This window comes from Qipengyuania sp. Mu-71, assembly GCF_036867055.1.
Lineage (GTDB): Bacteria > Pseudomonadota > Alphaproteobacteria > Sphingomonadales > Sphingomonadaceae > Qipengyuania > Qipengyuania profunda.
On record NZ_JBAJHR010000001.1, the window covers coordinates 442501 to 663739 of the forward strand.

224 protein-coding genes, 5 tRNA genes, 2 rRNA genes, 1 other RNA gene and 1 pseudogene (2 of these 233 running past the window's edge) are annotated in these 221239 nt (G+C 65.1%); 124 read left to right on the plus strand and 109 right to left on the minus strand.

The window, feature by feature from the left end; translation table 11 throughout:
* The 4 genes from V6B15_RS02145 to V6B15_RS02160 form a co-directional block, all read left to right on the plus strand.
* Positions 1–66 (plus strand) — tRNA-Ala (locus tag V6B15_RS02145) (it extends 10 nt beyond the left edge of the window).
* A gap of 262 nt (positions 67–328) precedes the next feature.
* Positions 329–3122 (plus strand): 23S ribosomal RNA (locus V6B15_RS02150).
* A 116-nt stretch (positions 3123–3238) separates the two neighbouring features.
* Positions 3239–3353, plus strand: a 5S ribosomal RNA gene (gene rrf, locus V6B15_RS02155).
* A 116-nt stretch (positions 3354–3469) separates the two neighbouring features.
* A tRNA-Met gene (locus tag V6B15_RS02160) sits at positions 3470–3546 on the plus strand.
* A 498-nt stretch (positions 3547–4044) separates the two neighbouring features.
* Here V6B15_RS02160 and V6B15_RS02165 read toward each other — a convergent pair.
* A complete protein-coding gene (locus tag V6B15_RS02165; protein ID WP_334199857.1) occupies positions 4045–6441 on the minus strand; it encodes an ATP-binding protein in 2397 nt (798 codons plus the stop codon).
* A 353-nt stretch (positions 6442–6794) separates the two neighbouring features.
* On the opposite strand from V6B15_RS02165, the gene V6B15_RS02170 reads away from it, so the two are divergent.
* Genes V6B15_RS02170 through V6B15_RS02190 form a run of 5 tightly spaced genes read left to right on the plus strand, consistent with a single transcriptional unit; the run spans position 6795 to position 13678 of the window.
* The gene (locus V6B15_RS02170; RefSeq protein ID WP_334199858.1) at positions 6795–8564 is read left to right on the plus strand and encodes a cellulose biosynthesis cyclic di-GMP-binding regulatory protein BcsB; all 1770 of its coding nucleotides are present in this window, start codon (positions 6795–6797) and stop codon (positions 8562–8564) included.
* A gap of 2 nt (positions 8565–8566) precedes the next feature.
* A complete protein-coding gene (locus V6B15_RS02175) occupies positions 8567–10453 on the plus strand; it encodes a glycosyltransferase family 2 protein (RefSeq protein WP_334199859.1) in 1887 nt (628 codons plus the stop codon).
* Positions 10450–11916 carry a hypothetical protein gene (locus tag V6B15_RS02180; protein ID WP_334199860.1) on the plus strand — a complete coding sequence of 489 codons (1467 nt, stop codon included), beginning with the start codon at positions 10450–10452 and terminating at the stop codon, positions 11914–11916. The genes V6B15_RS02175 and V6B15_RS02180 overlap by 4 nt, the downstream gene beginning before the upstream one ends.
* Positions 11913–12875 carry a response regulator gene (locus V6B15_RS02185; protein WP_334199861.1) on the plus strand — a complete coding sequence of 321 codons (963 nt, stop codon included), beginning with the start codon at positions 11913–11915 and terminating at the stop codon, positions 12873–12875. Before V6B15_RS02180 ends, V6B15_RS02185 begins: the two co-directional genes overlap by 4 nt.
* Complete coding sequence (locus V6B15_RS02190) at positions 12872–13678, plus strand: transporter (protein ID WP_334199862.1); 807 nt, start codon at positions 12872–12874, stop codon at positions 13676–13678. The genes V6B15_RS02185 and V6B15_RS02190 overlap by 4 nt, the downstream gene beginning before the upstream one ends.
* Position 13679: 1 nt before the next feature.
* Here V6B15_RS02190 and V6B15_RS02195 read toward each other — a convergent pair whose 3' ends face one another.
* The 7 genes and pseudogenes from V6B15_RS02195 to V6B15_RS02225 all read right to left on the minus strand — a co-directional run bounded on the left by V6B15_RS02195 (position 13680) and on the right by V6B15_RS02225 (position 19096).
* Entirely contained in the window at positions 13680–14645 is a 966-nt protein-coding gene (locus tag V6B15_RS02195; protein ID WP_334199863.1) for a glycoside hydrolase family 113, read from the minus strand.
* 123 nt (positions 14646–14768) lie between these two features.
* Positions 14769–15509 carry an arsenical resistance protein ArsH gene (gene arsH, locus V6B15_RS02200; protein ID WP_334199864.1) on the minus strand — a complete coding sequence of 247 codons (741 nt, stop codon included), beginning with the start codon at positions 15507–15509 and terminating at the stop codon, positions 14769–14771.
* Positions 15510–15523: 14 nt separating this feature from the next.
* Positions 15524–16594: an ACR3 family arsenite efflux transporter gene (gene arsB / locus V6B15_RS02205; protein ID WP_334199865.1), complete on the minus strand. Its 1071-nt coding sequence runs from the start codon at positions 16592–16594 to the stop codon at positions 15524–15526.
* Positions 16591–17109, minus strand: coding sequence for an arsenate reductase ArsC (locus V6B15_RS02210; protein WP_334201311.1), 519 nt, complete (start codon positions 17107–17109; stop codon positions 16591–16593). The genes arsB and V6B15_RS02210 overlap by 4 nt, the downstream gene beginning before the upstream one ends.
* Positions 17110–17139: 30 nt before the next feature.
* Positions 17140–17430: pseudogene (locus tag V6B15_RS02215) on the minus strand (ArsR/SmtB family transcription factor); the annotation flags it as partial.
* A gap of 88 nt (positions 17431–17518) precedes the next feature.
* Positions 17519–18082 (minus strand): PilZ domain-containing protein, encoded by a 564-nt coding sequence (locus tag V6B15_RS02220; protein WP_334199866.1) that lies wholly within the window; start codon positions 18080–18082, stop codon positions 17519–17521.
* Between the two features lie 186 nt (positions 18083–18268).
* Positions 18269–19096, minus strand: a complete 828-nt coding sequence (locus tag V6B15_RS02225; RefSeq protein WP_334199867.1) for a flagellin N-terminal helical domain-containing protein — start codon at positions 19094–19096, stop codon at positions 18269–18271.
* Positions 19097–19316: 220 nt separating this feature from the next.
* Between V6B15_RS02225 and V6B15_RS02230 the strand changes: the two genes are divergently transcribed.
* The 19 genes from V6B15_RS02230 to V6B15_RS02320 all read left to right on the plus strand — a co-directional run bounded on the left by V6B15_RS02230 (position 19317) and on the right by V6B15_RS02320 (position 34981).
* Positions 19317–20570 carry a sigma-54 interaction domain-containing protein gene (locus V6B15_RS02230; protein ID WP_320181835.1) on the plus strand — a complete coding sequence of 418 codons (1254 nt, stop codon included), beginning with the start codon at positions 19317–19319 and terminating at the stop codon, positions 20568–20570.
* Positions 20567–20929 carry a flagellar hook-basal body complex protein FliE gene (fliE, locus tag V6B15_RS02235; protein WP_253522491.1) on the plus strand — a complete coding sequence of 121 codons (363 nt, stop codon included), beginning with the start codon at positions 20567–20569 and terminating at the stop codon, positions 20927–20929. The genes V6B15_RS02230 and fliE overlap by 4 nt, the downstream gene beginning before the upstream one ends.
* Before the next feature lie 3 nt (positions 20930–20932).
* Entirely contained in the window at positions 20933–22552 is a 1620-nt protein-coding gene (gene fliF / locus V6B15_RS02240) for a flagellar basal-body MS-ring/collar protein FliF (protein WP_334199868.1), read from the plus strand.
* Entirely contained in the window at positions 22549–23568 is a 1020-nt protein-coding gene (gene fliG / locus V6B15_RS02245) for a flagellar motor switch protein FliG (RefSeq protein WP_334199869.1), read from the plus strand. Before fliF ends, fliG begins: the two co-directional genes overlap by 4 nt.
* A complete protein-coding gene (locus V6B15_RS02250; protein ID WP_253522501.1) occupies positions 23561–24136 on the plus strand; it encodes a FliH/SctL family protein in 576 nt (191 codons plus the stop codon). The genes fliG and V6B15_RS02250 overlap by 8 nt, the downstream gene beginning before the upstream one ends.
* Entirely contained in the window at positions 24124–25455 is a 1332-nt protein-coding gene (locus tag V6B15_RS02255; RefSeq protein WP_320181838.1) for a FliI/YscN family ATPase, read from the plus strand. The genes V6B15_RS02250 and V6B15_RS02255 overlap by 13 nt, the downstream gene beginning before the upstream one ends.
* Positions 25445–25831 carry a hypothetical protein gene (locus tag V6B15_RS02260; protein WP_253522506.1) on the plus strand — a complete coding sequence of 129 codons (387 nt, stop codon included), beginning with the start codon at positions 25445–25447 and terminating at the stop codon, positions 25829–25831. Before V6B15_RS02255 ends, V6B15_RS02260 begins: the two co-directional genes overlap by 11 nt.
* Positions 25832–25891: 60 nt before the next feature.
* Positions 25892–27211, plus strand: a complete 1320-nt coding sequence (locus V6B15_RS02265; protein ID WP_334199870.1) for a hypothetical protein — start codon at positions 25892–25894, stop codon at positions 27209–27211.
* A gap of 32 nt (positions 27212–27243) precedes the next feature.
* On the plus strand, positions 27244–27828 hold the full coding sequence (locus V6B15_RS02270; protein ID WP_253522510.1) for a flagellar basal body-associated FliL family protein: 585 nt from the start codon (positions 27244–27246) through the stop codon (positions 27826–27828).
* 56 nt (positions 27829–27884) lie between these two features.
* Positions 27885–28721: a flagellar motor switch protein FliM gene (locus tag V6B15_RS02275; protein WP_334199871.1), complete on the plus strand. Its 837-nt coding sequence runs from the start codon at positions 27885–27887 to the stop codon at positions 28719–28721.
* 6 nt (positions 28722–28727) lie between these two features.
* A complete protein-coding gene (fliN, locus tag V6B15_RS02280) occupies positions 28728–29051 on the plus strand; it encodes a flagellar motor switch protein FliN (protein ID WP_253522514.1) in 324 nt (107 codons plus the stop codon).
* Positions 29051–29332: a flagellar biosynthetic protein FliO gene (locus V6B15_RS02285; RefSeq protein ID WP_320181841.1), complete on the plus strand. Its 282-nt coding sequence runs from the start codon at positions 29051–29053 to the stop codon at positions 29330–29332. The genes fliN and V6B15_RS02285 overlap by 1 nt, the downstream gene beginning before the upstream one ends.
* Positions 29329–30096 carry a flagellar type III secretion system pore protein FliP gene (fliP, locus tag V6B15_RS02290; RefSeq protein WP_334199872.1) on the plus strand — a complete coding sequence of 256 codons (768 nt, stop codon included), beginning with the start codon at positions 29329–29331 and terminating at the stop codon, positions 30094–30096. The genes V6B15_RS02285 and fliP overlap by 4 nt, the downstream gene beginning before the upstream one ends.
* 5 nt (positions 30097–30101) lie before the next feature.
* Positions 30102–30374 carry a flagellar biosynthetic protein FliQ gene (locus V6B15_RS02295; protein ID WP_253522522.1) on the plus strand — a complete coding sequence of 91 codons (273 nt, stop codon included), beginning with the start codon at positions 30102–30104 and terminating at the stop codon, positions 30372–30374.
* 10 nt (positions 30375–30384) lie between these two features.
* Positions 30385–31170, plus strand: a complete 786-nt coding sequence (gene fliR, locus V6B15_RS02300) for a flagellar biosynthetic protein FliR (protein WP_253522525.1) — start codon at positions 30385–30387, stop codon at positions 31168–31170.
* Complete coding sequence (locus tag V6B15_RS02305; protein WP_320181843.1) at positions 31167–32327, plus strand: EscU/YscU/HrcU family type III secretion system export apparatus switch protein; 1161 nt, start codon at positions 31167–31169, stop codon at positions 32325–32327. The genes fliR and V6B15_RS02305 overlap by 4 nt, the downstream gene beginning before the upstream one ends.
* Positions 32324–33742: a flagellar filament capping protein FliD gene (gene fliD / locus V6B15_RS02310; RefSeq protein ID WP_334199873.1), complete on the plus strand. Its 1419-nt coding sequence runs from the start codon at positions 32324–32326 to the stop codon at positions 33740–33742. The genes V6B15_RS02305 and fliD overlap by 4 nt, the downstream gene beginning before the upstream one ends.
* Before the next feature lies 1 nt (position 33743).
* Positions 33744–34136 carry a flagellar protein FliS gene (locus V6B15_RS02315; RefSeq protein ID WP_334199874.1) on the plus strand — a complete coding sequence of 131 codons (393 nt, stop codon included), beginning with the start codon at positions 33744–33746 and terminating at the stop codon, positions 34134–34136.
* A gap of 176 nt (positions 34137–34312) precedes the next feature.
* Positions 34313–34981, plus strand: a complete 669-nt coding sequence (locus V6B15_RS02320; RefSeq protein ID WP_334199875.1) for a response regulator transcription factor — start codon at positions 34313–34315, stop codon at positions 34979–34981.
* A gap of 31 nt (positions 34982–35012) precedes the next feature.
* On the opposite strand, the gene V6B15_RS02325 is transcribed toward V6B15_RS02320, so the two are convergent.
* The 9 genes from V6B15_RS02325 to V6B15_RS02365 form a co-directional block, all read right to left on the minus strand.
* The gene (locus V6B15_RS02325) at positions 35013–35417 is read right to left on the minus strand and encodes a hypothetical protein (protein ID WP_334199876.1); all 405 of its coding nucleotides are present in this window, start codon (positions 35415–35417) and stop codon (positions 35013–35015) included.
* Between the two features lie 138 nt (positions 35418–35555).
* The gene (locus V6B15_RS02330) at positions 35556–36281 is read right to left on the minus strand and encodes a sigma-70 family RNA polymerase sigma factor (protein WP_253522539.1); all 726 of its coding nucleotides are present in this window, start codon (positions 36279–36281) and stop codon (positions 35556–35558) included.
* Positions 36278–38311: a flagellar biosynthesis protein FlhA gene (locus V6B15_RS02335; protein ID WP_334201312.1), complete on the minus strand. Its 2034-nt coding sequence runs from the start codon at positions 38309–38311 to the stop codon at positions 36278–36280. Before V6B15_RS02335 ends, V6B15_RS02330 begins: the two co-directional genes overlap by 4 nt.
* Positions 38312–38376: 65 nt before the next feature.
* Entirely contained in the window at positions 38377–39237 is an 861-nt protein-coding gene (locus tag V6B15_RS02340; RefSeq protein WP_334199877.1) for a transglycosylase SLT domain-containing protein, read from the minus strand.
* 77 nt (positions 39238–39314) lie between these two features.
* A complete protein-coding gene (locus V6B15_RS02345; RefSeq protein ID WP_253522547.1) occupies positions 39315–39650 on the minus strand; it encodes a hypothetical protein in 336 nt (111 codons plus the stop codon).
* Complete coding sequence (locus V6B15_RS02350) at positions 39647–39934, minus strand: flagellar biosynthesis anti-sigma factor FlgM (protein ID WP_334199878.1); 288 nt, start codon at positions 39932–39934, stop codon at positions 39647–39649. The genes V6B15_RS02345 and V6B15_RS02350 overlap by 4 nt, the downstream gene beginning before the upstream one ends.
* 79 nt (positions 39935–40013) lie before the next feature.
* The gene (locus V6B15_RS02355; protein WP_334199879.1) at positions 40014–40529 is read right to left on the minus strand and encodes a flagella basal body P-ring formation protein FlgA; all 516 of its coding nucleotides are present in this window, start codon (positions 40527–40529) and stop codon (positions 40014–40016) included.
* A 54-nt stretch (positions 40530–40583) separates the two neighbouring features.
* Positions 40584–41027: a hypothetical protein gene (locus V6B15_RS02360; RefSeq protein WP_334199880.1), complete on the minus strand. Its 444-nt coding sequence runs from the start codon at positions 41025–41027 to the stop codon at positions 40584–40586.
* The gene (locus V6B15_RS02365) at positions 41024–41680 is read right to left on the minus strand and encodes a MotA/TolQ/ExbB proton channel family protein (protein ID WP_334199881.1); all 657 of its coding nucleotides are present in this window, start codon (positions 41678–41680) and stop codon (positions 41024–41026) included. Before V6B15_RS02365 ends, V6B15_RS02360 begins: the two co-directional genes overlap by 4 nt.
* Positions 41681–41864: 184 nt before the next feature.
* Here V6B15_RS02365 and flgB point away from each other — a divergent pair, with 184 nt between their 5' ends.
* From flgB to V6B15_RS02430, 13 genes are read left to right on the plus strand one after another with little or no spacing between them, the layout of a single operon-like run.
* Positions 41865–42212: a flagellar basal body rod protein FlgB gene (gene flgB, locus V6B15_RS02370; RefSeq protein WP_253522563.1), complete on the plus strand. Its 348-nt coding sequence runs from the start codon at positions 41865–41867 to the stop codon at positions 42210–42212.
* 2 nt (positions 42213–42214) lie between these two features.
* The gene (flgC, locus tag V6B15_RS02375) at positions 42215–42619 is read left to right on the plus strand and encodes a flagellar basal body rod protein FlgC (protein ID WP_334199882.1); all 405 of its coding nucleotides are present in this window, start codon (positions 42215–42217) and stop codon (positions 42617–42619) included.
* On the plus strand, positions 42616–42897 hold the full coding sequence (locus tag V6B15_RS02380; protein WP_253522568.1) for a flagellar hook assembly protein FlgD: 282 nt from the start codon (positions 42616–42618) through the stop codon (positions 42895–42897). The genes flgC and V6B15_RS02380 overlap by 4 nt, the downstream gene beginning before the upstream one ends.
* Positions 42898–42912: 15 nt before the next feature.
* Entirely contained in the window at positions 42913–43725 is an 813-nt protein-coding gene (locus tag V6B15_RS02385; protein ID WP_253522571.1) for a flagellar hook-basal body protein, read from the plus strand.
* Positions 43726–43730: 5 nt separating this feature from the next.
* On the plus strand, positions 43731–44471 hold the full coding sequence (locus tag V6B15_RS02390; protein ID WP_253522574.1) for a flagellar basal body rod protein FlgF: 741 nt from the start codon (positions 43731–43733) through the stop codon (positions 44469–44471).
* Between the two features lie 18 nt (positions 44472–44489).
* A complete protein-coding gene (flgG, locus tag V6B15_RS02395) occupies positions 44490–45278 on the plus strand; it encodes a flagellar basal-body rod protein FlgG (RefSeq protein WP_334199883.1) in 789 nt (262 codons plus the stop codon).
* 11 nt (positions 45279–45289) lie between these two features.
* Positions 45290–45943 carry a flagellar basal body L-ring protein FlgH gene (locus V6B15_RS02400; protein WP_334199884.1) on the plus strand — a complete coding sequence of 218 codons (654 nt, stop codon included), beginning with the start codon at positions 45290–45292 and terminating at the stop codon, positions 45941–45943.
* A gap of 11 nt (positions 45944–45954) precedes the next feature.
* Positions 45955–47052: a flagellar basal body P-ring protein FlgI gene (locus V6B15_RS02405; RefSeq protein WP_334199885.1), complete on the plus strand. Its 1098-nt coding sequence runs from the start codon at positions 45955–45957 to the stop codon at positions 47050–47052.
* The gene (locus V6B15_RS02410) at positions 47049–47354 is read left to right on the plus strand and encodes a rod-binding protein (protein WP_320181855.1); all 306 of its coding nucleotides are present in this window, start codon (positions 47049–47051) and stop codon (positions 47352–47354) included. Before V6B15_RS02405 ends, V6B15_RS02410 begins: the two co-directional genes overlap by 4 nt.
* Entirely contained in the window at positions 47354–48694 is a 1341-nt protein-coding gene (flgK, locus tag V6B15_RS02415; RefSeq protein ID WP_334199886.1) for a flagellar hook-associated protein FlgK, read from the plus strand. Before V6B15_RS02410 ends, flgK begins: the two co-directional genes overlap by 1 nt.
* Positions 48691–49608, plus strand: coding sequence for a flagellar hook-associated protein FlgL (flgL, locus tag V6B15_RS02420; protein WP_253522591.1), 918 nt, complete (start codon positions 48691–48693; stop codon positions 49606–49608). The genes flgK and flgL overlap by 4 nt, the downstream gene beginning before the upstream one ends.
* Before the next feature lie 26 nt (positions 49609–49634).
* Complete coding sequence (gene motA, locus V6B15_RS02425; RefSeq protein WP_320181858.1) at positions 49635–50498, plus strand: flagellar motor stator protein MotA; 864 nt, start codon at positions 49635–49637, stop codon at positions 50496–50498.
* A gap of 1 nt (position 50499) precedes the next feature.
* Positions 50500–51327, plus strand: coding sequence for a flagellar motor protein MotB (locus tag V6B15_RS02430; protein WP_320181859.1), 828 nt, complete (start codon positions 50500–50502; stop codon positions 51325–51327).
* On the opposite strand, the gene V6B15_RS02435 is transcribed toward V6B15_RS02430, so the two are convergent.
* The gene (locus tag V6B15_RS02435; RefSeq protein ID WP_334199887.1) at positions 51324–51977 is read right to left on the minus strand and encodes a TetR/AcrR family transcriptional regulator; all 654 of its coding nucleotides are present in this window, start codon (positions 51975–51977) and stop codon (positions 51324–51326) included. The two genes, V6B15_RS02430 and V6B15_RS02435, sit on opposite strands and share 4 nt — an antisense overlap.
* A gap of 92 nt (positions 51978–52069) precedes the next feature.
* Here V6B15_RS02435 and V6B15_RS02440 point away from each other — a divergent pair, with 92 nt between their 5' ends.
* Genes V6B15_RS02440 through V6B15_RS02455 form a run of 4 tightly spaced genes read left to right on the plus strand, consistent with a single transcriptional unit; the run spans position 52070 to position 56316 of the window.
* Positions 52070–53182, plus strand: a complete 1113-nt coding sequence (locus V6B15_RS02440; RefSeq protein ID WP_334199888.1) for an ABC transporter permease — start codon at positions 52070–52072, stop codon at positions 53180–53182.
* Positions 53182–53925, plus strand: a complete 744-nt coding sequence (locus V6B15_RS02445; protein ID WP_263605083.1) for an ABC transporter ATP-binding protein — start codon at positions 53182–53184, stop codon at positions 53923–53925. The genes V6B15_RS02440 and V6B15_RS02445 overlap by 1 nt, the downstream gene beginning before the upstream one ends.
* A gap of 1 nt (position 53926) precedes the next feature.
* A complete protein-coding gene (locus V6B15_RS02450; RefSeq protein ID WP_334199889.1) occupies positions 53927–54910 on the plus strand; it encodes an efflux RND transporter periplasmic adaptor subunit in 984 nt (327 codons plus the stop codon).
* Complete coding sequence (locus V6B15_RS02455; protein ID WP_334199890.1) at positions 54907–56316, plus strand: efflux transporter outer membrane subunit; 1410 nt, start codon at positions 54907–54909, stop codon at positions 56314–56316. Before V6B15_RS02450 ends, V6B15_RS02455 begins: the two co-directional genes overlap by 4 nt.
* Positions 56317–56326: 10 nt before the next feature.
* Here V6B15_RS02455 and V6B15_RS02460 read toward each other — a convergent pair whose 3' ends face one another.
* The 5 genes from V6B15_RS02460 to V6B15_RS02480 all read right to left on the minus strand — a co-directional run bounded on the left by V6B15_RS02460 (position 56327) and on the right by V6B15_RS02480 (position 66642).
* Positions 56327–57091 carry an SDR family NAD(P)-dependent oxidoreductase gene (locus V6B15_RS02460; protein ID WP_334199891.1) on the minus strand — a complete coding sequence of 255 codons (765 nt, stop codon included), beginning with the start codon at positions 57089–57091 and terminating at the stop codon, positions 56327–56329.
* 79 nt (positions 57092–57170) lie between these two features.
* Complete coding sequence (locus V6B15_RS02465) at positions 57171–60143, minus strand: TonB-dependent receptor domain-containing protein (RefSeq protein ID WP_334199892.1); 2973 nt, start codon at positions 60141–60143, stop codon at positions 57171–57173.
* A gap of 276 nt (positions 60144–60419) precedes the next feature.
* On the minus strand, positions 60420–63197 hold the full coding sequence (locus V6B15_RS02470) for a TonB-dependent receptor (protein WP_334199893.1): 2778 nt from the start codon (positions 63195–63197) through the stop codon (positions 60420–60422).
* Between the two features lie 162 nt (positions 63198–63359).
* Positions 63360–65396: a 3-hydroxyacyl-CoA dehydrogenase NAD-binding domain-containing protein gene (locus V6B15_RS02475; RefSeq protein WP_334199894.1), complete on the minus strand. Its 2037-nt coding sequence runs from the start codon at positions 65394–65396 to the stop codon at positions 63360–63362.
* Between the two features lie 10 nt (positions 65397–65406).
* Complete coding sequence (locus V6B15_RS02480) at positions 65407–66642, minus strand: serine hydrolase domain-containing protein (protein ID WP_334199895.1); 1236 nt, start codon at positions 66640–66642, stop codon at positions 65407–65409.
* A gap of 179 nt (positions 66643–66821) precedes the next feature.
* Here V6B15_RS02480 and V6B15_RS02485 point away from each other — a divergent pair, with 179 nt between their 5' ends.
* Together V6B15_RS02485 and V6B15_RS02490 are read left to right on the plus strand one after the other, a co-directional pair.
* Complete coding sequence (locus V6B15_RS02485) at positions 66822–68558, plus strand: class I adenylate-forming enzyme family protein (protein ID WP_334199896.1); 1737 nt, start codon at positions 66822–66824, stop codon at positions 68556–68558.
* Positions 68555–69781: a TetR/AcrR family transcriptional regulator gene (locus tag V6B15_RS02490; protein ID WP_334199897.1), complete on the plus strand. Its 1227-nt coding sequence runs from the start codon at positions 68555–68557 to the stop codon at positions 69779–69781. The genes V6B15_RS02485 and V6B15_RS02490 overlap by 4 nt, the downstream gene beginning before the upstream one ends.
* Here the strand turns inward: V6B15_RS02490 and V6B15_RS02495 are convergent.
* The 4 genes from V6B15_RS02495 to V6B15_RS02510 form a co-directional block, all read right to left on the minus strand.
* On the minus strand, positions 69773–70993 hold the full coding sequence (locus V6B15_RS02495; RefSeq protein WP_334199898.1) for an MFS transporter: 1221 nt from the start codon (positions 70991–70993) through the stop codon (positions 69773–69775). The genes V6B15_RS02490 and V6B15_RS02495 overlap by 9 nt on opposite strands.
* A 77-nt stretch (positions 70994–71070) precedes the next feature.
* Positions 71071–72141 carry an acyl-CoA dehydrogenase family protein gene (locus V6B15_RS02500; protein ID WP_334199899.1) on the minus strand — a complete coding sequence of 357 codons (1071 nt, stop codon included), beginning with the start codon at positions 72139–72141 and terminating at the stop codon, positions 71071–71073.
* A gap of 18 nt (positions 72142–72159) precedes the next feature.
* Positions 72160–73371 carry an acyl-CoA dehydrogenase family protein gene (locus V6B15_RS02505; RefSeq protein ID WP_334199900.1) on the minus strand — a complete coding sequence of 404 codons (1212 nt, stop codon included), beginning with the start codon at positions 73369–73371 and terminating at the stop codon, positions 72160–72162.
* 25 nt (positions 73372–73396) lie between these two features.
* A complete protein-coding gene (locus tag V6B15_RS02510; protein WP_334199901.1) occupies positions 73397–74896 on the minus strand; it encodes an MFS transporter in 1500 nt (499 codons plus the stop codon).
* Between the two features lie 255 nt (positions 74897–75151).
* On the opposite strand from V6B15_RS02510, the gene V6B15_RS02515 reads away from it, so the two are divergent.
* On the plus strand, positions 75152–76045 hold the full coding sequence (locus V6B15_RS02515) for an HpcH/HpaI aldolase/citrate lyase family protein (protein WP_334199902.1): 894 nt from the start codon (positions 75152–75154) through the stop codon (positions 76043–76045).
* Positions 76046–76068: 23 nt separating this feature from the next.
* On the opposite strand, the gene V6B15_RS02520 is transcribed toward V6B15_RS02515, so the two are convergent.
* The gene (locus V6B15_RS02520) at positions 76069–76800 is read right to left on the minus strand and encodes a 3'(2'),5'-bisphosphate nucleotidase CysQ (RefSeq protein WP_320181874.1); all 732 of its coding nucleotides are present in this window, start codon (positions 76798–76800) and stop codon (positions 76069–76071) included.
* A gap of 198 nt (positions 76801–76998) precedes the next feature.
* On the opposite strand from V6B15_RS02520, the gene V6B15_RS02525 reads away from it, so the two are divergent.
* The 6 genes from V6B15_RS02525 (at position 76999) to V6B15_RS02550 (ending at position 82371) form a co-directional block, all read left to right on the plus strand.
* Positions 76999–77589 carry a flavin reductase family protein gene (locus V6B15_RS02525; protein WP_334199903.1) on the plus strand — a complete coding sequence of 197 codons (591 nt, stop codon included), beginning with the start codon at positions 76999–77001 and terminating at the stop codon, positions 77587–77589.
* Between the two features lie 60 nt (positions 77590–77649).
* Entirely contained in the window at positions 77650–78627 is a 978-nt protein-coding gene (locus V6B15_RS02530; RefSeq protein WP_334199904.1) for an NAD(P)H-dependent flavin oxidoreductase, read from the plus strand.
* A 14-nt stretch (positions 78628–78641) separates the two neighbouring features.
* Entirely contained in the window at positions 78642–79784 is a 1143-nt protein-coding gene (locus V6B15_RS02535) for an acyl-CoA dehydrogenase family protein (RefSeq protein ID WP_334199905.1), read from the plus strand.
* A 13-nt stretch (positions 79785–79797) separates the two neighbouring features.
* Positions 79798–80535: an SDR family NAD(P)-dependent oxidoreductase gene (locus V6B15_RS02540; RefSeq protein WP_334199906.1), complete on the plus strand. Its 738-nt coding sequence runs from the start codon at positions 79798–79800 to the stop codon at positions 80533–80535.
* Between the two features lie 31 nt (positions 80536–80566).
* Positions 80567–81589, plus strand: coding sequence for an aldo/keto reductase (locus V6B15_RS02545; RefSeq protein WP_334199907.1), 1023 nt, complete (start codon positions 80567–80569; stop codon positions 81587–81589).
* A 104-nt stretch (positions 81590–81693) separates the two neighbouring features.
* Positions 81694–82371, plus strand: coding sequence for a response regulator transcription factor (locus V6B15_RS02550; protein WP_253522663.1), 678 nt, complete (start codon positions 81694–81696; stop codon positions 82369–82371).
* A 437-nt stretch (positions 82372–82808) separates the two neighbouring features.
* Here V6B15_RS02550 and V6B15_RS02555 read toward each other — a convergent pair whose 3' ends face one another.
* Both V6B15_RS02555 and V6B15_RS02560 read right to left on the minus strand, forming a co-directional pair.
* Positions 82809–85559, minus strand: a complete 2751-nt coding sequence (locus V6B15_RS02555) for a TonB-dependent receptor domain-containing protein (protein WP_334199908.1) — start codon at positions 85557–85559, stop codon at positions 82809–82811.
* A 126-nt stretch (positions 85560–85685) separates the two neighbouring features.
* Positions 85686–87254, minus strand: coding sequence for a hypothetical protein (locus V6B15_RS02560; RefSeq protein WP_334199909.1), 1569 nt, complete (start codon positions 87252–87254; stop codon positions 85686–85688).
* A gap of 267 nt (positions 87255–87521) precedes the next feature.
* On the opposite strand from V6B15_RS02560, the gene V6B15_RS02565 reads away from it, so the two are divergent.
* The 10 genes from V6B15_RS02565 (at position 87522) to V6B15_RS02610 (ending at position 98952) form a co-directional block, all read left to right on the plus strand.
* Positions 87522–87905, plus strand: coding sequence for a hypothetical protein (locus V6B15_RS02565; RefSeq protein WP_334199910.1), 384 nt, complete (start codon positions 87522–87524; stop codon positions 87903–87905).
* Positions 87906–88054: 149 nt separating this feature from the next.
* The gene (locus tag V6B15_RS02570) at positions 88055–88684 is read left to right on the plus strand and encodes a lytic transglycosylase domain-containing protein (protein WP_334199911.1); all 630 of its coding nucleotides are present in this window, start codon (positions 88055–88057) and stop codon (positions 88682–88684) included.
* Between the two features lie 4 nt (positions 88685–88688).
* Positions 88689–88988 (plus strand): TrbC/VirB2 family protein, encoded by a 300-nt coding sequence (locus V6B15_RS02575; RefSeq protein ID WP_320181882.1) that lies wholly within the window; start codon positions 88689–88691, stop codon positions 88986–88988.
* Position 88989: 1 nt separating this feature from the next.
* Positions 88990–89274 (plus strand): type IV secretion system protein VirB3, encoded by a 285-nt coding sequence (locus V6B15_RS02580; protein ID WP_067694164.1) that lies wholly within the window; start codon positions 88990–88992, stop codon positions 89272–89274.
* 15 nt (positions 89275–89289) lie between these two features.
* Complete coding sequence (locus V6B15_RS02585) at positions 89290–91722, plus strand: VirB4 family type IV secretion/conjugal transfer ATPase (protein ID WP_334199912.1); 2433 nt, start codon at positions 89290–89292, stop codon at positions 91720–91722.
* Positions 91719–92894, plus strand: a complete 1176-nt coding sequence (locus V6B15_RS02590; RefSeq protein ID WP_334199913.1) for a type IV secretion system protein — start codon at positions 91719–91721, stop codon at positions 92892–92894. Before V6B15_RS02585 ends, V6B15_RS02590 begins: the two co-directional genes overlap by 4 nt.
* Entirely contained in the window at positions 92891–93655 is a 765-nt protein-coding gene (locus V6B15_RS02595; RefSeq protein WP_334199914.1) for a TrbG/VirB9 family P-type conjugative transfer protein, read from the plus strand. The genes V6B15_RS02590 and V6B15_RS02595 overlap by 4 nt, the downstream gene beginning before the upstream one ends.
* Before the next feature lie 3 nt (positions 93656–93658).
* Complete coding sequence (locus V6B15_RS02600; RefSeq protein WP_334199915.1) at positions 93659–94777, plus strand: TrbI/VirB10 family protein; 1119 nt, start codon at positions 93659–93661, stop codon at positions 94775–94777.
* Between the two features lie 12 nt (positions 94778–94789).
* A complete protein-coding gene (gene virB11 / locus V6B15_RS02605) occupies positions 94790–95815 on the plus strand; it encodes a P-type DNA transfer ATPase VirB11 (RefSeq protein WP_442968994.1) in 1026 nt (341 codons plus the stop codon).
* A 203-nt stretch (positions 95816–96018) separates the two neighbouring features.
* The gene (locus V6B15_RS02610) at positions 96019–98952 is read left to right on the plus strand and encodes a TonB-dependent receptor (RefSeq protein WP_334199916.1); all 2934 of its coding nucleotides are present in this window, start codon (positions 96019–96021) and stop codon (positions 98950–98952) included.
* Between the two features lie 60 nt (positions 98953–99012).
* Here V6B15_RS02610 and V6B15_RS02615 read toward each other — a convergent pair whose 3' ends face one another.
* Positions 99013–99738, minus strand: coding sequence for a queuosine precursor transporter (locus V6B15_RS02615; protein WP_334199917.1), 726 nt, complete (start codon positions 99736–99738; stop codon positions 99013–99015).
* A gap of 61 nt (positions 99739–99799) precedes the next feature.
* Here V6B15_RS02615 and V6B15_RS02620 point away from each other — a divergent pair.
* Positions 99800–99876 (plus strand) — tRNA-Arg (locus V6B15_RS02620).
* A 60-nt stretch (positions 99877–99936) separates the two neighbouring features.
* On the opposite strand, the gene V6B15_RS02625 is transcribed toward V6B15_RS02620, so the two are convergent.
* The 11 genes from V6B15_RS02625 to leuC form a co-directional block, all read right to left on the minus strand.
* Positions 99937–100194, minus strand: coding sequence for a DUF3253 domain-containing protein (locus V6B15_RS02625; RefSeq protein WP_334199918.1), 258 nt, complete (start codon positions 100192–100194; stop codon positions 99937–99939).
* Entirely contained in the window at positions 100191–100463 is a 273-nt protein-coding gene (locus tag V6B15_RS02630; protein ID WP_334199919.1) for a UvrB/UvrC motif-containing protein, read from the minus strand. The genes V6B15_RS02625 and V6B15_RS02630 overlap by 4 nt, the downstream gene beginning before the upstream one ends.
* A gap of 419 nt (positions 100464–100882) precedes the next feature.
* A complete protein-coding gene (locus tag V6B15_RS02635; RefSeq protein ID WP_334199920.1) occupies positions 100883–101665 on the minus strand; it encodes an NUDIX hydrolase in 783 nt (260 codons plus the stop codon).
* A 325-nt stretch (positions 101666–101990) separates the two neighbouring features.
* Positions 101991–102323 carry a Grx4 family monothiol glutaredoxin gene (gene grxD, locus V6B15_RS02640; RefSeq protein ID WP_253522721.1) on the minus strand — a complete coding sequence of 111 codons (333 nt, stop codon included), beginning with the start codon at positions 102321–102323 and terminating at the stop codon, positions 101991–101993.
* Positions 102324–102359: 36 nt separating this feature from the next.
* Positions 102360–102593, minus strand: coding sequence for a BolA/IbaG family iron-sulfur metabolism protein (locus V6B15_RS02645; RefSeq protein ID WP_253522724.1), 234 nt, complete (start codon positions 102591–102593; stop codon positions 102360–102362).
* A 4-nt stretch (positions 102594–102597) separates the two neighbouring features.
* Positions 102598–102924 (minus strand): DUF1476 domain-containing protein, encoded by a 327-nt coding sequence (locus tag V6B15_RS02650; RefSeq protein WP_253522727.1) that lies wholly within the window; start codon positions 102922–102924, stop codon positions 102598–102600.
* Between the two features lie 67 nt (positions 102925–102991).
* The gene (locus V6B15_RS02655) at positions 102992–103990 is read right to left on the minus strand and encodes an NADPH:quinone oxidoreductase family protein (RefSeq protein ID WP_334199921.1); all 999 of its coding nucleotides are present in this window, start codon (positions 103988–103990) and stop codon (positions 102992–102994) included.
* On the minus strand, positions 103987–104592 hold the full coding sequence (gene leuD, locus V6B15_RS02660; protein WP_334199922.1) for a 3-isopropylmalate dehydratase small subunit: 606 nt from the start codon (positions 104590–104592) through the stop codon (positions 103987–103989). The genes V6B15_RS02655 and leuD overlap by 4 nt, the downstream gene beginning before the upstream one ends.
* Positions 104592–105434, minus strand: coding sequence for an N-acyl homoserine lactonase family protein (locus V6B15_RS02665; protein WP_334199923.1), 843 nt, complete (start codon positions 105432–105434; stop codon positions 104592–104594). The genes leuD and V6B15_RS02665 overlap by 1 nt, the downstream gene beginning before the upstream one ends.
* Before the next feature lie 26 nt (positions 105435–105460).
* The gene (locus V6B15_RS02670) at positions 105461–105619 is read right to left on the minus strand and encodes an isopropylmalate isomerase (RefSeq protein ID WP_253522740.1); all 159 of its coding nucleotides are present in this window, start codon (positions 105617–105619) and stop codon (positions 105461–105463) included.
* A 13-nt stretch (positions 105620–105632) separates the two neighbouring features.
* The gene (leuC, locus tag V6B15_RS02675) at positions 105633–107084 is read right to left on the minus strand and encodes a 3-isopropylmalate dehydratase large subunit (protein ID WP_334199924.1); all 1452 of its coding nucleotides are present in this window, start codon (positions 107082–107084) and stop codon (positions 105633–105635) included.
* Positions 107085–107175: 91 nt separating this feature from the next.
* Here leuC and V6B15_RS02680 point away from each other — a divergent pair, with 91 nt between their 5' ends.
* The 3 genes from V6B15_RS02680 to V6B15_RS02690 all read left to right on the plus strand — a co-directional run bounded on the left by V6B15_RS02680 (position 107176) and on the right by V6B15_RS02690 (position 108584).
* Positions 107176–107601: an acyl-CoA thioesterase gene (locus tag V6B15_RS02680; protein WP_334199925.1), complete on the plus strand. Its 426-nt coding sequence runs from the start codon at positions 107176–107178 to the stop codon at positions 107599–107601.
* A 49-nt stretch (positions 107602–107650) separates the two neighbouring features.
* On the plus strand, positions 107651–108169 hold the full coding sequence (locus tag V6B15_RS02685; RefSeq protein WP_334199926.1) for a sterol desaturase family protein: 519 nt from the start codon (positions 107651–107653) through the stop codon (positions 108167–108169).
* 151 nt (positions 108170–108320) lie between these two features.
* Entirely contained in the window at positions 108321–108584 is a 264-nt protein-coding gene (locus tag V6B15_RS02690) for a hypothetical protein (protein WP_334199927.1), read from the plus strand.
* A 12-nt stretch (positions 108585–108596) separates the two neighbouring features.
* Here V6B15_RS02690 and V6B15_RS02695 read toward each other — a convergent pair whose 3' ends face one another.
* The 14 genes from V6B15_RS02695 to V6B15_RS02760 form a co-directional block, all read right to left on the minus strand.
* Positions 108597–108755, minus strand: coding sequence for a YqaE/Pmp3 family membrane protein (locus V6B15_RS02695; protein ID WP_253522755.1), 159 nt, complete (start codon positions 108753–108755; stop codon positions 108597–108599).
* 72 nt (positions 108756–108827) lie between these two features.
* Complete coding sequence (locus V6B15_RS02700) at positions 108828–109178, minus strand: YbaN family protein (RefSeq protein ID WP_442968995.1); 351 nt, start codon at positions 109176–109178, stop codon at positions 108828–108830.
* Between the two features lies 1 nt (position 109179).
* A complete protein-coding gene (locus V6B15_RS02705; RefSeq protein WP_334199928.1) occupies positions 109180–109587 on the minus strand; it encodes a SufE family protein in 408 nt (135 codons plus the stop codon).
* A gap of 41 nt (positions 109588–109628) precedes the next feature.
* Entirely contained in the window at positions 109629–109805 is a 177-nt protein-coding gene (locus V6B15_RS02710) for a hypothetical protein (protein WP_334199929.1), read from the minus strand.
* On the minus strand, positions 109802–110044 hold the full coding sequence (locus V6B15_RS02715; RefSeq protein ID WP_253522767.1) for a hypothetical protein: 243 nt from the start codon (positions 110042–110044) through the stop codon (positions 109802–109804). Before V6B15_RS02715 ends, V6B15_RS02710 begins: the two co-directional genes overlap by 4 nt.
* Positions 110045–110075: 31 nt before the next feature.
* Positions 110076–110351: a hypothetical protein gene (locus V6B15_RS02720; RefSeq protein WP_253522770.1), complete on the minus strand. Its 276-nt coding sequence runs from the start codon at positions 110349–110351 to the stop codon at positions 110076–110078.
* Positions 110348–110662 (minus strand): hypothetical protein, encoded by a 315-nt coding sequence (locus V6B15_RS02725; protein WP_334199930.1) that lies wholly within the window; start codon positions 110660–110662, stop codon positions 110348–110350. The genes V6B15_RS02720 and V6B15_RS02725 overlap by 4 nt, the downstream gene beginning before the upstream one ends.
* Positions 110662–110970, minus strand: coding sequence for a hypothetical protein (locus V6B15_RS02730; RefSeq protein WP_334199931.1), 309 nt, complete (start codon positions 110968–110970; stop codon positions 110662–110664). The genes V6B15_RS02725 and V6B15_RS02730 overlap by 1 nt, the downstream gene beginning before the upstream one ends.
* Positions 110970–111308 (minus strand): hypothetical protein, encoded by a 339-nt coding sequence (locus V6B15_RS02735; protein WP_334199932.1) that lies wholly within the window; start codon positions 111306–111308, stop codon positions 110970–110972. The genes V6B15_RS02730 and V6B15_RS02735 overlap by 1 nt, the downstream gene beginning before the upstream one ends.
* Positions 111305–111616, minus strand: a complete 312-nt coding sequence (locus V6B15_RS02740) for a hypothetical protein (protein WP_253522781.1) — start codon at positions 111614–111616, stop codon at positions 111305–111307. The genes V6B15_RS02735 and V6B15_RS02740 overlap by 4 nt, the downstream gene beginning before the upstream one ends.
* Before the next feature lie 24 nt (positions 111617–111640).
* A complete protein-coding gene (pspC, locus tag V6B15_RS02745; protein WP_253522784.1) occupies positions 111641–112018 on the minus strand; it encodes an envelope stress response membrane protein PspC in 378 nt (125 codons plus the stop codon).
* Positions 112015–112311 carry an envelope stress response membrane protein PspB gene (gene pspB / locus V6B15_RS02750; protein WP_253522787.1) on the minus strand — a complete coding sequence of 99 codons (297 nt, stop codon included), beginning with the start codon at positions 112309–112311 and terminating at the stop codon, positions 112015–112017. Before pspB ends, pspC begins: the two co-directional genes overlap by 4 nt.
* Before the next feature lie 5 nt (positions 112312–112316).
* Positions 112317–113114, minus strand: a complete 798-nt coding sequence (gene pspA / locus V6B15_RS02755) for a phage shock protein PspA (RefSeq protein ID WP_420493529.1) — start codon at positions 113112–113114, stop codon at positions 112317–112319.
* 107 nt (positions 113115–113221) lie between these two features.
* On the minus strand, positions 113222–113374 hold the full coding sequence (locus V6B15_RS02760) for a hypothetical protein (RefSeq protein ID WP_253522793.1): 153 nt from the start codon (positions 113372–113374) through the stop codon (positions 113222–113224).
* A gap of 165 nt (positions 113375–113539) precedes the next feature.
* Between V6B15_RS02760 and pspF the strand changes: the two genes are divergently transcribed.
* The 13 genes from pspF to V6B15_RS02825 all read left to right on the plus strand — a co-directional run bounded on the left by pspF (position 113540) and on the right by V6B15_RS02825 (position 126968).
* Positions 113540–114562, plus strand: coding sequence for a phage shock protein operon transcriptional activator (gene pspF / locus V6B15_RS02765; protein ID WP_334199933.1), 1023 nt, complete (start codon positions 113540–113542; stop codon positions 114560–114562).
* A 146-nt stretch (positions 114563–114708) separates the two neighbouring features.
* Entirely contained in the window at positions 114709–115266 is a 558-nt protein-coding gene (gene rimP, locus V6B15_RS02770) for a ribosome maturation protein RimP (RefSeq protein ID WP_320181901.1), read from the plus strand.
* A complete protein-coding gene (nusA, locus tag V6B15_RS02775) occupies positions 115266–116930 on the plus strand; it encodes a transcription termination factor NusA (RefSeq protein ID WP_334199934.1) in 1665 nt (554 codons plus the stop codon). The genes rimP and nusA overlap by 1 nt, the downstream gene beginning before the upstream one ends.
* Complete coding sequence (locus V6B15_RS02780; protein ID WP_334199935.1) at positions 116911–117663, plus strand: DUF448 domain-containing protein; 753 nt, start codon at positions 116911–116913, stop codon at positions 117661–117663. Before nusA ends, V6B15_RS02780 begins: the two co-directional genes overlap by 20 nt.
* The gene (gene infB / locus V6B15_RS02785) at positions 117660–120197 is read left to right on the plus strand and encodes a translation initiation factor IF-2 (protein ID WP_334199936.1); all 2538 of its coding nucleotides are present in this window, start codon (positions 117660–117662) and stop codon (positions 120195–120197) included. Before V6B15_RS02780 ends, infB begins: the two co-directional genes overlap by 4 nt.
* Before the next feature lie 144 nt (positions 120198–120341).
* Positions 120342–120758: a PaaI family thioesterase gene (locus V6B15_RS02790; RefSeq protein WP_334199937.1), complete on the plus strand. Its 417-nt coding sequence runs from the start codon at positions 120342–120344 to the stop codon at positions 120756–120758.
* 46 nt (positions 120759–120804) lie between these two features.
* The gene (rbfA, locus tag V6B15_RS02795; RefSeq protein ID WP_320181905.1) at positions 120805–121203 is read left to right on the plus strand and encodes a 30S ribosome-binding factor RbfA; all 399 of its coding nucleotides are present in this window, start codon (positions 120805–120807) and stop codon (positions 121201–121203) included.
* Positions 121204–121782: a thymidine kinase gene (locus V6B15_RS02800; RefSeq protein WP_334199938.1), complete on the plus strand. Its 579-nt coding sequence runs from the start codon at positions 121204–121206 to the stop codon at positions 121780–121782.
* 25 nt (positions 121783–121807) lie between these two features.
* Positions 121808–122500 (plus strand): site-2 protease family protein, encoded by a 693-nt coding sequence (locus V6B15_RS02805; protein WP_253522826.1) that lies wholly within the window; start codon positions 121808–121810, stop codon positions 122498–122500.
* On the plus strand, positions 122497–123495 hold the full coding sequence (gene truB, locus V6B15_RS02810) for a tRNA pseudouridine(55) synthase TruB (protein ID WP_334199939.1): 999 nt from the start codon (positions 122497–122499) through the stop codon (positions 123493–123495). The genes V6B15_RS02805 and truB overlap by 4 nt, the downstream gene beginning before the upstream one ends.
* Before the next feature lie 5 nt (positions 123496–123500).
* Positions 123501–123770: a 30S ribosomal protein S15 gene (gene rpsO, locus V6B15_RS02815; protein ID WP_253522832.1), complete on the plus strand. Its 270-nt coding sequence runs from the start codon at positions 123501–123503 to the stop codon at positions 123768–123770.
* Between the two features lie 173 nt (positions 123771–123943).
* Positions 123944–126220 carry a polyribonucleotide nucleotidyltransferase gene (pnp, locus tag V6B15_RS02820; RefSeq protein ID WP_334199940.1) on the plus strand — a complete coding sequence of 759 codons (2277 nt, stop codon included), beginning with the start codon at positions 123944–123946 and terminating at the stop codon, positions 126218–126220.
* Between the two features lie 67 nt (positions 126221–126287).
* Entirely contained in the window at positions 126288–126968 is a 681-nt protein-coding gene (locus tag V6B15_RS02825; protein ID WP_334199941.1) for a spermidine synthase, read from the plus strand.
* On the opposite strand, the gene V6B15_RS02830 is transcribed toward V6B15_RS02825, so the two are convergent.
* The 3 genes from V6B15_RS02830 to V6B15_RS02840 all read right to left on the minus strand — a co-directional run bounded on the left by V6B15_RS02830 (position 126965) and on the right by V6B15_RS02840 (position 129570).
* Positions 126965–127486: a DUF1993 domain-containing protein gene (locus V6B15_RS02830; protein ID WP_334199942.1), complete on the minus strand. Its 522-nt coding sequence runs from the start codon at positions 127484–127486 to the stop codon at positions 126965–126967. The two genes, V6B15_RS02825 and V6B15_RS02830, sit on opposite strands and share 4 nt — an antisense overlap.
* A gap of 68 nt (positions 127487–127554) precedes the next feature.
* Entirely contained in the window at positions 127555–128739 is a 1185-nt protein-coding gene (locus tag V6B15_RS02835) for a GGDEF domain-containing protein (RefSeq protein ID WP_334199943.1), read from the minus strand.
* A gap of 141 nt (positions 128740–128880) precedes the next feature.
* Complete coding sequence (locus V6B15_RS02840) at positions 128881–129570, minus strand: GcrA family cell cycle regulator (protein ID WP_334199944.1); 690 nt, start codon at positions 129568–129570, stop codon at positions 128881–128883.
* 72 nt (positions 129571–129642) lie between these two features.
* Here V6B15_RS02840 and V6B15_RS02845 point away from each other — a divergent pair, with 72 nt between their 5' ends.
* Entirely contained in the window at positions 129643–130542 is a 900-nt protein-coding gene (locus tag V6B15_RS02845) for an ABC transporter permease (RefSeq protein WP_442968996.1), read from the plus strand.
* A 14-nt stretch (positions 130543–130556) separates the two neighbouring features.
* Here V6B15_RS02845 and hspQ read toward each other — a convergent pair whose 3' ends face one another.
* Positions 130557–130937, minus strand: a complete 381-nt coding sequence (hspQ, locus tag V6B15_RS02850) for a heat shock protein HspQ (RefSeq protein WP_263605015.1) — start codon at positions 130935–130937, stop codon at positions 130557–130559.
* 161 nt (positions 130938–131098) lie between these two features.
* Between hspQ and V6B15_RS02855 the strand changes: the two genes are divergently transcribed.
* Positions 131099–131188 (plus strand) — tRNA-Ser (locus V6B15_RS02855).
* Between the two features lie 57 nt (positions 131189–131245).
* Here V6B15_RS02855 and queF read toward each other — a convergent pair.
* Entirely contained in the window at positions 131246–131704 is a 459-nt protein-coding gene (queF, locus tag V6B15_RS02860) for a preQ(1) synthase (protein ID WP_334199945.1), read from the minus strand.
* Positions 131705–131849: 145 nt separating this feature from the next.
* Here queF and V6B15_RS02865 point away from each other — a divergent pair, with 145 nt between their 5' ends.
* The 9 genes from V6B15_RS02865 to V6B15_RS02905 all read left to right on the plus strand — a co-directional run bounded on the left by V6B15_RS02865 (position 131850) and on the right by V6B15_RS02905 (position 140016).
* The gene (locus tag V6B15_RS02865; protein ID WP_334199946.1) at positions 131850–132905 is read left to right on the plus strand and encodes a hypothetical protein; all 1056 of its coding nucleotides are present in this window, start codon (positions 131850–131852) and stop codon (positions 132903–132905) included.
* 37 nt (positions 132906–132942) lie between these two features.
* Positions 132943–133776: a sulfurtransferase gene (locus V6B15_RS02870; RefSeq protein WP_334199947.1), complete on the plus strand. Its 834-nt coding sequence runs from the start codon at positions 132943–132945 to the stop codon at positions 133774–133776.
* A 2-nt stretch (positions 133777–133778) separates the two neighbouring features.
* Positions 133779–134990, plus strand: a complete 1212-nt coding sequence (gene metC / locus V6B15_RS02875; RefSeq protein WP_334199948.1) for a cystathionine beta-lyase — start codon at positions 133779–133781, stop codon at positions 134988–134990.
* A 2-nt stretch (positions 134991–134992) separates the two neighbouring features.
* Positions 134993–136060: a mechanosensitive ion channel family protein gene (locus V6B15_RS02880; RefSeq protein WP_442968997.1), complete on the plus strand. Its 1068-nt coding sequence runs from the start codon at positions 134993–134995 to the stop codon at positions 136058–136060.
* A gap of 97 nt (positions 136061–136157) precedes the next feature.
* Positions 136158–136919, plus strand: coding sequence for a uroporphyrinogen-III C-methyltransferase (gene cobA / locus V6B15_RS02885; protein ID WP_334199949.1), 762 nt, complete (start codon positions 136158–136160; stop codon positions 136917–136919).
* Entirely contained in the window at positions 136916–137212 is a 297-nt protein-coding gene (locus V6B15_RS02890) for a DUF2849 domain-containing protein (protein WP_320181921.1), read from the plus strand. Before cobA ends, V6B15_RS02890 begins: the two co-directional genes overlap by 4 nt.
* Positions 137212–138846 (plus strand): nitrite/sulfite reductase, encoded by a 1635-nt coding sequence (locus V6B15_RS02895; protein WP_334199950.1) that lies wholly within the window; start codon positions 137212–137214, stop codon positions 138844–138846. Before V6B15_RS02890 ends, V6B15_RS02895 begins: the two co-directional genes overlap by 1 nt.
* On the plus strand, positions 138839–139264 hold the full coding sequence (locus V6B15_RS02900) for a DUF934 domain-containing protein (RefSeq protein WP_320181923.1): 426 nt from the start codon (positions 138839–138841) through the stop codon (positions 139262–139264). The genes V6B15_RS02895 and V6B15_RS02900 overlap by 8 nt, the downstream gene beginning before the upstream one ends.
* Positions 139265–139269: 5 nt before the next feature.
* On the plus strand, positions 139270–140016 hold the full coding sequence (locus V6B15_RS02905; RefSeq protein ID WP_320181924.1) for a phosphoadenylyl-sulfate reductase: 747 nt from the start codon (positions 139270–139272) through the stop codon (positions 140014–140016).
* A 16-nt stretch (positions 140017–140032) separates the two neighbouring features.
* On the opposite strand, the gene V6B15_RS02910 is transcribed toward V6B15_RS02905, so the two are convergent.
* From V6B15_RS02910 to V6B15_RS02930, 5 genes are all read right to left on the minus strand, one after another.
* A tRNA-Thr gene (locus tag V6B15_RS02910) sits at positions 140033–140108 on the minus strand.
* 48 nt (positions 140109–140156) lie between these two features.
* The gene (locus V6B15_RS02915; protein WP_334199951.1) at positions 140157–141068 is read right to left on the minus strand and encodes an NAD-dependent epimerase/dehydratase family protein; all 912 of its coding nucleotides are present in this window, start codon (positions 141066–141068) and stop codon (positions 140157–140159) included.
* Positions 141065–142183: a glutamate 5-kinase gene (gene proB / locus V6B15_RS02920; protein ID WP_334199952.1), complete on the minus strand. Its 1119-nt coding sequence runs from the start codon at positions 142181–142183 to the stop codon at positions 141065–141067. The genes V6B15_RS02915 and proB overlap by 4 nt, the downstream gene beginning before the upstream one ends.
* A 75-nt stretch (positions 142184–142258) precedes the next feature.
* Positions 142259–143320, minus strand: a complete 1062-nt coding sequence (obgE, locus tag V6B15_RS02925) for a GTPase ObgE (protein ID WP_334199953.1) — start codon at positions 143318–143320, stop codon at positions 142259–142261.
* Between the two features lie 58 nt (positions 143321–143378).
* Positions 143379–144647 (minus strand): acetyl-CoA C-acetyltransferase, encoded by a 1269-nt coding sequence (locus tag V6B15_RS02930; protein WP_334199954.1) that lies wholly within the window; start codon positions 144645–144647, stop codon positions 143379–143381.
* Positions 144648–144764: 117 nt separating this feature from the next.
* Here V6B15_RS02930 and V6B15_RS02935 point away from each other — a divergent pair, with 117 nt between their 5' ends.
* A complete protein-coding gene (locus V6B15_RS02935) occupies positions 144765–145526 on the plus strand; it encodes a crotonase/enoyl-CoA hydratase family protein (protein WP_334199955.1) in 762 nt (253 codons plus the stop codon).
* Between the two features lie 43 nt (positions 145527–145569).
* Positions 145570–146733 (plus strand): acyl-CoA dehydrogenase family protein, encoded by a 1164-nt coding sequence (locus V6B15_RS02940; RefSeq protein WP_334199956.1) that lies wholly within the window; start codon positions 145570–145572, stop codon positions 146731–146733.
* Between the two features lie 52 nt (positions 146734–146785).
* On the opposite strand, the gene V6B15_RS02945 is transcribed toward V6B15_RS02940, so the two are convergent.
* The 11 genes from V6B15_RS02945 to tsaD form a co-directional block, all read right to left on the minus strand.
* Positions 146786–147796: a fumarylacetoacetate hydrolase family protein gene (locus V6B15_RS02945; protein ID WP_334199957.1), complete on the minus strand. Its 1011-nt coding sequence runs from the start codon at positions 147794–147796 to the stop codon at positions 146786–146788.
* 5 nt (positions 147797–147801) lie between these two features.
* Positions 147802–148443, minus strand: a complete 642-nt coding sequence (maiA, locus tag V6B15_RS02950) for a maleylacetoacetate isomerase (protein ID WP_334201316.1) — start codon at positions 148441–148443, stop codon at positions 147802–147804.
* 212 nt (positions 148444–148655) lie between these two features.
* Positions 148656–149840, minus strand: coding sequence for an acyl-CoA dehydrogenase (locus tag V6B15_RS02955; RefSeq protein ID WP_334199958.1), 1185 nt, complete (start codon positions 149838–149840; stop codon positions 148656–148658).
* Between the two features lie 74 nt (positions 149841–149914).
* Positions 149915–150301, minus strand: a complete 387-nt coding sequence (locus V6B15_RS02960; RefSeq protein ID WP_334199959.1) for a four-helix bundle copper-binding protein — start codon at positions 150299–150301, stop codon at positions 149915–149917.
* Between the two features lie 78 nt (positions 150302–150379).
* Positions 150380–150742: a response regulator gene (locus tag V6B15_RS02965; protein WP_334199960.1), complete on the minus strand. Its 363-nt coding sequence runs from the start codon at positions 150740–150742 to the stop codon at positions 150380–150382.
* 63 nt (positions 150743–150805) lie between these two features.
* Positions 150806–151282, minus strand: coding sequence for a hypothetical protein (locus V6B15_RS02970; RefSeq protein WP_334199961.1), 477 nt, complete (start codon positions 151280–151282; stop codon positions 150806–150808).
* A gap of 109 nt (positions 151283–151391) precedes the next feature.
* Positions 151392–152132 carry an OmpA family protein gene (locus V6B15_RS02975; RefSeq protein ID WP_334199962.1) on the minus strand — a complete coding sequence of 247 codons (741 nt, stop codon included), beginning with the start codon at positions 152130–152132 and terminating at the stop codon, positions 151392–151394.
* A 51-nt stretch (positions 152133–152183) separates the two neighbouring features.
* Entirely contained in the window at positions 152184–153881 is a 1698-nt protein-coding gene (locus V6B15_RS02980; RefSeq protein WP_334199963.1) for a vWA domain-containing protein, read from the minus strand.
* 89 nt (positions 153882–153970) lie between these two features.
* Positions 153971–155473, minus strand: a complete 1503-nt coding sequence (locus V6B15_RS02985; protein ID WP_334199964.1) for a lipopolysaccharide biosynthesis protein — start codon at positions 155471–155473, stop codon at positions 153971–153973.
* On the minus strand, positions 155470–156483 hold the full coding sequence (locus V6B15_RS02990) for an NAD(P)H-dependent glycerol-3-phosphate dehydrogenase (protein WP_334199965.1): 1014 nt from the start codon (positions 156481–156483) through the stop codon (positions 155470–155472). Before V6B15_RS02990 ends, V6B15_RS02985 begins: the two co-directional genes overlap by 4 nt.
* A complete protein-coding gene (gene tsaD / locus V6B15_RS02995) occupies positions 156480–157508 on the minus strand; it encodes a tRNA (adenosine(37)-N6)-threonylcarbamoyltransferase complex transferase subunit TsaD (protein WP_334199966.1) in 1029 nt (342 codons plus the stop codon). Before tsaD ends, V6B15_RS02990 begins: the two co-directional genes overlap by 4 nt.
* A 96-nt stretch (positions 157509–157604) precedes the next feature.
* Here tsaD and hemC point away from each other — a divergent pair, with 96 nt between their 5' ends.
* Genes hemC through V6B15_RS03010 form a run of 3 tightly spaced genes read left to right on the plus strand, consistent with a single transcriptional unit; the run spans position 157605 to position 160100 of the window.
* Positions 157605–158483, plus strand: coding sequence for a hydroxymethylbilane synthase (gene hemC / locus V6B15_RS03000; RefSeq protein WP_442968998.1), 879 nt, complete (start codon positions 157605–157607; stop codon positions 158481–158483).
* Positions 158480–159166 (plus strand): uroporphyrinogen-III synthase, encoded by a 687-nt coding sequence (locus tag V6B15_RS03005; protein ID WP_334199968.1) that lies wholly within the window; start codon positions 158480–158482, stop codon positions 159164–159166. Before hemC ends, V6B15_RS03005 begins: the two co-directional genes overlap by 4 nt.
* Before the next feature lie 52 nt (positions 159167–159218).
* On the plus strand, positions 159219–160100 hold the full coding sequence (locus tag V6B15_RS03010; RefSeq protein ID WP_334199969.1) for a hypothetical protein: 882 nt from the start codon (positions 159219–159221) through the stop codon (positions 160098–160100).
* Here the strand turns inward: V6B15_RS03010 and V6B15_RS03015 are convergent.
* The gene (locus tag V6B15_RS03015) at positions 160097–161311 is read right to left on the minus strand and encodes an FAD-dependent monooxygenase (protein WP_334199970.1); all 1215 of its coding nucleotides are present in this window, start codon (positions 161309–161311) and stop codon (positions 160097–160099) included. The genes V6B15_RS03010 and V6B15_RS03015 overlap by 4 nt on opposite strands.
* Positions 161312–161336: 25 nt before the next feature.
* Here V6B15_RS03015 and V6B15_RS03020 point away from each other — a divergent pair, with 25 nt between their 5' ends.
* Complete coding sequence (locus V6B15_RS03020) at positions 161337–163427, plus strand: protein-disulfide reductase DsbD family protein (RefSeq protein ID WP_334199971.1); 2091 nt, start codon at positions 161337–161339, stop codon at positions 163425–163427.
* Here the strand turns inward: V6B15_RS03020 and V6B15_RS03025 are convergent.
* From V6B15_RS03025 to uvrB, 3 genes are all read right to left on the minus strand, one after another.
* Positions 163375–163971, minus strand: a complete 597-nt coding sequence (locus V6B15_RS03025) for a hypothetical protein (protein ID WP_334199972.1) — start codon at positions 163969–163971, stop codon at positions 163375–163377. The genes V6B15_RS03020 and V6B15_RS03025 overlap by 53 nt on opposite strands.
* A gap of 54 nt (positions 163972–164025) precedes the next feature.
* Positions 164026–165534 carry a S10 family peptidase gene (locus V6B15_RS03030; protein WP_334199973.1) on the minus strand — a complete coding sequence of 503 codons (1509 nt, stop codon included), beginning with the start codon at positions 165532–165534 and terminating at the stop codon, positions 164026–164028.
* A gap of 69 nt (positions 165535–165603) precedes the next feature.
* Entirely contained in the window at positions 165604–167799 is a 2196-nt protein-coding gene (uvrB, locus tag V6B15_RS03035; RefSeq protein WP_334199974.1) for an excinuclease ABC subunit UvrB, read from the minus strand.
* A 98-nt stretch (positions 167800–167897) separates the two neighbouring features.
* Between uvrB and V6B15_RS03040 the strand changes: the two genes are divergently transcribed.
* The 7 genes from V6B15_RS03040 (at position 167898) to V6B15_RS03070 (ending at position 174032) form a co-directional block, all read left to right on the plus strand.
* Complete coding sequence (locus tag V6B15_RS03040) at positions 167898–168440, plus strand: DUF3617 domain-containing protein (protein ID WP_334199975.1); 543 nt, start codon at positions 167898–167900, stop codon at positions 168438–168440.
* A gap of 55 nt (positions 168441–168495) precedes the next feature.
* Positions 168496–169263, plus strand: a complete 768-nt coding sequence (locus V6B15_RS03045; RefSeq protein WP_253523202.1) for an esterase/lipase family protein — start codon at positions 168496–168498, stop codon at positions 169261–169263.
* 57 nt (positions 169264–169320) lie between these two features.
* On the plus strand, positions 169321–170748 hold the full coding sequence (locus V6B15_RS03050) for a circularly permuted type 2 ATP-grasp protein (protein ID WP_253523205.1): 1428 nt from the start codon (positions 169321–169323) through the stop codon (positions 170746–170748).
* A complete protein-coding gene (locus tag V6B15_RS03055) occupies positions 170748–171692 on the plus strand; it encodes an alpha-E domain-containing protein (protein ID WP_253523207.1) in 945 nt (314 codons plus the stop codon). Before V6B15_RS03050 ends, V6B15_RS03055 begins: the two co-directional genes overlap by 1 nt.
* Complete coding sequence (locus tag V6B15_RS03060; RefSeq protein ID WP_253523209.1) at positions 171692–172507, plus strand: transglutaminase family protein; 816 nt, start codon at positions 171692–171694, stop codon at positions 172505–172507. Before V6B15_RS03055 ends, V6B15_RS03060 begins: the two co-directional genes overlap by 1 nt.
* A gap of 22 nt (positions 172508–172529) precedes the next feature.
* Positions 172530–173279, plus strand: a complete 750-nt coding sequence (locus V6B15_RS03065; RefSeq protein WP_253523211.1) for a proteasome-type protease — start codon at positions 172530–172532, stop codon at positions 173277–173279.
* A 270-nt stretch (positions 173280–173549) separates the two neighbouring features.
* Positions 173550–174032, plus strand: a complete 483-nt coding sequence (locus tag V6B15_RS03070; protein ID WP_334199976.1) for a response regulator transcription factor — start codon at positions 173550–173552, stop codon at positions 174030–174032.
* Positions 174033–174053: 21 nt separating this feature from the next.
* On the opposite strand, the gene V6B15_RS03075 is transcribed toward V6B15_RS03070, so the two are convergent.
* From V6B15_RS03075 to putP, 4 genes are all read right to left on the minus strand, one after another.
* Positions 174054–174665 carry an extensin family protein gene (locus V6B15_RS03075; RefSeq protein ID WP_442968999.1) on the minus strand — a complete coding sequence of 204 codons (612 nt, stop codon included), beginning with the start codon at positions 174663–174665 and terminating at the stop codon, positions 174054–174056.
* A gap of 138 nt (positions 174666–174803) precedes the next feature.
* Positions 174804–175175 carry a VOC family protein gene (locus V6B15_RS03080; protein ID WP_334199978.1) on the minus strand — a complete coding sequence of 124 codons (372 nt, stop codon included), beginning with the start codon at positions 175173–175175 and terminating at the stop codon, positions 174804–174806.
* Between the two features lie 24 nt (positions 175176–175199).
* Positions 175200–176996, minus strand: coding sequence for a gamma-glutamyltransferase (gene ggt, locus V6B15_RS03085; protein ID WP_334199979.1), 1797 nt, complete (start codon positions 176994–176996; stop codon positions 175200–175202).
* A gap of 40 nt (positions 176997–177036) precedes the next feature.
* Positions 177037–178518 (minus strand): sodium/proline symporter PutP, encoded by a 1482-nt coding sequence (gene putP / locus V6B15_RS03090; RefSeq protein ID WP_334199980.1) that lies wholly within the window; start codon positions 178516–178518, stop codon positions 177037–177039.
* 202 nt (positions 178519–178720) lie between these two features.
* Here putP and V6B15_RS03095 point away from each other — a divergent pair, with 202 nt between their 5' ends.
* A complete protein-coding gene (locus tag V6B15_RS03095) occupies positions 178721–179566 on the plus strand; it encodes an outer membrane protein (RefSeq protein WP_253523224.1) in 846 nt (281 codons plus the stop codon).
* Between the two features lie 113 nt (positions 179567–179679).
* On the opposite strand, the gene V6B15_RS03100 is transcribed toward V6B15_RS03095, so the two are convergent.
* From V6B15_RS03100 to typA, 3 genes are all read right to left on the minus strand, one after another.
* A complete protein-coding gene (locus V6B15_RS03100; RefSeq protein WP_334199981.1) occupies positions 179680–181188 on the minus strand; it encodes an N-acetylmuramoyl-L-alanine amidase in 1509 nt (502 codons plus the stop codon).
* A complete protein-coding gene (locus tag V6B15_RS03105) occupies positions 181185–182417 on the minus strand; it encodes a hypothetical protein (protein WP_334199982.1) in 1233 nt (410 codons plus the stop codon). Before V6B15_RS03105 ends, V6B15_RS03100 begins: the two co-directional genes overlap by 4 nt.
* Before the next feature lie 223 nt (positions 182418–182640).
* Positions 182641–184458: a translational GTPase TypA gene (gene typA / locus V6B15_RS03110; RefSeq protein ID WP_334199983.1), complete on the minus strand. Its 1818-nt coding sequence runs from the start codon at positions 184456–184458 to the stop codon at positions 182641–182643.
* A gap of 258 nt (positions 184459–184716) precedes the next feature.
* Here typA and V6B15_RS03115 point away from each other — a divergent pair, with 258 nt between their 5' ends.
* Positions 184717–187410, plus strand: coding sequence for a TonB-dependent receptor (locus tag V6B15_RS03115; protein ID WP_334199984.1), 2694 nt, complete (start codon positions 184717–184719; stop codon positions 187408–187410).
* A gap of 111 nt (positions 187411–187521) precedes the next feature.
* Here V6B15_RS03115 and V6B15_RS03120 read toward each other — a convergent pair whose 3' ends face one another.
* From V6B15_RS03120 to V6B15_RS03130, 3 genes are all read right to left on the minus strand, one after another.
* Positions 187522–188322, minus strand: coding sequence for a hypothetical protein (locus V6B15_RS03120; protein WP_334199985.1), 801 nt, complete (start codon positions 188320–188322; stop codon positions 187522–187524).
* A 62-nt stretch (positions 188323–188384) separates the two neighbouring features.
* On the minus strand, positions 188385–190892 hold the full coding sequence (locus V6B15_RS03125; protein ID WP_334199986.1) for an ABC transporter permease: 2508 nt from the start codon (positions 190890–190892) through the stop codon (positions 188385–188387).
* Positions 190889–191578, minus strand: a complete 690-nt coding sequence (locus V6B15_RS03130; RefSeq protein ID WP_334199987.1) for an ABC transporter ATP-binding protein — start codon at positions 191576–191578, stop codon at positions 190889–190891. The genes V6B15_RS03125 and V6B15_RS03130 overlap by 4 nt, the downstream gene beginning before the upstream one ends.
* A gap of 47 nt (positions 191579–191625) precedes the next feature.
* Here V6B15_RS03130 and V6B15_RS03135 point away from each other — a divergent pair, with 47 nt between their 5' ends.
* Positions 191626–192330: an arylesterase gene (locus tag V6B15_RS03135; RefSeq protein ID WP_334199988.1), complete on the plus strand. Its 705-nt coding sequence runs from the start codon at positions 191626–191628 to the stop codon at positions 192328–192330.
* Here V6B15_RS03135 and recF read toward each other — a convergent pair.
* On the minus strand, positions 192327–193406 hold the full coding sequence (gene recF / locus V6B15_RS03140; RefSeq protein WP_334199989.1) for a DNA replication/repair protein RecF: 1080 nt from the start codon (positions 193404–193406) through the stop codon (positions 192327–192329). The genes V6B15_RS03135 and recF overlap by 4 nt on opposite strands.
* A gap of 229 nt (positions 193407–193635) precedes the next feature.
* On the opposite strand from recF, the gene V6B15_RS03145 reads away from it, so the two are divergent.
* The 3 genes from V6B15_RS03145 to V6B15_RS03155 are packed head-to-tail and all read left to right on the plus strand — an operon-like array spanning position 193636 to position 194131.
* On the plus strand, positions 193636–193755 hold the full coding sequence (locus V6B15_RS03145; RefSeq protein ID WP_334199990.1) for a recombination protein F: 120 nt from the start codon (positions 193636–193638) through the stop codon (positions 193753–193755).
* Between the two features lie 41 nt (positions 193756–193796).
* Positions 193797–193913: an enoyl-CoA hydratase gene (locus V6B15_RS03150; RefSeq protein ID WP_253523250.1), complete on the plus strand. Its 117-nt coding sequence runs from the start codon at positions 193797–193799 to the stop codon at positions 193911–193913.
* Positions 193910–194131: a PspC domain-containing protein gene (locus V6B15_RS03155; RefSeq protein ID WP_334199991.1), complete on the plus strand. Its 222-nt coding sequence runs from the start codon at positions 193910–193912 to the stop codon at positions 194129–194131. Before V6B15_RS03150 ends, V6B15_RS03155 begins: the two co-directional genes overlap by 4 nt.
* Positions 194132–194235: 104 nt before the next feature.
* On the opposite strand, the gene V6B15_RS03160 is transcribed toward V6B15_RS03155, so the two are convergent.
* Genes V6B15_RS03160 through V6B15_RS03180 form a run of 5 tightly spaced genes read right to left on the minus strand, consistent with a single transcriptional unit; the run spans position 194236 to position 197742 of the window.
* Entirely contained in the window at positions 194236–195030 is a 795-nt protein-coding gene (locus tag V6B15_RS03160; protein WP_334199992.1) for an SDR family oxidoreductase, read from the minus strand.
* 3 nt (positions 195031–195033) lie between these two features.
* Positions 195034–195579 carry an NUDIX hydrolase gene (locus tag V6B15_RS03165; RefSeq protein WP_334199993.1) on the minus strand — a complete coding sequence of 182 codons (546 nt, stop codon included), beginning with the start codon at positions 195577–195579 and terminating at the stop codon, positions 195034–195036.
* 2 nt (positions 195580–195581) lie between these two features.
* Positions 195582–196256 (minus strand): TPM domain-containing protein, encoded by a 675-nt coding sequence (locus V6B15_RS03170; RefSeq protein ID WP_334199994.1) that lies wholly within the window; start codon positions 196254–196256, stop codon positions 195582–195584.
* Positions 196256–197107, minus strand: a complete 852-nt coding sequence (locus tag V6B15_RS03175) for a TPM domain-containing protein (RefSeq protein ID WP_334199995.1) — start codon at positions 197105–197107, stop codon at positions 196256–196258. The genes V6B15_RS03170 and V6B15_RS03175 overlap by 1 nt, the downstream gene beginning before the upstream one ends.
* Before the next feature lie 11 nt (positions 197108–197118).
* Positions 197119–197742, minus strand: a complete 624-nt coding sequence (locus V6B15_RS03180) for a LemA family protein (RefSeq protein WP_334199996.1) — start codon at positions 197740–197742, stop codon at positions 197119–197121.
* A gap of 138 nt (positions 197743–197880) precedes the next feature.
* Between V6B15_RS03180 and mscL the strand changes: the two genes are divergently transcribed.
* Both mscL and ssrA read left to right on the plus strand, forming a co-directional pair.
* Positions 197881–198312, plus strand: a complete 432-nt coding sequence (gene mscL, locus V6B15_RS03185) for a large conductance mechanosensitive channel protein MscL (protein ID WP_334199997.1) — start codon at positions 197881–197883, stop codon at positions 198310–198312.
* A 77-nt stretch (positions 198313–198389) separates the two neighbouring features.
* Positions 198390–198732, plus strand: a transfer-messenger RNA (tmRNA) gene (gene ssrA, locus V6B15_RS03190).
* A gap of 67 nt (positions 198733–198799) precedes the next feature.
* Here the strand turns inward: ssrA and V6B15_RS03195 are convergent.
* The 4 genes from V6B15_RS03195 to V6B15_RS03210 all read right to left on the minus strand — a co-directional run bounded on the left by V6B15_RS03195 (position 198800) and on the right by V6B15_RS03210 (position 202668).
* A complete protein-coding gene (locus tag V6B15_RS03195) occupies positions 198800–199051 on the minus strand; it encodes a hypothetical protein (protein WP_334201317.1) in 252 nt (83 codons plus the stop codon).
* A 145-nt stretch (positions 199052–199196) separates the two neighbouring features.
* Entirely contained in the window at positions 199197–200450 is a 1254-nt protein-coding gene (locus tag V6B15_RS03200) for an N-succinylarginine dihydrolase (protein ID WP_334199998.1), read from the minus strand.
* Entirely contained in the window at positions 200447–201463 is a 1017-nt protein-coding gene (locus V6B15_RS03205) for an arginine N-succinyltransferase (protein ID WP_334199999.1), read from the minus strand. Before V6B15_RS03205 ends, V6B15_RS03200 begins: the two co-directional genes overlap by 4 nt.
* Positions 201460–202668 carry a hydrolase gene (locus V6B15_RS03210; protein WP_334200000.1) on the minus strand — a complete coding sequence of 403 codons (1209 nt, stop codon included), beginning with the start codon at positions 202666–202668 and terminating at the stop codon, positions 201460–201462. The genes V6B15_RS03205 and V6B15_RS03210 overlap by 4 nt, the downstream gene beginning before the upstream one ends.
* 133 nt (positions 202669–202801) lie before the next feature.
* Here V6B15_RS03210 and V6B15_RS03215 point away from each other — a divergent pair, with 133 nt between their 5' ends.
* Positions 202802–204907: a malate synthase G gene (locus V6B15_RS03215; protein WP_334200001.1), complete on the plus strand. Its 2106-nt coding sequence runs from the start codon at positions 202802–202804 to the stop codon at positions 204905–204907.
* A gap of 61 nt (positions 204908–204968) precedes the next feature.
* Here V6B15_RS03215 and rsmA read toward each other — a convergent pair whose 3' ends face one another.
* The 4 genes from rsmA to V6B15_RS03235 all read right to left on the minus strand — a co-directional run bounded on the left by rsmA (position 204969) and on the right by V6B15_RS03235 (position 210761).
* Positions 204969–205820, minus strand: coding sequence for a 16S rRNA (adenine(1518)-N(6)/adenine(1519)-N(6))-dimethyltransferase RsmA (rsmA, locus tag V6B15_RS03220; protein ID WP_334200002.1), 852 nt, complete (start codon positions 205818–205820; stop codon positions 204969–204971).
* A 51-nt stretch (positions 205821–205871) separates the two neighbouring features.
* Positions 205872–206879: a 4-hydroxythreonine-4-phosphate dehydrogenase PdxA gene (gene pdxA, locus V6B15_RS03225; RefSeq protein ID WP_334200003.1), complete on the minus strand. Its 1008-nt coding sequence runs from the start codon at positions 206877–206879 to the stop codon at positions 205872–205874.
* Between the two features lie 8 nt (positions 206880–206887).
* Complete coding sequence (locus V6B15_RS03230; protein ID WP_253523284.1) at positions 206888–208234, minus strand: peptidylprolyl isomerase; 1347 nt, start codon at positions 208232–208234, stop codon at positions 206888–206890.
* Between the two features lie 130 nt (positions 208235–208364).
* On the minus strand, positions 208365–210761 hold the full coding sequence (locus V6B15_RS03235) for an LPS-assembly protein LptD (protein ID WP_334200004.1): 2397 nt from the start codon (positions 210759–210761) through the stop codon (positions 208365–208367).
* Between the two features lie 100 nt (positions 210762–210861).
* Between V6B15_RS03235 and V6B15_RS03240 the strand changes: the two genes are divergently transcribed.
* The 6 genes from V6B15_RS03240 to V6B15_RS03265 all read left to right on the plus strand — a co-directional run bounded on the left by V6B15_RS03240 (position 210862) and on the right by V6B15_RS03265 (position 214547).
* Positions 210862–212322: a leucyl aminopeptidase gene (locus tag V6B15_RS03240; protein WP_334200005.1), complete on the plus strand. Its 1461-nt coding sequence runs from the start codon at positions 210862–210864 to the stop codon at positions 212320–212322.
* An 8-nt stretch (positions 212323–212330) separates the two neighbouring features.
* Complete coding sequence (locus tag V6B15_RS03245; protein WP_442969001.1) at positions 212331–212522, plus strand: DUF2256 domain-containing protein; 192 nt, start codon at positions 212331–212333, stop codon at positions 212520–212522.
* Positions 212519–212968 carry a DNA polymerase III subunit chi gene (locus V6B15_RS03250; protein ID WP_334200006.1) on the plus strand — a complete coding sequence of 150 codons (450 nt, stop codon included), beginning with the start codon at positions 212519–212521 and terminating at the stop codon, positions 212966–212968. The genes V6B15_RS03245 and V6B15_RS03250 overlap by 4 nt, the downstream gene beginning before the upstream one ends.
* 34 nt (positions 212969–213002) lie before the next feature.
* A complete protein-coding gene (locus V6B15_RS03255) occupies positions 213003–213533 on the plus strand; it encodes a hypothetical protein (protein WP_334200007.1) in 531 nt (176 codons plus the stop codon).
* An 83-nt stretch (positions 213534–213616) separates the two neighbouring features.
* Entirely contained in the window at positions 213617–214039 is a 423-nt protein-coding gene (gene ndk, locus V6B15_RS03260) for a nucleoside-diphosphate kinase (protein ID WP_253523298.1), read from the plus strand.
* An 82-nt stretch (positions 214040–214121) separates the two neighbouring features.
* On the plus strand, positions 214122–214547 hold the full coding sequence (locus V6B15_RS03265) for a nuclear transport factor 2 family protein (RefSeq protein WP_253523300.1): 426 nt from the start codon (positions 214122–214124) through the stop codon (positions 214545–214547).
* Positions 214548–214553: 6 nt separating this feature from the next.
* Here V6B15_RS03265 and V6B15_RS03270 read toward each other — a convergent pair whose 3' ends face one another.
* From V6B15_RS03270 to purM, 3 genes are read right to left on the minus strand one after another with little or no spacing between them, the layout of a single operon-like run.
* A complete protein-coding gene (locus tag V6B15_RS03270) occupies positions 214554–215750 on the minus strand; it encodes a sulfotransferase family protein (protein WP_334200008.1) in 1197 nt (398 codons plus the stop codon).
* A 5-nt stretch (positions 215751–215755) separates the two neighbouring features.
* A complete protein-coding gene (purN, locus tag V6B15_RS03275) occupies positions 215756–216721 on the minus strand; it encodes a phosphoribosylglycinamide formyltransferase (protein ID WP_334200009.1) in 966 nt (321 codons plus the stop codon).
* Positions 216714–217823 carry a phosphoribosylformylglycinamidine cyclo-ligase gene (purM, locus tag V6B15_RS03280; RefSeq protein WP_334200010.1) on the minus strand — a complete coding sequence of 370 codons (1110 nt, stop codon included), beginning with the start codon at positions 217821–217823 and terminating at the stop codon, positions 216714–216716. The genes purN and purM overlap by 8 nt, the downstream gene beginning before the upstream one ends.
* A 69-nt stretch (positions 217824–217892) precedes the next feature.
* Between purM and V6B15_RS03285 the strand changes: the two genes are divergently transcribed.
* Genes V6B15_RS03285 through V6B15_RS03300 form a run of 4 tightly spaced genes read left to right on the plus strand, consistent with a single transcriptional unit; the run spans position 217893 to position 220859 of the window.
* Positions 217893–219167 carry a heavy-metal-associated domain-containing protein gene (locus V6B15_RS03285; protein WP_334200011.1) on the plus strand — a complete coding sequence of 425 codons (1275 nt, stop codon included), beginning with the start codon at positions 217893–217895 and terminating at the stop codon, positions 219165–219167.
* A gap of 10 nt (positions 219168–219177) precedes the next feature.
* On the plus strand, positions 219178–219792 hold the full coding sequence (locus tag V6B15_RS03290) for an HdaA/DnaA family protein (protein WP_334200012.1): 615 nt from the start codon (positions 219178–219180) through the stop codon (positions 219790–219792).
* Between the two features lie 27 nt (positions 219793–219819).
* Positions 219820–220509: a serine O-acetyltransferase EpsC gene (epsC, locus tag V6B15_RS03295; protein WP_334200013.1), complete on the plus strand. Its 690-nt coding sequence runs from the start codon at positions 219820–219822 to the stop codon at positions 220507–220509.
* Positions 220509–220859, plus strand: a complete 351-nt coding sequence (locus V6B15_RS03300; RefSeq protein WP_334200014.1) for a DUF2794 domain-containing protein — start codon at positions 220509–220511, stop codon at positions 220857–220859. The genes epsC and V6B15_RS03300 overlap by 1 nt, the downstream gene beginning before the upstream one ends.
* A gap of 69 nt (positions 220860–220928) precedes the next feature.
* Here V6B15_RS03300 and V6B15_RS03305 read toward each other — a convergent pair whose 3' ends face one another.
* Positions 220929–221239: the final stretch of an SDR family NAD(P)-dependent oxidoreductase gene (locus tag V6B15_RS03305; protein ID WP_334200015.1), read on the minus strand. 619 nt of this gene lie beyond the right edge of the window; 311 of the gene's 930 nt are visible here — the last part of the coding sequence; the start codon falls outside the window, past its right edge; its stop codon occupies positions 220929–220931.

The window sequence follows — 221239 nt, forward strand, 5'->3', positions numbered from 1 at the left end:
CTCAGCTGGGAGAGCACCTGCTTTGCAAGCAGGGGGTCATCGGTTCGATCCCGATAGGCTCCACCAGGCACATCAATCCGATAGATGAAACGAACGTAGATCTCGCGTAAAGCGAGTAGGCGGCCATATGGGTCGCTGTCTTTGACATTGTGAATGGGTTTTTAAATCGATGCCGTGGCGCATGGATTGTTTTGTTCGGCTTCGGCCGTTCGAGCGATCGATGCATCACAACAAGATCAATCATAATGATTATCTGGCTGAGATATCCTCCGCATCATCGCGAGACGATGGACTTTTATGCAGGTCTGTCGTTGATGGTGTGGATTCTCAAGCGTGAGGTAAGAGCATTTGGTGGATGCCTTGGCATGTGCAGGCGATGAAGGACGTGGCACGCTGCGATAAGCGTCGGGGAGATGTGAGCAATCTTTGATCCGGCGATTTCCGAATGGGGAAACCCACCCTCACCATTTCCTTTCGTTCGACCTTCGGGTCGGCCGGAAAGAGGTGGATAGGGTATCACCAGACTGAATACATAGGTTTGGTGAAGCGAACCCGGGGAACTGAAACATCTCAGTACCCGGAGGAAAAGACATCAACAGAGATTCCCGTAGTAGTGGCGAGCGAACCGGGACCAGGCCAGTGCTTCTTCGTTAGTTAACCGAACACTTTGGAAAGAGTGGCCATAGCGGGTGACAGCCCCGTAGGTGAAAACAATCGAAGAAGACTCGAGTAGGGCGGGACACGTGAAATCCTGTCTGAACATGGGGGGACCACCCTCCAAGCCTAAATACTCGCACATGACCGATAGCGAACAAGTACCGTGAGGGAAAGGTGAAAAGCACCCCGATTAGGGGAGTGAAACAGTACCTGAAACCGAATGCTTACAAGCAGTTGGAGCCCCATAGGGGGTGACAGCGTACCTCTTGCATAATGGGTCAGTGACTTAATTTATCGAGCAAGCTTAAGCCGTTAGGTGTAGGCGCAGCGAAAGCGAGTCTGAATAGGGCGACTGAGTTCGATGAATTAGACCCGAACCCCGGCGATCTAGGCATGGCCAGGTTGAAGGTGCAGTAACATGCACTGGAGGACCGAACCGGTGAATGTTGAAAAATTCTCGGATGAGCTGTGTTTAGGGGTGAAAGGCCAATCAAGCCGGGAAATAGCTGGTTCTCCGCGAAATCTATTGAGGTAGAGCGTCGGATGTATGCCGATGGGGGTAGAGCACTGGATGGGCTAGGGCTGCGCGAGCGGTACCAAACCTAACCAAACTCCGAATACCATCGAGTCTTATCCGGCAGACAGACGGCGGGTGCTAAGGTCCGTCGTCAAAAGGGAAACAGCCCTAACCTACAGCTAAGGTCCCCAAGTCATATCTAAGTGGGAAAGCATGTGGGAATCCCAAAACAACCAGGAGGTTGGCTTAGAAGCAGCCATCCTTTAAAGAAAGCGTAACAGCTCACTGGTCTAAATAAGGGTTCCTGCGGCGAAGATGTAACGGGGCTAAAGATATGCACCGAAGCTTAGGGTTCAGAATTTATTCTGAGCGGTAGCGGAGCGTTCCGTAAGTGGTTGAAGCCGAAGGGTAACCGACGGTGGACATATCGGAAGTGCGAATGCTGACATGAGTAGCGACAAACAGGGTGAGATGCCCTGTCGCCGAAAGACCAAGGGTTCCTGCTCAACGCTAATCGGAGCAGGGTTAGCCGGCCCCTAAGACGAGCCCGAAGGGGGTAGTCGATGGGAACCACGTAAATATTCGTGGGCCTGAAGATGTGTGACGGATCGTGGAAGTTGTTCGACCTTATTGGATTGGTCGGGCAGCCAAGCGGTTCCAGGAAATAGCCTCTTCAATATAGACCGTACCCGAAACCGACACAGGTGGTCAGGTAGAGTATACCAAGGCGCTTGAGAGAAGTATCCTGAAGGAACTCGGCAAATTGCCTCCGTACCTTCGGAAGAAGGAGGCCCTCTCATTACGCAAGTAGTGTGGAGGGGGCACAGGCCAGGGGGTAGCGACTGTTTAGCAAAAACACAGCACTCTGCTAAGTCGGCTTCAAGACGACGTATAGGGTGTGACGCCTGCCCGGTGCTCGAAGGTTAAGAGGAGGAGTGCAAGCTCCGAATTGAAGCCCGAGTAAACGGCGGCCGTAACTATAACGGTCCTAAGGTAGCGAAATTCCTTGTCGGGTAAGTTCCGACCTGCACGAATGGCGTAACGACTTCCCCACTGTCTCCAGGATATGCTCAGCGAAATTGAATTCTCCGTGAAGATGCGGAGTACCCGCGGTTAGACGGAAAGACCCCGTGCACCTTTACTGCAGCTTCAGAGTGGCATTAGGAAATTACTGTGTAGAATAGGTGGGAGGCTTTGAAACATCGGCGCCAGCTGGTGTGGAGCCAACCTGTGAAATACCACCCTGTGATTTTCTGATGTCTAACCACGCACCGTTATCCGGTGTTGGGACCCTCTGTGGCGGGTAGTTTGACTGGGGCGGTCGCCTCCTAAAGAGTAACGGAGGCGCGCGATGGTATGCTCAGGACGGTTGGAAACCGTCTGCAAGAGTGCAATGGCATAAGCATGCCTGACTGCGAGACCGACAGGTCGAGCAGAGACGAAAGTCGGTCATAGTGATCCGGTGGTCCCTCGTGGAAGGGCCATCGCTCAACGGATAAAAGGTACGCCGGGGATAACAGGCTGATGATTCCCAAGAGCTCATATCGACGGAATCGTTTGGCACCTCGATGTCGGCTCATCACATCCTGGGGCTGGAGCAGGTCCCAAGGGTTTGGCTGTTCGCCAATTAAAGTGGTACGTGAGCTGGGTTCAGAACGTCGCGAGACAGTTTGGTCCCTATCTGCCGTGGGCGTCGATTGTTGAAAGGAGTTGCCCCTAGTACGAGAGGACCGGGGTGAACATACCTCTGGTGTACCTGTCATCCTGCCAAGGGTGCCGCAGGGTAGCTATGTATGGACGGGATAACCGCTGAAAGCATCTAAGCGGGAAGCCTCCCTTGAGATAAGCAATCTTCGAACCGTCGTAGACCACGACGTTGATAGGCCGGGTGTGGAAGCGCAGTAATGCGTGTAGCTAACCGGTCCTAATAGTTCTTTTCGCGCTTGTAGGATCCATACCATCAACGACAGCCCTGTGCTGTCCGCGAGGGTGGAGGAAACTTCAGCCGGATAAGCCCAGAATGCTCAACAGCATCGATTTAAAACCCGTCCGCCTGCTTTATTGCTTGGTGGCTATAGCGTCTGTGACCCACCCGATCCCATCTCGAACTCGGCCGTGAAACCGGACTGCGCCGATGGTACTAGTGCTCAAGCACTGGAAGAGTAGGTCGTCGCCAGGCATTATAGCAGACGGACGCGGTATAAACCCATTCACGATTTCAAAAAGCCGCTGCCGGGTCTCCCGCGCGGCGGCTTTTTCGTCTCTGGCGCATGCCGGCGGACGAACACACGGTGCCGCGGGGTGGAGCAGTCCGGTAGCTCGTCAGGCTCATAACCTGAAGGTCGTTGGTTCAAATCCAACCCCCGCAACCACCAGTATACAACTAGCCCGCTGCCTCTCCGAGGTGGCGGGTTTGTTGTATCCGGGGTGGACGCGATCCGCGAACGATCGGAGCATCGCCCTCCGGAAAATGTCGGGCGTCGGTAAGGAGCGTGGCTTCTATAGGGCGCATATGAAGCGTGGCCATGCTCGTCCTGGTGGGGTTCGACCACGCGACGTGATCGGAACTCTCTAGCGGCGGTTCCCGCTTCGTACGGGCCAAGGCGCTGCAGGGGTGAACGCATTTGCTTCCCGGTGCGCGATAACGGGCCACGGGATAGCGCTTACTCGGTACCAGGGACCCCACAGTGCGAACACCTACATCAGCTCGTAATGTGCCTTAGAGGTCGCGCCGAGGTGTTCGGCCGGACGATCGTGGTAAGCGGGCGTAGGTAGCCTCGCTTCGGGAAGGGGCAAGTTCGCCCATTCCGATATCTGCCTAGGTCTGCCGGACCACAGGCAGGCCGCGACCCGAACCTGCTGGGGCGATCCTACCTGGTAAACCAGCCGCGCAGTTCGTCGAGCCCGCGCTCGACGGTGGCCTCATTGGCCTTTCCCTTCAGATCGCGTTCGACCCGGCGGGCCAGATTGCCAAGATCCTCGTCGCCGAAATAGGCGGCGATGCCGGCCATCACATGCAGCTGTTCGCGCAGCTTCTCGCGCTGTTCGGCAGTGGGCGTGGGGCCGCTCAGTTCGGCCAGCTGGGTGCGCAGCGCGCTGCGGCGCTTTTCGTACATCTGCCGCGCTTCGGCGTCTTCGTCGCTGGCGGGGGCTTCCTCCACTGCTGCAGCCGGGTTGGTCACCAGCCATTTTTCGAGGCAGGGGCCAAGCCGTTCGATCGAGATCGGTTTCGCAACATGGTCCTGCATGCCCGCCGCCAGGCACAATTCGATATCGTCGGGATAGGCATTGGCAGTAATCGCCAGGATCGGCAGGTCGCGCTCCGAAACGCCTTCGGCGCGCAGTGTGCGCGTGGCTTCGAGCCCGTCCATGACCGGCATCTGCATGTCCATCAGCACGGCATCGAACGGCCGGCCCTGTTCGCGCGCAGCGCGCACCTGTTCGACCGCCTGCTTGCCGTCCTCGGCAATCTCCACCGCCACGCCAAGACGGCCGAGCATCGCCACTGCCAGTTTGCGATTGATGTCGACGTCTTCCGCCAGCAGGACCCGGCGGCCCGTCAGGGTCTTGCGGAATGAAGCGGCGTCCTGCTTTTGCGCGGGCGCGTCGGGTGCATTGCCTTCGCATTCGACCAGCGGGAGCGAGAGCACGAAGGTCGAGCCTTGCCCCAATTCGCTCGTCGCGGTCAGGCTGCCGCCCATCAGCTCGGTCAGCTGGCGGGCGATGGCAAGACCGAGGCCGGTACCCGCCACACTCGACGCCGACGCGCCTTCGATCTGGGCGAACTCGTCGAAGACGTGCGACAGCTTGTCCGCCGGAATGCCGACCCCGGTATCGATCACGCGGATGACGATCGAGCGGTCCTCCTCCTGCGCCACGATCCGCACCGATCCTTCATCGGTGAATTTGATGGCATTGCCGATCAGATTGAGAATGATCTGGCGCACGCGCAGCTTGTCGCCGGTGCCGGTGGGCATGCCGGAAGCGATGTCGGCCTCCAGCACGATGCCCTTGGCCTTGGCGTTGGGTTCGAACAACCGCACGCTGCTGCGCACCAGATGCCCGAAATCGACCGGTTCGCGCGACAGCTGCATCCGGCCCGCCTCGATCTTTGACAGGTCGAGCAATTCGTTGAGCAGGCGCAGCATCGCCTTGCCCGAATCCGAGATCATCCGCGCATATTCGAGATGCTCTTCGGACAGATCGCTTTCCAGCAGCAGGTCGGCAAACCCGATGACCCCGTTCATCGGGGTGCGGATTTCGTGGCTCATATTGGCAAGGAAATGGGTCTTCGCCTTCGCCGCATCCTCTGCCGCGTCGCGCGATTGCCGCAGACGCTCTTCGATCAGGACGGTTTCGGTGATGTCTTTGAAAACGCCGAATACCGTCACCACTTCGCCGGTCGGCGAGCTTTCGGCATGGCCGATGGTCGCAATATGGCGCAGTTCCCCGTTGGGGCGTACGATACGTGCGGTGAACTCGAAATCCTCCCCCTCGTTGAGGGCCTTCTCGACCGCTTCGGTGACCATGGGCCGGTCTTCTTCGTAATAGAAATCGATGCCCTTCTCGAGATCGGGGACGAAGTCGTCGGAGACGCCATGGATCCGGAACAGCTGTTCCGACCAGAACAGCGAATCCTCCTGCACATCGATCCGCCAGTGGCCGATATTGGCGATCCCTTCCGCCATCTGCAGCAGGCGATTGTTCTCGCGCATCCGCGCATTGCGTTCGCTGTCGAGCAGCTTTTCGCGTCGCCGGGCGCCGATGTCGCGGACGATCCCGACGAAATCCTGCAGCGCGTCGGTTTCGGGAACCCGGCGAGACGCAAAATGGGCCTCGAGCCAGACGTAGTGACCGTCGCGATGCTTGTGGCGATAGGTCGTCAGCGTGCGGGGAACCGCGCCCTGGAACAGCTTCTCGCTCGCCACCATGGTCGCGGCGCGGTCATCGGGATGGATGCCGTTGATCGGCGACTGGCCGATCATCTCTTCGGGCGGATAGCCGAGCAGTTTTTCGCAGGCAGCGCTGATGTAGCGGCGCACCCGGTCGGGCCCGATCACGACCACCATGTCGGGAAGATCGGCCGCGATCGATTCAAGGTCGGGATGTTCGACCAGGTCGCGCAGGTCCGCGTCTTCGGTAGCGGTCGGCACGGCGGAGGCGCGGGCATCGCGAATGGCGCTGCGGAACCAGATCGCCAGGGGCACGGCGGCCACGATGGTCCCCAGCACGAAACCCAGCAGAACCATCTCGATGTCCAAATTCATACCTACTCTGCTTACTGTCGTTCTACCCAGATTATGCGGGGGTTATGCAAGCTTGTTACCCATGGCACAATCCCGTCGAAAACTGGGTCTATCAGGGGTTAAGGAATGAAAGTTATAAAATGATCCCGGAAATAGTTGAGAACTTCTGTTAGTAAGGTCTTCTAAACCATCTGGGTGAAGTGATAGGGCCAGCACATGCAATGGCTGAAGGTCCCCCCAGAACTGTCATGGTGAATCGAAAACCCCTTTGTATTGCCGCGGCGGTGGCGTTGGTAACTACGGCAGCGGCGGGGCAAGTCCCGGCCATTTCCGAAAATGCTGTAGTCGGCCCGTCGACGGAGGCGGTCACAAGGGTGATCACGCTGAAGGAGCGCGGGTTTCCCGATGGCTTCGAGATCGCCGGCCTGTCGGGTTCGCGCGAGATTTATTTCCCCATTCCCGCCGATGCCGGTGCGCAGGACCTGCGGCTCGTGCTGCCTTACCGGGCGGATTCCTCCTTCAACAGCCGCCGCGCGCTATCGATCGAAGTGGGCGGGAAGACGCTTTACACGACGGCGCTGCCGGACGGGTTTTCCGAAGGGGTGATCGATGTCCCCATCAACGCCTCGCTGATCGAGCAGGGCTTCCTGGCCGCGCGCATCGTCTATTCGGGCGCAATTACCGAAGACCGCTGTGTCGATCAGCGATTGTCGGCTGCCTATCTTTCTTTCGCAGGCAGTGGCGGGTTGCGCGCGCAGTTCGACGGCGCCAGCCTGACGCGGGTGGCCTCCCTCGCGGCGGCGATGCCAACCGCGATCGACGTCGCTCTGCCTGCGGGCGCAAGTGCCGCGCAAACCGCGGCCGCGCTAACGCTGATGCTGGGCGGGGTGGATGCACGGCTTGCCGGCAACCGCAGGACCAATCCCGCCTTTGGCGAGGGGTGGCAGGTTTCGCGGGTCATCTTCGCCGATCCCGCATCCCCCGCACTCTCGGTCCAGCGTGAGGCCGGGGAGCCGGTGTTGCAGATCGGCGGTGAGGATCCCGTCGCCAGTGCACGGCTGTTGCGCAGCCGGTGGAATGCGCTCGTCGCTTCGCCTGCTGCTGGGTCGGCACAGCGCAATGCAGGCGCTGCGGCAACTACGCTCACGGTAGGCGATCTGGGCGGCGACACGTCGATCCAGAACGTCGTCGACCGCGGACAGTGGAACGTGGCCATTCCCACCAGCGCCGTGCCTGCCGGGCAGCGCATGACGGGCATGGTGGTCGACGTCGCGGCGGCGGAAGATGGCGGGACCACGCGCCCGGTCATCGCCGTGCTGCTCAACGGCGTGCTGCTGGCAAGCGCCGAGGCCGAAGACGATGGCCGTACACGGCTCGATGTGGATTTCCCGCAAGGGCTTACGACGTCGCGCAACAATCTCGAGGTCAGCGTCGCGCGGCAGCCCGCCGGCGGCGACTGCAAGTTTGCGCCGCAAGGCTATCCGGCGCAGCTGCTTCCTTCCAGCCACGTCAAGCTCGATCCCGTAGGGACGGTGGCCGATTTCTCCGATCTTCCCGCGGTCCTCAACGGCGGCTTCACGCTGGTGATGCCGGGCGCGGACGCGCTCGGTTCGGTGGCGTCGCTGCTGGGCCCGCTTGCAAGCGGCGAGGGGGCGGTCACCGTCTCCTATTCGGACATGCCCGAGGCGGGCGCCGTGGTGTATGTCGGCGACCAGGCCCCGGCCGGGACCGATCCGATCGTGCGCTTCGACCAGGGCGCGGTCACGATCGACGGGGAGAACGGGCAAACGCTCCTCGATGCCGAAGCCATTGGCGAACTGACCACGGTCCAGCTGCTCGAACAGGGCGGCCGCACCGTGGTCTGGATCAAGCCGGGCGCGGATTTCGCCGCACTGGCGACCAGCGCTTCGCCGCCGGTGCTCAGCTATGGCAATGTCGCTTTCCTTGCCGGGGACCAGCTCGACTTCGCATTCCATAATGCGCGCGAACGGCTGATCGATATCCGCTATCCGGAAGAAAACACCTTCAGCCAGTTCCTGAGCCGTTACCGCCTGTGGCTGATCGGTCTGGGCTGGCTGCTGGTGACACTGGGCTTCGTCTATCTCCTCCGTCGCGTGATCGTCGCCAACAAAACCAAAGACTGATCGTGGGCAACCTCCTCTCGATCGACAGTTGGACCGGTGATTTCCTCGCCGAACGCAATCTCGTCTCGGCGCGGCAGCTGAACGAGGCGAGCGAGCTGGCTGCGCGGTGGGGGTCCAACCTCGCCGATGTCATGCTGACCAAGAACTGGATCGAGCCGGAGGACTATTACCGCGCCCTCGCCGACCGGTTCAGCGTTGAACAGGTCGATCTGGAGAAGGACCCGCTCGATCCCGATCTGCTCGAGGTTGCGGAAGTCGCCAATTACATGCGCGAACTGGCAGTGCCCTGGCGGTGTGAGGTCGGGGTGACGACGATCGTCACGTCGCGTCCGGGGCCCGAGCTGATCCTCTATGCCCGCCGCAAATGGGGCGCGAGCGTCAAGATCGGCATCGCCTCGAAGAAGCAGATCCAGCAGGCGGTGCAGAGCGTTTTTTCCGAACGTTTCCTGCATGCCGCGGTATTCGATTTGGCCGAACACGATCCGGTGATGTCGGCGCAGACCGTGTTTACCCCGGTCCAGCTCGTGGTGGGCTGGGCGATGCTGAGCGCGTTTGCATTGGGGCTGGCGCTGGCCCCGATCCCGACGCTGATCGCGCTCAACCTCGTGATGACGCTGTTCTACCTCGGCAATTTCCTGTTCAAGACCGTGCTGATCTGGGCGGGCGGCAAGCACCAGCACGCCAGCGAGCGGCAGATGGATGCGGCGGTCGGCCTGCTGCGCGACGAGGACCTGCCCGTCTATACCGTGCTGGTGCCGATGTTTCGCGAGCCCGACGTGCTGCCGATCCTCGCCAATGCCTTGCGCGAACTCGATTATCCGACCAGCCGGCTCGACATCAAGATCGTGCTCGAGGAAGGCGACCAGCTGACCATCGATGCCGCCACTGCTCTGGGGCTGGAGGATATTTTCGAGATCATCCTGGTCCCGCCCGCGCAGCCGCAGACCAAACCCAAGGCGTGCAATTACGCGCTGCAATTCGCGCGCGGCGATTTCCTCGTGATCTACGATGCCGAGGACAAGCCCGAACCAGACCAGCTCAAGAAGGTGGTGGTGACCTTCGACCGCTCGCCCGCCAATGTCGCCTGCGTCCAGTGCCGGTTGAACTACTTCAACCGCGAGGAGAACTGGCTGACGCGCCTGTTCACGCTCGACTATTCGCTGTGGTTCGACCTGATGCTTCCCGGGCTGGAGAAGCTCAAGGTGCCGATCCCGCTGGGGGGCACGTCGAACCATTTTCGCATGGACGTGCTGCGCGAACTGCGCGCATGGGACCCGTTCAACGTCACCGAGGATGCCGATCTGGGCATTCGCCTGACGCAGAAGGGCTATGAAGTCCGGCTGGTTGCCTCGACGACCTTCGAGGAAGCCAATGTCTCGCAGTTGAACTGGATCCGGCAGCGGTCGCGCTGGATCAAGGGCTATATGCAGACCATGCTGGTCCATACGCGGCGCCCGATCCATCTGGTGAGAAGCATCGGTGTGCTCGGGCTACTGGGCTTCATCTTCTTCATCGGCGGGACCATGCTGTCGGGCCTGCTGAATCCGGTGTTCTGGGCGATATTCGTGCTCTGGCTGCTGACCGAGACCGGCATCTTCGATCCGCTGTTCCCGCCCGTCCTGCTGTATCTCTCGGTGTTCAACCTGCTGGCGGGGAACGGCTTGTTCATCTTCGTGATGATGCTGGCGCCTTTCCGGCGCAACTGGCTGTCGCTGGTACCCTACAGCGTGACCGTGTTCTGGTATTGGGTGCTGATGTCGATCGCCGCGTGGAAAGGCGCCTGGCAGCTGATCACCAAGCCGTTCTACTGGGAAAAGACCGAACACGGGCTGTCGAAACACACCGCCGCCGAAGTCAGCAAGGCGCAGGCGAGCCAGACCGCGGGATGACGGCGCGCAGGATCACCAGCTACGGCATGCCGATCGCATTGGGCATCGCGCTGGTCGCGCTGGCCTTCGTCCTCCATGCGCGCGGCTATGTGTCGGCCAGCAATCTCGACCTGCACGGACGGACGCTGCTGAGCCTCGAGGGGCTGATCCGGTTCGAGGATATCGTCACTGCCTTTCCGCCGCTGCCCTACATCACCGGGATCGGGCTCAATCACTTCGTGCCCGTCGCCGGAACGACCGGGCTGGCGGTGTTGAGCGCGATGCTCGCCGCCGCGCTCGTACTGGCATGGTTCTGGGCATTCCGGGCCAACGGGTTGTCGCTATGGGAAGCCTCCGCCGCCAGTGCGGTGCTGGCTCTCAATCCGGTGTTCCTGCGCGGCGCGACCGAAGGGATCGGGTTCATTCTCGTCCACTGGGGGCTGTGGTTGACCGCCCTGGGGATGTTTAGCCTGCGCCGGGGCGAACGCGTCAACGATCTGATGCTGGTCTCGCTCGGCCTGTGTCTGATGGCTTTCGCGCATCCGTTCGGGATGGTGCTGGTGTTCGCCAGCCTGCCGTTCCTGGCGCTGGTCATCCCCATCGACCGGCTGCGCACTGCGCCGGTCGCGATGTATCTGACGCTGCTGTTCCCGGTGCTCTTCTCGATCGCTTCGTTCATCTATGTGAACTGGGTTTTCGCCGACCAGACATTCGACTTCATCGGTGCGGTCAGCCGGGAATCCGCCGGGCTGGGCGCCGACCCCACCGGCCGCGTGCCGGTGGCCGACTGGCGCAATATCAGCCTCGCGCTGGTTAGCCTGTTCGCCGTATGCCCGATCGCGATCGGCTTTTTCTTCGCCGCGCGCGGGATGGCGCCGCTGCGCTATGCAGTGCTGGCGCTGTTCCTGACCGTGCTGGCGGCGATGCTGCTGGCGCTGTCCTTCGGTCTGTTCCCTTCGGCCGCGCTGGCAGCCAGTTTCGGCGTCACCGCAGCCGCCGCCTGTGTCGCGCGCTGGCCCATCGCTCGGCTCAAGCGGGTGGAGCTGCTGCTTCTCGCCGCCGGAGCAATTGGCGGGGCCTTGCTCGTCAGCGTCGACACCGCGCCCGAGACCCAGCGCTGGAAAGCGGCGCTGGCCAACCGCCCGGTGGCAGTCAGCGATCCCGAACTTGCAGGCGTTGCACGCGCGCTGTCGGGCCGCGAGGACGTGCTGTTCGATGCCGAGGCGGCACCTGCGGTGATCGCGCTGCGCGAGGATGCCGCCGGCGTCTGGTCCAGCGGGACGCAGCAATTCCGCACCGCCTCGATCCGGGGGCGAACCGATGCCAGCACGCTGGTCGTCCGCAATCGCGAATCCGACTATGGGAGTGACCGGGTTGGTCGCATCTTCCCGACCCTGTACGAGAAAGGCCTGCCCGGTTACCGGTTGCACTATGACGGGGCGCGTTGGCGGGTGTATGAATTGAGCAGCGAGGCCCCACGATGACCGAAGGCAGCCAGTCCCGCATCCTCGTGGTCGACGATGTCCGCGAAAGCGCGCTGATCACCCGCGCGCTGCTGGCGCGCGGCAATTTCGACCGGATCGATATTGCCAGCGGCGGGCTCGAAGCGCTCAGGATGTGCGGGATTACTCCCGATGGCGAGGCCGATAGCACCGCCGAACACCCGTACCAGCTCGTTGTCCTCGACATCATGATGCCCGATATCGACGGGCTGGAAGTCTGCGCGCGGATGCGGTTGGCCAAGGGCACGCGCGACCTGCCGATCCTGATGCTCACGGCGACCAACGACACCGAAACGCTCAACCAGGCGTTCATGGCGGGCGCCGACGACTTCCTCACCAAGCCGATCGACGAGATGCGGCTGCTCGCGCGTATCCGGAACCTGTTGCGGATGCGCCGCGAACAGGAACGGCGTGCGCTGCGCGAGGAAGATCTGCGGGTCCAGAATGCCGCGCTGCGGCAGGGCCAGCTGACGCTCAGCCTGATCGATCCGACCACCAATCTGCTCAAGGATCGGGTGCTGGAACTGGTCATTTCGGATTGCCGCGCGCGCGGCCGGCCCGCTGCGCTGAGCCTGGTCCGGATTGTCGACTATGGGGCCTATGTCGCGGCGCATGGTCAGGACAAGGGCGAGGCATTGCTGGCGCAGGTGGCCGACATGTTGCAGGCGATCCCCGCGCCGCTGGCGGTCTATCTGACTGCCTATGGACCGGGATCCTTCATGCTGATCCATCCCGGCGCACCCTCGGCAAGCGAGCTCGAAGACTGGAACGCGCGGGCTGCCGAAGCGGTCGAGCTGGCTGCGATCAACCACGGGAATTCGATCCAGGCCGAGCATGTAACGCTCTGGACCCGGACCGTATGGGCCGAACCTTCCGGTCTGGCGGCGGCTGCGGATACGATCATCGACCGGACCAAACAGGAATTGCTGGAGCGACAATGATGGGAAAACTGTACGGCATCCCAATTGCCCTCGCCAGTCTGCTGGCGGCCCCCCAGGCACATGCGCAGACGCTGACCGCAACCGAGGCGGGTGACGGGTCGAACAAGGGCCAGGCCATCGCGACGTTCTACTATTCGAAGAGCACCCGCGGCTTCGACGCCGATGGCGACAGCATCGACATTGCCGATTACGAGAAGGTCGAGCTGTACTTGCTGGCCGAATATGAAGTCGCCCCCGATCTCACGCTGATCTTCAAGCCGAGCTTCCGTAATGTCTCGGTCGAAGGCGGCGATGACGACAGCGGGCTAGGCTATACCGATATCGGCGGCCGGTACCGCTTCGCCGAGAATACCGACGGCTGGCTGGCTGTCGAAGCGACCGCGCGGATCCCCGGCGTATCGCGTGACGACAATCTGGCGCAGGTCGGTAGCACCGATGCCGAATACGATTTCCGCCTGCGCGGCTTTCACAATCTGTCCTTCGGCGAGGACAGCGGCTTTATCGACGGCCAGGCAAGCTATCGCCTGCGCGATGGCGATCCGCCCAACGAGTTCCATGCCGATGTGACGCTGGGTTATCGCCCCGATCCCGATTTCCTGCTGATGGTGCAATCGCTCAATACGATCAGCGATGGTTCCGGGCAGGGGATCTTCGACGAATACCGCTATCACAACATGCAAGTCAGCGGAGTGCTCACCGTCTCGCAATCGGTCTCGCTGCAGGCTGGGCTCGTCGGCACGATCGCGGGCGAGAACGCCTTGCGCGAGCGCGGCTTTTTCGGAGGCGTCTGGGTCTCGTTCTGAGCTAGCGCAGGCCGAGCAGGCTTTGCGCGGGCTTGTTCTGGATCGTGAAATCGGTGTCCTTGGGGCCGCCGCCCTGCGGGTCGCTGAGCCATCGCCACACCAGCGCGGTATCGATCCCGCCCTGCCGCGCCGCATCGAGCCAGAGACGCAGGACCTGCTCCTGCAGCGCCGGATCGGGCGGCGCATCGCGCTCCTCGGCGCTTTCCCACGGCTTGTAGGTCGCATCGGCGGCGGAGCGGATGCCGATCTCGCCCAGCCAGGCGGGCTTTGCATGACGATCCGCCAGAGTTCTCAATGCGCGGACCTCATCGGCGATCGCGCGGCGCCATGACGCCCTGTCGGTCGGCGCGCCCAGCGGCGGGTAGGAGGACATGGTCACGATATCGAGCAGGTTCCAGAAACCCACCTGCTGCGCCTCGGCGGAATTGTGCGCGACATAGGTCAGCCGGCCCGGGAACACCTCGCGCGCCCGCGCGATCAGCCGCGCCCATTCGGGCCGCGCGCTCGTCTGCAACAATTCGGTCCCGACGCTCAGTACATCAGCCCCCGCTTCGGCGGCGGTCTCGGCGCAGTCGACCAGTGCGCTTTCATAGGCGTCGAACCAGCTGTGCCAGTCGCTCTCGCTGGAGAACACCACGCTGCCCGCCCAGCGTTCGGGCACCCAGACATGCGGTTTGACCAGCACATCGAGCCCGACCCGCGCGGCCTCCTCGATCCCGCGGAACAGCCGCTCGCGCGGGAGCGCGCTGCCCCGGACCAGTGCCGGGTCGCTCGCGCCCGGTTGCCAGAAGAACGGCACCAGCGCGACCGTGGTGGCGCCTGCCGCAGCCAGATTGGCAAAGCTTTCGCGGGCCTGCGCGCCGCCGAACGGCGCGGCTGGGTCCTCAATCATGTTTACGCCGATCTGCATGACCCGCGCTTTCGCGGCGAGCGGCGTCGCAAGCAAGCCCGGTAGTGCGGCCGCCATGGCCAGCACCTGTCTTCGATCCGGTCGCATTCCTCGCATGGGGGCACCTTGAAGCCGTTCGCCTGAACCCAGCCCATACGCACCGGGCCCGGCAAGCGAAACCGCCTCGCTGCCGCCGCACCTTCAGCCGCGCGCGAGCCCCGCCTTCTCGACATGCGTCGCCACCGGCTGGTCCTGGTCCTTGCGCTCGGAATAGCGGTCGACCAATTGTTCGGCATGGGGCCGTAGCAGCACGGTGAAGCGGACCAGTTCCTCCATCACGTCTACGATACGGTCGTAATAGCTCGAAGGCTTCATCCGACCGTTCTCGTCGAATTCCAGATAGGCCTTGGCGATCGACGACTGGTTGGGGATCGTCACCATCCGCATCCACCGGCCCAGCACGCGCAAGGTGTTGATCGTGTTGAAGCTCTGCGATCCGGCGGAAACCTGCATCACGGCCAGCGTACGCCCCTGGGTCGGGCGGCGGCCCCCGATGGCCAGCGGTAAATGGTCGATCTGTGCCTTCAGAATACCGGTGACCTGCCCGTGGCGTTCGGGGCTGCACCACACCTGCCCTTCGGACCACAGCGACAGCTCACGCAGTTCATGCACCGCCGGGTGATCGTCACCTTCGACCTGGTCGGGCAGCGGCAGGTCGGACGGGTCGAAAATCCGCGTCTCGCAGCCGAACCATCGGAGCAGCCGTGCCGCCTCCTCCACCGCGAGCCGCGAAAAGGAGCGTTCGCGCAGCGATCCGTAAAGCAGCAGGATCCGCGGAGGCGGCTCCATCGCGCCAAGCCCCAGCGCAGGATTGCGATGCGCGAATTCGGGACGCAGCGCAGGCAGGTGATCGGGATCGGGGAGGGTGCGGATGCGGGACATGCAGGCTCGTTCGTTCAGGCTGCGGGGAAGCGGCCGCGCGTACGGTTGGCGAAGGCCACCAGCGAGAGCATAACGGGGACCTCGACCAGCACGCCGACCACGGTAGCCAAAGCCGCTCCGCTGGTCAGTCCGAACAGGCCGATCGCGACCGCCACCGCCAGTTCGAAGAAGTTGGACGTGCCGATCAGCGCGCAGGGCGCAGCGATGTCATGCGGGACCTTCCATGCCTTGGCTGCCGCATAGGCGAGCGCAAAAATGCCATAGGACTGGATGATGATCGGAATGGCGATCAGCGCGATCAGCAGCGGGTTGGCAACGATGGTTTCGGCCTGGAAGGCGAACAGCAGCGCCACCGTCGCCAGCAGGCCCACGATCGACCATGGCTTGAGCCGCGCGGTGAAGGCATCGACCGACGCGGTGTCGCCGCCGTGGCCGGCCATCACCCGCCGCCGGGTCAGCGCGCCCGCGGCGAGCGGGATCACGACATAGAGGGCGACCGAAAGCAGCAGCGTTTCCCACGGCACGACGATGTCGGTGACGCCCAGCAGGAGCGCCACGATCGGCGCGAAGGCGACGATCATCACCAGGTCGTTCACCGATACCTGCACCAGCGTATAGGCGGGATCGCCCTTGGTCAGCTGCGACCACACGAACACCATCGCCGTGCAGGGCGCCGCACCGAGGATGATCAGCCCGGCGATATACTGGTCGGCATCGCCTTCGCTCATCAGCCCGGCATAGAGATAATCGAAAAACAATAGCGCCAGCGCGGCCATGGTGAAGGGCTTGATCAGCCAGTTCACCACCAGCGTGATCACCAGCCCCTTGGGCTTGCGGCCGATATCCTTCACGCTGGCGAAATCGACGGCCACCATCATCGGATAGATCATCGCCCAGATCAGCACTGCGACGACCAGATTGACCGAGGCATATTCGAAGCCGGCAAGCGCGCCGGCCACGCTCGGCGCAGCGAGCCCGAGCGCAAGGCCCGCAAGGATGGCAAGTGCCACCCAGAGCGACAGATACCGTTCGAACGTGCCGAGCGGCGAGGCCGCCGGGGCGGGGGTGGCGATGGTTTGGGTCATTCGGCGGCGCGCGCTTTGGCGCTGGCGCCTGCTGCGCGGCCGATGGTGGCGAGCTTGCCCTTCATCGCCAGCTCGTCGAGCCCGGCATGGGGCAGCATCAGGAACAGTTCGATCCGCCGCTTGAGATAGCTCAGCGCATCGACAAAGGCCGCGCGCTGGCCGTCGCCCTCGACCGCCGCGGGGTCTTCGACTCCCCAATGCGCAGTCAGCGGCTTGCCCGGCCAGACCGGGCAGCTTTCGCCCGCGGCATTGTCACACACGGTGAAGATGAAATCGAACTCGGGTGCATCGGGTCCGGTAAAGACGTCCCAGTTCTTCGAATGTAGGTCCGCGGTCGGATAGCCGAAGCTGTCCAGCACCTCGATCGTCATCGGATGCACCGCACCCCTGGGATCGCTCCCGGCGCTGAAGGCGCGAAAGCGCCCTTCGCCCAGCTTGTTCAGCAGGGCTTCGCCAAGCACCGAGCGGGCCGAATTGCCGGTGCAGAGAAACAGCACATTGTAGGGTTCGCGCATTTGGGTGCCTTCTTTGGGGACGGGGTTGGTGCAATCTTCTCCGCCGCAGCAATTCTCCAGGAGAAAGCCGACGAGCGCGTTCATGGCCGAATAGTCGGCGCCGTAGATGAGCGAGCGCCCCTCGCGGCGCTGCCCGATCAACCCGGCGCGCGAGAGATGCGCGAGGTGGAACGACAGCGATGAATTGGGAATCTCGAGCGCTTCGGCGATCGCCCCAGCGGGCATGCCGTCCTCGCCGGCCTGCACGAGCAAGCGGAACAGCGCGAGCCGATGTTCCTGCGCCAGCGCACCCAGCGCCTCGACCGCTGCCGGAGAACTCATTTCCATGAGTATCGAAATATAAGCCGCCCTGGACGACGTCAAGGCATGTTTCGATTACTCTCGAAATAACCGCTGGGAGCGGCCGGGGTCAGGGAAGCTGTTCGGCTAGCTTCCGGAGAGTCTGCGCTGCTATATCCAGCGTCTGCAGCTTGGTCATGAAGCGCGCCACCACTGCCGGGTCCTCGGCGAGGTCGTCGGCGAGCGCTTCCATTGCAGCGGCGGTATGCGCCACATCTTCGCGGCTGAGCTCGGCGGAGAACAGCGGGGCGGCGACCTTGGCCACCGGAGCGGCGACCAATTCGGCCTTGGCGGTCTGCACCGCTACATCGACTTCTGATTGCGTTCGGCGCCCCGAGGGGAGCCACAGCCCGACATCGGCACGGTGGCGGAACTTGATCCCCGCCTTTCCCGGCTTGATCCACACCACCATTGCCTCGAGCGAGATATCGCCGCGGTGCAACAGGCATTGCGTATCGGGCTGGGGCAGGACCTGGCCCTCGATGAGCGCGCCCCCGGGCGACATGTTGCGGACCTTCACGGTCTCGCGCGAATTGCCGGTAACCAGCGCCGCCATGACGAACATATTGGTCCGCGGCTCCGTGCGCGCACAGCCGATAAAGTCTTTCTGGGGTTCGTATGCTGCTGATAACATGTCGATTTCCTGCGGGAACCTTGGCTGATTCCCCCGCAAGATTGCCTGTCGAGCGCTATACGTATAAATACTAGGTTCGCTCGCTTTGGCGCGGCGCCAGCGCGCGGTGTGCGGAACGCAAAACGAGAAGGGCCCGCCGCTCTTGCGAGCGACGGGCCCTCTTCCCGTTAAGTGGGTTCGGGAAGATTAACGCAGCAGCGAAAGCACGTTCTGCTGGCTCTGGTTGGCTTGTGCGAGCATCGCGCTCGAAGCCTGGCTCAGGATCTGCGACTTGGCGAGCGCGGTCGTTTCGGCCGAATAGTCGGTGTCTTCGATCCGCGAACGTGCGTCGGACAGGTTCGTGATGTTGTTGTTGAGGTTGGTCACAGCCGATTCCAGCTGGTTCTGCGACGCACCGAGGCCGGCGCGAACGGTCGAGACCGTCTTGATGGCGGTGTCGAACAGGGCGATATCGCCAGCCGCGAGGGCTTCGACGTCGACGGCTGCAGCAGCGGCCAGATCGGTGTCGGTGGTGAGGTTGGCCGAAAGATCGATGTCGATCGCATCGGCTTCATTCGCGCCGGCCTGGACCGTCACGACACCGGCAGTACCAGCCGAAGCGTCGAACAGCTTCTGGCCGTTGAATTCGGAGTTCGCCAGAACGCTCGTGATCTGCGTGTTCAGCGCGGTCATTTCCGAAGCGAGGTTGGCGAGGTCGTCGGCCGAATAGGTGTTGTTCGACGCCTGAACCGTCAGTTCGCGCTGGCGCTGCAGCATGTTGGTGACTTCGCTCAGCGCGCCTTCTGCGGTCTGCGCCATCGAGATGCCGTCATTGGCGTTGCGGATACCCTGGTTCATGCCGCGCACCTGCGAGGTCATGCTGGTGGTGATGGCGAGGCCGGCCGCGTCGTCCTTGGCGGAGTTGATGCGCTTGCCGGTCGACAGGCGTTCCATGGCGGTTCCGAGGGCCTTGCCCGCGGCATTCGAAGCATTGGCGGCCTTGAGTGCGCCGATATTGGTGTTGATGACGTTCATGACAATGTTCCCTTTGGTCTACGGTCACTGCCCCCGGTCAGGATATGGCAGTCGCAAACCAGACCGGCAGGAACTTTCCGGAATTAAGGGTGTTGTCCAAATTACCGGGGTTTCGAGTTAACCATCCTCGTAAATCTACCAGCCCTAAAATTATCCAATCTTTTGACGTCCGTGCCGCATTTCGGGGTCTGTCGCTAAGACATGCCAAGTGGGGGCACAAATGGACGGGATTACGAAAACCACGGGCTTTATGCGCGTGCATGGGACGATCGAGGCACGGATGGCGGGCATTGCGTCCTCGCTATTCATGGACCGACCGGTCACACTGGCGGATGCGAGCGATCTCGCGGCCAGCCGCGATGCCCGCACGATCACCGTGGCGCGCGGCGAAACGCCCGCGATCGAACTGGCGGGTACCGGCGGCTCGCTCACCTATACCGACCCGATTGCCGAAAGCAGCATCGCTGCGCTGGTCGCGATGACCTATGCCGGGCAGGGCCCGGTTGCGGCCGATCCGGCGTCGCTGTCGATCATCGCGCTGGCCGACCGGCTGGCGCGGACCGACATTCCGGTGCTGATCAACGGACCCACGGGTACGGGCAAGGAAGTGCTCTCCACTTTTATTCACCGGCGCAGCACGCGCGCCGACCAGCCGTTCATCGCGGTCAATTGCGCGGCGATCCCGGAAACCATGCTCGAGGCCATGCTGTTCGGGCATGAGAAGGGCTCGTTCACCGGCGCCAATGCGGCGGGTGAAGGCTTCTTCCGCGCGGCCGATGGCGGCACGCTGCTGCTCGACGAAATCGCCGAAATGCCGCTTTCGCTCCAGGCGAAGCTGCTGCGCGCGTTGCAGGAAGGCGAAGTGGTGCCGATCGGCGCGACCCGCCCGATCAAGGTCGATGTCCGCATCATCGCCTGTGCCAACCGCGATCTTCCGCATGAAGTGGCCGAGGGCCGGTTCCGCGCCGACCTTTACTATCGCCTCAACGTCTTCCCCATCGAAATGCCGCCGCTGCGCGAACGCCGCGCCGACATTGCGCCGCTGGCTTTCGCCATGCTGCTGCGCCACGTCGCCAAGGGTGACCGCGTGCCGTGGATAGGCGATGCCGCGATTGCCACGCTGGCCCAGTACCCGTGGCCGGGCAATGTGCGCGAACTCGAAAACGTCATGCGTCGGGCCTTGCTGCTCTCGCAGGGCGAAAGCGAGATCGGCCCCGAACATATCGTTTTCGACATGACCGCCCGGGCGGTCGACAAACCGGCCGAGGCGCAGCCCGTGGCCGCAGCCGAGGGTCCGGCGAAGCTGTCGAAGATCGTCCAGATTTCCGAAGCCCGCGCGATCATGGAAGCGCTCGATTCGGTCGGTGGCCACCGTGCCAACGCCGCGCGTGCGCTGGGCATCAGCGAACGCACGCTGCGGTATCGCCTGGCCTCGTTCCGTGAAGCCGGTATCGCCGTGGGAGCAGGCCGATGAACCCCGTAGGCGGCGTAGGCGGCGGCGGATCGATCGAACAGATCATCGCGCTGCGCCAGCAGATCATCGACCGGTCCAAGGTCCTCCAGGACCTGCACCAGCCGCAACCCGCGGCCCCGACCGAGGGGCCGACCTCGGCGCCCAGCTTCGGCGATACGCTTCGCACCGCGCTCGACAATGTGAACGCGGTCCAGAGCGAATCCGGTCGCGTGACCGCGGCCTACGAACGCGGCGAGGAAACCGATATCGCCAAGGTGATGCTCGCCCGGCAGGAAGCCGGGGTCGCCTTCGAAGCCACGCTCCAGGTCCGCAACAAGCTGCTTGCTGCGTATCAGGAAACCATGCGGATGGGGGTCTAACCGATGACCGGACTGGTTCCTGCCGACAACACCGGCGCGGGCATGCTGACGCCGCTGACGGGCGGTTCGGGCACGTTCGGCGAACGCCTGCGCGCGTTTGCCGCGCAACCCTCCGTCAGGAAGGTGCTGCCCTGGTTCGCCGGGACCGCCGGCCTCGGCCTACTGGCACTGACCTGGGCGACGCTGTCGCCCGCGCCGCAGCGGGTTCTCTATTCCTCGCTCGGCGATGCCGAACGGGCTGGCGTCGTCGCCTCGCTCGACCAGGCGGGGATCGACTATACGATCGACAATGGCACGGGCGCGCTGACCGTGGGCGAAGACGATGTCTATCGCGCGCGGATGATGGTTGCCTCCGACGGCTCGCTCGCCTCGCCCGAAAGCGGGACCGATCTGATCGAAAGCCTCCCGATGGGGGCCAGCCGGACGCTCGAGGGCGACCGGTTGCGCGCCGCACAGGAGCGCGAACTCACGCTGACGATCATGGAAATCAACGGGGTCGAGGCGGTCCGCGTGCACATTGCGAAGGCCGAACGCTCGGTCTTCGTGCGCGAGGATGTCGCCCCTTCCGCATCGATCATGGTGCGCATGGCGCGTGGCCGCCAATTGACCGACGGCCAGGTGATGGCGGTTACCAATCTGGTCGCGGGTTCGGTCCCGGGGCTGAACATCGATGCAGTGAAGGTCGTCGACCAGCACGGCAAGCTGCTGACGCAGGCACGCGACCCCAATAGCGGGCGGCTCGACCTGCAGGCGCAGATGGAAGCCAAGCTCAATGCGCAGGTCGACCAGCTCCTCTCGCCGATGTTCGGCAGCGGCGCCTTCACCTCGCAGGTGCAGGTCGATCTCGACATGAACGAGGTCACCTCGGCGCGCGAAAGCTATGACAAGGACGGCACCGTCCGCCGCGAGACGACGCAATTGTCGCAGAGCGGCGGCGTCCAGGCGGGCGGAATTCCCGGCGTGCTGGCGAATACGCCGCCCGCCGATGCCGAAGCCCGGCAGGGGGCGCCCGAGGATACTGCCGAGGCCGCTCCCGGCGGCGGCGTGGGCGAAAGCAGCGCCACCCGCGTCTATGAACTGGGCCGCGAAGTGTCGGTCTCCAACCTGACCCCGGGGTCGATCAAATATCTCTCGGTCGCCGTGGCGATCGACCAGGCGGCGCTGGCCAAGGCGAGCGCGGCGGATATCAACAAGGTCAAGGAACTCGTTTCGGCTGCGGTCGGCGCGCGTGCGGATCGCGGCGACCAGGTCACCGTGGTCATGCGCGCCTTCGAAAAGGTCGAGACCGAAGCGGTGCCGTTCTACGAAACCAGCTGGTTCGGGATGGCGGTCCGCAATGGCGTGGCGATCCTCGCCGTGCTGCTGGTGCTGCTCCTCGCGGTGCGGCCGGCGATCAATGCCCTGCGTAGCGGAGCGAAGAACGGCGGCGTACTCGATCCGCAGTCGGGAGGCACTCCCGCGCTTGGCGGACCGACCATGGGCGCTGCGACGCCTTACGACCGGCAGGCGCTCGACGGGCAGATCGAACTGGCCCAGCGGATCGCGCGCGAAAACCCTGACGATGCCGTGCTCGCACTGCGACGCCTGCTCGCGGAAGATGCGCGGCAAGGAGCATCCACATGACCGCGCCCACACCCCAGCTGCTCGGCGGCACCGACAAGGCGGCCATCATGGTCATGCTGCTCGCCGAAGAGGATGCCTCGAAGATCCTCGGCCAGCTTACGCCCGACGAATTGCGCCAGCTGGCGGGCACGATGTGCGGGATCGGCGAAGTCGAACCGCAGTCCATCGTCGATGCCATCGCGGGCTTTTCGCGTTCGACCGAGAACAGCGGGATTTCCGGCCACGGCCGGGTCGACAGCGTCCGCAAGCTCCTCAACGGGGCGGTGGGCGAGGTGAAGACCGACAACCTTATGCGCCAGGTCGCGCCCGAAGCCGAGGAAGCGAGCCTGCCCGCACTGGGCCTGCTGCGCTGGCTCGATCCCAAGATCATCGGCGAAATCCTCGCCGACGAACATCCGCAGGCAATCGCCGTGCTGCTGTTGCAGCTCGATGCCGATGTCGCCGCGGCGGCGCTGTCCGCCTTGCCCGAGGATCTGCATACGCCAGTGCTCCACCGCGTGGCCAAGCTCGGCCCCGTGTCACGGCAGGCGATCGATATCCTCGAAGGCACGCTCAACGCCAAGATCGAGAAGCTGCACGGGACGATCCCGCTGACGATGGGCGGGATCAAGCATGCGGCGGAGATCATCAACCAGTCGCATCGCAGCGTCGAGAAACGCGTGCTCCCGACCATCGGCAAGATCGACAAGAAGCTTGCCAAGGAACTCGAGAACGAGATGTTCAAGTTCGAGCATCTGTTCGCGCTCGATATGAAGATGACCGGCGTGCTGCTGCGCGAGGTCGAGAGCGATACGCTGATCATGTCGCTCAAGGGGCTGGAAGAAGACCGCCGCGAGCAATTCTATGGCGCGATGTCGTCGCGCGCGGCCGATGGCCTGCGCGACGAGATCGAGATGCGCGGCCGGGTCAAGAAGAGCGATGTCGAAGCGGCGCAGAAGGAAGTCGTCGCGATTGCCAAGCGCCTGATCGCGCAGGGCGATATCATCATGGGCGAAGGGGACGAGGACTATGTCTAGGGTCGCCTATGCCGCGCTCGGCAAGCGGGGGAGCTTTTCCCGCGACAACCGCTACACCAAGATCCAGGAAGACGCCCCGCCGCCGGTTGCCGAGGATGCGGGCGAGAAAGCCTATCGCGCGGGCTATGAAGACGGCCAGATTTCCGCGCATGCCGATTTCGAGGCACGCCTCAAGGCCGAACGCGCCGCCCGGACCGCGATAGAGCTGGCTTTCGCCCGCTTCGACGCGGCCAGCGAACGCCAGCTGCGCGAACGGATGCTGGCGACGGTCCATGCACTGTGCGAGGAAGCCGTCCTCCCGCTCGCGCTCGATACCGAAGGGCTTGCCCGGCGGGTCGAGGCGGCCGCCGCCATGTTCCAGCGCAAGCATGACGAGCGGATCATCCATATCCATCCCGAAGATCTCGAACTGGTCCGCGGCGACGTGTCCGCAGACCTCGAACTGGTGCCCGACGCCAGCGTCGAGCGCGGGGGCTTGCGCGTGGAAACCGATGACGGCGGGGTCGAGGACGGCCCCCAGCAATGGCAGCGCGCGCTCGCCGAAATCTTCGCCGCATGCAAACCCTGATCGACGAGACCTTCGCGTCGGTCGCATCGGCCTCGCTCGATCTCGCACCGCGCCGGTTCGGGCGGGTGGTGGCCTGCGATGGCGGGCTGATCGAGGTTTCCGGACTGGGGGTTCCGATCGGCACGATCTGCACGATCGCGCAGGGCGCATCGACCGAGCACCGCGCGGAAACCATCGGCTTCCGCAATGGCCATACGATGATGATGATGCTCGGCGATACGGTATTGCTGCGACCCGGCGCCATCGTGCGTCCCGAGGGCCAACCCGGCATGCTCAGCGTGGGGCGCGAGTTCCTGGGGCGCGCGGTCGACGGATCGGGCGAGCCCATCGACGGACGCGGACCGATTGGTGCGACCACCGCCTGGCCCGCCGGTGGCTACCGGGTCGGCGCGCTCGACCGGTCGCGGGTTACCGAAGTATTCGACAGCGGCATTCGCTCGCTCAACGCGCTGACCACCTTCGGGATCGGGCAGCGGATCGGCATCATGGCCGGGTCCGGGGTGGGCAAATCGGTGCTGATGGACATGATCGTCGAAAGCGCCCGCGCCGATGCGATCGTGGTCGGGCTGATCGGCGAACGCGCGCGCGAAGTTTCCGATTTCGTCACCCGGCACATGGCGGGCGACCGCGCGGCGAATACCGCGATTGTCGCCGTGCCCGCCGATCATGCGGCCAATCTCAGATTGCGCGGGGCGATGCTGGCGACTTCGCTCGCCGAACATCTGCGCTCGCAGGGCAAGCGCGTGCTGCTGATCCTCGACAGCCTTACCCGCGTCGCGCATGCGGCGCGTGAAATCGGTATCTTGTTGGGCGAACCCGGCGCCGCGCGCGGCTATCCGCCTTCGGCGCTGGCGACGATCACCAAACTGATCGAACGCGCGGGCAATTCGGAAGAATCGGGCGGCGCGATGACCGGTATCTACACCGTGCTGGCCGATGGCGATGACCAGAACGATCCGGTGGTCGATACTGCGCGCGCGATCCTCGATGGCCATATCGTGCTGTCGCGCGAGATCGCGCAACGCGGGCAATACCCCGCGGTCGATGTCGGCGCCTCGCTCAGCCGCGTGATGAACGACATCGTGTCCCCCGAACAGGCGGCGACCGCGCGCCGTTTCCGCGCGCTGAGCGCGACCTATGAAGCCAATCGCGATCTCGTGATGATGGGGGCCTACCGGCAGGGGACCGATCCGCTGCTCGACGAGGCGATCGCGCTGCATCCGCGCATGTGCCAGTTCCTGTCGCAGGGCGGACAGGAGAGCATCGATATCGCGACCTCCTTCGCCCAGCTGACCGAGCTTGTCGGCAGTGACGCCTGAGCGAAAGAAACTCAAACGCGCGCAATTGATCCAGCGCGTCCGGACCGTCGAACGGATGCAGTCGGCGGCTGCCGCGAGCGAAGCCGAAGCGACACGTACGCGGCTGTCCGGCGTGGCGGAACGAACGCGCACGCTCGCCGCGCATTACGCGCAGCGCGCCGACGATATGGTCGGCGCCGACCTGCGCAGCGGCAAGGCGATGCGTGATCAGCTGCAGAAGCTGTCCGAAGTGAGCTCGCGGCAGGCCGAAGAGGCCGAACTGCAATCGCAGACCCGCCGCGAGGCCTTCGCCCAGTCGGACATGCGTTTGCGCAAGGCCGAGGAAGGCACGCGCGAACTGGTGCGTTCGATCGTCGCCGGTCTGGAAAAGGGCTGACCGACCCGGAGTTTGGCACGCTTCTTGATAGATAGACCGCACACGACAAACGGACTTTCTATGACCTTTTCAATCGCCCTACCGAAGTCGCTCGACACCGCGTCCTCTGCCGCCGGCCTCACCAGCGAGAACGGGCAGAAAAGCGCGGGTTTCGAGGCGACTGACGGGTTCGCTGAACTGCTGAGCCAGCTGGCGTCGTTCACGCCGCCCGCCGGTCAGGACGATACGGTGGAAGCGGACCGGCAAGCGGGCGATTTGCCGACCGGCAAGGAATTGCCGCTTGCCGCCCCGGGCCTGTCGGTCCTCGACAATACACTCGCGGCACCGACTGCCATCGAAGCCACAGGTGGAGAGGGTAAACCGGCGGCTGGCGGCCTGGTCCCGAACGCTCCGAAAACCGACCTGGCACTGACCGCGCCGACACCCCGCGCAACTGCGCCGGGGGCAGGGCTTGCCGATGCGGCGGGTGAAGAGCCGGTCGCGGGTTTGGAGGTCCGTATCTCCGCCGCCCAGGAACCGCGTGATCCGCGCGCTGCCGGCATGGTGTCGTCGCTCCAGACCGGCAAGGCCGCAATGGATTTGCCGGCTGTGGCTGCGCATGGCCGCGCGGAAGCAGCGCCGGTTGTGACTGCACCGCAGGGCGAAACGAAAGCCTCGGTCAAAGCCGCAGCGACCGAAACCGCGGTTGCGGCTGCAGCTCCTGCAAAGGCCGAACCTGCCGCACTGCAAGGCGCCGGAACGACCCAACGCTCGGCCATCGGCGAACGCAAGATCGGCGACAAGGCGCTGGCGGAGAAGCTCGCGTCCAAGCCGCGTACCTCTGCGGCATCGGATGCCGCGAAATCCATGCCGCAAGCACTCGCGGTGGCTGCGGACGGCAGCGCATCCACCATACAGCCCGTTTCGAGCGCGGCGCGGCCCATCGCTACCGACCAGTTCGCCAATGTCGAACGCGTCGTCGAGCATCTCATGGCGGCGCGGCAGTTCGATCTTTCCAAACCGGCTGCGATTGCCGTCGCGCACAAGGAATTCGGCGCGCTGACGCTTACCTTCGACCACTCGGCGGGGGGCATGAATGTCGAAATCGCCGCCGAGGACGGCGAGGCGCATCGTGCGCTGGCGGCGGCGATGGCCAATGACCGCGGCGCTACCCGACCGCAGGACCTGGCGGCACAATCGCCGTCTTCCGCGACCCAGCCCGGCCAGACCGGCGGTGAACGTGGCGGCTCTGCGAACAATGCGGGCACGGGTTCCGGCAACGCGGCCGGCGATGACCAGCGCCAGCAGACTTCCGACCAGCGCAGCCGCCATGGCGAGCGCGCTCCCAACCAGCCCCAGGCGCCCGCGCAATCGTCCTCCGACGACGCGCTCTACGCCTGACGCGCGGCACCCGATTTTAGCAGGACAGCACCATGCCGAACGAAAATGACCCTCAGGAACCCGTAGCGAAAAAGAAGGGCGGCAAGCTCAAGCTGGCGCTATTCGCTTTCGTGCTTCTCGGCGCGGGCGGCGGCGGGACCTATGCCGCTTTCGCCAGCGGCATGCTCAACGCCCATCCGGCGGAAGAAGAGGACCCCAACCCGAAGCTGGTCCTCAAGGGCGACGAGGACCCCTATCCCGCCGGCAAAGACGACGAGGCGAAGGGCGCAGCGATCGTTTACGGTGTGGGCGGGGGCGAATACCGCACCGCCTATTACGATTTCACCGAGGAATTTACCTCGAACCTCGCCGATAGCGGCGCTCTGGTGCAGATCAGCCTCGCGGCTTCGACGCATTACGACGGGCGCGTGCTGATGTGGCTGGAAGAGCACGAAACGGCGCTTCGCTCGCGCATTCTCGCCGAACTGGCTGCTACCGGCGAAGCCGAACTGGCTAGCATTCATGGCAAGGAAGAACTGCAGAAGCGCCTGACCAAGGCGATCAATGAAACGCTCGAGGAACGCGAAGGCTTCGGCGGCGTCGACAGCGTCTATTTCCGGTCGTTCATCGTCCAATGATCTCCTCCGCGATCCCCGCCGCCACGGCCCGTGCCGCGAGCCATTGCGAAGAGCTGTTGAGCCGTGCGGCGACCCCGCCCGACCTCGATCTCGAATTCGCGCGCTTTGCCCGCGGGTTCGCCGAGCAGGCGACGACGCAGCTGGGCGCGCTTTGCGACGACCGGACGCTGGTTGCAGAGATCGCCGAAACCGAACTGCTGCCGGTGGCCGAATGGTATGCCAAGGTCGGTACCGCCCACCGCCACAGCTTCTTCGCGCTCGGCCAGGAAAGCCGCGGGATCCTGATCTCCACGCGGATCGGCGAAATCGTCGCGCAGTTCGAACGCATTCTCGGCGGTACCGGCGACGTCGACGAGCGTTGCAGCGTCCTGCCCGCTTCGGCACTGCGCTTCGCACAGCAATTCGAAGACCGTATGGCCGATGTGCTGCGGCGCACCAGCGACCGCCGTGAAATCGCCGCCGCCGCCAATGGCGACGAGGTCGAACAGGTCGCACCTTTCGCTGCGAGCGAACGCGTGTGGACCGTGACGCTTTCAGTGAGCAGCCCGAAAATCTCGCGCTCGTGGACCGTCCGGCTCGCCATGTGCCAGTCGATGATCGCCGAGATCGTCGGGACGCGCGCCGTCTCGCCGGCCACCGGACGCACGATCGGTGCGCGCGGGATCGAAGGCTCGGCGATTGCGCATGTTGACCTGCCGCTGCGCGCGGTGCTGGTCGATGTACCGATGTCGATCGCCCAGCTGGCCAGCCTCACGCCCGGATCGGTCATCCCCGTTGCGGTCAATCGCAACGTTCCGCTGCTGATCGGCAATCTTACCATTGCGCATGGCTGTGTCGGTGAACTCGACGACCGTGTCGCGCTCGAACTCAATCAAACTTCCCTTTCGGAGTAACTCCTTATGGCTTCGCATGCAGATGGCTTCGGCCTCATCCAGGACATTGATGTCCGCCTCACCGTCGAACTCGGCCGCAAGTCGATGCGCCTGCGCGACGTGCTCGCGCTGGGGGAATCGAGCGTAATCGAGCTTGACCGCCTGACCGACGAACCGCTCGACATGTTCGTCAACGGCAAGCTGATCGCGCGCGGCGAAGTGGTCGCGCAGGGCAATCGTTTCGCGATCCGCGTGATCGAGATCGTCGGCGCGGGTTCGAACGAAGCCGCCGTCGAACGGCGCGCCCAGCCGATTACCGTCACTTCAACCGGTGCAGGCGAGGCGGCCTGATGCTCTGGTACGTCCTCAAGCTGCTGGTCCTGCTGCCGCTGATCGGTGTCATGATCTGGGGCAGCCTGAAACTGGCGAAGAAAATGCAGGGCCAGTTCGGTGCGCCGACAGGTGGCAGCAAGGCCGTGCGGATCGTCGAAAGCACGATGCTGTCGCCCACGCTGCGCCTCGCAGTAATTGAATTCCACGGGCGCGAAATCCTCGTCTCGACCTCGCGCAACGGCCTCGTTCGGCTGGCCGAGGCACCGGCGCGGCCGGAAGCGCAGGACGTCGCCGCATGATCGCTCGTCTCGCCAAACTCGCCGCGGCGCTGGCTGCGCTGGCCTATCCCGCGCTCGTCCGCGCGCAGACCGGCGACGCCGCGGTGTCGGGCGCGCTCGACCGCGCTTTCGGCGAGATGGCAGGGGCCGGTGGTGAGCCGCTGAGCCTGTCGCTCCAGCTGCTGCTGGTGATGGGCCTGCTGACCATCCTGCCCGCGCTGCTGCTGATGATGACCAGCTTCACCCGGATCATCGTGGTGCTGGCGATCCTGCGCCAGGCACTGGGCCTGCAGCAATCGCCGCCCAACCAGGTGCTGATCGGGATCAGCCTGTTCCTGTCGCTGTTCATCATGGCGCCGACGCTGGAAGCGGTGAACGAAAACGCTATTGCCCCCTATTCCGCCGGCGAGATTGGTGCCGAGGCGGCGATCGAGCGCGCCGGGGACCAGTTCCACGGCTTCATGATCCGCCAGACCCGCGAATACGACCTCGAGATGTTCGCCGACATCGCCGGGGCGGGGCAGTTCGCCAGCCCGCAGGACGTGCCCTTCTCGATCCTGCTGCCGGCCTTCGTCACCAGCGAACTCAAGACCGCCTTCCAGATCGGCTTCATGCTGTTTCTGCCCTTCCTCGTGATCGACCTCGTCGTCTCCAGCGTGCTGATGAGCCTCGGCATGATGATGATGAGCCCGATGATCGTTTCGCTGCCCTTCAAGCTGCTGCTGTTCGTCCTCGTCGACGGCTGGGCGCTGCTGATGGGCTCGCTCGCCTCAAGTTTCGGATAGATATCATGGACGAAAGCGCCGTACTCCTTTCCATGGCCGACCGCATGTTGTGGATCGCCGCACTGGTTGCCGCCCCGATCCTGCTCGCGAGCCTCGCGATCGGTCTCGTGATCGGGCTGGTGCAGGCCGCGACGTCGGTCAACGAACAGACGCTGACCTTCGTCCCCAAGCTGGGTGCGGTGGCCTTCGTGCTGGTTATCCTGGGCGCATCGATGATGGCGCTGGTGGGTGATTTCACGCAGGATATCTTTGCCGAAATCGCAGCGATCGGCGACTGAGGACCTTGCCGTGAACGGCCTCGATCTCGGCCTTGGTGCGCTGGAACAGGACATGTGGCGCGTCGTCTTCCTGATGACGCGGCTGGGTGCCGCGCTGCTTGCCGCACCCTTCTTCGGCGCAACCTCGGTGCCGATGTCGGTCCGTGTCGCGATCACCGGCGCGCTGGCGATCTTCGTGTCCACCTGGATGCCGGCAGTCGAGACCCCCGAAGCCCTGCTCTCGCTCGAGGGATTGCTCGCAGTGGCGGGCGAGGTCATCATCGGGCTGGCGCTCGGCTTCGTGCTCCAGCTCGCCTTTGCCGCGCCGACCGTGGCCGCCGAATTGATCGGCGGCGGCATGGGTATGAGCATGGCGGTATCGCAGGATGCGATGGGCGGCGGAACCACCACCTCCTTCGGCCAGTATTTCGTGATCGTGCTGACGCTGATCTTCCTGGCGACCGGCGCGCATCTGCACTGGATTGCGCTGGTTACCGAAAGCTACAACGCCTTCCCGCCGGGCCAGACCTGGCTGGGGGCGGAGCGGTTCGCGGCAATCGCCGGTTTTGCCAGCTTCATGTTCGAAACCGCGCTGAGGATCGCCTTGCCCGTCACGGTGATCCTGTTGCTGGTGCAGGTGCTGACCGGCATCCTGAGCCGCTCGGCGCCGTCGCTCAACCTCTTCGCGCTCGGCCTGCCTGCTGGCGTGCTTGCCGGGCTGGCCGCGCTGATCATTTCCGCACCGCTGATCTACGACCAGTTCACCGGACTCGTCGGCGACGCGCTCGACCAGACTGAAAGTGTGATCGCGCGATGAGCGAGACCGCCGGTGAAAAGACCTTTGCCCCAACCGAGAAGCGGCTGGCGGACGCGACCAAGAAGGGCGACGTCCTGCGTTCCAAGGACGCGGGCACGGCTGCCGTCATGCTGTTCGGCGGCGCCTGGCTGGCGATTGCGGGGCCATTGCTGCTCGAAGGGCTGGCGCAGCTGACACGCGAAGCCTTCCTGTTCGATGCGCGCGACATCCGCGATTTCAGCGTCGGGGGCCTGCTGATGCAGGGCCTGCTGTTGGGCGTGCCTGCAATCCTTACGCTGGCGGTGCCTGTCATCCTCGTAACGTTGCTTTCGCAGCTGGGTTTCGGCCGCGGGCGCTGGGTGGCGGCCAATCTCAAGGCCAAGGGGCAGCGGATCAATCCCATGTCCGGCCTCAAGCGCATGTTCGGCCCGCAGGGGCTGGTCGAAATGGGCAAGGGTCTGCTCAAGGTCGCGCTGCTGGGCAGCATTGCGGCGTGGTGGTGGTGGACCAGCATGGAAACGGTCATCGGGCTGGGGCGGGGCAATCTGTCGGCCCAGCTGACCGCTGCCTGGCATGCCATCGTCTCGCTGATCTTCGCGCTGGGTGCCGGGCTGGTGGTGATCGCCTTCGTCGACCTGCCGATCCAGTGGCTGCGCCAGCAGAAGCGGCTGAAGATGAGCTATCAGGAGCTGCGCGACGAAAACAAGGAAACCGAGGGCTCGCCCGAAATGCGCGCCGCGCGGCGGCAGCGCCAGCGCGATATCGCCACCGGATCGGTTGCCGGGGCAATGCGCGAAGCACAGTTCGTGATTACCAACCCGACCCATTTCGCGGTCGCGATGACCTATGATCCGGACAAGGCCTCGGCCCCCATCGTCCTTGCCAAGGGGCGCGGCGACAAGGCGATGGCGATGAAGGAGCTGGCGCGCGAACTCGACCTGCCGACGCTCGAAATCCCGCAGCTGGCCCGCTCGGTCTATTATACCACGCGCGAACGGCAGATCATCTGCGAAGACCTGTATGGCGCAGTCGCCTCGGTGCTGGCCTATGTTTTCTCGCTCAAGCGCGGCGAAGCGCCGCCGCTCCCGGCAATCGAGGTGCCCGCCGCGCTGCGTTTTGATGCCGATGGCCGCGTGCCGGTTAATCCGCCGCGCAATGCGTCGTTATCAGGGCGATGAGTATTTCCAGTTCCTCGATCGCCACCTCGCTCGGTATCGGCAGCGGCGTAGACATGACCGGTCTGGCCGAGCAATTGGCCGAGGCGCAGTTCGCCGGGCGCAACCAGCGGCTGGCCGACAAGTCGGAAACGCTCGAGCGCCGGATCTCGCTTGCGGGATCGATCCGCAGCAGCCTCTCCACCTTTGCCACGGCGCTCGGCGACCGGCTGCGGACCGGCGATCTCGCGCCCCTGCCGACGATCAGCAACACCGCGGTCGCTGCGGTCTCCACCCCGCTGGGGGCGGTGGGCAAGGGCAGCTATTCGCTCGAAGTCACCAAGCTGGCGAACAACCAGATCCTCACCGGGCCGACCTATGCCAGCGCAAGCGACACGGTCGGGGCGGGCACGCTTACCATCCGTTTCGGCACGACGAGCAATGCGAGCTTTACCGAGAATACGGGCAAGACACCGCTGACGATCGACATCGCCGCCGGAGCGACGCTGTCGCAGGTGGCCGCCGCGATCAACGGGAAGAACGCCGGGCTCAACGCCTATGTCGCACAGACCGATGCGGGCGCGCAGCTGGTGGTCAAGGGGGCCGACGGTGTGCAGAACGGCTTCACCATCGAAGCCACCGAAGACGGCGCTAACCCGGGGCTGTCGGCACTGGCCTGGCAGCCGGGCGACGACCCCGCGCGGCTGGTCAAGACCTCCGCCGATGCCGAATTCCTCCTCGACGGCCTTGCCCGCCGCAGCGCGTCGAACAAGATTGACAGCATTGCGCCGGGCCTGTCGCTGACGTTGACGGGCACCAATGTCGGCGCCCCTGCGACGATCGGCTTCAACAGCGCCACCAGCGCGATCTCCGGCATGATGCAGGACATTACCGGCGCGCTCAATGAAATCGCCGCCGAACTGAGCAGCGCGGTCGACCCGCTGACGGGAGAGCTCTCGCGCGACACCGGCGCGCGCGCGCTGCGCCGCGATCTGTCCGCACTCGGCTCCACCGTGATCATGCCCAATGCGGCGGAAGGCGCTCCGAAAACGCTGGCCGAACTGGGCCTGGCGATCGAGCGTGACGGCAGCTTCCGCTTCGACGAGGCCAAGCTGGTCGATGCGCTGGCGCGCGATGCCTCGGGCGTGGCCGCCATGTTCACCACCGGCATCAACGGGATCTATGCCACGATCGACCGGATGGCGCGTGCGAACAGCATGGCGAGCGATCCGGGAACGCTGGCGGGTTCGGTGGCGCGCTACCAGTCGCAATCGGACCAGCTCACGCGCGATCTCGAAAAGCTCGCCGAACAGCAGGAAACCTTCCGTTCGAACATGGTCGCGCGCTTCGCCAAGTCCGAAAGCCGGATTACCGCGTCGCAATCCACCCTGTCCTTCCTCCAGTCCCAGATCGATATCTGGAACAACCAGGGGAACTGACATGCTGGCCCGTGCCCGACCCGGCGATGCCTACCGGCAAAGCAATTTCGAAGCCCGGCTGATCGCCAGCGGGCGCGACGACCTCGTCTTGTTCTGCCTCGACGATCTGATCGACAATCTGGGCCTCCTCGAAATCGCCGAATCGCGCCAGGACCGCGCGGCGCGCAGCCGCGTGCTGACGCGCTGCGTCACCGCGTTGACCGCTTTGGAGATCGGAATCGACCGCGAGGCCGAAATGGCCGACAGCCTGGCGCAATTCTACGGTGCGGCGAAAAGCATGCTGCTCGATTCGATCCGGGCGATCGATCTCGAGCAAATCGCGCAATTGCGCGGCGATCTGCGCGAAATTTCCGCCGCCTTCCGTGCGGCGAAATTGGGCGCGGCGCAAGCCTGACCGGAACCGTGCGCGATCTCCGAAATGGAGAACGCAGGCATCGCAAATCGGGCAGAGGAATTGTATCGGGGCCGACGTCTCGATGGCTTCGCCGCCTTGCGCGTCCCAAGCGAACACCGAGACCCCACGTCAGGCATGACTGGCCTGATATGTCTTTGTTCCCTGGGGCTTTCTACATGTTGAAGGTTTTCGTGATCGACAGCGCTGCGGCGCGCCGAGCACAGGTGTGCCGCTTGCTGATGGACCGGCAGATTCACTCCGAACCGTTCGAAACCGTCGCCGAATTTACCGAACATATGCCCTCGCAGGGCCTGGTTCTCTATTGCGACGAGCACGACGGTCTCGCCAGCCTGGTCGAGGCGCTGGACCAGCGTTCGTGGCTGCCGGTGATCGCCTATGCCTGCCAGCCGGACATCCCGCGCGTCGTCCGGGCGATGCAGGCGGGAGCCGCTTCCTATGTCGGCTTTCCCATCGACCCGGCCGAGATCATGGGTGAATACGACAAGCTGCAGGGCAGCTTCGCGGCCCGGCTCGCGCAGCGCAAACGCGCCAGTGCAGCGCGCCGACGGCTCGACATGCTCAGCAATCGCGAACGCCAAGTGCTCGGCTGCATGCTGGACTATGGCACGAGCAAGGAAATCGCGCGCTTTCTCGGTATCAGCCCGCGCACCGTCGAGGCGCATCGCGCCAATCTGATGGTGCGGCTCGACGTGCGTACTGCGACGCAGGCTATCCGTGTGGCGGTCGAAGGCGGCGCGTGCGGAGCAGCGCAGGCCTTTGCGAGCCCATCGGGCCGCGGGGGCGAAGGGGGCGATAGTCCCGCTCCTGCTCCGGTCCTGCAATAGCCCGTCTTCCGATAGGCGAGTGCGGCTGGCTTTAGCTGTCGACGTCGCTGGGTATGGTGCCCGAGGTCATGACCGAAACGAGCGCCCGGCCATAGGCCCCAAGCAGCGCCACCGCCGGATCGGCCGCAAAGAAATTGCCTTCCTCGACCTCGTCGACGATCTTCACCAGTCCCGAGGACGAGCCGATCGGCGAGCGGGATACGAGGATTCCGCAAAGCGGGCCGACCAGTTCCATCGCTGCGCAGATCTGCGCATCGACCTCGATCAGCTGGGTCAAGCGTTCGCGGCTGGCGCGGGGCGAGATGATCGGCGCGACTTCCCCGGGGGCTTCATCGAGAATATCGGCCAGGGCCAGGATCGCTTCGTTAGCGGCTCCGAACCCACCGACCGAACAGGCCTCGACAAAAGTCAGGATCCTGGTTTCCCAGAGTGACATTTCTTGCTTCCCCAACGGACGAGCCCTGAAGAGGGCGCGACGCGGTGTCATTACACCTTCACTAAGACCCATGTCACCGGCTGGACCCCAAATTCCGCACCGATTTCGCGGCGGTAGCCATACACCGTTTAGCAATTGTTAATCGCTGGAGCGTTCGACAATGGCGAGTTGAAGCTTCGCCAGCGCGGATGATTTGAGCTGGTGAACACGCGGAACGCTGACATCGAGCACCGCGGCAATCTCGGTCAGGTTCAGCTCCTCGATGAAATGGAGCTTCACGATCAGCTGCAACCGCTCGGGGAGCTGCGCGATGGCTTCGGCGAGCGCTGTCCGGTCATCGGCTTCGAGCAGCCGCGCCTCGGCATCGGGCTCGGTCGAACCGAAGGCCGGATTGGAGTCCGAATAACAGTCCTCCAGATCCACGACCCGCGTCGCCAATTGTGTTCGCATATCGTGATATTCCCCCACTGAAACATGCAGTTCCTGCGCCATCTCCTCGGCCGAGGGATCGCGCCCCAAGGCGCTGCGCAGGCGGTCCATGGTCGCATCGATCCGGCGGCGCTGCGCTGCGGCACCGCGCGCATGCGGCGATTGCCCGCGCAACAGGTCGATCATCGCCCCGCGCACGCGCATCTTGGCATAGGCGGCAAAGCCATCCTCGCCCGGCCGGTCGTGGCGCTGCGCGCATTCGGTCAGAGCAATCATTCCCGCCTGGAGCAAATCGTCGACATCGACCGATGCGCCGCAACTGCCTTCGTAATACCAGGCCAGCTTGCGGACCATCGGCAGGAAGTTTCCGATCCGCTCGTTGATCTCGCTCGCATAGGCGCGCTGCGCTTTGAAATGGGAGTGGTCGTACTTCATGCCGCGAGGGCCTCCGTTTCATGGCCGAGTTGGGCAGGTTGGGCGGGCGCTTCGTCGCCGACCACCGCGATCACTTCGATCGGTTGGGCAGCGGGGAGTTCGTTGATCGACAGCACCAGGCAGTGCGGTGCGCGCAGCCGCAGCAGCGCGGTCAGCGCGCGGCGGGCGCGCGGCTGGACGATCAGCGCGGGCCGGGTTGCGGCAGGATCGCGCTGTGCCACGATGGTGGCGATACGCTCGCCGATCGAGCGGGCGAGGTCGGGTTCGATCACGATCTCGCCCGAAGCCGGGTCCTGCAGCCCGCCGACGACCATGTCCTCGAGCTGGGCGGCCAGCGTGATGACCGGCAATTTGGCATCGGGCGGGCAGGCTTCGGCGACGATCATCGCACCCAGGTCGGCGCGGACGATGTCGATCAGGCGGTCGTGCTCGGTAGTCTGCTGCGCCGCGAGCGAAAGGCTCGAGAAGACCCGCAACGAATGACGCAGCGAAATTCCGTCGGCGAGCAGCGCCTTGAGCAGCCGGGTTACCGCCGCGAGCGACAGCGGCTGCGGGGTGATCGTTTCGATCAGTTGGCCATGGCGACCACGCAAATGGTCGATCAGGTCGCGGACCTGGTCGGGGCCGAGCAAATCCTGCGCCCTGACGGCGAGCAATTGGTGGATCTGCGTGGCAATCACGCTTTCGGGATCGACCGCGAGATAGCCCTCGGCCACCGCAAGATCGCGCGAGCCCGCGTCGATCCACAGCGCGGGACAGCCGAAGCTGGGGTCGATCGTCGCTTCGCCGGGGACCGCCTGCGAGTGCATGACATCGCCCGTATCGATGGCGAGCAGATGGTGCGGCTTGATCTTGCCGCCGCCAATCGCCGCGCCGCCAAGCGTGATCCGGTAACTGTCGGGATCGACTTCGAAACTGTCCTCGATCCGGAACTGCGGCACGATGAAGCCGAAGGTCTGGCACATCTGCTTGCGCAGCCCGGTCAGCCGCGCGATCAGCGTGGCGCCGTGTTTCTCGTCGGTCAGGTGGATAAGGCCATAGCCAAGCTGGATGGTAACCAGCGTCTGGTCGGTGACCTCGTCGATCGCGATATGCGCCGGATCGGGGATGACCGCCGCCTCGGGAACGTTGAATTCCGCCTCTTCCCGCTTGCGCAGACTGTGCCACAGCCAGAACGCCCCCGCCGCCAGCGGCAGGATGATCGATTGCGGCATCGCGGGAATGCAGCCGATGATGAACAGGATGCAGGCGACCGGCAGCCAGATCTTCGGGTCGGACAATTGCCCGCTGATCTGGTCGGTCAGGTTGCGCGCATCGGATACCCGGGTGACGATAACCGCGGCGGCGATCGACAGCAGCAGTGCCGGCACCGACGCGACCAGCGCATCGCCCACCGCCAGCGTGATGTAGAAGCTGGCCGCGTCGCCCGCCGAAAGGTCGTGGGTGGACATGCCCAGCACCAGGCCCGCGATCACATTGATCAGCAGGATCAGCAGCGCGGCGACCGCATCGCCCTTCACGAATTTGCTGGCACCATCCATCGAACCGTAGAAATCGGCCTCGGTGGCGATTTCGCGGCGGCGCGCCTTGGCTTCGTCGGCGGTGAGCAGCCCGGCGGCAAGATCGGCGTCGATCGCCATCTGCTTGCCGGGCAATGCATCCAGCGTGAAGCGGGCGGAGACTTCGGAGACGCGCCCCGCGCCCTTGGTGACGACCATCAGGTTGATGATCATCAGGATCAGGAAGACGAAGATACCGACCGCGAAATTGCCGCCGATGAGGAAGGCGCCGAAGGCCTCGATGACCTTGCCCGCGGCAGCGCCGCCTTCATGCCCGTTGAGCAGCACGATCCGGGTCGATGCCACGTTGAGCGCGAGCCGCAGCAGCGTGGCGAACAGCAGGACCGAGGGGAAGGAGGAGAAATCGAGCGGTTTCTGCGCGTTCATCGCGGCCATCAGTACGGAGACGGACAAGGCGATATTGAGCACGAAGAAGACGTCGAGCAGCATTGCCGGTATCGGCACGACCATCAGCAGAATGATCGTCAGGATCCCGATCGGCAGCGCGAGGCCGGGGTTGATAAAGCGGAGCGGATTCACAGGCCGAACGCCCTGAACTTGCCATAGGCGGCGGCGATCTGCTCATTCGCGCGACCTGTGCCGGCGCCGCCTTCGCCAAAGGTGTTGCGCAGCGTGTCGGCCATTGACGGGCGCGGGCCACCGGGTCCGGGCAGGGCGGGCATCGCAAGGCTGCCGCGGCTGGGCCGGCTGGTGCTGACGCTGGCGGGCGCATGGGCGGCAAAGCGGGCCGGGTCGAATTCCACACGATTGCCGCCGGTGGGCATCGGCATGTCGCCATAGGCAGCCGACACCTTGTCCTGCATCAGCGTCATGACTTCGCCGACCGAGCGCGGCGATCCGCCGCTATAGAAGATCGAGCGGTTGGCACGCGCGGCCTGCGGCATCAGCGCCGCGGCCGACTGGTCGGGATTGCTGCCCAGCGCGCCAAGGAATTTCTGCGCGCCGCCAAGCCCGAGAAAATGCGCGAGATAGAGTTCTGCCGGTTCGGCGTCGCGCCCCAGGCTGGAGCGCAGGCCCGCGGCGTTCTCGCGCGTCAGCTCCGCTGCCATCAGCGACGAGGCATCGGCATCGTAGCGCAGTGAAAGGAGCTGCTGGCGCGTGGCGGTATCGGCCACGCGGCCATTGGGCGCGATCGCCGCATCGGCCCAGTCCATGCCATGTTTGGCACCATGCCGGTCGAGCGTGCGCAGCCAGGTCGAATCGATGAACTGATAGAGACCCGACGCGCTCGAAGTCTGCGCCTTGGCGCTGGGGTCGAGCCCGGATTCGAGCCGGGCCTGTGCCAGCAGATAATCGAAATCGACACCCGTCCGCGTCGCGGCGCGGGCGATTGCACCCTGCACATCGGCATTCTGGACTGGACTGACTGTAGGCACGAAACCTCCGGGAATTGCGTTCCCGGTTGTTCAGCAAGGTCCGTGCCAAATTTCCTGGCTAGGAATTAGCGCCGCTGTCAGGCGAGCGCGACGCTGATGCCCTGGCGGGGCAGCGCGGCGTAGGGTTCGCTACTGCCGGCCAGTGCGCCGAGGCGGTTCTGGACATTGCTGGCGATCAGGTTGCGCAGGCGGCGGTTGATCTCGTTGAGGCGGCGCACCGCGTCGAGCACACCGAGGCATTCTTCATCCAGGCTGTCCTGCTCGACCACATCCAGCTTGGCGCACAGGTCGAGCTTGCCATTGGTGCAGGCGACGATGCGATCGAGGTCGAGAGCGGCAAGCGCCTGCCGCTCACCCTGCAAAAGTGCGAGCATCTGTTGCAGGGTAGCCAGTGTCTGCTGTTTGCGGGTCATTTCCCGACCTTTCCGTACATGCCCGCGGCGATGATCGCATCGGCGATCTCGGTCGGGATCAGCGGGTAGGAATTGGTTTCCAGCGCCTTGCGGATATCGGCCACGCGGTCGTGGTCGACAGGGCCCTCGGGGCCGGCGGAAACACGTGATGTCGCTATGGGGGCTTCGGCCTGTTGCGCTTCGGCGGCCACCTTCTGCGCGGGAGAGACCTTTCCGGCAGGGGTAATTGCTGCGCCTGGACGCACCACTGCTCCCGAGAATTCCGGCAATCCGACAATACGCATCGTTTCGCTCCATAAGCTGGTTGACCAACAGAACGGCGATCGATGCGCGGGTTTAACTCCCCGGCAATAATTTTGCCGCTTACGGCAAATCGATGCCGACCTGGCCCGGGCGGATCACCATGGCGCGCAGCGTTTCGGTGCGCTGTCCGGTGGCGCGGACCTTGATCCATTCGCCGCGCGCGCCGTCTTCCGCGGCAGCCCCCTGCCGGGTGAGGGTGAACCCCTTGCCGCGCACGAGGATGCTGACGTTCTCGCCGCGCGAGATGATCGTTTCGCCATATTCGGGGGCGGCGGCATAGCGGCCGCTGCCCGAACCGCCATCGACCGCTACATAGATACGCCAGCCGGCAGTCGGGCAAGCGATCTGGACCGAGCGCTGGTCGCGGCCGAACCATTGCAGGTCGAGCGGCGCCTGGCAGGCGGTCAGCCGCAGGCGGCGGTCGACGGGCAGCTTGGCGCCTCCCGGCTGGCCGATATCGGCGCCGGTGAAATCGGTGACCGCGCGGTCGATGATCGACAGGTCCATCGGCGCTGCAGCGGCGGCCGAGCTCGCAAGAAGCGCGGCGGCGAGTGTTAGGGGCAATGTGTGACGCATGGTCGATCCTGACTCCGGTTCGCGAAACCACCCCCGGCATGGGGGTCTTCGCGGTTATGGAGCAAGGTTCGTGCCATCCGGCGCCGGGCGGAGGTAATCAACCGAGACGAGGATGTCGTCGGACACGTTCGGCATGGCAATCAGCCGGGCGGCGACGCCCGCGGCCTCGGCTTCACCCAGCAGACGCTCGCCCTCGACGAGGGCCTCTTCACGCTGCCCGGGTGCATAGCCGATCGAAATCGTTGCCACCTGCCGCTCGTCGGTGACTGCGGCGCGCAGCCATTCCTGCACGCTTTCGCCCGGGGCGGGCTTGTGCAGTGCGAGCGCGGAGGACGTCACCGGTGCGGGTTCCCCGGCGTCTGTCTCAGCCTCGACCTCGGTCTCCTCCTGCGAGGGCGTAGCGGAGGGCTCGCGCACCGCTTGCGCCGTGATCAGGAACAGGATCAGCGCGAGATCCGCGGTTACCGTCTGCCAGCCCGAAGCCGCGCGCAGGATCATGCCGCTTCGCGTTCGCTGTGCGGGGTGCCGCCGGCCATGCCGGTCTGGCGGATCCCGCGGGCGAGCCATTCAAGCACTGCATCGCGGTCGCGCTCTTCCTGCCGCGACTTGCGCGCAACTGCGGCGCCCAGCGGGGCAAAGAGAAAGTTCGCGGCGAGGAGGCCGTACAGCGTGGTGACGACGGCCATGGCGATGGCCCCGACCAGGCCGGTATCCTGCGCTGCCGCGCCCTGCGCCTGGCCCAGCGCGATCAACGTGCCCGCGAGACCCAGCACCGGCGCCAGTTCCGCCGCGCAGTCGAACACGCGCACTGCGGTCTGCGCATTGGCCAGCCGCGCTTCCTTGAATTTCTGGTGTTCGCCGTGAAGCGACTGGATCGAGCGCTGGCTGATGATCAGATCGGACAGGCTGTCGAATTCGCTATCGCCGAAATGATGCGGTTCGGCGCGGATAAAGCCGTCATCGGCAATCTCGCGGATCTGCAGGGCCAGTTCGCTCTTGGCGCGCGCCACGTCGAACGCCCGTTCGAACAATCCGCGCAGCGCGCCGAGGGCAATCCGGCTGTCCGCCACACCGCAACGCAGCAGCGTGGCGACGAGCGTGCCGACGAGGACGATGGCGATCGCTGCGGGATCGAACCAGGTTTCCAACATGGGGTAGCTACTCCTTGCCGACCCAGAACGGCGCGAACCGGGCAGGATTTATGCGGCAGCCGAACTTTGCCGCTTTCCGGCAAGACCTTGCCACATCCTGCCGGTTTCGCCTGCCGGGGCCCGGCAATCGGGTTTTGGCACGCCCCTTGCTGAACATCTCCCGTATATTTTTGCGGAGGCTCACATGAGCGAAGGTTTGTTCGGCATTCACGGGGCGGCACTGGAGATCCGGTCGCAGCGCATGGGTGTGCTCGGTTCGAATATCGCCAATGCGGCGACACCGGGATACAAGGCCCGCGACGTGGACTTTGCTGCCGCGCTGCAGGCACGCCTTGGCGGTGCGCAGGCTGACCGCGCGACCGATGGCGCGATCCAGTACCGTATCCCGACCATGGCCAGCCTCGACGGCAACACCGTCGAGATGTCGACCGAACAGGCGGCCTTTGCCGAAAACGCGGTGGCCTATACCGCTACGCTCAACTTCCTGCGCGGACGGGTCGAAACCGTCACCCGCGCGATCCGGGGCGAATAACGATGGCGGGCCCCACATCCTTCTTCGAGGTTGGCCACCGCGCCATGTCCGCGCAGCTCGTGCGGATGAACACCGCGGCGTCGAACCTGGCCAATGCAGGTTCGGTCTCGGGCAGCGAGGAAGACGCCTATCGCCCGATGCGCACGGTGTTCGAGCAGGAGCTCGACCGTGCTTCGGGCCTCTCGTCGGTCCGCGTCGGCGGGGTGGTGCGCGAAGATGTCGCGCCGATCCGCCGCCACGATCCGGGCCACCCGCTCGCCGACGAGAACGGCGATGTCTGGGAGGCCCCCGTCGATGAGAACGCCGAGATGGTCGAGATGCTCGAAGCCTCGCGCCAGTACCGCAACATGGTCGAGGCCATGTCGACCGCCAAGCAGCTCATGCTCGAAACGATGAGAATGAAATGACCACCATAACCACCCAGACGACCTCGCCGGTCGCTTCCACCACTTCCACATCCGGCCGCGGCATGGACGCGCTGGGGCAGGGCGATTTCCTGCGCCTGCTGACCGTCCAGATGCAGCAGCAGGACCCGTTCGATCCGGTCGATAACAAGGAAATGCTCGCCCAGATGGCGCAGTTCTCCTCGCTCGCCGGCGTGTCGGAAACCAATGCCATGCTCGAGCAGATCGCGGACAAGCTCGACCAGCTGATCGTCACCACCCAGACCGCCACCGAAATCTGATCAGGGAGACATTCGATGTCCTTCTATACCTCGCTCAACGGCATGAAGAATGCGCAGACCTCGCTTGGCGTGATCGCGCATAATATCTCCAACTCGGAGACTTACGGCTTCAAACGCAGCCGCACCGAATTCTCCGAAATCGTCGCCGGTTCGGCGCTGACCAACCCGCGCATGATCCAGGGGATTGGCGCATCGGTGGAATCGATCACGCAGAACTTCTCGCTCGGCCCGGTCGAACAGACCGGTTCGGCGCTCGATCTCGCGCTGACCGGCGATGGCTTCTTCACCATGCGCTCGCCCGCCGACGGCTCGACGCTCTATACCCGCGCAGGCTCGTTCACGATGACCGAGACCGGGCATATCGCCGACAGTGCGGGCAACCGGCTGCAGCTGTTCGCGGTCGACGCCAATGGCGCAGTGACGGGCAACGCGATCAGCGATGCCGCGGTCCCGCAGACCAATGCCGCGGGCGCCGAATTTGCCGGGGTTACCATCTCCAGCACGGGCGTGGTCCAGGCCTCCTATACCGACGGTTCGGTCGAGCCGGTCGGCGGGGTCGCGCTGGCCAACTTCATTTCGCCTACCGGCCTCAAGAAGGTCGGCTCGGCAAACTGGGAAGGCACCGGCCTGTCGGGTCCGGCAAGCTACGGCTCGCCCGGCTCGGGCGCCAATGGCTCGCTGCTCTCGGGAGCGCTCGAGCGTTCGAACGTCGACATCGCCGAGGAACTCGTCGGGCTGATTACCGCCCAGCGTAACTTCCAGGCGAATGCCAAGGCGATCGACACCGCGACCCAGATCTCGCAGACCGTCATCAACCTGCGGACCTGATCGCGATGGACCGCCTCATCCATACCGCGCTTTCGGGCATGCGGGCGTCGATGGACAGCCAGCGCGTCATCGCGAGCAATATGGCGAATGCCAACACGCTCGGGTTCCGTGCCGAAATGCTCGACCAGCGCGCCGTCACCATCGAGGGCCAGCCCAACGAGGCGCGCGCGATGCAGACCGCCCGCGTGCGCGGCGCGAATATGGCCGCAGGCGAAATCGTCCAGACCGGGCGCGATCTCGATATCGCGATGGCGACCGATGCCTTGATGGCGGTGCAGGCGACCGACGGGACCGAAGCCTATACGCGGCGCGGTGACCTGTCGGTTTCGGCCACCGGCCTCCTCGTCAATGGCGAGGGGCTGCCGGTGCTCGGCGATACCGGCCCGATCACCATTCCGCCGACCGGCTTTCCCGCGATCGCGCCCGACGGCACGATTACGCTGGCCGATCCCGCCACGCCCGACCAGCCACCCGCCGAAATCGGCCGGATCAAGCTGGCGGCGTGGCAGGGCTCACCGATCAGCAAGGGGCTCGACGGCCTCTTTCGGGTCGAAGGCGGCGGCATCCTGCCGACCGACGAAGCGGCCACCGTCACAGTCGGCGCGGTCGAAGGCTCCAATGTGAAAACCACCGAAGTGCTGGTCGAGATGATCGATGCCCAGCGCCTCTTCGCCATGCGTAGCAAGGTCATCGCGACCGCACGCGAAATCGACGAAAGCGGCGCGCAGCTCATGCGCCTCGGCTAATCAGGGAAAGGATAGACCATGCCCACTTCAGCCCTTCAGGTCGCCCGCACCGGGCTCGAGGCCCAGGATTCGCGCATGCGCGTCATCGCCAACAACCTCGCCAATGTCGGCACCACCGGCTTCAAGCGCGACCGCGCCAATTTCGCCACGCTCGCCTATCAGGATGCGCGGGTCGCGGGCCAGCGCTCGTCGGGCGAAACCGCCTATGCCACCGGGCTCAACCTCGGTACCGGTGTGGCGGTCCAGTCGACCAGCCAGATCATGACGCAGGGCGCGCTCAGCACCACCGGCAACGCCTATGACCTCGCACTCGACGGCGATGGCTATTTCCAGGTCGAACTGCCCGGTGGCCGCATTGGCTACACCCGCGCAGGCAACTTCACCCAGTCCGCCGAAGGGCAGTTGGTCACCCAGCAGGGCTATGCCGTCCAGCCGGCGATCACCATCCCCGAAGGCGCGACCGCGGTCGCGGTATCGCCCGACGGCACCGTGTCCGCAGCGATCCCCGGCGAGGCCGAACCGGCCGAGCTCGGCCAGATCCAGGTGGCGCGCTTTACCAATCCCGCAGGCCTGCAGGCGATCGGCGACAACTTCCTCGTCGAAACCGCCGCCAGCGGCGCTGCCGAACTGGCCCCGGGCGGCGAGAATGGCCGCGGCAACATCCGCCAGGGCATGCTCGAAGCCTCGAACGTCAATATCGTCGAGGAGCTGGTCGAGATGATCGAATGCCAGCGCGCCTATGAAATCAGCTCGAAGATGGTCTCCGCCGTCGACGAAATGCTGCGCAACGCCAACCAGACGCTGTGAGGACATTCGCCATGAAATCCGCTTTCTGTCTTGTCCCGCTGACACTCGCCCTGGCCGCGTGCGGCGGCGGTTCCACGCGTCCCGAAGGGTTCGCTGCGGTCCTTCCGCCGGCACCCCAGGCTGCGCCGGCGCGCCATCACGACGGCGCGATCTACCAGGCCAGCCACGGCTATGCGCCGCTTTATTACGGCAACCGTGCGGCGCGGGTTGGCGATATCGTCACCATCGTGCTGGTCGAGCGGACGCAGACGTCCAAATCGACCAGCGGTTCGACCAAGCGCGATGGCAGTATCGGCCTGTCGCTGCCCGAATTCGTCGGCATTGATGACAGCGATCTTAATGCCTCGGGCCGCGCGTCGTTCAAGGGTTCGGGCGATGCCTCTCAGGCCAGTTCGATCCGGGCCGACCTGACCGTCACCATTGCCGAGGTCCGTCCCAACGGAACGGCATTGGTGCGCGGAGAAAAGGTCATGCAGCTGAGCCAGGGCGAGGAATGGGTGCAGCTTTCGGGCATCATCCGCCTGTCAGATATCGATCAGGACAACCGGATCCCGTCGATCCGGGTGGCCGATGCGCGGATTTCCTATTCGGGCGCCGGTTCGGTCCAGCGCGCCAGCCGCGAAGGCTGGCTGTCGCGTTTCTTCGGCGCGATTTCGCCCTTCTGAGGATAGTCATCATGATCCGCCGTTTAGCTCTCTTCTTCGTCGCCCTGCTCGCGCTGCTGCCGGTTCCGGCAGCTGCCGAGCGCGTGCGCGATCTCGGCCAGTTCCAGTCGGTCCGTTCGAACCAGCTGACCGGCTATGGCATCGTCGTCGGGCTCGACGGGTCGGGCGATGACAATTTCGCCTATGCGACCCAGGCCATGCGCGGCGTGTCGGGCCGTCTCGGCCTGCAGCTTCCGCCAGGGGTCAATCCGGCGCTCAAGAATGCGGCGGCGGTGATCATCACTGCCGAATTGCCTGCCTTTGCCAAGCCCGGCCAGCGGATCGATGTGACCGTTTCGACCATGGGCAAGGCCAAGTCGCTGCGCGGCGGCGCGCTGGTGATGACCCCGCTCTATGGGGCCGACGGACAGATCTACGCGATGGCGCAGGGCAACCTCGCGGTCGGCGGTCTGGGTGTATCGGGGCAGGACGGATCGAAGCTGACGGTCAATGTCCCGACCGTGGGCCGCATTGCCGACGGCGCCAGCGTCGAACAGGCGGTGGCGAGCAATTTCGATTTCACCGAAGTGCTGCGCTGGAACCTCTACCAAGCCGATTTCCTCACCATCTCGCGCGTGCGCGATGCGATCAACGCCGTCTATCCGGGCATGGCGCTGGTCGAGGACGGCGTCACGCTGGCACTGATGCTGCCGCCGGGCGCCAACACGCGCGCGCAAATCATGGCCGATATCGAAATGCTCGACATCAACCCGGCCGAACGCGCGGCCAAGGTGGTGATCAACAGCCGGACCGGCACCATCGTCATCTCCAGCGCGGTACGGCTGGCGCCGGCGGCGATCAGCCATGGCAGCCTGGTGGTGCGGATCGACGAGAACCCGCTCGTGGTCCAGCCCGAACCCTTCACCCGCGGCCAGACCGCGCTCGAACCCGACAGCACGATCACCGCGCGCCAGGAGGGCAGCGTCGTGTCGCGCGTCGGCCCCGGTGCCTCGCTCGCCGAAGTGGTCGATGCGCTCAACGCGCTGGGGGCAAGCCCGGCCGATCTGGTCGCCATTCTCGAAGGCCTCAAACAGGCCGGGTCGCTGACCGCGGAGCTCGTGATCATATGACGACTTACCCCATCAATCTGGCCGGTGCGACACCGCTGCCCGAGCGTGAAGCCTCGCCGATCCGCGAGGAATTGCGGCAGGCCGCGCAGCAGTTCGAAGCGATCCTGCTGCGGCAGATGCTGTCGAGCGCGCGCAGCACCGATTTCGGCGGCAACGATCTGTTCGGCGGCGAAGGCGAGGAAACCTTCCGCGAGATGCGCGATGCGCGCTTCGCGGAAGTCACGGCCGAATCCGGCCAGCTTGGCTTCGCCCATGCGATCGAACAGCAATTGGCGCACTTCTTGCCGCAGGGTGACCGCTGATGGCCTCCGATCTCCTCTCTATCGCTGCCAGCGGCGCGCGCGCGGCGCGCGGGGCGCTCGACGTTACCGCGCAGAACATCGCCAATGCCTCGAGCGACGGCTATGTCCGGCGCAGCCTGCGGATCGAGGAAGTCTCCGCCTCGGGCGGGGCGGGGCGGATCGGCGATATCTCGCTATCGGGTGCGCGTGTCGCGGAAATCCGCCGCAATGCCGATGCCTTCCTCCAGGGCGAAGTGCGCCGCACCTCGGGCGATCTCGCGCGCGCCAATGTCGAACTGACGGGCCTGAGCAATATGGAAAGCGCGCTCGAACAATCGGGCGTGTTCACCTCGATCGTCGAATTCGAAGCCGCGCTCCAGCAGCTTGCCGGCGACCCGGTCGATCCCTCGCGGCGTGCCGCAGTGGTCGCCGAAGCCTCGACGCTGGCGAACAAGTTCAACATCACCGCCTCGGGCTTCGATGCAGTGGGCGATGGCCTGCGCTTCGATGCCGAAGCGCAGATATCCGATGCCAACATCATTGGCGGCGAACTGGCGCGGGTGAACCTGCGGCTGACGCGCGCGGGCAGCGGCAGCAGCGACCGCGCGGCACTGCTCGACCAACGCGACCAGTTGCTCGAACGCCTGTCGGGCTTCACCGCGCTCACGACGAGCTTCGCTGCAGACGGAACCGTCGCGGTTTCGCTGGGCACCAATCCCCCGCGCAGTTTCGTGCAGGGCGGTAATGCGGGGACCTTGTCTTCGGCCACGGCTGCCGACGGAACGCTCAGCTTCGCAGTCGACGGCCAGGCGGTGAGCCCGGGTTCGGGCAGCCTCGCGGGCGCATCGCTCGCGCTGACCGAACTGGCGGCGGTCCGCACCCGTCTCGATACCGTCGCGGCGACGATCGCCGATGCAGTGAACAATGCGCAGGCCGCGGGCGTCGCGCTCGACGGCACGCAGGGGCAACCGATCTTCTCCGGCAGTACCGCCGGAACGCTGCGCGTCGTCATGAGCGAGGGCCGCGGTCTGGCGACGGCGCCCGCAGGGGCGGGGGTCTCCAGCCGCGACGATGCCAATCTCAACGCGCTGCGCCAGTCGCTGGCCGCGCTCGATCCGGCGCAGGAGCTCAGCGGGATCCTGTTCGACGTGTCGAGCAAGGTCGCGGGGCGCAATGTCACGCAGAGCGCGCTCGAAACGATCGCGTCCTCCGCGCGCATCTCGCTCGAACAGCAATCGGGCGTCGATCTCGACTCCGAAGCCGCCAATCTGATCCGCTTCCAGCAGGCCTTCCAGGCCTCGGGGCGCGCGATGCAGGCGGCCAGCGATATCTTCGACACTCTCCTGGGGATCGGGCGATGATCAATCTCAGCACCGGAGCGTTCTACGAACGCAGCACCCGCCAGATCGGCAGCCTGCGCGCGCAGGCCGAAACGCTGCAGCAGCAGATCGGGACGGGCGAACGGCTCGAACGCTCGTCGGACGATCCGGTCGCCGCAGCGCGGTTGCGGATGCTCGCACGCACCGAACGCATTACCAGCGTCGACACGCGCAATTCGGAGCTCGCCGAAGCCGATCTCGCGCTTACCGACCAGACGCTCAGCTCGATTGCCGATATCGTCATGCGGGTGCGCGAACTGGCCGTGCAGGCGACAGTGAGCACGCTCAACGATGACCAGCGCGCCGCCATCGGCGTGGAAGTGGCCAGCCTGCGCGAAAACCTCGTGCTGCTCGGCAATAGTCGCAACATCACGGGGCATGCGCTCTTCGGGGGGCAGGCCGCGGGCCAGGCCTATGTCGACAATGGCAGCGGCAACGGGGTGCAGTTTGTCGGCACCGCCGCCGTCACGCCGCTCGAAATCGGCGAAGGGCAATCGGTGGTCCCCGGATTGACCGGGCCGGAAATCTTCCAGTTCGACGCCGCCTCCGGGCCGACCGATCTGTTCGCAGTGCTCGATGGCCTCGCGATTGCGCTGGCAGGCGGCGGCCAGGCGGCAGCCGATGCCAGTTCGGCGGCGCTCGCCGATCTCGACCGGGGGCTTGAAAAGGTGACCACGGCGCAAACCGTCGTCGGCTCGCGGCTCAACTGGATCGATCTCATGACCGAGCGCCGCGAAATCAACACCGAACGCATTGCCGACGAACGCACGAGCGTCGGCGGCGCGGATATCGCGGTCACGATGAGCCGGCTTCAGGAAACGTTGACGGTTCTCGAGGCCACCCAGGCCAGCTTCGTGCGCCTCGCCAATCTCTCGCTGTTCTCAATGCTGCGCTGATCGCGCCTTCGGAAGGAATTTTTCAAATGTACGCGATTATCGGCATCGTTGTTCTGCTCGTCATGGTGTTTGGCGGCTTCATGCTCAGCGGCGGCGCGCTCGGCCCGGTGATGGCCGCCATGCCCTATGAAATGCTGATCATCGGCGGCGCCGCGATCGGCGCGATGGTCGCGGGTAATTCGCTCGACGGGCTCAAGGCGATCGGCCGTGCATTCGGGAAGATCTTCAAGGGGCCTCAGCACGACAAGCAGGACCATATCGATGCGATCGCCCTGACCACGCAGCTGATGCGCATGCTCAAGAACGATGGGCCCGTGGCGCTCGAAAGCCATCTCGAAGAACCGGAAAATTCCACCGTGTTCAGCGCCTATCCCAACCTGCTCAAGAATACCGCGCTCATCGCGCTGATCTGCGACACGCTGACGCTGCTGGTGGTATCCTCCGGCACGCTGGAAACTCATGCGGTCGAAGAGGTGATGGACAATGCGATGAAGACGCATTTCCACGAATTGCGCGAACCGCAGCACAATCTCGAAACGCTGTCGGATGCGCTCCCCGCGCTGGGCATCGTCGCCGCGGTGCTGGGCGTGGTGAAAACCATGGGCTCGATCGACAAGCCGCCTGAAATCCTCGGCAAGATGATCGGCGCGGCGCTGGTCGGGACGTTCCTCGGCGTGCTGCTCGCCTACGGCATCGTCGGCCCGCTCGCCGGCCGGCTCAAGCAGGTGCTCGAGCAGGACGAACAGATCTTCCACGCGGTCAAGCAGGTGATCATCGCCTCGCTCTACGGCCATCCGCAGCCGCTGGTGGTGGAAAGCGCGCGGTCGGGTCTGGGCCATACGGTGCGGCCGGGCCTGAACGAACTCCTCGACGCGCTGCGGGGTAGGTAGGATGGCCAGCTCCGCCGCGGGTCGCAACGATCCGGCTCCGATCATCGTCAAGAAGGTGACCGTCGTCGAGGCGGGACACCATGGCGGCGCATGGAAGGTCGCCTATGCCGATTTCGTCACCGCGATGATGGCGTTCTTCCTGCTGCTCTGGCTGCTCGGTGCAACCACCGAGGACCAGCGCAAGGGGCTGGCGGACTATTTCACTCCGACGCTGGTGAAGACCAAGGAACAAAGCGCGGGCGCCGACGGCGTCTTGGGCGGTTCGTCGCTGGTCGACGTCGATAACTACCCGCATGCAGCGGGGCAGACGGGGACGCAGACCCTGACCGTTCCGCGCGACGCGACGGGCGGGCCCAAGGAAGGCGCGGCGAGCATCAAGCGTATCCAGCAGCGCGTGACCGAAGCGGTCGCCGACCGTGAACGGCTCAAGCGGTTGATGCGCCAGGTGCGGATGATCAACACCACCACCGGCATCCGGATCGACCTGGTCGATGATGCCGATTTCTCGATGTTCTCGCTCGGCACGACGGTCCTCACCACCGATGCGCGCGACCTGCTCGATCTCGTCGCCGAAGCGATCGCGCCCGAAGGCGGCAAGATCACCGTGCGCGGCCATACCGATGCGCTCAAATATCGCGATCCGACGCGGGTCAACAATTGGTCGCTGTCGGCCGGGCGCGCGGAAACGACGCGGCAGGATCTCATCCGTCACGGGATTGCGCGCGAGCGCTTCCGGCGGATCGAAGGCGTTGCGGATACCGAACCGCTGATCGCGGGCGATCCCACCGATCCGCGCAACCGCCGGATCTCGATCTCGCTGGAGAACTAGCTGCCCGCTTCGGTCTCGCAGGACGGGTCGCGGGCATAGGCGCGGCAGAATACCTCGACTGCGCCGGCGATCCGCTCGCGATTGCGCTGCGGGTCGGCGGGCGCGCCGAAGCGGCGTTCGAGATCGCCCATTCCCTTGCACATGCCGGCGAACTGTTCGGCGGCGAGCGCGGGATCGGCGACATCGACTTCCCCCGCTTCATGCATCGCGGCGATCAGCGCCGCGAAAGACTCCTTCATGCGATGCGGGCCGGCCTCGAGGAAGGCTGCGCCAACCGCCGGGTCATGCTCGGTCTCAGCCGCGATGCGCCGTTCGAACTGGACCATCTTGGGCCGCGACGTGAACGCGACCATGGCCTCGCCCACCGCGGTCAGCCGATCGCGCAGACTGCCCGAGGCGACCTCGGGGACTTGCAGGCTGCCCCGGATCTGTTCGCATTCGACCTCGACTGCCGCCGCAAACAGCGCGCGCTTGTCGCCGAACCGGTTGTAGATCGTGACTTTCGAAACGCCCGCATCAGCCGCGATCTGCTCGATCGAACTGGCGGCAAACCCGTGCTCGAAGAAGCTGGCGGCCGCGGCGGCCAGGATCGCCTCGCGCTTGGCCTCGTCGGCCGGACGCCCGGTGCGTTTCGGTTCGTTACTTGACAATCTGAACGCCTCCGTTCAATTGAACGTCCTCGTTCAATAATGGACGAATGGTCAGGCGAAGGCAAGCGAACGTGCTCTGGATCGCGATCAGGATGCTCACCGGAGATGCCCAGAAGTTCTATGGGCTGGTCTTCGGAATCGCTTTTTCGACGCTGCTGATCACCCAGCAGCTGACCATTTTCGTCAATCTGATCGAGCGCGGCGCCAGCGGCGTCTACAATGTCTCCAGTGCCGATATCTGGGTGATGGACCCGGTCAGCCGGACGACCGACGTCGCCTATGCCATGCCCGCCACCGCGCTCGACAAGGTGCGCAGCGTGCCCGGGGTGGGCTGGGCAGTGCCGCATATCCGCGCGCAGGCCAGCGTACGCACCAAGGATGGCGATCTCGAGGGGGTCGCGGTGATCGGGGTCGACGATGCTACGCTGATCGGCCTGCCCAAGCGCATGATCGAAGGCTCGCCCGATGTCCTGTCGCAGCCCGACAGTGTCATCATCGACGATGTCGGCACGACCCGCATGTTCCCCGGCCAGTCGCCGATCGGCGAACGGCTCGAACTCAACGACCAGCGCGCGGTGATCCGCGGGATCGCCGATGCCACGCCCAGCTTCACCAGCACGGTGGTGCTTTATACCAAATACAGCCAGGCGCTGAATTACGTCCCCGGAACGCGCAATCGCCTGTCCTTCGTGCTGGTGGGCGCCGAAGATCCGCTGCAGGCCAAAGCGCTGTCCGAACGGATCGAACGCGAAACCGGGCTGAAAGCGCAGACGCGCGACGAATTCGCACAGGACGGGATCGACTTCATTATCGAGAATACGGGCATCCCGCTCAATTTCGGCATCACCGTCCTGCTTGGCTTCATCGTCGGCGTGGCCATTGTCGGGCTGACCTTCAGCCTGTTCATCCGCGACAATATCAAGCAGTTCGGCGCGCTCAAGGCGATCGGCGTGACCAACCGCAAGATCCGCCGGATGGTGGCGGTACAGGCGGGGCTGGTCGGGCTGATCGGCTATGGGCTGGGCGTGCTCGGTACGGTGTTCTTCATCTGGGGCTTTTCGGCCAATCCGACCTTCAAGGGATTCTATATTCCCTGGCAGATCCCGCTGATCAGTATGGTCGCGGTGTTCCTGATCCTTGCGCTGACCGGCTGGCTGGCGCTGCGCAATGTGCTGCGCACCGAACCCGCTTCGGTGTTCCGCTGATGGGTACGATCCTGGACACCAGCGCCATCGGCGGCTGCAAGCCCGACGCGGCAATCTGCACGCGCGGCGTCACGCGCGATTTCCAGGCGGGGCAGCAGACGATTACCGTGCTGCACGGCATCGACCTCGATATCCGCGCGGGCGAGCTGACTTTCCTGGTGGGGGAGAGCGGGTCGGGCAAGACGACGCTGATCTCGATCATGTGCGGCATTCTATGGCCGACGCTGGGCGAAGTGAAGGTCTTCGGCACCGACATTTACGAACTCGACGACACCGCGCTCGTCGAATTTCGCCTGCAAAACATCGGCTTCATCTTCCAGCAGTACAATCTCATCCCCTCGATCGATGCCGCCAGCAACGCGGCCGTCCCGCTGATCGCGCAGGGAATGGACCGGCTGGAGGCGCGGGCACGGGCGGTCGCCATGCTCGAGAAGCTCAACATCGGCGATCAGGCGGACAAGCTGCCGCGCCAGCTTTCGGGCGGCCAGCAGCAGCGCGTCGCGATCGCCCGCGCGCTGGTGCACGAACCGCGGCTGGTGGTGTGCGACGAACCCACCGCCGCACTCGATGCTTCTTCAGGGCGGCGGGTGATGGACCTGCTGCGCGAAGTCGCGGTTGCGCCCGATCGCGCCTGCATCATCGTCACCCACGACAACCGCATTTTCGACCTCGCCGACCGCATCCTCGTGCTCGAAGACGGGCGGATCACCCACGACGGCAGCGATATGCCCGAAGGACACTGACATGGCTCTCGACTGGAACAACCTCAGCTTCTCGCGCCAAACATTGCCGGTGATCGCCTTGGTCGGTCTGGTTGCCGCGGTGATCTTCATCCTGGTCGGTCTGCCCGACCGCGAGCTGTCCGAACCCGGCCGCGAACCGCCGCATGCACCGGCAAACCTCGCCGCCGAGGCCCGTGTCGCAGGCGCCGGGGTGGTCGAGCCGTCGAGCGAAACCATCCAGATCGGCTCGGCGCTGTCGGGACTGATCACCGGGCTGCTGGTCGAGCCGGGTGACCGCGTCGAAGAAGGCGACGTGCTGTTCACGGTCGACGACCGGGCAGTCCGCGGGCAATTGCGCGAAGCCAATGCCGCGATTGCCGAAGCCCGCGCGGCGATTTCCGAAGCGCAAAGCGCACGCGCAACCGCCGCGCGCCAGCTTGCGCTGTATCGCAATGTCGAGGATCCCGCCGCGGTCAGCCGCGCCGAAGTGATCCGCGCAGAGGGCGAGGCGGCGTCGGCCAATGAACGCGCCCGGCTGGCGCAGGCACGCTTGCAGGCCGCGCAGGCGCGGGCGGGCTCGGCGCAGACCGAAATCGCGCGGCTGACGGTCCGGGCACCGATCGCGGGCGAAATCCTCGCGGTGAATATCCGCAAGGGCGAATATGTCAGCACGATGGGCGGGGGCGGCTCGCAGCCCTTTATCGAGATGGGCCAGACCCAGCCGCTGCATGTGCGCATCGACATCGATGAGGAACAGGCCCCGCGGCTCCAGCTTGGCGCCCCTGCCACGGTCAGCCCGCGCGGCGCTGCGGACCGGCAGGTCGAGGCCAGCTTCGTCCGCGCCGAACCGCGGGTGGTGCCCAAGCGCTCGCTCACCAACAGCGCGGCCGAACGCGTCGATGTTCGCGTGTTGCAAGTGATCTACGAACTGCCGGAGGCGGACGGCCTGTTCCGCGTCGGCCAGCAGGTCGATGCCTATATCGCCGCGCGGGGAGCCGAAGAATGAAACCCCGCGCGCTCCTGATGGTCGCGAGTGCGCTGTCGCTGGCCGCCTGCGTCGGCGGGCCGCCGCCCGAAGTCGCGACTCCCGTTCCGGTCCTGCCCGACAGCTTCCTGTTCGCCCCCGAGGCGCCTGTCGGCACAGCGCTGGCCCAGCTTTTGCCCGTCGGCGATCCGGCGTTCGATACGCTGGCGGCGCAGGCGCTCGCGTCGTCTCCCACGCTCGCCGAAGCCGCGGCCCGCGTCGAGCAGGCCCGCGCCGGGGCGGACCGCGCGGGGGCCGAGCGCCTGCCCGCCGTGGGCGTAGAAGCTTCGGTCACCGGTACGCGGACCAATCCCAATTCCTTCGGCGGAAGCCTGCCGACCGGGGTGAGTTTGGACACCGAACGCGTGTCCTATGCAGCCAATCTGACCACGCGCTGGGATCTCGACCTGTTCGGACGCCTACGCGCGCAGGAGCGCGCGGCACTGGCACGGATCGATGCCGCCGATGCCAGCGCACGCGCGGTGCGCAGCGCGCTGCTGGCGGAAATTGCCGCCACGGTGATCGACTGGCGCACGCTGCAGGCGCGCGAGGCGGAAGTGCGCAACGATCTGGGCTCGGCAGAGGAACTGGCGCGGCTCGCCGGTGTGCGCGAGCGCGCGGGCATTGCGCCCGGTTTCGACCGCGTGCGTGCCGAAAGCTCCTCCGCCGGTTCGCGGAGCCGCCTCGCCGCGCTGGAAAGCGAACGCGCGCGGCTGCTGGGCCGGCTGGTGACGCTGACCGCGCAGGGCGGGGCGCAGGTCCGCAGTGCGCTGGCGCTGGGTGAGCCTGTCAGCGAACTGCCCGCACCGCCCGCCACCCTGCCTTCCGCCTTGCTCGCCAATCGGCCCGACGTGCTTGCCGCCGCAGCCACGCTGGTGGCCGAGGATGCCGAACTGGCCGCCACCGCGCGCCGCCGCTTTCCGGTGTTCGACCTCTCGGGCGCGATCGGCCTGCTCGCCTTCGGAATCGGCGATGTTTTCGACAGCGAATCGGTCGTCGGCTCGCTGGCCGCGGCGATCGCCGGACCCTTGCTCGACTTCGGGCGGGTGCAGGCCGAGATCGACGGCGCTGCAGCGGAAAAGCGCTTGGCTTTCGAGAGCTATCGCGGTGCCGTCTTCATGGCATTGGGCGATGCCGAGGCGGGTTATGGACTGGTCGCGGCAGCCGATGGCGAAGCCGCAGCGGTGGCGCAGGAGGCCGCCAATCTGCAGCGCGCCGCGCGTCTCGCCAATACCCGCTATGAAGCCGGGCTTGCCGATTTCCTGACAGTGCTCGAGGCGCGCCGTGCCGCCGATGCCAGCGGCGAGCGCGCCGCGGCGGCGCGGGGCCGGGCCCAGCGGGCGCGGGTGGTGCTGTGGCAGGCGCTCGGCGGCAGCGAACTATCCTGATGCCACCGCGCTAGATCGTCGCCCCGCCATCGACAATGATGGTTTGCCCGGTGGTCCACCGTGCGGCGGGCGAGGACAGGTAGACCGCGGCGCCGGCAATATCGCCCGGCTCCCCAATCCGGCGCATCGGCAATGCCTTTTCGGTCGCGGCCAATGCCTGAGGATTTTCCCATAGCGCCTTGGCGAAATCGGTTTTGACCAGCCCCGGCGCGATGCCGTTGACGCGGATGCCGTGCTTGCCATTCTCCGCGGCGTAATTGCGCACCAGCTGGAAGTCGGCCGCCTTGGAGATGCAATAGGCGCCGATCTCGGTCGAGGCGCGCAAGCCGCCGATCGAACTGATGATCACGATCGCCCCGTCGCCCTTTTCGCGCATATGGGGCAGCGCCAGCTGGATCAGCCAGTGGTTCGACAGGACATTGTTGTCGAGGATCTTGCGGAACTGCTCGTCGGCAATCCCGTCCATCGAGCCGTAATAGGGATTGCTCGCGGCATTGCAGACGAGGATATCGACCGGGCCGAGCTGGGTGGCGGCCTGCACGAACAGATCCTCGAGCTGTGCCTTTTCCGAAATGCTGGCTGCGATCGCGACGGCGCGGCCATCGCCATGCGCGGCGTTGATTTCGGCGGCGACCGCCTCGCAGGCATCCTGCTTGCGGCTCGAGATCACCACGCGCGCGCCCTGCGCCGCGAGGCCCTCGGCAATGGCGCGGCCGATCCCGCGGCTCGATCCGGTGACGATGGCGACTTTCCCGGTCAGGTCGAATGGCGACATGGCGATTTCCTTTGTGAGCAATGGGAAGGGCCCGAAGCTTGCGCCCCGGGCCCTTCGTGACTGGTGGTGCCGGAGCCGTCTAGAATCGGGTCCGGATACCAAGACGATAGTTGCGGCCGATGGCATTGCCGATGAACGGGTTGTAGCCCAGCGGCAGCTGCGCCTCGGCCGGCTCGGCATCGGTGAAGTTGTCGACCGACGCCTGCATCTGCACATCCGCACCTGCAAGCTGGAGGTCGTAGGTGACCGAGAAATCGTGCTGCGTGTACGAGCCGCTCTCGACACCGAAGTTGGTCCCCACACCGCCAGCCGTGCTGAAGCAGGGATCGCGGGTGAGACAGCGATCGTCGGTCACGCCGTCGATATGCTGGACCGAATATCGCGCATTGAAATCGCCGAAACCAAGCCGGACGAAGGCATTCGCACGCCATTCCGGCACCGTGTTCGGATCGCGGAAGTAATTGCCGAAACCGACCGCATCATAGGCCGGCTGGACGTTGACATCCTGCACGATGAAATCGTCGAAGCTGTAATCGAGATTCCACACCGCATTGGCGCCGAAGCCCAGCTCGGCATTGTCGCCCAGCGGGAATTCGGCGTCGAAGGCGAAATCGAGACCGGCGATCTTGACGTCCGGACCATTGACGAAATCGGTCCGCACGCGGCTGATGTCGATCCCCAGCGTGGTGCCCTGGATACACTGATTGTTAGAGAAGGTAACCAGATTGACCAGCGGGCTCGAACAGTCGACCTCTTCCTGACCAGTGGTCTGGAAATTGCCGACGTAGCTCGCGATCGCATTGCCCGGCGTGATCGTGATGCGGTCTTTTAGATCGATCGACCAGTAGTCGACCGAGAGGGTCAGATCGCCGCCGCCGACCGGCGCCGAGAAGATTGCGCCGATGTTGTAGGTGAAGGCGGTTTCGGGATCGAGATCGGTCGGATTGCCGTAGATGTCCTTCGACTTGTAATTGCCGCCTGCCGCCGTGAAACCTTCGAGCGCGGTGACGAAGTTGGGCGACACGTTCGATGCCAGCGGGCCGCGGAAGGTGGTGCCTACCGAACCGCGCAGGGTCAGCCAGTCGGTCACTTCGAAGCGCGCCGAACCCTTCGGATTGATCGTCGATCCGATCGGGCTGCCGTAATCCTCGAAACGGATTGCCGCCGACAGCTCGAGCCGGTCGGTAATCGGTGCGTTCACTTCGGCGAAGAACGCATAGACGTCCTGCTTGAGCTTCACCGGGCGCGAACCGCCGAGGAAGATGAACGGACCCACCCCTTCGGTGGTGGTGCCGACACAGCTCTGATCGCCCTCGACGAAGCACGGATTGATGTCGAGATTCGATTCCGGGATGATCGGATCGCTGGAATAGCGCGTATCGCGGAACTGGGTGCCGACGGCGAACGCCAGCGGACCGCCGCCCAGCTGGATTCCGGTTTCGCCCGCGAGGACCATGTCGAACACGAATTGCGATTCCTGTTCGCGGGTGCCGTTGGGTACCTGCAGCCAGCCGACCAGCTCCTGGCTGTTCTCGTTACCCGGGACGTAGAACGGATTGTCGATGTTGAACGTCCCGTTGCCGGGGCCGGCATTGGCAAAGGGATTGAACCACAGGCAGCCATTCTCGCCCGCTGTGGTCCCGGTACAATCGGGGCCGCCGAAGCCGTTCAGCGCGGCCTGCAGGCGTGAGCCGATGATGCCGGGCGCATAGGCTTCACGATCCGATTCCCAGAACGTGCCATCCACGTTCAAGGTGAGCGTATCGCTGAGCGCGAATTCGAAGCCGCCGCTGAAGCGGAAGGCATCGTTGACCGCACCGCCGGTGCCGGCACCGCGATCCGGGTCGAGCGGATTGCCGAGAAAGCCGAACGGGCGATAGAGCACGTTGGTGACGGCGACGATCGGGGCCGTAGGCGAGCTCTGCGGCAGGCCGACCTGATCGAGGAAGGCCGCCACGCCCGGGTTCGCGGGCGAGGTCGTGAACGCGCTGACGAAGCCCGACCCGCGCGGCCCCTGCGTCGGCGGGAATGCCGGCGAATAGTTGAGCGAGGTAAGCTCGCTGCGTGAATAAAGCGCGTCGGCCTGGAAACGGATCGTATCGCTGAGGTCGATCGTGAGTTCGCCGAAGACCTGATAGCGGTCCTCGTCCTCGGTAATATTGTCGAACGGGACATAGGTGAAATAGCAGCGACCGATGTCGACCGTCCCGCCGAGGTCTTCACACCCGACGTCGGGCCGGACCTGCGTGTTCACCGCGCCGGTGCCGGTATCGAAATAGCTGACCGCGAACAGCCCTGGTGTAGCCAGCGCCGAGTAGGCCGAGGGATTGGTCTCGTACCCGACATTGGCGAAGTCGCGCTCGATCGAGCCCAATTCGCTGCGGTGCTGCCAGCCTGCGCCAATCACGAAATTCGCGGAATCGGCGAACTCGAAGCCGGCCAGCGCGCTGAGGCTGTAATTGTTGTCCGAACCGTCGATGAAATTGTAATCGCCCTGCAGTTCGAAGCCGGTGAAGGTCGAGCGGGTGATGAAGTTCGCCACGCCGGCGATCGCATCCGAACCATAGGTCGACCCGGCACCGTCCTTGAGCAGTTCGATCCGTTCGAGCGCGAACAACGGCATCAGCTGCGTATCGACGAACCCGGCGCCCGGCGTCAGGATCGTCCGCTTGCCATTGAGCAGCACCAGCGTGCGCTGCGGGCCGAGGCCGCGCAAATTGAGCGAACCGACGCCCTGGAAGCCCTGCGCGTCGGTGGAGAACTGGTTGGTGTCGCCCAGCGAGGCGCCGACCGAGGGTAGTTCCTTGATGAATTCGAGCGGGCTGTCGACGCCCTGCTCTGCCAGATCGTCGGCGGTAAAGACATCCACGGGCAGCGCCGCATCCTCGGGCGTGCCGCGGATATAGGAGCCGGTAACGATGATGCGGTTGTCGTTCTGGTTCGCCGCTCCGGCGGTTTCGACCTCCGCCTGGGCGAGGGCAGGGCCCGCCGACAGAGCCGAAATCGCAAGTGCGCCGAGCGCGCAACTGTGGCGTAAAGTGAATCTGGTCATTGGTCTCTCCCTCGGGGGTACGTCTTTTGTCCGCGTACCTTCCAATCGAAATTCAATGCCCTCTTTGCCTTTATGTCAAGGGATAGGGGTAAATATTAGGAAATCTGTCGCGCGCGCTCGTACCGCTTTTTCGAAATTGCTCAATGATATCGGTGCCGTAGCGGAAACCGGAAAATCCATTGTTTTCCAGCCTCGTCAGACTCTTAGGCGGCATCCACGCAAAAGGGGCCCGGCATCGCGTGATGCCGGGCCCCTTCTTGTCGTGATGAACGCGGTTTAGAAGCCGGCGCGCACCGTGATCCCGTAGGTCCGCGGTTCGGCGAGGAAGGCCGAGTAGGTCTGCTGCGGTGCCACGAACGGTGTGTTGAACGCGACCTGGGTGTAGTCGACGTCGAACAGATTGTTCGCCCACAGCTCGAGACCCCAGCGACGGTCCGGCCCGGTGATCCCGATACGGCCGTTCACGATCGTATAGGCATCCTGTTCCTTGCCATGCAGCAGGTCCGACCCGGTGTTGTAATCGTCGGTCGTGCGGGCATTGATGAAGAACAGGCCCGAGAGACCCGAATTGCCGATCGGCGGGGTCCAGCTCAGCGACGCGGTGGCGGTCACTTCGGGGGCGTTCGACAGATTGTCGCCCGGAAGCAGCCGCAGCGCGGGATCGAGCGGCGACCCATTGTCCTGGCCCACGAGATTGTCCTCGTAGCTGGTGTCCGCATAGGTGACGCCCATCGTCATGGTCAGGTCGCGGATCGGGCTGAGCGAAGCCTCGAACTCGAAACCCTGGGCGATGACGCCCGGGGCAACGTTGTCCGCGGCGCAGGCGCCGGTGGTGCCATCCGCATCGCGGTCGGCCCCGCCAAGGTCGCTGTCGCAGCCATTGATGTTCTGCACCAGGAAGACCGAACCGTTGAACGTGTTCAGCTGGAAGTTCGAGAACTCCTGGCGGAACCCGGCAATGCTGAAGCCCCAGTCGCGGGCGGCATATTTCACGCCCACTTCGAAGGCATCGACGGTTTCGGCGTCGAACTGCAGCGCGGTCGGGTTGAGTGTGGCGGCATCGAAAGCCACCGGCACGGCGAGCGCCGACCGATCGAGGTTGAAGCCGCCGGCCTTGTAGCCCTTCGAGAAGGAGCCATAGACCAACCAGTCGGGATCGGGCTTCCAGCTGAGGATGGCCGTGCCGGTGAACTCGTCTTCGTCACGTGTATCGGCCAGCGTCACCCCGTCCAGCTCGGCGGTCGAATTGCCCTGGCAGGACAGCGAGATCAGGCCGCCTGCGAGCCCGCCAAGCGGAGCAAGGTCGGCCACACCGTCACCGTCGGTATCGACCGAAGGTACGAGCAACGGGTTGAGGATCGCACGGCTTTGCGGGCAGAACACGTTGTCATTGCTGAATGCAGCGCGGAAATCCTTGGTTTCGTTGGTGTAACGAAGGCCAAGCGTCAGATCGACCGTGTCGGTGACATGCACGATATTATGCGTGAAGACAGCGAAGTTCTCGCTTGTCTGGTTGTACCGGTCGCCCGTGCTGCCGATGTCGCGGACCTGCGCGAGATTGTTCATTCCCGCGATGATCAGCGGCGTCGCCGCACCGAACGCGCCAGCGCCGCCATTGGCACCCGTCAGTGCAGCGACATTGGCGCCCAAACAATTGTCTGCCGACGGATTGGCCAGCGCCGGATTGATCGCCAGCACGATACGGCAATTGGCGAAGGTACCGTAATCATTGCCGAAGCGCAGATTGTCGCGCGTTTCCAGCTTCTCATTGGCGTAATAGGCGCCGACGAGCCAATCGAGCGTGTCGTTGAAGGCCGTGCCGTTGAGGCGCAGTTCCTGCGTGAAGGTCTTGAATTCACGTGCGCCGGCATCGGGTCCGGGCGCACGATAGAGCAGGTCGACCTGCGTGTAGTCGGTGTCCGACGCCTGCGTGTTCGAATATTGGCGATAGCCGGTGATCGAAGTCAGCGTGACGTCGCCGAAGTCCCAGTTGACCTCACCCGAAATACCCCAGTCCTTGGTTTCGCCCTGATAGGTCCGGCCCGGCGTGACGTAGATATCGCGGTTGAACGTCGACTGCGTCAGCGCGCGCGGATCCTGGCCCAGACCCAGCAGGATCGGGACGATCGGATTGTCGGTGCTGGTCAGTGCGGGCCCGCCATTGGGACGCGCGAAGGAATCGAGCCCGGGCGATACGCGCGCGAGCGGCGCGAATTCGGGCTGGACGAAGGTCGCGGCGCAGCAGGCCTCGTCCTTCTTCGAATAGTCGGCGACGAGGCGGATGCTAAGATCGCTGGTCGGTTCGAACAGCAGCTGGCCGCGCACCAGATAGCGGTCGCGGTCGTTGATCCGCACATCGTTGACGACATCGTTGTAGAAACCGTCGCGCTCGAAATAGACGCCGTCGATCCGCGCCGCGACCGTATCGCCGAGCGGTGCGTTGATCCCGCCCTCGACCTTGATCGCGTCGTAATTGCCATAGGTGAAGGCACCGTAGCCCGAGAATTCGAACTCGGGCGGGGCGGTGTAGATGTTGATCAGGCCGGCCGAGGAGTTGCGGCCGCCCAGCGTGCCCTGCGGGCCGCGGAGGATTTCGACCCGGTCGAGCGGACCGAGTTCGGACAACGCGTTACCCGAGCGCGAGCGATAAACACCGTCGACGAAGACCGCGACCGAGCTTTCCAGGCCGGGGTTGTCGCCGACCGTACCAATGCCACGAATACGCGCGGAGCCATTGGCTTCGTTACCGGTCGAGGAGACCAGCAGCGACGGGGCCACCTGGTTGAGGTCGCGAATGTCGGAGACGCCCGATTTTTCGAGCATTTCGCCGGATACCGCGGAGACCGCCACCGGGACATCGGACAGCGCCTGGTCGCGGCCCTGGGCGCGGACGATGATGACATTGCCGCTATCGATATCGGCATTGTCGATTAGGTCCGCTTCTTCGGAACTTGCGGTCGTCGTATCCTGCGCCTGGGCAATGGCCGGGGTGAGGGCCAGTGCGCAGGCGAGCGCGCCGAAGGCGCATTGGTGGCGTAAACCGAACTGTCTCATATTTTCTCCTCTCACCGGACCCGGCCCCTGCCGCGCCCATTTATATTTTTTTACATTTCAAACCCGCCATCCGCGCGCTGTCAAGGCGCAGCGGACGAACGACTTGCCCGTTCGACGGATTTGCATACCGGCGTTTCTAAATTGTCGCAGATTCCTGGTTAATCAGGCGAACTTTCCGCTGCCTCCCGCGGCCGACCGCAGATGGGCGCTGACCGGCAGGTCATAGCGCTCCAGCCCTGCCACCACCGTGTCCAGGCCGATCGTCTGCGCCCAGAACATCGGTCCGCCGGTATAGAGCGGCCAGCCATAGCCATTGATCCACACGACATCGATATCGCTGGCGCGCTGCGCCATGCCTTCTTCGAGGATCTTCGCGCCCTCGTTGACCATCGGATAGAGCAGCCGCTCGCGGATTTCGTCCTTCGAGATGTCGCGTTGCTGCTTGCCTTCGCGCGCGGCGAAATCGGCGATGATTTGCTTGACCTCGTCCGACGGGGCGCGGTTGCGCGCCTCGTCGTAATCGTAAAAGCCCTTGCCGTTCTTCTGCCCGAAACGGCCCGCCGCGCACAGCGCCTCGCGGATCGTGGTGACCTTGCTCGGGTCGCGGTGCCAGCCGATGTCGATCCCCGCGAGATCGCCCATCTGGAACGGTCCCATGGGAAAGCCGAAATCGAGCAGGACGTCATCGACGTCCCAGTAATTGGCGCCTTCCATGATCAGCGCATTGGCCTGTTCCTGCCGTTTCGACAGCATGCGATTGCCGATGAAGCCCGGGCACACGCCCGACACCGCGGCGACCTTGCCGATCTTCTTGGCCAGCTTCATCACCGTGGCGAGCACATCGTGCCGGGTTTCCTTGCCGCGCACGACCTCGAGCAGCTTCATGATGTTCGCGGGCGAGAAGAAATGCAGGCCGACCACATAGCCCGGCCGCTGGGTCGCGGTGGCGATTTCATCGACATCGAGATAGCTGGTGTTCGACGCCAGGATCGCGCCCTGCTTCACCACGCTGTCGAGCTTGCCGAAGACCTCTTTCTTGACCTCCATGTTCTCGAACACCGCTTCGATCACCAGGTCGCAATCTGCGAGGTCGTCATAGGACAGCGTCGGGGTCAGCAGGCCCATCGCCTGTTCGACCTGCTCGCCGGTCATGCGGCCCTTCTTGGCGGTGTTTTCGTAATTCTTGCGCATCACGCCGGTACCGCGGTCGAGCGCGTCCTGCGCCATCTCGAGTATGGTTACCGGGATGCCGGCGGACAGGAAATTCATCGTGATCCCGCCGCCCATCGTGCCCGCACCAATAACGCCGACCTTCTTGATCGGGATCAGCGGGGTATCCTTGGGCACGTCGTCGATCTTGTTCGCCGCGCGTTCGGCGAAGAAATAATGGCGCATGGCGGCGCTTTGCGTGCCGGTCATAAGCTCCATGAACAGCTCGCGCTCTTTCTTCACGCCGTCCTCATAGGACAGTTCGCCCGCCGCCTTGACCGCCGCGATCGCCGCATTGGGCGCATCGAAGCCGCGGATCTTGCGCGCCTGCGATGCGCGGAAGCGGTCGAACAGGTCGGGATCGCGCACGCCGTCTTCATTGACCTTGCCTTCCGACGAACGCGGGACCGGCTGGCCTATCTTCGACCTTGCGAACGCGATCGCATCGGCTTCGAGGCTGTCCGCGCCGACGAGCGCATCCACCAGCCCGATCGCTTCGGCTTTCTTGGCCGGGATCGGATTGCCGCCCACGACCAGCGGCAGCGCCGCTTCGGCGCCGACCAGCCGGGGTAGGCGCTGGGTGCCTGCGGCGCCGGGGATCAGGCCGAGCTTGACTTCGGGCAGGCCGAGCTTCGCGCTGGGTACGGCGACACGGTAGTGACAGGCCAGCGCCACTTCGCAGCCGCCCCCCAGTGCAGTGCCGTGGATCGCCGCGACCACCGGCTTGTCGCTGGCTTCCATCGCGTCGAGTGTTTCGGGCAGATTGGGCCCGACCGGCGGCTTGCCGAATTCGGTGATGTCGGCGCCAGCAAAGAAGGTCTGCCCGTCGCAGCGGATCACCACCGCTTCGACGGCGTCGTCCGACAGCGCTTCCTCGATCGCGTCTTTCAGTCCGGCGCGGACGGCCTGGCCCAGCGCATTAACCGGCGGATTGTCGGAAATGACGACCAGCACGTTGTCATGGCGTTCGGTGCGGATGGGGGAGGTCATGGGGTTCTCCTCAGGCGTGGGTTTGGGTGAGGGCGGAATAGATCAGCGTCTTGAGCTGCCGCCGGATGGGATAGGTCGACGAGGGGTAGACCTGCGTCATGAAGACCATGGTGATGCGTTCGACCGGATCGACGAAGAAGGCAGTCGAATGTGCGCCGCCCCAGTAGAATTCGCCCAGGCTGGACGGCATCAGCGTCTTCGCCGGATCGATCACCATCGCAAAGCCAAGGCCGAACCCGGTGCCGGCATTGTTGGCTTCGGAAAACAGGCTGCTCGACATTTCGGTGAGGTCGGCATTGTCCGGCAGATGGTTGGTCCGCATCAGCCGCAGGGTCTTGGGGCTGATGATACGCGCGCCGTCCAACTCGCCGCCATTGAGCAGCATGGTCGCAAAGCGGTGGTAATCGGCAATGGTGCTGATCAGCCCGCCGCCGCCGCTGTCGAACGTGCCCGCCCGGTTGAGCTTGCTGGTCGCACCGGCATTGATCATCTTCGGCGCCTGCCCGGGGCGATAGGCATAGGCATCGACCAGTCGCTCGCTCTGCCCCTCGGCGACACCGAAATGCGTATCTGTCATGCCCAGCGGGCCGAAGATGTGCTTGGCGAAATAGTCGCCTAGCCGCATGCCGCTGATCCGTTCGACCGCGATGCCGAGGACATCGGTCGATACCGAATAATTCCACCCTTCGCCGGGGGCGAATTCGAGCGGGAGCTTGGCCAGTTTCGCGATGAAACCGTCGCTGTCGAGATGGTCGCGGGCGAAGTCGAAATTATGCTCGCGATAGACCGCATCGATATTGTTGCGGTTCTGCAATCCGTAGGTGAAGCCCGACATATGCGTCAGCAGGTCGACGAAGCGCATGGCATGCGTGGGCGTGCCGGGCGCAAAGGGGATCGACCCGCCGCCGCCGGCATAGACCGCGAGGTCGGCGAATTCGGGAAACACCTTGGTGACCGGTTCCTCGAGCGCGACGAGGCCCTGTTCGACCAGTTGCATGAAGGCGATGGAGGTGACCGGCTTGGTCATGCTGGCGATGCGGAACAGCGCATCGTCGCGCAGTTCGCGCTGGTCGTCGCCCATCACGCCAAGCCTGGTGTAATGCACCGGCTGTCCGTCGCGCGCGACCAGCAGCTGCGCATTGGGCAAGCGACCATTGTCGATATAGGTCTTGGTCAGGAAGGGCGCGATTCGGCCCAGCCTGTCGGCGTCGAAACCCAGCGCCCCGGCATCTGCCAGATCGAACATCCTGCTCTCCTCTCCGCGCATACCTATGCTTCGGTTTTGCACGAATAGCGAATTCATCTGTTCTTGCCACCCTCATACCTTAACTTCGAAGGCGGCTTGCGTGGCAGGGGCAAGCGGGGTTAGACCGATGCGAAAGAGAAAAGAGTCGCCCGTGGAGGCGAGAATCGAGGGGGAGTGCAATGAGCGATCTCGCGCGCGCGATCGGGTTCGTGCCGTCGGCCGACTGGCCGGCAAGGACCAGGGCCGAATGCCACGACTACCTCACCGCTCCGGGTGCCCGGTTCGAAATGGATACGGTCGATATCCGCGGTGTCCCCACAAGGGTATGGAAGAACGCGCCGGCCAACCTCCGGCAGGTCGCCATGGTGGGCCGCGCGCATGGCGAGCGCCTGTTCGCGATCTACGAGGACGAGCGGGTCACCTATGACGCGTGGTTCCGCGCGGTTGCGCATCTGGCAGGCGAATTGCGCGCCCGCGGGGTGGAGAAGGGCGACCGTGTCGCGCTGGCGATGCGCAATCTGCCCGAATGGCCGGTGGCCTTCTTCGCCGCGACGACGATCGGGGCGATCTGCGTGCCGCTCAATGCCTGGTGGACCGGACCCGAGCTTGCCTTCGGCCTGGCCAATTCGGGGGCCAAGCTGCTGGTGTGCGATGCCGAGCGCTGGGACCGGATAGCACCGCACCGGGCCGAATTGCCCGATCTGGCAACCGTGCTGGTCGCGCGCGGCCACGCCGCGCCCGATGGGGCGGAGCGGCTCGAGGATGTCCTCGGCACGCCGCATGATTACGCCTCGCTCCCGCAAGCCGAACTGCCCGAAGTCGAAATCGAGCCCGAGGACGAGGCGACGATCTTCTACACCAGCGGGACCACCGGAGAGCCCAAGGGCGCATTGGGCACGCATCGCAATCTGTGCACCAATATCCTGTCGAGCGGCTACAATGGCGCGATGGCCGCCTTGCGGCGCGGTGAGGAACTGCCTGCACCGGTGCAGAAGGTCGGCCTGACCGTCATCCCGCTGTTCCACGTCACTGCCTGTTCGGCGGGGCTGATGGGCTATGTCGCGGCGGGTCATACGATGGTGTTCATGCACAAATGGGACCCGGTGAAAGCCTTCCAGCTGATCGAGCGCGAGCAGGTCAATCTGACCGGCGGTGTGCCGACCATCGCCTGGCAATTGCTCGAACATCCCGAGCGCGCGAATTACGATCTCTCCAGCCTGGAGGCGATTGCCTATGGCGGGGCGCCCGCCGCGCCCGAGCTGGTGCGCAAGATCCACGAGGTCTTCGGCGCGCTGCCCGGCAATGGCTGGGGCATGACCGAAACCATGGCGACGGTGACCGGCCATTCCTCCGAGGATTATCTCAATCGGCCCGACAGCTGCGGCCCCCCGGTGGGGGTGGCCGATCTCAAGATCGTGGGCGACGACGGCGAGACCGAGCTTCCCGTGGGCGAGGTTGGCGAGCTGTGGGCGCGCGGGCCGATGGTGGTGAAGGGCTATTGGAACCGCCCCGAGGCGACCGCGGAAACCTTCGTCGACGGCTGGGTCCGCACGGGCGACCTCGCCAAGCTCGACGAGGAAGGCTGGTGCTATATCGTCGACCGGGCCAAGGACATGATCATCCGCGGCGGCGAGAACATCTATTCGTCGGAAATCGAGAACGTGCTCTACGACCACCCGGCGGTGACCGACGCGGCGCTGATCGGACTGGCGCATCCCACTCTGGGTGAAGAACCGGCGGCCGTCGTCCACCTCGCCCCCGGAATGGCCGCCACCGAAGACGAGTTGCGCGAATGGGTCGCGGCGCGGCTGGCCAAGTTCAAGGTGCCCGTGCGCGTGGTGTTCGTCGAAGACACGCTGCCGCGCAATGCCAATGGCAAGATCCTCAAGAAGGATCTGGGGACGTTCTTCGCATGAGCCGCCCCGCAGCGACCCGCAAGTTCGGCGAAAAGCGTGAGGCGATTGTCCATGCCGCCGCAGTGCTGATCAACGAGGTGGGCGTGCAGGCGACCACGTTGGCCGAAGTCGCGCGTGCGATCGGTCTCAACGCCACCAGCGTGACCTATTATTTCCCGCGCAAGGAACAGCTGGTCGTCGCCGTCTACGACCAGACGCTGTCGCTGATGGAGGAGATGGCGAGCGAGGCGCTGGCGCAGCCCGATCCGGCGGCGCGATTGCGCCATCTGATCGGCGCGCATGTCGCGCTGCGGAAGCGGATCCGCGCGGGCGAGCGCGGGTTGACCGTCGCGCTGTCCGAAATCCGCACGCTCGATCCCGAAGTGCAGGATCCGCTGATGGCGCACTACCTGCGCGTGGTCGATCTGGTGCGCCGTTTCTTCGGCGAATGGCAGGATAGCGACGAGCGTGCGGTGTTCTCGGCGCGCGCGCATATCCTGCTCGAGGCGGTGATGTGGTGGCCGGTGTGGTCGCTGCGCTATTCGGTGCTCGACTTTCCGCGCATCGAGGAACGTCTGTTCGATGTGCTCGCCAACGGCCTGCCCGCGCAGCAGGGGACCTTCGCGCCGCAGCCGCTGGTGGGCAACTGGCGCACCCCCGAAGGTGACGAGACCAACCAGAACGAGGCGTTCCTGCGCGCGGCGACAGTGACCATCAACGAGCGCGGCTATCGCGGCGCCTCGGTCAATCGCATCGCCGAAAGCCTCAATGTCACCAAGGGCAGTTTCTACCACCACCACGAGGCCAAGGACGACCTCGTGCTCGCCTGCTTCCAGCAGAGCTATGACCGCATGTCGTCGGTGCAGATGGCGGGACAGGCGATCGAGGCCGATTACTGGACCCGCCTGACCAGCGTGCTGGCCGAGCTGGTCGATGTGCAGTTCTTCGACCGCACCCCGCTATTGCGCACCACCGCGCTGCAGGCACTCGATGCCGGGCAAAAGGTCGATGTGGTCACCCGCTCGAACCGGCTGGCACGGCGGTTTGCGGGGATGCTGATCGACGGTATTGCCGACGGTTCGGTGCGCGCGATCGATCCGTTGATTGCGGGGCAGGTGATGATGTCGACGGTCAATTCGGCGTATGAGGCGCGGCACTGGGCGGCGCGGTTCGAGCGGCCCGAACAGGCGATCGCGACCTATCTGTCGGTCATGTCCGCGGGAATGCTGGCGCCGTCACGCTAGGCTGCGCGGTTCGCGCACGCGCCAGATCATCAGCGCGAGGCTGGCGATCAGCGAGGCGAAGGCCGCGACGATCAAGGGCGCATAGCCAAGCGCCGCGATGCTTAGCCCGACGAGCACCGGCCCGATCGAGGACACCCCGCCCTCGACCGTGGTGGTCAGCGCCAATCGCATCGGAATATCCTCATGCTCGCCGAACTCGAGCACCAGCGTCACCGCGGCCATCATCCAGCCGGAAAAGCCGAACCCCAGCGCAGCGAAGCTGGCGTAGAGCAGCCAGCCATCACCGAACACCATCAGCGTCATGCCCGCGATGCTGCAGGTGAGCGCGCCAAGATAGACCGCGCGGAAGCCGACCCGGTCGCCCAGCGCGCCCCAGACTAGGTTGGATAGGGTATCGGCGGCAAGGAAGGCGAGGCTGAGCGAACCGATCAGCGCCCCGTCGAGCCCCAGCCGGTCCCCCACATACAGCGTCCAGAACGGCAGCCCGACCCGGGCGATCGCCGCCAGCCCGTGCGCGACGAGGAAGGCGCGGAAATCGCGGTGCTGGAGCAGTTCGCCGAACTGCCCGATTCGCTCGCGCCATGGCAGTAGCGGGCGCAGCCGCGGCGCATCGGGTTCGCGAATGCCCAGCCGGAGCACGACGAGACCGATCGAGGTCAGGATGAAGGCCAGCAGGAAGGTCGTGGCATAGCCATTGCCGAGCCATTTCTGTTCGATGAAATAATGCCCCGCGACCCATGCGAGCCCGGCGGCGATCAGCCCGCCGGCCATGTTGCGGATTCCCTGCAACCGCCCACGCCGGTCGAGCGGGATGAGCTTGGCCATCAGCATCTGGAACGCCACCCGCTGCGCACCGCTGAAGAAGCCCAGCAGGAGGAACGCGGCGAGCGTGACGACCAGCAGTGCGGTGCCTTCGAGCATCCACGCGGCGATAGCGAGCACCAGCACCATGACGCGCATCATCGAACCGACGGTGATCGCATAGGGCAGAATGCGCTTGCGGCTTTCGACCTTGGCACCCGACAGGATCGGCGACACCGTACCGCCCAATTGCAGCAGCGCGGTGCCGAGGCCGACCGCCGCGGCGCTGCCGGTCAGCAAATAGAGATAGGCGGGAATGATCGTGGGCGCATAGATCAGGCGGAAGCCGGTCATCCCGAACACGCCATGCGTCAGATTGGTCGCGTAATTGCGCCGGAGGTTGTCCTCCATGAAAGCACGATGGCGCCCCCAGACATCCACGTCCGGGAGCGCCTCCGTTGTTTCGCCTGAAGGGGCGAAGGTCTTGCTCAATAGCTACCCAGCTTGGCGAACCGGTCCTTGAGATAGCTCGTCGAACCCCAGCTCGCCTCGAGCACGCGCGCGCGTTTGACGTAGAAACCGATGTCGTATTCATCGGTCATGCCAATGCCGCCATGCAGCTGGATGCCCTGGTTGCTGATCACGTGCAGCACGCGATTGGCTTCGGCCTTGGCGACCGTGGCCGCGCGGGCCACACCAAAGCCGCCATCGACCGCCTGCAGGCCTGCTTCCACCGCCGAGCGCATCTGCGCGAGATCGGCGAACAGATCGGCCATGCGGTGCTGGAGCGACTGGAAGGTGGCGAGCACCTGGTTGAACTGCACGCGCTGCTTCAGATAATCGAGCGTGGTGTCGAACACCTGCTGCGCCATGCCGAGCATTTCGGCAGCCGCCAGCACGCGCGCCCGGTCGAGCACATCGTCGAGCAGCGTGTCGCCGCCGCCTTCGAGCTTGTCCGCCGCGGCGCCGTCAAACGCGACATCGGCATGGCTGCGCTGGTCGGTCAGCTTGCGCGTGGTCAGCGAAACGCCGTCACCCTTTTCGACCAGGTAGAGCCCGTCCTTGGCCGCGACCACGAACAGGTCCGCGCCATGCGCTTCGTGGACGAAGGCCTTCTTGCCCGACAGCTTGCCGCCCGACACGCTGGCTTCGATCGCGGAGGGATCGTGATGCGCACCTTCGTCGACCGCGAGCGTCGCCACGGTTTCGCCGCTGGCGAGCTTGGGCAGCCATTTTGCCTTCTGTTCGTCGCTTCCGCCGAGGATGATCGCGCTCGCGGCGATCGTCGTTGCGACCAGCGGGCTGGCGGTCAGCGTCTTGCCCAGTTCCTCGACCACGAGACCTGCCGACATGAAGCCGAAATCGGAGCCGCCCTGCGCTTCGGGGATGATCACCCCGGCCCAGCCCATTTCCGCCATCGTGGCATAGGCGTCGGTATTGTAGGCCTGCGGTTCGCCGGCCGCACGGACCTTGCGAAATTCGGCCACGGGGCTTTCATTGGTCGCCCAGTCGCGCGCCATGTCGCGCAGCATTTCCTGTTCTTCGTTGAGAACTGCCATTGTCTGTGCTCCCCTCTCTTACTGGTGATCGAGCATGCCGAGCACACGCTTGGCGATGATGTTGTTCTGGATTTCGGTCGAGCCGCCGTAGATCGTGGTGGCCTTGCCGAAGAGCCAGCCGCGCACGGCTTCGAGTTCACCCTTGGTGAATTCGTCGCCTTCCCAGCCGAGCCCCTGCAGGCCGCGGATCTCGATCAGCAACTCGCTGCGTTCCTGGCTCAGCTTGGTGCCGAGCTTCTTGAGCACCGAGCTGATTTCGGACACGCCGCCCTGCGCCTTGCTTTCCTCGACCGCGCGGCGCGCGGTGAGCAGGAAGCTGTTCCAGCGGATTTCGAAATCGGCGATCCGGTCGCGCAGGACCTTGTCGGCCAGTTCGCCCCGGGCGTCGGTTTCGCCGTATTTCTTGGCGATGTCGCCAAGGCTCTGGCCCATCATGCTGGCAAGGCGTCCGCCGCCCGAAATATTGGTCCGCTCGTGCTGGAGCAGGCGCTTGCCGATGGTCCAGCCCTGGCCTTCCTCGCCGACGAGGTTTTCCTTCGGCACCTTAACATCGGTGAAGAAGGTCTCGCAGAACGGACTGGTGCCGCTGATCATGGTGATCGGGCGGACTTCGACGCCGGGAGCATCCATGTCGATCAGCATGAAGCTGATGCCGCGGTGCTTGTCGCTCTTGTCGGTGCGGACGATGGCAAAGCACTTGTCCGCCCACTGGCCGCCACTGGTCCAGGTCTTCTGGCCATTGACGATATAGTGGTCGCCCTTGTCTTCGGCGAAGGTCTGCAGATTGGCGAGGTCGGACCCGGCATTAGGTTCGCTATAGCCCTGGCACCAGCGGATCTCGCCGCGGCAGATCGGCGGGATATGCTCCTGCTTCTGCTTCTCGCTGCCATATTCGAGCAGCGTCGGACCGAACATCATCACGCCCATGCCGCCGATCGGGTTGTAGGCGCCGGCCTTGGCGAATTCCTGGTCGACGATCTTCGCCTGCGCCTTGGTCAGGCCGCCGCCGCCATATTCCTTGGGCCAGGTCGGGGTGCCCCAGCCGCGTTCGCCCACCGCTTCGCGCCATTTGGTCTGCGCAGGCGTTTCATCGGTCGGTCCGTCGACCCCGGCCAGCGCATTGGCGCTGCCCTTGAGTTCGTCGGTGAAATGGGCGGCGAGGAATTGCTGCACTTCGGTGCGAAACGCCTCCTCGTCGGCGTGGACATCGGGTTCTAGCTGGGTTGCCATGGGCCTCTCCTTTTCTTGGGTCATCCTACCGGGCAGGGCCGCCCAGCGGGGTATTGCTTTGCACCTGGTCGCGCGCTTCGGCTTCGCGGGCGCGCAGGATTTCGACATTGCGCTCGTGGCGGGCGCGGCTGATCGGATAGAACAGCAGGATCAGCGCGCCGACAATCCACAGGCAAAGGATTGTGGGAATGTAAAGGACAAGCAGCCTGTCCACCAGCCCTTCGGCAATCGTCGCCGGGTCGGCGCGCTCGGGAAAGGCGGCCGCTGCCAGCAGCCAGCCGGCAAAGAACAGGCCGAGCGCGGTGGAACATTGCTGCATGAAGCTGGATGCGGCGAAGAACGTGCCCGCGGTGTGCTTGCCGGTTTCGATCGCGCTGTCCTCGACCACATCGGCCAGCATGGCGCTGGTGTTGATCAGGCTGATCGCGATCATCGCCATATAGATCGCCCCGATGGTGAACAGGACGGGCACCAGCAGCGCGTCGCCGGGCACCCAGAACAGGTCGAAATAGGACAGGTACAGCGGTGACAGGCCGATGGTGATGCCGGTGATGGCGAAGATGATGCTGGAGTTGCGCTTGCCCATCCGCCTCGAGAACCAGGGCGCCAGCGGGGCGGCAATGGTCGCTGCCAGAAAGCTGTCGAGCGTCAGCAGCGCCAATTGTCCTGCGTTGAGCTTGAACAGATAGGTCCCCCAATAGAGGTTCATCGCGCTGTAGAGGCCGACCGCGGTGTATTTGAGGACGCCGAAACCGAAGATGATCAGGAACGCCCGGTTGCGGAATGCCGCGAACATTTCGCGCAAGTGCTGGCTGGCGGGCATGGGCGCGCTGTCTTCGGCCTGCCGCAGATAGGGAACGCGGTTGTGCGTTCCCAGCGTGCTGAGCGTCATCGCGAGGAAGATCAGCACGGCGCCCAGCAGCGCAAAATTCTCGTAGCTTGCGGGATTGAGCTGACCGCGCGGGAAAGCCTCGCTCTCGACGAAGATGAAGGCGAGCGAAAAGGCGGTGAAGCCATAGGCGCCCGAATAGCCGAACCAGTAACGCAGCGAAAACAGCCGCGTCCGCTCGGCATAATCGGTGCTCAATTCGGGGGCCATGGCGGAGGAATTGATCTCGAACGCGCTGATCGCGGCGCGCGTCCCCGCAGCAAAGGCGAAAATCCACAGGCCCAGCTGCATGTGGCTCATCCCGTCGGGCGGAAACCAGGCGCAATAGAACAGCAGGACGGTGGGCACGATCGCGGCATACATGAACGGGTGGCGGCGGCCCCAGCGCGTCCGCGTGACATCCGCCCAGCGGCCGAGGAAGGGATCGACGATCGCATCGACCAGCAGCGTGCAGGCGAGCGCGGTGCCGACGATCCCCGCGGGCACGCCGATCACCTGGTTGAAATAGAGCATCAGATAGCTGGAGAAGGCCGCGCTCTTGACCCCGTTGGCCATCGCCCCCGTGCCATAGGCCAGGCGGGTCACCGCCGAGAGGCGCGGCACGGCAGGCGCGGCTACGGGATCGGCGCGGTTCACTGCCGCGGACCCGATGCAGGATACCCGATATTCGGAAAATGCGCCGTATAAACGCAATCCTTGTGGCGGGGCTGGTGCCGCACCTCTTGCTCTCCTCTCCACACCCCGCGCGTTCGCCAATCTGTGGGAATCGCGCGCTCTCCGGGTGGTCGCACCATACCGGACAACCGAAAGGGGGCAAGCACTACCGCATGGACGCTACGGCACGGCGCTTTGCGCTTGACGCAGCGGGCGGGTTTCGCCTCAAGCACGCGCATGACCGAAGCATCCCCACCGCAAATCCGCATGCGCAGCTGGCTGTTCGCCCCGGGCGACAGCGTGAAAAAAATGACCAAGGCCGCCGAGGGCGACGCCGACATCGTCCTGTTCGACCTCGAGGACGCGGTGGTCGAGAGCGGCAAGGCCAGCGCGCGCGCCGCGATCGCGGAATTCCTCGCCGGCAAGAGCGCGGAAGAGCGTGCGCGGTTGTGGGTGCGGATCAACCCGCTCGACGGCGAATGGACGGCGGATGATCTTGCCGCGATCATGCCAGCGCGGCCCGGCGGGATCATGCTGCCCAAATCGCGCGGGCGCGGCGATGTCGAGGAACTCGACCGGCAGATGACCGCGCTCGAGGTGGAAAACGGCATCGCGCCCGGATCGACCCCGGTGATCGCGCTGGTCACCGAAACCGCCGCCGCCATGTTCACCACCGGCGATTACGGCGGTGCGCCGCGGCTTGCCGCAATGACCTGGGGCGCGGAAGACCTCGCCGATTCGCTCGGTGCGCAGAGCAACAAGGATTTCGACGGCGATTTCGCCTTCACCTACAAGCTGGCGCGCAGTCTGTGCCTGCTGGGCGCGGCGGCGGCCGAAGTGGTCCCGGTCGAAACCATCGACACCAATTTCCGCGACCTCGAGGCGCTGCGCAAGCGCGCGATCGAGGTGCGCCGCCAGGGCTATCGCGGGATGCTCGCGATCCACCCAGCGCAGGTGCCGGTGATCAACGAGGCCTTCACCCCGAGCGAGGAGGAGATCGCCGAAGCGCGCGAGATCGTCGAACTGTTCGAAGCCGATCCGTCAGCGGGGACCATCGGCTGGAAGGGCGGCATGCTCGACCGTCCGCATCTGTCGCGCGCCCGCCAGCTGCTGGCGCAGGTCGAGGACTGACACCCCGGCAGGTCGGCAATCGTTCAGCCGAGCTTGCCGACCTCTTCCAGCACCCGCTCGGCCCATTCGGGGCGGCAGATCAGCAGGTCGGGCATGTAGGTGTCGGCATTGTTGTAGACCAGCGGGCTGCCGTCGATGCGGCTGGCGTGCAGGCCGTGCGCGAGCGCAACTGCGGCCGGGGCAGCGCTGTCCCATTCGTACTGGCCGCCAGTGTGGAGGTAGATTTCCGCTTCGCCGCGCACCACTGCCATCGACTTCGCGCCCGCCGAACCCATGCCGACCAGCTCAGCGCCGATCGCTTCCGACACCGCGACCGCTTCGGCAGCGGGGCGCGTGCGGCTGACGACCATGCGCGGCGTTTCCGCCGCTGCGGGCACCTTGACCGGCGCATCGGTGCGCAGGACCACGTCGAGACCGGGCAGCGCGACCGCGCCGATTTCGGGCTTGCCGTTCACGCATAGCGCGACATGCACCGCCCAGTCGGTCCGCGCCTCGCCATATTCGCGCGTGCCATCGACCGGGTCGACGATCCAGACGCGCTCTTTCGACAGGCGTTCGTCGGTGTCCTTGCTTTCCTCGCTCAGCAAGCCGTCCTCGGGCCGCTGTTCGCGCAGCGCATGGACGAGGAACTGATTGGCGGTCTCGTCGCCGGCCTTGCCCAGCGCCTTGCCCGCGAACATCCCGCTCTCGCGTACCTCGATCAGGATCTTGCCCGCCACGTTGGCGAGGTGGGCGGCGAGTTCGGCGTCGGTCATCGTGGTAAATTCCCCAGGTCCAAAAATCTGGCGCCCGACATGGCAGAGACGGGCAGCCTTGCGAAGCCCCGATATGTTGCACTTGCGAAATCGGCCGACAGCAACGCTGCAGGGATGCGTTCCCGAGCGACAAAAGTCTGCGCAATGACGCGTGCCGATGCTTGCCCAAACCGCGGGGCGGGACTAGCTGGGTCGGGCATGTTCGATCCTCAGGCATTCCGCGATGCGCTCGGCAGCTTTGTCACCGGCGTCACCATCGTGACCGCACGCGATGCAGAGGGGCGCCCGTTCGGGCTGACCGCGAACAGCTTCAACTCGGTGAGCCTCGATCCCCCGATGGTGCTGTGGAGCCTGTCGCTGCGCTCGGGCACGTTGCCGGTGTTTCGCGATGCTTCAGGCTGGGCGGTCCATGTGTTGGCTGCCGACCAGCAACCCATGTCCGACCTCTTCGCCCGCCCCGGCGAGGACAAGTTTGCCGGGATCGATTGCCCCGACGGGCCCGAGGGCGCGCCGCAACTGGATGGCTATGCCGCCCGCTTCGGCTGCACCGCGCGGTTCGAATATGAAGGCGGCGACCATGCGATCTTCCTCGGCGAAGTGGTCGATTTCGACCGCCGCGAGGTCGAGCCGCTGATCTATCACGGCGGGCGTTATGGCCGCGTCATGCGCGCGCCCACCGGTGACGACCTCGAGCGCGAGGGCCTGGCCGAGCGCAGCGGCGAGGAACTTTCCCTTACGGCGAGCGGTGTCCAATTGCTGGCCGCGCTCGAAGCCTTGGCGAAGCGCTAGACTCTGCGCGCCTGCGCCGATACCCGTTGCGAAAAGCAACCAAGGGAAGAGGCACAGCACATGAAAACCCGCATCACCGAAATGTTCGGTATCGAGCATCCGATCATCCAGGGCGGCATGCACTATGTCGGTTTTGCAGAAATGGCCGCCGCGGTCTCGAATGCGGGCGGGCTGGGCATCATCACCGGGCTGACGCTTGGCACTCCCGAAAAGCTCGCCAACGAAATCGCGCGCTGCAAGGACATGACCGACAAGCCCTTCGGCGTGAACCTGACCTTCCTGCCCACGGTCAACGCGCCCGATTATCCCGGCCTGGTCAAGGCGATCATCGACGGCGGGGTGAAGGCGGTCGAAACCGCGGGCAACAATCCCGCGCAGGTGCTGCCCTTCTTCAAGGAAGCCGGGGTCAAGGTGATCCACAAGTGCACCAGCGTGCGGCACAGCCTCAAGGCGCAGTCGATCGGCTGCGATGCGGTCAGCGTCGACGGCTTCGAATGCGGCGGGCATCCGGGCGAAGACGATATTCCCAACATGATCCTGCTGCCGCGCGCGGCGGATGAACTTGACATCCCCTTCGTCGCCAGCGGCGGCATGGCCGATGCGCGCAGCCTCGTCGCCAGCCTCGCGATGGGCGCGGAAGGCATGAACATGGGCACGCGCTTCATCGCCACCCAGGAAGCGCCGGTGCACGAGAATGTGAAGAAGGCGATCGTCGCGGCGAGCGAACTCGACACGCGGCTGGTGATGCGCCCGCTGCGCAATACCGAACGCGTCATGACCAATGACGCCGTCGAACGCCTGCTGGAAAAGGAACGCAAGCTGGGCGCCGACCTCAAGTTCGAGGACATCATCGAGGAAGTCGCGGGCGTCTATCCGCGGATCATGACCGAAGGCGACATGGATGCCGGCGCGTGGTCGTGCGGCATGGTGGCCGGGCTCATCAACGACATCCCGACCTGCAAGGAACTGATCGACGGAATCATGGCCGAGGCCGACGCGATTATCCGCCAGCGTCTTACCGGTTTCCTGGATCGCTGAGGAGGGAGATGGACATGCTCGATACCAGCCATCGCACTGCCTATAACGACGATCACGAGGCGTTCCGCGACACCGTGCGCAAGGTTTTCGCCGAACACATGACGCCCTATCTCGACCAGCACGAGGAAGAGGGGATTGTCCCGCGCAGCGCATGGAAAGCGCTCGGCGAAGCGGGCATGCTGTGCCCCACGGTGAAGGAAGAGAACGGCGGCCTCGGCCTCGATTTCGGCTTCAACTGCGTATTGTGCGAGGAGCTGTCCTATCTCGGCAGCTCGGCCGGCTTCACGCTGCAGAACGATATCACTGCCAATTACATCGAGCGTCTCGGCACCGAGGAACAGCGCGCCAGATACCTGCCCGGCATGGTCTCGGGCGATGTGATTTCGGCAATCGCGATGACCGAACCCGGCGCGGGCAGCGATCTGCAGGGCATCCGGACCACCGCGATCAAGGACGGCAATCACCTCGTGGTGAACGGGTCCAAAACCTACATCACCAATGGCCAGAACGCCGATGTCGTCATCGTCGTCGCCAAGACCGATCCCGCACAGGGCGCCAAGGGCACCTCGCTGGTGCTGGTCGATGCCGGCACCGAAGGGTTCGAGCGCGGGCGCAATCTCGACAAGATCGGCCAGCATTCGGCCGATACGTCCGAACTGTTCTTCAACGACGTCCGCGTGCCGATGACCAATATCCTCGGCGGCGAGGGGCGCGGCTTCATTCATCTGATGGAAGAACTGCCGCAGGAACGGCTGGGCATCGCGGTGGGCGCGCAGGCCGCAGCGCAGCGCGCTTTCGACGAAGCGGTCAAGTTCACCAAGGACCGCAAGGCCTTCGGCAAGACGGTGTTCGAGTTCCAGAACACCAAATTCGTCCTCGCCGATCTCAAGGCGAAGATCCAGGTCGGCTGGGCGCATCTCGACTGGGCGATCAGGAAGCACCTCGCGGGCGAGCTCACCACCGACGAGGCAAGCGCGGCCAAGCTGTGGCACACCGACCTGCAATGGGAAGCCTGCGACATGGCGCTGCAACTGCACGGCGGGGCCGGTTACATGAACGAATATGCGATTGCCCGGCTGTGGCGCGATGCGCGTGTCACGCGCATCTTCGGCGGCACCAACGAGATCATGAAGGAAGTGATCAGCCGCTCGATCTGAGGAGCAATACCGCATGACCGATTCGCTCGACTTCTCCGGTAAGACCGTCCTCGTCGTGGGCGGGACGAGCGGGATCGGCAACGGCATTGCGCATGGCTTCCGCCAGCACGGGGCGCTGGTCCATGTCACCGGAACCCGCGCTGCGGCATCCGATTATGCGGCCTCCGAAGGCAGCGATCTGGCGGGGCTGACCTTCCACCGGCTCGACGTGTCGGACGCCTCCGCCACTGCCAGCTTTGAACTGCCCGAGCAGCTCGATGTCGTCGTGCTGTGCCAGGGCACGGTGCGCTATCGCCGCGAGGAATTCGAGCGCGAGGGCTGGGACGCGGTGATGGAGGTCAATCTCAACTCGCTGATGGATTGCGCGCGGATCGTGCGCCCTAAGCTGGCCGAGCAGGGCGGATCGCTGATCGTGGTCAGTTCGGTGGGCGCCTATCACGCCATGCTGGGCAACCCCGCCTATGCGGCGAGCAAGGCGGGCGCGGTCAGCCTGGTGGGCAGCCTCGCGCAGGCCTGGGCGGGGGAGGGCATTCGCGTCAATGGCATCGCGCCGGGCCTCGTCCCCACCAAGCTGACCAAGGTCACGACCGAGAACGAGCAGCGCGCGGCAGGCGCGGTGGCGCGTATACCGGCCGGGCGGATGGGCACCCCGCAGGACATGGCCGGGGCGGCGCTGTTCCTTGCCTCGCCGCTGGCCGATTATATCGTCGGCCAGACCATACGGGTCGATGGCGGAATGACGCTCGCCTGAAACCGGCCTGCTCCTGAAAGGGGATACGATCATGGACTATGTCAATCTCGGGCCGTCGGGCCTCAAGGTTTCTCGGCTGTGCCTTGGCTGCATGAGCTATGGCGACACCAGCAAGGGCTGGCATGGCGACTGGGTGCTGTCCGAGGATGAAAGCCGTCCCTTCATCCGCGAGGCGGTGGAGGCGGGGATCAACTTCTTCGACACGGCGAACATGTATTCGCGCGGCGCGTCGGAAGAAGTGATCGGGCGCCTGCTGCCCGAATTCGCGCGGCGCGACGAGATCGTGGTCGCGACCAAGGCCTTCCTGCCCTGGCAGCAGGCCCCCAATGCGGGCGGTCTGTCGCGCAAGGCGCTGATGCAGGCGGTGGACGACAGCCTGACGCGGCTGGGGATGGACTATGTCGATCTCTACCAGATCCACCGCTGGGACGATGCCACGCCGATCGAAGAAACGATGGAGGCGCTGCACGACATCGTGAAGGCGGGCAAGGCGCGCTATATCGGCGCCTCGTCGATGTTCGCCTGGCAGTTCGCCAAGGCGCAGGAAGTGGCCCGCGCGAATGGCTGGACGCGGTTCATCTCGATGCAGAACCACGTCAACTTGCTCTATCGGGAGGAAGAACGCGAAATGCTGCCGCTCTGCGCCGATCAGGGCGTGGGGGTCATCCCCTGGAGCCCGCTCGCCCGCGGCAAGCTCGCCCGCGCATGGGATGAAACCACCGTGCGCAGCGAGACCGACGGCTTCGGCAAGCTGCTCTATGGCCAGCAGGAAGAGGCGGATCGCGCAATCGTGGAGACGGTCGGCGCGATTGCCGCAGACCGCGGTGTATCGCGCGCGAGCGTCGCGCTGGCATGGCACTTCGCCAAGGATGTGACCGCTCCGATCATCGGCGCGACCAAGGACGGCCATATCGCCGCAGCCGTGGCCGCGATGGATCTTAACTTGACCGATGACGAGGTCGCGCGGCTCGAACAACCCTATCAGCCCAAGACCCCGGTTGGCGTGGTCTCCACCGTGCCGCGCAACTGGTCGCTATCGCCGGTCGCCGAATAGGAAATCGCGCGCTTTTCCCAAAGTGTTACAAACACGCAAATCGGGTCACAAACAGGTCACATGACTGCGGCATCGCTGCCCTTGACTGGGTGGGACACTGCAGCGTGCGAACGATCAATATCTTCCTGACAGACCCGATGGCAGGCGACCTTCCCGATTTCGACAATGGGGACATCCGCTATGCCTTCGCGCGGCTTTATCCCGATGGCCCGCGGCGGCTTGTCGAAGGGCCGGTGTGTGCCTTCGTCGACTGGGTCATGGCCGATATGTCGGGGCTCGAAATGTGCCGCCGGCTGCGCTCCGACCCGCGTATGGACGACGCGCATATCACCATCGTGCTCGAAGAGGACGATGCCGAGGACAAACGCCGCGCACTGCGGGCCGGAGCGGATGACTACATCGTCGGCCCGATCGACCGGACCGTGGTGCTCGACCGTGTGATGGCGCTGCAGGTCGGCGGTGCGCAGCCGCGCGTCAACGAACGGCTCGAGCTGGGCGCGTTGCTGGTCGATCTCGCAGCCTTGCAGGCGCGGTGGAACGGGCAGGCGCTCGACCTGCGCCCCAATGAATTCCGCCTGCTGCATTTCCTGGCACAGAACCCCGACCGCGTGCTGTCGCGCGGCGATCTGATCGCGGCACTGGGCAAGCAGGAACCGCCGATCGACGAACGCACGGTCGATGTCTGGATCGGCCGGTTGCGCCGCGCGCTCCGCAAGGTCGGCGCGGGCGAGCGCGTGCGCACGGTGCGCTCGCTGGGGTATGTCTACGACAGCTACGACTGAGCGTCGGGCGAAAGCGGTCTGTCGGCTAACGGCCTGTTTGCGGACTCAATCATCATTCTTTGTGGGGTCAGATCCAAACATCGTCTCGTTGAACCACTCGATAAGTCCCAAGCCGCCTTGCCAGAGAAACCAAAAGGCGATCCCACCGCCGAACATTATCAGGCCGATTTTGCATCGCTCCAATCGTAACCCCACCCAAACTCCAAGAAGGAGTCAGCGGCAGCAGCGATCGTATATAGTCCAACGAATGCCAGCCAAATCGGTATAAAGATTCTACCATAGCCTCGGTTGAAGCGAGCCATTTTATGAGCGAACGAACCGAGCGACATTATTTTAGTCTAATATCGTCAGTGGCCAATTCCCACCCAAATTCAGCCCACCATCAACGAAAAAGGGCCGCCCGAAGGCGGCCCTTTCCGAGGGGTATGCTGGTGTGATCAGAACTCGGCGGAAACCGACAGGCTGAAGCTGCGGCCGACGTCGTAGCTGTTGTTCTCGATCCGCGTGGTGCCGGTGGTCTGGTATTCGAAGTGGTCGCGCCCCGTCAGGTTGCGCGCCTCGAACTTCACTTCCATGTCGGTCCCGGCCAGTTCGAAACCCTGCCGCGCGACGAAATCGATCGTCAGGCCGGGGTTTTCGAGAATGTCCGGGCGCGACAGCGTGCTGCGGCTGATGACGCGCTTGCTGCCGTAGTTGAACAGGAAGGTCACCTGGCTGACCCGGTCGAGATCTTCCAGCCCCAGCTGCACATTGGCGATATGGTCGGACTGACCCGTCAGCGCGGTACCGTCTTCGAAGAAGTTGGTCGCCGCCTGCAGGCCGCCAAGCTCGGGCACGTTGACCATGTCGCTCGACTGCACGCTGATTTCGGACTGGGTGTAAGTGTAGTTGGCAATCGCGACGAAGCGCTTGCTGTCCCACCATTCACCCAGCGAATAGAGGTCCTTGTTCCACTGGACTTCGACTTCCGCACCGTAGAGCTCGGCCTGCGGCGCATTGGCGAAGCGGCTGACCACGGTGTTGTCGTTGAAGCTCGAGAACACTTCGATCGGGTTCTCGATGTCCTTGTAGAACCCGGCGAGGCTGAACTTGCTGCCCGAACCCCAGTAATATTCGACGCGGGCCTCGTAATTGGTCAGCTCGCTGTCGATCAGGCCGGGGTTGCCGGTGAACTGGCGGTTGCTTTCGGGATCGTAATAGGTCTGCAGGATCAATTCGCGGAACTGTGGCCGCGCAATCGTTTTCGACGCGTTGAAGCGTGCCTGCAGGCTGTCGGTCAGTTCCCAGGTCAGCGTCGCCGCGGGGAGCCAGTAGTCATTGTTCAGCAGCGTCGCATTGGCCGAACCGCTGGGCAGCCCGTCGAGACCGAGCGGCACGACTTCCTGCGTGGCGTCTTCGTAGCGCACGCCGACATCGAGCGACAGCCGATCGACCGGGGTCACGCGTGCCTGTGCGTAGCCCGCCTTGATCTCGAGCCCGGCGGAAAAGGCCGGGTCGGCGGCGGTCGTTTCGATGATGGTGTAGGAGAACGGCCCGATCCCGCCTGCGGCTTGCGCTTCGGTGTCGTAACCCAGTTCGATCAGCGCATCGCCGAGCAGATTGTCCGGGCGGAAGGCACCGAATGCCAGCGGGTAATCGCCGGTGGTACGGATATCGAACTCGCGGCGACGCGACAGGCGGTCGGTATCGGTATAGGCACCGCCCACCGTCACGCCGAGCCAGTTGGCCAGCTGGTAGCTGACGTCCACGCCGCCGTAATAGAGGTCTTCGGTGAGGTCGGAGAAGGCGACCGTGGTCCGGCCACGCTGCCCGCCGTTCTGCAGGTTGAGGTAGATGTCGTCGAACCCGCCGGTCGGGTTGAGATCGCGCGAATAGACGAATTCCCATTCGTTCGGGGCTTCGCGCTGCGTCTGCGCATAACCACCGCGCAGGTCGATCGACAGATCGCCGAATTCGAGCTCGCCGACAAACTGCGTGTCGATCAGCTCGCGTTCGTACCAGCCGGTGTTCTGGAACAGATCGTCATCGTCGTCGGTGAGATCGGAAATCTGCGCCAGCGATGCGCGCTTGAGCGAATCGCGGATGTAGAGATTGGTGAGGCGGAAGCGGTGCTCGCCCACTTCGAGCCCGAAGCCGAGCATGGCATTGGCCAGGATCCGCTGGTCGGTCTGGAACTGGTTGCCCGTCTGGTCGAGGTCGAGATCGCCGTTCAGCGCGGTCTGCCGCGTGATGTAACGATTGCGGTATTTGTTGCTCAGCGACGCGGTCGCGATCACGCCGAAGCGGCCATCGGAAAAGACATCGACGCTGGTGCCCGCAGTGATGCCGCCCGACCAGTTGACCGGCAGTTCGTCGGTGCTTTGCAGCAGGATCAGATTGGGATCGCCCAATTCGGTCAGGATCGCCTGCTGGTCGACGCCCTCGTTGTTGATCGCCTGCCCGCTGTCGAAGAAGCTTTGCAGATTGGGGCCGGGGTCGCGGCGCCCGTCGTCGAAGCCGAACCAGTCGTAATCCGAACCGTAATAGGTGTAGCCCGTGCCGAAGGCGGTTTCGGTATCACCCGAAACGCCCGCGCTGATCTTGAGGAAGCTTTCCTCCGGTACCGCGCGGGTGGTGAGGTTGATCACGCCGCCGCCGAATTCGCCGGGGAAGTTGGCCGAATAGGTCTTCTGCACCAGGCTCGATGCGATGACGCTGGTCGGGAAGATGTCGAGCGGGACCACGCGGCTGAGCGGCTGCGGCGAAGGCAGCGGCAGGCCGTTGAGCAGCGCGAGCGAGTAGCGATCGCCCAGGCCGCGGACATAGACGAGGCCGTTGCCCACGGTCGACAGGCCGGTGACGCGGGTCAGCGCGCCGGCGATGTCGCCTTCGCCCGTCCGCGCGATGCTGGCGCTGTCGAGCACCGAGACGACCTGCGACGAGGCGCGGGTGACGTCCTGGCGGCGGCGACCGGTGACGACGATCGCGCCGCCGGGAACCGAGATCTCGGTTTGCTCGAACTCTTCTTCTTCCGGCGTGTCGTCGATGCCCTCGACCTGCTGCGCCATGACGGCGTCGGTCGCGGGATCTTGTTCGGCGGGAACGCCTTCGGCGCCCGTGCTCGCGTCCTGGGCGAAAGCAGCGCCGGCAGGAAAGGTGAGCGCGGTGGTGAGCAGGAGCAGCGCGGTGAGCTGCTTGCCGGTCGACATGGTTCGAGACCCCCTCATGTTCAGGCCTTTAAACTTGGCTGGAGCCAGGCGAGGGCTCCGGTGCGAAAAGCGAAGAAGGCCGCGGGACGCGCATCAAACGCGCGCCCCGCGGCCTGTCGTGGCCGATTAGTAGACCGGCAGGCTCGCGCAGTCGGACACAGCGGCGTCGAACGTCACGGTGGCCGAGTTGCAGGTCCAGCCGTTCACCCAGGTGTCGTTGCCGGCATAGACGGCGCCGATGTTGGTCGGGAGCTGGAAGAAGGACGAAAGCCCGGTCGGGTCGAACACGTTCACGGCGTCTTCGTTCGAACCGTTGACGAAGCCCATGGTCAGCGTGTTGGTGAAGGCCGCATCATTGTCCGAACCGGCGTTGTAGCGGGTCTGGATATTGGCTGCGGTGACCCCGCCCGAGCTGTCGCGGAAGTCCTCGGCACAGTCGAGCACGAACGAGTTGAACACCACCGGACCGGCTTCGTCGATCGCGGCATTGGCTGCGCGGTTGAGCGTTTCGGTGTTGTCGACGCGCAGGCAGGGCGTCGAGCCTTCGTTGTCGACCAGGATCGAGTTGACGATCGTATAGTCAGCAAAGCCGCGGATGCGGACCGCCTGGTCACCCACGCCGCTGTTGGCGATGAAGGTGGCGTTCGAAATCCGCGTGTTCTGGCGCGGGGTGTCTTCCTCGAGACCGTTCGACGAATCGGCTTCGATGATCGTGTCGCCAACGCCGGGGCGCTGCATCACGATCACGTTCTGCATGTCGACCTTGACGCCGGTGTCGGTGTCGAGACCATCGTCTTCGGCGCCCACCACGATCAGGTTGCGTACGTTGAACTGGCCGCCGAAGAATTCGACGCCGTCATCCGAGCTGTTGTAGCTCATGATGTTGCTCAGCTGCGTGCCCGTGCCGGCGCCGCCGGTGGTCAGCGCCTGAAGCTCATTGTCACCCGAGAGGACGAAGCCCGAGTAGCGGATCTGCACGAAGCTCATGCTGCCCGAGCTGTCGTTGACGGTCGCGCCGCCGAACAGGGCGGGCTGTGCCGCGCCTTCGACCTGGCGTTCGCAGGCGGTGGTGCCGGGGGTTGCACCCGGAGCGATGCAGTCGGTGACCGGAGCGCGGCCCGACAGGACGACGCCGCCCCACTGGCCCGACGAATTGGCGGTGTTGAGCCCCTGGACGTTGTCACGGCTGGTGAAGATGATCGGACGGTCGGCGGTGCCGTTGGCGTCGATCGTGTTGCCGCGGTTGACGTTGAGCCAGCCCGAGCCGGCCGAGTACAGGATGACGCCCGGCTCGATGGTCAGTTCGACATCGGTATCCGCACCGGTATCGGCAGCGCCGCCATCGGTGCCGACATCGACGCGGCCGTCGATGCGGTAGAGCAGGCCTTCGATGTAGGGCAGGGTCGAGGAAGCGGTGAAGCGCGCGGGCAGGGTGCAGACGCGGTATTCGCCGGTCGGGCCCGAGATCGTGTTGTCATCCGTCAGGCCGGCCGGATCCGAAATGGTCGGGCAGCCCGCTGCCGGGGTGACCAGTGCCGACGTCGGTGTCGGTGTCGGGGTCGGCGTGGGTGCCGGGGTGGGATTGTTGATGATCACGTCACCGCCGGTACCCGGCGAGACGATTTCGTCGGCGCCGCAGCTGGCGAGAGCCAGAGCGGAGCAGCCGAGGACGAGCGAACGATGGAAATTGGTCACGGGTAACGGTCCCCTCAAAAACCGGATGAATCAGAATGCGAAGTCGTTGATCGCGACTCGTCCGCTAGGGGGGCTTCGTGACAGTTTTATTCGGTTCGTGACCGTTATGTTGCAAATCCATCGCTTAGTGCGACGAACCGATGGGCTTTGCGAAAAAAAGCCCGATCGGCCCTCAGATTGCACAAATATGACAACGTTACAGTTTTATTGCAGCGATCGTAACAAGGCGGCATAAACACTCCCACAAGATGAATAGGGAGAGCTGTCATGGCGATCATCACAAGCGTTGCATTGGCCCTGTTGGCGCAGGGACCGGTCGAAGCGGTTCCGGGCCCCCAGGCTGGCTATGATGTCGGCTACGAGGAACTGGTCGCGAACGACAATCGCGCCGCCCGTCAGGCCATTGAAAACTGCGATGAACTGGCCGCGGCCGACCCGGCCCGCCTGATTAATCACGGGATCGCGCTCGCGCGCATGGGCGACTATGATGCGGCGCGGACCGAATTCGAAGCCGCTGCAGGCGCGCGCGACAGCGTCGAGCTGGAAACCGCTGCGGGTGACTGGGTGGATTCGCGCCGCCTTGCCCGCAAGGCGCTGGCCATGCTCGATAAGGGTGAATTTGCCCGCTATTACGCCTTGTCGCTCCGGTAGATCTACGCGAGATCGCGGCACTATTGGGCTCGTCTCCTTACCGGGAGGCGGGCCTTTTCCTGTTGGGGCGTAATACTTTCCCGCGATATTCGGCTTTTTGTCACCCGCCTGTCATGTAGTATGCCCAATGGGGCCGCACGGAGGGTGCAATGATTCTGGCACGCTTGGCGCTGGTGATGGGATTGTCCTGCGCCGCGCTTACCGCTTTCGCAGCGAAAGCGGATGTTATGGAGATCGATACGGACGGCGCGCGCTGGATCACCGGCGGGGGCGCCGCGCTGGTCGCTGCCCCGGCCGAACCGGGGGTTGCCGCGCCGCTGGCCGAAGTGCCGGCCGATATCTTCGTGCCCGACATCGCCATTGCCGATCCGGGCGAGCATGCGCGCCTCGTTCCCGCCGATTACCAGGCCAAGGTGGCCGAGCTCGCCGCGCGGTTCGATCTCAGCCCGACGCTGATCGAGGCGCTGGTGTGGCAGGAAAGCCGCTGGCGCGCGAACGCGGTCTCGCCGGTGGGGGCGCGCGGGCTGGCGCAGCTGATGCCCGGCACCGCCCGCGACCTCGGTGTCGATCCCGACGATCCCTTCGCCAATCTCGAGGGCGGCGCGCGCTATCTGCGCGAACAGCTCGACCGCTTCGACGGCGATCTCGAAAAAGCGCTCGCCGCCTACAATGCCGGGCCCGGCCGCGTGATCCGCGCGGGCGGCATCCCGCGCATCCGCGAAACGCAACATTACGTGGCGGCCATCATGGGCCGCCTTTCGGACCATTCACGGGAGTAATCAATTGAGTCGCAAGTTTACCCTGCCGGCAGTTCTGGCCGCCCTGATGACCCCCAGCGCGGCTTTCGCGCAGGCTGCCGATCCGGCCGGTTCGGGGCCGATCGTCGCTGCGCTCGGCTGGCTGCAGGGCACGCTGCTGGGCAATGTCGCCACCGCGGTCGCGGTGATGGCGGTGGCCGCGGTCGGCTTCATGATGCTGACCGGCCGTCTCAACTGGCGCTTCGGCGCGACCGTGATCATCGGCGTGTTCATCCTGTTCGGCGCGGCCTCGATCGTCGCCGGGATCCAGGGCGTGGCCGGCTGACATGACCGCGCTGGTTCGCCATCCCGTCCACCGTGCGCTGACGCGCCCGCAGATGTTCGCGGGGGTGACATATAACTACTTCATCATCAACGGGATGGTGACCACCGAAGCGTTCCTGATCACCGGGAGCTGGCTGGCGCTGCTGGTCTTCGCGGTGATGCACGGGATCGGCTATTTCGCCTGCCTGCGCGAGCCGCGCATCTTCGACCTGTGGATCACCCGGGTGTCGAAGTGCCCGCGGGTCAAGAATTACAAGCGCTGGGGCTGCAACTCCTATGCAGCCTGAGCGGAAAGGTATCGCATGACGACGAAGTGGAAAGGGGCTGCCGCCTGGAGCGCGAAAGAAGCGCGCGCGGGCGATCGCCTGCCCTATTTGCGCATGCTCGACGAGAGCACGCTGCTGCTGCGTGACGGATCGGTGATGACCGCGATCCAGGTCCCCGGACTGCTGTTCGAGACCGAGGACAGCGAAGCGCTGAATGCGCATGCCGCCACGCGCGAGATCGTGCTGCGTTCCACGCTCGATGCGCGCTTCGTGCTGTATCACCACGTCATCCGGCGGCGCGTGTCGGTCGATCTGGAAGCCGAATTTCCCGACCCGATCAGCCGCCATATCGATGCGCGCTGGCGCGAACGGCTCGGCTCGGGCCAATTGTTCGTCAACGATCAGTTTATCACGCTGATCCGGCGTCCGGCGCGCGGCAAGGCGGGACTGGCCGAGCGTGTCGCCAAGACATTCCGCCGTCAGGGCGGCGAACGGCTCGAACCCGATCCCAAGGATCTGCGCAGCCTGCGCGCCGCCTCGCAAGGGCTGGTCGCGGCGCTGACCGCCTATGGCGCAACCCCGCTGGGCGATTATGTCGGTCCGCAGGGCAACACCAATTCGGAAATGCTCGAACTGCTGAGCGCGCTCTACAATGGCGAGATGCGCCCGGTGCGCAAACCCGCCGACGATGTCGATATCGGCCACATGCTGCCCTATCGCCGCGTCAGCTTCGGGCTCGACGCGATCGAGATGCGCGGCTCGCGCTCGCCCGATTTCGGCGCCGTGCTCGGTCTCAAGGACTATCCCGAGGCGACCTCGCCCGGCCTGCTCGACAGCCTGCTGCGGCTGCCCTTCGAAATGGTCGTGAGCGAAAGCTACGCCCCGACCGAGCGGCAGACCGCGCGCGAGCGGATGGATCTGGCGATCCGCCGTCTCAAGAGCGCCGACGAGGAAGCCGCCGCCGAACGCGCCGACATGCTTTCCGCGCGCGATGCGCTGGGCAATGGGGCGGTCGGCTTTGGCGATCACCACCTGACCGTGATGGTCAAGGAACGCCAGCTTGGCCAGCTCGACGATGCCATGGCCGCCTGCGCCGCAGCCCTCGCCGACACCGGCGCGATCGCGGTGCGCGAGGATACCAATCTCGAACCCGCCTTCTGGGGACAGTTCCCGGGCAATGAGGGCTACCTCGTCCGCCGCGCGCTGATCTCGAGCGCGAACATGGCGAGCTTCGGGAGCTTGCACGGCTTCGCACTGGGGCAGGCGCAGGGCAATCACTGGGGCGAGGCGGTGACGCTGCTCGAAACCACCAGCGCGACGCCGTTCTTCTTCAATTTCCACCACGGCGACCTCGGCAATTTCTCGGTCATCGGGCCAAGCGGCTCGGGCAAGACCGTGGTGATGAACTTTCTCGCCGCGCAGGCGCAGAAATTCAGCCCGCGCACGATCCTGTTCGACAAGGATCGCGGCGCCGAACTGTTCGTGCGCGGTATCGGCGGGCGCTACGACAGCATCCGTTCGGGCGAACCGACCGGGTTCAATCCGCTGTCGCTGCCCGATACGCCCGGCAACAAGGCCTTCCTGCGCGACTGGCTGGGCGCGCTGCTCAAGGCCGAAGGCCCCGAGGAGGAACAGGCTATCGCGGGTGCGGTCGATGCGGCCTATGCCAACGATGCTTCGCTGCGCCGCCTGCGGCACTTCAAGGAATTGCTGTCGGGTACGCGGCGCCCGCAACCAGGCGATCTGGCCGATCGGCTCGGCGCATGGATCGGCGAGGGCGAACATGCCTGGCTGTTCGACAATGCCGACGACCGGCTCGATCTGACCGCGCGTGTGCTCGGCTTCGACATGACCGCGCTGCTCGAGAACCCGCGGCTGCGCACGCCGACGATGATGTATCTCTTCCACCGCATCGAGGAACGGCTCGACGGCAAGCCGACGATGATCCTGATCGACGAGGGCTGGAAGGCGCTCGACGACGAGATCTTCGCCGCGCGCATCCGCGACTGGCTCAAGACGTTGCGCAAGCGCAACGCGCTGGTCGGATTCGCCACGCAAAGCGCGCGCGATGCGCTCGAAAGCCGCATTTCGACCGCATTGGTCGAGCAAACCGCGACCATGGTGTTCATGCCCAACAGCCGCGCGCGGCCCGAGGATTATTGCGACGGCTTCGGCCTGACCGAACACGAGCTCGCGCTGATCCGCACGCTGCCCGCGCACAGCCGCTGCTTCCTCGTGCGCCAGCCCGATGCGAGCGTCGTCGTGCGCCTCGACCTGTCGGGCGCACCCGAAGTGCTGACGCTGCTCTCGGGCCGCGAAAGCTCGGTCCGCCGGCTCGACCTGCTGCGCGAGGCGCTGGGCGATGCGCCGAGCGAGTGGTTCCCCGCGCTTACCGGGACCAAATGGCCGGGCGGGGCGAATGACGAAGAGGGGGCCGGGGTCGAAGCCCTCGGCCTCGCCGCCGAATGAGCGCGACCTGCGACCGCGTCGCCGCCGATGTCGGCAATGGCGTCGCCGCCGCGCTGCGCGGGGTCGACTGTATCGCGGGCGAGGCCAGCGCGGCCGCATTCGGGCGGCTGTTCGCACCGGGCGGTTCGCTCGGCACGGTGCTGACCCTCGTCCTGACGCTGTTCATCGCGCTGTTCGCCTTCGCGCTGCTGACCGGGCGGACCAATATCGGCGTGCGCAGCCTCGTCCCGCGGATGATGACGCTGGGCCTCGTGCTGACCTTCGCCACCAGCTGGATCGCTTACCAGAGCGTGGTCTGGAACCTCGCCGTCGCTACCCCCGATTACCTTGCGGGCGTGCTTACGGGGGCGCAGGGTTCGGCGACCGATACTTTCGCGCAGAAGATCGATGTGGTCTTCCTCGCCATCCAGGAAGCCAGCGCCGGGGCGGAGGACATTTCCACCTTCTCGCCCGAAGGCATGATGTGGTTCGGCGCGCTCCTGTTCATGCTCGGCACCGTCGGCCTGCTGGTCACCACCAAGATCGCGCTCGGCGTGCTGATCGCGCTTGGTCCGCTGTTCGTCGTGCTGGCGCTATTCGACGGCACGCGGGGCCTGTTCACCGGCTGGGTCAAGGGATTGACCCTGTGCGCGCTGGCGCCGCTGTTCGCGGTGCTCGGCGGCAGCGTGATGCTCGAACTCGCAGTGCCGATCCTCGGCGCGCTGACCGCTGCCCCGGGCCAGATCGACCCGCAGGCGGCCATGGCCTTCTTCATGATCGGCGCGGTGCATGTCGCGCTGATGGTGCTCGTGCTCAAGGTGGCGGGAGCCATGGTGGCCGGATGGTCGGTGTTCGGGCTGGTGCCCGACCGGGAGGAGAAGTCCTCTTCCGCGCCGGCCCCCCAGCATGCGGTCGCCGCCCCCGCGCTGGCGCAGGCACAGGCGGCCAACCAGGCCAGTTCGCAGGCGCGCCGGATCGACGTCTCGGCAGTCCCGACCGCCTATGCCGCTAACGATGGCGGCGGCGCGGGCGGCAGCGGCGGATCGCGCACCGTCAAAGTGTATGCCACCTCGTCCGCTTCCACCCCGCAATCACCCGACAGCAAGGCCCGCGTCCGCGGTTCCGGCATCGGCAGCCGGTTCAAGTCCGCGGCGCCCAAGGCGTTCGACCGTTCCATGGAGAAACACGCATGACCCGCGCGCTCATTCCCGCGCTCGCTCTCGCCCTGCTGGCCGTACCGGCTAGCGCGCAGGATTCGCGCCTCGTCGAGGTGCTGTATGACGAGACCAAGGTGGTCCGGATCGACGGCCGCGTTGCAGTGCAGGCGAGCATCATGTTCGGCGATGACGAGGTGATCGAGAACGTCGCCATCGGCGACAGCGCGACCTGGCAGGTCACGCCCAACAAGCGCGCCAACATCCTGTTCGTCAAACCGCTCGAGCCGCGCGCCGCGACCAATCTGACGGTCGTCACCAGCAAGCGCACCTATCTGTTCGACCTCGTCGCCAGCCCGGGTGCCAAGCCGCTCTACCTGATGCGCTTCGCCTATCCCGACGAACCTGCGGAAGAGCCGGTACAGATGGCGCCCAATGCGGTGGAGCGGCAGGCCGCGCGCGATCCCTATGCGGTCGTCGATCCGGCAGACCTCAACTTCGCGTGGAATGCCTCGGGCGATCCCGAGCTGCTGCCCGAAAACACATATGACGATGGCACCGCGACCTTCCTCACCTGGCCCAGCGGCAAGGACGTGCCCGCGATCCTCGTGACCAATAGCCAGGGCATCGAGGGCCCGGTCAATTTCACCGTGCGCGGGGATACGATCGTCGTCGACGGCGTGCCGCGCACGATTGTCCTGCGGTCGGGTGAGGATAGCGCCCAATTGATCAACACCGGGCCCGAACGGCCCGCTGCCAGTGCGAGCGGCAGTCCCGCTCTCGCCTCGAAGGGGAGGTAACCGATGCGTCTTGCCATGCGACTGCCCGAGAAGAAGCCGGGCGACAACGGGATCGCCAACGATTTCGACCCGCGCGACGGCGCGGATGCGGAAGTCATCGACCTCGCCCAGCGCAATGCCTTTCCAGCCGTGGCGCGCCCTGCGGGAAAGTCCGACGCGCTCGGCCTCGTCGCGGGGATTGCGATTGTCGCGGGTCTTGGCCTGGTCACCTTGTGGAGCATGAACTCCGCCCGCGTCGCCCCTCCCGAAGGCATCGGCGGCCAGCAGGCTCCGGTCGAAGCCGCCCCGGTGGTGCCCCCCGCAGCGGTAACGCCGCCTCCGGCGCAACTCGCAGCGCAGGCGCCGCGGCCCGATCCCGCACCGCAGCCGGTTCTCGCAGCGCAGCCGCAGCCCGGGCTTGCCGCCAACCCCTATGCCAATCCGACCGTCGTCTACGATGCCGGTAGCGCGCCCGCGACACTGGCGCTGGGCGAAGCGAGCGCCGCTGGCGAGGCCGCGGGCTCGACGGGCAATGCCGCGAGCGATTTCGCCAGCCGCATTGGCGGTGTCGGCGGCTCGCCCGCGCAGGCCAAGGCAATGGTCAATCCCGCGACCACGGTCACCCAGGGCACGCTGATCCCCGCGATCCTCGAAACCGCGATCGACACCAATGTGCCGGGCTATGTCCGCGCGGTGGTGAGCCAGGACGTGCGCAGCTTCGATGGCACCAAGGTACTGGTCCCGCGGTCCTCGCGGCTGATCGGCCAGTACCAGTCGGGCCTGCAGAACGGCCAGAAACGCGCCTATGTCATCTGGACACGGCTGATCCGGCCCGATGGCGCCTCGGTCAATCTCGCATCGCCCGCGATCGGGTTTGACGGCACCACCGGGCTTGCGGGCAAGGTCTCGGGCGACGGTTTCTTCAAGCGTTTCGGTTCGGCCATGCTGCTGTCGGTCGTCGGCGGCGTCGGCTCGCTCGCCACGGGCGGTGCGGCCGGCGTGCTGATCGGCGGGGCCAGTTCCTCGGCTGCGGCCACTGCGGCGCAGCAGGATGGCCAGCGCGGCCCGACGGTACGAGTGCGGCAGGGTGAACCGATCCGCATCTTCACCGCGCGCGATCTGGACTTCACCTCGGTCAGCTGAGCCCATCCTGTCGTGAGCGCCGATATCCACCCCTTCAACCCGGACGACAATCCGGAAGCCCACGCGCCGGGCGTGGACCTGCATGGCGAACGCAGCGTCTATCTCGATGCCTATCTCGCGCCGTTCCGCGAATGGCTCGAGCGCGACACGGTGACCGAAATCCTCGTCAACCAGCCGGGCGAGGTGTGGGTCGAGGATGCGGCGGCTGGCGGGATGCAGAAGATCATCCGGCCCGACATCGACGACCGGCTGATCCAGCGCTTGGCCGAGCAGGTCGCGCGGGTCAGCCACCAGGGGATCAACCGCGAGCATCCGCTGCTTGGCGCGACGCTGCCCGGCGGCGCGCGCGTGCAGTTCTGCGGCCCGCCCGCGGCGCGCAAGCACTGGGCCATGGCGATCCGCCGCCACCGCCGTCTCGACCTGCCGCTCGACGCCTATGACACCGGCCCGCTGGCCCCGGCGGAGCAGGGCGCCATGCCAGATGCGCAGGCAGAGCCGGTCGCCTTCCTGCGCGAGGCAATCCGCCAGCGCCGCACGATCCTCGTGTCGGGCGGCACCAGCACCGGCAAGACCACGTTCCTCAACGCCATGCTCGGCGAAATCCCGCGGCACGAACGCGTCGTGCTCGTCGAGGACACGCCCGAGCTCAGGCTGCCCGGCGAAAACGGCGTCGGGCTGGTCGCGGTGAAGGGCGAACTGGGCGAGGCCAAGGTGACTGCCAACGAATTGCTGCAGGCCGCGCTGCGGCTGAGACCCGACCGGATCGTGCTGGGCGAATTGCGCGGGGCGGAAAGCGTCAGCTTCCTGCGCGCGATCAACACCGGCCACCCGGGTAGTTTCTCGACCATCCATGCCAATTCGCTGCGCGGGGCGCTCGAACAGCTTTCGCTGATGGTGATGCAGACGGGAATCGGTCTCACCCGGACCGACACCATCGCCTATGCCGCCAGCGTGATCGACGTGCTCGTTCAGCTTGGACGCGACGGATCGGGCAAGCGCGGGATCGTGCAGATCGCCGAAAGCCGCACGCTGGTCTGAGTGCGGTAAATCCGTACCCGCGAAAAAAACGTGACCATGCCGTAGCGTCAGCTGCGCATCGGAATGCGCTTTCCGCATAACACTTGCCAAAATTCGCCCCTGTTTTGCGCAATAATAATGCGCCGGCGCTTGCGTGCATACGAATGTGTGATAGCAATGGCACCGTAGGCCGCAAAGACGGCCACATTGAGAGGAGAGGGTTAATGAGGGTACGGGCTTCCCTGCTCGCGGGTATTTGCGCGAGCGCTATTTCGTTTCCGGCGTTCGCGCAGGATGCAACCGGCGATGATCTCGAAGATCCGCGGTTCAGCACCAATGTCATCATCGTTACCGCGCAGCGCCAGAACCAGTCGCTGCAGGAAGTGCCGATCGCGGTCAGCGCCTTCGATGCTGCGGCGCTCGAGGCACAGCAGATCGAGAACGCCAGCGATCTCCAGCTGACGCTACCCAATGTCTCCTTCACCAAGAGCAATTTCACCGCTTCGAGCTTCACCATCCGCGGGATCGGCGATCTGTGCGTCGGTGTGTCGTGTGACAGTGCAACCGCGGTGCATCTCAATTCGGCGCCGCTTTTCGCTACCCGCCTGTTCGAAACCGAATATTTCGATCTCGAACGGGTCGAGGTGCTGCGCGGGCCGCAAGGCACGCTGTTCGGCCGCAATGCGACATCGGGTGTGGTCAATGTCGTGACCGCCAAGCCCGAACTCGGCAGCTTTGGCGGCGCCGGCGAGTTCGAATACGGCAATTACAACAGTATCAAGGTCAAGGGCATGCTCAACGTGCCGCTGGGCGATACGATTGCCTTCCGCGCAGCGGGCTTCTACCTCAACCGCGACGGCTTCACCCGCAACACCTTCGACAACAGCCGGATCGATGACCGCGACATGTATGCGATCCGCGGCTCGCTGCGCTGGGAACCCGGCGCCGATACCACCATCGACCTGATGGGCTATTATTTCCGCGAAGACGACAATCGCATGCGGATCCAGAAGCAGCTGTGCCAGCGCGATCCCACGGGCGTGCTCGGCTGTCTCAACAACCGCCGCGATTTTGCCAAGACCAATGCCAATTCGACCTTCACCGGCACGCTGGGATCGTCCGAATTCCTGACCATCAACGGCATTCCGGGCACACTTGGCCTCAACAGCCTCTATGGCCCCGACGCCTATGCCAATTTCGTCGAGGCGCCCGATGTGCGCGTGGTCAACACCGAATTCACGCCCGAATACTTCACCGACGAATTGCAGCTGCAGGCGCATTTCGAGCATAATTTCGGCCCGATCCGCCTTGGCATGACCGGGACCTATCAGGAAACAGCGGTTGATTCCCGGCAGGATTACAACAACGGCGTGGGCGAGGTGCCCAACGCCGCCGTCGCCTTCCCGACGCTCCAGGCACTTGCCGGCGGGGCATTAGGACCGGGCACCGGGGGCTATTTCCAGCCGATCGTCGATGCGATCTTCGACGGCTCGGGCAATCTGTGCACGTCGGACACGCGGCTCGACAATCTCGGCGCCTTCGATGGCCAGCGTATTTGTACCCCGAGCGGCCCGCAGCTCGACCGGTCGAATTCGGAAAACACCTCCTGGTCGGCGGAAATGATCATTTCCTCCGACTTCGAAGGACCGTTCAACTTTCTGCTGGGCGGCATCTATGCCGAAGCCGATCTGGCGGAGAACAGCTATTACGTGAACAGCTTTGCCATCGACTATGTCGCCGGCATTCTCGGCTCGTTCAATTCGCTGAGCGCGGGACTGCCGCCAAGCTATCTCGGCACATCCTTCTTCCGCAACAATTCGAGCGACTTCTCGCTCGAAAGCTTCGGCATCTTCGGTGAAGCGTATATCGATGTGACCGACCGGCTGCAGGTCACCGCGGGCCTGCGCTACAATGACGACAGCAAGACGGTTCAGGCACGTTCGACTTTGGCGAACTTCCTCGTTCCCTATGGTTCGGGCGATCCCTTCGCCACGCCGTTCGGGGCGCAGTTCGATGCCGATCCGGGCACGGTCTGTTCCGCGGCGTCACCGGTTGGCGCGATCGGTTCGGTTGCCGGATGCGAAGCCTTCCAGGAACGCTCGGTCAGCTTCAACGAGATCACCGGCCGCTTCGTGATCGACTATGAACTGTCAGCCGATAGCCATCTCTATGCGTCCTATTCGCGCGGCTACAAATCGGGCGGTATCAACCCGCCGCTGCAGCCGATTTTCCAGGTCCCCGACAACTTCGGTTCGGAACAGATCGACGCGTTCGAACTGGGGTCGAAGAACACCTTCCTTGATGGCGCGGCACAGGTGAACCTCACCGGTTTCTACTACAAATACAAGGACCTGCAGCTTTCGAGCATCGTTGCGCGGACCTCGGTCAACCAAACCATCGACGCCAATATCTGGGGCCTCGAACTCGAAACCATCCTGCGGCCGAGCTACAACTGGCTGATCAATATGAATGTCAGCTACCTCAACGCGAAGGTGGCGGGCGACCAGTTCTTCAGCAACCCGCGCGATCCGGGCGGCGGCGACCCCACTGCGGTGATCGTCAAGGACATCACCAATGGCGCGCTGTGCGCGGTAACCGGTGCCGGTGCCAACACCTTCGTCGGCCTCGTCAATAGCGGGCTCGGCCTGCAGGCACCGGGCCCGTTCCCTGCCGATGGCGGGATCGCTTCGAACGGTGCTTTCAGCATCTGTAGCGTGCTCGATGCGCAAACCGCCAATCCGGCGTTCGCCGCACTCGGTGCGCTCGACGTCCTTAGCCCCGGGGTCGAAGTCAACCTGCGTGGCAACAAGCTGCCGCAGGCGCCCGAGTACAAGGCCTCGGTCGGGGTGCAGTACACCGCCGATTTCGACAATGGCATGACGCTCGTTCCGCGCTTCGACCTGGCCTATACCGGCGAACAGTTCGGCAATGTCTTCAATGGCAACGTCAACCGGATCGAACCCTTCGTTCAGGCGAATGCGCAGATCCAGCTCAACGGCGCCGACAACGGATGGTTCGTCCGCGGTTTCGTCCAGAACATCTTCGACAGCGATTCGGTGACCGGTCTCTACGTCACCGATGCCAGCTCGGGCCTGTTCAGCAATATCTTCACGCTCGACCCGCGCCGCTACGGCATCGCGGTGGGCGCGAAGTTCTAGAACCGACAAGCTCCATGGGGGAGGGAGGGGCGGCCTGCGGGTCGCCCCTTTTCACATGGCTCAGCGCCCGGCGGAGGCGAAGGGCGAGAAATCGGTTTCGGTATCGAACACCTCGACCTGCTCGGCGCGCTTGAGCACCCCGACCGCGGCATAGGTCACCGGCGTCAGCAAGGCTTCCCACAGCGTCTTGATCGCCCATTGCGACAGCACGACCTGCCACAAGAGCTCGACCGGCCAACCGGCCAGGCCCCAGAAGGCCAGCGGGTAGAAGATCAGGCTGTCGAGCCCCTGGCCGACCACGGTCGACCCGATCGTGCGCATCCACAGATGCCGCCCCTTGCTCCACACCTTCATCTTGGCGAGGACATAGCTGTTGGCGAATTCGCCGACCCAGAAGGCGACCATCGATGCCAGCACGATGCGCCACGAATTGCCGAACACAAATTCATAGGATTCCTGTCCGGGCCAGCCCGCCGCGGGTGGCAATTGCACTACCACCCACGCCATGAAGGCCATGAACAACAGCGCGGCAAAGCCGGTCCAGATCACCCGCCGCGCGCGGGCGTAGCCATAGACCTCGGTCAGGATGTCGCCGATGATGTAGCTGACGGGAAAGAACAGGACGCCTGCGCCAAACGACCATTCGCCGATCAGCGGCAGCGTGACATAGCTCGGCTTGGACGCGCCGATCAGGTTCGACAGCAGCAGGATGGTGACGAAGGCCGCCATCACCAAGTCGTAATAGCGGAACTGCGGTGCGGGCGGGCTCGGCGGGGCGTTTTCCATCACAAACACGGATAGTGCCGATTGGCCAGCCGCGAAAGGCGCGTTATGGCACCCCCCGAGCGCGCCCGTAGTTCAACTGGATAGAGCACGAGCCTTCTAAGCTTGGAGTTGCAGGTTCGAGTCCTGCCGGGCGCGCCAACTACCCTTGCGACAGCAATGCGCCCTAATCCCGGTCGTCCAGGGTCACCTTTGGCTATCCTATTGGCTGTCGTTCGCGCGGCCAATCCGATAGGGTCCGGATCGCGCCGGGAGCAATCTACCTTTCCAGCTCAGTCTGATGATTTTCCGGTCGAACAATTGATCGACCGCTTCATGGACAAGCGGCATGGCCAAACGCCAGTCTGCCGCATCGTCGCAAGCGATCTTACGCGCCACTTCGCTAGGACATATCGTTGTATCCGGCGCGCGTTCGGCAAGCAGGGTCAGTACTGCGGTGTTGGCGACGCCGACCGTCACTTGCGTTTCCGGCCGGAGGTCATGAGATCGGGCTTCGGCGGCGGCTTCCAGTCTGGCGGAGGAATCGGCCGCTGCCGGCTCGATCCCAGCCCCATGGCGCCAGGCTTCTGGCGGACCAGTCCCGACGTGTCGGCCTCGGCGGCCTCGGCAGCATCCGATCCGCCGCGTAAAAGATTGATGCGGTCACGAATTCGCCGCGCCTCCTCGAAATCGAGCGCGTGGGCCGCCGCCTCCATATCGCGTTGAAGATCCTCGATGGTCTTGGTCATTGCCCTTCAACGCACGAATGGGGCTTCTGGTACCATGACGCCCCGGTTCCGGTAATTGAGATGTCGCAGATGACCGCCTTGGCGGGACATCGATGGCATTCACGCGGGACCGAGGGGATCACCCGAACCGGAAGGGTGAATTCTGGAGCGGTCATTGCCCTGCGCAATGCGCCATTTCACGGCTGGAGCGTTCGTTCGCTCGTCGAACCCCCTGCAAACGAAGAGGGAAGGGGCAAGCCCCACCCTCCCGCAATCAGAAGCGCATGCCCAGACCGACTACGATCAGTCCTGGCGTACGGGGTTCCGCGGGGGAATGTAGCCAAATCCGAGACTGACATCCTCGCCTCGGGCCACTCCCTATCCCCGGCTCGAGTGACCAAGACAGAGAGAGCGGAAGGATTGCGCGTCAGCCGCTGACGCTATCCCCGCGCGACCTTGTCCATCGGTTCGGCGGTGACGGGATAGCCGAACTCCTCGCCGATGTTCAGCCAGGACGTGCCGTCCTTTTCGCCGATGAAAGGAGTGATCGTGCGCACCGGGATGGCCTGGGCCTGCGCCGAGGCTTCGGCGAAGCTGCCGAACAGTGCGAGCCGTTCGAGATTGCGGCGGGTGGGGAAGATCACCTTGATTTCACCGCGTTCGGCGGCATCGAGCGCGCCCTGCGCGCTGGTCCAAAACAGATGCGTGTTTTCCGACAGATCGGCCTCGATCTCGACCGCGCCGGTACCGAGATCGGCAAGGTAGAAACGCGTGTCGAAGACGCGCGGGATGCGCTCGTTCTTGGGGAACCAGCGGGCAAAGGGGACCAGCTGGTCGAGATCGAGCTCCCAGCAGAAATGGTCGAGGACCGGCGCAAGTTCGCCGGTTTCCTGCAAGAAGTTGCGGGCCGCACGCGCTTTTGCCGCATCGATTTCGCCGGTCAGGCCGATCACCAGCCCGGTTTCCTCGAGCGTTTCGCGCACCACCGCAACCTGGTGCGCGGCCTCGTCGGGGTCGAGCGGGCCGCCCATGCTGGCGCCGAGATCGAAATCGGCCGGGTCGACCCGGCCGCCCGGAAACACCGCCATGCCGCCGGCGAACACCATCTCGCGCGAACGGATGGTCATCAAGATCTCCGGAGGGCCACCCTGCGGCGCATTGCGGAAGATGACGACGGTTGCGGCGGGGATACCATTGGCCCCGGTATCGGTGTGCTCGCTCATGTGCATGTTGTGGCGGGGGCCGCGCTGCTTGCCAAGCGCAAAGGTAAACGGTGGCTGTCGGGGAACTTTACACTAAGCGACGCGACTAAAAACGCGTTTACCATCTGGAGGCGCGGAAACCCGCGAACGGGCCCGTTTGGCACGGCGCATGCATATATTCACGTGTCCCGTTCAAGTCTTCACGGGGGTGCCAACCCAAGGTCTCCACACCCGGTACCCTCAGAACGAACGAAAGGCCCGCCCGGTAGTCCCACCGGGCGGGCCTTACCCGTTCTGGAGCCGGTAATTGCGCGGCGCGGTCCCTAAAGGACGCGCCCGGCGTGCCTCAGCCTTCGGCCTTGGCCACGGCTTTCGCATCCATCATCTGCTGCAATTCGCCGGCCTCGAACATCTCCATCATGATGTCGCTGCCGCCGACGAACTCGCCCTTGACGTAAAGCTGGGGAATGGTCGGCCAGTCGGAATAGGCCTTGATGCCCTGGCGCACTTCCATGTCCTGCAACACATCGACGCTGTCATAGGCGACACCGCAATGGTCGAGGATCGCCACCGCACGGCTCGAAAAGCCGCATTGCGGGAACAGCGGGGTGCCCTTCATGAACAGGACGACGTCTTTGCCGCCGACGATGTCGGCGATGCGCTGGTTGGTATCGGACATGGGTCCGTCCTTTGTATGAATTCGAGTTGCGGAGAATCAGGTGGGGGCTTGCGTGGTCAGTTGCAAGGCGTGCAGTTCGCCGCCCATGCGCCCGCCCAGCGCGTCGTACACCAGCTTGTGCTGCTTGACCCGCGTCAGCCCGGCGAACTGCGGCGCAGTCACCTTGGCGGCCCAATGATCGTTGTCGCCGGCGAGGTCGCGCATCTCGACCTGTGCGCCGGGCAGCGCTTCCTCGATCAGCGCGACGATGTCTGCAGCGGCCATCGGCATAGGTTCAGGCCCCGTCGGACATGAACTGGCGGCGGGCCTCGACGGCGCACTCTTCCAGCTTGGTGCGGATGTCGGCTTCGCTGACATCGCATTCGGCGGCGGTCAAATCGCCCAGCAGCTTGCGAATCACGTCTTCATCGCCGGCTTCCTCGAAATCGGCCTGCACCACAGCCTTCTTGTAGGCGTCGGTTTCTTCGTCGGTCAGACCCATCAGACCTGCCGCCCATTCACCGACCAGGCGGTTGCGGCGGGCGGCGATCTTGAAGGCGTTTTCCTCGTCGAAGGCGAACTTGGCTTCCTCGCCGCGTTCGCGATCCTTGAAATCGGTCATGATGGTCCTCTCGGGATGGAATGTCGGGGGCCGGAATAGGCGCGGCCCCCCCACCTCGCAAGGGCGGTTATTCCATCGTTACGACGAGCTTGCCGATCGCGCCGCGATTTTCGAGCTTGGCGATGGCCTCATGCGCACGTTCGATCGGATAGGTCTCGCTGACCAGCGGATTGATCTTGCCCGCTTTCCACAGGTCGAACAGTTCTTCGATATTGCGCTGGTTCCGCTCGGGCTCGCGCGCGGTGAAGGCGCCCCAGAACACGCCGCGGATGTCGCAGCTTTTCAGCAGGGTGAGGTTGAGCGGCATCTTGGCGATCCCGGCGGGGAAACCGATCACGAGGAAGCGGCCTTCCCAGGCGATAGCGCGCAGTGCGGGTTCGGAATAGTCGCCGCCGACGATGTCATAGACGATATCCGCGCCATTGGGGCCGACGGCCGTCTTGAATTCGCTCGCCAGTTGCTTGGAGGTATCCTTGTCGAACGGCGCGCGCGGATAGATGACCACTTCGTCGGCGCCGTGCTGCTTGGCGACTGCGCCCTTTTCCTCGGTCGAGACCGCGGCGACGACGCGGCAGCCGTAGGCCTTGGCCAGTTCGACCGCCGACAGGCCGACACCGCCCGCAGCGCCCAGCACGAGGACGGTTTCGCCCTCCTTGATGTCGCCGCGATCCTTCAGGCCGTGGATCGTGGTGCCATAGGTCATCAACAGCGCGCTGGCTTTCACCAGGTCGATCCCCTCGGGCACCTTGAACAGGCGTTCCGCCGCCACCGCGACCTTTTCCTGCAGCCCGCCATTGCCGACGCCGCACATCACGCGGTCGCCGACGGCGAAGCCCTCGACGCCTTCGCCCAGTGCCTCGATCGTACCCGAAATCTCGCCACCGGGCGCGAACGGGCGGGGCGGTTTGAACTGGTACATGTCGCGGATGATCAGCGTGTCGGGGAAATTGATCGCGCAGGCGGCAACCTTGACCAGCACCTCGCCCTTGCCGGCGGTGGGTTCGGCGATATCCTCGACGACGAGGGTTTCGGGTCCGCCGACTTCCTTCGAAAGGACTGCTTTCACGCTGCATCTCTCCTATGCGGTTTATCGAGCCAGGGCATGGCGCCCTCGCGCATTTGTTCGTGTCTGGTGATTTCGTCGGCGCTGCCGAGCGTCAGCCCGATCTCGTCGAGCCCTTCGAGCAGGCAGCGCTTGCGGAACGGGTCGATCTCGAAAGTGAACCGGTCCTGGAATTCGGTGGTGACGACCTGGTTTTCCAGATCGATGGTGATCGGATGGTCCTGCGCGACATCGAGCAGCCGGTCGACCTGGTCCTGCGGCAATTCGACCGCGAGGATGCCGTTCTTGAAGGCATTGCCCGCGAAAATGTCCGAGAAACTGGGGGCGATCACCGCATCGAGCCCCATATCGAGCATCGCCCATGCGGCATGTTCGCGGCTCGATCCGCAGCCGAAGTTATCGCCCGCGATCAGGATCGGCGCCTGTGCGAAATCCTCGACATCGAAGGGGTTGCCGGGGGCCGCGCGGATGGTCTCGAACGCGCCCTGGCCAAGCCCTTCGCGGCTGACCGTCTTGAGCCAGTGCGCAGGGATGATGACGTCGGTATCGACATTCTTGAGGCCGAGCGGGATGGCCCGACCTTCGATGGTGGAAACGGCTCTCATCAGTTTGCGCTGCCCGGAAAGGCGGGCAGGCGTTCGACATGCCGCGGGTCGTGCTGCACCACGACGGTGGCGTCGAGACTGTCGGCCATCTGGTTGAAACGATGGAACGAAGCCAGCGTATCGGCGCGGTCGGTGTTGAAGGTGGGGACACCCTCGTTCTCGATCTGCTCCTCGAAATGATAAAGATCGCCGGTCAGCATGTAAGTGCCCATCCGCGGCAGCTCCACCACCAGTGCCTTGTGACCCGGCGTATGCCCATGCGTCGCGATCATCCGGACCGTGCCGTCTCCGAACACGTCGTGATCGGCTGCGATCCGCGTGACCTTGCCGCTTGCGTCCTCGCCAAACCACGGGGCGAGCTGGGCGATCGTTTCCTCGCGCCCGTGCGCGATCACCGCATCCGCGTCGCCCGCACCGATCAGCAGTTCGGCATGGGGGAAGTCGGCTGCCTGGCCGATATGGTCATTGTGGTAATGGCTGATCCCGACCATCGCGATATCGGCGGGGGCGAGACCGAGGTCGCCGAGCTGTTCGACGATCGTACGCTCGACGCTCGAGGTGAACACGCCGCGCGTTTCGCTCGTGCCCTTGAGCGCACCGGAAAGGCCCGTATCCCACAAGAGGTAGCGGGTGCCGTTGCGGATCAGGTAGCAACTGTCAGTCAGTCGGCGGGGCTGGCCGTCGTAGAGATGCGTGTCGGAGAACGGCCCGGTGTCGCTCAATTCGAGCGTCCCGCAATCCAGCCGCCACATTTCGATATCCGCTGCTTCCTGCGCGGAAACCGCGACCGGCATGGCGAGCACCGCGGCAAGCGCGGCCAGCAATCCTGATTTCGGCGACATGTCTCTCTCCCCTGTGACGCGCGACCTCAATCGGTTTCGGGATTCTCTCCCGAAGGAATCGGACCGGGCTGTTGCGGCCCGCGCTTCCTCTCCTTGCGCTTGTTCGCATATAGCAGCGCGGCGGCGACGGCGGCGGAGCCGATAGCCCCGGCGATGGCGGCTTTTCCGGAAAGCTTCTTGGTCATCGGTTCTCAATGGTCAGCCGTCGGCTGCTTGGCAAGGGGTGAGCTTGCGGACATCGGCGAGCCGCCCGGTAACGGCGGCGGCGGCAGCCATTGCCGGGCTGACGAGATGCGTGCGCGACCCCGGACCCTGCCGCCCGACGAAATTGCGGTTGCTGGTCGAGGCGCAGCGTTCGCCCGGCGGGACCTTGTCGGGGTTCATCGCCAGGCAGGCGGAACATCCCGGTTCGCGCCATTCGAAACCCGCATCGGTGAAAATCTTGTCGAGCCCCTCGGCCTCGGCCTGGCGCTTGACCAGCCCCGATCCCGGGACGGCGATCGCCCAGCGCACGTTGGGTGCCTTTGTGCGGCCTTCGAGCACCTTCGCCGCAGCGCGCAGATCCTCGATCCGGCTGTTGGTACAGCTGCCGATAAAGATGTTCTCGACCGCGATATCCTCGATCGGCGTACCCGGTTCGAGACCCATGTATTCGAGGCTCTTGCGCACTGCCTCGCGCTTCGACGGATCGGCAAAACTGTCGGGCGAGGGGACGGTGCCGCCCACCGGCACGACGTCTTCGGGGCTGGTGCCCCAGCTGACCGTGGGTTCGATCGCGGCAGCGTCGATCACCACGCTCTTGTCGAACTCGGCCCCGTCATCGGTTGTCAGCGTGCGCCACCAGGCGACCGCGCGGTCCCAGGCTTCGCCTTCCGGCGCGTAGGGGCGGCCGCGCAGGTAATCGAACACGGTGTCGTCGGGGGCGATCAGGCCCGCGCGCGCGCCGCCCTCGATGCTCATGTTGCACACCGTCAGGCGGCCCTCGACGCTCATTTCCTCGAACACCGCACCGCGATATTCGATCACATGACCGGTCCCGCCCGCGGTGCCGATGACGCCGATGATATGGAGGATCAGATCCTTGGGCGTGACGCCCGGACCAAGCCGGCCTTCGACGCGAATTTCCATCGCTTTGGAACGGCGCAACTGGAGCGTTTGCGTGGCCAGCACATGCTCGACCTCGCTGGTGCCGATCCCGAAGGCGAGCGCGCCGACGCCGCCATGCGCCGCGGTATGGCTGTCGCCGCACACGATGGTGGCGCCCGGCAGCGAGAAGCCCTGTTCGGGGCCGACCACATGGACGATCCCCTGCGCGGGCGCGGTGGCATCGATATAGTCGATCCCGAAGGACGGGGCATTGCGTTCCAGCGCCGCCAGCTGCGCGGCGCTTTGCGCATCCTCGATCGGAATGCGCGATCCGTCGGCGGCCACACGCGGCGATGTGGGCAGATTGTGATCGGGGACCGCTAGCGTCAGATCGGGGCGGCGCACCGTCCGGCCCGCCAGCCGCAGCGCCTCGAACGCCTGCGGGCTGGTGACCTCATGCACGAGGTGGCGGTCGATATAGATCAGGCAGGTGCCGTCCTCACGCCGTTCGACAACGTGCTGGTCCCAGATCTTCTCATAGAGTGTGCGCGGTTTGCTGGCCATCGCGGCGGAATGTGCGGCAGGAATGGCGATGGCGCAAAATGGCAAAACAAGAGTCTTCCAAACTTAACCTTTTGCTGCTCTATTGACATCAATGTCAGCAAAGCCATTCACCTTTCCGATCAGGGTCCTGCCCGACGATATCGATTTCATGGGGCACGTGAACAACGCGCGCTACCTGAACTGGGTGCAGGATACCGTCCTCGCGCATTGGCAGAAACTTGCCCCGGCCGAGGAGGTGGCGAGCAAGGCGTGGGTCGCGCTCAAGCACGAGATTACCTATCGCCGTCCGGCCTTCCTCCACGACGATGTCATCGCCGAAACGGTGCTCGAAAAGATCGCCGGCGCACGTAGTTTCTACAACACGGTGATTCGCCGCGGCGAAGACGTGCTGGCCGAAGTGCAGAGCATGTGGTGCTGCATCGACGCCAAGAGCCTGCGGCCGGCGCGGATCAGCCGCGAAGTTGCCGAGACTTTCTTCGGCCTGCCGCGCAAGCAGGAACCGCACACGGGCGAGTAAGCCGCGGCGCGGGCTTTGCCTACCGCGGCGGAGCGCCTATATCGGTGCCATGAGTTTCCTCGTCCCCGCGCTGATCGTGTTCGCGACCGTCCTTGCGATGGAATGGGTTGCCTGGGCGAGCCACAAATACATCATGCATGGCTTCGGCTGGGGGTGGCACCGCGACCACCACGAACCGCATGACAATTTGCTCGAAAAGAACGACCTCTACGCCATCGTCGGCGCGGCGATGAGCATTTCGATGTTCGCCGTGGGCAGCGAGTGGGTGATGGGCGAGGGCGCCTGGTGGCCGGGCACCTGGATCGGGCTGGGCATCCTGTTCTACGGCATCATCTACACGCTGGTGCACGATGGGCTGGTTCACCAGCGCTATTTCCGCTGGGTGCCCAAGCGAGGCTACGCCAAGCGGCTGGTTCAGGCGCACAAGCTGCATCATGCCACCATCGGCAAGGAGGGCGGGGTCAGCTTCGGCTTCGTCTTCGCGCGCGATCCGGCCAAGCTGAAAGCGGAACTCAGGCGCCAGCGCGAAGCAGGGATCGCCGTGGTTCGCGAAAGCGCCGGAGCCTGATCCGATAGTCGACGCGTGCGACCTCACCGGCAACTGGGACGGCAGTTACAGCTATCCCGGTGGCGAGGCCGTTACACCTTTCCGCCTACGCATTGCCGAGAGCGGTGGCAGCTTCAGCGGGGAGCTGATCGAGCCGGACCTGTTCCGGCCCATGCAGACCATCGGCGCCATGATCTCGGGCCATCGCAGCGGACGCTCGGTCGATTTCACCAAGATTTATATCGACCCTCCACAAGGGTACGAAAACCCCGTCGATTACGTCGGGCAGATGTCGCGGGACGGCATGACCGTCACCGGCATGTGGAGCCTCGCGGAAATGAACGGGACATTCGAAATGCAGCGCGAGGAACGCGCTACGGAAACGCAAGAGGCCGAGACCGCTGAAACGGTCCCGGCCTCGGGAATGCCATTCTAGCTGGCGAACGGTCTATTTGGCGTAATTTACATACAATCCGTGGATCAGGCCGGGGATATAGCCCAGCAGCGTCAGCACCAGATTGAGCAGCGCGGTCTTGCCGAGCCCGTGCTTGGCGGCGACGCCGAGCGGGGGCAGCAGGATGGTCGCGATAAGAATGAGAATTGCCATGGGGAATGTCCTTTTGTCGTCCCTCCGTCGTTCGGGTCATCAACGGGCCGGGACGCACGCGGTTCCGCCGGCCTATTCGTTGCGCGTGGCGATCCAGCTCCCGCAGATCACCAGCACCGCCACCGAAATCCAGTACCAGGGGTGGCCCAGCGTAAACCAGGTGAACACCGCGCCGGTCGCCATCGCGCCGATCGCCATGGTCTTCGAGCGGCGGCTGATCGCGCGGCGCTCGCGCCAGTCCTTCACATGCGGGCCCCAATGCGGATGATCGAGGATCTTCTGTTCGAGTTCGGGGCTCGACCGGGCGAAGAAATAGACCGCCAGCAGGAGGAAGGGCACAGTCGGCATGATCGGCAGCGCCGCGCCCACGGCGCCAAGCCCGACAGCCAAGAAGCCGAGGCCCTTGTAAATCGGCCGCTTCAATTCAACCGGCCGCGATCCGCGCGGCATGTTCCTTCACCAGCGCAATCATGTTGGGCACGCCCTGCGTACGGTTGCTCGACAGCTGGTTCTTGAGATCGAAGGGATCAAGCGCGGCGGCGACGTCCATCGTGGCGACTTCATCCGCGGGCTTGTCCTGCACTGCAGCAATCACCAGCGCGACAATGCCCTTGGTGATCGCCGCATTGCTGTCGGCGAGGAAATGGAGCTGGTCCGCCTCGCCCGTGGGATAGACCCAGACCTGCGCCGAACAGCCGCGCACCAGCGTGGCATCGGTCTTGAGCGCGGCGGGCATGGCTTCGAGCTCGCGGCCCAGTTCGATCAGCAGGCGATAGCGTTCGTCGCCTTCGAGGAAGGTATATTCTTCGGCAATGTCGGAAAGTGTGCGCATGGCGCGCCCTTAGCGGGCCGGTCGGCAGGCGTCCATCGGCCTCAGCCGGTCAGCCCTCCGGGCCGGGTGAATGCGAAATAGGCGACATAGAACCAGCCGAAAAACCCGTGGATCACTGCCCAGACGATCGACTGGTGCAGGCTCCAGCTGATCGCCACCGCGATGGCCGTGCCGAGGCCGGTTCCGGCGCGCGCGGCGTCGGTCCGTACGACGGTCACAGATCCACCCCGCTGGCGATGGCCTCGAGCTTCTTGATCCGCTCCTTGAGGTCGGCCAGTTCGATCCGCGCCGCGCCGATCGACGATCCCGTCTCGCGCTCTTCGGTGCCGGTGTAGTGCCGTTCAAGCTCTTGGCGCTTGAGAGCCAGCCACCCGTACCAACCCCGCAGCAGGGCTGCCGCGACGATGGTCAGGCCGACCAGCGAAGCGCCGGCGATTATCATTGTCGGTTCGAACATTACCTCATGTCCTCCTTGAACCTTGCCGTCCTCAATCCGCCCGCTGGTCGCGCAGGGCTTCGATTTCGGCGGCAATCCTCTTGGTTTCGCTTGCGTCGAGCGAATTGCCGTCGGTGGCGATCCGCTCGAGCACCTTGATCCTCTCGCGCAGTTCCTCGACCTCGCGCTTCTCCGCAGCGGAAATCCGCTCTTCGGGCTCGGCCTGCCGCGCCTTTTCGGCGCGGCCGATCGCCTTGTAGCGGTCCCGCAAAACCCCGGCGATCGCACTGATGGCCACGATTACGACAACGGCGGTCCAGAAACTCATTGCGCCGTCTCGCGGGGTGCGACGCGGTCTTCCAGTTCATGGAGATCGCGCAGTTCCTCGATCTGCGAGGCCAGCGTATGGTTGCCGTCGGTGGCAATCCGCTCGAGCACGCGGACGCGCTCCTCCATCTTGCTGTAATCGCCGTTCGAGAACCGCAGCTGTTCGGCCTTGGCTTCCTCCGCCCGCGCTTCCAGTTCCAGCTTGCGTTCCTCGTGCTCCTGCACGCGCTGGTTGATGAAATAGGCGAAGGGCAGCACCAGCATCACGATGGCCAGGATGAACCCGAAGATCAGGGCGAGATCGCCGTCCATCAGTTGGCCTCCGTGCCGTCGCGCAGGCGGTCGATCTCATGCGTCAGGTGATAGCCGCTGTCGGTCACAATGCGTTCGACATTGCCAAGCCGGTCTTTGACCGAACCGAGTTCGGCGCGCAGTTCGGCGTTTTCCTGTGTCAGCAGCTTGACCCGTTCGACCGCCTGGTCGTTCTTCGGGTAGACCGACTTGCCCCAGCTGTTTTCAAGCGGGTAGCCGTTCTTGACGCGGATCCAGGTGTTGGCGATCCAGGCCAGCGACATGGCGATCACGCCGCCGATCACGGTGGTTTCGGTGATGAATTCCATTATGCCTTCTCCCCACGCTTGATGTTCAGCGGCACGCCCGCATCGCTTGCAGGTTTGTCGCGCAGCGCCTCGATTTCGTCATGCAGCGAATAGCCGCGCTCGGTGACGATCTTTTCGAGCACCACCATGCGGTCCTGCATGGTGTCGAGCTTGTCGTGCAGCTGGCGGTTCTCGGCCTTGAGCGCCTTGGTTTCCGCAGTGTCGCTGCGTTCGGTCTTGCCGCCCCATTCATCCTCGAGCGAATAACCGTGCTTGGCGCGGATCCAGTTGTTCAGCAGCCAGCCGCCGGTGCTCAGCGCGATGATCGCGAGCACGAATTCAGGTCCTCCCCAGTTCATAGCGCCTGTTCTCCCTGTTTGATGCCCAGCGGCACGCCGCTGCCATGTTCCTCAACGTTGCGCTGGTCGCGCAGCGCTTCGATCTGTGTGGCCACGTCGTAGCCCTTGTCGGTGACGATACGTTCGAGCACGCGGACGCGGTCTTCGAGATCATGCACCTGGCTGGCGTATTGGGCCGCCTTTTCCGCAGTTGCCTGCGCGGTGGTCTGGACGTTCATTTCGGCCAGCTTCTGCTGATGCTTGGTCCAGATCGCGACGATCGGGATCATCAGCGCGATGATCGGGATGAATACTCCGATGTTTTCCATGTGATTTCTCCCCCTCTCGCTCGCTCAGCGCAGCTGTTCGATTTCGGCGGTCAGGCGCGGATTGTTGCTGACATAGAAGGTCTCCACATCGGCCAAGCGGCGATCGACGTCCTTCATTCGCGCGCGGATTTCGCGGGCGGTGCGCTTCGGGTTCTGCCGCACGCGCTGCCAATAGGTCTGCTCTTCGCGATCGACATAGAGGTGCGCGGGCTTCTTGTTCAGCAGCAGGCCGGCGATGAAGTAGAACGGGATGGTCGAGCCGCCGGACATGAAGGTCAGGCCGAGAAAGCCGAGCCGGACCCAGAAGACGTTGACGCCGGTGTAATCCGCGATGCCCGAGCAGACACCCATCAGTTTCGCGTTCTGCTTGTCACGGTAAAGCGTGGTGCGGGGGCTGTTCACAGCTTGGCTCCTTTTTTCTCGGCAATCAGCTGCTCGAGTTCGCGCAGCTGCTGGTTGTCCTGCTCGCTGTCGTGGACGATGCGGCCGGGACGGAATTCGGGGTTGTCGCTGGCGACCAGGCGTTCGACCGTGTCCATCCGGTCATCAAGCCGCTTGGCGAGGTTGTAGAGTTCCTCGAGCAGCGCTTCGTCGTCGCCGGTGATCGTCGCGGAGGTCTTCCACTTGGTGATGTAGTGGAGGATGATCCACGGAAGCCCGATGAAGATCGCGGGAATGATGATAATCTCTTCCATGGGTCTCAGTCCTCCTTGCCGGCGCTGCCCTTGCCGAGCGCCTTCTTCATCTGTTCGAGTTCGTCGTCGATCGCATCGGCGCCTTCGAGCGCGGCGATCTCGTCCGACAGGCTCGGCTTGTCGGAATTGTCGGCAATGCTCAGCGCATCGGCGCGGCCTTCGGCATAATCGACCCGGCGTTCGAGCTGGTCAAACCGCGTCAGCGCATCGTCGACGCGTTCATTGGTCATCAGGCTGCGCAGCTTGACGCGGTTTTCCGCGCTTTCGAGCCGGGCGGCAATCGCGGTCTGGCGGCTGCGAGCTTCGCGCAGGCGGTTCTGCAGCTTCTGGATGTCCTGCTCGTAGGCGCGCAAGGCGTCGTCGAGCACGGCGATTTCCTGCTTGAGCTGTTCGCTCATGTCGGCCGCCTTCTTCTTCTCGACGAGCGCGGCGCGGGCGAGGTCCTCGCGGTCCTTCGAGATGGCGAGCTGCGCCTTCTCGTTCCAGTCGGCCTGGAGCTTGTCGAGCTTGACCGTGTGGCGGTGCATTTCCTTCTGGTCGGCAATGGTGCGCGCGGCGCTCGCGCGGACCTCGACCAGCGTTTCCTCCATCTCGAGGATGATCATGCGGATCATCTTCTGGGGGTCGTCCGCCTTGTCCAGCATATCGTTGAAATTGGCGGCGATGATATCGCGAGTTCGGCTAAAAATGCCCATCAATGGTGCTCCACTGGAGAAAAAGTCCGATGCCTTGGGCCGTCCGCTGTCGCGGGTGGGAGTCGGCGACCGGCGGAGCCGTTCTACCTCTTCCTCGATACGCGACAAGCGCGGCTGGCGATCGGGGCGGGCCGGAGAGTCGCCGGCATTGCTGCCGCGGGGACTGTCGGGGGACCGACTCTCCGGCCCTAGGGGATCATGATCGGGAGGCAGGGTCATGCGATCTCGACCTGTTCGTAAGCGGCCAGCACCGGCGTGGGCGCCGTCACCGCGATCTGCGAGCTCAGCAGGACGAAAGTGGCCATCGCTGCCATGCTGGCGAGGGCGGCCTGTCCAAGCTGGCTGCGGAAGAAACTGCGGTTGTACATTTGGGTAACTCCCCTGGGCCGGTTGGCCGATTGCTGTTGTCCCGTATTCAGCAAGCGCTGTGCCAAACCGGAAAAACTGGAGAAATGCGTCGTTTTCGAGCGTTGTGCCAAATGATGTGTTGGTTTCTGTTGCCAAGCTTTGGGGATTTTCCCTATATCTTGGTCATGGAGCGGGAAAATCAGTTTATCGGCCAGTCGGGGGCCTTCCTCGACGCGGTCGAACGGGCCAGTCGCGCGGCGCCGATGCGGCGCCCGGTACTGGTCATCGGCGAGCGCGGAACCGGCAAGGAATTGATCGCCGAGCGCCTTCATCGCCTTTCCACCCGCTGGGACGAACCGCTGGTCGTCATGAACTGTGCCGCGCTGCCCGAAACGCTGATCGAGGCCGAATTGTTCGGTCATGAAGCAGGCGCTTTCACCGGCGCTACCAGAGTGCGCGCGGGCAGGTTCGAGGAAGCCGACAAGGGCACGCTATTTCTCGACGAACTGGGTACTTTGTCGATGGGCGCGCAGGAACGGCTGCTGCGCGCGGTCGAATATGGCGAGGTTACGCGGATCGGCTCCAGTCGCCCGACACGCGTCGATGTGCGCATCGTCGCCGCGACCAATGAAGATCTGCCGGCCAAGGCGGAACGCGGCGAATTTCGCGCCGATCTGCTCGACCGGCTGACCTTCGAGGTCATCACGCTGCCGCCGCTGCGCGTGCGCGAGGGCGATATCGAAGTGCTGGCAGACTATTTCGGCCGCCGGATGGCCGCCGAACTCGGCTGGGAAGGCTGGCCGGGCTTTGCGCCGCATGTCGCCGAGCAGCTGGAGAAATACGACTGGCCGGGCAATGTCCGCGAATTGCGCAATGTCGTCGAGCGCGCGATCTATCGCTGGGACGATTGGGACGCGCCGATCGGCCATGCGGTGTTCGACCCCTTCGACAGTCCGTGGAAGCCGGTGGCCCCGCCGCCGCGCGCGGACCAGGCGGCTGCGCCCCCGGCCGCGCCCGCCTCCTCGGCGCCAGATTTCGACAGCATCGACGACCTGCGCGCGGCAGTCGATGCCCACGAACGCACCATTGTCGAGCATGCGCTAGGCAAGCATCGCTGGAACCAGCGCCAGACCGCCAAGGCGCTGGGCCTGACCTATGACCAGCTGCGGCATTGCATCAAGAAGCACGCGCTCGCCGACGATAGCTGAACCGGCACGTCTTCGCGCTTGCTTTTCAACCGACTCCCGCTTATCTGGCTGCTCATCCCGACATTGTCGCGACACTGGAGGGGCTGGCGCCGCAAGGGGCCGGCACGAAACCCCATTGTCGCATGGGGCGCATAAGTGGAGAACGAATGGCCGATTTGGAACGCTTGACCGAAGTGATCGAACCCGAGGCACAGGCCCTTGGTTTCGAGCTCGTGCGCGTCAAGATGGTGTCCTCGGAAGCCGGTGACGGCGGCGAGGCGCTGCAGATCATGGCCGAAGATCCCGCCACCGGACAGTTGGTGATCGAACAATGCGCCGCGTTGTCGCGCCGGGTATCCGAGCGCATGGACGCGCTCGAGGAACAGGGCGAAGTGCTGGTGACCGGCGCCTATCACCTCGAAGTGTCCAGCCCCGGCATCGACCGCCCGCTGACCCGCGCGAAGGATTTCGCCAATTGGGCCGGGCATGAAGTGAAGATTTCCATGGCCAAGGGCTATGACGGCCAGCGCAATCTGCGCGGCGAATTGAAAGGTATCGAAGGCGACACGGTTGCCGTCGAAGACCGCAAGGCGGGCGAGGTGTTCCTTCCCCGCGACCAGATACACTCGGCCAAACTCGTCCTTACCGACGAATTGATTGCCGCCACCCAGCCGCTCGACACGAGCGGTGCCGATGACATCGAAGAAGAAAAGGCAGACGACTGATGGCCAGTGCCATTTCCGCCAACAAGGCTGAACTCCTCGCGATTGCAACCTCGGTCGCCTCCGAAAAGATGATCGACAAGGCGATCGTCATCGAGGCGATGGAAGAAGCGATCCAGAAATCTGCCCGCAACCGTTATGGTGCGGAAAACGATATTCGCGCCAAGCTCGATCCGCTGACCGGCGATCTGCGCCTGTGGCGCGTCGTCGAGGTCGTCGAGGAGGTCGAGGACTACTTCAAGCAGATCGATCTCAAGGCCGCCGAAAAGCTGCAGGACGACGCCAAGGTCGGCGACTTCATCGTCGACCCGCTGCCGCCGGTCGACCTGGGACGCATCGACGCGCAGAGCGCCAAGCAGGTGATCTTCCAGAAGGTCCGCGATGCCGAGCGCGAGCGCCAGTTCGAAGAATTCAAGGACCGCGCGGGTGAAGTCATCACCGGCGTGATCAAATCGGTCGAGTTCGGCCATGTGATCGTCAACCTCGGCCGCGCCGAGGGCGTGATCCGCCGCGACCAGCAGATCCCGCGCGAAGCCGCACGTGTCGGCGAACGCGTCCGCGCGCTGATCACCAAGGTGGAACGCAATAACCGCGGCCCGCAGATCTTCCTCAGCCGCGCGCATCCCGACTTCATGAAGAAGCTGTTCGCGCAGGAAGTGCCCGAAATCTACGATGGCATCATCGAGATCAAGGCCGCCGCCCGCGACCCGGGTAGCCGTGCCAAGATCGGCGTGATCAGCCACGACAGCAGCATCGACCCGGTTGGCGCCTGCGTCGGCATGAAGGGCAGCCGCGTCCAGGCAGTCGTACAGGAACTGCAGGGCGAAAAGATCGACATCATTCCGTGGAGCGATGACGGCGCCACCTTCATCGTCAACGCGCTCCAGCCCGCCACCGTCGCCCGCGTCGTGCTCGACGAGGAAGAAGGCCGCATCGAAGTCGTCGTTCCCGACGACCAGCTGTCGCTCGCCATCGGTCGCCGCGGCCAGAACGTGCGTCTCGCCAGCCAGCTGACGGGCAACCAGATCGACATCATGACCGAGGAAGAAGCCTCGGAGAAGCGCCAGAAGGAATTCGCCGAGCGCTCGAAGATGTTCGAGGAAGAACTCGACGTCGACGAAACGCTGTCGCAGCTGCTGGTTGCCGAAGGCTTCGCCGAACTCGAGGAAGTCGCCTATGTCGAGCTCGAGGAGCTGGCCGCGATCGAAGGCTTCGACGACGACCTCGCCGAGGAACTCCAGAACCGCGCCAAGGAAGCGATCGACCGCCAGGAAGCCGCGCATCGCGAGGCACGCCGCGAACTGGGCGTCGAGGACGACCTGGCCGAACTGCCGCATATGAGCGAAGCCATGCTGGTCACGCTGGGCAAGGCGGGCATCAAGACGCTCGACGATCTGGCCGACCTTGCGACCGACGAGCTCATCGCGCGCAAGCGCGAAGCACCGCGTCGCCGCAACAATGCTCCTGCCGATGGCCCGCCGATGCGGCGCCCCTCGGTGCGCGAGCAGGACAAGGGCGGCGTGCTGGGCGACTATGGCCTGAGCGAAGAGCAGGGCAACGAGATCATCATGGCGGCCCGCGCGCATTGGTTCGAAGACGAGGAAGCTCCGGCACCCGCCGAGACGTCCGACACGCAGGAGGCCGCCGATGCGGACTCCACACAATGAGAGCCTGAGTTCCGACATCGCTGACACGCCCAAGGCACGGAAAGCTTCCGAGCCCGAACGGCGCTGCATCCTGTCGGGCGAGACGGCCCCGCGCGAAACGCTCGTGCGGCTGGTCGCCTCCCCTGCAGGGCTGGTCCTGCCCGATGCGCAGGAAAAGGCCCCCGGGCGCGGTGCCTGGATCGGGGTGTCGCGTGACGAGTTTGCCGCCGCGCTTGCGGCAGGCAAGCTTAAGGGCGCCCTGGCACGCGCCTTCAAGACCGGCGATCTCGAAGTGTCCGGGAATTTGCCCGAAATGGTCGAAAATGCGCTGACCCGCGTATTGCTCGACCGGTTGGGCCTCGAAATGCGCGTGGGAAGTCTTATCTTGGGCACCCAGCGCATCGCCGAACAGGCACGCGGCGGGGCGGTAGCCCTGCTCCTGCATGCCCGCGATGCCAGCGAAGACGGGCGCAAGAAGCTCGACCAGGCATGGCGTGTCGGGCGCGATGCGGAAGGTTCGGGCGAACGCGGTCTCGAACTGCCTCTGGACCGGAACGCTTTGTCTGTGGCATTGGGCCGCGACAATGTCGTCCATCTGGCGCTGGCCGATGAAGCTGCGGCTGCACGGGTGATGAAACCCCTGACGCGCCTCATGCACTATTTGGGGCATGATCTGCCCGCCGCAGATGGGCGCGCCACGCCGCGCGCCGATGACGAATTGAACGAGATAAAGAAGAGAAACGAGCAAGAATGAGCGACGACGAAAAGAAACCAGCCCGCAAGCCGCTGACCCTGAAGGGTGCGCAGCCGGGCGAGGTCAAGCAGACCTTCAGCCACGGCCGCACCAACAAGGTCGCGGTCGAGGTGAAGCGCCGCCGTAAGCTCGTGAAGCCCGGCGAAACCCCGCCGCCCGCAGAGCCGGCACCCGCGCCGCCGCCGCCCGCGCCCGAGCCGACCCCGGCTCCGGCTCCGGTTGCCGAAAAGGCTGCGCCGAAGAAAAAGGCCGCGCCCGCTGACGAAACGCCGCAGGAACGCGTCGCGCGGCTCCAGCGCGAGGCCGAGGAAGATCGCCTGCGGCAGGCCGAGGATGCGCGCAAGCGCGAGGAACAGCAGGCCCGCCAGGCTGCCGAAGACCAGAAGAAGCGCGCCGAAGACAAGCGCAAGGCCGAGGAAGAGGCGGCCCAGCAAGCGGCCACTGCGGACAAGACCGCTGCCGAAGCACCTGCGGAAGTGGCTGAAGAAGCGCCCGCCGAGGAAGCACCTGCCGCCAAGGATGCGGGCAGCACGCCTTCGCCTGCGCCGCGCCGGTTCACCCCGGTTGCGCGCCCCGAGCCCAAGAAGCCCGAGCGCAAGAAGAAGGAAGAAAAGCCTGCACGCGGTGCCGAGCCGGTCGACAAGCGCCGTTCGGGCAAGCTGACCGTCAACAAGGCCCTCAACGAGGACGAAGGTCGCCGTGCCCGTTCGCTCGCCGCGCTCAAGCGTGCGCGCGAGAAGGAACGCCGCATGCAGGGCGGCCCGTCGAAGCCGCGCGAAAAGCAGGTCCGCGATGTCATCGTCCCCGAGGCGATCACGGTTGGCGAACTGGCCAAGCGCATGGGCGAAAAGGGTGCCGACCTCGTCAAGGAACTCTTCAATCTCGACATGATGGTCACCGTCAACCAGACGATCGACCAAGACACTGCGGAATTGCTGGTCGACCAGTTCGGCCACAATATCGAGAAGGTTTCCGAAGCCGATGTCGACATCGCCAAGGAAGCCGATGTCGATCCGCCCGAAACGCTCAAGCCGCGTCCGGCAGTGGTTACGATCATGGGCCATGTCGACCACGGCAAGACCAGCCTGCTCGATGCCCTGCGCGGGGCGAATGTCGTCAAGGGCGAAGCCGGCGGCATCACGCAGCATATCGGCAGCTACCAGGTGCAGACGAAGGGCGGCGATGCCATCACCTTCCTCGATACGCCGGGTCACGCCGCCTTTACCGAGATGCGCCAGCGCGGTGCCAATGTCACCGATATCGTGGTGTTGGTCGTAGCCGCCGATGATGGCATCATGCCGCAGACGATCGAGGCCATCAATCACACCAAGGCCGCGGGCGTCCCGATGATCGTTGCGATCAACAAGATGGACAAGCCCGAAGCCAATCCGGACAACATCCGTACGCGCTTGCTCGAACATGAAGTGATCGTCGAGAAGATGTCGGGCGAGGTGCAGGACGTGGAAATCTCCGCCAAGGAGAAGACCGGTCTCGACAAGCTGCTCGATGCGATCAGCCTGCAGGCCGAATTGCTGGAACTGAAGGCCAATCCCGATCGCATGGCCGAAGCAACGGTCATCGAAGCGCAGCTCGACAAGGGCCGCGGGCCGGTGGCCACCGTGCTCGTCACTCGCGGTACGCTGGAGCGTGGCAACACCTTCGTGGTCGGGACGCAAAGCGGCCGCGTCCGCGCGATCGTCAACGACCAGGGCAAGCAGATCAAGAAGGCCGGCCCCTCGATGCCGGTCGAGGTCCTCGGGCTGGGCGGCGTGCCGTCTGCCGGTGACGTGCTGAGCGTGGTCGAAAACGAACAGCGCGCCCGCGAAGTGGCCGAATACCGCCAGGAAAAGGCGACCGAGAAGCGCACCGCGCTGGCGCCGACCAGCTTCGATACGATGTTCAACAACCTCGCTTCGGATGTGGTCGAATTCCCCGTGCTGGTGAAAGCCGATGTACAGGGGTCGGTGGAAGCCATCACCACCGCGCTGCACAATCTGTCGAACGATCTCATCAAGGTCCGTGTGCTGCATGCCGGCGTGGGTGCGATCACCGAAAGCGATGTTCAGCTGGCGGCCGCCTCGAAGGCGCCGATCATCGGCTTCAACGTGCGTCCGAACGCCAAGGCGCGCGAACTGGTCAAGCGCGATGGCGTCGAGATGAAGTATTACGACGTCATCTACCACCTGACCGACGAGATCGCGAAGGAAATGGCGGGCGAGCTGGGTCCGGAACGGATCGAACACGTCGTCGGCCGTGCCGCGGTCAAGGAAGTGTTCCGGTCGGGCAAGAAGGACAAGGCGGCTGGTCTGCTGGTCGAGGAAGGCGTCATCCGCAAGGGGCTGCACGCACGCCTCACGCGCGACGATGTCATCGTTTCGGCGACGACTATCGCTTCGCTGCGGCGCTTCAAGGACGATGTGGACGAAGTCCGCACCGGGCTCGAATGCGGCGTGGTGTTGGCCGACACGAACGACATCAAGGCGGGCGACCAGCTTGAAGTCTTCGAGGTCGAGGAGCGCGAACGGACGCTGTGACGGACCAATCGGAGGAAGGCGAACCCGAGGATTTCAAGGCATTCGACAAATTGAGCGGATGCGGCTTTTATGGTCTCGTGGGATGCCTGCCTCTGATTGCCGCAGTCATTCTCGCGCCTATCCTGCTTTTGACGAGCCGATGATATGAGTGATCGCACCACCCACGCGCTCGGCGCGGCGCATGCCGATCTGATGGGCGTGCAGTTCGACAGCTTCGACAAGGAGCGCGAGGAGATCACCTTGCGCTTCCACGCCCCCGATGCCTTCATTACCCCGCGCGGCAGCGTGCAGGGCGGGCTCGTCGCAGGGTTCCTCGACGAGGTGATGGGCTGGGCGCATGTCTGGGCCACCGACCACGCCGAAGCGCCGCTCAATCTCGACATTTCGATGAGCCTGCTCAAGCCGGTCCTGGCGGGGCCGTTGATCGGCAAGGGCCGCGTGATCCGCCGCGGGCGCAAGGTCATCTTCCTCGAAGGCGAACTGTTCGACGAGGCGGGCAAGCTGCTCGCCCGCGCAACCAGCACCGCCATCCCCACACCGCGCCCGGGCGGGGCCGCTTGATGGTCCGTACAATCGCACTTCAAAGACTTACCGAAAGACTTGCCTGATGGCCCGCAACGACACCACTCCCGAACAGCAATCGGTCCGCGTCCTCAAGGTGGGCGAACGCGTCCGCCATATCCTGTCCGAACTGCTCGCGCGCGGCGAGGCGCATGATGACGTGCTTTCCGCCAGCAACATCGCCGTCACCGAAGTGCGGATGACGCCCGACCTGCGCAATGCGAAAGCCTATGTGAAGCCGCTGTTGGGCGAGGACGAGGGGCAGGTGCTCAAGGCGCTGCGAACCAATACCGCCTTCTTCCAGAAGGAAGTGGCCCAGCGGCTCGGCCTGAAATTCGCGCCCAAGCTCAACTTCCAGCCCGACGAGAGCTTCGACGAAGCCGACCGCATCGAACAATTGCTGAGCGATCCCAAGGTGGTGCGCGACCTCGACGACGAGGACTGAGTGGCCAAGCTCTATTTCTATTATGCGAGCATGAATGCGGGGAAGAGCTCGACCCTGCTGCAGACCGCGTTCAATTATGGCGAGCGCGGCATGCGCGTGTCGCTGTGGACCGCCGCGCTCGACAATCGCCCGGGGTTCGGCGCCATTTCCAGCCGCATCGGGCTGGCCAGCGATGCGCATCGCTACGAAACCGACACCGATATCGAAACGCGCGTCATGGCCGACCATGCCGCCGACCCGATCGCCTGCGTACTGGTGGACGAAGCGCAATTCCTCACCCGCGACCAGGTCTGGCAATTGGCGCGGCTGGCCGACGATGCGGGCATCCCGGTGCTCTGCTATGGCCTGCGCACCGATTTCCAGGGCGAATTGTTCACCGGCTCCGCCTCGCTGCTCGGCATTGCCGATGCGCTGGTCGAGCTGAAAGCGGTCTGCGATTGCGGCCGCAAGGCGACGATGAACCTGCGTGTCGATGCGCAGGGCAAGGCGGTGCGCGAAGGCGCGCAGACCGAGATCGGCGGGAACGACCGCTATGTCGCCATGTGCCGGCGGCATTTTTGCGAAGCGCTGGCGGGTTGACCCGGCGCACCCTATCTAGCCAGCCATGACCGAAACCCTTCTCCTCGCGGTGATCCTGATCCCGTGCCTGATTGTCGCCATCGTGTTCCACGAGGTGGCGCATGGCTGGGCCGCGCTCGCGCTGGGCGATCCCACCGCCAAGGAACAGCGCCGCCTGTCGCTCAACCCGATCCGCCATATCGATCCCATCGGCACGCTGCTGGTCCCCGGCGCGTTGGCGCTGTTCGGCGGACCGATCTTCGGCTGGGCGAAACCCGTCCCGGTACGCGGCGACCGTCTGCGCGATCCGCGTTTCGGCATGGTCGCTGTGGCTGCCGCAGGGCCGGGGACCAATTTGCTGCTCGCGCTGGTCGGGGCCGTGCTGTTCGGCGCTGTTTCCGGTGCGATCATCGCGGCGGGTGCGGTGCCGCCCGACTGGCTGCTGTCTGCAGGCGGCATGTTCATCCTGATCAACGTCTTCCTGGCGCTGTTCAATCTGCTCCCGATCCCGCCCTTCGATGGCTCGCATATCGTCGGCGGATTGCTGCCGCGCAAATGGGCGGTGAACTGGCAGAAGCTGCAATCGCTTGGCATGCTGTTCTTCATCGTGCTGATCGCGGCGACCTGGGCCTTTCCCGACAGCGGACTGATCGAGAACACCGTGCTGCCCCCGGTATTGTGGATGCAGGAACGCTATTTCGAACTGGCCGAGTGGGTCGCGCGCGGGATCGCGGGATGAGCGACCTCAAGCCCGCACCACATGGCTGGCTGATCCTCGACAAGCCGCGCGGGCTGGGTTCGACGCAGGCGGTCGGCATGGTCAAGCGCGTGCTGCGCCAGGGCGGCTATGCCAAGACCAAGGTCGGGCATGGCGGTACACTCGACCCGCTGGCCGAGGGCGTGCTCCCGATCGCGCTGGGCGAAGCGACCAAGCTGGCCGGCCGCATGCTCGATGCCGACAAGATCTACGCCTTCACCATCCAGTTCGGCGAGGAAACCGCCACGCTCGACACCGAGGGCGAGGTGACCGAGCGTAGCGATCGCCGGCCGCCGATGGCAGCGATCGCGGGCGTGCTCGACCATTTCACCGGCCCCATCGAACAGGTGCCGCCCGCCTATTCGGCGCTCAAGATCGATGGCAAGCGCGCCTACGACCGTGCCCGCGCGGGCGAAACGGTCGAAATGAAGACGCGCGCCGTGACGGTTCATTCGCTCGAGCTCGCGGCTGGGCGTGAGGATGCGGAGGTGCGGTCCGCTTTCGCCACCACTGCCGGCCGCCCGGACCCTTACGATCCGCAGGCGCCGCTCGAACTGGCGGACAGCGTCACGCTGGTCGCGCGCGTCTCCAAGGGGACATACATCCGGTCGCTGGCACGGGACATCGCACGCGCGCTTGGCACGCTCGGCCATGTCACCTATCTACGGCGCATCAAGTCCGGACCGTTCCTCGAGGAACAGGCGATTTCGCTGGACAAGCTGGAGGAAATCGCTAAGGGCGCGGCCATTGAAAACCTTCTCTTGCCGCTTGAGGCAGGACTGGACGACATCCCGGTCCTCACCCTCGATCCCGACAGCGCGCAGGCGGTCCGCCAGGGCCGGGTATTGTCGGAACTGCCCCATACCGACGGGCTCCACCTCGCCACCGCACACGATGTGCCGGTAGCCTTGATGGAACTCAGCGGCGGTACGGCCAAGGTCGTGCGGGGTTTCAACCTGCCGGATGTCGCGGAGTAGAATGAATGTCGGTTACTGCCGAAAAGAAACAAGAGATCATCAAGGACAATGCCGTCGCCGAAGGCGATACCGGTTCGCCGGAAGTCCAGGTCGCGATCCTCACCGAGCGCATCCGCAACCTGACCGAGCATTTCAAGTCCAATCACAAGGACAACCACTCGCGCCGTGGCCTGCTGATGATGGTCAACAAGCGCCGTAACCTGCTCGCCTATCTCAAGAAGACAGACGTCGAGCGGTACAATGCGCTGATCCAGAAGCTGGGTCTTCGCAAGTAAGAGTTTCTCAAAGGGGTGGCTCAGGCCGCCCCTTTGTTTATCCGGCCTGCGCGCAATACGGCGCGAGGGCGGAAAATGGAGGCGCGAAAAGCCTCGCACCGGACCGGGACGGAATACCCGGCACAGTAGGCCCCGCACCGCAATAAGGCCGCGCGGGTTCATAAGGAAAATACATGTTCGACACGAAAACCGTATCGCTGGAGTGGGGCGGAAAGACCCTCACCCTCGAAACCGGCCGCATCGCCCGTCAGGCTGACGGCGCCGTTCTGGCCACCTATGGCGAAACCGTGGTGCTGTGCGCCGTGACTGCCGCCAAGAGTGTACGCGAAGGGCAGGACTTCTTCCCGCTGACCGTCCACTATCAGGAAAAATTCTCCGCTGCGGGCCGGATCCCCGGCGGCTTCTTCAAGCGCGAAGGTCGCGCGACGGAGAAGGAAACGCTCACCTCGCGCCTCATCGACCGCCCCGTGCGGCCGCTGTTCCCCGAAGGTTTCTACAACGAAATCAACGTAATCTGTCAGGTCCTGTCGTATGACGGCGAGACCGAGCCCGATATCGTTGCGATGATCGCCGCTTCGGCTGCGCTGACCATCAGCGGTGTGCCCTTCATGGGCCCGATCGGTGCTGCACGCGTCGGTTACCGCAATGGCGAATACGAACTCAACCCGAGCCTCGGTGCAGCGCTTGACGAAGACGGTCGCCTCGACCTCGTCGTTGCCGCCACGCAGGACGCGGTGATGATGGTCGAATCCGAAGCCAAGGAGCTGACCGAAGAGGAAATGCTCGGCGCGGTGCTGTTCGCGCATGAGGAAAGCCGCAAGGTCATCGGCGCGATCGTCGACCTGGCCGAACAGGCTGCCAAGGACCCGTGGGAAATCGACGCTTCGGACGATACCTCGGCGATCAAGGAAAAGCTGCGCGGCATCGTCGGTGACGACATCGCCGCTGCTTACAAGCTGACCGACAAGTCGGCGCGTTCGAATGCGCTCAACGAAGCGCGTGCGAAGGCCAAGGAAGCATTCGCGAGCGAAGAAGCGCAGACGCAGATGGTCGCCAACAAGGCGGTCAAGAAGCTCGAAGCCGAAATCGTCCGCGGCGCCATCCTCAAGGACGGCCAGCGCATCGACGGCCGCAAGCTCGACCAGGTCCGCCCGATCGAGGCGATGGTCGGCCTGCTGCCCCGCACGCATGGTTCGGCGCTGTTCACCCGCGGTGAAACGCAGGCGATCTGCACCACCACGCTGGGCACCAAGGACGCCGAGCAGATGATCGACGGTCTCGAAGGCCTGTCGTACAATCACTTCATGCTGCACTATAACTTCCCGCCCTATTCGGTCGGCGAAGTGGGCCGCTTCGGCTTCACCAGCCGCCGCGAAACCGGCCACGGCAAGCTCGCATGGCGCGCGCTGCACCCGGTGCTGCCCGCGCATGAAGACTTCCCCTATACCATCCGTCTCCTGTCGGACATTACCGAGTCCAACGGCTCGTCCTCGATGGCGACCGTGTGCGGTGGCTGTCTGTCGATGATGGATGCCGGCGTTCCGATCGAACGTCCGGTGTCGGGCATCGCGATGGGCCTGATCCTCGAAGGCGAAGACTTCGCCGTCCTGTCGGACATCCTGGGTGACGAAGATCACCTGGGCGACATGGACTTCAAGGTCGCCGGTTCGGAAAGCGGCATCACCTCGCTGCAGATGGACATCAAGGTCGCCGGCATCACGCAGGAGATCATGAAGACCGCGCTCGAGCAGGCTAAGGCCGGCCGCGCGCACATCCTCGGTGAAATGAACAAGGCGCTGACCGGCGCCCGCACCGAGGTTTCCAAGCACGCACCGCGTATCGAGACCATGCAGATCGACAAGTCGAAGATCCGCGACGTCATTGGTACCGGCGGCAAGGTGATCCGCGAGATCGTCGCCGAAACCGGCGCCAAGGTCGACATCGACGACGAGGGCGTGATCAAGATCAGCTCCTCCAACGCCGACGAGATCGAAGCCGCGCGCAAGTGGATCGAAGGCATCGTCGAAGAGGCGGAAGTCGGCAAGGTCTACAACGGCAAGGTCGTCAACATCGTCGACTTCGGCGCTTTCGTGAACTTCATGGGTGGCAAGGACGGTCTCGTCCACGTCAGCGAAATGAAGAACGAACGCGTCGAGAAGCCGACCGACGTCGTGTCGGAAGGCCAGGAAGTGAAGGTCAAGGTCCTCGAGATCGACCAGCGCGGCAAGGTCCGCCTGTCGATGCGCGTCGTCGACCAGGAAACCGGCGAAGAGCTGGAAGACACCCGTCCTGCGCGCGAACCGCGCGGTGACCGTGGCCCGCGTGGCGGCGGTGGTGGCCGCGGCGGCGACCGCCGCGGTGGCCGGGGCGGCCCGCGCCGCGACCGCGATGGCGGCGGCGACAAGGACGGGGGCGGTGAAGCCCACGTGCCCGACTTCTTGAAGGACTGATCCTTCGCTAACGATTAGGGAAGGGGTCGCGGGTTCGCCTGCGGCCCCTTTGCTTTGGAGATTTGCCATGCTTCCGCGCGAAACCATCGCCACTGCCGACATTCCCGACGGCGAAACGCTGACGCTGGTCAGCCACGGGCGCGATTTCATCATCATGCTCGGCCGCGACGAGCTGATGGGAACGCGCATGCAGTTTTCCGAGGAGCAATTGGCCGAGCTTACGCTGGCCGAGCTCGCAGCCCCCAAGCCGCGCGTGTTGATCGGCGGCTATGGCATGGGCTTTACCTATCGCGCGGCGCTCGACCGGCTACCTGCAGGCGGATCGGTCACCGTGGCCGAGATCGTGCCCGAGATCCTCGACTGGGCGGCGGGGCCGCTCGCGCATCTGACCGGTGACAGCCTGTCCGATGATCGCGGCAAGGTCGTGATCTGCGACGTGGCCGCGCTGATCGACGATGCCAATGACGGCACCACCGGCAAATACGATGCGATCCTGCTCGATGTCGACAATGGGCCCGACGGGATCGTCCGCGATGCCAATTACCGTATCTACAGCCGCACCGGTCTCGCCAAGGCGCGCGATGCGCTGAACCGCGGGGGCATTCTCGCGATCTGGTCGGCCGCGCCCGACCACAAGTTCACCCAGCGCCTCAAGGAAGGCGGGTTCGATGTCGAAGTGCGCGAAGTGCGCGCGCGCCCCAACAACAAGGGCCCGCGGCACACGATCTGGTTCGCCCGCAAGCCCTAGCGGGCGATCCGCACGCGGCCCATGAAATCCATCTTGCCCACGGGCACGCCCTTCATCCGCAGGATGTTATAGGCGGTCGCGCAGTGGAAATAGAAGTTCGGTTGGCTGAAGCTGAGCAGGAATTCCTCGGCGGTGAAATCCATCCCGCGGTCCTTGAATTCGAACCGCATCGGCTGGCCGATGAAACCCTCCATCTCTTCCTCGGTCAGTGCTTCCAGCGCTTCGACCGCCCCGGCGAGCTTGGCGCGCAGGTCGGAGAAGCTGGCGGGCGGCGGGTTGAGATCGGGCGAATAGAGCCCGGCGCGAACGCCCTCGATCGAACCCTGCGTGTGTTCGGCCACGCATTTCACCTGATACGACCACGGCAGCATGTCGTCGAAGATCCGCGCGCCGATGAATTCATCGTGCCCGCAATCATGTTCGCTGCACCAATTCTCGGCCATGTCGACAAGGTGGTTTGCGGTCCCCAGCATCTGCAGGGCGCTGGGGACATAGGCGGCGTGAAGCGATAGCGACATGTGAATTTCTCTCCCGAATGTTGCCGGGACCATAGGCGAGAACTTCGCCTGCGCCAGCCGCAATTTGGTCAGACTTCGCGCACCAGCCGGGGCTGGGAATGCTTGCCGTCCTGCCACAGCAGCAATGTGTCGCGGCCTGCGTCCTTGGCGGCATAGAGCGCGTCGTCGCCGCGCTTCACCGCCGAATCGAGCGTGTCCTGCTCGCCGACCTGCGTAAGGCCTGCGCTGGCGGTGACGGGGAAGGGCACCTCGGGGACCAGTTCGAGCACCGAGATTGTGATCCGGCGGCGCACGGTCTCGGCCAGCCGCTGCCAGTCGTCGCCATAGAGCAGCACGACGAATTCCTCGCCGCCCTGCCGCGCAGGGAAGACATTGTCGTGCTTGAGCCCTTCGGCCACTGCGATCAGCACTTCATCGCCGACGTCATGGCCGAACATGTCGTTGATGCGCTTGAAATGGTCGCAGTCGATCACGGCCAGGCCGCGCGGGCGCGCATGGCCGCTATCGCGGAAGCGCAGTGCCAGACCGCGGCGATTGGCAATATCGGTCAGCGGGTCGGTGGCGACCGCGATCCGCGCCTCGCGTACATCGGCCACCGCCGCATCGCGCTGGCGCTTGATGACCATAAAGCCGTCGATCACCCCGACACCGGTAAAGAGGAAATCGGCCAGGATCGCGAACAGCGCGGCGACCTGCCAGTAGGGCATCGGCTGGCCGGTGCTCAGTTCGTAGGTCAGCACCACCAGCCCGACCGCGATCAGCGGCGAGTAACTGACCGCCTGGAACCGCGCCGCCCGGCTGCCCGCGCGCACCGCCACGATCAGCGCGACCAGCAGCCCGAGGATCATGGCGAGGATAATCAGGTCGTGCAGCCAGTCGAGCCGCGGCCACCACGGTGCCAGCGCAGTCGCGACGCCGCCAAGGACGCCGATCGGCAGCATCGTCCGCAGCCAGAAGCGGATCCGGGCGTAGGGAGCGCGCTCTTCGATATAGGCGGCGAGGAACGGGCCGGTGCAGCCGACCGCGATCGACAGCGCGATCTCGCCAATGTCGATCCGCGCCTCGCCCGTGGGGAAGAATGCGGGCAATTCGACCGGGAACAGCGCCAGCCCCATTAGACAGAAGGCGAATGTGCGCACCGCGTTCCACAGCAGGAAGGTGCGCCGCATGACCGGATAGAACGCCAGTGCGAGCATGCCGAAAGTCCCGGCTACGCCCAGAAATGCGCCGAAAGTGACGCCCTCCCAATCCATCTCGCTTTCCCGGCCCCCCTGGCTAGCGCATACCAAACGGCCTCGACCCCACCGCCGGTGAGCGGTGGAGCGAGCGGTATGCCTAATTCTTACACCCTCCCTTTTTCGGGTAGGGCGACGGAGCGACCCGGAATTCGGTGTCTAGCGAACGCGTGGTCCGCCGAAGGGCAGCGGCGGAGGGGGACGGCGCGCACCGCGGGGCAGCTGGGCCTGGTAGGCCCGGCCGCAATGTTCGACGCAATAGGGGAAGCCGGGGTTCACGGCTTCACCGCAGAAATGGAAATCGGGCTCGCCCGGATGGCCCATCGGCCAGCGGCAGACCTTGTCCGACAGGTCGAGCAGGCTGGTCTTGTCGGCAATCTCGGCGCTCGGCTTGGCGGGCACCAGCCGGCGCGGCGGCGCGGGCGGGATCGGCGGCTGCTGATCGCCCGGGCCCTGGCGCAGGAAGCCGCCGGGGCCGACCGATACGATCTTGGGCAGGTTGGAAGAGCGGTTGGGCAGCGGCTGCGACTGGGGCGCGCCATCCTGCCTGGGACCGGGTGCCGCAGGAGCAGCGGGCTTGGCGGGCGCAGCAGCGGCAGGCGCTGCCTTGGGCGCGGGCTTGGCGGCTTTCTTGGCCGCCGGCTTGGGCGCGGGTGCGGGCTTGGCCGGAGCCTTTTTCTTGTCGTTGGCCTTCACCGGCGAAGGACGCGACTTGAGACCCAGGCGATGCGCCTTGCCGATCACGGCATTGCGGCTGACTCCGCCCAGTTCGTCGGCGATCTGGCTGGCGGTCGAGCCGCCCTCCCACATCTTTTTCAGCGTTGCGATCCGTTCGTCGGTCCAGCTCATGTGCAGTCCTGTATCTCGTGTCTCGACGTCGCAGCTTGCATGCCGTGACGCTTGGGCCTAGTCGCCGCCCCCATGGTCGATCAAGCCCCGCCCGTATCGCCCGGAAGCGATCACCCGGACGCCTCCTTCGTGGAGGGTAATGCCGGAAGGGGGGGCCGGTTTCCGCCGCGGGGGCACCCGGTGATTCGCGGGATCAACGGGATCGGCCTGTGGAGCCTCTATATGAAGGAGGTCCGCCGGTTTCTCAAGGTCCAGACGCAGACAATCTGGGCCCCGGCGATCACCACGCTGCTTTTTCTCGTCATCTTCTCGGTCGCGCTGGGGCGCGGCGGGCGCGAAGTGCTGGGCGTGAACTTCCCGACCTTCGTCGCGCCGGGGCTGATCGCCATGGCAATGATGCAGAACGCCTTTGCCAATTCATCCTTCTCGCTGCTCTCGGGCAAGATCCAGGGCACGATCATCGACCTGCTGATGCCGCCGCTGTCCGAAGGCGAGCTGATGGGCGGGATCATCGGCGCCGCCATCACCCGCGCGGTGGCGGTGGGGTTCGTGGTGGCCGGCGCGATGATGCTCTATCCCGGCGTCAGCCTGGCGATGGCGCACCCCTGGGCGGTGCTGTGGTTCGGGTTGATGGGGGCAGTCATGCTCTCGCTGCTCGGCCTGCTAGCGTCGATCTGGGCGGAGAAATTCGACCACAATGCCGCGGTGACCAATTTCGTGATTGCCCCGCTGGCGATGCTGTCGGGCACTTTCTACGTCATCGACCGGCTGGCGCCCGCTTTCCAGGCAGTCAGCCGCGCCAATCCGTTCTTCTATGTGATTTCGGGCTTTCGCTACGGCTTCCTCGGCCAGAGCGATATCGGCGATGCAGCGGCGGTGGCCATGGCTGCGCTGGGCCTGCTCGCGCTCAACGCGCTGCTCGCGCTGGGCACTTACAAGCTGCTGAAATCAGGCTGGAAAATCAAGAACTGACCGCTTTGCGCGGGTCAGTGGGTCATGCTCCGCCGCATGCGATAGCGACCGTTTTCGAAATGCTCGAAATACTGGTGTACATCGGGATGCGAGACCGGGCCCGAGATCGAATCCGTCACCAGATTCTGCTGGCTGACATAAGCGACATAATCGCTGTCGTCGCTTTCGGCGAGCAGATGGTAGAACGGCTGGTTGCGGTCGGGCCGGATGTCTTCGGGGATCGCCTCGTACCATTCGTCGCTATTGGCGAAGACGGGGTCGATGTCGAAGATCACGCCGCGGAAGTCGAACATGCGGTGTTTCACCACGTCGCCGATGGCGAAGCGGCTTTTCATGCGGCGCGGGGCATCGATGGTGCGACCGGCCTGGGCGGAGAAATACTGTGCTCGATCCATGAGAACCGACGATATGGGGTGCACCGGCCCGCTTACAATGGGCGCGTGCGACCGATCCCCCGAAATCTCGTGAAAAGGGGCTTGGCAATGTGGGGGCGCTCGGCTAATCGGCGCGCCTTGCTTCGACCGGGGCCGTGGGCCCGAAGCGCACCCGACAGAGCGGAGAGGTGGCAGAGAGGTCGAATGCGCTGCACTCGAAATGCAGTGTACTGGCAACAGTACCGTGGGTTCGAATCCCACCCTCTCCGCCACGGGACCTTCCCCATCAGCCGATCATGCCGCGCATCGCCTCTCTGGAGCGGGCGGGGTCAGCCGCGTCCGCGGTAGGAGGCGACGCCCTGATCGGGCAGCCACAGATCCTGCGGCGGGGCGCCGCTTTGCCAGAAGACGTCGATCGGAATGCCGCCACGCGGGTACCAATAGCCGCCGATGCGCAGCCAGCGCGGCTGCATTTCGTCGAACAGGCGCTGGCCGATCCCCACCGTCACGTCCTCGTGAAAACCGCAGTGGTTGCGGAAACTGCCGAGAAACAGCTTGAGGCTCTTCGATTCCACAATCGTTTCGCCGGGCGCATAGTCGATCACCAGATGCGCGAAATCGGGCTGGCCGGTCACCGGGCACAGCGAGGTAAACTCGGGCGCGGCGAAGCGGACCATATACAGCTGGCCGGCGCGCGGGTTGGGCACGTAATCGAGTTCGGCGGCTTCGGGGGAATCGGGCAGGCCGGTATTGGTGCCGAGGAACTTAGGGGCAGGTGTGTCGCTCATGCCGCGCTCCTGCCGCGAAGCGCGGCGCAGCGCAAGCCGGGGCTTGGAAGCGCGCGCTTCAGTACCTATTCAGCGCGCCCCCGCACTGTGGCGCCTCCCTTCCGTGAAACGACCCTCGATGCCCCTTCCTATCCGCCTTTCCCTGATGGCCCTTGCCGCCGCGCTCCCGGCGCTGGCGCATGCGCAATCGGTCAATGATTTCACGCTCGAACCGGCCCCCACGCCCACCGGCACGCCGCAGGCGCAGGGTCCGGCGGATACGCAGAGCGGGGTCGAAATCCGGCCGCGTGCGGTCAATACGCCCACGCGTGCGCCGTCACCGACGGTCACCCCCAGTCCGACGCCCGTGACCGCAAGTCCGACGCCGCGACCTTCGGCGACCACGCCCGCGCCGCGTCCCAGCCCGACGGTGACGCCGCGCGCGGCTGAGACGGCGGGTCCGGATACGCAGGTCCCGGCCGCTCAACCCACGACGGCGGCGAGCAATGCACCGGCTCCCGGCGCCCCAACCACGCCGACGCCATCGGCCATGCCGCTTCCCGTAACGCCAGCGCCGGTCGAGGAACCCGCGCAAGATTGGCCGTGGCTGCCGATCGGCGGCGCAATCGTGCTGCTGGCGCTGCTCGCGGCAGCGGGTCTCGCCTGGCGTCGCCGGAGCGCTGCAGCGGTGCCGCAGATCGAGCGGCCCACGGTCGGCACTGCCGGTCCGTCTGGCCCAGTGCCGATGTCCGCTGCGCTGACAGTGCAGGTGGAGAACGAGAAGCTGATCCGCAGCGCTGCCTTCGCAACACTCAAATACCGCATGACGCTGGTCAACCGGACCGATGCCCCGCTGACCGATGTCGCGGTGGGTCTCGACCTTGTTTCCGCGCATGCCGGGGCGCCGATGGAGGAGCAGGTCGCCACCATCGCGACCGCGCTCGATCAGCGCCATCTGGTTGCGCGGATCTCGCCGCGGCAAAGCGTGACGCTGGAAGGGCAGGTCCAGCTCGCGCTCGCGGGGGCGCATGTCATCCGGCAGGGGCGCTATCCGCTGCTCGTGCCGCTGCTGCGCGTGCGGATCGACGGGCCGGGCGAGGGCGCTGTGCTCAAGACCTTCGTGGTCGGGCAGGGAACGCCCGGGGGAGGCCGCGTGCAACCCTTCCGCCTCGACGAAGGGCCGCGCAGTTACGCGCCGATTGCGCAGCGCGAACTCGCTTAACTCGACTTGCGCCGATCCGCCCGCTACTCGGGCCGTGATGGACAGTCTTGTTTCGACCCGGTGGCTGGCCGACCAACTCGGCGCGGACGATCTGGTGGTGCTCGATGCGACGATGCATCTGCCCGACAATCCGCGCGATGCCGCGGCGGAATATGCCGCGGCGCATGTGCCGGGGGCACGCTGGCTTGATCTGGCGAGCTTCGTCGATGCGCGATCGCCGGTGCCCAAGGCGGTCCCGACGGCAGAACAGTTTGCCGACCGGCTGGGCCACCTCGGCATCACGCCCGAGAGCTGCGTGGTCCTCTATGACGACAGCCAGATCAAGAGCGCTGCGCGCGCGTGGTTCGTCTTCCGGCTCTATGGTTTCGCTGGAGTGGCGATCCTCGATGGCGGGCTCGCCAAATGGAAGGCAGAGGGACGCGCGCTCGAAGCTGGCCAAACGCCGGTGACGCCAAGCGAATTTCCCATTCCGACACGCAGACCCGGCACACGCTCGAAAGCCGATATCCTGGCCAATTGCGACCAGCGCGCCGAGCAGGTGGTCGATGCCCGCGATGCCGCGCGCTTTGCGGGCGAGGAGGGCAGCGGATCGGCAGGCCATATCCCCGGCGCGGCCAATGTCCCGTTCCCGCTGCTGTTTGCCGCGAACGGCACCTATCGCGCGCCCGACGAGATCGCGGCGATCTTCGCCGAGGCGGGGGTTGCCCTCGAACGCCCGGTCGTCACCTCCTGCAACAGCGGGATGACCGCGGCGGTGCTTGCCTTCGGCCTCCATCTGGTGGGTAAGCAGGATGTTGCGCTTTACGATGGGAGCTGGCTCGAATGGGGCAGCGATCCGGATACGCCAAAGCAACAGGGAGCGGCGCGCTAGCAATGGCTGGAGACAACGACAGCAAGTACCGGCCGGCCACGCGGCTGGTCACCGGCGGACGGTCGGGCGATTTCGCGCGCGATGTGGTCAATCCGCCGGTGTGGCGGGCCAGCACCCATCTCTATGACAATTGTGCCGAGCTGCGCGCGCGCAAGGCGGCCAATCGTGACGGGCAATTCTTCTACGGACGCCGCGGTGCGCCCACGCAATGGGCGCTTTCGGAGGCCTTGACCGCGCTCGAGCCGGGGGCCGCCGGGACCGTGCTCTATCCCAGCGGGCTGGCCGCGCTGGTCGGTGCCCTGCTGACCGTACTGCGCAGCGGCGACGTGCTGCTGGTGGCGGACAATGCCTATGATCCGACCCGCAACACCGCGACCGGATTGCTGGCCGGGTTCGGGATCGAGCACCGTTTCTTCGACCCGCTCGACATCGACGCTTACGAGGCGGCCTTCTGCAACCGGACCCGCGCGGTCATGCTCGAAGTGCCGGGCAGCCTGACCATGGAAGTGTGCGATATTCCCGCGCTCGCCCGCATCGCGCGCGCCAAGGGCGCGGTGAGCCTGGTCGACAACACCTGGGCGACCTCGCTCGGCTTTCCCGCGCTCGAGCATGGCTGCGATATCGCGATTACTGCATTGACCAAGCACGTCGGCGGCCATTCGGATGTGATGATGGGATCCGCCAGCGCGGGTGAACGCTGGTACCGCCGCCTGCGGCTGGGCGCACAGCAGCTTGGCCATGTGGTCTCGCCTGACGATGCCGCGCTCGTGCTGCGCGGATTGCGCACCATGGGCGTCCGGCTGGAGAAACAAAGCGCCACCGCGCTGGCGGTTGCCGAATGGCTCGCCGGCCGCGACGAGGTCGCGCATGTCCTCGCGCCGATGCTGCCCGGCACGCCGGGGCATACGCTGTGGCAACGCGATTTCTCGGGCGGCTGCGGCTTGTTCAGCTTCGTGCTCAAGGGCGGCGACGATGCCGCGCGCTGCCGGCTGGTCGATGCGCTTGCGCTATTCGGCATCGGTTATAGCTGGGGCGGGTTCGAAAGCCTCGCGCTGCCGTTCGATGTCGAACCGGTCCGCGATGCGATGCCATGGCCCAAAGCGGGATGGGGGGTTGAGGATCGCCATGCCATCCGGCTATCGATCGGGCTTGAAGACCAGGACGACCTGATCGCCGACCTCGATCGCGGGTTCGCGGCGCTAACCGAAGGATAGATGTGCAGGGCGAGACCTCACCAAGTGCCGCCGATGCAGTTCCGGCAGCGCCGATCGAACAGGCGTGGAGCCAGGCCGAACCCGTAAGCGAGGAAAGCTCGGTCGCCGCGGCCGAGGGCGCGAAGGAAGCGCTCAGCTCGCAGAGCGAAACGGTCGGTTCGGTCATCGACACGGTCGATGCGGTGGCGCTGTCCTTCGGCGACTTCCGCATTTCGGTGGTCGATGTGCTGATCGTCGGCGCGGTGATCGCCGCGGTTCTGCTGTTCGCCTGGTTCGCCAGCCGGATGGGGCGCCGCGTGGTGCGGCGGATGACCAAGCTGGACGATGCGCAGCAATTGCTGGTCGAGAAACTCGTCACCATCGTCATCTGGGCGACCGCCTTCTTTCTCGGTATCGACCTGCTCGGTATCGACTTGACCGCTTTTGCAGTGTTCTCGGGCGCTTTCGGTCTGGCGATCGGTTTCGGCCTGCAGAAGACCTTCGGCAATCTCATCGCGGGGATCATCCTGCTGATGGACCGCTCGATCAAGCCGGGCGATGTGATCGCGGTGGCCGATACGGTGGGCAAGGAAAGCTTCGGCCAGATCCGCAAGATCGGTATCCGCGCGGTATCGGTGACCACGCGCGACCAGCGCGAATATCTGATTCCCAACGAAAACCTGATGATCAACCAGGTCGAAAACTGGTCCTACTCGTCGAAGAACGTGCGCATGCAGGTGTTCGTCGGGGTCAGCTACGAAGCCGATATGAACCTCGCCGAAGAATTGATGCTCGAGGCGGCGCGCAGCTGCGAGCGGGTGCTCAGCGCCCCGCCGCCGACCGTCTGGATGAGCGAATATGGCGACAATTCGGTCAATTTCGTCATCCATTGCTGGATCAAGGATCCCGAGGACGGGGTCGGCAATGTGCGCAGCGCGGTGCTCAAGAAATTGTGGTGGCTGTTCAAGGACAACGGGATCGAAATTCCCTTCCCCCAGCGCGACCTTCACATCCGCTCCAGCGACCAGTTCGAACGGCTGATCGGGGTGATGGAACAGGGCGCGGGAACCCGCGGCGGCGCGAAAGATTAGGTTGCCGCGCGCACAGCGCGGGTTTCAAAATATCGCCTTCCCCGTCGGACACGCATTCTGATTGGCGCAGGCCGGCCATGCCGCGCATCTTGCGAACATGGCAGATACCGGAACCATCTATCTCGTCGGCGCAGGACCGGGCGACCCCGACCTCCTGACGATCCGCGCCGCTCGGTTGATCGAGCGTGCCCACACCATCGTCCACGACGGGCTTGTCGACCCGGCGATCCTCGCGACCGCTCGCGCCGACGCGGTGCTCATCTCGGTGGCCAAGCGCCGTTCGCACCACACGCTCCCGCAGGAACAGATCAGCGATCTGCTGGTGCGCCTCGCGCGTGCCGGTGAGGATGTCGTGCGTCTGAAGGGCGGCGATCCCTTCATCTTCGGACGCGGCGGCGAAGAGGCCGAAGTGGCCCGTGCTGCGGGTGTCCCCGTCGAAGTCGTCCCTGGGATCAGCGCCGCCAATGGCGCGGCAGCGGCGGCGCAGATCGCGCTGACCCATCGCGATGCGGCGAGCATCGTCAGCTTCGTTGCCGGGCAGTGCAAGGGGCTGAAAGATCAGGACTGGGCCGGGCTTGCCGGCAAGGGCCGGACGCTGGTGATCTACATGGGCGTGAAGACCGCGCCGCAGATCGCCGAGAAGCTCATGGCCGACGGGCTGGCCCCCGACATGCCCGTCGCCGTGATCGAAAACGGCACGCGCCCCGATATGCGTGTGCTGCGCGGAGTGCTTGCAGGCCTGCCCGATCTGGTCGCGCGCGAGGCCGTGGTCAGCCCCGCCCTGATCGTGATCGGTGAAGTCACCGCGCGTGCGGATGCCGTGCTGCTCGCCGAAGCTGCACAGGAGGCTGCGCGATGAGACTGCTGACCGGAAACGATTTGCTGAGCGGCGCGGTGACCTGGTGGACCGGCAGCGACTGGTCGATCCATGTCGAAGATGCGGCCGATGTCGATGGCAATGAGGACGAGATCGCTCGCCGCGAGGAAGCCGCGCGCCGCGTCAATTCGCCCTATCCAGTCGATGCCGAGCTGCATGACGGCAGCCCCCGGCCATCGCATATCAAGGAGCGCGTCCGCGCGCTCGGCCCCACCGTTCGCCCCGACCTGACCCTCAAGCCCGCCGATCCCGAAATCGGCAATTGGGTGATCTGATGTACAAATACGATCATTACGACCAGGCGATGGTCGATGCCCGCGTCGAGGAATTCCGCGACCAGGCGCGTCGTCGTCTCGAAGGCAAGCTGACCGAAGACCAGTTCAAGCCGCTCCGGCTGATGAACGGGCTCTATCTCCAGCTGCATGCCTATATGCTGCGCGTCGCCATCCCCTATGGCACGCTCAATGGCCAGCAGATGCACGCGCTGGCGGATATCGCGGACAAATACGACCGCGGGTATGGCCACTTCACCACGCGGCAGAACATCCAGTACAACTGGATCAAGCTGGAGGACGCGGCCGATATCCTCGCCGATCTCGCCAAGGTCGAGATGCATGCCATCCAGACCAGCGGCAATTGCATCCGCAACATCAGCTCGGATCACTTCGCCGGTGCTGCAGCGGACGAGATCGTCGATCCGCGCCCCTATGCCGAATTGCTGCGCCAGTGGTCGAGCTTCCACCCGGAATTCAGCTATCTGCCGCGCAAGTTCAAGATCGCGGTGATTGCCGGCGAGCATGATCGCGCCGCGATGCGGTTGCACGATATCGGTATCAACATCGTCCGCAACGATGCGGGCGAACTGGGAGCGGCTTTCTATGTCGGAGGCGGCATGGGCCGCACGCCGATGATCGCGCCCTGCATCAACCCCTTCGTCCCGCTCGACCAGTTGGTGACCTATTCCGAGGCGTGCCTGCGCGTTTACAACCGCCATGGCCGGCGCGACAACAAGTACAAGGCGCGGATCAAGATCCTCGTCCATGAACTCGGCGCGGAGGAATATACCCGCCAGGTCGATGCCGAATTCGCGCATCTGCTCGAGCAGGGCGTCGAACCGCCGTTTGCCGAGCTCGAACGGATCAAGGAGTATTTCGCCGATCCGCTGTTCGAAGCGGGCGCGGCTACCGAACTCGATCGTTCGGACCCCGATTTCGCGGTGTGGGTCGATCGCAACACGGTGGCTCACAAGGAACCGGGCTATGTCTCGGCGGTGATCAGCCTCAAGCCGGTGGGCGGCATCCCGGGTGATGCGACCGCCGAACAGATGCGCCTGATGGCCGATCTCGCGCGGGATTACAGCTTCGACGAGCTGCGCGTGATGCATACGCAGAACATCGTCCTGCCACATGTCCGCAAGGCCGATCTGCACGCGCTGTGGACCGCGCTTGAAGAAGCAGGGCTGGGCAGCCCGAACCTCGACACGGTCGAGGATATCATCGCCTGCCCCGGGCTCGATTATTGCAGCCTTGCCAATGCCCGCTCGATCCCGATCGCGCAGCGCATTTCCGAACGCTTCGCCGACAATGGCAAGACCGGCACGCTGGGCGAACTCAAGCTCAAGATTTCGGGCTGCATCAATGCCTGCGGGCATCACCATGCGGGCCACATCGGCATCCTCGGCGTCGACCGTAAGGGGGTGGAAAACTACCAGCTCCTCCTCGGCGGCAGCGAGGCGGAGGATGTGAGCCTCGCCAAGATCACCGGCCCCGGCTTCGACGAGCACGGCATCGTCGATGCGGTCGAAACCGTGACCCATGTTTACGAAAGCGCACGTCAGGATGGCGAGCGTTTCCTCGATACCTACCGCCGCATCGGCATGAACCCCTTCAAGGAGGCGCTCTATGGCTGAGATGCTGCGCTATCGCGATGACGAACCCGTCGACCATCCGGCGGTGACCGTCGATTCTTTCGTCGATCAGTCGAATGCGGCCGCGGTCCGGATCGAGCCGGGCGACGATGCCCGCGAGCTCCTGCCGCATCTGGGCCGGCTGGCGCTGGTCGAGGTCAACTTCCCCGCCTTTGGCGACGGGCGCGGCTATTCCTCGGCGCGGATCCTGCGCGAGGCGGGTTACGAAGGCGAACTGCGCGCCGTGGGCGATGTGCTGGTCGACCAGCTCGCCTATATGCGCCGCTGCGGCTTCGATGCCTTCGAGCCCGACCAGCAGCTCGACAAGGACGATGTGATCGCGGCCTTCGAACGCTGGCCCGAAGTGTACCAGAACGCGGCGGATACCCGCACGCCGATCTGGAGCAAGCGGCACCCGTGAACGACATGCGCGCCATCGATCGTATCGACACCCGTCCCCGGTTTTCCGAGCACGATGCCATCCGTCTCAACCGCATGTTCCGCGGGACCGAGACCGAGGAATGGCTGCGCGCGGTAATCGAGGGCAGTCTGGTGGGCGATATGGCCGTGGTGTCGAGCTTCGGCGCCGAAAGCGCGGTGCTGTTGCACCTGATCGCGCAGGCCGATGCGACCGTGCCGGTGCTGTTTCTCGAAACGGGCAAGCATTTCCCCGAAACGCTCGCCTATCGTGACGAACTGACCGATCGCCTCGGTTTGAACCGGGTCGATCTCTATCCCGAGATCGCCGATCTGGAGGCGCGCGACGAAAGCGGGCTGCGCTGGTCCTACGATCCCGACGGGTGCTGCGAATTGCGCAAGGTCAAACCGCTCGAAAAGGTGCTGGTCAATTTCGATGCCAGCTTCACCGGGCGCAAGGCGTTCCAGTCCGCGACACGTGCCAATCTGCCGCGCTTCGAGATCGACACCTCCGACGCGCAGGGGCGGCTCAAGATCAATCCGCTGATCGACTGGTCGGCCGAGGATATCGCCGCCTATTTCGAACGGCACGATCTGCCCCGCCACCCGCTGATCGAACGCGGTTTCCCCAGCATCGGCTGCTCACCCTGCACCCGCCAGGTTGGCGAAGGCGAAGATGCGCGCGCGGGTCGGTGGTCGGGCTGGGACAAGGTCGAATGCGGCATTCACAAGCCGGGCGAGGAACCGTTCCTCTAGACCCGCCTGCGATGAATGGTGCCGGCTGCAGGAATCGAACCCGCGGCCTGATGATTACAAATCAACTGCTCTACCAACTGAGCTAAGCCGGCACTCCGGAAGCGCGCCTTTCGAACAAACCGGCGCGAATGTCCAGACCCTCACAGCCAGCCTTCCATGCGATACCAGCGCGCGGTCGAGACGAGCCCTTCAGCGCCCGGTACGCGCGGTGACCAGACCGCTTCGGGTACTTTCATTGCAGAGCGCGCGACCCAGTTTGGGTGCGTCATATAGCCCACGCGGTCGGCGGTCAGCCGCGCTTTGTCGCCGCGCAGCAGGCGATCGAGGCGGGCCGCGGCTTCGAGCACCGCACGCGGCAGGTGCGGGGCGAATACCGGGCGGCCCACTGCCTTGCCGATCGCCTTGGCCAGTTCCTTGTGCGACCATCCACCTTCGCGCCCGTCATCGGGTTCGAACGTGCGGCGTCGGACCAGCGCGGGCGAGGCATCGACCAGCGCGAACAGCAGCCGCGCAAGATCGTCGACATGGATGATCGAGCTCGCCCCGCCGGGCGGTAGCGGCACGAAACCGAATTGCGCGCTGCGGAACATCTCGAAATAGTCGACATCGTGCGGGCCATAGACGCCCGGCGGGCGGACGATGGTCCAGTCGAGCCCGCTGGCGCTCACCCATTTCTCGGCCTCCGCCTTCGAGTGGCCATAGCGCGACAGCTCGGGCTCACGCGCGGAAAGCGACGATACGAAGATGAAACGTTTGACCCGCGCATCCTGGCAGGCGCGCAGCAGGTTCTGCGTGCCAACCACATTGGCTTCGTGAAAGGCGTCCGGATCGGGCGTATTGGTCAGCCCCGCAACGTGGATCACCGCCTCCGCACCTGCGACCAGCTGTGCCAGCGCGGGCTTCTCGTCCAGTGTGCCTTCGACCCATGCGACGCCCTCGCGCTGCGCCATGGGCCGCCGGGTCAGCGCGCGCACCGGCTCTTCGCAGCGCAGCGCCTCGGCCAGCACCGCCTGCCCGACGAAGCCGGTGGCCCCGGTCAGCGCAATGGTCATGTCCGCACCATGTGATCGCGGTGGACCACTGCCGCACGCGGCGCGTAGCCAAGCTTCGCCAATTGCTGCTCCTCCCTCAGGCCGAGGATCGCGCGGCATTCCGCCGCGGTATATTCGCACAGGCCCTGGCCGAGCCGTTCGCCTTGCGGACCGTGCAGCGCGACGAGGTCACCGCGGCCGAACTCGCCCTCGACCGCCGTCAGCCCCGCGGCCAACACGCTCGCGCCCCTGTCCAGCGCGGCGACGCAACCTGCGTCGATCGAAAGCACCCCAGCGGGGGCCAGACGGCCGCCCAGCCACGCCTTGCGCGCGCTGGCATCGGACTGGGGCAGGAAGAGCGTCCCGACCCCGGCATCAAGCGCGCGCCCGATCGGGGCGGCATGCGTGCCATTGACGATGGCGAGCGCGATTCCCGCCCGCTCGGCGATGCGCGCTGCCTGGAGCTTGGCGAGCATCCCGCCCGAACCCAGGCCCGAGGTCGACTCGCCGCTGGCCATGGCGATAATCTCGGGTGTGACGCCTGTGACCCGCTCGATACGCACAGCACCGGCCTCGCGCGGGTCGCGGTCGTACAGACCGTCGACGTCGGATAGCAGCAGGACGGCATCGGCCCCGGCGGCCTGCGCAACCCGCGCGGCAAGCCGGTCGTTATCGCCGAAGCGGATTTCCTCGGTGGCGACGCTGTCGTTCTCATTGACCACCGGCACTGCGCCTGCCTCCAGCAGCCGGGCGAGGGTGGCCGAGGCATTGAGATAGCGCCGCCGATCCTCGAGATCGCCCAGCGTCACCAGCATCTGCGCCGCGGTGATGCCATGCGTCCCGAGCGCATCCGCCCACAGGCGCGCGAGTTCGACCTGTCCCACCGACGCGGCGGCCTGCGCATCGGCGAGGCTCCCGCGGCCGCCCCGGGCAAGCCCGAGCTTGGCGGCGCCAAGCGCGATTGCGCCTGAGGACACGACGATGATCTCGGTGTTGTGACGCAATTCCGAGATTTCGGCCGCGAGTGTCGCCAGCCATTCCGCGCGCGGCGCGCCGTCCTGCACCAGCAAGGCCGAGCCGACCTTGATGACCAGGCGGCGCGTTGTGCGCAGGTCGGAGAGGGCGGCGACATCCATCGAAGCACGATTAGCCAAAGCGGGCCGTACGCGGAAGCCGCCTTCGCTTGGCTGGACCGAAGCGCGTCTTTGCGCTCAGATCGGCGACCAGTCGCCCGAGCCGTCCTCGGGTACGTCCTCGATTTCCACCGCATTGGTTTCGGTCGCGGTCCGGTCGGGAAGGAAACCGAGCACGGCATCGAGCAATTCGCCAATGCCCGCGCCGGTCGCGCCCGAGATCGTGAAGACCTTCTTGGCACCGGCAGCCAGCAGTTCCTCGGCAAAGCCTTCGCCCAGTTCCTCGTCGGCAAGGTCGAGCTTGTTCAGCGCAACCAGCTGCGGCTTGTCGGCCAGCTCGTCGCCATAGGCTTCGAGTTCGGCATTGACCGTGCGATAGGCTTCGGCCGGATCGTCGCCCGAGATGTCGATCAGGTGGATCAGCGCGCGGCATCGCTCGATATGGCCGAGGAAGCGGTCACCGATCCCTGCGCCTTCGGCAGCGCCCTCGATGAGGCCGGGAATATCGGCGAGCACGAATTCGCGGCCCTTGTGCGTGACCACGCCCAGCTTGGGAATCAGCGTGGTGAAGGCGTAGTGACCGACCTTGGCCCGCGCGTTCGACACCTGGTTGATGAAGGTGCTCTTGCCCGCATTGGGCAGACCCAGCAGGCCGACATCGGCCAGCAGCTTGAGCCGCAGCCAGACCCACATTTCCTCGCCCGGTTCGCCCGGCTGGTGCTGGCGCGGGGCGCGGTTGGTGCTGGATTTGTAGCTGGCATTGCCGCGGCCACCCAGACCGCCTTCAAGGAAGACGACCCGCTGGCCGACTTCGGTGAAATCGGCGAGCACTTCTTCCTTGTCCTCGCTCAGGATCTGCGTGCCGACGGGAACTTCGATCAGGAGGTCGGGCGCACCCGCGCCGGTCTGGTCCTTGCCCTGGCCGTGATTGCCGCGCTTGGCCTTGAAGTGCTGGGCATAGCGGAAATCGATCAGCGTGTTGAGGCCCTGGACGGCTTCGAACACGATATCGCCGCCCTTGCCGCCATTGCCGCCGTCGGGGCCGCCATATTCGATATATTTTTCGCGCCGGAAGCTGACGGCACCGGGACCGCCGGCGCCAGCTTTGAGATAGATCTTGGCTTGGTCGAGGAAATGCATGGCGCGCCCTCTAGCCGCTTTCGCGGCCATAGGCGAGGGCGCGCATGCTTATGGCGTATCAGTCGACGAAATCGTCCACCCGCTCGACGATGATCGCCGGGGCCATTCCGCCCGCGGCGCACATGGTGACAAGACCGTAACGCTTGTTCTGGCGTTCGAGTTCGTCGACGATGGTGCCGATCAGGATCGACCCGGTCGCGCCGATCGGGTGGCCCAGCGCAATCGAGCCGCCGTTGACGTTGACCTTGCCCCAGTCGAGATCAAGATCGCGGACGAATTTGGCCGCGACCACCGCGAAAGCCTCGTTGATTTCGTAAAGGTCGATATCGTCCTTGGTCAGGCCGGCCTTCTCGAGCACCTTCTTGGCCGCGGGGACCGGCGCGTTGAGCATCAGCGTGGGGTCGTCACCCATATTGGCAGTGGCGACGATGCGCGCGCGCGGCTTGAGCCCGTGCTTCTGCGCATAGTCCTTGCTGGCGACCAGCACGGCAGCAGCGCCATCGACCACGCCCGAGCTGTTGCCCGCATGGTGGAAGTGCTTGATGTCGACATCGGGATATTTCGCATTCACCAGCCCGGCGAAAGTCGTGCCGTTCTTGTCGAGCGGGACATTGGCGATCTTGGTGAAGGCAGGCTCGAGCTGGGCAAGGCCTTCGCGGGTCGTCTGCGGACGGGGAAACTCTTCCTTGTCGAGCACGACATTGCCGTCGTCATCGGTCACCGGGACGAGCGATTTGTCGAACCGGCCCTCGGCGATCGCGGTGGCGGCGCGCTGCTGGCTGCGATAGCCAACCTCGTCGAGTTCCTCGCGCGTGAAGCCTTCGATCGTGGCAATCGCGTCGCCGCAGACGCCCTGATGGCTTTGCGGATGCGAGCGCATCAGGCGTTCGTTGTGGCTACCCATCATCGGCGGCTTGATCCCCGCGGCCATCTTGTCCTTCGACATCTGCGCGGTGAGGCTCATCATCTCGGTCCCGCCGGCAACGACGCAATCCTCCATCCCGCTCATCACCTGTGCCGCGGCCAGTGCCACGCTGGTGATGCCCCCGCCGCAGAACCGGTCGAGCGTGGTGCCGCTCGAGGTAACGTCATAGCCTGCGTCGAGCGCCGCCATCCGGCCCAGGTCGCCCGCCTGCATGCCGTCCTGCGTGCTGACCGACCAGATCACGTCGTCGACGGTCGCCGTATCGAGGTCATTGCGGTCCTTGATCGCCTTGAGACAGGTCGCTGCAAGATGCTGCGGGTGCATGTGGGCGAGAGCGCCCTTGCCCTGCTTGCCGATCCCGCGCGGGGTGCGGACAGCGTCGATGATATAGGCTTCGGCCATGACTTGGGACTCCTCTCGAATTGTCTTTTTGTGCGGCGAATGCCGGTTGACGTTTGCGTAAACGTCGCGCAGCAAGGGCGCAAGACAAGTTTCGATTTGAAATGGGAGAGAGCGGCTATGTCCGAGGAAGTTCTGACGAGCGAAGAAGACGGCATCCTTGTCGTCACCATCAACCGGCCCGATGCCAAGAATGCGATGACCAAGGCCGCGGCCGAAGGGATCGCCGCGGCGATGGACCGGCTCGACAGCGACGACAATCTGCGCGTCGGCATCCTGACCGGCGCGGGCGGGACCTTCTGTTCGGGCATGGACCTCAAGGGCTTCCTGCGCGGCGAATCGCCCAGTGTCGAAGGGCGCGGCTTTGGCGGCGTGGTGCAGCAGCCGCCCGAAAAGCCGCTCATTGCCGCAGTCGAAGGCTATGCGCTGGCGGGCGGGCTCGAGCTGATGATCGCCTGCGACCTGGTGGTTGCCAGCGCGGGGGCCAAGTTCGGCATTCCCGAAGTGAAGCGCGGCCTCGTTGCTGCAGCCGGCGGCGTGATGATGCTGCCCGACCAGATCCCCGAGCGGATCGCGATGGAGCTGGCGCTGACCGGCGATTTCATCGATGCACCGCGCGCTTATGAGCTGGGCCTCATCAACCGCGTCACCGATGGCGATGCGCTGGCCGGTGCCAAGGAACTCGCCGCGCGGATCGTCGCCAACGGCCCGCTGGCGGTGAAGGTGTCGAAGCAGGTGATCAAGCAATCGCGCGGCTGGCCGATGGACGAGCGCTACAAGCGCCAGACCCAGCTGATCGCTCCGGTCTTCGTGTCCGAAGACGCCCGCGAAGGCGCCGCCGCCTTTGCCGAGAAACGCGCGCCGAACTGGAAGGGCAAGTAAGACCCTTCGGCGCGACGAGACCCAATTCGAGAGGATACCCAGAATGCCAGCAATCAACGTACCGCAGCCCGAGTTCATGGAAGACGAGGAGATCTCGATCTTCGCCGATGCCGTGGGCAAGTTCTACCAGCAGCATGCGCCGGAAAAGCGCGTCCTCAAATGGCGCGAGGACGGCCAGGTCGAACGCGAATTCTGGAACGAGGCGGGTGAGGCCGGCCTGCTGGGCGTCTCGGTGCCCGAGGAATACGGCGGCCACGGCGGCGATTTCCGGCATGACATGGTGGTGATCGACCAGCAGGCGAAGAACGGTGTCGAAGGCTTCGCCGCCAGCTTGCACAACACGGTGATCCTGCCCTACCTCGTGCGGCACGGGACCGAGGAGCAGAAGAAGAAATACCTACCCAAGCTCGTCACGGGCGAACTGGTCAGCGCCATTGCCATGACCGAACCGGGCGTCGGTTCGGACTTGCAGAGCATCACCACCACCGCGCTCAAGGACGGCAATGGCTACCGCATCAACGGGGCCAAGACCTATATCTCGAACGGCCAGACGGCGGACTTCATCATCGTCGTCGCCAAGACCGATCCGAACGAGCGCGCCAAGGGCATCTCGCTGATGCTGCTCGAGACCGAGGGCGCCGAAGGCTTCCAGCGCGGCAAGAAGCTCGACAAGGTCGGGATGGACGCGGCGGATACCTCCGAACTGTTCTTCGACGATGTCTTCGTGCCGGCAGAGAACGTGCTCGGCGGCGTTGAAGGCAAGGGCTTTTACCAGCTGATGGGCGAACTGCCGCAGGAACGGCTGATCATCGCCATGGGCGCGATGACCGGGATCGAGAAGGCGCTCGAGGTCACGCTGGAGTTCGTCAAGAACCGCAAGGCGTTCGGCCAGACGATCTGGGATTTCCAGAACACCCAGTTCGTGCTCGCCGATCTCAATGCGCGCGGCACCGCGGCGCGCATCTTCGTCAACGACTGCATCGCCAAGCATCTCAAGGGCGAGCTCGACGTGCCGACCGCCTGCATGGCCAAGTATATGGTCACCGAGCTGCAGGGCGAAGTGGTCGACAAATGCCTGCAGTTCCACGGCGGCGCGGGCTTCATCAACGATTACCCGATCGCGCGCATGTTCCGCGACAGCCGCATCACCCGCATCTTCGGCGGCTCGAACGAAGTGATGAAGATGGTCATCGCCCGCTCGATGTAAGCGGATCGCACGATCAAACGGCAAGGGCGGCCCGCGGGCCGCCCTTTTCGTATCAGGCCTCGACCACCTTCTGCTCGATCGCGCCGAAGATCGAATGGCCGGCGGCGTCCTTCATCTCGACGCGGACGGTGTCGCCCGGGACCATGAAGCGCGTGCTCGCTTCGCCCTTGGCGATGGTTTCGATCATGCGGATCTCGGCGATGCAGCTGTAACCGAGGCCGCCCTCGGCCACCGGCTTGCCCGGATCGCCGTCGGGTCCCTGGTTGGAGACGGTGCCCGAGCCGATGATCGTGCCCGCACCCAGGTCGCGCGTCTTGGCGGCATGTGCGACGAGCTCGGCGAGGCTGAAGGTCGCATCGACGCCCGCATTCGCGCGGCCGAAGGGCTGGCCGTTGTAATCGACCATCAGCGGCAGGTGGATCACGCTGCCCTGCCAGGCATCGCCAAGCTCGTCGGGGGTCACCGCTACGGGGCTGAACGCGCTGGCGGGCTTGGACTGGAAGAAGCCGAAGCCCTTCGCCAGTTCGCCCGGGATCAGGCCGCGCAAACTGACGTCATTGACCAGCATGACCAGCTTGATGTGATCCGCCGCGTCGTCCTTCGACACGCCCATCGGCACATCGTCGGTGATGACCGCGATCTCGCCTTCCATGTCGCAGCCCCACTTGGTGTCGCCCAGCGGGATGTCGTCGCGCGGGGCGAGGAAGTTGTCGCTACCGCCCTGGTACATCAGCGGATCGTGATAGAAGCTCTCGGGCACCTCGGCGCCGCGCGCCTTGCGGACCAGTTCGACGTGGTTGATATAGGCCGAGCCATCGGCCCACTGGTAGGCGCGCGGCAGCGGCGAATGCGCTTCGCGTTCGTGGAACCGCTCGCACGGCACCGCCTCGTGCTCGACATCGGTGTAGAGCGCTTCCAGCTTGGGCGCGATTGCGTCCCAATGGTCGAGCGCATGCTGCAGCGTCGGGGCGATGTTGTCCGCCGCGCAATAGCGGGTGAGGTCCTTGGAAACGACGACGAGCTTGCCGTCGCGGGTTCCGTCCTTGATCGTTGCGAGCTTCATGGCGGTTATGTCCTCTCGGGATTGTCGGGTTGGTTGTCCGGATGCGCGCGCTGGAAGGGGAGCAGCGCCAGGCAGGCCTGCTCGATCCGGGTGATGTGGGGCTTGTCGGTAAAGTCGAAGCCGAAGCGCTGTGCGTTATAGACTTGCGGCAGCAGGCAGACCTCGAACAGGCCGGGCCGCTCGAACAGGAAGTCGCCGCTGCCGAGCTGCGCCAGCCGCGCCTCGAGCGGGTCGAGCGTGCGCGCCAGCCAGTGACGGTACCACACCCCGATCTCGTCCTGCGACTTGCCGTATTCACTAGCGAGGTATTTGAGCACGGGCAGGTTGAGCGGGGCATGCAATTCGGTGGCGATGGCATAGGCCAGTTCGCGCGCGACATAGCGGTCTTCGATATCGCCGCCGAGCAGCGGGCGTTCGGGATAGGCTTCGTCGAGCCATTCGAGCTGCGCCATCGACTGGACATAGTCCTTGCCGCCGGCTTCGAGCAGCGGGACCGAACCGAACGGGTTGCGGCTGGTGAAGGCGGCGCCCTTCTGTTCGCTTTCGAGCAGGTTCACCGGGACGTATTCATAGGCCAGCCCCTTCAGCTCGAGCGCGATGCGCAGGCGGTAGCTGGTCGAGCTGCGATAGTAGCCGTGGAGGCGGATCATCTGCGTCATCTCCCGTGTAGGAGTAATCTAGGAATGACCGGCGCGGTTCCAACGACATGGACCGCTTGTTACACGGTCCAGGCGCAAAAAACCTGCCCGCCGGACTTGGGGCACGATGCGGGTGCGAACGGGGCGGGCATGGGCGCGGTGCATAACCGCTATGTGGCACATGGCCGCGTTGTAGGACAGGTTCGCTCGCGCGAGGCTGGTCAAAACGCCGCGATCCCCGTTATCGCGCGGCCGAGGATCAGCGCATGGACATCATGCGTGCCTTCGTAGGTGTTGACCGTCTCGAGGTTCACCATGTGGCGGATGACCTGGTATTCCTGCGAAATGCCGTTGCCGCCATGCATGTCGCGCGACTTGCGCGCGATATCGAGCGCCTTGCCGACATTGTTGCGCTTGACGATGCTGATCATCTCGGGCGCGAACTTGCCTTCGTCCATCAGCCGTCCGACGCGCAGGCTCGATTGCAGGCCGAGCGAGATTTCGGTGATCATGTCGGCGAGCTTGAGCTGGTAGAGCTGCTTGCTGGCCAGCGGCACGCCGAACTGGTGCCGGTCGAGCCCGTATTGGCGCGCGGCGTGGAGGCAGAACTCGGCCGCGCCCATCGCGCCCCAGCTGATGCCGTAGCGCGCGCGGTTGAGACAGCCGAACGGACCCTTGAGGCCCTGCACTTCGGGCAGCAGCGCGTCCTCGCCCACTTCGACCTCGTCCATCACGATCATGCCGGTGGTCGAGGCGCGCAGGCTCAGCTTGCCTTCGATCTTGGGGGCGGACAGCCCCTTCATGCCCTTTTCGAGCACGAAGCCGCGAATGCCGCCGTCATGCGCATCGCTCTTGGCCCAGACCACGAAGACATCGGCGAAGGGGGCGTTGGAAATCCAGGTCTTGGAGCCGGAAATGACATAGCCGCCATCGACCTTCTTGGCGGTGGTTGTCATCCCGCCGGGATCGCTGCCAGCATCGGGTTCGGTCAGGCCGAAACAGCCGATCAGCTTCCCGCTGGCAAGGCCGGGCAGGTACTTCTTGCGCTGTTCTTCCGAACCATAGGCGAGGATCGGATACATCACGAGGCTCGACTGGACGCTGGCCATCGAACGATAGCCGCTGTCGACGCGTTCGATCTCGCGCGCGATCAGGCCATAGGCGACATAGCTGGCGCCCGCGCCGCCATATTCCTCGGGCACGGTCGCGCCCAGCAGGCCGGCTTCGCCCATCATCGGGAACAGGTCGGGGTCGTCGACTTCCTTGCTGAAGTTCTCGATCACCCGCGGCTGCAATTCGCCCTGCGCAAAGGCGTGGGCGGCGTCGCGGATCATCCGCTCGTCCTCGGTCAACTGGTCGTCGAGGTTGAAGGGATCGTCCCAGGCGAAAGGCACCATAGCGGCCATGTGGTCTCCTCTGTTCCACCCCAGCCACTGGCAGGGTTGCCCGCGCGGGGCAAGGCCCGCGCGGGCAGCGAAGGTTACTTCACCAGCGGCAGCGCCTTGCGGCAATCTTCCGCGCATTCGCGGCACATCTTGGCGCACAGCGCACAATGCGGATTGTCATGGCTCTCGCATTCGGCGGCGCAGGTTTCGCAGGCGGTGATGCAGGCTTCGAGCTGGGCGCGCAGCACGTCGATGTTCTGCGCGGTGCGGCGAACGGCGAGCCGCGCAGTAGCGGTGCAGACATCGGCGCAGTCGAGGCAGTTGCGGATGCACTGCGCCATGTCCATGTCCTCGGCCACGCAGGCGTCGGCGCAGCTGGTGCAAAACAGCGAGCACAGCATGGCATGGCGCGCGGCAGTGACCAGTTCTTCGGTCTCGTCCTGTACCTGCGGGTGGGCAGCGATCATTTTGGGGAGGGACATCGGGACTTCCTTTCCTTGGGGTTCGTCCAAGGAATGGCTCACGCCATCCCGATGTTCCGGAAGTCTGCCCGAAAGCGGTCAGCCGTTGGCAGTGGCGCGCTGGATCGAGTGGATGACATCCGCCGGCGGGCAGGGCTTCAGCAAGGCCTGCGCGTTCGGGTACCGGGCGGTCACGTCGAGAGGGCGCATGTGACCCGAATGGAAGATGATCTTGACGTCTTCCGCCATCATTCGTTCGGCCAGCGGATAAACCACGCCATCACCGAGCTGGACGTCGAGGATCGCGATATCGGGCTTGGTCTTCTGATAGGCGAGCATGGCGGAGGACAAATCGTCGAATGGTCCTTCGACAATATAGCCTGCTTCGGCGACGGTATCGCACAGGTCGTATCCGACGATCAGTTCATCTTCGGCAACGAGTACTCGTAATTGACGGCCCATCAGGCTCTCCTCGTGTGTCGACCCAAGTATATTAATACGACACACAAAGATTAGTTCCGGATCCTATGACAATTTGCCGTACCGTTCGGCGAAGCCGTTTTCGTCACCTTGCGCCAGCAACTTGGCCTGACCGACCCAGTCGTCACGGCGGATGCGCCCCTGGAACCGGCCGAGCTGGTCATCGATGCGGTCGATATCGGCATCGCTCCATGCGGCGATCTGCGCGAAGGAGGTGACACCGGCGCCGTGCAGCGTGGCGCTGAGCTTGGGGCCAAGACCCTTGATGCGCGTCAGATCGTCGCCAGACGCCGCCGGGGTCGCGGGAACACCCGCGGCGGGCTGCATCGGGGTGGCCGCGGGGGCGCTGTCGATCAGCGCCTTGTTCCGCTCTGCCGGTGCGGCGCCTTCATCGAGCACATCGCGGCTGGTACCGGTAATGCGGGTCTTGCGCGAGGCGTTGAAGACATACCATGCGACCGCGAGGCCGAGCACCAGCGCGGCGACGATCAGGGGCCAATAGGTCTGCAGCAATTCGCTCATGGACTATTCCTTTTCTTGGTCGTGGCGGCCCCACAGGGCCCAGCCGATACCGATCCCCGCAACATAAGCGGCGATCATCAGCGCAGCGAGTTCGAACCACAGCGGCATGTTACTTGGCCTCCGGCGTATCGACGGGAGTGGGCCGCAGCGGTTCGGTGCGGATGACCGAAAATTCGATCCGGCGATTGGCGGGATCGCTGGGTGCGAGACCTGCGACCGGCTGGCTCGAGCCGACCCCGCTGGCGCGCAGGCCGTCGCGCGGGATGCCGCGGCTCACCAGCGCTTCGCGCACGGCGCGCGCACGGTCCATGCTGAGCGCCAGATTGCCCGGTTCAGTGCCCGATTTATCGGTATGGCCGGTGATCGCGATGATCGACCCCAGGCAGGGGCGCAGCGCTTCGGCAACTTCGTCGAGCAGGATGCGGCTGGCGGGGAGCAGCGCGCTGCTGGCTTCCTCGAAGCGGATCGAGCGTGTCTGGAGCAAGCCTTCGACATCTTCCTGGCAATGGAGCGGCTGGTAGGTCGGCTCGCCGCTTTCGGCGCGCGCGGTCCCGTCGCTCCAGATCACCCCGCCCACGCCGGGTACCTCGTCGACGGCATGGGCGACCCGTGTCCGCGTGGCGGTGTCGAGCGCTTCGCCCCCGCGCAGCACTGGATGACGCGAGGGTGTTCCGCTGGCGCTGGCAAAGCGGGCGGTGACGCCGGTCCCGCCCGCCGCCTCGATCGCTTCGGCGGCCTGCGCTTCCATCCGGGGGATGAAGTCGCGGGCCACGGGTTCGGCGAGCAGAAAGGCGGATACGCCTGTCAGCACGGCACCGGCCAGGATGGCGAGGGAAGGGCGGATCGGCATGGCATGGCTCTTAGCCGCCTCCCGACCCGCCTGCCAAGCGTCAGCGGACGCTTATTCCAACCCCTCGGCCGTCTTCACCAACTCGATGAATTCCTGCCGCCAGAAGCTGGTCTGCGTGCCCGCCAGCGCGGCGATCCGGGGATAGGACATCTCCGCCAGCAGCGTATCGCCGCGCAGCTTCTGGCCAAAGGCCGCAACCGCGGCGGCGAAGGCGAAATCGCCAGCGGGTGCGCGGCTGGTGTCCAGCGCGGAAGCGGGCAGCGTGTAAGTCAGCAATCGCGAGGTATCGCCACCGGGCCGCTTGTAGCGCAGCTTCACATAGGCGGCTTCGCTGGCCAGTTCGCGGGCGCGGGTATCGACCGTGTCTTCGTAGCGCCGCGCGGGCACCCATCCGTCGCTGCCGGCGGGGATCACCTCGTACAGCGCGGTGACCTGGTGGCCTGCGCCGATATCGCCCGCATCGACCGCGTCATTGTCGAAGTCCTCTTCGCGCAGCACGCGGTTTTCATAGCCGACGAGGCGGTACTGGCTGACAACTGCCGGATTGAATTCGACCTGGATCTTTACGTCCTTGGCGATGGTGAACAGCGTCGCGCCCATTTCATCGCCGAGCACCTTGCGCGCCTCCAGCGCGCTGTCGATGTAGGAATAATTGCCGTTCCCGTTGTTGGCGACCTGTTCCATCATCGCATCGTTGAGATTGCCGCGGCCGAAGCCCAGCACCGACAGCGTGACGCCGCTTTCGCGCTTCTTCTCGATCAATTCGACCAGCGCCTCGCGATCCGAAGTGCCGACGTTGAAATCGCCATCGGTCGCCAGGATCACGCGGTTGACGCCGCCCTCGATGCGGTTGGCCTCGGCCACGCGGTAGGCGAGTTCGATCCCGGCACCGCCCGCGGTCGACCCGCCGGCATTGAGCTGGTCCAGCGCGTCCTTGATCTTGCGTTCGTCATTGGTCGGTTCGAGCACGAGGCCCGCGGCGCCGGCGTAAACGACGATCGAGACGCGGTCCTCCTCGGTCAACTGCCCGGCGAGCTGGCGCATCGCGGTCTTGACCAGCGGCAGCTTATCGGCGCTGCCCATCGACCCAGATACGTCGAGCAGGAAGACGAGATTGGCGGCGGGGCGTTCCTGTTCGGGCAGCTCGTATCCGGCCAGCCCGATGCGCAGCAGGCGCGCGTCGGCATTCCACGGGCTCACCGCGACATCGGTATTGACCGTGAACGGCTGCTCGAGGCTGTCCGGGCGGTCGTAGTCATAGCGGAAGTAATTGATGAATTCCTCGGTCCGCACCGCGCCCTTGGGCGGCAGCTGGCCCTCGGAAATGAACCGGCGGGCATTGGTGTAGGCGCCGGTGTCGACATCGACCGAGAAGGTCGAGACCGGTTCGCTGGCGACCAGCTTGACCGGCGACACGTCCTCGCCGTCATACTGGTCGCGGCTGGGCGGTGTGGGCACGAAGACCGGCGGGAAGTAGCGATAACCCGGTTCCACGATCGATATTTCGGTGGATGGGGTAGCGGCGTCGGCACGAACTCGGGACCCGGTGACTATAACGGCTGAAGGGCTGGCCATCTGCGCTGGCGGCGGCGGCGGTGGGGGAGGAGGTGGTGGCGGCGGCGTGCGGCCCGCTTCGGTCCGATCGGCCTTGGCGCTGGTGGTGATGATGGTGTCGCCATCCTGCTGCGCGGCGCAGCCCACGATCAACGCGGCTGCTGCACAAGTGACGGTAAATCTTGCAAAACGCATGGGCAGTCCTCCCCTTCCTTGCGAGTGCCCCACGCTACCCGCCCTGGGGGTGAATACCTACTGAACGTGTATGGTTTGCGACGAACGGGTCAGGTTCGTGCAGGCTCGTCCTTGTCCAGATTGCGGCGGAACAGCATGCGGTCCTCGGGGCCGAAACCGCGGGTCCAGATGATGTAGCCGTAAATGCCCAGGATCGCCGGAATGCCGACGATCAGCTCGGCCCATTCGGGCAATTGCGTCGCCGCCCAGCCGACCAGCACTGCGGGCGCCACCGCCCACACCAACGGCCAGCGGAAGGTGTTGATCGACTGTCCCAATATGCGCGACAGCAGCACCGCTTTGACCAGGCTCGCGGTGCCCAGCGCCAGCATCAGCGCGATCGCGGCGGCGGCGGCCTTGTAGGGTTCGCCATAGCCGCCCGCGACCATTGCCTCGATCAGGACCACGGTCAGCACCGCCTGCAGCGCGATGGTGCCGATCGAGATCCACAAATTGCGCACGCGCGCGACATAGACCAGCACCGCTTCGGAGACGACTGCGGTCGCAGCAACGACCTCGGCAGCAAGCAGGAAGGCCAGCGCCCCCGTGCCGCCGACGAATTCGGGTCCGACGAGGCCCATGACCGCTTCGCCCGGCACGCCCAGCGCCAGCGCGATGCCTGCCTGCATCGCCACGATCCAGAAGCCGACCTGGCAGATCTGGCTGGCGATCGCCTGGTAGTTCTTGGTCTTGAGGTTCTTGGTGATGACCGGACCGAGGATCGGCTCGAAACTGGTCTTGAGCTTTTGCGGCAGGCTCGCGACTTGCTGCGCAATGTAATAGACGCCCACCGCGGCGGGCGCGGCGAACAGGCCGAGAATGAAGATATCGACGCGCCTCGTACCCCATTCGATCGCATCCGCGGTCGCCAGCGGCAATGCGCGCATCGTCAGCCTGCCCATATAGGCCGGGCGCGGGCGCCAGCCGCGCGGGCGGCCATAGCTGCGGAAGAACGACCACAGCCCGGTCGCCAGACCGGCATAGATCGACGCCAGATAGGCCAGCGCCAGCCCCGAATCGCTGACCGCAGGCAGGAAATAGAACAGCCCCGCCATGATCGAGATCGTCCACGGTTCGACCACCGCGCGGGCGCGAACGGTGGTGGCGATATCGTATTTGTACGCCTGCGCGGCGAGCACGATTTCGGTCAGCGCGTAGGCGGGGATCGCCAGCACGATGAAGCGGTCGAGCTCGGTATAGTCGCCGCTGGGAAACAGCGGGGCGGGGACGAACCAGAAGAACGCCGCCGCCAGCGCGGAAAACCCCAGCGCCAGCAGCATGCCGTCATAGACAAGGTTGGCCGGATGGCTCTGGTCGCCATCTGCCAGACGCTGCGCCAGCCCGCGTTTCTCGCCCATCGCGCACAGCAGCGCGACCAGTTCGACCACCACCAGCGCCGAAGCAAAGCGGCCCAGCGCGTCGGGGCCGTACAGGCGCCCGGCGATAAACAGGAACGGCAACCGCGCGACCAGCCGCAGGATGAAGCCAATGAAGTTCTGCCTTCCGCCCTTGGCCAGCGCGGAAAGGTCTTCATCCGGTTTTGAATCGGTCACCCGGGGCGGCCCTGTTCGGCGCGCAAGGGGCGGGCGAGCAGGTCGGAAACGACGGCGCGCGGCTCGTCGCCCTTGAGCAGGCCATAAACGGCAGTGACGATCGGCATGGCGATGCCGTGGCGCGCGGCCAGTTCGACCAGCACGGGCGCAGTATGCGCGCCTTCGGCCACGGTCTTGCGGTCGGCCATCAAATCTTCGGCTTTCTGCCCTTCGCCCAGCGCCTTACCGAGCGAGAAATTGCGGCTCGAGGTGGACGAGCAGGTCAGCACCAGGTCGCCCAACCCGCACAGCCCCGCCAGCGTTGCCGCCTGCGCGCCCAGCGTTTCGCCGAAGCGCAGCATTTCGGCATAGCCGCGCGCGATCAGCGCGGCGCGCGCATTCTGCCCCAGGCCCAGCCCGTCGACCACGCCGCAGGCGATCGCCAGCACGTTCTTGACCGATCCGCCGATTTCGGCGCCGATCACATCGTCGGAATAATAGGGCCGGAAGGTCTGGCGCGCGATCACGGGTGCCAGCCGGTCCCATTGTGCCTCGCCATCGGCGCAGGCGAGCGTGACGGCGGTGGGCAGGCCCGCGGCGACTTCATGCGCGAAGGTCGGACCCGAAAGGACCGCCACCGCGCTGCCGGGGGCGGCGGCTTTGGCGACATGATTCATCAGCCGCCCGCTGCCCGCCTCGATCCCCTTGGAACACAGCACGAGATCGCGCGGATGCGAGGGCATGGCCTCGAGCACGCTGCCCATATGCTGCGCGGGCGTAACCACCAGCAGCGTGTCCAGCGCGGCCATCTCGGCCAGGTCGCCGGTCGCGCGGATGGTCTCGGCCAGCGTCACGGAAGGGAGGAAAACCGAATTGGTGTGCGCGGAATTGATTTCCGCAACCAGTTCGCTCTCGCGCGCCCAGATGAGCACGTCGCGGCCGTCGCTTGCGAGCATTTGCGCCAGCGCGGTACCCCAGGCACCCGCCCCGAGAACGCCCACCCGCTCGCCCTGAGCCTGTCGAAGGGTCATCCTTTTACTCCTGCTCCGCGCACCGGCTCGGCCTGCGGGTCGAGCGGCCAGCGCGGCCGCGCGGAAATGTCGAGCGGGTCGTCCTGCCCCAGCCGTTCGATGCCCGCCCAGGCGATCATCGCGGCATTGTCGGTGCACAGCTTGGGCGGCGGCGCGGCAAAGCGCATGCCATGCGCGGCGGCAAGCTGTTCGAGCGCGGCGCGCACGGTGGCATTGGCCGCGACTCCGCCAGCCACGACCAGCGTGTCGACATCGGCCATATCCGCCAGCGCGATGCGCAACCGGTCGGTCACGCAATCTACCGCCGCCTGCTGGAAGCTGGCCGCGATATCGGCGGTCTCGTATTTGCCACTTTCGTAGGCGCGCAGGACCGCGCTCTTGAGGCCCGCGAAGGAGAAATGCGGTTCGCCGCTACCGACCATCGGGCGGGGCAGGGGCACGGCCTTGGCATCGCCGTCCTTCGCGGTGCGCTCCACCGCAGGGCCACCGGGAAAGCCGAGGCCGAGGATCTTGGCTGTCTTGTCGAAGGCTTCGCCCAGCGCATCGTCGATCGTGGTGGCCAGCCGGCGATATTGGCCCACGCCGTCGACGCGCAGGATCTGGCAATGCCCACCCGACACCAGCAGCAGCGCATAGGGAAAGGTAATGCTTTCATCGGCCAGCCGCGGGCTCAGCGCGTGGCCCTCGAGATGGTTGATCGCGATCAGCGGCGTGTCGCTCGCCATTGCCAGCGCCTTGGCGCTGACCAGCCCGACCATGACGCCGCCGATCAGCCCGGGGCCGGCGGTGGCGGCAATCGCGTCGCACTCGCCCAGCGAAATCCCCGCATCCTCCAGCACTCCTGCGATCATCGGGGCGAGCCGTTCGGCATGCGCGCGCGCCGCGATTTCGGGCACCACCCCGCCGAAGGGGGCATGCTCGGCATCCTGCGAGGCGATCCGCTGCGCCACGATCCGCCGCTGGCTATCGACCAGCGCGACCGCGGTTTCGTCGCAGGAGCTTTCTATGCCGAGAACCAGTGCCATCCCGCTTTCCCTTAGCGGCATGGCTCGCTAGGGCAAGCCGACCCTATGCCAGCCCAACCTCTCATTCGCCTCGGAACCCGCCGTTCTCCGCTTGCCATGGCGCAGGCGCACGAGGCGCGCGCGCGGCTGTGCGCTGCGCATGGATGGGACGAATCGGCGGTCGAACTGGTGCCCGTGGTGGCCAGCGGCGACCGCATCCAGGATCGGCCGCTGGCCGAAATCGGCGGCAAGGCGCTGTGGACTCGCGAGCTCGACCAATGGCTGGTCGAAGGGCGAATCGACGGCGCGGTCCATTCGATGAAGGATGTCGAGACGCTGCGGCCCGAAGCGATCGCGATTGCGGCGATCCTGCCGCGCGCGGACAAGGCCGACCGGTTGCTGGGCGCAGAGTCGATTGCGGCAATTCCCGCAGGCGCGCGGATCGGCACCAGCGCACCGCGCCGCGCCGCACAATTGCTACACTTGCGGCCCGATCTGACGGTTGTGGGTATTCGCGGCAATGTCGCCACGCGGATGGCCAAGCTCGAAGCGGGTGAAGCCGATGCGACTTTCCTTGCCGCCGCCGGTCTCGACCGGCTGGGCGAGGATGCAGTAGGCGTGCGGCTCGATCCCGACGCATGGATGCCCGCGCCCGCGCAGGCGGCCATCGGGATCGAATGCCGCAGCAACGATGCGCGCGCACGCGACCTGCTGCGTGCAATCGATCACGCGGAAAGCCATGCCGAAATTGCCGCCGAACGACGCCTGCTCGAAGGTCTGGGCGGATCGTGCAGCAGCCCGATTGCTGCGCTATCGCGCACTAGCGAAGGCCGCATTGCGCTGAGCGCAGCGATTTTCAGTCCCGATGGCACTGTTCGTATCGGTGACGAGAGCGAATTCGCGGCCGGGGACGATGAAGCGCCGTTGGTCTTGGCGCGCAGACTGCTCGACCGTGCGCCCCCCGCAGTTGCCGAACATTTCGGCCAGCCGCTGTGAAGCCGCTGTTCCTGCTCCGCCCCGAACCGGGCTGGTCGGTCAGCGCGGAAACCGCGCAGGCGATGGGGCTCGATGTGCACGGTCGGCCGCTGTTCACGATCGAGCCGGTCGCATGGGAAGCGCCCGCGGCGAAGGATTACGACGGGTTGCTGGTCGGTAGCGCCAATGTCTTCCGCCATGGCGGCAAGCAGCTCGGCAGACTGACCAAGCTGCCCGTCCACGCGGTTGGCGATACGACCGCCGACGCTGCGCGCAGGGCGGGTTTCCTTGTCGGCCGGACCGGGCGCGGGGGGCTGCAGAACCTGCTCGACGACCTTGCCAACCGCAAGCTCCACCTGCTGCGCCTTGCGGGGGAAGACCGCGTGACCTTGCGCGTGCCCGACAATCTCGAAGTCGATACGCGGATCCTGTACCGCGCGGTGCCCGAAGCCTTGTCCGCAGACGATCTCGCGATCCTCCGCGACGGCGGGGTGGTCGTGCTGCATTCGGGAGCGGCGGCGGAACGGCTCAAGGTCGAGTTCGACCGGCACGGTCTCGCCCGCGATCTGGTCGATCTGGCAGTGATCGGTCCCCGCGTCGCCGAAATGGCGGGCGCGGGCTGGCGTTCCGTCCACACTGCCGAGGCTCCCGGAGACAGCGAGCTACTGGCCTTGGCGCAAGCTTTGTGTCAGACCGATAGCTGATGGTATGGATGGCCCCAGCACGAGGGCCCACGGGGTCGCGGAACGAAATCGGATGAACAATTTTACCAGCACCCGGCGCAAGGTGCCGTCGGTAAGGCCGGTCATGGTCGCCGTACTCGCCAGTTTCCTGCTGGGCGGGGCGATTGCGGGTTACGCCGTCTACACGCTGACCGATCGCGATGAACCGGCGACCCAGCCGGCCACGGTCGAAACGCAATCGCTTGCCAGCCCAACTTCCGAACCGACCCCCACGCCCAGTGCCAGCCAGGCGGCGCAGGAAGCGGTTGACCGCGTGGCCGAACAGCAGGGCGGGCTCGACACGCGGCTCGCCGCTGCCGAACAGCGCCTCGCGCGGCTCGACCTGCAGGCGCAGGCCGCCGCGGGCAATACCGCGCGCGCCGAGGGGCTGCTGATCGCCTTCGCCACGCGCCGCGCGCTCGAAAAGGGGGCCGAGCTTGGCTATCTTGCGGACCAATTGCGGCTGCGCTTCGGCGATGCCATGCCCAATGCGGTCGATACGATCATCCGCACCAGCCGCAATCCGATCACGCTCGACCAGCTGATCGCGCGGCTCGAAGGACTCTCGCCCAAGCTGGCCGAACCGAGCAGCCAGAACGGTTTTGCGCGGTTTGGCGAGGAACTGTCGCAGCTGTTCGTGGTGCGCCGCGAAAGCGCGCCGTCGCCGCAGCCGCAGCGCCGCCTCGATCGCGCGCGGCTGTTTCTCGAAAGCGGGCGGACCGATTCCGCGATTGCCGAAGTGCGCAATCTGCCGGGCGCGGAAAACGCCGAAGGCTGGCTGCGCGATGCCGAACGCTATGCCACGCTCCAGCGCTCGCTCGACCTGATCGAAACCGCTGCCGTGCTCGAACCGCGGCGCCTCCGTGACGGGGCAGGCAACCGGATCGACCAGCCCAGCCCGGCGGAAGAAAACTAGGCCTTGAGCAATTCGGGCAGCTCGCCCGAGATGCCGCGCGCTTCGTCCATGAACAGGCGCTTGAGCCAGCCCGAGCGCTGGATCCCCGCCATGCCCAGTCGCCGCACCGCGCTCGCGGTCTTGCCGCGAATGCCGAAGACCCGCGTCAGGCTATCGGTCGCGCCCATCACCATCAGCGCATCGAGCGCGCGCCATTCCTCGTATTTCTTGAGCACCTGCGCATCGCCGAGGTCGAGCCCGAGCCGCAGCGCCTCGTCGAGCACTTCGACCAGCGCCCCGACATCACGCAGCCCGAGATTGAGGCCCTGGCCCGCGATCGGGTGCATGCCATGCGCGCTGTCACCGACCAGCGCGAGCCGGTGGTCGACGATCCGGGCGGTGTGCTGGAAGCTGAGCGGCCAGGACGACCGCGCGCTGTTGAGCGTCAGCTCGCCGAGCAGGTCGCCCATCCGCTTCACCACCTCGGCAAGGAACGCGCGGTCCGACAGCTTGAGCACGCCCGCGGCATCCTTCTCGTCGACCGTCCATACCAGCGCGCTGCGATGCTGGCCATCGGGGCCGTCGAGCATCGGCAAAAGCGCGAAGGGCCCGTCGGGATAGAAGATTTCCCACGCCACATTCTCATGCGGCTTGGTGTGATCGAGCCCGGCGATCATCGCGCGGTGGCTGTAATCCCACTGCGCCATCTTGAAGCCCGCCTCCTCGCGCGACGGCGATCCGCGGCCTTCGGCACCGATCATCAGCGCGGCTTCGAGCGTGCGCCCGTCACCCAGCGTGGCCGACACGCCGAATTCGCCGCGTTCGCGCGCGACCACTTCGGCCGGGGCATGCCAGGCGATCAGCGGTTCCTGCATTGCGGCTTCGTGCAGCGCGAGGCGCAGCTGGCGATTGGCGAACATGCGCCCCAGCGTGCCTTCATGCGGCTCGGGCCGGAAATCGAGCCGTCCGGGTTTCATCTGGTCGAGCACGCCGATCGCGGCGATATCGCAGCCATGCGGTTCGAGCACGCTTTCGAGCCCGATATGGCGAAACAACCGCCAACTCGCGGTCGAGATCGCCGAGGCGCGGCCGTCGAAGCCCTCGGCGGTCAGGCTGGCGGGATCGGCGCGGTCGACGAGGTGGCTCGACAGCCCCTTCTTCGCCGCCGCCAGCGCCAGGGTCATCCCCACCAGGCCGCCGCCCAGGATCAGCAGGTCTCGCTTGTCTGTCATGGGGGCTAGCCCTAGAGCCAGCGACGTGATCGAAGCAAGGATATTGGAACGGCTGGCGGCGCTGCTGGCGCTGGTGGCACTGGCCTTCGCCGCGCCGGTGGCGGCGCAGGATGCGACCAGCGACCGGATCGCGGTCGAACTGGTGGCCGAAGGCGCGCCGCAGCCGGGCGAGACCTGGATGCTGGCGCTGCATTTCACTCCCTCCTCGGCGGAATGGCACGGCTATTGGTCGAACCCCGGCGATGCGGGGCTTGGCATGCAGCTCGACTGGAACCTGCCCGAAGGATGGCGGGCGGGAGAGCCGCTATACCCGCTGCCGCAGCGGCTGGTGATCGGCGGCTTGATGAACCACGTCTATGAAGGCGACTACGCGGTGCTGGTCCCGATCACCGTGCCCAAAGGCGCGGCAGGCGCGCAGACGGCGCCGATCGGCGTGACCGCCAGCTATCTCGCCTGCACCGATGCGATATGCGTCCCGCAGCGCGCGGCGCTGTCGCTCGATCCGGCGCGCGCAGGGGGCGATCCGCGCTTCGATCGCTGGCGCGCCGAAGTGGTCCCCCCGCTGGACAGCGGCGCGCAGTTCGAATTCACCGCTACGCACCTGCGCATCGGCGTGCCGGTCCCGGCCGCGACCGCGCTGCGCGAACCGCATTTCTACCTCGGCACCGCCCAATTGGGCGAGGGGGACCGGCCGCGTTACGCGGGCCAGCAGCGCTTCATGCGCGAGGGCGACCTGCTGGTCGTCGAAATGCCGATCGAGCCATTCGCCGTGCCGCCGGGTGTCGAACTCGCCGGTGAACCGCGTCCGCAGGCCATCGGCGGCATTCTCGATTTCGGCGAGGGACGCGGGGTGCGGTTTACCGCCGTTCCGGGCGACGTGCCGCTCGAAGGCGCCGAACCGCTTGGCGGGAGCGGCGAACCGGTGCTGTGGCGGCTCCTTCTCGCCGCGCTGGCGGGCGGGGTGCTGCTCAATATCATGCCCTGCGTCTTCCCCATCCTCAGCCTCAAGGCGCTCGCGCTGGCCAAGGCCGGGGGTGCCGAACGCGCGGCGCGCCGCGACGCGCTGGCCTATACGGCGGGCGTGGTGGTGGCCTGCGCGGCGCTCGGCGCGGCGATCCTGCTGCTGCGCGCGGCGGGTGAGCAGGTCGGCTGGGCGTTCCAACTGCAGGAGCCCGCGGTCGTCGTCAGCCTGTTCCTGCTCGCGCTCGCGATCACTGCCAATTTCCTCGGCCTGTTCGAAATCCCCGGCATGGCGGTTTCGGGCGGCTCGCCCTCGCAGACCGGGTCCTTCTCGACCGGTCTGCTCGCGGCATTCGTGGCCACGCCGTGCACGGGGCCGTTCATGGCGGTCGCGCTGGGCGCGGCGCTGGTGATCCAGCCGGTCCACGGCCTGCTCGTATTCACTGCATTGGGACTGGGACTGGCGCTGCCCTTCCTGCTGATCGGGTTCGTTCCGGCCATCCGCCGCCTGCTGCCCAAGCCGGGCGCATGGATGGAGCGGTTCCGCAAATGGATGGCGCTGCCGATGGGGCTGACCGCGCTGGCGCTGGCATGGCTGGTCTGGCGGATCGGCGGGAGCGAATATCTCGCGCTGGTGCTCGTCCTCGGCGCGCTGGCGCTGGGCGGGCTCGCGCTGGTGGGGCTGTTCCAGCGCAAGGCCCGGTCGGGCGCGCTGATCCTGGGCGCAAGCCTGGTGGCGGTGCTCGCGCTGGGCACTGCGCTGCTCCCGCGCCCGCTGGCGCACGCTTCGCCGGGCGCAAGCCTGCTCGACCCGGTCGCCTATAGCGAAGCCGCCCTGGCCGACGCGCGCGGTTCGGGAAACCCGGTGTTCGTCTGGTTCACTGCCGACTGGTGCGTCACCTGCAAGGTCAATGAGAGCGTGGCGATCGAACGCAGCGCGACCCGCGACGCGTTCGAGGCGGCCGGCGTCGTCGCGCTGCGCGGCGACTGGACGCAGCCCGATGCCGAAATCTCGCGCATGCTGACGCAGCAGGGCGCAGCGGGGGTGCCGCTCTATCTGTGGTACGAACCCGGCGGCGAGGCCGAGCAATTGCCGCAGGTGCTTACGCCGGATCTGCTGGTGGAGAAGGCGCGGGCGTCGGCGCGCCCTCGCTAAGCGGCGCGTCATCGCCAAGCGGCTCGCCCAGCGTGCGGCACCGCTCGACCAGTTCGCCGGGCAGCGCGCTGGGGTTGAGGATCACGCTGCCGGCCCCTGGCACGGTCGCTTCGACCTCGCGGTTGCCGGTAAGCACGTCGAGCCGCTGGTCGGCGGCTGCGATCGCACCTTCCCAGCGCCATACATCGCCGATCTGCACCGCATCGATCTTGAGCCGCGCGACATGGCCATTGCCGATCAGCGCCAGCACTGCCTGCGCGTCCGCATCGGCGCGGGCAAAGCGGGTATAGCCGAGCATGGGTTCGCTGCCGTCGCTGAGGCATTCGACTGCGAACAGCGGGCGCTCGCCCGGCTTGCCATAAAGCAATCGCGCGCCTTCGGCCGCGGGGGCCCAGATCGCGCCTTCGGTATCGGGGGAATCGATCGGTTCTGCCGGCCCTTCGACCGGCGTATCGATCCGCGTACGTTCGACGTAATCGTCCGAAGCCGGGGGCTTGCAGGCCGCAAGAATGGCCAGCAACACGAGAGGGGAGACGCGACGCATGCGCGCGCTATGACACAGGCGTGACAGCATTCAAGCGGCCATCCCGCGCTATCCTCAGCGCGCGCGGATGAAGGCGCGAATGTCGCGTGACAGCTTGGCCCGGTCCTCGTCGCGGATATACATCATGTGGCCCGCATCGTAATATTGGAACTCCACGCGGTCCTGCGGAATGCCCATCCGCTTAAGCGAATATTCGGCGCCGAAGAAGGGCGTGGCGAAATCGTAATAGCCCTGCGCATTGAACACGCGCAGCTGCGAGTTTTGCCGCATCGCCTGCCCGATATAGGGCGCGACATTGAGATAGGCGCCGCGGCCCTGGCCGGTGGACCATTCCCAGTTGCGCCCCGGTTCGCGTCCGATCGACTGGTATTCGCGGTTCGTTTCGAAGCCCAGCGTGTCGCGCGCCCAGCTGTTGATCGCCGCGGTATAGCCCGCATCGATGCCGTAGAAGCTGGGATCGTTGTCGGGCGTCTCGCCGGCATTGTCGAAATCGCGCCCGGTATAGCGCGCGTCGAGCCGCCCGATGGTCAGCCCGCGATCGCGCAGCAATTCCTTGTAGAAGCGCTGCGAGGTGACGCGCAGGTCGGCCTGGTCGAGATAGCGTTCGGACAGGCCGGTCAGCCGCGCCAGTTCCGCGCGCACCGCGGCGCGTTCGGCATCGGGCAGGTCCTGCCCCTTGAGCAGCGCGCTGGCGAAGGGCCCGATGGCGAACTGCCGCGCCTCCTCGACGATCGCCTCGACCGAGGGCGCCTGTACCTTGCCGTGATAATAGGCCGCCGCCGCCATGTTGGGCAGCGTGACGACATAGGCCATTTCATTGCCCGGCGTGGGTTCGCGCCCGGCGAAATCGAGAATGGTCGAGATCAGGATGAGCCCGTTGAGGCCGACATCGTTATAGGTCCCGCCTTCGAGCTCGCGCGCGACCATCGCGGTGCGGGTGGTGCCGTAGCTTTCGCCGCCGAGATATTTGGGGCTGTTCCAGCGGCCATTGTCGTTCAGCCACAGGCGGATGACCTTGGCCACCGCCTCGGCATCCTGTTCGAGCCCGTAATATTTCTTCGGGTTGGTGTCCCTGGTCAGATAGCTGAAGCCGGTGCCCGGCGGGTCGATGAACACGAGATCGGCGACATCGAGCAGGCTGTCGGGATTGTCGAGCAGCGGATAGGGCGGGGCGCCGTCATCGCGCGCGTCGGAGGGGATGGCCACGCGCTTGGGCCCGAACGCGCCCATCTGCAACCACACCGATCCCGATCCGGGGCCGCCGTTGAACAGGAAGAACACGGGGCGCGAGCTATCGCGCGGGTCCTTCACATAGCTGGTGGTGACGATCACCGCTTCGGGTTTGCCGTCATCGGATTCAAGCACGGTCTCGGCCATGGTCGCGCGGTAGGACACGCGCTGCCCGCCAAAGGTGCCGGTCATGCTCCGCGTGCGCACCTGCGGTTCGATCCCGCCCGCCTTGTCGGTCGCGGCTGGCTTGTCCGCCTGAGCGATCGCGGCATGCGGTGCCATCAGCATGGTACTGGCGGCACAGATGCTGGCGAGAATACGGCTCGATTTCATGCGGTTTGGTCCCCCTTTGCAGCCATTCTATGACCCCACCGGGCGACCGGCGTCAAATACGCCCGTCGATCACGGTTTGCCGCCCATCCGCTTGTAGCGTGTCTTGCCATAGCGCGTCTTGCGTGTTCCCGGGCGGCCGGCATCGCTGCGGCCGACGCGCGGGGCTTTCTTCTCCGCGTCGCCGAGGCCGAGTTCGTCGTTCTCCAGCTGGCGGATTTCATCGCGCAGGCGGCCGGCTTCCTCGAATTCGAGATCGGCAGCGGCGGTGCGCATGCGCTTCTCGAGGTCCTCGATATAGGCGCGCAGATTGTGACCGACGAGATTGTTGCGCTCGTCATCGCCCGTATCGACCGTGACCCCGTCCTGCGACGCGGTATGCGCGACGATATCGGCGATCTGGCGGCGGATCGTCTGCGGCGTGATGCCGTGTTCCTCGTTATAGGCCTTCTGCTTTTCGCGGCGGCGGTCGGTTTCCGCCATCGCGCGTTCCATGCTACCGGTGATGCGGTCGGCATAAAGGATCACGTGCCCGTCGACATTACGCGCCGCGCGGCCGATGGTCTGGATCAGGCTGGTCTCGCTGCGCAGGAAGCCTTCCTTGTCGGCATCGAGGATGCAGACCAGCCCGCATTCGGGAATGTCGAGCCCTTCGCGCAGCAGGTTGATCCCCACCAGCACGTCATAGACGCCCAGCCGCAGGTCGCGGATCAGCTCGATGCGCTCGAGCGTCTCGACGTCGGAGTGCATGTAGCGGACCTTGACGCCCGCCTCGTGCATGAATTCGGTCAGATCCTCCGCCATCCGCTTGGTCAGCGTGGTGACCAGCGTGCGATAGCCCTTGGCGGCGGTCTTCTTGCATTCGTCGATGCAGTCCTGGACCTGGTCCTCGACTGGGCGGATGCCGACCGGCGGATCGATCAGCCCGGTGGGGCGGATGACCTGTTCGGCGAAGACGCCGCCGGTCTGTTCCATCTCCCACGTGCCTGGCGTGGCCGAGACCGCGAAGGTCTGCGGGCGCATCGCGTCCCATTCGTTGAACCGCAGCGGGCGGTTGTCGATACAGGAGGGCAGGCGAAAACCATGTTCGGCCAGCGTGATCTTGCGGCGGTGATCGCCCTTAGACATCGCTCCGATCTGCGGCACCGTTTGGTGGCTTTCATCGACGAACAGCAGCGCGTTTTCGGGCAAATATTCGAACAATGTCGGCGGCGGTTCACCGGGCAGGCGCCCGGTGAGGAAGCGGCTGTAGTTCTCGATCCCCGCGCAGCTGCCGGTGGCGGCGATCATCTCGAGGTCGAAATTGGTCCGCTGCTCGAGCCGCTGCGCTTCGAGCAGGCGGCCTTCCTCATGCAGTTCCTTGAGCCGCTCGGCGAGCTCGAACTTGATCGCCTCGGCGGCCTGTTTCATCGTCGGCCCCGGCGTCACATAGTGCGAATTGGCGTAGACGCGCACCTTGTCGAGGCTGGCGCCCTTCTTGCCGGTAAGCGGATCGAATTCGCTGATTTCCTCGATATCGTCGCCGAAGAAGCTGATCCGCCACGCCATGTCTTCATAGTGGCTGGGGAAAATCTCCAGGCTGTCGCCGCGGACGCGGAAATTGCCGCGCGCGAAGGCCGCTTCATTGCGCTTGTACTGCAGCGCGACGAGCTTGCGGATCAGCTCGCGCTGGTCGACCGCTTCGCCTTTCTTGATGTCGAAGATCATCGCCGAATAGGTTTCGACCGAGCCGATACCGTAGAGGCACGACACCGAGGCGACGATGATCACATCGTCGCGTTCGAGCAGCGCGCGGGTGGCCGAGTGGCGCATCCGGTCGATCGCCTCGTTTACGCTGCTTTCCTTCTCGATATAGGTGTCGCTGCGCGGGACGTAGGCTTCGGGCTGGTAATAGTCGTAATAGCTGACGAAATATTCGACTGCGTTCTCGGGGAAGAAGCTCTTGAACTCGCCATAGAGCTGCGCGGCGAGGATCTTGTTGGGCGCGAGGATCAGCGCAGGCCGCTGCAATTCCTCGATTACCTTGGCCATGGTGAAGGTCTTGCCCGACCCGGTCACGCCTAGCAGCACCTGCGTCTGGTCGCCGTCCTTCGCCGCGCTGCTCAATTCGGCGATCGCAGTCGGCTGGTCGCCCGAGGGGGTATATTCGCTGACCAGCTTGAACGCCTTGCCGCCCATCGATTTTTCGGGGCGCGCAGGCTTGTGGGGGACGAACTCGCCGGTGGTGTCCGGCTCGTCCAATCCTCTTCGAATGATCAGTTCGCTCATGCGCGCACATATGGGGAACGGCACTGGCGCGTGCAACGGTGCTTGCCTGACACGGCTCTGCTGCTAGCTTTGCAGCCATCTATTCGGAGAGAGTTTCCATGCGCCAAACCGCCCTGATCATCGCCGCCAGCCTTACCCTTGCCGCCTGCGGGGACACGTCCGCCGATGCCGATGGCGATGGCGAGATCTCGATGGCCGAAGCCGCGGCGAAATCCGCCGACATGGTCAGGCCGCAGCCCGGCCAGTACCGCGCCACGGTCGAATTCGTCGATATCGACATCCCCGACGCGCCGCAGCAGGTGCAGGACATGATGCGCGGCATGTTCGATCAGGGACCGCAGGTTCACGAATACTGCCTGACGCAGGAAGAAGCCGACAAGGGTTTCGAGGAAATGGCGCGGCAGGCGCAGGACAATGACGAATGCACATTCGAGAAATTCGATGCCGCCGGCGGCCAGATCGATGCGATCATGAACTGCAATGCCGAAGGGCAGGGTATGGCCCGGATGACCATGAAGGGCACCGGTAGCGAGACGTCCTCCGACATGACCATGACCGTCGATGCCGAAGGTCCCGACGGCCGGACCATGACGATGACGATGACCAGCGCGCAGGAACGGATCGGCGACTGCGACGGTTAAACGACCGGGCATCAATTCGGGAGCCAATCGGCCCATCGCGCATTATTACAGAGCGATGGCAACGTTACCCTTCAAAGACACGCGTCTTATCGACCGCGAGGAACTGGCCCGCCGCTGGGCGCTCGCGGCCGAGCCTTGCCCCGAGGATATCAGCGGCCCGCGCTGGCAATTGCTGCTGCGCGAGCTTCTTTGGCCGCTCGAACCGCTGCGGCGGCTGGTGGGGCGCCCGCTGGAGATCGCGCCCGCAGCCAATCCCAAGACCGTGATGCTGCTGCCCGGTTTCGGTGCGCATCCGATCCGCATGCGCTGGATGGCGCGCAAGCTCGAACGCGCCGGTCACACGACCAAGAAATGGGGCCTCGGCTACAATCTGGGCGCGACCGAGAAAAGCTTCGCCAAGGTCGAGCGGCGGCTGGTCGACATCTACCGCCGTTCGGGCGAGCCGATCCACCTGGTCGGGTGGAGCCTGGGCGGGGTGATGGCGCGCGAACTGGCCAAGGCGCATCCGGACAAGGTCGCCAAGGTCGTCACCATGGGCTCGCCCTTCTCGGGCAGCCCGCGCGCGAACAATGGCTGGCGGGCCTATCAGGCGATTGCCGGTCACCGGGTCGACGAACCCGAAATCGACGCCGTGGTGCATGAAAAGCCCCCGGTAGAAACGGTCGCCATGTGGAGCCCGCGCGACGGCGTCGTCCGTCCCCGCGCCGCCTGCGGCAAGCCCGGCGAGCGGGACCGCGCGCGCGCACTGCGTTGTTCGCACATGGGTTTCGTGCTGACCCACGAGGCGGTCGAAGCGGTGCTTTCGGAACTGGACCGCGGGTAAACGCGTAGTCTGTTGTAGGAGCAAGGCGCGCGAGGTGCCGGGCGCCCCTGGGGGATTATGACCGGCGACACCGCTTACTTCGACGAAATGTACCAGCCCGATGGCGGGGTACGTCCGGCCTACTCAGGATACTGCGACTGGTTCGACGGGCAGGACAATGGCCTCATGCGGCGCAAGCACGCCGAAGCCGAAACCAATTTCCGCAAGACCGGCATCACTTTCAACGTCTATGGCGATGGCGAGGCCGAGGAACGGCTGATCCCGTTCGACATGGTGCCGCGGGTGATTACCGCCGCCGAATGGCGCAAGCTGTCGCGCGGGATCGAGCAGCGCGTGTCCGCGCTAAACGCGTTCATGCACGATCTCTACCACCGGCAGGAGATCATTCGCGCGGGCCGTATCCCCGAACGCCTGTTCCGCAACAACAAGGCCTGGCTGCCGAACATGGTTGGCTTCACGCCGCCGGGCGGGATCTACACGCATATCGTCGGGATCGACCTGGTGCGCACCGGGGCGGACGAATTCTACGTGCTCGAAGACAATGCGCGCACCCCCTCGGGGGTGAGCTACATGCTCGAAAACCGCGAAACCATGATGGCGATGTTCCCCGAACTGTTCATGCGCGTCCCGGTCGAACAGGTTTCCGATTACCCGCGCCGGCTGGCCAAGAGCCTCGCCGCGTGCGCGCCCGAAGGCACGCGCGGCAAGCCGACGGTCGCCGTGCTGACCCCGGGGATCTACAACTCCGCCTATTTCGAACACGCTTTCCTCGCCGACCAGATGGGTGCCGAGCTGGTCGAGGGCAGCGACCTGCGCGTGATCGACGGCCGCGTGGCGATGCGCACCACGCGCGGCTATCACCCGGTCGATGTGATCTATCGCCGCGTCGACGACGAATTCCTCGATCCGCTGACCTTCAACGAGGACAGCGTGCTGGGTGTGCCGGGGCTGATGGACGTCTATCGCGCGGGCCGCCTGACGATCGCCAATGCCCCGGGAACGGGCGTGGCCGACGACAAGGCGATCTATTCCTTCATGCCCGAAATTGTCGAATTCTATACCGGTGAGAAACCGCTGCTGCCCAATGTCGAGACGCATCGCTGCGCCGACGAGGAATCGTGCAAATACGTGCTCGACAACCTCGCCGAGCTGGTGGTCAAGGAAGTCCACGGATCGGGCGGATACGGCATGCTGATCGGGCCCGCCGCCTCGAAAAAGGAGCTCGAGGCCTTCCGCAAGAAGCTCGTCGCGCGGCCCGAGAATTATATTGCCCAGCCGACGCTGGCGCTGTCCACCTGCCCGATCTTCACCAAGAAGGGGCTCGCCCCGCGCCATGTCGACCTGCGCCCGTTCGTGCTGGTTTCCCCCGACAAGATCGACATCACCCCCGGCGGGCTGACGCGCGTCGCGCTCAAGAAGGATTCGCTGGTGGTCAATTCGAGCCAGGGGGGCGGCACCAAGGATACCTGGGTGCTCAAGGACTGATGCTCGGCCGGACCGCCAATGGCCTGTTCTGGATGTTCCGCTATCTCGAGCGGGCGGAGAACACCGCGCGCTTGCTCGATGCGGGGCTGCGCATGGCGCTGACCCGTGATCTGGTCACGGCGGAAGAAGAATGGCGCTCGGTCATTGCCACCGCCGGGCAACGTGCGGGCTACGAAGCCAAGCATGCAAGCTATACCGGCGTACAGGCGTGGAATTACATGCTGCGCGACAAGGACAATGCCTCCTCGATCCTCGCCATGTTCGGCCAGGTGCGCCAGAATGCGCGGCTCGCGCGGAACGCCATCAGCGGCGAATTGTGGGAAGCGATCAACGAGAACTGGCTGGAGACGCAGGAACAGCTGTCCCGTCCGGTAGGCGAGAACCGCGTGCTCGACACGGTGGCCACGATCCGGCGCGCCGGGACGCTCGCACATGGCGCGATGGAAGGCTCGATGCTGCGCGACGAAGGCTATCACTTCGCGCAAGCGGGCACCTTCATCGAACGCGGCGACAGCATCGCGCGGATTCTCGACATCAAATACTATCTGCTGCTGCCCTCGCTCTCCTACGTCGGGTCGAGCCTCGATACCGGGCAATGGGACCAGGTGCTGCGCTCGGTTTCGGGCGATCGCGCCTATCGCTGGCTCAATGCGGGCCAGATCGATGCGCGCGGGATCTGCGAATTCCTCATCCTCGACGATTGCTTCCCCCGCAGCCTGGCCTTCTGCCATTCCGAATTGCGCGCCAATCTCGCCGCGCTGGCGCGGCTGCATGGCCGGGAAGGCGCCAGCAACACGCTGATGCGCGACGCCGATACGCGAATTGCCGATCTCACTATCGAGGACGTGTTCGAACAGGGACTGCACGAGTTCCTCGTCGATTTCATGGCTTCAAACGCCGCGATCGGGGTTGCGATCGCCAAAGACTATCGGTTCCTTGCCTGATGCGCCTCTCGATCCGCCATACCACCCGTTACCGCTTCGATACGCCGGTGATCCACGGCCTCCAGCGCCTGCGGCTGACGCCCAAGGAAACGCAGGGACAGGAAATCCTCGAATGGCACATGGATTACGAGCACGCGCATCCCGAGCTCACCTATGAGGACCAGCATCACAACACGGTGACGCTGGTCGCGGTCGAAACCGGCGCGCGCGATGTCACGGTGACCTGCCGCGGGACGGTCGATACGCATGACCACGCGGGCGTCATCGGGCGCCACGCCGGGCATCTGCCGCTTTGGAGCTTCCTCGGCCAGACCGGGCAGACGCAGCCCGGCCCGGGCATGCGCAAGCTGGCCGCGGAAATGGGCCGGGAGGACGAAAGCCGGCTCGACATGCTCCACCGCCTGTCCGCAGGCATTCTCGAGCGGGTCGAATACAAGACCGGGACCACGCATTCCCGCACCATCGCCGAAGAAGCCTTCGCCGCCGCCAATGGCGTGTGCCAGGACCATGCGCATATCTTTATCGGTATCGCCCGGTCGCTGGGCATCCCGGCGCGCTACGTCAGTGGCTATCTGATGATGAACGACCGGATCGACCAGGAAGCGGGCCACGCCTGGGCCGAAGCCTATGTCGCGGAACTGGGCTGGGTCGGCTTCGATATCTCCAACGGGATCAGCCCCGATGCGCGTTATGTGCGCGTCGCCACGGGGCGCGATTACCGCGATGCCGCGCCGGTCACCGGGATCAGTTTCGGGACCACCTCGACCGTACTCGAGGTCGATGTCGCGGTCGAACAACAGCAAGTGCAGCAATAGAACTGCCGAGAGGACGAATACGATGACCTATTGTGTGGGAATGGTGCTCGACACCGGACTCGTCTTGATGAGCGATACGCGCACCAATTCGGGCGTCGACAACATTTCCGTGTTTCGCAAGATGTTCACCTGGAATGTGCCGGGAGAGCGGATCATCACGGTGATGACCGCGGGCAATCTCGCCAGTACGCAGGCGGTGATCAGCCAGCTCGAAGAACGGATGAAAGAACCCGACGAGCGCGACAACATCATCCTGCAATCGCCGACCATGTTCCAGGTCGTGACCGAAATCGGCAAGCTGCTGCGCACGATCATCGCCGACCGGCAGGAGGCCAACGGGGTGAAGGGGCGGGGCCGGTTCACTGCCTCGATCATCGTCGCAGGCCAGATCGCGGGCATGGAGCCGCGCCTGTTCATGGTCTATCCCGAAGGCAATTTCATCGAGGCCAGCCACGACACGCCGTTCTTCCAGATCGGCGAGACCAAATACGGTCGCCCGATCATCATCCGCGGCTACGACCGCACCATGAGCCTCGAAGATGCGGTCAAATTGCTGATGGTCAGCTTCGATTCGACGCTCAAGGCGAATCTCTCGGTCGGGCTGCCGCTCGACCTGCAGGTCATCGAACGCGATGTATTCGAACCCAAGCACGAACACCGAGTCAATCATGACGATCCGTACTTCCAGGCAATCTCGTCGAGCTGGGGCGATGCGCTGAAAAATGCGTTCCACTCGCTGCCCGATTATAGTTTTTACAGAAGCGAAGACTAGGTTCTGTCGCGAATATACAAATTGCTATTGAGAACTGTTCGTAGTTAGGTCGGCAGCTGAATAAGGCCGGTTATATTAACTAATATTTTGTGGCGGGGGCTTTGTCATAGAGGTAAGGTACTCCAAATGAACGAGCGCCAAATTCTCCATATTGTAGGAGGCTCAAGTCGTGGCCGGGCAGAACAAGCCCATCTGGGTTTTGGACTTGGCCATCACTGTGAAACCTATTCCAACGCCGCCGAATTCTTGCAGCGACCACCCGAGCAGGGAGTGATCCTGGCGCGTGACGATCCCGCCGATGGCGGGGTCGCGTCGGTCCTGAACGAGCTGGCTCAAAAGGGCGTTTGGCTACCGGTTATCGCCACCGCGCGTGAACCCCGACCAGCCTGCATCGTCGATGCGGTGAAAGCGGGGGCGCTGGATTATGTCGCGCTGCCGCTGAAACCCGAACGGCTGGCCGAAGCGCTTGGCCGGATCGGCAAGGATGTCGATGCGCATGTCCAGGCGCGCCGCAAGATGGTCGAAGCGCGCAACAAGATCGCCACGCTTTCCCCGCGCGAACGCGAAGTGCTCGACTGGCTGGCCGAGGGCTGCAGCAACAAGATGATCGGGCGCGAATTGGGGATCAGCCCGCGCACGGTGGAAATCCACCGCGCAAACCTGATGTCGAAACTGGGTACCGATCATTCCGCGCAGGCGGTCCGCCTGCGACTGGAAGCAAAGCTCGACGAGGATACGCCCTTTGCGATGTAACAGGCGCGCGGCGGCTCAACCCTAGCGGCAGTAGTTCCCGCTGCCATATTCCAGGTGAAAATGGTCTTCATGGGCCCGGTTGTAGTCGGGTCCCAGTACCGTGCCGAACCGCTTGCAGGCGCTGCGGTGAATGACGCGCAGGAATTCACGCTCGTCCTGTGAGGCGTTCCACCCCGACTGAACCGAAATCCGGCGACCGTCGGCAAGGACGAAGGCGGCGACATCGATCGCCTCGGCGCGCGCATGCGCGCTCCGGCGGGCGCTGCCGGCGACATTGCGGCAGGCAAAGCTGCCCATGGTCTCGATCCGCTGGAGCGGGCTGCCGAGGATCTGCTGCGCGGCGCGATCGACCCCGTAGCGCGCCCAGCCGGCAAAGCTGTTGGCCAGCGGGCAGGCCACTGCACCAAGGTTGGTCACGGTGAATTCGGTGTGATCCCCGCCGACGCGTTCGAGCCGGACGCTGTTGGTGGTCGAACAACCGGCGCCGTAGAATTTGTCGGGCAGCGGGGCAAAGCGCGAGCCGGTCTGACCCAGTTCGGCATTGCACTGGCGCATTTCGGGTCGCGCGGTGCTGACGGGGACGGACCCCGCCTGCCGCGCGACCCTTTCTGCGGGCTTTGAGCCAGGTACCACGCCGCATCCTGCCAGGCTGAGGAGAAGCAGCAGAGAGAAGGCGGGATGCGGTCGCATACCCGCGCTTATCTCCCCAACATCCTTAATTCTTCGCTAACGATATGTAGGGGAGCGCAATTTTCCAGGAGAAAGCGCGGCCTATTCGGGTGCGGCGAGCTGTTCCCACAACTCGATCTTGACCCCGTCGGGATCGAGGATCCAGGCGAACTTCCCATACCCCTCATCGACATGGCCGAGCACCTCGACCCCCTTGGCCTTCAGCTGCTCGACCATCGCGTCGCAATCGTCGACCCGCAGATTGACCATGAAGCCGCCGGTGCCGGGCTTGATGTAGCCATCGTCCTTGAAATGGCTGATGAGCGAATAGGGTTTGTCGCCGGTCTCTTCGGACCACTCCAACTGCGGCCCGTATTCGCCGCCGATACCCAGCACGTCGCGGTACCAGGCGCGCGTGGCGGCGGGGTCCTTCACCACGTAAAAGACCCCGCCCAGTCCGGTTACCTTTGCCATGTCGTTCTCCTTTTCAGGCGACCCTCAATATCCCGATGCCTGCCCATCCTTGCGCATTTCGGTGGCGCCCGTCAGCACACCCGTCTCGGGGTCGCGCGCAATGGCCTGGTAGCCGCCGAACATGATGCCGTTATCGACCACTTCGACCTTGTGGCCCATGGTGCGCAGCGCGGCGATGCTCTCTGCCGGGATGCCGGGTTCGACGAACAATGTCCCCAGCGGATCGGCAGCGGGGCCTTCCAGCGCCTCGGTCGGCTGCGGCCCGCCGTCGTGGTTGAAGCGCGCGGCATCGCCTGCTTCCTGCAGGTTCATGCCGTAATCGACGATATTGACCAGCACCTGCACATGGCCCTGCGGTTGCATGCCGCCGCCCATCAGGCCCAGCGTCATATAGGGCTGGCCATCCTTCTTCACGAAGGCGGGAATGATCGTGTGGAAGGGCCGCTTGCTGGGTTCGTAGGCATTGGGATGCGCCGGATCGAGGCTGAACAGCTCGCCCCTGTCCTGGAACATGAAGCCGGTGCCCGGGGCAACCAGCCCGCCGCCCATGCCGCGATAATTCGACTGGATCAGGCTGACCATCATGCCGTCGCCATCAACCACGGTGAGGTAGGTAGTGTCGCCTTCACCCTCGAGCTTGGGCGCAATCTCGATTTCGCCGGGCTGGAATTCGGGCGTCGCCTTGGCCGGATCGATCAGCTTGAAGCGTTCGGCGCCATAGTCCTCGCCGAGCAATTCCTGCGGCAAGCGCGAAAAATCGGGATCGGCATAGAAGCGCGCGACATCGGCATAGGCGAGCCGCTTGGCTTCCACCATGTAGTGCAACGCTTCGGCGCTTCCGCGCTCCCATTGCGACAGGTCGATATTCTTGAGGATATTGACCATCTGCAGCGCGGCAAAGCCTTGGCTGTTGGGCGGCAGTTCGCACAGCTCGTACCCATCCTTGTACCCGGCACAGGCGGGCTCGACCCATTCGCTGCGGTGGGCGGCAAAATCCTCGCGCGTGAAGGCGCTGCCCTGCGCCTGCAGGTAATCGACGATCACATCGGTCAGATCGCCGTCGTAATAGGCATCGCGCCCGTCGCGGGCGATGGCTTCGAGCGTGTCGGCTAGGTCCGGATTGCGGAAGATTTCGCCGGCCTCGGGCGCGTCGCCATCTGCGAACCACACCTTGCGCGCATTGCTGAAATCGAACTGGTCCTCCCGCGCCGAATAGGCCTTGAGCGAGCGGGCGAGATACATGCCGATGACCGGCGCGATCGGGTGGCCTTCGCGCGCATAGCCGATGGTCGGTGCCAGGTTTGCCGCCATCGTCCGCTTGCCGAAGCGTTCGTGCATGGCGAACCACGCATCGACCGTGCCCGGCACGGTGATCGGCAGTGCGCCATAGGGCGGCAGCGCATCCGCCCCATCGAGCTTGTCGACCAGCTGGTCGAGCGTCTGCCCCTGCGGGCTGCGGCCCGACCCGTTGATGCCGTGCAGTTCGCCGGTCGCGGGATCGTAGATAATCGCGAACAGGTCGCCGCCGATGCCGTTGCCGGTGGGCTCCATCAGCCCGAGCGCGGCATTGGCAGCGATGGCCGCATCGACCGCACTGCCGCCGTCCTTGAGCACGTCGAGCGCGATCTGCGTGGCGAGCGGGTGTGCAGTGGCCGCCATGCCGTGCTGCGCAATTACCGGGCTGCGTGCCCAGTTCGCGCCTACGGGCCGCCCGCCGGCGCCGATCTGCTGTTCGATTGCGGGCTGTTCGGCCGTCTCCTGCGCAGCGGCAGGCATGGCAGTCAGGGCGAGGGCGGCTACGCCCGCCAGTAGTGTTCGCATATTCGTCTCCTCAATCGGGAGACGGTGTGACGATTGCGCGTCAGGCTGGCAAGGGGCGCTCTGCGGTTCCGGCGGTCGCCTTGCTGACCAGCCAGATGGCGAGCCAGGCAGCGATGAAGCCGGGGACGATTTCGTAGAGGCCCTGGTCCATGCCCGGGAGCGCTGCATTCCAGCCCAGCGCAATCCATGCGACGACAACCGCGGCGCCAGTGACCAGGCCCGCCACCGCGCCCGCGCCGGTCATCCGGTCCCAGGTCAGCGCGAGGATAATCAGCGGACCGAAGGCCGCCCCGAAGCCTGCCCAGGCGTTGGATACGAGGCCGAGCACCTCGCTATCGGGATTGCTCGCGATCACGATCGCGGCAATCGCCACCAGCGCGACGCAGATCCGTCCGACATTGACACTCTCGCGCTCGGAGGCATGGCGGCGGAAGAACAGCTTGTAGAAATCTTCGGTCAGCGAGCTCGAGGCGACCAGCAGCTGCGAACTGATCGTCGACATGATCGCGGCGAGCAGCGCTGCCAGCAGGAAGCCGGTGATCAGCGGGTGGAACAATAAATTGGCGAGCACGATGAAGATCGTCTCGGGATCGTCCACGACGATGCCGTTGCGTTCGGTAAAGGCGCGGCCGGCGATGCCGATGCCGATCGAACCGAGCAGCGCGACGCCCATCCAGGTCATGCCGATATTGCGCGCCGGACGCACCTTCTCGACCGTGTCGATCGCCATGAAGCGCACGATGATATGTGGTTGGCCGAAATAGCCGAGCCCCCAGGTCACCGCGCTGATGAAGCCGAGCAGGGTGAGGCCTTGCGTGAGGCTGAGGAAGCCTTCGACGGGCACGTCGGTCAGCGATCCGCCCGCGCTGCCGCCTTCGCCGAACATCACCACCAGCGGCATCACCGCCAGTGCGACGACCATGATCAGGCCCTGCACGAAATCGGTCAGGCTGACCGCGAGGAAGCCGCCGACCATGGTATAGGCGAGCACCACCAGCGCGGTGATCCAGATGCCGACCATGTAATCGCTCATGCCGATACCCCCGAACAGGCCGGCAAAGCTGGTTTCGAACAGCTTGCCGCCGCCCACGAGGCCGGCAGCGGTATAGACCGCGAAGAACACCACCACGATCAGCGCCGAGATCACGCGCAGCGCGACCGCCTTGTCGGGGAAGCGATTGGCGAGGAATTCGGGGATCGTCAGCGCATTGCCATAGCTTTCGGTCTGCGCGCGCAGCCGCGGCGCGACCACGAACCAGTTGGCCAGTGCGCCGATGAACAGCCCGATCCCGATCCACGCTTCGACCAGCCCGCTGGCATAGAGCGCGCCGGGCAGGCCGAGCAGCAGCCAGCCGCTCATGTCAGAGGCACCGGCGCTCAGCGCGGCGACCGCAGGTGGCAGGTTGCGCCCGGCGAGCAGATAGCCCTCGCTCGTATCGGTCGAGCGCTTCCACGCCCATAGGCCGATCGCGATCATCAGAACAAAATATAAGGCGAGCGAAATATAGGTGCCGGTCTGCATGGGCGAGGCATCTAACAGATGGAAATCGCGCTGGCCACCGCGGCCCCGAACCGCCGCTTACGCGGCATTCGAAGGGTTTCGCGAAGTTGCCGCTGTGACAAAAATGCGACACGTGCGTTTCATCGCACCGGGGCGCCGGAACGCCTTGCCTCCGCGAACGTCTTACTCGGCAACAGGGTCCACGTAACTAACAGGATTTTCAATGAAAAAATCGACATTTCTGGCCACCGCGATTTTTGCGGGCGCCTTCGCTCAGCCTGCTTTCGCACAGGATGCTGAACCCCGCTTCTTCGACGGCTTCTATGTCGGCGGCAGCTTCGGTCTCGACGCAATCGACGACGAAAATGGTGAAGGCATCACCTTCGACACCGATGGCGACGGTGAATATGGCGACGGGGTCATCACGACGACCGGCGCCAATGCTTTCAGCCCCGGTTATTGCAACGGCGCCGCCAATGGCGCGGAAGCCAGTGACGGCTGCAGCGACGACAAGTCGCGCTACGGCTACGGCATCCGCATCGGCTTCGACCAACGCATCGGCAATGGTCCGGTAGTTGCCGGCCTGTTGGTCGAGGGCGCGCTGTCGGAATCGGAAGATTATTCGACCGGTTTCAGCACCACCCCGGCGAGCTACACCTTCGTACGCGGACTGGACAAATCGGTCGCTGTGCGTGGCCGCCTCGGCGTCTCGCCCGGCAGCGGCCGTGGCCTGCTCTACGTCACGGGCGGCGTCGCCTATGCCGATATCGATCACGATTTCGTCACCACCAACACTGCCAATTCCTTCACCATGACGAATGATGACGATTGGCAGCTGGGTGGCCAGATCGGCGCCGGCGGCGAGCTCTACCTCACCGACAACATCTCGTTCGGCCTCGAATATCTCTATTCGCGCTATGACGACGACGATGCCTATGTGCTGGTGGGTGCCGGTACCGCGCCTGCAACCAATCCGTTCCTGCTCGATTCGGGTGAAACCGCTCTTCGTCCCTCGGATCCGAACCTGAACATCCATTCGATCCGCACGACGCTGAACTTCCGTTTCTGATCGTCGGATAGCTTCAAACGGAAAGGGCGGTCACATCGTGGCCGCCCTTTTTGTATCGGGACTGAGGTTTGCTTTGCGTGGCGCGCCCTGCATTGCCGGTTCAATGCTGCCGATCAGACCCCGCGCCGGTCCAGTTCGCGCATCAGCCGGTCGAACCGTTCCTGCACCACATCGAGGCCGTGCAGCCCGCCATTGATTGCGCGGCGATCGTCCTCGAGCCCGGGTGTCGCGGCGAACTTGTCGAGATCGCGCGACTTCCAGTACCAGCCTGCGCCCATGCAGCCGCCCTCACGCGTGCGCAGGTAGTCGGGGATCTTCTCGATCGCCATGCCGATGGATTTGCCGAACTCGGTGCAATTGTGGCGCCCGGTGATCTGCTTGGGCCCATAGCCGCGGAACCGCCAGCCATCGCCGGGTTCGGTATTTCCGAGATTGCGGCGCCCCCATTCGCCGCCATAGAGCAAATTGGCCAGTTCCTCCTGCCGCGCGAGCGACAGCCCGCGTTCGCCGCGTTTGCGCCCGAGCCGCCGTGCGTCGGCTTCGCTTATCCGGTGGCGGCCGAAGGTCCTCAGCAAGCCGTCGACGCTGTAATTGAGGCTTTCGGTCATGCGGGTCAGGCCGCGGCTCTCGACCGCGATATTGGCGAGGAAGCTGCAGATCTCGCGCCGCGTGTCGATGCCGTAGCGCAGGCACACGGTCTTGATCGGCTCGACCCATTTGGCGAGCTCTTGCGGCGTGTTCTCGGAGAAGGCGAGCTTGAGGAGGCCGATATCGATCTGGTCGATGACCGCCGTGTCGCTCGCCTTGTTGCCGTCCTTGGGGGGCGGTGTCTGCGGCGGCTTGTCGGGGGCGTCTCGATGGAGATCGAGCATTTCCCAGCTGCGCGGACCCACGATGCCGTCGGGCACCAACCCGTTGGTGCGCTGCCACGCGCGGATTGCCGCTTCGGTCCGGGGGCCGAAAATACCATCCGCCTGCAGGCCGAGCAGCGCCTGGACCGTCTTGACCGCGTCCGAGCGCATTCCCCGGCGCAAGGTCGGCCGGTCTTGGTCGTCACTTGCCGCGATCGGCGGCGGGGGTGATTTGCCCGCGAGGATTTCGGCAACCTGCGAGCGGAACTGCGACATGTCGAACAGCGGATCGGGCTTGCGTCCCGGGGCCCATTCCTTGTGCCCCAGGCACATGTTCGCCTTGGCACCGATGTGATCGAGGATCGCAGCGACGCCGCGGCGATAGGCATCCATCTGAATTTCAGGCCAGTCGTCATGCGGCCGTCCGCCGTTCTCGCCCTCGATACCGATCAGGTGTGTATTGCCGGTATTGCGCAGGCCTTCCCAGGCACCCGGTCCGGCATGGTTGGCCCGGCCAGCGGCGACGACATAATACGTCCCGTCGCGCCCGAGGCCGAGGTGGCACAGCGGACCCTTGAGGTCGGGCCGCCCGTGTATCAGCATGTCGAGCGTGGGCATGTTACCGCCGGCGCGGGTGGCGGTATGATGGCACAGCACCCCGCGCACGGGGCCCATGTCGCCGCGTCCGCGGGTACGCCAGTCGGGTGTTTCGGCGACTTTGAGGCCCGCGCGCTCGAGCACCTCGGGCAGCCATGTCAGAGAATAGCTCATCCCTTGGTCCCCTCGGGTCCATCGTCCGGCTGGGCGACGCCGCCCGATGCAGCGGGCAGGTGCTCGTCGCGGGTGAGGTCATCCTCGTTGATGTCGAGATCCTCGACGCAGCCGTCCTCGGTTTCGTCGTCGGGGGGGACATCGTCTTCGACGACTTTACCGGCCGGTGCCGATCCGACCGCGACCGCGGCGGGCGCAGCGCCAGCCGCGTCGAGATTGGGTTCAGGTTTGCGAAGCACGGGGCTTTCGCCTTCCTGCACGGCCGCCCGCGCCAGCAGGTCGGGGACCAGCCGTTCGGCAAAGCCGCCAACAAAGCCGACGATGCCGATGTAAAGCTCGTTCAGTTCGCCTGACCCGGCGTCGCCAATCCGCAGATTGACGAAGTCCGACACCACCAGCGCGACCAGCACGGTCCCTGCGATGATGCCGATCGCGACGCGCAGGCCGGCATCCATCCAGTTGTTGACCTTGTTGAGGTCCGGCAGAACGGTGCGGCCGCGGATGGCGAGGGCGATCGAGAAGAAGCTTCCCAAAGCGCCCGCCATTGCGCCGCGCCACAGATTGGTGGCGTCGGCAAAACACCGCGGGTCGAGTGTGGCGTCACACCGCCCGACGCGGGAGCCAGTGGCCTCGTCGGTGGCCAGACTGCGCGCCGCTGCCGCAGCATTATCGACATCCGGCATGGCCAGGACCGCAAACAGGATGCTGAACAGGATGAACGCAAACGCGATGGTGATGGCGACCAGCAGATATTCGAAGCGCGACCATCCGACGCGTTCCTCGATAACGTCGTCCTTTATCTCCTGCAGCACCGCCCCGGCGCCCGTCAGATCGCCCTCCAGCGCGACGATGAGCGCATCGCCGATCCGGCGATCGTAGCGCGCTGCCCGCTGGCGGATGCGCGCGCCGTTCCTGCGCGGGATGATGCCCAGCGTGTGGTATCGATCGGGCTTCTCGCGCCAGTCGTCGATCAGCGCGTTGGTTTCGCCGCGCAGGGGTGCGAGCTGCGCCAGCACCTTGCGTTGTTCATCCGAGACATCGGGCGCGTCGGCGAAGTGGACCATCGCGCGTTCCCTGGTCTGGTAGACCGCATATTCGGGGGGCTTGCGCGAATAGAAATGCAGGACGGGATGGCCTGCCGAATCGAGATCGCCGGCCTTGAGATCGGCGACGTTCACCGTGCGGGCCGCATTGATAACGGGCAGATAGCCATGGCTTCGATCCCCCAATCGATGACGATGGCAAGCACTGCAGGCTTTCGGGCCTTGCTTGCCGTAGGTGAGCGATCCGGTGGTTCTTGTGTCTGGCTTGTGTTGGCCCAAGGCTACGCCGAGCGAACGGGCATTGATTGTATATTTTGGCGCACGGGCCGGTCGGGCGCAGGGCGCAGCATGAAAAAGGGGCCGGAAATCATCCGGCCCCTTTCGTATCTGGTCAGCTGTCGGCGGGTGATTACCCGGCCGAACGCTTCGCCCGCTTGCGCTCGTGCGGATCGAGGATCGCCTTGCGCAGGCGAATGTTCTCGGGCGTCACTTCGACCATCTCGTCATCGTCGATATAGGCGATGGCCTGTTCCAGCGTCATCACGCGCGGCGGGGTGAGGCGGATCGAATCGTCCTTGCCGGTCGAACGGAAGTTGGTCAGCTGCTTCGACTTCATCGGATTGACCTCGAGGTCGTCCGGCTTGGCGTTTTCGCCAATGATGATGCCTTCGTAGATCTTCGCGCCGCCGCCGATGAACAGCTCGCCGCGTTCTTCCAGCATGTTGAGCGCGTAGGGTACCGCTTCGCCGGACACCATCGAGATCAGCACGCCGTTCTGGCGGCCTTCGATCTTGCCGCGGTAGGTGTCGTACTTCTCGTAGATGCGGTTCATGATGCCGGTGCCGCGCGTGTCGGACAGGAACTCGCCGTGATAGCCGATCAGGCCGCGCGACGGGGCGGAGAAGGTGATGCGGGTCTTGCCCTGGCCCGAGGGACGCATTTCGGTCAGCTCGGCCTTGCGGCGCTGCATCTTCTCGACAACCGTCCCCGAATGTTCGTCATCGACGTCGATGACGACCGTTTCGAACGGCTCCATGCGCTGGCCGTTTTCTTCGCGGAACAGCACGCGCGGACGACTGATGCCGAGTTCGAAACCTTCGCGGCGCATCGTTTCGATGAGCACGCCCAGCTGCAGTTCGCCGCGCCCGGCAACCTCGAAGCTGTCCTTGTCGGCGCTTTCGGTGATGCGGATGGCGACATTGGTTTCGGCTTCGCGATACAGACGGTCGCGGATCATGCGGCTGGTGACCTTGCTGCCTTCGCGGCCGGCCAGCGGGCTGTCGTTGACGGCGAAACGCATGGCGAGCGTCGGCGGATCGATGGGCTGCGCCTCGATCGGCGTCTTGATCTGCGGATCGGCGATGGTGTTCGAAACGGTCGCCTTCTCAAGCCCGGCGATGGCGATGATATCGCCCGCCTCGGCGCTTTCGACCGGCACGCGGTCGAGACCGTCGAAGCTCAGCAGCTTGGTTGCGCGGCCGACTTCGATGACAGTGCCCTGCGCGTCGAGCGCGTGGATCGGATCGTTGATGTTGACCGTGCCCGACTGGACGCGGCCGGTGAGCACGCGGCCCATGAAATTGTCGCGGTCGAGCAACGTCGCGAGGAAGCTGAACGGGGCTTCGGTATCGAGGCCCGGCGCGGGGACGTGGTCGACGATCAGCTTGAATAGCGCATCCAGATTGCCTTCGCGCGCATGCTCGTCTTCGCTGGCGTAACCGTCGCGGCCCGAAGCCCACAGGCTGGGGAAGTCGAGCTGGTCGTCATTCGCATCGAGGCTGGCGAAGAGGTCGAACACTTCGTCGAGCACGGCCTGCGGACGCGCATCGCCGCGGTCGATCTTGTTGACGACGACGATCGGGCGCAGGCCCAGGCCGAGTGCCTTGCCGGTGACGAACTTGGTCTGCGGCATCGGGCCTTCGGCGCTGTCGACCAGCAGGATCACCCCGTCGACCATCGAGAGGATGCGCTCGACCTCGGCGCCGAAGTCGGCGTGGCCCGGCGTATCGACGATATTGATACGCGTGCCGTTCCATTCGACGCTGGTGCACTTGGCGAGAATCGTGATCCCGCGTTCCTTTTCCAGATCGTTCGAATCCATCGCGCGTTCTTCGACGCGCTGGTTTTCGCGGAAGGTGCCGGATTGACGGAAAAGTTGGTCGACGAGAGTTGTCTTGCCGTGGTCGACGTGGGCGATGATCGCCACGTTGCGCAGGTCGCGGGACATGGAATGTGCTTTCTGTTAGCGTGCCGTAGCGTTAACGCATGAGCGGCACGATGCGTTTCGGGCGCGCCCCTAGCTTAGATGCTGCACTGCGACAAGCCGTTGCGGTGTAACGCGAAAGGCACAGTTGCGGCCCCCGCTGCGTCACGCGTCGGCTAAACGCTTGAGAGGGCATGCAAGTCTGGTAATCCGCCGCTCGCCTGCGTTATTTGGGGACTGCGCAGCAGACCAAAAAGACGTCTTGAGAGAAGAGGACATTTCATGAAATTCAATACTTTCGGCCGCCACGCGTCCGTTCGTACCGCCTTGCTGGCCGGCGCTGCCGCGCTGGTTCTGCCCGCCGCCGCCCAGGCGCAGGACGCCGACGCTGACATCGAGGCCGACGATACCGATATCGCCGCTCCCGCCAGCGGCAATGTGATCATCGTCACCGCGACCAAGCGCGAGCAGACGCTGCAGGAAACCCCCGTCGCGGTCAGCGTGACCACTTCCGAAGCGATCGAGCAGGCCCAGATTCGCGACGTCGCCGATCTCGCCACGCTGGTCCCCTCGCTGCGCGTCAGCCAGAACCAGAGCTCGTTCGCGACCAGCTATTCGGTCCGCGGCTTCGGCACCGATGGCAACAACATCGGTCTCGAGCCCTCGGTCGCGATGTTCGTCGACGGCGTCTATCGCAGCCGCGCGGTGTCGCAGATCTCCGATCTTCCCGACATCCAGCGCGTCGAAGTGCTGCGCGGCCCGCAGTCCACGCTGTTCGGCAAGAACGCCAGCGCGGGCGTGATCTCGATCGTCACCAAGGAACCGCAGTTCGAATTCGGCGGCATGGTCGAAGCCAGCTACGGCAATTACGACGCGATGGTCGTCAAGGGTTTCGTCACCGGCCCGATCAGCGATTCGGTCGCCTTCAGCGCGGGCGGCGGCATCAACAAGCGTGACGGCTACCTGACCAATGGCGTCAATGGCGACGACATCAACGACCGCGACCGCTGGTTCACCCGCGGCCAGCTGCTGTTCGACAATGGCGGCCCGCTGCGCGTCCGCGTAATCGGCGATTACGACAAGATCGAAGAGCGCTGCTGCGGCGTGCTCAACGTGGCGACCTCGGCCGAAATCGGTGCGATCCAGCTGCTCGGCGGCCAGGTCAACGATTTCCGCAATAATCCCGATGGCGATGTCGTGTTCACTGACGTCGATCCAATCAACAACGTCGAGAACTACGGCATCTCGGGCCAGGTCGATTACGACTTCGGCGCGCTGGGGCTGACCTCGATCACCGCCTATCGCAAGACCAAGCTCGGCGCCGACCAGGACGTCGACTTCACCAGCCTTCCGGCGGTGAGCGGGGCGAATATCGGCGATGCCGATATCGAAACCTTCACCCAGGAACTGCGGATTGCCTCGGATTTCGACGGCCCGTTCAACTTCCTGATCGGCGGCTATTACTTCGACGAACGCGTCGATACGTCGGACCAGATCGTTTTTGGTCCCGGCTTTCGTCCCTTCGCCGACTTGCTGCTGCAGGGTGCGACCGGCGGCACGCAGAATGTCAACACGCTCGAAGCCACGCTCTCGGCGCTGAACGGCACCGATTACACCGGCCAGTTCTTTGCTGAAGGCCAGGGCTTCTTCAACAACATCGTTCAGGACAACGAAGCGTTCTCGATCTTCGGCAATGTCGATTTCGAGATCACCGATCGTCTCGTGCTCACGCTTGGCGCGAACTACACCAAGGACAAGAAGCAGATCGTCACCAATTCGACGAGCACCGATGTGTTCTCGAACATCGATCTGGTGTCCTCGGGCAACCGGGCGATCTTCGCGCAGGGTCTCGCCACGCAGGTCGGCACGCTGCTCGGCCTCGGTCGTCCGGCCAGCCAAGCTGAAATCGGCGCCTTCGCCGGTGCCAACCCGGCCGCCTTCGGCCAGGTTTCGGCGGGCGTGCAGGCCTTCGCCGATGCCAACGATGCCAACCCCGCGGTGAACCCGCTGCTGGCACTGACCCCGTTCCAGTTCCTGCCGCCGATGCAGAACTGCCCGAACGCGGTTGAGGACTGCTCGACCAATGACGACGACTGGAGCTGGAACGTCCGCCTGGCTTACGAAGTCACGCCGACGCTCAATGTCTATGCCAGCTGGGCGACCGGCTACAAGGCACCGAGCTTCAACCTGTCGCGCGACAGCCGTCCGCTGCCGGCCGACTTCGCCGCGCTGCAGGCGCAGGACCTCGCGGTCACCAACCTGCGTCCGGGCACCCGCTTCGCCAATGCCGAGAATTCGGAAGTCTACGAAATCGGCATCAAGGGTAACTGGAGCCGTGCAGCCGCGAACCTGACCTTCTTCCAGCAGTCGATCGAGGATTTCCAGGCGAACACCTTCACGGGTACGTCGTTCATCCTGTCGAATGCGGGCAAGCAGGAAACCTTCGGGGTCGAATTCGACGGCCAGTTCTACGCCAGCGATGCGCTGACGCTGAGCGTCGCGATGACCTATCTCGATGCGCAGTACGATAACTTCGTCGCTTCGCCCGTGGGTGATCTCTCCGGTGAACCGGTTGCCGGCGTACCCGAACTGTCCGCCGTCTTCGGCGCGCAGTACAACAAGGAAATCAACTCGCGCGGCGACCGTGTCATCCTGCGCGGCGATTTCTCCTACTCGTCGCCGGTGCAGATGGTCGACGGTCTGACCAACTACATTGTGGTCGATCCGGCCACCGGTGAACGCGACTTCGGTCCGGCCCGCGCCGCGGCCGCAGCCTACAAGCGCGAGGTCAACAGCCTCAACGCATCGTTCACCTATGCCTTCGACATGGGGCTGGAACTGACCGTGTGGGGCCGCAACCTGCTCGACGACCGGTACCTGACCACGGTCTTCCCCGCAGTGGCGCAGGGGCAGGCGATCTCGGGCTACCCGAACCAGCCGCGCACCTACGGCGTGGCCGCAAGGTTCCGCTTCTGATCGAAGCCTGCATCTAGAAAAGGGAAGGGGGCCTGCGGGCCCCCTTTTCTTTTGGGGCGATTAAACCGCGCATACCCAAGCGGATTGGGGTGCTGATTGAGCGCCTCTGTCCTAAATCAGCTTTGCGACGTCCTTTTTAATGACTTTGAGGCAGCCCTTCGCCTTTGCCGAGAAAGCGCGCAAAAGGAGCGGGGCATTGGCGCGATGAAGCGGGTTGGGCTTGTTAAAGGTTATGTGAACTGTGAGGTTGTCACCGTTCTGAAACTCCGTTTCCGTGGGCACTAAGGCGACCACTATCTCACCTTTTTTCGACTTCCTCCGAATGTCTGGCGTTAAGTCGATTGTGTCACCAACTCCTTTGCACACGACAGGGCCGGGAGCGCTCCATTGGGTCTTTTGAACATCGATCGAAAGACTGATGGAGTGCTTCCGGTTGGCTACATTGGCCAAAATTCGGCATGCGTCGTCGCCGGTAGGGGGAGTTTGACCAGTGCAATGCGGCTTGAGCCGAAGGTATGTCGGCCACAGTTCTGGCGGAATCTTGCCACTCTTTCCGGAGAGCCGGGCTTTGACACCCTCGGCGCTGTCAGCCCACGGGAAGTAGACCGTATCGGTGTCCTTGATCTTGGAATCGAGTGCTCGGGCGCTCGCCCACGCCATCTGGTCAAAGGCATCCTTGAGCCGCAACAGGGCCTCTGTTCCCTTTCTGTCGACCTTGTTGGATGGAAAGGGGATGCGCTGGACATATTTGATGAATTTTCCGCCACTCTCAGGGTCTGGCTCTTCGACTCGTTCATACGGTGTGAGAGCAAAGTAATCCCCGAGAATGGCATCGAGCTCATCCAATGCTTCCCTGCCAAAGCGGGCCGTTCTTTCCGGAACCGCAAATAGTGCATCGAGATCGACAGACATTGAGCGCCTCTGTTAATTGCTCGCTTTTGAGCAGGAATAAGACACCAATTCATCGCCGCCGCCTAGAGCGCGCGCAATGCTTGGGCAGGCTTGGCGCGCAGCAGCGGCAGCGAGGCGCCCAGCGCGAAGGCCAGCACCACGCCAATGCCAAGACCCAGCACGGCGAGCACCACGCTCCAGTCTGGCAGCCAGTCGAATTCGAACAATTGCGTGACCACCAGCCATGCGGCCAGGCTTCCGATGCCCAGCGCGACCAGCGCAAGCGCGGCGGCAAGCGCGCTGTATTCGATAAGCTGCATCAGCAGGATCTGTCGCCGGTCGGCGCCCAGCACGCGCAGGACCACCGTATCGTAGGTCCGCGCTGCGCGCGCGGCGGCAATCGCGCCCAGCAGCACCGCAAGGCCCGCCAGGACCGCGACGCTGGCCGCGGCGAGCGTGGCCAGCCCGACCTGTTCGAGGATCGTGCGCGCCTGTTCGAGCACCCCGCCGACTTCGATCACCGAAGCCGAGGGCAACGCCGCGACCAGCGCCTGGAGCAGTGGGCCCGTGGGCGTGCCGGGGCTCAGTTCGACGGTCGCGGCCAGATTGTGCGGCGCATCGCTGATCGCATTGGGGCTGAGTACGAAGACATAGTTGAAGCCCAGGCTTTCCCAGTCGATCCGGCGCAGGCTGGCGATCCGCGCGGTGCGTTCGACCCCGAGGATGCCGAAGGTCAGCATGTCGCCCACTTCCAGCCCGGCGGCCTCGGCGAAATCGGCATCGATCGAAACCAGCGGTTCGCCGCCGTAGAACGGCCCCCACCATTCGCCCTCGGTCAGTTCGTTGCCCTCGGGCAAGTGATCGGCATAAGTCAGCCCGCGTTCGCCCCGTAGCGCCCAGGCTCCGTCGGGTATGTCCTCCAGCGTGGATGTACGGGTCATCGCCCCCTCGGGGCCGAAGGCGAGCACTGCGCCGCGCAGCGCGGGGACGGTGCGCCAGTTGGCATCGGGATCGGCCTCGCGCACCAATGTCTCGAACTCGGTCACCTGGTCGCGCGGGATATCGAGCACGAAATAGTCGGGCGCGCGGTCGGGTACGCGCTTGGCGATATTGCCGTCGATTGCGCTCTGCACGGCGGCCAGCAGCACGAAGGCGGCAAGTCCGAAGCCGAGCGCGGTGACCAGCGCGCCGGTCGATGAGCCGGGCCGGTGGAGGTTTGCCAGCGCATTGCGCGCGACCGGGCTTTGCGGGCGCGGGAGCGATGCGGCGACCTTGCGGATGCCCCAGCCCAGCAGTGCGAGCAGGCCCAGCACCGCCGCCACCCCGCCAAGGAAGCCGCCCGACAGCAGCGGGTTCTCGGCAGTCAGCAGCGCCAGCGCGACGATTGCGGCCAGTCCGCCGCCGACCAGCAGGAGGGCCTGCGGATCGCGGGCGAGCGGCGCGACGCGTGCGCGCATCAGCGCCATGGCGGGGAATTGGCGCGCGCGCAGCAGCGGGGGGGCGGCGAAGACCAGCGCCACCAGCATGCCGTAGGCAAGCGCGAGCAGCAGCGCGCCGGGATCGATCACGACCCCGCTCGATACGGGCAATAGCCCTTCGAGTGCGCGCGCGAGCAGCGGCACGGCAGCCACTCCCACGGCGATCCCCGCAAGGCTCCCGACGAGCGCGGCAGCGACGATCTGCAGCGCATAGATACGCGCGATGTCACCGCTCGACGCGCCAAGGATCTTGAGCGTGGCGATGCCCTGCCGCCGTGCATCGAGATAGGAAGTCACCCCGCCGCCGATACCGATGCCTGCGATTACCAGCGCGGCGAGGCCGACCAGCGTGAGAAATTCGCTCATCCGGTCGACGAAGCGGTCGGTCCCCGGTGCGGCGCGGTCGGCAATGTCGATATCGAACCCGGCTTCGGGAAAGCGGTCTTCCAGCGCTTCTTCGACATCCGCGGCATCGCGCGCCTGCGCGAAGCGGACGCGGGTTTTGGACTGGTACATCGAACCGGGCGCGATCAGCCCGGCGCGCGCGGGCAGTTCCTCGGCGACGATGATGGTCGGGCCCAGCTGGAACCCTTCGCCCAGCCGGTCGGGCTCGTCGGCGATGATCCCGCCCACCCGAAGCGTCTCGGTCCCGATAGCGATACTGTCGCCCGGAGCCACGCCCAGCCGGTCCGCCGCACCCTGCGACAGCCACGCCTCGTCAGGGGCGGGGGCACCGACCGCGCGGCCATCGGCCAGCGTCAGCGTGCCATAGAGCGGGTAGGCTGCATCGATCGCCTTCAGTTCGATTGGGGCGGCCTGGTCGTCGTAGCGCGCCATTGCCTGCATCCGCGTGCCCGCGGATACCTCGCCATACTCCTCCAGCGCGGCGCGTTCGGTCTCGTCGAGCGAACGCTGCCACAATTCCACCTGCAGGTCCCCGCCGAGATATTCGCGGCCATTGGCCTCGATCTCGCCCTCGATCGCGGCGGTCAGCGACCCGATCGCGGCCAGTGCGCCAGTGCCGAGGAACAGGCAGACCAGCAGCAGGCGTAGGCCCCGGAAACGCGCATTGAGATCGCGCCGCGCAATGCGCCAGGCGGTTGCCCAACTCATGCGGCGGTGTCGCTGGCGATGCGTCCGTCGGCGAGTTGCAGCACGCGCTCGCAATGGTCGGCGAGTTCGGGGTCGTGCGTGATCACCAGCAGCGTGGCCCCGGTTTCGGCGCGCCGTGCGAACAGCAGCTCGACGATTTCATGGCCCGTGGCGACATCGAGATTGCCGGTCGGTTCGTCGGCGAAGATCAGGTCGGGTCGCGCGGCGGTGGCGCGGGCGATCGCCACGCGCTGCTGCTCGCCGCCCGATAGTTGCTGCGGATAATGGTCGAGCCGGTGGCCGAGCCCGACCGCTTCGAGTTCGGCCCGCGCGCGCGCCTGCGCATCGCTTTCGCCCGCCAGCTCCATCGGCGTGGCGACGTTTTCGACCGCAGTCATGGTCGGCAACAGGTGGAACGCCTGCAGCACGATCCCGATCCGCCCGCGGCGGGCATGCGCCAGCGCGTCCTCGTCCATTGCGGCGAAATCCTCTCCCGCCACCTGCAGCGTGCCGCCGCTGGCGCGTTCGAGGCCCGAGAGCACGGCCATCAGCGAGCTCTTCCCCGAGCCCGAGGGGCCGAGCAGCGCCACGGTCGATCCGCGCGCGATATCGAGGTCGATCCCGCGCAGGATCTCGACCGGCGCTTCGCTGGTGCCGAGGGTGAGGGTGAGGTTGCGGGCGGAAATCGCGGCTTGAGAGTTGGTCACCTTGCTGCGATGGCATGCGGCCCAGTGTTGCACAAGGAATCTCGCCGATGCGTCTCGGGCCTTTGTCGATCATGCTCCTCGCCTTCGGGCTGGCCGCCTGCGGCAGTGCGGACGAGGTTGCCGAAGCACCGGGGCCTGCGCGGGACGCAGTGTCGGCGCCTGCCACGGATGTGGTGGTGGAGGGCCCCGAACGCCGCATCCTTGCGTTCGGCGACAGCCTGTTTGCGGGCTACGGGCTGGAAGAACAGCAGGGCTATCCCGAACAGCTCGAGGCGGGGCTGCGCGAGCGCGGCATCAATGCGCGCGTGGTCGATGCGGGCGTTTCGGGCGACACCAGCGCGGCGGGGCGCCAGCGGCTCGCCTTTACGCTCGATGCGCAAGCCACCCCGCCCGACCTCGTCATCCTCGAACTGGGCGGCAACGACATGCTGCGCGGGATCCAACCCGAGCAGACCCGTGCCAATTTCGCCGCCATGCTCGAGGAACTGCGCACGCGCGGCATCCCGGTGCTGGTGATGGGGATGCGCTCGCCGCCCAATTACGGCAGCGAGTACCAGCAGCAGTTCGACAGCCTCTATGGCGAGTTGGCGGAGCAATATGACGCGGCGCTGGTGCCGTTCTGGCTCGACAGCGTCTATGAAGACCGCAGCATGTTCCTGCCCGATCGCATCCACCCGACCGCGGCGGGGATCGCGGCGCTGGTCGATGATACGGTGGATGACGTCGAAGCCGCGCTGCCGCCTGCTTCCTAGACGCGTTCGACCGCGCCCGCGCCGACGCGCCATACGGCGGCTTCATCGGCGATCGTGCTGAAGGGCGCGGCCTCGGTGCCTGTCATCCACACTTGCGCGCCGCTGCCGCGCAATTGCTCGAACAGCGCCGCGCGGCGGACCGGGTCGAGATGCGCGGCGACCTCGTCGAGCAGCAGCAGTCCGGCGCGCCCCTGCGCGGCCAGGCCCGCATGGGCAAGGGTGATCGCCACCAGCATGGCCTTCTGTTCGCCGGTCGAGCTTTGCGCGGCTGGCACCCGCTTGGCGGCATGGACCACCTCCAGCTCGTCGCGATGCGGACCCGCCAGCGTGCGCTGTGCCGCGCGGTCGCGCGCGCGATTGTCGAACAGCGCCTGCGACAGCCCGTCGGCATGGTCGGGCGCGCCGGGTGCATAGGTAAGGGCGGGGCGCGCGAAGGGTTCGGCGGGCATTTCGGCAAGCCGCACCGCCAGCGTTTCGACCAGCCGCGCGCGGCCGCGCATCAGTGCTGCGCCATGCGGGACCATCTGCGCCTCGATCGCATCGAGCCAGCCGCTTTCGGGTTCGCGCCGGTCGGCCAGCAGGCGGTTGCGTTCGCGCAAGGCCGCTTCATAGCGGGCCGCATGGCTGGCATGCGCGGGATCGAGCGCCAGCGCCAGACGGTCCATATACCGCCGCCGATCGCCGGCCGGCCCGGTGAACAGGCCGTCCATCGCGGGCGTCAGCCAGGTGACCGCCAGCCATTCGCCGAGCCCCGTCGCGCTGCTTTCCGCGCCATTGATCCGCACCCGGCGTCGGCCCGGATTGGCGCTGTCCATATAAGTACCGAGGCGCACCGGACCATCGTCTTGCCGCAGGTCAGCGGCGACGCGAAAGCCTGTGCTGCTGTCGCTACGCATCATGTCGCCGAGCGCGGCGCGCCGCAGCCCGCGTCCGGGTGCAAGCAGCGAGAGCGCCTCGAGGATATTGGTCTTGCCCGCTCCGTTTTCGCCCACCAGCAGGTTGAACTGCGCGGTTTCGCCCAGCTCGGTCGCGGCGTGGTTGCGGAAGTCGATGAGTGAGATGCGGTCGAGCGCCATGGGTCGGCTGGCGATAGCGCGGGCACGCGGACCCCGCTACTCGAAAGGCGCATATCCAACAGTTGGGGAAATTTCCCAACCTTTCGGATTGATGAACGGATCGGGGTCGGGCTGTTCAGCAAGAAATGGCGGAAATCTGCGGTTTTTTCCAGTTTGGCACACCCGTTGCAATCATTGGGGTATCCCGGATGGTCCGGGGCCAAACAAACCAAGGATCAGGAGAACCACAATGAACACCTTCGAAAACGCCAGCAGTCGCGCTCTCGCCGCCATCTTCGCTCTCAGCATCTCGGCCGTCTTCATGGCCGCTGCGATCGTCCCCGCCAGCCCCACCGGCTTCATCGCCTGATCGCCCCGATCACGCACTCTCGCATCGAAAGGAAAGGAATTATGTTCAACTCGGAAAACGGCAACAAGCTCTTCGCAGCTGCCTTCTCGCTCGTCCTCTCGGCAGTGGCCTTCGCCACGGCTATCCTCCCGGCCTCGCCCAATGGAGTGATCGTATGAGCCAGCTGAAGCACCGCAATGAGGAACGCGCCGTCCGGCCCAGCAAGAGCTTCGCGCTCGATCGCACAGGCGGCAAGCTGATGGGCGTCTGCTCCGGCATCGCCCGCTACTTCGGCATCGACGTCACCTGGGTCCGCATCGGGTTCGTCGCAGGAACGCTGCTCGGTTTCGGCAGCTTCATCCTGATCTACCTCGCGATCGGACTGATCGCCGACTGACCACGGCCTCGCGCCAACCGACCCGGTTTTCGTGCCGGTCGTGGCTCAAAACAGAGAAAACCGGGAGGGGCCATCTGGCCCCTCTCTTGATTCCGGCCCCCGGGTCACATCGCCGAAATGCCGCCGTCGAGCTTGAGCTCCGCGCCGGTCATGAAGCGGCTTTCATCGCTCGCCAGATAGACCACCGCATTGGCGATATCGTTGGGTTCGCCCACGAACTTGAGCGGGATCTGCCGCGCCAGCTTCTCGAGCAGGACACCCTTTTCGATATTGTGGTTCTTCGCGGTGCCGTCGAGGATCGGCGTATCGACGAAGGTCGGATGGATCGAATTGCAGCGGATCTGCATGTTCTTCTTGGCGCAATGCAGCGCGATCGACTTGCTCAGCATCCACACCGAAGCCTTGCTGGCGTTATAGGCGGGCATCGTATCGCTCGCGATCAGCCCCGCAATGCTCGAAATGTTCACGATCGACCCCGGCGCGTGTTCGCGCATCAGCGGCAGCGCCTTCTGGCAACCGTGAAAGATCGAATCGACATTGATCGCAAAACAGCGCTTCCAGTCGTCGAAGTCGCAGGTCTCGATATTGCCCGCCACCCCGATCCCGGCGTTGTTGACCAGCACGTTGAGCCCGCCCATCTGGTCGCGCGCTGCCTCTACCGCGGCTTCCCAGGCCTGCGGATCGGTAACGTCGTGCTGGATGGCAAAGGCGGTGCCGGAACCCAACTGCTCGTTGATCAGCGAAGCGGTTTCCGCCGCGCCGTCGCCATTGATGTCGGTGCACAGCACGCGCGCGCCTTCTTCGGCCAGCCGGGTGGCATGCGCGCGCCCCAGGCCCTGCGCCGCGCCCGTTATCAGCGCCAGCTTACCCGCGCACCGCGGCTCGCGTTCCTTCGCCATCTCTCACTCTCCTGCCAGTAATCCCTGTCCCAGCAGCAAGAGCATGCGCACGTCGATCCCGCAACCATCGGCGCGCTTGGCGGCGATAAAGCTCTGGATGTCGGCCAGCGCAACGCGGTGTACGGTGATGTTCTCTCCCGCCACGCCGCCGCCTTGGCCGACTTTGGTCAGCTGGCGCGCGCGGACGAGGGTGAAGCTTTCGCTGACCATCCCGGGTGAGGACCAGAAACAGCCCTGGTCTTCGAGAATGGCGGCGCGGTAGCCGGTTTCCTCCTCGAGCTCGCGCCCGGCGGCGACCAGCGGGTCTTCCTCGGCGAGATCGTCCTCGTCGCCGATCAGCCCGGCGGGCAGTTCGATACAGGGACAGCCCAGCGGCACGCGGTATTGTTCGACCAGCAGGACATGGTCGTACTCGTCGACCGCCAGGATCACCGCCGCGCGGATACTGCGCGGGCGGCCGACATATTCCCACCGCCCACGTTTCTTCGCGGTGATGTACTTGCCCTGCCAGACGATCTGCTCGTCCGCATCATGGTCGGGGACCGACATGGTCAGACCTCGATCAGGCGGTCGGGCAATTCGTTTTCGTCATCCTCGCTGCGCGGGAAATGCTCGGACAGCACCTGACCGACATCGCGTACGCCCGCGGCCAGCCCTTCGGCGATATGGCCCTGTTTGATCTCGGCCAGCATGTCCGCCATCGCCTCGCCCCAGACCTCCGCCGGGACGATTGCGGCGATTGGCTGGTCGGCGACGATTTCCGCGCGGTGTTCGCGCATCGAGAGGTAGAGCAGCACGCCGGTGCGCCCATGCGTGCGCCGTTCGGCGCCGACCTTGAAATGCTTGATCGCACGGGCATGCGTGCGCGCGGTCTTCACCGGGCCCGGCGTCAGCATGAAGCGCAGCGGGTCCCAGCTCACCAGCAGCCAGCCGATCACGAAGGCGACCAGCCCCAGCGCAATCGTCATGCTCGCCAGTTCGCCGGTGGTCCATTCATGCGTCCAGCCGCCGACCAGCGCGTCCCACAGATCCATGAAGGGCTGGGGGATCATCGCGAAAAGGCTCATTGCCGAAAAGGCGAGCGCCGCCGCCCAGACCAGCACGACGTCGTTGTACTCGTCGCTCCGGTCGGCCAGCACGGTGACGATTTCGCCGCTGGTGGTGAGCTCGGCCTGCGCGACCGCATCGGATACGATCGTGTGATCGGCTTGCGAAAGATAGCCCATTACCACCCCCCGGAGGCGCCGCCGCCCCCGAAACTGCCACCGCCGCCGGAAAAGCCGCCGCCGAAACCACCGCCGCCGCCGAAGCCGCCACCGTCGCCCCAGCCGCCGCCGCCACCCCAGTCGTCGCCGCCGACGCCGCGGGCAATCGCCTTGCCGGCTTCCCACAGGATGATGTCGCCCACGACCCCGCCAACGCCGCCGCGGCGATAGCGCCGGCTGCGTCCGCCGCGGAACATCGGCAGAATGAAAAAGAAAAATATGAACCCGAGCCAGATCAGCGCGCCCACGGGAAAGCCGCCTTCGCTGTCGCGCTCTGCCGTTCGCTCCTGCGCCACGCGCGCGGCTTCTTCGGGCGGCAGTTCGAGCTGGGTGATGATCTGGTCGGCGCCCCAGGCGATGCCGCCCGAATAATCGCCCTCGCGGAAGAAGGGCTTCATCCCCTCGACATATTCGAAGGCCAGCCCGTCGGGGATCACCCCTTCGAGGCCATAGCCCACCTCGACCCGCATCTTGCGCTCGTTGGGCGCGACGACGAGGATGATGCCGTCATTGCGCTCGGCATCGCCAAGCGCCCATTCGCGGCCCAGCCGATAGCTGTAGTCGGCAATGTCGTAACCTTCGAGATCAGGCACGGTGAGGATCACGAACTGCCGCTGGTTTGCTTCCTCGAAAGCATCGAGCTTGGCAGTCAGTGCCGCTTCGGTGGCATCGTCGATGATGTTCGCGGCATCGACCACCGGCGCGGTGCCGCGCTCGGGGAAGTTCTGCGCGGCGGCGGGCAGGGCCAGGCCTCCGAGGAGGCCAAGCCCTGCCGCCAGCGGCAGAATGAGGCGGGCGAGGAGTGTGCGCATCGCAGCGCCGCTCAGTTCGCGGCGTCGCTATCCGAGCGCATGTTCAGCTCGGGCGCGGTTTCGGCGCCTTCGGTGACTGCCTGGTAGGGCACCATCGGTTCCGCACCGTGGATGATGTTCGCGCCGATCGTGTCGGGGAAGGTGCGGATGGTGGTGTTATACTGGCGGACCGCCTCGTTATAGTCGCGGATCGCGACGCGGATGCGGTTTTCCTGGCCTTCAATCTGGGTCATGAAGCGGCCGAAGTTTTCCTGGCTGCGCAGTTCGGGATAGGCTTCGACATTGGCCATCAGCCGCGAGAGCGCGCCGCCGAAGGTGTTCTGCGCTTCCTGGTACTGCGCCATCTTCTCCGCATCGCCGAGATCGTCGCCATCGATCTGGATTTCGGGACGCGTTGCCGAAGCACGCGCCTGCACCACTGCCTCGAGCGTGTCGCGTTCCTGCTCGGCCGAGCTCAGCACGATCTGCTCGAGATTGGGCACGAGGTTGGCGCGTTCCTGGAACGCGGCCTCGACATCGGCCCATTTCGCCTTCGCGGTCTCCTCGGCCGCGGGCACCGAGTTGATCCCACAGGCCGACAGGGCCAGCGCGGCGGCAGCGACGATAGAGGTGCGAAAAGCAGCCAAGCGGTTCATGAAAAATCCCTCGTGTGGTAAACGTGTCTTGTCTAGATAGCACACCTTTCCGACCTTTCAAGATTAACGCGATCTTGTCGTCCCGCGGTGTCAGTGGCAGAAAGCCTCACGATTACGATGGTAAACAGGAACTGCCGCATGTTAAAAGATTTCAAGGATTTTATCGCCAAGGGCAACGTGATCGATCTCGCCGTGGCGGTCATCATCGCCGGCGCTTTCGGTACGATTGTCGCATCGCTAACCGACGAGGTTATCATGCCGGTCGTCGGCGCGCTGTTCGGCGGGGCGGATTTCTCCAGCTATTTCATCCTCCTCACCACGCCGGAAGGCTATGAAGGGTCGCTCACCGACTATGCCGCGCTCAAGGAAGCAGGCGCGGCGATGATCGGTTACGGCGCCTTCATCACCGCGATTATCAACTTCGTGATCCTGGCGTTCATCATCTTCCTGCTGGTGCGCTATGCCAAGAAGGTGATGGCCGAGTTCGAGGAGAAGGAAGAAGCGGCGGCACCCGCCGGTCCGACCGAGATCGAGCTGCTGACCGAAATCCGCGACGCGCTGAAGAAGTAAAATTGCCGCGCCTGCCCGCCCGCGGTGCGGGGGGAGGGCTACGGCCCGTCCCGCATCTGGCGGGTATGTGGCTGCATACACTTCACATTAAGCCGGCAGGGCCTATATGGGTCCTGCCCGTTTCGGCGGGATATGGCGATAAATGGCGCTGTGTAATAGGTACAACGGACCCGGGGGCAGTACCCGGCGGCTCCACCACAAACCGCTGAAATGGCGGATTATGACGGGGCCGAACTAGGATCGACGTGTGCTGAAAGGCAGTGGTTTTGCTCGGGCTGAGTACCCCGTAAAAATGTTCACAACACACAAGTGCCAACGATAACGAAGCACTCGCTCTCGCAGCGTAATTTGATGGCCTAACGGCCTGAATTTACAAAGCTAAAGCGCGGTTGGACCCACCGGGCAACAGAAGCGGATTCCGGGGCTCCGGGGGTAGCTAGCAACAGAAACCCCCACCTTCTTCCAAATTTGCTTGGCAGCCGGACGCTCAGTCTGCGGCCGGATCGCGCTCCGCGGCCGCCTTGGCCTCGCGCTCGTACCGCAGCGCGTCCAGGATCTTCGCCCCGCCGAGGAACACCGCGCCCGCGGTTGCCGTGAACAGCAGATAGCCGCCCCATCCGGGATATTCGACCGTGTAATGCGCGCCGCGTGTCATCGCGCCGAGGGCAAGCGCGAAGATGATCAGAAACGCCTCAAGACGCGTCTTGATCACAAACAGCCGCTTCATCTTCCCGAACACGCTCGCTTTGGCCTCCACCCTTAACCCTTTACACCTGCAAGCCACGTGCCACCGGCGCGTTACTGCGATGTACAGTGGTTAATATTGCGTGGAGTGTAAAAGCGCCCGACGCGGCGGTCCAGTGTCTTAACGCAGGGGGCGTCGTTCAGGCGAGTTCGTCCAGCGAAAGCACGGAAAGCAGCGCTTCACGCGCTTCGATCACGACCTTGGCGAGTTCGCCCGAGCCGACCTGCTCGGGTTCGATCCGCGCGGGCCAGTGGGCTGCGATGACCGATTCGATTCGCTGCGCCTTCATATCGTCGAGCAGGAACCGCGCATCGACCGTGGCCGGATCGGCCACCACGCGCAGCCGCAGACAGGCGGGGCCGCCGCCATTGGCCATCGACTGGCGCACATCGACCGGAATGACATGGCGGATCGGGCCGTTCGAGGCTAGCATGCTTTCGCACCATGCCCAGACGCTCGCGCTGTCCTGGCATTCGCTCGGCACCACCAGCGCCATCTCCCCGCTCGGCAGCGTCAGCAGCTGGGCGTTGAACAGATAGGTCCGGATCGCCTCTTCGAGGCTGACTGCGCTCGCGGGAACTTCGACCACGTGGATGCGGGGGAAGGCGGCGAATATCGCCTCGTAGGCGTCCTTGCGATCGGCGAAGGCGAGTTCATGCGTGAACAGCACGTTCTGGTTCGCCACTGCGACGACATCGTTATGGAACGCCCCCGCCGCGACCGCCGCGGGGTTCTGCTCGACGAATACGCAGCGCGCGGGATCGAGGCCGTGGAGGCGCGCGACCGCCCGGCTGGCCTGTTCATGCTGGCGCGCGGGAAAGCGTCCGCCGGGGCGGCCATAGACGAATACTTCGACCCCGGGGGCGTCGTGGCTGTCGCACAGCCGCATGTGATTGGCCGCGCCCTCGTCGCCGAAGCTGGGCGGGATCGCATCATGCACTTCGAAATGCCGCGTATCGCCAAAGGCGATCTTCAATTGCGCCTGCGTGTCGCGCCATTCCTGGGCGCGGTGGGCCATTGTGACGAGATTGGCGGGGGTCAGGTGGCAGCGCCCGTCGGCCGTATCGGGCGCGGGGCTGACGGTCGCCGCATTGGCAGTCCACATCGCGCTCGCCGACCACGCCGCCGCCACCAGCGCGCGATCGGTATCGGGGCCGATGGCAAGGTCGCGCAGCAGCGCGGGGTTCGGGCGCGGCAGCGGCAGCAAAAAACCCTGCGCCAGTCCGCGCTCCATATTGCGGCGCATCTTGGCCACGCCCTGCAGCGCCGCCGCGCGCGGAAAGGACGCATCGCCGCGATGGCTCGCGCTGGCGATATTGCCGGGACTGAGGCCTGCGTAATTGTGGGTCGGGCCGACGATCCCGTCGAAATTGATTTCGACCAGCCCGCTCATCGCGCCACGCTCCACACTTCGTCGCCAACGCCAACCCCAAGCGCTTCGGCGCAGATCGTATCGATCGATATCGACCCGTCCTCGGCGATTTCGCGCATACCATAGGCGCTGCGGAAAGTGTCGAGCGTGCCGGTGGCGATCAGCGCGCGCTCCCCGATATCGAGATCGGTTGCGGCGACCTTGCCCGGCTGCGCCTGGCGGATGCTGCGAACCTGGTCGGTCCGCGCCAGCATAGTCGGGCCGCCATCGAAGATGTCGACATAGCCCTCGGCGGCGAAGCCTTCGTTTTCCAGCATCCGCATCGCGGCGCGGCCGCTCGGGTGGGGCACGCCGATGACCTTCTTCGCCTCCTCGTCGAGCATGGCGACATAGACCGGGTGCTTGGGCATCAGATCGGCGATGAACTGGTTGCCGTTGATCGCATTGAAATAGTCGGCTTCCTGGAAGGTCATTCCGAAGAAGCGGCCAGCGACGCCGTCCCAGAAGGGCGAACCGCCGCGGTCGTCGATCACGCCGCGCAATTCGGCGATGATGCGATCGGCAAAGCGGCTGCGGTGCATCGCGACGAAGAGATAGCGGCTGCGCGCGAGCAGCAGGCCGAGCCCGCCCGCGCGTTCGCCCGGGTGGAGGAACAATCCGCCCACTTCGGAGGAGCCTTCGAGATCGGTGACGAGGCTGAGCAGTTCGGCGCGTACGGTGCGGTCGAGTTCGCGGCTGTGCTGGGTCAGCGTGTTGAGCCGGTAGCTGTAGAACGGCCATTGCTGCCCGACCTGGCTGAATAGCTGGCAGGTGCCGCGCACCTGGCCGGTCTCGGTGTTTTCTAGCACCAGGGTGAACTGGTCGTCGCCCAGATCGTCATTGGTCCGGGCAAAGGCTTGCTCGGCCCGTTCGAGCTTGCGTGTCAGCGCCTCGCGGTCGGCGGGCAGATTGGTAAAGCCACCACCGGTCAGCTTGGCCATCTCGTAGAGATGTTCGAGGTCGGTGATATGCGCGGCGCGCAGGCGGAAGGTCACAGATGGTCTCCGGTGGAAAGCTTGGCGAGCACGAGCGCGGACAGCGCGGCGCGCTCGCGAAGGCTTGGCACGATCATGAATTCGTCGGGTGAGTGGATCGCCCCGCCGCGGACGCCGAGCGTATCGACCACCGGTACGCCGGTGGCGGCGATATTGTTGCCATCGCATACGCCGCCGGTGCTTTTCCAGCCGATCTGCTGGCCCAGCTCGGCACCGCAGGCCTTGACCAGGTCGAACAGGCGCTGTGCCTTGGCATCGACCGGCTTGGGTGGCCGCGTGACGCCGCCATGGCGATGGACACCGACGTCGTGCTGCGCGGCGACCTGCGTGATCAGCGCCTCCAGCTCAGCCTCGAAACGGCTCATCGCGTCGGTCGACTTGGGGCGGATATTGAACCGCAGCACGGCAAGGTCGGGGACGACATTGTTGGCGCTGCCGCCCTCGATCTTGGCCGGATTCACGGTGATGTCCTCCGCTTCGAGCGCCTTGATCCGCAACACCAGGTCGCTTGCCGCGACGATCGCATTGCGCCCGTCCTGCGGATTGCGCCCGGCATGCGCAGACTTGCCCGTGAAGGTAATCGAATAATTGCCCGTCCCGCCGCGCGCATGCGCCAGCGTGCCGTCGGGCAGCGCGCTGGGCTCATAGGTGAGCGCGGCATATTTCCCCCGCGCCAGTTCCTCGATCAGCGCGCGGCTGGCGAGGCTGCCGGTTTCCTCGTCCGAATTGATCATTACGTCGTAACCCACGCGCTGCGACCCTTCGATCCCCTCAAAGGTCGTGAGCGAGTGGAGGATGACGTTGAGCCCGCCTTTCATGTCGGCAGTGCCGGGGCCGTTGATCGTCTCGTCGTCGAGCCAGACGGTATCCTGGAACGGGTGATCGGCGGGGAACACCGTGTCCATATGTCCGGTCAGCACGAAGCGGCGTTCCGCCTCGGGACGCACGCGCAACACCATGTGCCGGCCATGCGGTTTTTCGAACTCCTGCCCTTCGGCGGAGATTGCCGTGACCGTCGCGGGTTCGACCAGCTCGATCTCGCCGGGGAGCGTGCTGAAGGCATCGGAGAGCACACTTGCCATCTTTGCCAGCCCGGCGATATTGGCGGTCCCCGTGTTGATGGCGGCCCAGGCCTGCACCTGGCCCAGCATCGTATCGGCGTCGATCGCGTCGAGGAGGGCTTGAGCGGGCATATCCGGTTTCATGCGCAACGTCCTTAATCCTGCGGTTAGCCGAGTCCACCCCGTGCCTTGCATTGATCAACCGCTGACGGCATAGACCGTGGTGCTCCTCCCCGGGTTCGACATCGCCAGTTTTTCATACCCCCCGAGGAGTTCCATGACCGAATATGTAACGCGCGCCGGAATCGAAACCGATCCGCAGCTTGCCGCTTTCATCGATACCGAAGTGCTGGGCCCGCTGGGCCGCGACGCCGATGCCTTCTGGCAGGGTTTCACGGATTTGCTGGGCAGGTTCGCCCCGCGCAATGCCGCGCTGCTCGCCAAACGCGAGGATTTGCAGGCCAAGATCGACGCGTGGCATGGCGAGCGCGCGGGCCAGCCGCATGATGCCGCGGCCTATCGCAGCTTCCTTGAAGATATCGGCTACCTCGTCCCCGAACCCGGCGACTTCACCATCGGCACCGGGAATGTCGATCCCGAGATTGCCACCATGGCGGGGCCGCAACTGGTGGTGCCGATCCTCAATGCCCGCTTCCTGCTCAACGCCGCCAATGCGCGCTGGGGCAGCCTCTACGATGCCTTCTACGGCACCGATGCCCTCGACGCGCCGCCGGCCCAGCCGGGCGGTTATGACGAACTGCGCGGTGCCGCCGTGGTCGCCGAGGCCAAGCGCTTCATGGACGAGACGGTTCCCCTGGCCGATGGCCGCAAATGGGCCGATCTTGCCGATGTGAAGGAGAACGGCATTCCGCTGGCCGATCCGGCGCAATGCCTCGGCTGGAACGAGACCTCATGCTTCTTCCGCCATAACGGCCTGCATATCGAAGTGGTGTTCGATGCCGCGCATCCGGTCGGCAGCACCGACCCTGCCAACATCGCCGACATCGTGCTCGAATCCGCATTGACCACGATTGCCGATTGCGAGGATTCGGTCGCGGCGGTCGATGCCGAAGACAAGCTCACCGCCTATCGCAACTGGCTCGGCGTGATCCGCGGCGATCTGGAGGAAAGCTTCGAGAAGGGCGGCAACACGCTCACTCGCAAGCTGGTGGGTGACAAGACTTACACCGACAGCGACGGCGGCGAACACAGCCTGCCCGGACGCAGCCTGATGTTCGTGCGCAATGTCGGCCATCTGATGACCAACCCGGCGATGCGCTGGGACGGCAAGGAAATCCCCGAAGGCATTCTCGATGCGGTGGTCACCTCGGCGATCGGCGCGCAGGACGTCGCGGGCCTCGGCAAATACGGCAATTCGCGCTGCGGCAGCATCTATATCGTGAAGCCCAAGATGCACGGGCCCGAGGAATGCGCCTTCACCAACGACCTGTTCGACGCGGTGGAAGATTTGCTCGGCCTGCCGCGCCACACGATCAAGGTCGGCGTGATGGACGAGGAACGCCGCACATCGGCCAATCTCGCCGCCTGCATCCACGCGGTGAAGGACCGCATCGTCTTCATCAACACCGGCTTCCTCGACCGCACGGGTGACGAGATCCACACCTCGATGCGTGCGGGTCCGATGATGCGCAAGGGCGAGATGAAGAACTCGGCCTGGCTCAAGGCCTATGAGGCGCGCAATGTCGGCATCGGCCTCGCGCATGGCCTGTCGGGGCGCGCGCAGATCGGCAAGGGCATGTGGGCGGCGCCCGACCTGATGGGGCAGATGATGATCGACAAGATCGGCCATCTTCGCGCCGGGGCGAACACCGCCTGGGTGCCGAGCCCGACCGCCGCGACGCTGCACGCGATCCATTATCACCGCGAGGACGTGTTCGAGATTCAGAAGGGCCTGCCCGATGCGGCGAAGCTCGACGAACTGCTCGCCATCCCGCTGGCGGACGGCGTGAACTGGTCGGAAGAGGAAATCCGCGCCGAGCTCGACAACAATTGCCAGGGCCTGCTCGGCTATGTCGTGCGCTGGATCGATGCCGGCGTCGGTTGCTCCAAGGTCCCCGACATCAACGACATTGGCCTGATGGAAGACCGCGCCACGCTGCGCATTTCCAGCCAGCATATCGCCAACTGGTTGCTGCACGGCGTCATCTCCGAAGAGCAGGTGATGGACAGCCTGCGCCGCATGGCGGCCAAGGTCGACGAGCAGAATGCGGGCGATCCCTTCTACCAGCCGCTGCTGGAGAACGAGGACGGCGCCGCTTTCAGCGCGGCCAAGGACCTGATCCTCAAAGGCGTCGAACAGCCCAGCGGTTACACCGAACCGCTGCTGCACGCCTGGCGGCGCGAGAAAAAAGCGCAGGGCTGACCACAGCCAATCGCGATCGAAGGAGAAGCCCCGCCGACCAGCGGGGCTTTTTCGTGGGGCCTTAGCGTTCTGCGGTGAGTGCGCGCGCGAGGGTCACGAATTCGCCGACCGTTACCGTCTCGGCGCGGCGCTGCGAATCGATGCCCAGCTGCTCCAGCGCGGCGACCGCGCCGGGCACTCCCTTGAGGCTCTGGCGCAGCATCTTGCGGCGCTGGCCGAAGGCGGCTTCGGTCAGACGTTCGAGCATTCGCGCGGACACGCCTTCGGGCATGGTGCCGGGTTCGACATGGACGATCGCGCTCATCACCTTGGGTGGCGGAGTAAAGGCGCTGCGGTGGACCTTCATCGCCAGCTTCGCATGGCTGCGCCACTGCGCCAGCACCGCAAGCCGGCCATAGGCCGAGCCGCCGGGCTGCGCGACGATGCGCTGGGCGACTTCCTGCTGGAACATCAGCGTCAGGCTGGTCCACAGCGGCGGCCATGCATTCTCGCTGCCCTTCGCCCCGGCCAGCCAGCGCACGAACAGCGCGGTGCCGACATTATAGGGCAGGTTGGACAGCACGGCGAAGGGTTCTCCGCCCATCAGCTCGGCATGATCGAGCTTGAGCGCATCGCCCTCGATGACGCGCAACTGGTCCGGGAAGGCGTCTTCCAGCTCGGCCAGCGCGGGCAGGCAGCGGCGGTCCATCTCGATCGCGGTCACGCGGGCGCCGGCGCGCAACAGGGCGCGCGTCAGCCCGCCGGGACCGGGGCCCACCTCGAGCACCGGCTTGCCCGAAAGATCGCCGGGCACCGCAGCGATCCGGTCGAGCAATTGTTCGTCGAACAGGAAGTTCTGCCCCAGCGCTTTCGATGCGCTGAGGCCATGGCGGGCGATCACTTCGCGCAAGGGAGGGAGGTCGGGTGAGGGCACGGGCGTCCTATACAGTCATTGCGCGCGAAGCGAAGCGATCCGGTCCAGGCTTCAGATGCGGCTATGCCCGGCGCGCCGCGCGGCCATGTCGCCGGCCATTTTCAGCGCCGCAATCATCGCGCCCGGATCGGCGATGCGCCGTCCGGCAATATCGAAGGCAGTGCCGTGATCGGGGCTAGTGCGCACCAGCGGCAGGCCGAGCGTGACATTGACCCCTTCGTCGAAATCGAGCGCCTTTAGCGGAACCAGCGCCTGGTCGTGATACATGGCCAGCGCGGCGTCATAGGTCTGGCGCGCGCGCGGGGTAAACAGCGCATCGGCGGGGTGGGGACCGCTGACCGACAGGCCCGCCGCGCGCAGCGCCGCGATCGCGGGTTCGATGATCCGCACCTCCTCGTCGCCGAAGCGGCCGCCTTCGCCCGCATGCGGATTGAGCCCGCACACCGCCAGCCGCGGCGCGGCGATCCCGAAATCGCGGCGCAGCGCGGCGTGGACGATGCGCGCACGGCGCTCGATCAGGTCCTGCGTCAGCAGCGAGGCAACCTCGGCCAGCGCGCAATGCACGGTCAGCGGTACCGCGCGCAGGCTCGGCCCGGCGAGCATCATTACCGCGTCGTCGGGGTCCCGCTCGCAGGCGGCGGCGAGGAATTCAGTCTGGCCGGGAAAGTCGAACCCGACCTTGGCCAGTTCGCCCTTGGCAATGGGAGCGGTGACAACCGCGGCCGCGCGCCCGTCCCGCGCCAGCGCGGTCGCTTCGATCAGCGAATGCAGTGCCAGCCGCGCCCCGTCGGCATCGGGGGCGCCGGGGCGGTACTCGCCATCGTTGCTGCCCAGGACCGGCAATGCGCGGGCAAAGACCGCCGCGGCGTCCGCCGGTTCGGCGATCCGTTCGACCCTCAGTTCAAGCCCGCGCGCCTGTGCCGCGGCTTCGAGCACGCGCGCGCCGCCGACCACGAAAAAGGGCGCGAGCCCCGTCTCGGAACGTCGCGCCCAGCTTTCGGCAATAATTTCGGGCCCGATCCCCGCCGGATCGCCAAGGGATACGGCGAGGGGAGCCACGGCCTGCGTCAGTTATACTCGATGAAGGCGTCGTTGCGCAGATCGCGCAGGTAACGCTGCGCGCGCTTCTCGACGCGTTCGTCCTCAAGCTCGCCCATGATCTGGTCGAAGTTCGGACCCGCGGCCACCTGCGGATCGTCGCGGCCGCACAGCATCAGCACGCGCACGCCCTCTTCGAACGAGCCGAAGGGCGGGGTCGACTGGCCGACCTGCAACTGGAGGACGATGTTCTGCAACGCCTCGGGCAGCGAGCGCACGCGGATCTGGTCGTTGGTGACCACATTCGCGCCCAATTGCGCGGCTGCATTTTCGGCATCGCCGCAGCCGCGGATGTTCTGCACACCTTCGGTGAAGGCAGCCACGCGCTGCTGCGCGGCGGCCTGCGAGGTGCCCGGATCGAAAGAGATCTGGATCTGCTTGAGGCTGAGAACGGCATCACGCGGATCGGCCATCAGCACCTGTCGCTTGTCGATCAGGTAAAGGATCGAGAAACCGCCGGGAATGCGGATCGGGCCAACCAGCTGGCCGGGGCTCATTTCCGCGGCAACCGCTTCAAGCTGCGCGTTCTGGAGCTGCGCAAGCTGGATCCAGCCGAGATCGCCCCCGACCGCTGCGGTCGAGGCTTCGGAGAACTGGCGCGCATAGGCGACGAAGCTGCCACCCTGGCGCAGCTGTTCGACGATCTTGTTGGCGTTGTCCTCGACCGCGGCTTCGGTCTCAGGCGTCGCCGAAAGATAGATCTCGCCAAGCCGGTATTCCTCGGTCCCGCGCGAGGCTTCGAGCCGGTCGATCAGCTCGTTCACTTCCTCGCTCGAAACGTTGACGAAGGGCGCGATATTGCGGCGCAGCAGCGCGTTCCACGCCAGTTCGCCGGTAATCTGCCGCTTGAGCGCCTGGGGTGCGGAGCCGATCGAGGCGAGATACTCGTCCATCTTGCCCGGCTCCTGGCCGAAATTCTGCGCGGCGACACGGGCATAGGTCTGGTCGACCTCGGCCTGCGAAATATCGAGTTCCTGCGCGATGGCGGCCTGGATCTGCAGCGTTTCGTCGATCAAATTGCGCAGCACCTGCATCCGCACGCGGAGCATCTCTTCCTCGCTGACCGGCCGCTGGTTGGCGGCAAGCAGCAGCGCGACGCGCTGGTCGATATCGGTTTCGGTGATCACGAAGCCATTGACCACCGCCGTGGCCACGCGGTGGTTGGGATCGCTGTCCTGCAGCATGCTGAGGTCGCTGGGCAGGCCGAGCAGATCGCCCTGCGCCATGGTCTGCTGGGCCTGGCCCGCAAGGGGCGCAGCGGCGAGACCGGTCGCGGCGGCGATCGAAAGCAGTCGGGAAATTATCTTTGCAGTCACGTGTCGAACCTGTTTTGCGGCATCGTCTCGATACCTGAATATGCCGCCTGCCTTGGCGGGCTGCGGCTTAACCCAAGCTGATAGTCGCGCGCCGGATAGCGCGTTTGGTCCAAGCTGCCAATTGCACAGCCTAGCGGAAGCCCAGATTTCTCAGGCTGAAATAGAATTGGAAGGTATCGCCGCGTTCGGCATCGCCCGAAGTGATGTAGTCGCGCCGCCAGGTCACCCCCAGTTCGAGGCAATCATCCTGATAGGCGATACCGAGCCGCGTGCGGATCGGATCGAAGCCGTCGGAGGACAGCGTCGGGTCCTCCTCGCGGTTGGTCAGGTTGAATACGCCCGACCCGAATACCGACCAGTAATTGGCGAAAGCCACGCGCACCGCGCCGCGCAATTCCTCGCGGTCCTGCAAATCCTCCACCTGCGTGATGTCGCGGTCGAGCCGCACGTAACCGATCTCGGCATAGGTGCGGCGCGACCCGACGGTGGCGTCGATCTCGTTCCGGCGGATCGCCAGATTGGCCTTGTCCAACCGGAAGCGGTGGGTGAACTTCAGGAAGTCCTTATACCGAACCTCGGTCCGGCCGACGAAATCGGAAAACCGCTCGGACAGGCCGGTCCCCACCGGGAGGATGTCGCGGTCGCTGTCGAGACGGTAGGATTGCCCGACATTGGTCTTGAGCTCCCAGTCGGGGATGCGCAGCGCCCAGTCGAACCCGTAGGTGACCCGCGCACCGTCCTCGACCCGGTCGTAGCCGGGGAAGCGGTTGAGCGCGAAGAGGTTTGAATCCTCCAGGTCGATCGCGCGCGCGTCCTCATTGGGAATGGCGAGGTTCTTGATCGGCGGGGTGGCGACGAATTGCACGCGCGGGGTGAACACCTGCGTACCGCCGAAGGCCTCGCCGACGAAGGGCCATTGCACATCGAGCGCGCCCAGCGCGACGCCGCGATATTCCCAGCCGGGATTGCCGCGATAGCTGGCGGTGCTGGTGAGGTAGTTCTCATCCGAATGATAGACGTCGCCGCGCAGCATGCCGGTCAGCGTGACAACCTGGCCCAGTCCGGTGACGCGCCGCAGATCCCACTGCGCGCGGGCAAAGGCGCGCTGCGTGTCCTGTCCCATGTCGCGGGTGATCGCGAGCGTGTTGGCCTGCAGTTCGAGCTGCCCGCCGAGAATCTGTTCGTCGGGGCGCCAGCGCGCATCGAGCACGGGCAGCGCCAGCGGCACCTCGCCCTGCGGCTGGTCGAGCCGCAGCGTCTGCGTCGCCCAGCCGGCAAGCGAGAAATAGGTGTTCTTGCCGACCCGCTCGAGCTCGACCGTCGAGCGCAGCCGATCGTCGCGGCTGAGGTCGTAGCGGCGCAGGAAGGTGCGGTCGGTCGTGCGGCGGATCGACCCGGTCACGCTCCAGTCGGGCGCAATCTGGAACTTGCCGTTGGCGAAGATGTAGCCGCGGAATTCTTCGGCGCTGTTCGATACGCCGGTCAGCGTCGAGATACGCTGCGAATGGGTGGCATAGCCGGTGACCTGATAGGCACCGCTGCCGGTCAGGTGGCGCCACTGACCCGCCACCATCGGCGCCGCATCGGTATAGACATGCGTGGTTACCGTGAGGTCGCGATTGTCGGCGAAACGCAGGTAGTAGCTGCCCGAAACCTCGACACCGTTGCTTTCGGAAAACCGCAGGTCGGGGACGAGGAAGCCCGATACCGCGCCGCCATCGGTGCGGATGCTCAGCCCCGGCAGCGGCAGGATGCGCGCGCCGAACAATTCGAGGAAGGCGCCCGAAAATTCGATCCGGCGATTGTCGGGATTATAGACCACGCGCTCCGCGGTGATCCGCCAGCTCGGATCGCGCGGGCAGCCGGCGGGGGTGACGACCGAACACCCGCTGTAGGCGGCTTCCTCGAGCGAGACCGTGCCATCGCTTTCGCGCATTCCGCGATTGGCGGCGAGGCGGCCGCCCTGCCGCAGCGCGAGCAGCAGGTTTTCCATCGCCCCGGCTTCGAATTCGTCGGTCAGCTCGATCCGTTCGGAGAACAGCTGGTTGCCGTTTTCATCGACGAAGCGCACCCGGCCGCTTGCGGTGATCACCCCGGTCTGCTGGTTCCAGGTTACCGAATCGGCGCGGAGCGAGCGGTCGCCGCTGCGCAGCACGACATTGCCGCTGGCGGTCACCTGCTGGCTGTCGGCGCCATATTCGATAATATCGGATTCGAACGCGATTTCGCGATTGCCCGCGGCATTGATGCCATCGTCGCCGGTCGGTGCGGGCGGGGCGTCGAGACCGGCATTGGGGTCCGGCACGGTCAGCAGCGCATCGACATCTTCGGCCGTATCGACGCCCGGCTGTTCGGGCAGCGGCGTACCGGGTTCGCCTTGCGGATCGACCACCGTGCCCACGTCGTCGGCGGCATCCTGCGCAGCAAGCGGCGCGGCCACCAGCAGCGCCAGCGCGGTTGCGGTCAAGGTCACGGGTCGGAGGGCCTCCCGGCAGGAATGCGGGGTTGGCTCGGCAGGCGGGAGCATGGCTTGCCTATCGCACCGGCCACGCCTAATCGCAATCGCCATCCTCGCAGGACGGGCGCGAACCGCGCTGTCCCGACCAGAAAAAGATTCCGGAGATCGCATGCAAATTCAGTTCAGCCAGTCCCGTCCGCAGGATGTGTGCCTTGTTGCGCAAGTCACCGACAAGGGCAAGGTTCCCGCTGGCCTCGAAAAATCGCTGGTCGAAGGCATGGAAACCGCGCGCTTCAAGGGCACGGTCGGGCAGGTCTTCGAAGGCTTCGTCGAACGCGGCGGGCAGGTGCTGCGGCTGGCGCTGGCGGGCGCCGGCGACCGGAACGACGAGGCGCGCCTCGCCAATCTCGAAAAGGCCGGCGCGGCGCTGACGGCGAAATACCAGGCGAGCGGCGCCGTGGAACTGGTGCTCGACCTGTCGGATAGCGGTCTGTCGGGCGAGGAAGCCGCCTGCGTTCTGCTCGGCCTGCGGCTGCGCAACTGGCGCTACGATATCTACCGCACCAAGATGAAGGACGAGCAGAAGATCACGCTCGCCAAGGTCATCGTGGTTGGCGCGCCCGAGGGCGCCGAGGCAGCCTGGGAAGACATGGCGCATGTCGCGACCGGCGTCGAATTCACCCGCGAGCTCATCACCGAACCGGCCAACGTCCTCTATCCCGAAAGCTTCGTGGCGCGGTGCCAGGACCGGTTCGCCGGGACCGGCGTGGAACTGGTCGTGCTCGACGAAGCCGAAATGGAACGGCTCGGCATGGGTTCGCTGCTCGGCGTCGGGCTGGGGTCCGAACGCGAATCGCGCATCCTTGCGATCCGCTGGAACGGCGGCGCGCCCGATGCAGCCCCGACCGCCTTTGTCGGCAAGGGTGTGACCTTCGATACCGGCGGTATCTCGATCAAGCCGGGCCCGGGCATGGAAGACATGAAATGGGACATGGGCGGGGCCGGTGCGGTCGCGGGGGCGATGCTCGCGCTCGCCAGCCGCAAGGCCAAGGTCAATGTCGTCGGCGCGATGGGTCTCGTCGAGAACATGCCCGACGGCAAGGCGCAGCGCCCGGGCGACGTGGTCACCAGCATGAGCGGTCAGACGATCGAAGTGCTCAACACCGACGCCGAAGGACGGCTGGTGCTGGCCGATGCGCTGCACTGGACGCAGGAAGAGTTTCAGCCCGCGCGGATTATCGACTTCGCCACGCTGACCGGCGCGATCATCGTTGCGCTGGGTAACGAATTCGCCGGCGTTTTCTCGAATGACGACCAGCTGGCACAGGACCTCCATGCCGCGGGTGAAGCCACCGGCGACCGCAACTGGCGGATGCCGATCGCCCCGGCCTACGACAAGCTGATCAATTCGCCGATCGCCGACATGAAGAACATCGGCGGCAAGGGCGCAGGCTCGATCACTGCCGCGCAGTTCCTCCAGCGCTTTATTTCCAATGGCACCCCGTGGGCGCATGTCGATGTCGCGGGCATGGTCTGGTCGGACAAGCCCGGCCGCACCTGGGGCAAGGGCGCGACCGGATACGGCGTGCGCCTGATCGATCGCTTCGTGCGCGACACGCTGGAGGGCTGAAGGCAGTCGTGGCCAAGGGCAAGGGCAGTGGCAAGATGCGGCGCATGGGCGACCTGCCCAGCAAGACCTGCCTGACCTGCGGCTTTCCGTTCACCTGGCGCAAGAAATGGGCGCGTGACTGGGACGGGGTGAAATACTGCTCGGACAAATGCCGCCGCAACAAGCCGGCGGCAGGCAGCGAAGCGGCAGATCAGAAGTGACCGCCACCCGCGTCGATTTCTACCAGCTCAGCCGCGATCCGGTCGATGTCACCACCGCCAAGCTTGCGCGCAAGGTGCTGCAGGCGGGCGAGCGGCTGGTGGTGGTCAGCGGGGACGAGGGCCAACGCGGCCAGCTCGCCAAGCTGTTGTGGGAACAGGGCGGGGCGGCTTTCCTCGCCAATGGCATGGCCGGCGGACCGCATGAGGCCCGCCAGCCGATCCTGCTGTCGGCGGATTGCGCCGCGCCCAATGGCGCGCGCATGGCGCTTATCGCCGATGGCCAGTGGCGCGAGGATGCGCTGGAGTTCGACCGGGTGCTGCTCTTGTTCGATGGCACGCAGCGCGATGCCGCTGCCGAACTGTGGCGGCGCTTCGCGCAGGACGAGCAAATCGACAATCGCATCAACAAGCAGGACGAAAACGGCGCCTGGCGCGAAGGGCGCTGACGGAACCCTTCGGCGCTTCGTGGGTCGATTGGGTATGATCCGCAGCCCGCATGCCGCCCGCCTCGCCGCTTTCAGCGCTGCCGCGCTCGCGCTGAGCGGTTGTGGCGGCGATGCGGAGGACACCGAGGGCGCGTCGGCGGGTGATGGCGCCGAGCCGCGCGGCTCCTACGATATCGATGCCCGGACCGGCGAAACCAGCGCGCGCCATACCGATGGCGATGGCACCACCACGACGATGCGCTCGGGCGAGAAAGTGCCGGTTGCCTTGCCCGCCGGTTTCGCGGTCTATCCCGGCGCCAGCGTCACCAACAACACCCGGGTCGAACAGGCCGACGGGCTGCTGGTGCTGCTCAATCTGGAAAGCGACGCCACGCCGCAGGAAATGGTGTCCTATTACCGCGACCAGGCCGAGGCGGCGGGGATCGACGTGGCCACTTCGCTGGAAAGCGGCCCGGTGACGATGATCGGCGGCGAAGGCGCGGACGGCACCAGTTTTTCCTTCACCGCCACGCGCCAGGACGCGGTCACCGAAGCCCAGCTGTCGATCGGGCGCGGCCTCGAATGAATCTTGCCCGTGCGGGCGCGCAGCGCTAGGGGCGCGCGCGAGACCTCCTCTCCCCGTATAAAAATCCACGCAAGGAAATCACCATGGCGGTTACCCGCACCTTTTCGATCATCAAGCCCGATGCCACCCGCCGCAACCTGACCGGTGCGGTCACCAAGATGCTGGAAGAAGCCGGCCTGCGCGTCGTCGCCTCGAAGCGCATCCAGATGACCCGTGAACAGGCCGAAGGCTTCTACGCGGTCCACAAGGAACGCCCCTTCTTCGGTGAGCTGGTCGACTTCATGATTTCGGGCCCGGTCGTCGTGCAGGTGCTTGAAGGCGAAGACGCCGTAAAGCGCAACCGCGACGTGATGGGCGCCACCAACCCGGCCGATGCCGACGAAGGCACGATCCGCAAGACCTATGCGGAATCGATCGAAGCCAATTCGGTCCACGGTTCGGACAGCGACGAAAATGCCAAGATCGAAATCGACTTCTTCTTCGACGAAGCCGAACTGGTTGGCTAAATTCCTGCCTAAGCGGTTAATTCCGCTGGCATAACTTTTGATGCTTGAAGCGGGGGCAATCCATTATAGGGTTGTCCCCGTTATGCTGCGCTTCCTGTTCAAGAAACATCTGACTCGCAAGGCTCGCGTGGCCGCCGTGCACGACGTGGTCGACGGGCTGAATTCGCTCGATTACGAGGCGGTATTCCGGGTCATGACCCCCGATGCGGTGCTGGTCGATGGCAATGGATTGAAGCTCGAAGGGGTCGACGCGATCATCGACGGCGACCGCGCCTTTCGCGAACAGGCCGACCGTCCGCAGATACTGATCGATACGCTCGATCATTCGGGCGATGAAGTGCTGGTGCGCGGCCATATCAACAGCTCGATGCCCGAAATCGACGGGCCGGTAATGTGGCGCGTCTATTTCGATGGATTGCGGATTGCGCGGGTCGAGATCACGCGTCCGCCCGATCGCATGACCGGACCGCTGTTCGCTGCCCAGCGCGAGGCGCGCCGGGCCAGCTGATCCGGTTCAGCTCGCCGCGAATTGCGCGAGCTGCGTCTTGTGCGCGGTGTGGCTTCCGTGCTCTGCGCGGCTCTGTTCGCGGTGCATCGCCGCGAGCGCGGCATCGGTCAGTGGCAGGTCGAGCGCGGCATAGGTCTGGGCGATCTCGCCCGGCCAATCGGCATTGAGCCGCTCGAAATCGACCCATGCGACCGGGCCCCGGAATTCGGCCAGCGCCGTCTCCAGCCGCTGTTCGCGCAGGCGCAGCTTGCGCTGCCATTCGCGCTCGATCCCCGCCAGATCACCATGATCGGACTGCACCGCCATCTGGCTGGCGACGAGCGATACCGAGCTGTCGAGCACCTCCGCGCTGTCGCGCCGGGTCACGACCAGCCGCGCATCGGGGAATTGCGCCAGCAGCGCGGGCAGGTCCTCCGAGAATTGCGGGCATTTGAGCACCCGCGGCCGGTCCGCATCGCCCATCGTCGCTGCGTCGGTGCGCAGGACCCGCGCGAACTCGGCATAGACGGGCGCGGGATCGCGCGTCTCGCTCCAGCCGACGAACCCGGGGATATGCCACTGCGCTTCGAAGGTCGCGGGTGACAGCGCGCCCGCCAGCCAGCCGATTTCCTCGTCGACCCGCGTCGCCCCGAAGGGGTGCAGCGCGTCGAGCCAGGGATTGATACGCCGCGCGATCGCCAGCGCCGCGCCCGCCTTCAGCGGACGCCAGTCGGGCGAAACCGGCACCGGATTGTGGCTGTTGCAGAACCGCGTACCCGCATGCCGCGGATCGGCCGCCAGCAGGCGGTGCATCCGGGTGGTGCCCGCGCGCATCTGGCCGACCACGATGATCGGCGGCGCGATGGCGGTCTGCGCCAGTTGCGGCGTCTCGCGCCAAGCCTGCCCCAGCGCATGCCGCTTGCGAATGGCCGAGGTCAGCTGGCCATAGGCCATCGCATGGCCCATCGCATTGAGCGCGGCGTCCTCGCGCAGGCTCGCACACAGCTGGTCCAGCCGCGCGCGGAAATCCTCGACCTCTGCCTTGCTGCGCAGCGAAGTTTCGTCCTGCGGATCGAAGCCGCGGCTGCCGACCTCCCACAGGAATGCGGGCTCCAGCGGCGGTTTGGGGGTCAGACCCCGGTCCCACAGCGCCTGCACCGCGCGCCCAGCCCAGACGGCCGCTTTCGCGCGGGCCAGCGGATGCGGGCGGTTGGGGATGCCCACCGCAGCTAGAACTCGTCCGCCGCGTCGATCAGGCGGACGGCGTTCTTCGGCGCGACCGCGCGCCAGCTGCGCTGCAACCAGTCGGCGATAGTGTCCCAATCAACTCCCGGGCGGTTGAGGATCACGCCGATCCACCCGCTCGCGCCGTAATAGGCGGGTTTGTGATAGGCCTGCGGCTGCGCCTCGACCAAATTCTCCAGCTCGTCCAGACCCGAGCATTTGACCAGCAGCGAGATATGCGGCGTGCCGTGATGCTGGTCGGAGAAATAGGCGAAGAACTTGCCCGATTTCTCCGTCCCCACACGGAAACCGCGCGTACCATGGCTCTCGCGCTCATGCGTTTGTGGCAGCGCCAGCGCGCGTTCGCGCACGCGCTCGAGCAGCCATTGCGGATCATTCCCGCGCGAAACGTACTCGCCGAGCACTTGGGGATAGAGCTGGTGTTCGGCCACGCGCACGCGGTTGGCGAGCTTTTCGGGCGTATCGCCCGGCCAGATTGCCACCGCCAGCTGCCCAAGCAGCTCGCCGGCATCGAGCTCGTCTGTCACCAGATGGACGCTTGCCCCGGCGTGACTATCGCCTGCCGCGATGGCCTTGGCATGCGTGTCGAGACCGGGATATTTGGGCAGCAGCGAGGGATGGATGTTGAGCATGCGTCCCTCCCACCGCGCGACGAAACCGGGCGTCAGGATCCGCATATATCCCGCCAGCACGATAAAGTCCGCCCCGGCATCGCGCGCCGCCTGTTCCATTGCCGCGTCATGGTCTTCGCGTGCCATGCCCCGGTGCGAAAGCGCGAAGGTCGCCACGCCCTCGGCGGCGGCCAGTTGCAGCCCCTCGGCCTGCGGATCGTTGGCCGCGACCAGCACGATCTCATAGGCAGCATGGGGCAGGCGGCTGGCATAGAGCAGCGCGGCCATATTGGTGCCCTTGCCGGACACGAAGACCGCGACCCTGGCCCTGTCAGGCATTATGCGTCGCCGACCAGTCCTCGCGCGCGGCCCAGGTCCCGGCCGGCCCGCGCACGGTGCAGCCCTTGTCGCCCGCGTCGATCCGGCCCACCGCGAGGACCGTCTCGCCCGCATCTTCCAGCCGGCTGCGGACCACTTCGGCATGAGCAGGCTCGACCGCGAGCACCATGCCGACGCCGCAATTGAAAGTCCGCGCCATTTCGGCAGGTTCGATATTCCCCTGCGCCTGCAGGAACGCCATCAATCCCGGCTGTTCCCAGCCATCGGCATCGACCTCGGCATGCGCGCCTGCGGGCAGTACGCGCGGGATATTTTCGAGCAGGCCGCCGCCGGTGATATGCGCCAATGCGTCCACCAGCCCGTCGCGGACCAGCGGCAGCAGGCTCTCTACATAGATTCGCGTCGGCTCGATCAGCGCGTCGATCAGCAGCCGGTCGCGGTCGAACACCGCCGGACGGTCGAGCTTCCAGCCCTTGTCGGCAGCCAGTCGGCGCACGAGCGAATAGCCGTTCGAATGGACACCCGAACTGGCAAGGCCGAGCAGCACATGCCCCGGCGCGACCCGCTCGCCGGTCAATTGTTCGCCGCGTTCGACCGCGCCGACGCAAAAGCCCGCGAGGTCGTAGTCGCCCGCGGCATACATGCCCGGCATTTCGGCGGTTTCGCCGCCGATCAGCGCGCAGCCAGCCTGTTTGCAGCCCTCGGCAATGCCCGCGATCACGCGCTCGGCGACGCCGTTCTCCAGCTTGCCGGTGGCAAAATAATCGAGGAAGAACAGCGGTTCGGCGCCCTGGACGATCAGGTCGTTCACGCACATGGCGACCAGATCGACGCCCACCGTGTCATGGCGGTCGCTATCGATGGCCAACTTGAGCTTGGTGCCCACGCCATCGTTGCCCGCGACCAGCAGCGGGTCCTTGTAGCCCGCCGCCTTGGGGTCGAAAAACCCGCCGAAACCACCGATTTCGCCATCGGCCCCCGGGCGCAGCGTCGCCTTCACCAGCGGGCCGATCGCCTTGACGAGCGCATTGCCCGCTTCGATCGAAACACCCGCCTGTTCGTAGGTGTAGGAAGGCCTGTTGCTGCGCGGTTCGTCACTCATCCCACCCGCCTTACGCATTCGCGCTTGGATTTCCATAATCCTTTCGGCAAAAGGCGCCCTGTTTTCCCCATGAGCCAAACCTTCCCCCTCCAACCCGCCCTGCGCCGCTCTGCCATCCTGGTGCTGGTCGTGGCCGCGCTATGCGTGCTGGGTGTGGCGGTGTGGGCGCAGGTCGGCGGCGAACGCGGGATCGCCCCGGTCGCCTCGAGCAGCGACATCCAGGTCTCGGGGATCGAGGTCGATGTCCGCGCCGACAGCGGTTCGGCCGCACGCGCGCAGGCCTGGGAAGAGGCGCAGCGCACAGCGTGGGAGCGACTCGACGGGCCGCAATTGAGCGATTCGCAGATCGCGGGCCTCGTGTCCGCCATCGTCATCGAGCGCGAACAGCTGGGGCCGAAGCGCTATATCGCCACGCTTGGCGTGGTGTTCGATCGCCAGCGCGCCTCGCGCTATCTCGGTTCCGAAGGCGAAGCGCGGCGCTCGGCGCCCATGCTGCTGCTCCCGGTGACGGTCTCTGCGGGCACGCAGATGGTCTATGAACGGCGCAACCCGTGGCAGCGCGCCTGGGCCGAATACCAGGCAGGGCAGAGCCGGATCGACTATGTCCGCCCGGCGGGCGCGGGCGGCGATTCGCTGCTGCTGACCTATGGCCAGACCGGTCGCCGCAGCCGTACCTGGTGGCGCAATGCGCTCGACCAGTTCGGCGCGGCCGATGTCCTCGTGCCAATCGCGAACCTGCGCTACACCTATCCCGGCGGTCCGGTCGAAGGCACCTTCACCGCGCGGTTCGGCCCCGACAATCAATATCTCGACGGGTTCGACATGACCGCCGCTTCGCCGGCCGAACTGCCCGCCATGCTCGAACGCGCAGTAGTGCGTTTCGACCGCATTTTCGAACTGGCGCTGGCCGATGGCAAGCTGCGGCCCGATCCCACACTCGATATCGGCACGCCCGAACTCGACCCCGCGCTCCAGCGCCTGCTCGAACTGGGCCGGGCGATGCGCGCGCGCGACCAGGCCGCGGCTGCCGCCGCCTCGCAGCCGACCACCGAAAGCGGCGACGCGATCACTGCCGCCCCGATCCAGACGCCGCCGCCCGAAGGTTCGGTCGCGCTCTACACCGTGCAGGTGGCCACTCCCGATGCCGGCGCCTTCGATGGCGCGGTATCCGCCGTACGCGGCACGCCGGGGGTCCGCAGCACGGGCATTCGCAGCACGGCGATCGGCGGGACTTCGGTGATGACGGTGAGCTATGCCGGGTCGATCACGCAATTGGCCGAAGCGCTGCGCGCGCGCGGCTTTACCGTTCGCCAGGGCAGCAACGCGCTCGCCATCAGCCGCTGAGCCGCGCGCGGTGACGTCGCAGATCGCTCTCCCGTTGATTCCCGCCGGTGCGGGCGAGCCGTCCTTGATCGTGATCGGATCGGGCAACCGCGCGGTTGCCGAAGCGCTAGGCACGCCCGCCAACTGGCCGTTTCGCACCGCGATCCTCCATGGGCCGCCCCGGTCGGGCAAATCGCTCTTCGCGCGCTGGTTCGCGGCGCATCATTCTGGGGGCGTGATCGACGGCGTGCAGGCGCTCGCCGAGACCGAGATATTCCACCGCTGGAACCGCGCGCAGGAAGACAGCTTGCCGCTGTTGCTGGTGGTCGATGGCGAGAACTGGGAGATCGCGCTGCCCGACCTGCGCAGCCGGATGGGCGCCGCGCTACAGCTCGAAATCGGCCCGCCCGACGACGATATGGCGCGCGACCTGATGCTCTCGCATGCCGCGCAGCGGGGGCTCGCGCTGGGGGAAGGCGCACCCGCCTATCTGGTCCCGCGAATGGAGCGCAGCTACGCGGCGATAGAGAAAATCGTCGCCGAAATCGACCGGCTGAGCCTTGAACGGCAGGTTCCGGCAACCCTATCTGTATGGCGTGACGCGTTGGAGGCGGTGCAGGGGCCGGACCAGGGCCGCTTGCTTTAATCGCCACCCGGTGGGAGAATAGTGTCCATGTTCGAACGGCTTGTCGCCTATCTCGACAGCGTGAAGGCACGCGATCCTGCCCCTCGCAGTCGTTGGGAAGTGCTCACCTATCCCGGCGTCTGGGCGGTATTCTACCACCGCGTCGCGCATTGGCTGTTCGAAGCCGAGCTGTTTTTCCTCGCCCGGCTGGTCAATCACTGGAGCCGGATGGTTACCGCGATCGACATTCATCCGGGCGCGACCATCGGTAAGCATTTGTTTATCGATCACGGTTTCTCGGTGATCGGCGAAACCGCCGAAATCGGCGACAATGTCACTATCTACCAATGTGTTACGCTGGGCGGGACCAATCCGACGAACGGCAAGGGCGGCAAGCGTCACCCGACGATTTCGGACGAGGTGATCATCGGGTCGGGCGCGCAGGTGATCGGCCCGATCACGGTGGGTCGCCGTGCGCGGATCGGCGCCAACGCGGTGGTTACCGACGAAGTGCCCGAAGGCGCCACGATGATCGGCCTCAAGGCGCGCAGTACGCTCGTGCCGGCCGAGGAATGGGTGAAGGAATTCATCCCCTATGGCACGCCCTGCGACGATCCGTGCGAGCCGAGCCGCGATTGCATCGAGAAGCTCGAGACCGAGATGAAGTCGCTGCGCGCCGAAATCGACGCGCTGCGTGCCGAAGCCGAGCCCGCCCGCCGCAGCGGTACCGAGGATTGATGAACTTCCTTGGCGACACGGTGGTCGCGTTTCCCGGGCGGAAGCCTCAGCAGATCGGCTTTACCCGCGAGGAACTGACCCGCATCCTCGACCTTTACGGGCGCATGGTCGCAGCCGGGCAATGGCGCGATTATGCGATGGATTTCACGCGCGACGTCGCGGTTTTCGCCGCTTTCCGCCGCGCCGCCGAACGCCCGCAGGCGCGGATCGAGAAACGCCCCGAGCTGCGCAACAAGCAGGGCATGTGGACACTGGTCGGCGAACACGGCCAGGTGCTCAAGCGCGGCCACGAACTCCCCGGCGTGATCGCGCCGATGGAGCGGCGCTTGCTCAAGGCGATCGACAGCTAAGCGCAGCCGATATGAAAAAGGGGCCCGCGCCGCAGCGCAAGCCCCTTTTTGCGTGACCAGTGCTGCGGATCAGCCGCGCGCGCTGCCCGGGCCGGTGCCGGTAACCTTCTGCATCGCGGTCAGGATCGCGCCCGACTGCTCGCTGCCCGACTGCGGGGCCTTGAGGTTCGAGAACTCGCTGATCTTGTCCCAATTGGCGGCGAAGCCTTCGACCGTGCGGTCTTCATCCTTCAGCCAGACTGCATCGTTCATCACGGTCCAGGCGCTATGGAAGCCGCCCGCACCCGCGCCGACGATCGCGTTGGTCGGCGCATCTTCGCTGACCAGGAACAGCGCGGCCGGGACCACATTGACCGGGTCGAACAGCTTGAAGGCTTCTT

What these genes read in the sequence shown, in the direction of transcription:
- V6B15_RS02165 (WP_334199857.1), bottom strand. Translation starts at nt 6,441, where the DNA reads ATGAATTTGGACATCGAGATGGTTCTGCTGGGTTTCGTGCTGGGGACC.
- V6B15_RS02180 (WP_334199860.1), top strand. Translation starts at nt 10,450, where the DNA reads ATGACGGCGCGCAGGATCACCAGCTACGGCATGCCGATCGCATTGGGC.
- V6B15_RS02185 (WP_334199861.1), top strand. Translation starts at nt 11,913, where the DNA reads ATGACCGAAGGCAGCCAGTCCCGCATCCTCGTGGTCGACGATGTCCGC.
- V6B15_RS02190 (WP_334199862.1), top strand. Translation starts at nt 12,872, where the DNA reads ATGATGGGAAAACTGTACGGCATCCCAATTGCCCTCGCCAGTCTGCTG.
- V6B15_RS02195 (WP_334199863.1), bottom strand. Translation starts at nt 14,645, where the DNA reads ATGGCGGCCGCACTACCGGGCTTGCTTGCGACGCCGCTCGCCGCGAAA.
- arsH (WP_334199864.1), bottom strand. Translation starts at nt 15,509, where the DNA reads ATGTCCCGCATCCGCACCCTCCCCGATCCCGATCACCTGCCTGCGCTG.
- arsB (WP_334199865.1), bottom strand. Translation starts at nt 16,594, where the DNA reads ATGACCCAAACCATCGCCACCCCCGCCCCGGCGGCCTCGCCGCTCGGC.
- V6B15_RS02210 (WP_334201311.1), bottom strand. Translation starts at nt 17,109, where the DNA reads ATGCGCGAACCCTACAATGTGCTGTTTCTCTGCACCGGCAATTCGGCC.
- V6B15_RS02220 (WP_334199866.1), bottom strand. Translation starts at nt 18,082, where the DNA reads ATGTTATCAGCAGCATACGAACCCCAGAAAGACTTTATCGGCTGTGCG.
- V6B15_RS02225 (WP_334199867.1), bottom strand. Translation starts at nt 19,096, where the DNA reads ATGAACGTCATCAACACCAATATCGGCGCACTCAAGGCCGCCAATGCT.
- V6B15_RS02230 (WP_320181835.1), top strand. Translation starts at nt 19,317, where the DNA reads ATGGACGGGATTACGAAAACCACGGGCTTTATGCGCGTGCATGGGACG.
- fliE (WP_253522491.1), top strand. Translation starts at nt 20,567, where the DNA reads ATGAACCCCGTAGGCGGCGTAGGCGGCGGCGGATCGATCGAACAGATC.
- fliF (WP_334199868.1), top strand. Translation starts at nt 20,933, where the DNA reads ATGACCGGACTGGTTCCTGCCGACAACACCGGCGCGGGCATGCTGACG.
- fliG (WP_334199869.1), top strand. Translation starts at nt 22,549, where the DNA reads ATGACCGCGCCCACACCCCAGCTGCTCGGCGGCACCGACAAGGCGGCC.
- V6B15_RS02250 (WP_253522501.1), top strand. Translation starts at nt 23,561, where the DNA reads ATGTCTAGGGTCGCCTATGCCGCGCTCGGCAAGCGGGGGAGCTTTTCC.
- V6B15_RS02255 (WP_320181838.1), top strand. Translation starts at nt 24,124, where the DNA reads ATGCAAACCCTGATCGACGAGACCTTCGCGTCGGTCGCATCGGCCTCG.
- V6B15_RS02265 (WP_334199870.1), top strand. Translation starts at nt 25,892, where the DNA reads ATGACCTTTTCAATCGCCCTACCGAAGTCGCTCGACACCGCGTCCTCT.
- V6B15_RS02270 (WP_253522510.1), top strand. Translation starts at nt 27,244, where the DNA reads ATGCCGAACGAAAATGACCCTCAGGAACCCGTAGCGAAAAAGAAGGGC.
- fliN (WP_253522514.1), top strand. Translation starts at nt 28,728, where the DNA reads ATGGCTTCGCATGCAGATGGCTTCGGCCTCATCCAGGACATTGATGTC.
- V6B15_RS02285 (WP_320181841.1), top strand. Translation starts at nt 29,051, where the DNA reads ATGCTCTGGTACGTCCTCAAGCTGCTGGTCCTGCTGCCGCTGATCGGT.
- fliP (WP_334199872.1), top strand. Translation starts at nt 29,329, where the DNA reads ATGATCGCTCGTCTCGCCAAACTCGCCGCGGCGCTGGCTGCGCTGGCC.
- V6B15_RS02295 (WP_253522522.1), top strand. Translation starts at nt 30,102, where the DNA reads ATGGACGAAAGCGCCGTACTCCTTTCCATGGCCGACCGCATGTTGTGG.
- V6B15_RS02305 (WP_320181843.1), top strand. Translation starts at nt 31,167, where the DNA reads ATGAGCGAGACCGCCGGTGAAAAGACCTTTGCCCCAACCGAGAAGCGG.
- fliD (WP_334199873.1), top strand. Translation starts at nt 32,324, where the DNA reads ATGAGTATTTCCAGTTCCTCGATCGCCACCTCGCTCGGTATCGGCAGC.
- V6B15_RS02315 (WP_334199874.1), top strand. Translation starts at nt 33,744, where the DNA reads ATGCTGGCCCGTGCCCGACCCGGCGATGCCTACCGGCAAAGCAATTTC.
- V6B15_RS02320 (WP_334199875.1), top strand. Translation starts at nt 34,313, where the DNA reads ATGTTGAAGGTTTTCGTGATCGACAGCGCTGCGGCGCGCCGAGCACAG.
- V6B15_RS02325 (WP_334199876.1), bottom strand. Translation starts at nt 35,417, where the DNA reads ATGTCACTCTGGGAAACCAGGATCCTGACTTTTGTCGAGGCCTGTTCG.
- V6B15_RS02330 (WP_253522539.1), bottom strand. Translation starts at nt 36,281, where the DNA reads ATGAAGTACGACCACTCCCATTTCAAAGCGCAGCGCGCCTATGCGAGC.
- V6B15_RS02335 (WP_334201312.1), bottom strand. Translation starts at nt 38,311, where the DNA reads ATGGTCGTGCCGATACCGGCAATGCTGCTCGACGTCTTCTTCGTGCTC.
- V6B15_RS02345 (WP_253522547.1), bottom strand. Translation starts at nt 39,650, where the DNA reads ATGACCCGCAAACAGCAGACACTGGCTACCCTGCAACAGATGCTCGCA.
- V6B15_RS02350 (WP_334199878.1), bottom strand. Translation starts at nt 39,934, where the DNA reads ATGCGTATTGTCGGATTGCCGGAATTCTCGGGAGCAGTGGTGCGTCCA.
- V6B15_RS02355 (WP_334199879.1), bottom strand. Translation starts at nt 40,529, where the DNA reads ATGCGTCACACATTGCCCCTAACACTCGCCGCCGCGCTTCTTGCGAGC.
- V6B15_RS02360 (WP_334199880.1), bottom strand. Translation starts at nt 41,027, where the DNA reads ATGATCCTGCGCGCGGCTTCGGGCTGGCAGACGGTAACCGCGGATCTC.
- V6B15_RS02365 (WP_334199881.1), bottom strand. Translation starts at nt 41,680, where the DNA reads ATGTTGGAAACCTGGTTCGATCCCGCAGCGATCGCCATCGTCCTCGTC.
- flgB (WP_253522563.1), top strand. Translation starts at nt 41,865, where the DNA reads ATGAGCGAAGGTTTGTTCGGCATTCACGGGGCGGCACTGGAGATCCGG.
- flgC (WP_334199882.1), top strand. Translation starts at nt 42,215, where the DNA reads ATGGCGGGCCCCACATCCTTCTTCGAGGTTGGCCACCGCGCCATGTCC.
- V6B15_RS02380 (WP_253522568.1), top strand. Translation starts at nt 42,616, where the DNA reads ATGACCACCATAACCACCCAGACGACCTCGCCGGTCGCTTCCACCACT.
- V6B15_RS02385 (WP_253522571.1), top strand. Translation starts at nt 42,913, where the DNA reads ATGTCCTTCTATACCTCGCTCAACGGCATGAAGAATGCGCAGACCTCG.
- V6B15_RS02390 (WP_253522574.1), top strand. Translation starts at nt 43,731, where the DNA reads ATGGACCGCCTCATCCATACCGCGCTTTCGGGCATGCGGGCGTCGATG.
- flgG (WP_334199883.1), top strand. Translation starts at nt 44,490, where the DNA reads ATGCCCACTTCAGCCCTTCAGGTCGCCCGCACCGGGCTCGAGGCCCAG.
- V6B15_RS02400 (WP_334199884.1), top strand. Translation starts at nt 45,290, where the DNA reads ATGAAATCCGCTTTCTGTCTTGTCCCGCTGACACTCGCCCTGGCCGCG.
- V6B15_RS02405 (WP_334199885.1), top strand. Translation starts at nt 45,955, where the DNA reads ATGATCCGCCGTTTAGCTCTCTTCTTCGTCGCCCTGCTCGCGCTGCTG.
- V6B15_RS02410 (WP_320181855.1), top strand. Translation starts at nt 47,049, where the DNA reads ATGACGACTTACCCCATCAATCTGGCCGGTGCGACACCGCTGCCCGAG.
- flgK (WP_334199886.1), top strand. Translation starts at nt 47,354, where the DNA reads ATGGCCTCCGATCTCCTCTCTATCGCTGCCAGCGGCGCGCGCGCGGCG.
- flgL (WP_253522591.1), top strand. Translation starts at nt 48,691, where the DNA reads ATGATCAATCTCAGCACCGGAGCGTTCTACGAACGCAGCACCCGCCAG.
- motA (WP_320181858.1), top strand. Translation starts at nt 49,635, where the DNA reads ATGTACGCGATTATCGGCATCGTTGTTCTGCTCGTCATGGTGTTTGGC.
- V6B15_RS02430 (WP_320181859.1), top strand. Translation starts at nt 50,500, where the DNA reads ATGGCCAGCTCCGCCGCGGGTCGCAACGATCCGGCTCCGATCATCGTC.
- V6B15_RS02440 (WP_334199888.1), top strand. Translation starts at nt 52,070, where the DNA reads ATGCTCACCGGAGATGCCCAGAAGTTCTATGGGCTGGTCTTCGGAATC.
- V6B15_RS02445 (WP_263605083.1), top strand. Translation starts at nt 53,182, where the DNA reads ATGGGTACGATCCTGGACACCAGCGCCATCGGCGGCTGCAAGCCCGAC.
- V6B15_RS02450 (WP_334199889.1), top strand. Translation starts at nt 53,927, where the DNA reads ATGGCTCTCGACTGGAACAACCTCAGCTTCTCGCGCCAAACATTGCCG.
- V6B15_RS02455 (WP_334199890.1), top strand. Translation starts at nt 54,907, where the DNA reads ATGAAACCCCGCGCGCTCCTGATGGTCGCGAGTGCGCTGTCGCTGGCC.
- V6B15_RS02460 (WP_334199891.1), bottom strand. Translation starts at nt 57,091, where the DNA reads ATGTCGCCATTCGACCTGACCGGGAAAGTCGCCATCGTCACCGGATCG.
- V6B15_RS02465 (WP_334199892.1), bottom strand. Translation starts at nt 60,143, where the DNA reads ATGACCAGATTCACTTTACGCCACAGTTGCGCGCTCGGCGCACTTGCG.
- V6B15_RS02470 (WP_334199893.1), bottom strand. Translation starts at nt 63,197, where the DNA reads ATGAGACAGTTCGGTTTACGCCACCAATGCGCCTTCGGCGCGCTCGCC.
- V6B15_RS02475 (WP_334199894.1), bottom strand. Translation starts at nt 65,396, where the DNA reads ATGACCTCCCCCATCCGCACCGAACGCCATGACAACGTGCTGGTCGTC.
- V6B15_RS02480 (WP_334199895.1), bottom strand. Translation starts at nt 66,642, where the DNA reads ATGTTCGATCTGGCAGATGCCGGGGCGCTGGGTTTCGACGCCGACAGG.
- V6B15_RS02485 (WP_334199896.1), top strand. Translation starts at nt 66,822, where the DNA reads ATGAGCGATCTCGCGCGCGCGATCGGGTTCGTGCCGTCGGCCGACTGG.
- V6B15_RS02490 (WP_334199897.1), top strand. Translation starts at nt 68,555, where the DNA reads ATGAGCCGCCCCGCAGCGACCCGCAAGTTCGGCGAAAAGCGTGAGGCG.
- V6B15_RS02495 (WP_334199898.1), bottom strand. Translation starts at nt 70,993, where the DNA reads ATGGAGGACAACCTCCGGCGCAATTACGCGACCAATCTGACGCATGGC.
- V6B15_RS02500 (WP_334199899.1), bottom strand. Translation starts at nt 72,141, where the DNA reads ATGGCAGTTCTCAACGAAGAACAGGAAATGCTGCGCGACATGGCGCGC.
- V6B15_RS02505 (WP_334199900.1), bottom strand. Translation starts at nt 73,371, where the DNA reads ATGGCAACCCAGCTAGAACCCGATGTCCACGCCGACGAGGAGGCGTTT.
- V6B15_RS02515 (WP_334199902.1), top strand. Translation starts at nt 75,152, where the DNA reads ATGACCGAAGCATCCCCACCGCAAATCCGCATGCGCAGCTGGCTGTTC.
- V6B15_RS02520 (WP_320181874.1), bottom strand. Translation starts at nt 76,800, where the DNA reads ATGACCGACGCCGAACTCGCCGCCCACCTCGCCAACGTGGCGGGCAAG.
- V6B15_RS02525 (WP_334199903.1), top strand. Translation starts at nt 76,999, where the DNA reads ATGTTCGATCCTCAGGCATTCCGCGATGCGCTCGGCAGCTTTGTCACC.
- V6B15_RS02530 (WP_334199904.1), top strand. Translation starts at nt 77,650, where the DNA reads ATGAAAACCCGCATCACCGAAATGTTCGGTATCGAGCATCCGATCATC.
- V6B15_RS02535 (WP_334199905.1), top strand. Translation starts at nt 78,642, where the DNA reads ATGCTCGATACCAGCCATCGCACTGCCTATAACGACGATCACGAGGCG.
- V6B15_RS02540 (WP_334199906.1), top strand. Translation starts at nt 79,798, where the DNA reads ATGACCGATTCGCTCGACTTCTCCGGTAAGACCGTCCTCGTCGTGGGC.
- V6B15_RS02545 (WP_334199907.1), top strand. Translation starts at nt 80,567, where the DNA reads ATGGACTATGTCAATCTCGGGCCGTCGGGCCTCAAGGTTTCTCGGCTG.
- V6B15_RS02555 (WP_334199908.1), bottom strand. Translation starts at nt 85,559, where the DNA reads ATGTCGACCGGCAAGCAGCTCACCGCGCTGCTCCTGCTCACCACCGCG.
- V6B15_RS02565 (WP_334199910.1), top strand. Translation starts at nt 87,522, where the DNA reads ATGGCGATCATCACAAGCGTTGCATTGGCCCTGTTGGCGCAGGGACCG.
- V6B15_RS02570 (WP_334199911.1), top strand. Translation starts at nt 88,055, where the DNA reads ATGATTCTGGCACGCTTGGCGCTGGTGATGGGATTGTCCTGCGCCGCG.
- V6B15_RS02580 (WP_067694164.1), top strand. Translation starts at nt 88,990, where the DNA reads ATGACCGCGCTGGTTCGCCATCCCGTCCACCGTGCGCTGACGCGCCCG.
- V6B15_RS02585 (WP_334199912.1), top strand. Translation starts at nt 89,290, where the DNA reads ATGACGACGAAGTGGAAAGGGGCTGCCGCCTGGAGCGCGAAAGAAGCG.
- V6B15_RS02590 (WP_334199913.1), top strand. Translation starts at nt 91,719, where the DNA reads ATGAGCGCGACCTGCGACCGCGTCGCCGCCGATGTCGGCAATGGCGTC.
- V6B15_RS02595 (WP_334199914.1), top strand. Translation starts at nt 92,891, where the DNA reads ATGACCCGCGCGCTCATTCCCGCGCTCGCTCTCGCCCTGCTGGCCGTA.
- V6B15_RS02600 (WP_334199915.1), top strand. Translation starts at nt 93,659, where the DNA reads ATGCGTCTTGCCATGCGACTGCCCGAGAAGAAGCCGGGCGACAACGGG.
- V6B15_RS02610 (WP_334199916.1), top strand. Translation starts at nt 96,019, where the DNA reads ATGAGGGTACGGGCTTCCCTGCTCGCGGGTATTTGCGCGAGCGCTATT.
- V6B15_RS02615 (WP_334199917.1), bottom strand. Translation starts at nt 99,738, where the DNA reads ATGGAAAACGCCCCGCCGAGCCCGCCCGCACCGCAGTTCCGCTATTAC.
- V6B15_RS02630 (WP_334199919.1), bottom strand. Translation starts at nt 100,463, where the DNA reads ATGACCAAGACCATCGAGGATCTTCAACGCGATATGGAGGCGGCGGCC.
- V6B15_RS02635 (WP_334199920.1), bottom strand. Translation starts at nt 101,665, where the DNA reads ATGAGCGAGCACACCGATACCGGGGCCAATGGTATCCCCGCCGCAACC.
- grxD (WP_253522721.1), bottom strand. Translation starts at nt 102,323, where the DNA reads ATGTCCGATACCAACCAGCGCATCGCCGACATCGTCGGCGGCAAAGAC.
- V6B15_RS02645 (WP_253522724.1), bottom strand. Translation starts at nt 102,593, where the DNA reads ATGCCGATGGCCGCTGCAGACATCGTCGCGCTGATCGAGGAAGCGCTG.
- V6B15_RS02650 (WP_253522727.1), bottom strand. Translation starts at nt 102,924, where the DNA reads ATGACCGATTTCAAGGATCGCGAACGCGGCGAGGAAGCCAAGTTCGCC.
- leuD (WP_334199922.1), bottom strand. Translation starts at nt 104,592, where the DNA reads ATGAGAGCCGTTTCCACCATCGAAGGTCGGGCCATCCCGCTCGGCCTC.
- V6B15_RS02665 (WP_334199923.1), bottom strand. Translation starts at nt 105,434, where the DNA reads ATGTCGCCGAAATCAGGATTGCTGGCCGCGCTTGCCGCGGTGCTCGCC.
- V6B15_RS02670 (WP_253522740.1), bottom strand. Translation starts at nt 105,619, where the DNA reads ATGACCAAGAAGCTTTCCGGAAAAGCCGCCATCGCCGGGGCTATCGGC.
- leuC (WP_334199924.1), bottom strand. Translation starts at nt 107,084, where the DNA reads ATGGCCAGCAAACCGCGCACACTCTATGAGAAGATCTGGGACCAGCAC.
- V6B15_RS02680 (WP_334199925.1), top strand. Translation starts at nt 107,176, where the DNA reads ATGTCAGCAAAGCCATTCACCTTTCCGATCAGGGTCCTGCCCGACGAT.
- V6B15_RS02685 (WP_334199926.1), top strand. Translation starts at nt 107,651, where the DNA reads ATGAGTTTCCTCGTCCCCGCGCTGATCGTGTTCGCGACCGTCCTTGCG.
- V6B15_RS02690 (WP_334199927.1), top strand. Translation starts at nt 108,321, where the DNA reads ATGCAGACCATCGGCGCCATGATCTCGGGCCATCGCAGCGGACGCTCG.
- V6B15_RS02695 (WP_253522755.1), bottom strand. Translation starts at nt 108,755, where the DNA reads ATGGCAATTCTCATTCTTATCGCGACCATCCTGCTGCCCCCGCTCGGC.
- V6B15_RS02705 (WP_334199928.1), bottom strand. Translation starts at nt 109,587, where the DNA reads ATGCGCACACTTTCCGACATTGCCGAAGAATATACCTTCCTCGAAGGC.
- V6B15_RS02715 (WP_253522767.1), bottom strand. Translation starts at nt 110,044, where the DNA reads ATGTTCGAACCGACAATGATAATCGCCGGCGCTTCGCTGGTCGGCCTG.
- V6B15_RS02720 (WP_253522770.1), bottom strand. Translation starts at nt 110,351, where the DNA reads ATGAGTTTCTGGACCGCCGTTGTCGTAATCGTGGCCATCAGTGCGATC.
- V6B15_RS02725 (WP_334199930.1), bottom strand. Translation starts at nt 110,662, where the DNA reads ATGGACGGCGATCTCGCCCTGATCTTCGGGTTCATCCTGGCCATCGTG.
- V6B15_RS02730 (WP_334199931.1), bottom strand. Translation starts at nt 110,970, where the DNA reads ATGGAATTCATCACCGAAACCACCGTGATCGGCGGCGTGATCGCCATG.
- V6B15_RS02735 (WP_334199932.1), bottom strand. Translation starts at nt 111,308, where the DNA reads ATGAACTGGGGAGGACCTGAATTCGTGCTCGCGATCATCGCGCTGAGC.
- V6B15_RS02740 (WP_253522781.1), bottom strand. Translation starts at nt 111,616, where the DNA reads ATGGAAAACATCGGAGTATTCATCCCGATCATCGCGCTGATGATCCCG.
- pspB (WP_253522787.1), bottom strand. Translation starts at nt 112,311, where the DNA reads ATGGAAGAGATTATCATCATTCCCGCGATCTTCATCGGGCTTCCGTGG.
- V6B15_RS02760 (WP_253522793.1), bottom strand. Translation starts at nt 113,374, where the DNA reads ATGTACAACCGCAGTTTCTTCCGCAGCCAGCTTGGACAGGCCGCCCTC.
- pspF (WP_334199933.1), top strand. Translation starts at nt 113,540, where the DNA reads ATGGAGCGGGAAAATCAGTTTATCGGCCAGTCGGGGGCCTTCCTCGAC.
- rimP (WP_320181901.1), top strand. Translation starts at nt 114,709, where the DNA reads ATGGCCGATTTGGAACGCTTGACCGAAGTGATCGAACCCGAGGCACAG.
- nusA (WP_334199934.1), top strand. Translation starts at nt 115,266, where the DNA reads ATGGCCAGTGCCATTTCCGCCAACAAGGCTGAACTCCTCGCGATTGCA.
- V6B15_RS02780 (WP_334199935.1), top strand. Translation starts at nt 116,911, where the DNA reads ATGCGGACTCCACACAATGAGAGCCTGAGTTCCGACATCGCTGACACG.
- infB (WP_334199936.1), top strand. Translation starts at nt 117,660, where the DNA reads ATGAGCGACGACGAAAAGAAACCAGCCCGCAAGCCGCTGACCCTGAAG.
- V6B15_RS02790 (WP_334199937.1), top strand. Translation starts at nt 120,342, where the DNA reads ATGAGTGATCGCACCACCCACGCGCTCGGCGCGGCGCATGCCGATCTG.
- rbfA (WP_320181905.1), top strand. Translation starts at nt 120,805, where the DNA reads ATGGCCCGCAACGACACCACTCCCGAACAGCAATCGGTCCGCGTCCTC.
- V6B15_RS02805 (WP_253522826.1), top strand. Translation starts at nt 121,808, where the DNA reads ATGACCGAAACCCTTCTCCTCGCGGTGATCCTGATCCCGTGCCTGATT.
- truB (WP_334199939.1), top strand. Translation starts at nt 122,497, where the DNA reads ATGAGCGACCTCAAGCCCGCACCACATGGCTGGCTGATCCTCGACAAG.
- rpsO (WP_253522832.1), top strand. Translation starts at nt 123,501, where the DNA reads ATGTCGGTTACTGCCGAAAAGAAACAAGAGATCATCAAGGACAATGCC.
- pnp (WP_334199940.1), top strand. Translation starts at nt 123,944, where the DNA reads ATGTTCGACACGAAAACCGTATCGCTGGAGTGGGGCGGAAAGACCCTC.
- V6B15_RS02825 (WP_334199941.1), top strand. Translation starts at nt 126,288, where the DNA reads ATGCTTCCGCGCGAAACCATCGCCACTGCCGACATTCCCGACGGCGAA.
- V6B15_RS02830 (WP_334199942.1), bottom strand. Translation starts at nt 127,486, where the DNA reads ATGTCGCTATCGCTTCACGCCGCCTATGTCCCCAGCGCCCTGCAGATG.
- V6B15_RS02835 (WP_334199943.1), bottom strand. Translation starts at nt 128,739, where the DNA reads ATGGATTGGGAGGGCGTCACTTTCGGCGCATTTCTGGGCGTAGCCGGG.
- V6B15_RS02840 (WP_334199944.1), bottom strand. Translation starts at nt 129,570, where the DNA reads ATGAGCTGGACCGACGAACGGATCGCAACGCTGAAAAAGATGTGGGAG.
- V6B15_RS02845 (WP_442968996.1), top strand. Translation starts at nt 129,643, where the DNA reads ATGGTCGATCAAGCCCCGCCCGTATCGCCCGGAAGCGATCACCCGGAC.
- hspQ (WP_263605015.1), bottom strand. Translation starts at nt 130,937, where the DNA reads ATGGATCGAGCACAGTATTTCTCCGCCCAGGCCGGTCGCACCATCGAT.
- queF (WP_334199945.1), bottom strand. Translation starts at nt 131,704, where the DNA reads ATGAGCGACACACCTGCCCCTAAGTTCCTCGGCACCAATACCGGCCTG.
- V6B15_RS02865 (WP_334199946.1), top strand. Translation starts at nt 131,850, where the DNA reads ATGGCCCTTGCCGCCGCGCTCCCGGCGCTGGCGCATGCGCAATCGGTC.
- V6B15_RS02870 (WP_334199947.1), top strand. Translation starts at nt 132,943, where the DNA reads ATGGACAGTCTTGTTTCGACCCGGTGGCTGGCCGACCAACTCGGCGCG.
- metC (WP_334199948.1), top strand. Translation starts at nt 133,779, where the DNA reads ATGGCTGGAGACAACGACAGCAAGTACCGGCCGGCCACGCGGCTGGTC.
- cobA (WP_334199949.1), top strand. Translation starts at nt 136,158, where the DNA reads ATGGCAGATACCGGAACCATCTATCTCGTCGGCGCAGGACCGGGCGAC.
- V6B15_RS02890 (WP_320181921.1), top strand. Translation starts at nt 136,916, where the DNA reads ATGAGACTGCTGACCGGAAACGATTTGCTGAGCGGCGCGGTGACCTGG.
- V6B15_RS02895 (WP_334199950.1), top strand. Translation starts at nt 137,212, where the DNA reads ATGTACAAATACGATCATTACGACCAGGCGATGGTCGATGCCCGCGTC.
- V6B15_RS02900 (WP_320181923.1), top strand. Translation starts at nt 138,839, where the DNA reads ATGGCTGAGATGCTGCGCTATCGCGATGACGAACCCGTCGACCATCCG.
- V6B15_RS02905 (WP_320181924.1), top strand. Translation starts at nt 139,270, where the DNA reads ATGCGCGCCATCGATCGTATCGACACCCGTCCCCGGTTTTCCGAGCAC.
- V6B15_RS02915 (WP_334199951.1), bottom strand. Translation starts at nt 141,068, where the DNA reads ATGACCATTGCGCTGACCGGGGCCACCGGCTTCGTCGGGCAGGCGGTG.
- proB (WP_334199952.1), bottom strand. Translation starts at nt 142,183, where the DNA reads ATGGATGTCGCCGCCCTCTCCGACCTGCGCACAACGCGCCGCCTGGTC.
- obgE (WP_334199953.1), bottom strand. Translation starts at nt 143,320, where the DNA reads ATGCATTTCCTCGACCAAGCCAAGATCTATCTCAAAGCTGGCGCCGGC.
- V6B15_RS02930 (WP_334199954.1), bottom strand. Translation starts at nt 144,647, where the DNA reads ATGGCCGAAGCCTATATCATCGACGCTGTCCGCACCCCGCGCGGGATC.
- V6B15_RS02935 (WP_334199955.1), top strand. Translation starts at nt 144,765, where the DNA reads ATGTCCGAGGAAGTTCTGACGAGCGAAGAAGACGGCATCCTTGTCGTC.
- V6B15_RS02940 (WP_334199956.1), top strand. Translation starts at nt 145,570, where the DNA reads ATGCCAGCAATCAACGTACCGCAGCCCGAGTTCATGGAAGACGAGGAG.
- V6B15_RS02945 (WP_334199957.1), bottom strand. Translation starts at nt 147,796, where the DNA reads ATGAAGCTCGCAACGATCAAGGACGGAACCCGCGACGGCAAGCTCGTC.
- V6B15_RS02955 (WP_334199958.1), bottom strand. Translation starts at nt 149,840, where the DNA reads ATGGCCGCTATGGTGCCTTTCGCCTGGGACGATCCCTTCAACCTCGAC.
- V6B15_RS02960 (WP_334199959.1), bottom strand. Translation starts at nt 150,301, where the DNA reads ATGTCCCTCCCCAAAATGATCGCTGCCCACCCGCAGGTACAGGACGAG.
- V6B15_RS02965 (WP_334199960.1), bottom strand. Translation starts at nt 150,742, where the DNA reads ATGGGCCGTCAATTACGAGTACTCGTTGCCGAAGATGAACTGATCGTC.
- V6B15_RS02970 (WP_334199961.1), bottom strand. Translation starts at nt 151,282, where the DNA reads ATGAGCGAATTGCTGCAGACCTATTGGCCCCTGATCGTCGCCGCGCTG.
- V6B15_RS02975 (WP_334199962.1), bottom strand. Translation starts at nt 152,132, where the DNA reads ATGCCGATCCGCCCTTCCCTCGCCATCCTGGCCGGTGCCGTGCTGACA.
- V6B15_RS02980 (WP_334199963.1), bottom strand. Translation starts at nt 153,881, where the DNA reads ATGCGTTTTGCAAGATTTACCGTCACTTGTGCAGCAGCCGCGTTGATC.
- V6B15_RS02990 (WP_334199965.1), bottom strand. Translation starts at nt 156,483, where the DNA reads ATGACCCTTCGACAGGCTCAGGGCGAGCGGGTGGGCGTTCTCGGGGCG.
- tsaD (WP_334199966.1), bottom strand. Translation starts at nt 157,508, where the DNA reads ATGGCACTGGTTCTCGGCATAGAAAGCTCCTGCGACGAAACCGCGGTC.
- hemC (WP_442968998.1), top strand. Translation starts at nt 157,605, where the DNA reads ATGGCGCAGGCGCACGAGGCGCGCGCGCGGCTGTGCGCTGCGCATGGA.
- V6B15_RS03010 (WP_334199969.1), top strand. Translation starts at nt 159,219, where the DNA reads ATGAACAATTTTACCAGCACCCGGCGCAAGGTGCCGTCGGTAAGGCCG.
- V6B15_RS03015 (WP_334199970.1), bottom strand. Translation starts at nt 161,311, where the DNA reads ATGACAGACAAGCGAGACCTGCTGATCCTGGGCGGCGGCCTGGTGGGG.
- V6B15_RS03025 (WP_334199972.1), bottom strand. Translation starts at nt 163,971, where the DNA reads ATGCGTCGCGTCTCCCCTCTCGTGTTGCTGGCCATTCTTGCGGCCTGC.
- V6B15_RS03030 (WP_334199973.1), bottom strand. Translation starts at nt 165,534, where the DNA reads ATGAAATCGAGCCGTATTCTCGCCAGCATCTGTGCCGCCAGTACCATG.
- uvrB (WP_334199974.1), bottom strand. Translation starts at nt 167,799, where the DNA reads ATGAGCGAACTGATCATTCGAAGAGGATTGGACGAGCCGGACACCACC.
- V6B15_RS03040 (WP_334199975.1), top strand. Translation starts at nt 167,898, where the DNA reads ATGCGCCAAACCGCCCTGATCATCGCCGCCAGCCTTACCCTTGCCGCC.
- V6B15_RS03045 (WP_253523202.1), top strand. Translation starts at nt 168,496, where the DNA reads ATGGCAACGTTACCCTTCAAAGACACGCGTCTTATCGACCGCGAGGAA.
- V6B15_RS03050 (WP_253523205.1), top strand. Translation starts at nt 169,321, where the DNA reads ATGACCGGCGACACCGCTTACTTCGACGAAATGTACCAGCCCGATGGC.
- V6B15_RS03055 (WP_253523207.1), top strand. Translation starts at nt 170,748, where the DNA reads ATGCTCGGCCGGACCGCCAATGGCCTGTTCTGGATGTTCCGCTATCTC.
- V6B15_RS03060 (WP_253523209.1), top strand. Translation starts at nt 171,692, where the DNA reads ATGCGCCTCTCGATCCGCCATACCACCCGTTACCGCTTCGATACGCCG.
- V6B15_RS03065 (WP_253523211.1), top strand. Translation starts at nt 172,530, where the DNA reads ATGACCTATTGTGTGGGAATGGTGCTCGACACCGGACTCGTCTTGATG.
- V6B15_RS03080 (WP_334199978.1), bottom strand. Translation starts at nt 175,175, where the DNA reads ATGGCAAAGGTAACCGGACTGGGCGGGGTCTTTTACGTGGTGAAGGAC.
- ggt (WP_334199979.1), bottom strand. Translation starts at nt 176,996, where the DNA reads ATGCGAACACTACTGGCGGGCGTAGCCGCCCTCGCCCTGACTGCCATG.
- putP (WP_334199980.1), bottom strand. Translation starts at nt 178,518, where the DNA reads ATGCAGACCGGCACCTATATTTCGCTCGCCTTATATTTTGTTCTGATG.
- V6B15_RS03095 (WP_253523224.1), top strand. Translation starts at nt 178,721, where the DNA reads ATGAAAAAATCGACATTTCTGGCCACCGCGATTTTTGCGGGCGCCTTC.
- V6B15_RS03100 (WP_334199981.1), bottom strand. Translation starts at nt 181,188, where the DNA reads ATGAGCTATTCTCTGACATGGCTGCCCGAGGTGCTCGAGCGCGCGGGC.
- typA (WP_334199983.1), bottom strand. Translation starts at nt 184,458, where the DNA reads ATGTCCCGCGACCTGCGCAACGTGGCGATCATCGCCCACGTCGACCAC.
- V6B15_RS03115 (WP_334199984.1), top strand. Translation starts at nt 184,717, where the DNA reads ATGAAATTCAATACTTTCGGCCGCCACGCGTCCGTTCGTACCGCCTTG.
- V6B15_RS03120 (WP_334199985.1), bottom strand. Translation starts at nt 188,322, where the DNA reads ATGTCTGTCGATCTCGATGCACTATTTGCGGTTCCGGAAAGAACGGCC.
- V6B15_RS03125 (WP_334199986.1), bottom strand. Translation starts at nt 190,892, where the DNA reads ATGAGTTGGGCAACCGCCTGGCGCATTGCGCGGCGCGATCTCAATGCG.
- V6B15_RS03135 (WP_334199988.1), top strand. Translation starts at nt 191,626, where the DNA reads ATGCGTCTCGGGCCTTTGTCGATCATGCTCCTCGCCTTCGGGCTGGCC.
- recF (WP_334199989.1), bottom strand. Translation starts at nt 193,406, where the DNA reads ATGGCGCTCGACCGCATCTCACTCATCGACTTCCGCAACCACGCCGCG.
- V6B15_RS03145 (WP_334199990.1), top strand. Translation starts at nt 193,636, where the DNA reads ATGAACACCTTCGAAAACGCCAGCAGTCGCGCTCTCGCCGCCATCTTC.
- V6B15_RS03150 (WP_253523250.1), top strand. Translation starts at nt 193,797, where the DNA reads ATGTTCAACTCGGAAAACGGCAACAAGCTCTTCGCAGCTGCCTTCTCG.
- V6B15_RS03155 (WP_334199991.1), top strand. Translation starts at nt 193,910, where the DNA reads ATGAGCCAGCTGAAGCACCGCAATGAGGAACGCGCCGTCCGGCCCAGC.
- V6B15_RS03160 (WP_334199992.1), bottom strand. Translation starts at nt 195,030, where the DNA reads ATGGCGAAGGAACGCGAGCCGCGGTGCGCGGGTAAGCTGGCGCTGATA.
- V6B15_RS03165 (WP_334199993.1), bottom strand. Translation starts at nt 195,579, where the DNA reads ATGTCGGTCCCCGACCATGATGCGGACGAGCAGATCGTCTGGCAGGGC.
- V6B15_RS03170 (WP_334199994.1), bottom strand. Translation starts at nt 196,256, where the DNA reads ATGGGCTATCTTTCGCAAGCCGATCACACGATCGTATCCGATGCGGTC.
- V6B15_RS03175 (WP_334199995.1), bottom strand. Translation starts at nt 197,107, where the DNA reads ATGCGCACACTCCTCGCCCGCCTCATTCTGCCGCTGGCGGCAGGGCTT.
- V6B15_RS03180 (WP_334199996.1), bottom strand. Translation starts at nt 197,742, where the DNA reads ATGAACCGCTTGGCTGCTTTTCGCACCTCTATCGTCGCTGCCGCCGCG.
- mscL (WP_334199997.1), top strand. Translation starts at nt 197,881, where the DNA reads ATGTTAAAAGATTTCAAGGATTTTATCGCCAAGGGCAACGTGATCGAT.
- V6B15_RS03200 (WP_334199998.1), bottom strand. Translation starts at nt 200,450, where the DNA reads ATGAGCGGGCTGGTCGAAATCAATTTCGACGGGATCGTCGGCCCGACC.
- V6B15_RS03210 (WP_334200000.1), bottom strand. Translation starts at nt 202,668, where the DNA reads ATGAAACCGGATATGCCCGCTCAAGCCCTCCTCGACGCGATCGACGCC.
- V6B15_RS03215 (WP_334200001.1), top strand. Translation starts at nt 202,802, where the DNA reads ATGACCGAATATGTAACGCGCGCCGGAATCGAAACCGATCCGCAGCTT.
- V6B15_RS03235 (WP_334200004.1), bottom strand. Translation starts at nt 210,761, where the DNA reads ATGCTCCCGCCTGCCGAGCCAACCCCGCATTCCTGCCGGGAGGCCCTC.
- V6B15_RS03240 (WP_334200005.1), top strand. Translation starts at nt 210,862, where the DNA reads ATGCAAATTCAGTTCAGCCAGTCCCGTCCGCAGGATGTGTGCCTTGTT.
- V6B15_RS03255 (WP_334200007.1), top strand. Translation starts at nt 213,003, where the DNA reads ATGATCCGCAGCCCGCATGCCGCCCGCCTCGCCGCTTTCAGCGCTGCC.
- ndk (WP_253523298.1), top strand. Translation starts at nt 213,617, where the DNA reads ATGGCGGTTACCCGCACCTTTTCGATCATCAAGCCCGATGCCACCCGC.
- V6B15_RS03265 (WP_253523300.1), top strand. Translation starts at nt 214,122, where the DNA reads ATGCTGCGCTTCCTGTTCAAGAAACATCTGACTCGCAAGGCTCGCGTG.
- purN (WP_334200009.1), bottom strand. Translation starts at nt 216,721, where the DNA reads ATGCCTGACAGGGCCAGGGTCGCGGTCTTCGTGTCCGGCAAGGGCACC.
- purM (WP_334200010.1), bottom strand. Translation starts at nt 217,823, where the DNA reads ATGAGTGACGAACCGCGCAGCAACAGGCCTTCCTACACCTACGAACAG.
- V6B15_RS03285 (WP_334200011.1), top strand. Translation starts at nt 217,893, where the DNA reads ATGAGCCAAACCTTCCCCCTCCAACCCGCCCTGCGCCGCTCTGCCATC.
- epsC (WP_334200013.1), top strand. Translation starts at nt 219,820, where the DNA reads ATGTTCGAACGGCTTGTCGCCTATCTCGACAGCGTGAAGGCACGCGAT.
- V6B15_RS03300 (WP_334200014.1), top strand. Translation starts at nt 220,509, where the DNA reads ATGAACTTCCTTGGCGACACGGTGGTCGCGTTTCCCGGGCGGAAGCCT.